Raw genomic sequence first — 227635 nt, 5'->3', positions numbered from 1 at the left:
ACCAATGGCATCAGCAGCGGGCCGAACATTTCCTGCGGGTCGAGCCAGCCGAGTATCGGCCCCGCCAGGATTCCGCTCAATAACAGAAACAGAATCGCCGGCAATTTCAGGCGCCAGGCCAGCCATTGGCAGCCAAGCGCGGCCACACCGATACCGCCGAAAGCCAACAAGATCTGTTGTTCGTTCATTAAAGCTTCCTGTTCCTAGAAGTAGCGGGCTATGAAAGACTAGTGGCCCTTGCCACAGTTCACTAAATAAAATGGCGCCAAGCCCCGTGCCGCGCCGCTTGAGTAACCATGCCCGCCATTGACCACCCCCTGATCGACCGCTTCCTTGACGCCCTCTGGTTGGAAAAGGGCCTCTCGGACAACACTCGCCAGGCCTACCGCAGCGACCTGGCCCTGTTCAACGGCTGGTTGCAGGAGAAAGACCTGGAGCTGATCAATGCCGGGCGCGAGCTGATCCTCGATCACTTGGCCTGGCGCCTCGAGCAACATTACAAGCCGCGTTCCACCGCGAGATTTCTCTCCGGTGTGCGTGGCTTTTATCGCTATCTGTTGCGTGAAAAACTCATCGCAACCGATCCAACTCTACAAGTCGATATGCCGCAATTAGGTAGGCCTCTTCCTAAATCTTTGTCGGAAACTGACGTGGAGGCGCTGTTGGCCGCGCCGGATCTCAGCGAAGCCATCGGCCAGCGCGATCGCGCCATGCTGGAAGTGCTCTACGCCTGTGGGCTGCGGGTCACCGAACTGATCAGCCTGACTCTGGAGCAGGTCAATCTGCGCCAGGGCGTGTTGCGGGTGATGGGCAAGGGCAGCAAGGAGCGCCTGGTGCCGATGGGGGAGGAAGCGATTGTGTGGGTGGAGCGCTACATGCGCGATGCGCGCCACGAGCTGCTCGGTGGCCGCCCCAGCGACGTGCTGTTCCCCAGCCTGCGCGGCGAACAGATGACCCGCCAGACCTTCTGGCACCGCATCAAGCACCAGGCCAAGGTCGCCGGGATCGGCAAGACGCTGTCGCCCCATACCTTGCGACATGCGTTCGCCACGCATTTGCTCAACCACGGCGCGGATTTGCGTGTGGTGCAGATGCTGCTCGGGCACAGTGACTTGTCCACCACCCAGATTTACACCCACGTGGCACGGGCGCGTTTGCAGGAGATGCACGCCAGGCACCATCCACGCGGCTGAAAAATCCCGATTTTTCCGGCTGCGGGCTGCCCTGCGGCCCAACTGTGGTAGGCTTTGCCGGTTCGCAAAGGCGACGGTCCGCACCCCGGTTTCCAATCGGCGTACCTGCACCCGTCCCTGCATCTGCCTTCAGGAGTTCCCATGCGCTTGACCCAGATTATTGCCGCCGCAGCCATTGCGTTGGTTTCCACCTTTGCCAGCGCCGACGATGCGGCCGAGCAGGCCATTCGCAAGAGCCTGGTCAACCTGCAGCTCGACACCCCCATCGAAAGCATCAGCGCCAGCCCCATGGCCGGCCTGTACGAAGTCAAGCTCAAGGGCAGCCGCGTGCTGTACGCCAGTGCCGACGGCCAGTACATCGTGCAGGGCTACCTGTTCCAGCTCAAGGACGGCAAGCCGGTCAATCTGACCGAGAAAGCCGAACGCCTGGGCGTGTCCAAGCTGATCAACGGTATTCCGGTGGCTGAAACCGTGGTGTACCCGGCCATCGGCGAAACCAAGACCCACATCACCGTGTTTACCGACACCACCTGCCCCTACTGCCACAAGCTGCACGCCGAAGTGCCGGCGCTGAACAAGCTGGGTGTGGAGGTGCGCTATGTGGCGTTCCCACGCCAGGGCCTGGGTTCGCCGGGTGATGAGCAGTTGCAGGCGGTCTGGTGCTCGGCCGACAAGAAAGCGGCCATGGACAAGATGGTCGATGGCAAGGAAATCAAGGCGGCCAAATGCGCCAATCCGGTTTCCAAGCAGTTCGCCCTGGGCCAGTCCATCGGTGTGAACGGCACACCGGCCATCGTTTTGGCTGACGGCCAGGTGATTCCGGGCTACCAGCCGGCACCACAAGTTGCCAAACTGGCACTGGGTGCCAAGTAAGCATTAATCGTCGAGCCTTTGACGAGCATGGTCCGCCGAACTGTCGGCGGGTCATTAATTGAGAGCCGCAGTTGTGCGGCTGTGTTCCACGGCCGACCTTGCGTCGGCCGTTTCATGGGGAGTTTTCAGTGAAACCGGTCAAAGTAGGCATCTGTGGGTTAGGGACCGTCGGTGGCGGCACCTTCAACGTACTTCAGCGTAACGCTGAAGAAATTTCCCGCCGTGCAGGGCGCGAGATTGAAGTGGCGCAGATCGCCACGCGTTCGCCGAAGCCTCAGTTCGAAACGACCGGTATTGCGATTACCCACGATGTGTTCGCCGTGGCCACCAACCCTGACATCGATATTGTCATCGAGCTGGTAGGCGGCTATACCGTGGCCCGCGAACTGGTGCTCAAGGCCATCGAGAACGGCAAGCACGTGGTCACCGCCAACAAGGCGCTGATCGCCGTGCACGGTAACGAAATCTTCGCCAAGGCCCGCGAGAAGGGCGTGATTGTGGCGTTCGAAGCGGCGGTGGCCGGCGGCATCCCGGTGATCAAGGCGATTCGTGAAGGCCTGTCCGCCAACCGCATCAATTGGGTGGCCGGCATCATCAACGGCACCGGTAACTTCATCCTCACCGAAATGCGTGAGAAAGGTCGTACCTTCGAAGACGTGCTGGCCGAAGCCCAGGCTCTGGGTTACGCCGAAGCCGACCCGACCTTTGACGTGGAAGGCATCGACGCGGCCCACAAGTTGACCATCCTGGCGTCCATCGCCTTTGGTATCCCGCTGCAGTTCGACAAAGCCTACACCGAAGGCATCACCAAGCTGACCACTGCCGACGTGAACTATGCCGAAGCCCTGGGCTACCGCATCAAGCACCTCGGTGTGGCGCGCAGCACGCCGGCCGGTATCGAATTGCGTGTGCACCCTACACTGATCCCGGCCGACCGCCTGATCGCCAACGTCAATGGCGTGATGAACGCGGTGATGGTCAACGGTGACGCCGCCGGTTCCACCCTGTTCTACGGCGCCGGTGCCGGCATGGAACCGACCGCTTCATCGGTGATCGCCGACCTGGTGGACGTGGTTCGCGCCATGACCAGCGACCCGGAAAACCGCGTACCGCACCTGGCCTTCCAGCCGGATTCGCTATCGGCCCACCCGATCCTGCCGATCGAAGCCTGCGAAAGTGCCTACTATTTGCGCATCCAGGCTCAGGACCATCCCGGCGTGCTGGCCCAGGTGGCGAGCATCCTGTCGGAGCGCGGCATCAACATAGAATCGATCATGCAGAAGGAAGTCGAGGAGCAGAACGGCCAGGTGCCGATGATCCTGCTGACCCACCGCGTGCTCGAGCAGCATATCAACGATGCCATTCGGGCTCTTGAAGCGCTCCAGGGCGTGGTAGGGCCGGTGGTCCGGATTCGCGTCGAACATTTGAATTAATTTTAGCTGCAAGCCTCAAGCTACAAGCTGCAAGTGAAAGCAGATCTGCTCTAACTTGCAGCTTGTAGCTTAAAGCTTGAAGCCCAACCCGAAGGTTTGCCCCCATGCGCTATATCAGCACCCGCGGCCAGGCACCGGCCCTGAATTTCGAAGACGTCTTGCTCACAGGCCTTGCCACCGACGGCGGCCTGTACGTGCCGGAAAACCTGCCACGCTTCACCCAGGAAGAAATCGCTTCCTGGGCCGGCCTGCCTTACCACGAGCTGGCGTTCCGGGTGATGCGCCCGTTCGTCACCGGCAGCATTCCGGATGCGGATTTCAAGAAGATCCTCGAAGAAACGTACGGCGTGTTTTCCCACAGCGCCATCGCGCCCCTGCGCCAATTGAACGGCAACGAGTGGGTGCTTGAGTTGTTCCACGGCCCGACCCTGGCGTTCAAGGACTTTGCCCTGCAATTGCTCGGTCGCCTGCTCGACTACGTACTGGAAAAACGCGGCGAGCGCGTGGTGATCATGGGCGCTACGTCCGGTGATACCGGTTCGGCGGCCATCGAAGGGTGCAAGCACTGCGAAAACGTCGACATCTTCATCCTGCACCCGCACCAGCGCGTGTCGGAGGTGCAGCGTCGCCAGATGACCACCATTTTCGGTGAGAACATCCACAACATCGCCATCGAAGGCAACTTCGATGACTGCCAGGAAATGGTCAAGAACAGCTTCGCCGACCAGAGCTTCCTCAAGGGCACGCGCCTGGTGGCGGTGAACTCGATCAACTGGGCGCGGATCATGGCCCAGATCGTCTACTACTTCCACGCTTCCCTGCAGTTGGGCGGCCCGGCGCGTTCGGTGTCGTTCTCGGTGCCGACCGGCAACTTCGGCGACATCTTCGCCGGCTACCTGGCGCGCAACATGGGCCTGCCAATCAATCAGTTGATCGTCGCGACCAACCGCAACGACATCCTGCACCGCTTCATGAGCGGCAACGGGTATGTCAAGGAAACCCTGCACGCCACGCTGTCGCCGTCGATGGACATCATGGTCTCGTCGAATTTCGAACGCCTGCTGTTCGACATGCACGGCCGCAATGGCGCGGCGTTGGCCGAGCTGATGAACAGCTTCAAGCAAGGTGGCGGTTTCAGCGTCGAGCAGGAGCGCTGGACCGAGACCCGCAAGCTGTTCGACTCCCTGGCCGTGGACGACGCCCAGACATGCGAAACCATCGCTGAGGTCTACGCCCAGACCGGCGAACTGCTGGACCCGCACACGGCCATCGGTGTGAAGGCTGCCCGCGAGTGCCGTCGCAGCCTGGATATCCCGATGGTGATCCTGGGTACCGCTCATCCCGTGAAGTTTCCGGAAGCGGTGGAGAAGGCGGGCGTTGGCAAAGCGCTGGAGCTGCCGCAGCACCTGGCGGATCTGTTCGAGCGCGAAGAGCGTTGCACGGTGCTGGCTAACGACCTGAAAGCTGTGCAGGCGTTTGTCAGCCAGCATGGCAACCGGGGCAAGCCGCTGTAAGGCACGCTGCGCAGACAAAAACGCCGCTTTCCCTTCCCTGGGTCAGCGGCGTTTTTTATTTGTGGCAGGCCCGGCAGTCATATCGTTTACGTGAGCAGCTTATGCGCCAGCGCCATTACCGTACCAACAGCGGTAAAGAAGCCTATTGCGATGCCCACGGGGTACCAGAAAATCTCACGGGTTATCTTGTGGACTTCAGCATTGAACTTGCGTTGTTCGGCATAAATGCGTGATATGTCCGCGTGAATTTTTTCGATCGACGCTTGTTGTTCATTGTGCTCCAACATCATCTTTATCCTTCGCAATAAGGGCCTTATGACATGCACTCCGTCCGGACGGCAGAGTGATCAGCGCTCACCGAGTATAGGATTCACTCCTGGCCTGCGCGCTCGGCGTACCCCAAAACCGCAACCCATTGCGTAAGCAGTTATGTGCCGCCGTTTTTTACCTGTCATGTTGCAAGCGCATGCTGGAGACGTCATCCCCGGACAACCCTTGAAAGACGAAAAAGCGAACTTTCCTACGTCACAACCAGTCACTTAGGAGAGATGCAGCACCCGTTGAAACGATTGTTCCCGAACTATTGAGTGGTGATCGAGATGGAAAGTATCAGCCTGTTGCTCGAAGAAGCACTGAGCCCTTATCTGGTTACGCTGACCACCGCTGGTGTGCAGGGCGAATGCCTGGTGACCGTGAAGAACCCTGGTGGCGCCATCATGGTCGAGCGCGAAGTCAACCGCGCTCAGTTGACCGACAAACGCGCGCTGGTGGATGTGGTGGATTGCCTGCTGCGTGATTTGAAAATCGCTGAAGGTCGACTCGAGCCCTCGGTCATTGCAGCCCTGCGAAACGCCGCCATGACAAGAACTCCGGTCTGCGCATGAAGAATTATTTATCGTTCGAAACTTCCTACAACACGGCCGGTCAGAGTTTGTAACAGCAAGAGCAAACATTGTGCTCCGGTGTTTGTGGCTTGTTGTACTGGTCTTTGTAGATCACGTTTAACCCCGAGTTGTCTCCCCACTCCTCGGGGTTTCTTTTTGCCTGGGATTTGGCGCGGCGGCGCTCCCAGGTGCAGGATCAGATCGCGCCATCCGCACGCAAGCGGGCAATAGCAGCCGCGTCATAGCCCAGGGCGTTGAGCAGCACACTGTTGTGCTCGCCCAATTGCGGCCCCACCCATTCACAGCTGCCTGGGGTATCCGACAGCTTGGGCACGATGCCCGGCATCTTGAAATCCTTGCCGTCCGGCAGGTGCGCGCTCAGGAACATTTCCCGGGCCAGGAATTGCGGGTCGCCCAGCATGTCCTCGGCACTGTAGATGCGGCTGGCGGGCACTTGGGCCTGGTTCAACTGCGCCATGACCTGCTCCAGCGGCAGAGTGTTGACCCAGCGATCAATCACCCCGTACAGCTCATCACGGCGGCTGTCACGCCCGTCATTGCTGGCGAGCGCCGGATCGTTCGCCAGGTCGTCGCGGCCGATGGCGGCCATGAAGCGCTTGAAGATCGCATCGCCATTGGCGCCGATCTGCACATGCTTGCCATCGGCGCTGGTGTGGATCGAAGAGGGGGTGATACCGGGCATGATGTTGCCGGTGCGTTCGCGAATGAAGCCGAACACGTCGAACTCGGGAATCATGCTTTCCATCATGGCGAAGATGGCTTCGTACAGCGCCACATCCACGACCTGGCCCAGGCCACCGTTGACCTCGCGATGACGCAGGGCCATCAGCGCGCCGATCACCGCCCACAGCGCGGCAATCGAGTCGCCGATGGAAATTCCGGTGCGCACGGGCGGACGGTCTTCGAAGCCGGTGATGTAACGCAAGCCGCCCATGGATTCGCCCACCGCGCCGAACCCCGGTTGGTCCTTCATCGGCCCGGTCTGGCCGAAGCCCGAGAGGCGCACCATTACCAGCCTTGGGTTCAGGGCGTGCAGGGTTTCCCAGCTCAGGCCGAGCTTTTCCAGCACGCCGGGGCGGAAGTTCTCGATCAGAATGTCGGCGTCGGCCAACAATTGCTTGAGGATCGCCAGGCCATCCGGGTGTTTCAGGTTGAGGGTCAGCGACTGCTTGTTACGGGCCTGCACAAACCACCACAGTGAGGTGCCTTCATACAACTTGCGCCATTTGCGCAGCGGGTCGCCGCCGTCCGGGGATTCGACCTTGATCACCTCGGCGCCGAACTCGGCGCAGATACGTGAGGCAAACGGGCCGGCAATCAAGGTGCCGAGTTCGATGACTTTCAGGCCGGCAAGCGGTTTGGCATTAAGCGACATGGGGATCCTTGAGCGCGCGGGACGGTGACGTACTGCTTTTTAACATAGGCGAGCAGCCCGGATGCAGCGCAGTATTCGTTGATTGGCCTCGCCATCGGTTAGACTGGCCGCCTTTCCTTGTCTCCAGAGCCCGTTCATGGCCCAGCCGTCCACGACCTACAAATTCGAACTCAACCTAACCGACCTTGACCGTTCGGTGTACGAGAGCGTCAAACAGACCATCGCCCGCCACCCTTCGGAGACCGAAGAGCGCATGACCGTGCGCCTGCTGGCCTACGCCCTCTGGTACAACGAGCAGTTGGCGTTCGGCCGTGGTTTGTCGGATGTCGACGAGCCGGCCCTGTGGGAAAAGAGCCTGGATGATCGGGTATTGCACTGGATCGAAGTGGGCCAACCGGATGCAGACCGCCTGACCTGGTGCTCGCGCCGCACTGAACGCACCAGCCTGCTGGCCTACGGCAGCCTGCGGGTGTGGGAAGGCAAGGTGGTGCCGGTGGCGAATAACCTGAAAAACGTGCACATCGCTGCCGTGCCGCAGGAGATCCTGGAGGTCCTGGCCAAGGACATGCCGCGCGTGATCAAGTGGGATGTGATGATCAGCGAAGGCACGATCTTCGTCACCGATGACCGTGGCCAGCATGAAGTGCAGTTGCAGTGGCTGGTGGGCGGGCGTGATTGAAAATGTGGGAGGGGCGGTGCGACGATTCGACTTGCCCCCGATGGCGGTGGATCAGCTACAGATAAGCTGGCTGATAGATCGCTATCGGGGGGCAAGTCGAATCGTCGCACCGCCCCTCCCACATTTGATCTTTGTTGAATTTTGAATTGTTGTTTATCCGTTGAATCAGTAGAGAAGTCATCACCCCCGTATGCGTATCGATCCCCGTCCCTTGCCCGCCGTCCTGCCATTCCTCGGTGAATTGCCGCCGCTGCTGACCCGTCTCTATGCCGCGCGCGGGGTGCAATCGGAAGCCGAGCTGGACAAGAGCCTGGCGCGGTTGATTCCCTATCAGCAGCTCAAGGGCATCGATGCCGCCGTCGACCTGCTGGTGACGGCGCTGGAGCAGCGCCAGCGCATCCTGATCGTCGGTGACTTCGACGCCGACGGCGCCACCGCCAGCACCGTAGGCACACTGGGCCTGCGTTTGCTCGGTGCGGCGCATGTCGATTACCTGGTGCCCAACCGTTTCGAATACGGTTACGGCCTCACGCCGGAGATCGTTGCGGTGGCGCTGCAGCGCGAACCGCAGTTGCTGATCACCGTGGACAACGGTATCTCCAGCGTCGAAGGCGTGGCGGCGGCGAAGGCGGCGGGGCTGAAGGTGCTGGTGACCGATCACCATTTGCCGGGCGACGAACTGCCGGCGGCGGACGCGATCGTCAATCCGAACCAGCCAGGCTGTACGTTCCCCAGCAAGGCGTTGGCCGGTGTGGGCGTGATCTTCTACGTACTGATGGCCCTGCGCGCGCGTTTGCGCAGCCTGGGTTGGTATGACAAAAGCCCGCAGCCGAACATTGGCGAACTGCTCGACCTGGTGGCCCTGGGCAGCGTCGCCGACGTCGTGCCGCTGGACGCCAACAACCGTATCCTGGTGCATCAAGGGTTGGAGCGTATCCGCGCCGGCCGCGCACGGCCGGGGATCAAGGCGATCCTCGAAGTGGCCAAGCGCGACCATGCCCGCATCACCTCCACCGACCTGGGCTTCATCCTTGGCCCACGGCTCAATGCGGCCGGGCGCCTGGACGATATGAGCCTGGGCATCGAATGCCTGCTGACCACCGATATTGCCGCAGCGCGGGAAATGGCCGCACAACTGGACGGCATGAACCAGGACCGCAAATCCATCGAGCAGGGCATGCAGCGCGAAGCCCTGGCTCAACTCAAGGATTTGCCGGTGGAGTCGATGCCGTACGGCTTGTGCCTGTTCGACCCGGAGTGGCACCAGGGGGTGATCGGGATTCTGGCCTCGCGCATGAAAGAGCGCTATTTCCGTCCCACCATCGCGTTTGCGGATGCCGGTGATGGCCTGCTTAAAGGCTCCGGGCGTTCGGTACAGGGCTTTCATATCCGTGACGCGCTGGCGGTGGTTGCCAGCCAGCATCCTGACTTGATCAGCAAATACGGCGGTCACGCGATGGCGGCGGGGCTGACTCTGCCCGAAGCGAACTTTCCCTTGTTTGCCGAGGCTTTCGATGCCGAGGTGCGTCGGCAACTGCGCGAAGAAGACCTCACCGGGCGCCTGCTCTCCGATGGCACCCTGGCGGTGGAAGAGTTTCACCTGGAACTGGCCCGTGCACTGCGCCATGCCGGCCCGTGGGGGCAGCACTTTCCCGAGCCGTTGTTCCACGGGGTGTTCCAGTTGGTGGAGCAGCGGGTGGTTGGCGAACGGCACTTGAAGGTGGTGCTCAAGAGTGAATGCGGGTCGGTGAAGCTTGATGGCATTGCGTTTGGCGTGGACCGTGAAGTCTGGCCTAACCCGACCGTGCGCTGGGTGGAGTTGGCCTACAAGCTGGATGTGAACGAGTTTCGCGGGAATGAAACGGTGCAGTTGATGATTGCGCATATCGAACCGCGCTAAGTCTTAGCCAAACCACAAAGCAAATGTGGGAGGGGGCTTGCCCCCGATAGCAGAGTGTCAGTCAATGATGTAGTGACTGATCCACCGCGATCGGGGGCAAGCCCCCTCCCACATTTAGTTTTGTGTGCAGCCTGGGATTACTCGGCCTTGGCCTGGTGTTTGACGATGATATCCACCAACCGCTTGGCCAGCGCCGGGTAGTTCTCATCGAAGTGATGCCCGCCCGGCAGCTTCATGGCTTCGCCCACGGCGGTCTTGTCGGTGCAGCCGCTCTCGTCGACTTCTTCCGCGCCATAGATGCACACCACTTTCTCGGGGGGCAGCTTGGCCATTTCCGGGCCGGTCGCGGCTTCTTTGCCGGCATTGCCCAGCCAGCCTTCCACATCAATCTCGAAGCTGCCGGTGCGGGCGAAGGCCAGCAGAATGATCGCGTCGACGCGTTGCTGTTCGTTTGCCGGCATCCGGTTGTAGATCGCCGGCAGGACGTCGGCGCCGAACGAGTAACCGGTCAGCACGAAGCGCTTGGTGCCCCATTTCTGCCGGTAGTGCTGCATCAGCTCGGTAAGGTCCTTGGCGCTTTGCTCCGGGGTCTTGTGCTGCCAGTAGTAGCGCAGGGTGTCGATGCCGACCACCGGGTAGCCGATCTTCGCCATCTCGCCGGCCACGTCGCGGTCCAGGTCGCGCCAGCCACCGTCACCGGAGAGGAACAGGGTCACGGTGTCCTTGGCCTGGCCGGCCGGTACTTCCACCACCGGAATCGCCAGGCCGCCGTTGTCCGAACCCACCAGTTGCTTGCGCAGCTCGTTGTTCAGCACTTGCGGGTAATGAATGTCGTAGTCGCTGATGCTGGTGGTGGCACGCGGTGTGTCACGTACGAAGCTGGCGCTTTCATCGTCAGGGTTGTCATTCCAGGCCACCAGCCAGTTGCCATGGGCGGCGGTTTTCGGCAGCGGGTCGTTGCAGCCTTCCTGTTTCAGGACGAAGCCGACAGAGATGGCGTTGGCCTTGTCGTCGTTCTGTGTGGCCAGCCAGCGCCAGGCGAGCGCCGCGCCAGGGCCGATGCCGCTGACCAGGGTCGCCGGGCCTTCAAGCTGGGCCAGGGCGCTTTGCAGCGCTTGCTCCTGAAGCTTGCAGTCATCCTTGGGCAGGACCACCTGGACGAGCTGCGCCGAGCCACCCTGGCTGAGGGCGATCAGCTGGCTGTCGGTGAGGGTTTCGTCGGCCATCACGGCCACCGCCACGCGGGCCTTGGCGTTGCCGGCCGGGGTGACGCGGGTCATCACCGAGCCGTCGGCCTGGGGCATCTGCTCCAGGGTCGGCTGTGGGGCAGGGCGGTTCCAGTACCAGTAGCCGCCGCCCAGGATCAGCGCGAGCAGCACTACAAAAGCCAATACATACCGCCAGGAGCGTCGAATCATCAGCGTTTCACCAATCCAGTCAAGCCGCCCGCGATCAGGGCGGCGGTATCGGCCAGTGCCACCAGCGGATCAAGTCCTGCGGGCACGGCCATGTAACGGGGTTCCCAGTCAGGCTGGAACTTGTCTTTGAAGCGGCGCAAACCTTGGAAGTTATACAGTTGCTCGCCACGGCGGAACACCATTGAACCCAAGCGTTGGGTCAGTGGCGCGCCACGCCGGGGTTGCAGGCCCGACAACGGCACCATGCCGAGGCTGAAGCGGGCGTAGCCGTGACTCTTATAATGTTGAATCAGGCCGACCATCATGAATTCCATGGTCAGCTTCGGCGCGTCCGGGTGGGCGCGCATCAGGTCGAGACTGGCCAGGTCATGGTTGTACGTCTCGAGCAGGTTGGCGAAGGCCACCGGGCGCCCTTCGAAGCGAATGATCGCGATACGGAAGTGCTTGAGGTAGTCGTCGCTGAAGCGGCCCAGGGAGAAGCCTTTTTCGCGCACATTCTTACCGGTAAGCCAGGCGTCAGAGATAACTTTTAATTCATCCATCGGCGCGGTGCCCGGCTCGCAGATCTCCAGGGACAGGCCGTCCCGGGTGCCACGGTTCCAGGTGTAGCGCAAATCCTTCATCTCTTTGCCCTTGGCTTCCAGGTCAAAGCGTTTCAGGTCGACGCGGGCTTCTTCGCCCAGCTTGATCGCGGTGAGTCCAATGTCCATGTAGTACGGCAGGTTCTCGGCACGCACTTGATAGAACACCGGCCGTGCGTGGTGAATGTCGCACAGGTCGCGGAACTGCCAGATCATTTCGGCGCGCGGCTGGGTAGGGCCGATCGGATCATACAAGGCCACCAGGCTGCGCCCGCGACGGGCATACATCAGGAAGGCTTCGTCATTGGGGTGGAACAGCAGCGCCTTGTCGCCGGTCAGCGCCAGGCCGCCGTCGGGTTGCGAGGACGCCATCAGGATTTTGGAGGCGCGTTCGAGTTCTTCCGGGGTCGGCAGATGGATGATCGGGCGTGCGGTGCGCAGCAGCCAGGTCAGCGACACGATCACCAGCAGCACCGCGGCGCCGAGCAATGAACGCAAGCCGCGCGGGGCGTTGGCGTCGAGAGTGAACTGCCACCACAGTTGATGACTGTAGGGCACGTCCTGGTAGGCGAACAGCAGCAGCCAGATCGACGCGCCCAGCACACACACGCTGGCCACCAGGTACAGCGGCGAGAAGGGCAGTTCGGTCAAACGGCTGGCGCGGTAGAATGAGCGTCGAAAGATCGCCAGCAGAACGGCGGTCATGGTCATCAGGCTGGCTTCTTCCCAGTCGAAGCCCTTGAGCAGCGAGAGCAGGGCACCTACCAGCAGCAGCACCATGGTCAGCATCCAGGCGGCCGACAAACGTCGACGCAAGCCTTGGGCCAGCAACAGGCACAGTACGCCGATCAGGCTGGCACCGAAGTGCGACGCGTCAATCAGGCGGTGGGGAATCAGGAAGCCGATGTTTTCCAGGCGTGAATCGATCTCCGGCGTGGCGCCGGAAAACAGCAGGACCACGCCGGACAAAAAAACCAGTACGGCCAGCACCGGTGCCGCGAGACCGGAGGCGACGCGCAGGCTCTGCTGAGTCTGGAACAGGCGCTGGGCCTCATTGACCAGCAGGAAGACACAGGCGATCAACAGCGGCAATACCACGTAGATCATCCGATAGAGCAGCAGGGCGGCAGCCAGTGGCGCGGCGCCGAGCTTGTCGGCGAAGGCCGCCAGCAGGATCGCTTCGAACACCCCCACGCCACCCGGCACATGGCTGAGTACGCCGGCGGCCAGGGCCAGCAGGTACACCAACAGGAACGGGCCGAAGGGTGGCGCTTCCGGCAGCAGCAGATAAAGGACGGTGGCTGCGGCGGCGACATCCAGTGCGGTGATGATCAACTGCAGGAACGTCAAGCGGCGGCCCGGCAGGCGCAGGGTGCGACGTCCGGCCTTGACCAGCAGGTTATCCGGGTAGGGTTGTTCCGGCAGGCGACGGCGATAGATGCCGATGCACAGCATGGCCGACAACAGCAACACGGCACCGGCAACACCACCGAGCAGGCTCTGCGACAAATGCAGGTAGGTCGATGCCGCCGGCAGGTTGCTCAGCGTGGCCAATGCGGCCAGGGGTGGCAGCGCGCAGCCCAGCGCCAGGCTGGCGAACACGGTCATGTGCGCGACTTCCGAAGCCCCGATGCCGTGGCGTGCATATAAACGGTAGCGCACCGAGCCGCCCGAAAGCATCGACAAGCCAATGGCGTTGCCGATGGCGAAGGCGGTGAAGCCCCCCAGCGCCAGGGTCTTGGCGGGCAGTTTCACGCCGGCATAACGTGCGCCGGAGAATTCATAGCCCAACAGAATGATGAAGCCGGCCACCGCCGCCGCAAACGCGCCGAGCAAGGCAGGCTTGGGCACGTCCAGGATCGAGTCATGGAGGGCGTAGAGATCGAGTTCCAGCAACAGGTGTCGACAGGCGATCAGGGCAATGGCAAACAGCAGCAAGGTCACGGCCAGGCCGATGGGCTGACGGTATTTGCTCAACAGATCCAACCAACGCAAACGGGTGGGAGGAATCGGTTGTTCCGCTGTGACAGTGTCTTGTGGTTCAGACGAGTTGGCGCGCATCAATCACCTCGTGGATTGTGCGCGACAGGATGGAGGTATCCAGCCAAGTTACCAATCCCTATGGACAAAATAATTACAAATATTAACGCGGATCACCGAGTGCGGCGACTGCGGCCATTGGTCGTAGAGGGTAGCGCTTGAGCATTGAGCATAGCGTGCAATGAGATGGACTCTGCAAACCGTCTACGGTTTCATGAAAGATGCCATGCCATTGTTTCAGAAGAACTTTTTTACCGGATACAAAAAAGGCCACTCTTTCGAGTAGCCTTTTTTGATGTTTGGTTGCGGGAGCCGGATTTGAACCGACGACCTTCGGGTTATGAGCCCGACGAGCTACCAGACTGCTCCATCCCGCGTCTGTGGGCGGCATTCTACAGCCCAGCGCAGAGGTGTCAACCGTTAATGCGGCAATGGCTCAAATAAGTGGGTTTTATTCAAAATCAAGGCCTTGGCACCGCCCATTCCCTTGTAGGAGCGAGCTTGCTCGCGAAGAACGCCAACGATAACGCAGCGCTTCAGTAGCCAGCGGTGTCTTGAGTTTTTCGCGAGCAAGCTCGCTCCTGCAAGGGGAGGGGGTAAAAACAGGCGCGCACAAAAAAGGCCACTCTTTCGAGTAGCCTTTTTGATGTTTGGTTGCGGGAGCCGGATTTGAACCGACGACCTTCGGGTTATGAGCCCGACGAGCTACCAGACTGCTCCATCCCGCGTCTGTGTGTCGGCATTCTACAGAGGAACGCGAGTGTGTCAACCCTAAAATCTAACAAAAGCGCTTGTGGTTCAATCGGTTAGCTCTCCAACGCAGGCGTCGAAGGGCTGCGGAGCCAGTCAGGCTAAGGCTTTCAGCTCTATTGGAAGGCTTGATTCGATTGAAAAAACAAATTCATCTGGGATATTTCCTACCGCTCAGACAGAAGATTCAAACTACTGGTGCTATATACAGGGGTGAGTGCGATACTGGCCATCCGTTGGTCCACACCCCGTTTATATGACGCAGCGCAAAATCATCCACGTCGACTGTGATTGCTTCTACGCCGCCATCGAGATGCGCGACGACCCGAGCCTGGCGCAAAAACCCTTGGCTGTCGGTGGCTCGGCAGATCGGCGGGGGGTGATCGCTACGTGCAATTACGAAGCGCGGGCTTACGGGGTGCGCTCGGCGATGTCATCGCGTCACGCGTTGAAGCTGTGCCCGGACCTGACGATCGTCAAGCCGCGTATGGATGCCTATAAGGAAGCGTCGAAGGAAATCCAGACGATCTTTCGCGACTACACCGACCTGATCGAGCCGTTGTCGCTGGATGAAGCCTACCTCGACGTCTCCGACAGCCCGCACTTTGGCGGCAGTGCCACGCGCATCGCCCAGGACATTCGTCGGCGCGTGTCCAATCAGTTGCACATCACCGTGTCTGCCGGCGTGGCGCCCAACAAGTTTCTGGCCAAGATCGCCAGCGACTGGAAGAAACCCAACGGCCTGTTCGTGATTACCCCGGACCAGGTCGAAAATTTCGTCTCGCAGTTGCGGGTGAGTAAATTGCACGGGGTGGGCAAGGTCACCGCCGACAAGCTGGCGCGCCTGGGCATTGAAGATTGCCTGCAACTGCGCGAGTGGAACAAGCTGGCGCTGGTGCGCGAATTCGGCAGTTTCGGTGAGCGTCTCTGGAGCCTCGCCCGTGGGATCGATGACAGGGTGGTGCAGAACGACAGCCGGCGGCAATCGATCAGTGTGGAAAATACCTACGATGTGGACCTGCCGGATCTTTCAAGCTGCCTGGCCAAGCTGCCTGAGCTGATGGAAACCCTGGCTGGGCGCATGGCGCGTATCGACAGCAGCTACCGGGCAGGCAAGCCGTTCGTGAAGGTCAAGTTTCATGACTTTACCCAGACCACCCTGGAGCAGGCGGGAGCAGGGCGGGATCTGGAGAGTTATGAGCAACTGATGACCCAGGCGTTCAACCGTGGGGGTAAGCCGGTGCGGTTGCTGGGGATCGGGGTGAGGTTGCTGGATTTGAGCAACGGTAACGAGCAGCTCGAGTTCTCCTGGTAGAAACCGGAATAAAAAAATGTGAGAGATTCAAATGTGGGAGGGGGCTTGCCCCCGATTGCAGTGTGTCAGTCAGTACATCTGACACTGACCCACCGCTATCGGGGGCAAGCCCCCTCCCACATTTGCATCTCCAGAAGCTTTGAGAACTCAGCGCCCTCCCGGATCCGCCACCAACCGCCCCGCATCCTTGGCCAGCGCCTGCAAGAATTCCTGCTGCAATTCCGGATCGTTGCGCGTCAGTTCAATCAGGCTTTGTTCCAGTTCGCTGGCTTCTTCTTCCAGGCCCAGCTCCGAGAGGCGCTTGACCCGGTGCACCCACTGGTTGACTTCGTCGTCTTCCAGATCGTCATAGATCAGGCCGTGGGCTTCCAGCAATTTGCCGCGCAGGGTGTTGCTGATCGCCAGGGTCGAATCCGTGTGCACATCGTCCTGGCCGTCCTCCACGCTGATCTTCAAGGTGGTGACGCGGTTCAGGTCCTGCTCGGCAAACGGACTGTCCAACAGGTTCAGGCGCAGCACACCGTCGCGGTCGGTGGTCAGTTCATGGGTCTGTTTGCCGGCGGTGACCTGTACCGGGCGTTCGCTCCACGGCAGGCTCGAATATTCCAGGCGCTTGTCACGCTGGACTTCATCGATAGCTGCGAGGTTCTGTTGCGCACGACCGTGGGATTGTACGTTCATGAACGGGTTGATGCCGTCCACGCCGTAGCTCAGCCAATCGCGCGTCATGCTGGCAGGCAAGTTACCGAGGGCGAAGATATTCGCCACATTGGCGCCCACGCCGGCCACCAACGCAACGGCGCCCAATGGCATCTCGTAGAGTTTGCGCCAGGGCTGGTAGGGCGTGTAGCGGTCGTAACGCCTTGTGACTTCGAATTCGGTGACCTCGAACGTCTTCTGCTCGTGAATCCGAACCCGGCGTTGCGGCAGCTCCAGCACTTTGGGCTCACCCACATCGATCTGCAGGCTGTGGTCGAGCAACTTGCGCTCGACCCGCTCCTCGTGCTCACTGCGTTGCGACATCTGGTTGGCGCAGCCGCTGACCAGCAGGGCGCCGCACAAGGCAGCGCCCCCCAGGGCTCTGGTGTTTCGCTTGAACATGACTTCTCTTGATCTGGTTTTCAGCGACGAATACGCGCCTGAAGGAAAGACAGCACGTCAGCCACCGGCAACGGTTGAGCTTCGGCTTCGGTCCGGCTCTTGTATTCCAGATTGCCATCGGCCAGGCCGCGGTCACTGACCACGATCCGGTGCGGGATGCCAATCAGTTCCATGTCGGCGAACTTGATGCCCGGGCTGGTTTTCTTGTCCCGGTCATCGAGCAACACTTCAAAACCCGCCGCCGTCAGTTCGGCATAGAGTTTGTCGGTCGCTTCGCGCACTTGCTCGGTTTCATAGCGCAACGGCACCAGCGCCACCTGGAACGGCGCCAGGGCGTCGCTCCAGATGATGCCTTTCTCGTCGTTGTTCTGCTCGATGGCAGCGGCGACCACACGGGAAACGCCAATGCCGTAGCAGCCCATGTCCAGGGTGATCGGCTTGCCGTTCTCGCCCAGCACTTCGCACTTCATCGCTTTGCTGTACTTGTTGCCCAGCTGGAAGATGTGCCCGACTTCGATGCCGCGCTTGATCTCCAGGGTGCCCTTGCCATCCGGGCTCGGGTCGCCGGCCACGACATTGCGCAGGTCGGCCACGGTCGGCACCGGCAGGTCGCGCTCCCAGTTCACGCCGAAGTAGTGCTTGTCATCGATGTTCGCACCGATACCGAAGTCGCTCATCAACTCGACCGAACGGTCGATGATGATCGGCAGCGGCAGGTTCAGCGGGCCAAGGGAACCGGCACCGGCGCCAATGGCGTCGCGCAGTTCGGCATCGGTGGCCATCACCAGCGGGCTGGCCACGCCAGGCTGCTGGGCGGCCTTGATTTCGTTGAGCTCGTGGTCGCCACGGATTACCAGGGCGATCAGCTTGCCTTCTTCTTCGGCGTGCACGATCAGGGTCTTGATGGTCTTTTCAATCGGCAGACTGAATTTCTCCACCAGGGCCGCGATGGTCTTGGTGTCCGGGGTATCGACCAGGCGCAGTTCTTCAGCCGGGGCTGGGCGCGAGGTTTCGCGCGGTACGGCTTCGGCTTTTTCGATGTTCGCGGCGTAGTCCGAACCATTGCTGAACGCAATGTCGTCTTCGCCGGATTCGGCCAGCACGTGGAATTCGTGGGAGCCGGCACCGCCGATGGAGCCGTTGTCTGCTTCAACCGGGCGGAACTTCAGGCCCAGGCGCGTGAATATGTTGCAGTAGGCCTGGTGCATGCGGTCGTAGGTCGCCTGCAACGAAGCCTGGTCGGCGTGGAACGAGTAGGCGTCCTTCATGATGAATTCGCGGCCGCGCATCAAACCGAAGCGTGGGCGGATTTCATCACGGAATTTGGTCTGGATCTGATACAGGTTCAGGGGCAGCTGTTTATAGCTGCTCAACTCGTTGCGCATCAGGTCGGTAATGACTTCTTCGTGGGTCGGGCCGGCGCAGAAATCGCGGCCGTGACGGTCCTTGAAACGCAGCAACTCAGGGCCGTACTCTTCCCAGCGTCCGGATTCCTGCCACAGTTCAGCCGGTTGGGTGCTCGGCATCAACACTTCCAGAGAGCCGGCGGCGTTCATTTCTTCACGAACGATGGCTTCGACCTTGCGCATCACCTTCAAGCCCATCGGCAGCCAGGTGTACAGGCCCGAGGCCAGCTTGCGGATCATGCCGGCGCGCAGCATCAGCTGATGGCTGATCACAACCGCGTCGGAAGGCGTTTCTTTCTGTGTGGCGAGCAAATATTGACTGGTACGCATGGTAGGCCGTTGTCGGTTGCTTGGACTTGAAATGACTTTGGATTGTACGGGCGCTTGCCGCTGGAGTACAGGCGTGACGTTGCGGGGGAAGATCTGATCAGGGAAGATCCAAATGTGGGAGGGGGCTTGCCCCCGATAGCAGTGTGTCAGCTACAAGATACTCAGCTGTCCCACCGCAATCGGGGGCAAGCCCCCTCCCACATTTCAGTCTTCTGCAGGCGGATTCAACCGAATCCGCCGGTTCTCCTGGAACCAGTGCAGCGCAATCAGAAACAGCGTCGGCAATCCCAGCAGGCAGGTGATCATGAAGAAGTTGTGATAGCCGAATTTCTCCACCATTACCCCCGAATACCCACCGATCAGGCGCGGCAGCAGCAGCATGATCGAGCTGAGCAGGGCGTACTGGGTGGCGGAGAACTTGAGGTTGGTCAGGCTCGACAGGTAGGCCACAAACGCCGACGTGGCCAGGCCCGAGCTGAAGTTATCCAGGGAAATGGTGACGATCAGCATCTGCAGGTCGGGGCCCATGTCGGCGAGCATCACGAACAGCAGGTTGGTGCCGGCCGAAGCCACGCCGCCGATGAACAGGATCGGCAGGATCCCGAAGCGCACGATCAACAGGCCGCCCATACCGGCGCCGACCAGGGTCATGATCAGGCCGAAGATCTTGCTGACCCCGGCAATCTGGTCCTTGGTAAAGCCCTGGTCGATGTAGAACACGTTGGCCATCACGCCCATGACGGTGTCGGACATGCGATAAGTGGCGATCAACCCCAGCAGCAGCAACGCCTGCCAGCGGTAGCGCAGGATGAAGTCGTTGACCGGCGTCAGCACCGGCGCCAGGCCGCGCCGGCCCATGGCCGAGAGGCACAAGGCGGTAAGCAGGATATAAAGGATGGCGCGCAGGAACGCGCGGTCTTCCATCAGCAATTCCCACAGGCTCACGCCCTGGAACAGCACGCTGGCAAAGTCGGTGTTGTACAGCTGGGTAAACATCGCCGGCACCGACACCAGCAGCACGATCAGCACGAACACTGACACCAACTGGTGCGCAAAACTGTAGCGTCCGGCCTGCAACTGGGTGCGCAGCGGCACGTTGGGTTCGCGCATGAACAGCGTGGTGAGCAGCGCAGGGACCATCAGCACGCCGAACAGCACATAGGTGCCGGTCCAGGCCGAGTGTTTATAGTTGAAACCGGTGGAACCGAAGCCCTCGGCAAAGAACAGCGCGCCGGCCGTGGCGAGCAGGGCGGCGATGCGATAACCGGACATGTAACTGGCGGCCAGGGCAGCCTGGCGGCTGTCGTCGGCGATTTCCAGGCGGTAGGCATCGACGGCGATGTCCTGGGTGGCCGACGCGAAGGCCACGACGACGGCAATGGCGATCAACCAGGACAAGTGTTTTTGCGGGTCACAAAAGCCCATGCCGATCAATCCGAGGATTACCAGCGACTGGGCGAGCACCAGCCAGGAACGTCGGCGCCCGAGTTTTCCAAGCAATGGCAGGCGCCATTGGTCGAGCAGCGGCGACCAGACCCATTTGAAGGCATAGGCCAGCCCGATCAGGCTTGCATAACCGATGGTCTCGCGAGCAACGCCCGCTTCGCGCAGCCACACGGAAAGCGTCGAGAACACCAACATATAAGGCAGGCCGGCAGCGAAACCGAGCAACAACAGCACTAACGTCGAGGGGCTGGCATAGGCGGCGAGCGCGGCGCGCCAGGTTTTACGGGGCATGGGCTGGAGTCTGCCTCAGATTTGCGGAAACAAAGCGCGCACTCTAACCGCTGTGCTCTACCGGACGCCAGCCATGGCGCTGAATATCAACACGATTGTTCAGGATAGTGACGCCTTCGCTGCGTAAACGCGCACGTTGTTCGTCACCCGATGCACTGCCCACCGGCAGACTTATCCGACCGCCGGCACCCAGCACGCGGTGCCAGGGCAATCGAGTATCTGCGGGAAGCTGGCTCAAGGTACGCCCCACCCACCGCGCGGCACGGCCCAGGCCTGCCAGGTGCGCCAACTCGCCGTAACTGACCACGCAACCGGGCGGCACTTGCGCCAATGTCAGGTAAAGCGCGGTGCGGCGTATATCGGCGGGGCTTTGCGGGGTGTCGGCGGGTTCATTCACTGTGAGGCTATCCGTTGAGAACGTCGGTGTTTTTGTAAGAAACGTCTGTAAACTTGGGGTTGAGAATTGAACTCAATATAAATAGTTGAGTCAGTTCAGGCTATCTAACACGATAGCGTCTTCTTTTCGCCAACCTCGAGCCCCGTATCTGCTTATGTTGTCCAGAACCCTGCTGTGCCTTGCTGTCCTCAGTGCTTCCACGCCCTTGCTCGCCGATACCGTCTGGTTGAAGAACGGTGACCGCCTGACCGGCAAGATAAAAGTCTTCGACGGCGGCAAGCTGCTGATCCAGACCAGCTACGGCGGGGCGATCCCGGTGGACTGGAAGCAGGTGAAAACCCTGGAGAGCGATAAAGAGTTGCTGGTCAAGCAGGACGCCTACGCCGGTGAAAAGGCCAAGTCCCTCAAGCCGGCCGAGGATGGCAAAGTCGTGCTGGCCAATGGCGAAGCGCCCAAGACCGTGGAGTTGGCCAGTATCCAGCAGATCCTCAAACCCAAGCCTGTGATCGAAGACCTGGTGTGGAAGGGCAACGTCGACCTGGCGCTGGACTACAAGCGCGCCGACAAAGACACCAACGACTACGACATCGACTTCAAGACCTCGGCCCGTCACGGCCAGTGGCGTCATACGGGCAAGGGCGAATACAACCGCGAATTCCAGGATGACGTCACCACCACCGACAACTGGGCCCTTGAATACGATCTGGACCGCTTTATCACCGAGCACTGGTTCTGGCAGGGTCGCCTGACGTACAAGCGCGACAAGGTCGAAGACCTGGCACGCCAGCGCACCGTCGGTACGGGCCCTGGCTATCAGTTCTGGGACGATGAACTGGGCGCGTTCTCCCTCGGCTCGCTGGTCAACCGCACCGATTACGAATACGCCGATGGCGGCAAGGACAACTTCTATTCCCTGGCCATGAAGTGGAACTACAACCGCTACCTGGTGGGCAAGACCGTTGAGTTCTTCACCAACGGCGAACTGGGCAAGCCGCTGGACGGTCCGGCCGAGTATTCCCTGGATGCCGAGATGGGCCTGCGCTACAAAGTCACCGAATGGGCATCGCTCAATCTCAAGGCTGAGCGCGACGTCATCAGCGGCGACTCCGACAGCAGCTTGAGCAAGACCCGCTACACCGCAGGTTTCGGCGTGGCCTGGTAAAGCGGCATCAAGCACCCTGGCAACCTGCGCGGATATTGATTACCTTGTGTTGAGATCCATTCCCATATGCCATGGGCGGCGGAACAACCCAGGAGTCATACATTGAGCGCGCACGTTGCCAGGAACGCCCGAGAGCTGTTGCTCAAGGAATACCGTGGGGCCTTGGCCACACTGTCCAAAGCCATGCCCGGTTTTCCCTTTGGTTCGGTCGTGCCGTACTGCCTCGACGAGCAGGGCAGGCCGCTGATCCTGATCAGTCGCATCGCCCAGCACACGCACAACTTGCACAAAGACCCTAAGTGTTCGTTGCTGGTGAGCGAGCGCGAAGCGCAGGATGTGCAGGCCGTCGGGCGCCTGACCTACCTGGCTGAAGCCGAGAAGCTGGAAGACGCCGCCACCATTGAAGCCGCCGCCGAGCGCTACTACCGCTACTTCCCCGACTCCGCCAACTACCACAAGGCCCACGATTTCGATTTCTGGGTGCTCAAGCCGGTGCGCCATCGTTATATCGGTGGGTTTGGCGCGATTCACTGGGTCGATCAACTGGCCCTGGCCAATCCATTCGCGGGCAAGGCTGAACGCAGCATGATCGAACACATGAACAGCGATCACGCCAAGGCCATCGCCCATTACGTCGACCTCGCCGGTTTACCGACCACCGAGCCTGCGCAACTGGCCGGCATCGACAGTGAAGGCATGCACCTGCGTATCGGCCAGTCTTTGCACTGGCTGCCCTTTGCCGAGTCTTGCAACACGCCGACACAAGTACGCGAAGCCCTGGTTTCATTGGCTCACGCGCAAGTCTGGCCGAAAAAATCAGACATTAACGCTTGAATTAACGAAAAGGCGACGTCATCTAAGGTGAACTAGCAAGGCATTCTTGCGTTGAGGATCCATTTGATGCGCCCTTTTTTGTTGCTTTTTCTATTGTTCCCGGTGCTGGAGCTGTTCGTATTCGTTCAAGTCAGCGGTGCGATCGGATTTTTCCCGGCACTGTTACTGATCATTCTCGGCTCGATGCTCGGCGTTCTGGTGCTGCGCGTCGCCGGCCTGGCGACGGCGCTGCGCGCCCGTGAAAGCCTGAACCGCGGCGAACTGCCCGCCCAGACCATGCTCGAAGGCCTGATGATGGCTCTGGCTGGTGGCCTGTTGATCCTGCCGGGCTTTATCAGCGACGTGGTCGGTCTGGTGATGCTGCTGCCGGTCACGCGCAAACTGCTGGCAGGCAAGATGCGCCAGCGTGCCGAAGAGGCGGCCATGCGCCAGCGCGCGTTCGCCGACGACCTGCAATCCCGAGGCGGCCCGGCCCCACGCCAACCCCTCGGGCGAGAAGGTGATGTGATCGAAGGCGAATTCGAACACCGCGACAGCAAATAACGGCTTCACCGGCACGGCACCTTCGGGTGCCGTGTTGCATTCACCCTTGATCAAAACACAAAAAAATTCACTCGCTGCCCCTTGTAATAAGCCTGGGCGCCCTTATGTAACGGTCACCGCAAGGTTTCTGGTGGTGACACTAGACAGACTTCCGCGTCTCGCCCAGCGAGCCGCGACCGGCACCGCCGGAATTTAACCCGCCGGAATTGATACCGGCCGATGAAAAACACAATTAGGAGAGATCGACAATGAAGCTTCGTCCTCTGCATGACCGCGTCGTCATCCGTCGCAGTGAAGAAGAAAAGAAAACCGCCGGCGGGATCGTTCTGCCAGGTTCGGCTGCTGAAAAAGCCAACCACGGTGTGATTCTTGCTGCGGGTCCAGGCAAGGCTCTGGAAAACGGTGAAGTACGTGCGCTGGCCGTGAAAGTGGGTGACAAGGTTGTTTTCGGCCCTTACTCCGGCAGCAACACTGTGAAAGTCGACGGCGAAGACCTGCTGGTAATGAGCGAGAACGAGATTCTTGCCGTTCTGGAAGACTGATTTCCCCCCGCTCATTTTCCCGTTTACTCCAAAGTATTTAAGGAATATCGATCATGGCTGCTAAAGAAGTTAAATTCGGCGACTCCGCCCGCAAAAAAATGCTCACCGGTGTCAACGTCCTGGCTGACGCAGTAAAAGCGACCCTGGGCCCGAAAGGCCGTAACGTGATCATCGAGAAGAGCTTCGGCGCTCCGACCATCACCAAGGACGGCGTTTCCGTAGCAAAAGAAATCGAACTGGAAGACCGTTTCGAAAACATGGGCGCGCAGCTGGTCAAAGACGTTGCCTCCCGTGCCAACGATGACGCCGGCGACGGCACCACCACCGCCACCGTTCTGGCTCAGGCCATCGTCAACGAAGGCTACAAGGCCGTTGCTGCCGGCATGAACCCGATGGACCTCAAGCGCGGTATCGACAAGGCGACCATCGCCATCGTTGCCGAGCTGAAAAACCTGTCCAAGCCATGCGCTGACACCAAGGCTATCGCTCAGGTAGGCACCATCTCCGCCAACTCCGACAGCTCCATCGGCGACATCATTGCCGAAGCCATGGAAAAAGTTGGTAAAGAAGGCGTGATCACCGTTGAAGAAGGCTCGGGCCTGGAAAACGAACTGTCGGTTGTAGAGGGCATGCAGTTCGACCGTGGCTACCTGTCCCCGTACTTCGTCAACAAGCCGGACACCATGGTTGCCGAGCTGGACAGCCCGCTGATCCTGCTGGTCGACAAAAAGATCTCCAACATCCGCGAAATGCTGCCAGTACTGGAAGCCGTTGCCAAAGCCGGCCGCCCACTGCTGATCGTTTCCGAAGACGTTGAAGGCGAAGCCCTGGCGACCCTGGTTGTGAACAACATGCGTGGCATCGTCAAAGTCGCAGCCGTCAAGGCGCCAGGCTTCGGCGACCGTCGCAAGGCCATGCTGCAGGACATCGCCGTATTGACCGGCGGTACCGTCATCTCCGAAGAGATCGGCCTGAGCCTGGAAAGCGCCACCCTGGAAAACCTGGGTAGCGCCAAGCGCGTGACCATCTCCAAGGAAAACACCATCATCGTTGACGGTGCTGGCGTTGAAGGCGACATCGAATCGCGTATCGCCCAGATCCGTGCCCAGGTTGCTGAAACCTCCTCGGACTACGACCGTGAAAAACTGCAAGAGCGTCTGGCCAAGCTGTCCGGCGGCGTTGCAGTGATCAAGGTTGGCGCCGGTTCCGAAGTTGAAATGAAAGAGAAGAAGGCCCGCGTTGAAGACGCCCTGCACGCTACCCGCGCAGCCGTCGAAGAAGGCGTGGTACCTGGCGGTGGCGTTGCGCTGATCCGTGCTCTGGAAGCCCTGACCAATCTGACCGGCGACAACGCTGACCAGAACGTCGGTATTGCTGTTCTGCGTCGCGCTGTTGAAGCACCGCTGCGCCAGATCGCGGCCAACTCCGGCGACGAGCCAAGCGTTGTGGTCAACGAAGTCAAGAACGGCAAAGGTAACTACGGTTACAACGCTGCGACTGGCGTCTACGGCGACATGATCGAAATGGGCATCCTGGATCCAACCAAGGTGACTCGTTCGGCGCTGCAGGCAGCCGCTTCCATCGGTGGCCTGATCCTGACCACCGAAGCTGCTATCGCTGACAAGCCGAAGGCTGAAGGCGCAGGCGGCGGCGGTATGCCAGACATGGGCGGCATGGGTGGCATGGGCGGCATGATGTAAGCCAGCCTTACCCGGCTACTGAAAAGCCCCGCCTGCAGTGATGCAGGCGGGGTTTTTTGTTGTTCGGCCTGACCGATGATGCGGATGTACTGGTTCAAAAATGTGGGAGGGGGCTTGCCCCCGATGGCGGTGGGTCAGTTAAACATTTATCACCTGACCCACCTTCATCGGGGGCAAGCCCCCTCCCACATTTGATCTCATTCCAATGGGCGATGATTTTCCCTGCACGCCTGTGGGGAGTTTATGAAGTTATAGTGAAAATTTCGTTCAACATACATATCAGTTGAAAACCTATATCGATGACCTTTGCAGGTCTATCCCTGAACGGCACTTGGCCTTAAGCTGCGCGAGCCAACACGGCTGTTACCGCGTACGGAGCACTGCCCATGCGAATTTTATTGGTTGAAGACAACCGCGATATTCTGGCCAACCTGGCCGATTACCTGGGGCTCAAGGGCTACACAGTGGACTGTGCGCAGGACGGCCTGTCGGGTCTGCACCTGGCCGCCACCGAGCATTACGACTTGATCGTGCTCGACATCATGCTGCCTGGCATCGATGGCTACACCCTGTGCAAACGCCTGCGCGAAGATGCGCGCCGCGACACACCGGTGATCATGCTGACCGCCCGTGACCAGTTGGACGACCGGCTGCAGGGCTTCAAGTCCGGCGCTGATGACTACCTGCTCAAGCCGTTCGCCTTGTCGGAGCTGGCCGCTCGCATCGAAGCGGTGCTGCGCCGTGCCCAGGGTGGCGGGCGTCGTGCCCTGCAAGTGGGCGACCTCAATTATGACCTGGACACGCTGGAGGTGACCCGGGAAGGGCGCCTGCTGAAACTCAACCCGGTCGGCCTGAAGTTGCTGGCGGTGCTGATGCAGAAAAGCCCGCACGTGTTGCGTCGGGAAATCCTCGAAGAAGCCTTGTGGGGCGATGATTGCCCGGACAGCGACAGCCTGCGCAGCCACGTTCACCAATTGCGCCAGGTGATCGACAAACCGTTCGCCAAGCCGCTGCTGCAAACGGTGCACGGTGTGGGTTATCGCCTGGCCGAGGGCCGTGATGGAGTTTAAGCAAAGCCTTGCCCAGCGAATCATCATCGCCTTTGCCTTGATGAGTGCGTTGGTGGCGGGCGCCTTCGCCATGGGCATCGTCGCGACGGTGCACCTGGTAGAAGAGAAGTTGATTTCGGCGGGCCTGGGCGGCGACCTGCAACGCCTGCTGCTGATGGACAGCATGGAAGACTGGCGACACCGGCCCGAGCCTGACCAGTTGTTCTATTTCAGCGGCGGCCCCGGCGATTTCGAGCTGCCCAAGGATTTGCGGCATCTGGACCCGGGCTTTCATGAGGTATTTCGCGAGTCGCTGTCCTACCACGCCATGGTCGAGGTGATCGACGGCCGGCGTTATGTGCTGCTGCAAGACCAAAGCGATTTCGAAGAACGCGAACGTGTGCTGTTTGCCGTGGTGCTGGTGGGCTTCGTGCTCAGCCTGGCGTTGGCGGTGTTTCTCGGCTGGGTGCTGGCGCGCAAGGTGATGGCACCGGTGGTGCGCCTGGCCCGCCAGGTACGCCATCGCGACCAGTTGCTGGGACTTGCGCCACCGTTGGCGCCCGATTACGCGGCCGACGAAGTGGGCGAGTTGGCGGTGGCATTCGATGCCACGCTGGGTCGCCTGCGCCAGGCGCTGTCTCGTGAGCAATTGTTTACCAGTGACGTGAGTCATGAATTGCGTACACCCTTGATGGTGTTGGCCAGTTCCTGCGAGCTGCTGTTGGAGAACCCGGCGATCGACCAGCGCGGTCGCAACCAGGTCCAGCGCATCGCCCGGGCCTGTGAAGAAATGCGCGAGCTGGTGCAGACCTTCCTGATGCTGGCCCGCGCCCAGCATGACGATGCCGCCATGTCGGCCCAGGTCAACCTGACCCAGGTCGCCGAGGATCTGCTCGGCATCTGGCGTGGGCCCATCGAGCAAAAAGGCCTTGAGTTGATCTACTGCCCAGGCAGCCCGCTGGATACACGCTACAACACCACGTTCCTGCACGCGGTGATGGGCAATCTGTTGCGCAATGCACTGCATTACACCGAGCAAGGGTTTATCCGCCTCACCCTGGAGCCCAGCGGCTTTGTGGTGGAGGACACCGGTGTGGGCATTCCTGAAGACAAGCGCGAGGCGATGTTCGAGCCGTTCGTGCGTGGCAGCGAGAAGCGCGGCGAGGGTCTGGGGCTGGGCTTGTCGCTGGTGCAGCGTATCTGCGAGAGCCAGGGCTGGAGCGTGACGCTGAGCACCATGGAGCCCAATGGCTGCCGTTTTCATGTGGAACTGGGTCCAGTCAAAACCTGACCGTTCAGTCTGTCAATTTGCTGATGCACGGCGCGCGCTTTTCGGCGAAGATGGCCCCATGCTACTGAATGTTTCTGTAAAGTCTTGAAATGTATGAGATTGGACAGGACAACTTTTTCACAATGAGTTGACCTGTTGATCACAGTTCGCTGCTTAGGGTTGTAGGCATCAGTTACCGGAGACGTAAGATGCCTTCCCCGATCAAGTTGGAATTCTCAGAAAAGTACGACGATCAACACGCGCAGCAATATTTGCTCAAGCATCAGGACAATCTGGCTCGCCGGTTGTCCCACAAGCGCGATGAGCAACTGGCGCGCGGTGCGCTGGCCATGGCCGGTGAGCCGGGCCTGGTGTTGGACCTGCCATGTGGTGCCGGGCGCTTTTGGCCATTGCTGGCCGAGAAACCCAATCGCGTGATCGTCGGGGCCGACAATTCGGCGTCGATGTTGAAGGTCGCCACGGTGGCCCAACCGGCGGACATCGTGAAACGGGTACGCCCTTTGCAGACCTCCGCCTTTGATATCGATTTGCCAGATAACTCAGTCGACAGTATTTTTTGCATGCGCCTGATGCACCACATCGGTGACCCGGCACACAGGATGACAATACTGCGGGAGTTTCAGCGGGTTACCCGTGACAGCGTGATTATCTCGCTGTGGGTGGATGGCAATTTCAAGGCCTGGAAGCGCAAGCGCGCCGAAGTGCGACGTCGCAAGAAAGGTGAGCAGGAAGGTTACCAAAACCGGTTTGTGTTACCGGCTGCTACTGTCGAGGCAGAATTCGAGCAGGCCGGTTTCCGAGTTCAGGAATCCCTGGACTTCATGCCGCTCTACGCCATGTGGCGAGTCTATGTATTGCGTAAGAGGTAACAGGATGGCAGTTGAGTGCGTAGTCGGCAGTCATATAGCTCCCGAAGAACGATTTGATTTTTTCTGGCGCCAGCAGGGTGAGTGGGTGGAAGAGCCCAATCGCCGGCGTGGCGGTGAAAGTGGTGTACAGCGGGTGATCAGTCCGAATGGGCGATTGCTCTATTGCAAGCGTCAGACGGGCCATATCTACCGCAGTTGGTTGCATCCGTTTGGACGTCCGACCGTGTTGCGTGAACGTGATGCCCTCAAGGGCTTGCGCTTGCTGGATGTCAGGGTGCCGGAATTGGTGTTCTGCGAGGCGCGACGCGATCCGGAGCATCAATGGAAGGCCTTGCTGGTCACCGCTTCGCTGGACGGTTTCGATGAGATCGAAAACTGGTACGCCGCCGGCGGCCGTGAGCAGTACGGCGAGGCGGTTCACGAGCGTTTGCTTGAGGAACTGGCCGGCACCCTGGCGCGCATGCACAAAGGCCGTTGGCAGCATGGTTGCCTGTATATCAAGCACATCTTCGTACGGGTCACCGGCGAAGGCGATGCGGTGAATGTTGAAGTGGCGCTGCTGGACTTTGAAAAATGTCGCCAGCGCTTGACCGCTTATCGGGCCGCCTCCCATGACATGCTGCAATTGCGTCGCCATTCGTCGTGGAACGCTACCGACTGGAAAAAACTCAGCTATTTTTATGAGACGGCGTTTGGCAGCGCTATCAAGGGTTTAACCAGATGAAGCTAGAAATAGCACGAGGTTTGTTCCTGGTCGGGGCGTTAGGGGTTGCAGCCCTGGCCCTGGCTGCATGGGAACAGCCTCGCACACAGGTACTCAGTGCGACGCAGGGCGGTGGGCAATGCCTGCTGCCACGTGTGGCCAAAGTCAGTGTGGCGGCCAAACCCGATCATGATTTGCTGTTATTCATGTTCGGGATGTCTCAAGCGATGAGGCCGCAGAGTTGAAACCATTTAAGCCCCCGGAAAAGGCCTCGCAATGCGAGGCCTTTTTTTGTGGCTATCGAGTCAGCGCCCTGGCTGTGTTGTCCGCTCTGGTCAGCGCCGTATACACCGTGGGCAGGACGAACAGGGTAAACAGGGTGCCGATCGACATGCCGGTGGCGATCACCATACCGATATCGAACCGACTGACCGCGCCCGCGCCGCTGGAGAAAATCAGCGGGACCACACCCATTACCGTGGCCAGCGTGGTCATCAGAATCGGCCGCAGACGGATCGCAGCAGCGTGTTCGACCGCGTCGCGCGCGGACAGGCCTTTTTCCTTGCGCAGTTGATTGGCGAACTCGACGATCAGGATACCGTGCTTGCTGATCAGGCCGATCAGCGTCACCAGCCCGATTTGCGTATAGATATTCAGGGTGGACCACCCCAGGAACAGTGCGATCAATGCTCCGCATATCGACAGCGGTACCGTCACCAATATCACCAAGGCATCGCGCAGGCTTTCAAACTGTGCCACGAGGACCAGGCCGATGAACGCCAGCGCCAGGCCGAATGTGCCCCATAACGCATTGCCCTCCTGCACAAACTGACGTGTAGCGTTGCGGTAATCAAAGGTGTAGTCCGCTGGCGCCTCTTCCTGGGCGATGGTTTGCAGGGTGTGCAATGCGTTGCTCATACCGACAATGGGGAAGGCCGAGACCGTGACAGAATTGAGTTGCTGAAACTGATTCAACCGTTGTGGTCGAACCTGAGGGCTGCTGACGGTGATCAAGGTCGACAAGGGCAGCAGTTGGCCCTTCGCATTTTTTACAGCGTACTGGCTCAGCCACTCGGGGTTGTCTCGGTAGTTGCGCTCGACTTGGGCAATGACTTTGTAGAGATGGCCGTCAATACTGAATCGATTGATTTGCGCCTCAGCCAGCAGGGTACTCAGGGTCAGGTCCAGGTCCTCCATGGACACGCCCATCTGGGCGGCCTTGGTCCGGTCAATCTCGATCATGACTTCAGGGCGGTCGAACGCCAGGTCGATATCCACATAGGCAAATTTCCCCGAATCGATCGCGCGCTGTTTGATGCGCTCGGCCACGTCCATCATCGAACCGTGGTCATGCTGGGAACTGATGACAAAGCCAAAGGGCAACCCTTCACCGGCACCCGGCAAGGAAGGCAGGTTGAACGCGAAGACTTGCAGGCCGGGGTTGCTGTCGAGTTTTTCGCGTAGGGGTGCAAGGACTTGCATCTGCGTGCGCTTGCGTTCCTCCCAAGGCTTGAGCAGGAAGCCGCCGACGCCTGAGTGCACGCCGTCGAGCCCATTGATCTGGAACGATGCCTGGTATTCGGGCAAGGTTTCAAACGCTTCGATAAAGTCCTGGGTGTAGCGGTTCAGATAGGCCAGGTTGCTCGCCTGAGGCGCACTGGACAGGATGAAAATCAAGCCTTTGTCCTCATCGGGCGCCAATTCCGAAAGTGTGACGGTGAGCATGGCAGGTATCAGGCAGAGCACGAGCGAGGCGAAAACCAATACCACCGACCGCGCTTGCATGATCTTGCGCAGGCGCCGCTGATAGCGTGTTTTCAACGCATTGAAGAAGCGGTCCAGCGTCGACGGCAGGCCCTGTGGCTGTTTTTCATGCCGTAGCAAAATGGCACACATCATCGGTGACAGCGTCAACGCCACAATCCCGGATATCACCACGGCGCCGGCCAGGGTCAGGGCAAACTCCTTGAACAGCGCCCCGGTCAGGCCTTGCATGAAACCGATGGGGGCATAAACGGCGGCCAGCGTGATGGTCATCGACACCACCGGAACGCATACCTCCCTTGCCCCTTTTATCGCGGCCTCAAACGGCGATTTACCTTGTTCGATGTGGCGGTGAATGTTTTCCATCATCACGATGGCGTCATCGACCACCAGACCGATAGCCAGGACCATGGCCAGCAGTGTCAGCACATTGATGGAATAGCCCATCAGTTGCATGAGAAACAAGGTGCCGATCAGCGACAGCGGAATGGTGATGGCGGGAATGATCACCGAACGCATGGAACCCAGGAACAAAAACACCACCAACACCACGATCAGTACGGCTTCCACCAGGCTGGACAGTACCTGGTCAATCGAGGCATTGATGTACAGGGTCGAATCGTAAGCGATGTCCGAGTGCAGGCCGGGAGGTATCTGCGCCTGCAACTGGGGCATCAGTTCGCGCACGCGCTTGCCCAGTTCCAGCGGGTTGGCATCGGGCGTGGCTTGAATGCTGATGTACACCGCCGGGATGCCGTTGAAGGTGCTGAAACTGTCGTAGTTTTGCGCACCCAGCTCCACGCGTGCCACGTCTCCCAGGCGTACCTGGTTGTCGCCGTCGGTCTTCACCGGGATCGCACTGAACCCCTCGGCCGATTGCAGTTCGGTGTTGGTCGTCGCGCTGGTGACGACATATTCGCCGGTAAGGTCCCCCGCGACAGGCTGCACGTTGTAGCGTCTGATTGCCTGGGTGATGTCGCTGGCGCTCAAACCGAACCCCGCGAGTTTTATCGGGTCGAGCCACAGGCGCATGGCAAGGCTCTGACTGCCGATGATCTGCGCTTGCGCCATGCCCGGCAGTGTCACCAGCCGAGGCTGGACCACCCGCTGCAGGTAGTCGGTGATCTGGGCATTGTTCAGGGTCTTGCTGGAAAAACTCAGGTACATCAGCGCGGTGCTGTCCACTGCAACTTTGTTAAGTACCGGGTCTTCAATCCCGGTGGGCAACTGGTTTCTGACCTCATTGGACTTGGCCAGCAGTTCTGTGAACAAGCGGTCGCTGTCGGCGCCGACTCGACTGTAGATAGAAATGAACGAAATATTCTGACGACTGGAAGACGTCATGTAGTCGATGCCTTGAGCGCTGGCCAGGCTCTGTTGCAGGGGTTGTGTGATGTAACTCTGGATGGTTTGCGCACTCAGGCCCGGCGCGACCGTAGTGACCGTGATGAGCGCGTTGTCCATCTGCGGAAACTGACGCAGTTGCAGTTTGTCGTAGGCCTGGCCTCCGAGCAGCACAATCAACAGACTGACTACCACGGCCAGTACCGGGCGCCGAATAAACAGGTCGGTGAAGGTCATTGGGCGACCTCCCGATGGGGCGTTGGCAGCGGCTCATCCGGCTGGCTTCGGTCGATACTGATGCGCACGGGGGTGCCGTGTTTCAATTTGAGCTGGCCGGCGGTGACCACCTGTTCGCCCTTGTTCAGACCCTTTGTCACCACAACCAGGCCATCGCGACGCTCGCCCGTTTCGATCAAGCGCTGCTCGGCTATCAGTTGCGGTGTGTCGTCGGCATCGGGCGCCTGTGGCTCGCTGTCGTTGTCGGCGGCTATCACGTAGACGTACTGACCATAAGGGCTGAACGTGATCGCACTTTCCTGAACCACGGTTTGGGCCGACGGTTCCTCCAGCAGTACGCGTAAATTGGCGAACATTCCGGGTAGCAGATCGTCGTGCGGGTTGGGCAGCGTGGCGCGCACCAACACATTTCGCGTGCTGTTGTCGACGATGGGGTTGATGGCACTTACCTTGGCAAGGCTGAAGAGGCCGGAGCGTGCCGAGACTTCCACCTGAACCGACTGCCCGATCCTGATCAGTTGAACGGCTTGCTCGGGCACGTAAAAGTCCACATAGAGGTGCCGGGTATCCTGCAGGCTGGCGATAACCTGGGTACTTTGCAGGTAATCACCCACATTGACCTGGCGGATGCCGATGGTGCCGCTGAAGGGAGCAACGATCTGTTTCTTTTCCAGTGCTGCGCTGCGCTGCGCAACGTCGGCAGTGCTACGGTTGAGTTCAGCCTCGAGCCGATCGAATTCGCCTCTGGAAATGGCGCTGATCCCCACCAGTTGCTGGCCGCGCTCAAAGTTCTGGCGGGCCAGGCGCTGATCGGCCTTTGCCATGTCCAGCGCTGCCTGCTCGGTCTGATGCTCCAGCTGCAGCAGGGGCTGGCCCGCCTCGACCGCTTGCCCTGAGTCAAAGTGCAACTGTGTGACGATGCCGGGCACCTCCGTGCTCAGGTCGATACCTTGCAGTGCCTTGAGTGTGCCCGCTGCCGGCATCCGCCGCTGCCAGGGCATTTCGAAGGCATTGGCCACTGCGACGGTGACCGGCGGCCTAGGTCCATGTAAAAGCTGCAACTGCTGGTAAATCCAGTAGGTCTTGTAGCCGGCAAGCATCAGAACGACTGACCCAACGATGCTGAGCATGATAATCATCCGGCGGCCCGGCATTGTCATAAGGGGGTCCTTGTAAGGCGTTGTGCAGGGTTGAATGCAGCGCGAGCACGCAGGCGCAGACGGCGCCGCATTGAGCACCGCAGTTTTGATGAGAGTGGGGAGGGGGATAAGTCGAAACTTCGCAAGTTGTTGCGGGAACACTGTTCTCCGGATTAGAGACGGTTCCATTAACTGCGTAGGAGATGTGCCTTGCGTTATCGTGGCGGGTGCGAGGCTCCTGGCATCGGCTCAGGAGCGCTGAGCGTTTACGTCATGATATGCAGGTGGTTGTCCCACAGGCCTGCGGGCAAAGTCAGTGGCGTGGCGACCGGTAGCTTCAGACGGCAATCGTAGAAGCGGCAACGCCCCTGGCCCGAGGTCACCACAAAGCCGTCCGCCACCGCGCCGACCCCGGCGCAATCGGGCAGCGCAGCTTCCAGGCGCAACTCGCCGCTGTCCATGTCCCAGATGAAAAACCGGTTACCGCGCGGTGCCGTCAGTGCCACCAGCCGCAGCTCGCTGTGTACCGCGACGCTGGCGGTGTAGTGCCCCATCGCCTGCAACTGCTCGTCGGCCACCGGGAACGCCGTGAAGGGCTGCCCCGGTCGCTTGATTGCGAGCAACTCGGAACGCTCCTGGGACGGCCCCATGAACTGCTGGCCGGTGAGGATGGTGCCGTCGCCGGCAATGCCCATGTGGCGCACGCTGTTCATCTGCTGGCCCAGGGTTTCCTTGCTGATCAGCGTGCCGTCGCGCTGCATCAGCACCAGGCTCGGCTCCATGGCGTTGAGGTTCATCTCCACGCGGCTTTCGGCTTCGGTGCGGATGCCGCCGTTGGCCACCACCAGGGTTTCGCCATCGGGCATCCATGACACCTGGTGCGGGCCGATGCCGTGGGTGGAGATCTCGCCACTGTGCACCAGCCGCTCGCCTTCGAACCTGTACACACCCAACAGGCCGCGGCCGGGGTCGGATGTGTCGTTCTCGGTGGCGTACAACCAGTCGCCGCTCTTGTGGATCACCGCGTGACCATAGAAGTGACGATTGGCTTTTGAGGTGATGGTTTGCAGCAGCGCGCCGTCACGCAAATCGATCAGGTAACTCTCGGTGCCCGGCCGGCGGGCGACGAACAATGCAATCGGCAGCGCAGGATGGTTGATGATGTCGTGGCAGCGCTGGCCGACCTGGGTGGCGAACGCCTGCTGGCCGTCCAGCCGATAACCGACGGCGTAGTGCCTGCCGTCTGCATCGTCGCGCGCCGACAGCAGCAGCGGGCTCTTGTCCTTGTGCTTGAACAGCGTCCAGCCGCCCAAGGTGAGTGCGCTGAGCAGCATGCTGCCAATCGCCAAAGCCTGTCGCCTGAGCATCATCAGTCACCGTCGTTGGCGTTGAAGCCCAGCTGGATGCCCAGCGCCTTGGCCAGTTCGCCTTCGTGCAGGCGATGGACCACGTTGAGGCTGTCGTAGATGTCGTTGAGTTGCTGGCGTCCGGCGTCGTCGTTCAACAGTTCGTTGAGGGTGCGCTGGTTGCTGGCGAACAGTTTGAGTGACGCGGCATAGGCGGCGTCGATCTTGTCGGCCAGGGCTTTCTGGTCCGCCGGCAGCAGGCCGCGCAGGCCCTTGTTGTCAACGCCCACCCAGACGGTCTGGGCGGCCGCGAGGCTGGCTTCAAGGCTTTGCAGGGACGACTGGCTGCGCCAGGCATCGGCCTGGAACGGTTGCGGGATGCCCTTGGTCTGGCGGCCCATCGGCGTGCCGAGTTTTTTCTTCAGGGTATCCAGGGCGGTCACTTGCACGCGCAGCAGGTCAGCGATGGCTTCGTGGGAGTCGGCATAGCGCTGGTTGGGGAACTTGGTCATCTGCGCGAGCATGCCGTCGGTGCTGTTCCAACTGGCCAGGATCTCTTCGGCCAGGGCCTTCTGGCGTTCGCCGATGGCCATCAGCAGCGGGCAATAGCGGGCTTTCTGCGCCGGGTCGGCGACGTCGGGCTTGGCGTCGTAGAGGATATATTCGTAGGCCGACAGGCCTTGTACCACCACGCTGGATTTGGCGAGGGCGGCCGCATCGATCTGCGGCTGGGCGCTGACCAGTTGCTCGACCTGGCGACCCACCAGGTTCTTCTTGTCCGGCCAGAACTGGATCTGCCAGGCGCGGTTGCCCTCGGCCAGCGGGCCGATCAGCAGCGGTTGCAACTCGGCCCAGGCTTTTTGCGCATGGAGGAAGTCGGCGCGGGCGGTGTCCAGGCTCTCTTTATCCTGGCAATAGGCGAGGGCGCTGACGGCCAACTGACGGTCGGCTTCGACCCAGCGGCTGTAGGTCGGCAGGATGACTTGCTTGGCGATGGCCGCCGAGGTCACCGCTTGCGGATCCTGGGGCGAGCAGGCGCCGAGGGCAAGGGCGGCCAGGCTGGTGAACAACAACTTGGGACGGAACATGTCGAGCTCCCTTCTGTAATTGGGGCAAAGCTTATAGAGAATTCAGGAACGCCAGCAACGCGGCACGCTGCTCGGCGTTGAACGACAACACATGCTGCTGCGCCGCTTGCGCCTCGCCGCCGTGCCAGAGCACGGCTTCAAGCAGGTTGCGGGCGCGGCCGTCATGCAGAAACTGGGTGTGACCACTCACGGTTTGCGTCAGGCCGATGCCCCACAATGGCGGCGTACGCCAGTCGCGGCCACCGGCCTTGAATTCGGTGCGGTTGTCGGCGAGGCCCTCGCCCATGTCGTGCAGCAGCAAGTCGCTGTAGGGGCGGATCTCCTGATTGGCCAGTTCGGGTTCGGCGGCATTGGCGGCCGTGGTGAACGTCGGCTTGTGACAGCCCTGGCAACCGGCCTGGTAGAACAGGTTTTTGCCGGCCAGCACCTGCGGCGCGTTGACATCGCGGCGCACCGGCACGGCAAGGTTACGCGTATAGAACAGCACCAGGCGCAGGATATTGTCGCTGACTTCCGGCTCGCCCTCGGGGCCGTTGCCGTTGGGGGCCTGTTTGCAGGCTGCCTGGGCATCGGTGCAGTCATCGAAAGGTCTCAATGAAGTGGTGAGGCCCATATCACCCGAAAACGCGTGAACATTTTGTTGATTGAGCGTGGGTTGCCCGGCTTTCCACCCAAATCGCCCTAAAACGGTTTTCTGCCTGGCGTCATCCCAGACCTGATTCGCCCGGCCGACGATGGCTTCAGGATCGGCGGTTTTCGGGTCGGCATTGCGCAGGATATCGGCGTCGCTGATGGCTTCAAGCAACCCCAGGCCGATCATCGGTGGCGCGACGCGCGCCGAAAACCGCGTATCGGGGTGCATCGGGCCATAGCCGAGCTGGGTGATCTGCAACTCGGGCTTGCGCAGCTCGACCACCGTGCCGTCCTTGAAACTGACGTTGACCGGCGTGTAATCGACCCGCACCTTGCCCTCCGGCGCCACGCCCGGCACGGCCATGTCCTGAAGCTGGCCGCCGTAGACCGGTTCGGGCACCACGCCGATTTGCTCGATGAGCCTGGCATAGGCAGGCGCATCCGGAATGGACAGCCGCACCAACATCGAAACCGCATTGGGCGCATCGACCAGCGGTGGGTGGCCTCGGCCGTCCTTGATATGACAGTTCTGGCAGGCATTGGTATTGAACAGCGGGCCCAGGCCATCACGCGCCGTGGTGGTGGAGGGCGCGATCACCCAGGGGCTGCGAAAGAAACTGTTGCCGACGCTGAAATCCAGGCGGCGGGTAGGCGCCAGGTTGGCCGAGGGCAGGGAAAACGCGTTCTGGTCACGCTTGTTCACCGTCGTGGCGCCACCGGACCGCGACTCACCAGGCTCGGCCTTGGTGAAGCGGGGAGCGTCGTCGCAAGCGGTCAGGCTTAAAGCCATCAACGTTGCCGACAGGCAAAAAAGCGCACGGAACATCGAAATTCCTGGAAGCGGTTGGAAAATAGGGTCGCAAAGTCTAACAGGGCGGGGCAGTTTGAATAAGAGCAATTATCGTTTGCTGGCATCCCGATGCATTCCGCTAGAATGACCGCACATTTTTTTCTGGAGGTGGCCAATGCAGGCTCTCGACGCTTTGCTCAACCGTGTTTCCGTGCCGCGCTTGCTGGAACCGGCACCGACCCAGGCGCAGCGCGACGTGCTGTTCGCCGCCGCCATGCGCGCGCCCGACCACGGCCAACTGCGCCCGTGGCGTTTCCTCACCGTGGAAGGCCCGGCCCGTGAGCGCATGGGCACGCTGCTGGCCGAAGCGGCGCGTTTGCAGGATGCCGACGCCCCGCAAGCCGCCATCGACAAGGCCCAGAACGGTCCGTTGCGGGCGCCGCTGGTGGTGGTAGTGATTGCCCGCCTGCAGGAGCATTTCAAGGTGCCCAAATCCGAACAGTTACTGGCAGCCGCCTGCGCGGCCCACGGCATTCTGCTGGCGGCGTATGCGCAAGGGATTGGCGCGGTGTGGCGCACCGGTGAGTTGTCCTACTCGGCGCATGTGGCCAAAGGGCTGGGGCTGACTGCGGATGAAGAAGTCATCGGCTTCCTGTATCTGGGCACGCCGCAGAACCCGCCGCGTACGGCGCCGAAGGAAGATGTTGCAGCGTTCGTCCAGGCCTGGACCGGTCTTTAAGCGGTGCGCGGTCAAAATGTGGGAGGGGGCTTGCCCCCGATGGCGGAGTGTCAGTCACCTTATCTATGGCTGACACACTGCTATCGGGGGCAAGCCCCCTCCCACATTGGACCTGCCCTGTTTCTTACACCCTGAACTGATCCATCAACTTCATCTGCTGGCTGGCCAGGGCATTGAGCTGGCTGCTGATGGCCGCCGACTCGGTGGCCTGGCCGGTAAGGGTTTCGGTCACGGTGCGGATCGCCGAGACGTTGCGATTGACCTCTTCGGCCACCGCGCTCTGCTCTTCGGCGGCGCTGGCGATCTGCAGGTTCATGTCGCTGATCACCGTCACAGCATCGCTGATCTTGCCCAAGGCCTTCACCGCTTCGTGGATCTGCCCGGCATTGCTTTGCGCCTGTTGCTGGCTGGAGTGCATGGTCGCCACCACGCCACGGGTGCCGCTCTGGATCCGTTCGATCACCTGGCGAATTTCCTCTACCGAATCCTGGGTGCGTTTGGCCAGGTTGCGCACCTCATCGGCCACCACCGCAAAACCGCGTCCGCTTTCCCCGGCACGTGCCGCTTCGATCGCCGCGTTCAAGGCCAGCAGGTTGGTCTGTTCGGCAATGCTGCGGATTACTTCCAGGACTGAACCGATCTGTTCGCTATTGACGGCCAATTCCTCGACTTCGCCGACGGCCTTGCTGACTTCCTCGGCAAGCGAGGTGATATCGCGGGTGCTTTGTTCGATGATCGACATGCCCTCGCGCGCCGACTGATCCGCCCCGCGTGCCGCACTGGCAGCATTGGAGGCGCTGTTGGCGACGTCATGGGCGGTGGCGCTCATTTCATTGGACGCGGTGGCCACCTGGTCGATCTCGCGAAACTGCACCTGCATGCCTTCGCTGGTCTGGCGCGCAATGGCCGAGGACTGGTCGGCCGTGCCGCGCGCTTCGGTGATGCTTTGCTTGATCTGCGCGATGGTCGGTTGCAGCTTGTCGAGGAAGCGGTTGAACCAGTTCACCAGCTCGCCCAGTTCGTCTTTTTTGCTGTAGGCCAGGCGCTGGGTGAGGTCGCCGTCGCCGCTGGCGATGTCCTTGAGCATGGCGGCCACGCTGTTGATCGGACGGGTCACGCCGGTGGCGGTCAGCCAGATCAGCAGCAGGCCCAGCAGGGCAGCGGCGGCGGCGACCAGCAAGGCCTTGAGGGTGCCGGTGGCCTGGGCGTCGTCAAGCACAGCCTGCAGCTTCACGTTATCGGCCAGCATCACCGCTTTGGGCAGCTTGATCAGCACGCCCCAGGATTTGGCGTCGGCGATCGGCTTGACCGGGTATACGACACGAATGGTCTCGTCCTGCTCGCGGATCATCGGACGATCATCGGCGAGCAACTGCACGATCTCTTTGCCTTCGGCGCCAAGGGTGTCGATCAGGTTCTTGCCCACTTTGCCCGGCTCACCGCTGTAGGCGGCGATCAGCCCGGTGCTGGACAGCACCTCCACGTGTGCGGCGCCGTCGAATACGGTTTTCTGCGCCGCATCGGTGACGGCTTGCAGGGCATTGAGGGCGATATCCACACCAACGACGCCGATCACCTTGCCATCCACGATCAACGGCAGGGAGATAGTGGTCATCAGCACGGGTTTGCCGGCCACGGTGTCTTCGTACGGGTCCAGCAGGCAGGTGGTGCGCGTGTCGCGCGGGCAGGTGTACCAAATGTTGTAGGGCGTACCGCTGAGGTTGAGGGTGGTCTTGGTCAGGTCCTCCTCGACCATGACCGTGTTCAGGCCCTCGCCGCCGGCCCGGCTCCAGTAGCTGGAGAAACGGCCTTTTTCGTTGGAAACGCGGGCTTTGTCGTCAATGAATTGGCTGTCCTTGCCATCCAGTGCGTTGGGTTCGAACGACAGCCAGATGCCGAGCACCTTGGTGTTGCGGTCGAAAGCGGTTTTGACGCTCTGGTTGAGTTCTTCGCGCAGGGCACCGGCTTCCAGGGAACGCTTGGTCCCGAGGGTGCGCAGGTCTTTGATCTGGTCGGCGAGGGCGGTGACCGCCTGCAGGTTCTCGTTGAAGGTTTTCTGCAACTGCACTGCCTGTTCGGCCGCCTTGGCTTGCAGCAACTGTTCCACGCCGGCAGTCAGCATGCGTGAGCTTGAATCACTCACCAGTTGATCGTTCTGGTTGGTGTTGTAGATATTGATGCCGACCACCAGTGCGATGACCCCGAGCAGGCAGAGGCCGGACAGCAGTACGATTTTCAGGCGGATAGAGAGGGTGTCGAACATAGGTTCACTCACGAATGGACTTGTTGAGATGCACGCAAAAGTGCCAAATCCATTCGGCGTCATGCCTGAAACATCGGCGTAACAAATCAATTCATGAGCGATAGACGATGAGCGGTAGGGACGCGCCTGTACGCAGCGTTATACGGGCGGCGCAAGCTGCTCGGGGCGAGACCAGATCCACAGATTGCCCAGGCTCATACCGGCGATGGCCAGGTAGATCGGCCAGCCGTGATCGAGCATCACCAGCATCAGCACGGCGCACAGCACCATGCTGACGGTGGCGCTGACTTTGGCCCGGCGCGCGATGATCTTGCCATTGCGCCAGTTGAACAGGATCGGCCCGAACAGGCGGTGGTTTTCCAACCAGGCGCTCAGGCGCGGTGAGCTTTTGGTCGCGGCCCAGGCGGCCAGCAGGATGAATTCGGTGGTGGGCAAACCCGGTATGACAATCGCCACCAGGCCGATCCCCAGGCTGACGTAGGCCAGCAGGCCATAGAGGATCTGCGCGATTCTGGAGGTGGATTGGGTTTTGCCGGTCATAGATAGGGTTATCACAGAAAAACAATGTGCAATGCGTTCCAACTGTGGGAGGGGGCTTGCCCCCGATAGCGGTGTATCAGTCAATAAATGCTTTGCTGACACACCGCATCGGGGGCAAGCCCCCTCCCACAGTTGATTGCATTTCAATCAGTAGGTCAGGCCAGTTCAGGGGCCGTAGCGTACGCCTGTTCCAGCAATACGGTGAAGCGCACAAACGCATCGATTGCACCTTTCTCTACGGCGGCTTCTTCGTCTGCGCTGAACTGCAGGCCGTCGAGGATGCGGGTGAAGCGTTTCCAGCCTTCGGCGCGACCGCCCGTCGGTTCGCCCAGGTGACGGGCACCGAAGGTTTCGCTCAGCCCCAGGCCCACCGCCCGTTTGATCAGGAACGCGGCGCCCAGCTTGGAACCTTCGGAGACGAACAGCCAACCCAGGGCCTCGGCCTTGCCTGGGGTGTTCACCGCACCGGCGACCGGCGCGGGTACGTCGGTGTCAAGGTCGCCCAGATCAAGCCTGGCCGCTTCTGCGCGGCAGCGTTCGGCCAGGTCCGGGATGATCCGGTTCAGTTCGGCATTGTTGTACAGCGCGACCAACTCCGATTGGAACAGGTACTGCGCCACCACGAAGCGGGCAAAGTTGGCCTGGGTCTCAAACGGGGCGTGCGCCTTGACCAGTGCGTCGAGCCTGGTGTGCGGCTCATGGGTGATCTGGTTCAGGCGCTGGGAGCGCAGGCTTGCACGTTCAGAGGTGGGAGAAGCGGTCATGAAAAAGTCCTTGAGAAGGGTAGCGTCTTGTGGCTCTAAAGAGAGCGGTTATCAACTAGACGAACAGGAAGACGCGGCACAGTAAAAAATCCTCACCTCGCCGCACCATCATTGCGGCAAGGTGCGGCGGCTCTCGTCAGATGTCCCAGATCAGGTTGATCGCAAAGTTGCGACCCGGCTGGGTCAGCCGATCAAGGTTGGCCGGGCCGGTCACTGCGGCTTCGCCGACGCTGTCGTAGCTGCGTACGTCATCCCAGTTCCAGTACTTTTTGTCGGTGAGGTTGTAGAGACCGCCGTTGATGGTTACGTCGTTGGTCACCTTGTAGTAGGCGGTCAGGTCGAGAACGCCGAAGCCCGGCGTCTTGAACGGGCCGCTGGTGTCGCCGTCCGGGGCGTGGAAGGTGCTGCTGTCGACGCGGTTCTGTTTCTTGACCAGGGTCCAGCTCACCAGGCCACCGTAGTTGTCCTGGTCGTAGCCCAGGCCGAATACGCCCTTGAGCGGGTTGACGCTATTGAGCGGCTCGCCATTGTCGTTGTTGCGGCCATGGGCATAGGAGATCGCGCCTTGGGTATAGAGGCCCTGCGGCGCGCCGAATGCATCCAGGTTCAGACGGCCCTTGGCTTCGGCGCCCTTGATGGTGGCGCGTTTGATATTCACCGCCTGGAATTGCTCGACGGTACCGCCGACCACCGCGTTGTCTTCGTCGATGAAATCGCGGTATTTGTTATAGAACACGGCGATTTCGAACGAGCCTGCGTCGAACTTGCCGCGCAGCCCGGTTTCGATGCCCTTGCTGGTTTCCGGCTTGAGATCGGGGTTGGGCTCCACGGTGTAGCCCAGGTTGAGGTTTTCGAAGCGGCCGTACAGCGCTTTGGCGGACGGCGTGCGGAAGCCTTCGGCGTATTGGCCGAACCAGGTGTACTGGTCGGTCAGGGCGTACGTCAGGCCGAACTTGGGCGTCACGCGGTGCCAGGTTTTGTCCTTGCCGTCGACCGCGTACTCGCCGGTGGGGTTCACGGTGCTGAGGAATTCCTCGGTCAGCTTGGGCTTGAGCCGGGTGTAGTCGTAGCGCACGGCGGGCAGGAAGGTCCAGTTGTCCCAGGTGATCTGGTCCTGGGCGAACAGCGAATAGGTGTTGATGGTCGGGTCGGGGAAGTCGCTGGATTTCTTCACACTGTCGCTGGCCGACGGGCTGGGCGCGCCGATGGCGGTGCAGCCGCTGCCGACCGCCAGGCAAGTGGCGGCGCCTTCACGCGAACCGGTGACTTTCTGCTGCTTGAGGGTAGTGCCGTAGGTCAGTTGGTGCTCGGTATCACCGAGGCTGAAAGCCTTGTCCAGCTGTGCATCGAAGACCCACTGCTTTTCTTCATACAGCGTGTCGCGGGTGCGCAATACACGGCGGCCGGACTGATAGATTTCGGCGGTGGTCTGGTCGGTCTTGGCAATCTGGTAATTGAGGCTGGTCTTGATACGGTCGGCGAGCGGCGACTCGAGGGCAAAGCTGTTTTCCAGGCCGAAACGCTCGCGGGTAATGGTGTCGTTGCCGCGACGGTCACGGTACAGATTGAAACCACGGCCACCGATGAACGGGCCGCCCACCGCATTCTTGAGGTTGACGTCGCGATCATCCTTGTACTTCTCGTAGGTCAGGCCCAGGCGGTTGTCGTCGCCATAATTCCAGCCCAACTTGGCCAGCACGTTGGTGGTGCGCGCATCTTCCGGGTTGGCGCCGGTGCGGGCGAGGCCGGTGGCGTTGTTGCCATCATAGGATTCGGTTTCGTGTCCGTTGCGCTGGCTCAGGTGCAGCAGTCCGTCGAAGTCCTGCACGCGGCCGGCGACGGTGGCGGAGGTCAGCCAGCTTTCGTCGGCGGAGCTGTAGCCGGTTTTCAGGCGTGCGCCGACGTCCTGGCCGGGTTTGATGATGTCATCCGGGTCGAGGGTGAAATAGCTCACTGCGCCGCCGATGGCACTGCTGCCGTACAGGGCCGAGGCCGGGCCGCGCAGGATTTCCACGCGCTTGACGATTTCCGGGTCGACGTAGTTGCGCCGGGTTTTGGCATAGGGGCCGTTGAAAAAGTTGTCCGGCACTTCCACGCCATCGACCTGGGTCAGAATGCGGTCGCCGTCGATCCCGCGAATGTTATAGCCCGCGTTGCCCGAACGGGTGCCGGCACCGCCAACGGACACGCCCGGCTCATAACGCACCAGTTCACGGCTGTTGTTGACGTTCTGACGGTCCAGTTCCTGGCGGTCGTGCACGCTGACCATGCTCGGTACGCTGTCGACAGCCTGCTCGGTACGGGTGGCGCTGATGGTCACTTGCTGCAGGTTGAGGGCGCTGCCGGCGGCACGTTTTTCCAGGACGATGTTGTTGTTGCCCAGCTTGCGGTAGCTCAGGTTGGTCCCCACCAACAGTCGCTCCAGCGCCTTCTCCGGCGACAACGCACCCCGTACGCCCGGGGACGACACACCCTGGCCCAGCTCGGCCGGCAGGCCGACTTGCCAACCGGTCACGCCGGTAAACGCGTTCAGCGCCGCCACCAGCGGCTGCTGTTCGATGCTGAAGTTGTAGTTGCCGTGGCTGCGCGACGCAGGTTCGGCGGCAGTGGCGGCCATTGCCGGCACGCCGGCCATCAGCATGGCGGCGGTCAACAAGGACAGGACGGGCGAACAAGACCGGCGGTTGAAACGAGAGGACATCGAGAGCGCTCCGGAAATACGAATCTTATAGTTGCGAACCGAAACCAAATAGGAATCAGTTGCATTGGCTATAACGAGACGTATCGCCGGTTAATATCGAGTAAAAATATTTCTCATCTAGTTCAAAATCACCAGTGCAGGGTATTCCGACAGCTTGGCCGAGGTGATGTGGGCCAGGGAGCGCACCACGTCCAACGGCTGGTCGAGGCGATAGTTGCCGGTGACGGCGACGCTGGCGAGCTTGTCGTTGGTATTGACGATCCAGCCCGGATAATAGCGGCGCAACTCCGCCAGGACTTCGCTCATCGGGCAGTTTTCGAATACCAGCCGGCCCTGAACCCAGGCCAGGTCCTTGCCGGCGTCCAGCTTGGCCGGCTGGCCGAAGCCCTTGGGGCCGATGCGGATACTTTCGCCGGCACTCAGGCGCACCCGTGCGTCGTTGAAGGTATTGCTCAGGTCGACATCACCGCGTTGCACCTGCACCTGGGCTTCGCCGTCGAGATAGCGCACGGCAAACGCCGTGTCGCGCACGCTGGCGCGCACCGGGCCGGCGTCGATTTCCAGCGGCAGGCCACGCGCGGGGGCAATGTCGAAAAATGCTTCGCCCTGGTAGAGGCGGGCGATGCGCTGGTGGTCCTTGATGCGGCTGGAAAACGCCGAATTGGTGTTCAGCAGTACGTTGGAACCCTCGTCCAGTTGCAAGCGCTGGCGCTCACCGACCACAGTGAGGTGGTCTGCCTGCAGGCGTACCGGCAGATTGCTGAAGCTGAACAGGCCAAGCAGCAGCACGGCAGCGGTGGCCAGGGGTTTCCAATGTGGTTTGACCCGGCGCCAGGCGCTTGGTCTGCGCGGCGCGGCCAATGCCACGGCGGCGCTGTGCACCGGCGCGCCACCCCAGGCGGACTGGGCCTTGCTGAACGCGTGTGCATGCGCCGGGTCCTGCGCCAGCCAGGCCTGGAAAGCGGCTTGCTGGCCGGGTTGCGGGCACTGCAAGGCGATCAGCCAATCGAGCGCTTGGTCCATGGCCGTGTCTTGCAGCACCTCATGAGCCAACTCATGGGGGCGCAGTTTATTCGGGTCCGTCACGGTGTTCCTCGGGTCTTCGCCACGTTTTATTCATTATTTCCTACAGCCTGGATCGATACCTCTGTCGGATGGAGCTTAAGGCTGATCCAACCGTTCGGCCACACCTACACAGATGGCCATGATCAATTTCAGTTCCTTTTGCACGGTGCTCAGGGACACGTGCAACTGATCGGCAATTTCCTGGTAGCTGCAGCCGTGCAGGCGGCTGAGGATGAAGATCCGTTGCTGGCGGGCGCTCAATTGGCCGAGGCTGACGCTCAGGTGTTCAAGCAATTGCTCGGCCTGGGTGGCGTCTTCGGGCGTGCTGATGGGGGCGGCGACGCTTTGCAGGATATCCAGCGGGACATCTTCCTGCAGGGTACGGGCCTGGATCCTGCGCGAACGCAAATGGTCCAGCGCCAGGTTGCGCGCGGTCTGGTAGACGAAGGGTTCAAGGTGGTCGATTGGCCGCTCACTCAGGGCCCGAGTCACGCGCAGGTAGGTTTCCTGCAACAGGTCCTCGGCGGTGCTGTGGTTATGCACCATGCGCTGCAGCGTGCGCAGCAGGATCACCCGTTGGGCGAGAAAGACGTGGTTGAAGCGGGATTGGCTCACAGTGATACCAGACTGACATGCAGTTAATGATAATGCTTATCATCAACTCAAATGGCAAGTGGCACTTTGCTAAGCGTTAATCCTGTAGGAGCGAGCTTGCTCGCGAAGGTCGTCAACGATAACGCTGGCAGCCTGAATGAACGCGGTGTTTATGCGTTCTTCGCGAGCAAGCTCGCTCCTACAGTCCGAGCATTACTCGGCGTTACACAGCGCCAGGCAGTTATCCAGCATCCGGTTGGAGAAGCCCCACTCGTTGTCATACCAGGCCAGTACCTTGAGCAGCTTGCCGCTGACCTTGGTGTGGTTGGCATCGAAGATCGACGACAGCGGGTTATGGTTGAAGTCACTGGAAACCAGCGGCAGGGTGTTGTAGCCGAGGATCTTTGAGTGCTGGCTGGCATGCTTCAACAGCGCGTTGACTTCATCGGCCGTGGCTTCTTTTTTCAGCTGTACGGTGAGGTCCACCAGCGACACGTTGATCACCGGCACGCGCACGGCCATGCCGGTCAGCTTGCCGGCCAGTTCCGGCAATACCAGGCCGACGGCTTCGGCGGCGCCGGTTTTGCTCGGGATCATGTTCTGGGTGGCCGAACGCGCGCGGTACGGGTCGGTGTGGTAGACGTCGGTCAGGTTCTGGTCGTTGGTGTAGGCGTGAATCGTGGTCATCAGGCCGCTTTCGATGCCCAGTTCGCGGTGCAGCACCTGGGCGACCGGCGCCAGGCAGTTGGTGGTGCATGAAGCGTTGGAGATGATCTGGTGCGATTGACGCAGAATGTCATGGTTCACGCCGTAGACCACGGTCGCGTCCGCGCCCTTGGCCGGGGCGGAGATGATTACCTTGCGCGCGCCGGCGCTGATATGGGCGGCAGCCTTGTCACGTTCGGTGAACAGACCGGTGCATTCGAACACCACGTCGATCTGGTGCGCGGCCCACGGCAGGTCGGCCGGGTTGCGAATGGCACTCACGGCAATCCGGTCGCCATTGACGGTCAGGCTTTCCTGATCGTGGGCGACCTCTGCGTCGAATGTGCCATGCACGGTGTCGTATTTGAGCAGGTGGGCATTGATCGAACTGTCGCCCAGGTCGTTGATGGCGACGATCTGCAGATCCTGGCGGTAGCCTTGGGTATACAGTGCGCGCAGGACATTACGGCCGATACGGCCAAAACCATTGATTGCGATACGTAGAGTCATTGGAAGGTGCCTATCGTCGATTTGTTGTAAGAATTACAAGATTATTCGCATAAAAATAGAAAACAAGCCTTTTTAGTGGCAATATTTTGTTCAATCTACAACGAGTGACCTGAATCAACTGGTCCGATGATCCAAACGACCCCCTGCCATCCCATGAGCCGTGGGCGTTTGATCAGCATAGACTCTCAGGTCGCCACATCCGTTAGCCTGGAGTTCTATACATGCATCCCCGCGTTCTTGAGGTCACCGAACGGCTTATCGCCCGCAGCCGCGCCACCCGCGAGGCCTACCTTGCGCTGATTCGCAGCGCCGCCAGCGACGGTCCGATGCGCGGCAAGCTGCAATGCGCCAACTTCGCACACGGCGTGGCCGGTTGCGGCACCGAGGACAAAAACAGCCTGCGCATGATGAATGCCGCCAACGTGGCAATTGTTTCTTCATATAACGACATGCTCTCGGCGCATCAGCCGTACGAACATTTCCCCGAGCAAATCAAGAAAGCCCTGCGCGAAGTCGGCTCGGTCGGCCAGTTCGCCGGCGGCACGCCCGCCATGTGCGACGGCGTGACCCAGGGCGAGCCGGGCATGGAGCTGAGCCTGCTCAGTCGCGAAGTCATCGCCATGTCCACGGCGGTAGCGCTGTCACATAACATGTTCGACGCCGCGCTGATGCTGGGCATCTGCGACAAGATCGTGCCCGGCCTGATGATGGGCGCGCTGCGCTACGGTCACCTGCCGATGATCTTCGTGCCCGGCGGGCCGATGCCGTCGGGGATCTCCAACAAGCAGAAGGCCGATGTGCGCCAGCGCTACGCCGAAGGCAAGGCCAGCCGCGAAGAGCTGCTGGAGTCGGAGATGAAGTCCTACCACAGCCCCGGCACCTGCACTTTCTACGGCACCGCCAATACCAACCAGCTGTTGATGGAGGTCATGGGCCTGCACCTGCCGGGCGCTTCGTTCGTCAACCCGTACACGCCGCTGCGTGATGCATTGACCCGCGAGGCCGCGCATCAGGTCACCCGCCTGACCAAGGCGAACGGCAACTTCACGCCCATCGGCGAAATCGTCGACGAGAAGTCCATCGTCAACTCCATCGTTGCCCTCAACGCCACGGGCGGGTCCACCAACCACACCCTGCACATGCCGGCCATCGCCATGTCGGCGGGCATCATCCTGACCTGGCAGGACATGGCCGACCTCTCCGAGGTGGTGCCGACCCTGTCCCACGTGTACCCAAACGGCAAGGCCGACATCAACCACTTCCAGGCGGCGGGCGGCATGTCGTTCCTGATCCGCGAACTGCTCGAAGCCGGCCTGCTCCACGAAGACGTCAACACCGTGGCGGGCAAGGGCCTGAGCCGTTACACCCAGGAGCCGTTCCTGGTGGACGGTGAACTGATCTGGCGCGACGGCCCCATCGAAAGCCTCGACGAAACCATCCTGCGCCCCGTGGCCCGTGCGTTTTCGCCGGAAGGCGGCTTGCGTGTGATGGAGGGCAACCTTGGCCGTGGCGTGATGAAAGTGTCTGCAGTGGCACCGGAGCATCAAGTGGTCGAAGCTCCGGCGGTGGTGTTCCAGGATCAGCAGGACCTGGCCGATGCCTTCAAGGCGGGCCAGTTGGAAAAAGACTTCGTTGCGGTCATGCGCTTCCAGGGCCCGCGCTCCAACGGCATGCCCGAATTGCACAAGATGACCCCGTTCCTCGGCGTGTTGCAGGACCGTGGTTTCAAAGTGGCGTTGGTAACAGACGGGCGTATGTCCGGCGCCTCGGGTAAGATTCCCGCCGCGATCCACGTCAACCCCGAAGCCCAGAGCGGCGGGCCGCTGGCGCGGGTCCAGGATGGCGATATCATTCGCGTCGATGGCGTCACCGGCACCCTGGAGGTCAAGGTGGACGCTGACGTATTTGCAGCGCGCACGCCTGCCACGGGCTTGCTTGGCAATAACGTGGGCGCCGGTCGCGAGTTGTTTGCATTCATGCGCTTGGCCGCAAGCTCCGCAGAGCAGGGCGCCAGCGCCTTTACCTCTGCCTTGGAGACGCTTAAGTGAAGTTAGCGCTGGTCGGTGATATCGGGGGTACCAACGCCCGTTTTGCGTTGTGGCGGGATCAGGCACTGCATTCGATTCGTGTGCACGCCACAGCGGACTATGTCAGCCCTGAAGACGCGATCAGGTTCTATCTGGCAGAAGAAGGCCTGAACCTCGGCGATATCGGCGCAGTTTGCCTGTCGGTGGCCGGGCCGGTCAGCGGCGATGAATTCAAGTTCACCAACAACCACTGGCGCCTGAGCAAGACGGCGTTTTGTCAGGCGTTGCAGGTGGATGAACTGCTGCTGGTCAATGACTTCTCCGCCATGGCCCTGGGCATGACCCGCCTGCAGCCCGATGAGTTTCGCGTGGTATGCGAAGGTACGCCGGAACCGTTGCGCCCGGCGGTGGTGATCGGCCCGGGCACCGGCCTGGGTGTCGGTACCCTGCTGGACCTTGGCGCAGGGCGTTTCGCGGCATTGCCGGGGGAGGGCGGCCATGTCGACCTGCCCCTGAGCAGCCCGCGCGAAACCCGGCTATGGCAGCACATCCACAACGAAATCGGCCACGTCAGCGCCGAAACCGCGTTGAGCGGTGGCGGCTTGCCGCGCCTGTATCGGGCGATCTGTGCAGTGGACGGGCACACGCCGGTGCTGGACACACCCGAGGCCATCACGGCGGCGGGCCTGGCGGGCGATCCGGTGGCGATGGAGGTTCTGGACCAGTTCAGCATCTGGCTGGGGCGGGTGGCGGGCAACAACGTGCTGACCACCGGCGGGCGTGGCGGCGTGTACATCGTGGGCGGGGTGATACCGCGGTTTGCCGACTTTTTTATCAACAGCGGTTTTGCCAAAAGCTTTGCCGACAAGGGCTGCATGAGTGACTACTTCAAAGGCATTCCGGTGTGGTTGGTGACGGCGCCGTATTCCGGGTTGACTGGGGCGGGTGTGGCGCTTGAGCAGGCATTTGCTTAGGCTGTGAGGGCCCCTCGAGGGCAAGCCCTCTCCCACATTTGCCTGCATTCCAAATTGTGGGAGCGGGCTTGCCCCCGATGAGGCCCTCAAGAACACCCCACAACCACAAGGAGGACCCCGTGAGCGCAATCAGTAAATCGATTCTCCTCGTCGATGACGACCAGGAAATCCGTGAATTGCTGCAGACCTACCTCAGTCGCGCCGGCTTCCAGGTCCGTGGCGTGGCCGATGGTGCGGGGTTCCGCCAGGCGATGAGCGAGGCGCCGTGCGACCTGGTCATCCTGGATGTGATGTTGCCGGATGAAGACGGTTTCAGCCTCTGCCGCTGGGTTCGCCAGCACCCGCGCCAGGCGCAGGTGCCGATCATCATGCTCACCGCCAGTTCCGACGAAGCCGACCGCGTGATCGGCCTGGAACTGGGCGCCGATGACTACATCGGCAAGCCGTTCAGCCCCCGCGAGTTGCAGGCGCGGATCAAGGCGCTGCTGCGCCGCTGCCAGTTCGGCCAGGAGCGCAGCAGCGGTGGCGAAGTGCTGGTGTTCGACGAATGGCGCCTGGATACGGTCAGCCACCGCCTGTTTCACGTGGACGGCGAAGAGGTGATCCTCTCCGGTGCCGACTTTGCCTTGCTCAAGCTGTTTCTCGACCACCCGCAACAGATCCTCGACCGCGACACCATCGGCAACGCCACCCGTGGCCGCGACCTGATGCCGTTGGACCGCATCGTCGACATGGCCGTCAGCCGCCTGCGCCAACGCCTGCGCGATACCGAGAAACCTGCGCGGCTGATCCGCACCGTGCGCGGCAGTGGCTATCAACTGGCAGCCAGCGTGGTTGCCGGCAATGCCCACTGACCACCTGAGCGAACGCCGCCGCCGTTTTCCCGTGCCCCGCTCGCTGCTGGGGCGCATGTTGTTGCTGACCTTACTCGCCGTGTTGTTCGCCCAGGCGCTGTCCAGCGTGATCTGGCTCTCGCAACTGCGCGCTACACAGTTGGAAGGCCTGGTCACCAGCGCCCGCAGCCTGGCGCATTCGATGACCGCCAGCGTGAGTTACTTCCGTTCACTACCGGTGGCCTACCGCCCGCTGGTGCTCGACCAGTTGCGCAGCATGGGCGGCACGCGGTTTGTGGTGACCCTCAATGATCGCCCGCTGGACATGCAGGTATTGCCCGAAACCCCGCGCAAGCAGGCGGTGCTGGTGGCCGTGGACGACGTGTTGCGCCAGACCCTCGGCGCCGATGTGCATATCTCGGTGGAGTTCGTCAGCGCCGAGGACCTGCGCATCTTCAACGCCGGTCTCAAGCTCGACGAACTGCCGCGCTCCTGGGCCCACTACGCGCTGACCCTGGAGCCGGTCAACCCGCCGGTGCTGGTCACCCAGATTCAGCTTGCACAGGGTGAATGGCTGTACATTGCCTCGCTGTTGCCCGAACCATACACCAGCCTTGAAGAGCAGGGCCTGCCGGCGCAGCAAGTGTGGTTTATCGTGTTGACCAGCGGCTTCCTGCTGCTGTTTATCGGCCTGCTGGTGCATTGGCAAAGCCGACCACTCAAACGCCTGGCGCGGGCGGCGCGGGACATGTCCCTCGGGGCGGACGTGGAGCCGGTGGCCGAAGGCGGCGGCAGTGAAGTGGTGGAAGTGGGGCGTGCGTTCAATGCCATGCGTGAGCGCATCAGCCGCTACCTGACCGAGCGCAGCCAGCTGTTCAGCGCGATCTCCCACGACTTGCGCACCCCCATCACGCGCCTGCGCCTGCGTGTGGAATTGCTTGAGGACGAGAACCTGCAAACCAAGTTCGGGCGTGACCTGGATGAACTGGAATTGCTGGTCAAGGGCGCGCTGCAATGCGTTAAGGACACCGATATCCACGAGAATATCCAGGCGGTGGACCTCAATCATGTACTCGAATGCCTGGTGGAGCCGTACCTCGCGCCCAACGGCAACGGACGAGTGACCCAGCATGGGCAGGCCCTGACCACCTACCCGGGCAAGCCGCTGGCGCTCAAGCGCTGCATCGGCAACCTGATCGACAATGCGCTGAAATACGGACAGAACGCGCATTTGCACATCGAGGACGATGGCGCTGAATTCATCCTGCATGTGGACGACGAAGGCCCCGGCGTGCCGGAACAGCGCCTGGAGCAGGTGTTCGAACCGCACTTTCGCCTGGCCGGGCAGCAGCAAGGGTACGGCCTTGGCTTGGGCATCGCCCGTAACATTGCCCACAGCCATGGCGGTGAAGTGAGTTTGCAGAATTTGCGCGAGGGTGGATTGCGGGTGACCTTGCAACTGCCCCGCGGCCTTGACTGAACATACGCAGGACCAAATGTGGGAGGGGGCTTGCCCCCGATTGCGGTGGGTCAGCTACACATTGGCTGACTGACACTCTGCTATCGGGGGCAAGCCCCCTCCCACATTTTGATCTTCATCAGGTCAGATGCTTTGGCGCAGCCTGGCCAGGTCTCTAAGTGGCGGCGCACCAAACAACCGGCTGTACTCCCGACTGAACTGCGACGGGCTTTCATACCCCACCCGATACCCCGCCGCCGAGGCCTCCAGCCCTTCGGCAATCATCAGCCGCCGCGCCTCCTGCAAGCGCAGTTGTTTCTGGTATTGCAGCGGGCTCATGGCGGTGATCGCCTTGAAACGGTGGTGCAGGGTCGAGACGCTCAGGTTCACTTCCCGGGCCAGATCATCGATGCGCAGCGGCTGTTCGTAGTTGCGGTTCAGCCAAGTGATTGCCTGGCTCACCCGATGGCTCTGGCTGTTGGCGACGGCGATTTCATACAGGCGATAGCCTTGGGGGCCACGCAACAAACGGTAGAGAATCTCGCGGTTGATCAGCGGCGCAAGCATCGCGATATCTTTGGGCGTGTCCAGCAGGCGTGTCAGGCGCAGCACGGCGTCGAGCAGTTGATTGTCGATGCGATCGACATACATGCCACGGGACGTAGGACGCGACGGCACGCCCATCGGACCGGCTTCGGCAATCAGTGCGGTGAGCTGGGCCGGGTCGATATTGATGCGCACCGACAGGTTGGGGTCTTGCGGGGTGGCGTCGATAATCCGTCCGGCCACCGGCATGGCCACCGAGAACACTAAATAGTTGAGCGGGTCGTAGGCGAAGATTTCGTCGGCCAGGCGCACTTCCTTGCTGCCACTGGCGAGGATGCACAGCGCCGGCTCCACCAGCACCGGCATGAAGTCGCGCGGCGTGTTGTGGCGGTTCAGGTACAGCGAGGTGATCGCCGTGCCGTAGGAACCGTCTTCCCAGGTATGGCGGTGCACAATGCTGGCCAGTTCGGCACGCTGCTTTTCCATCTCGGCATCGAGGGGAGTGGGCTTGAGGTCGGGCGACGGCATGGGGCGTCCTCTACACGCGGGTTTGATGGGGCTCAGCTTAGCGGTAGGTTTTCAAAAGTGTTACGTCGATTCTGCACAATCCTTGCCTGATCCTGCGGCCTTTCGTGAATCAGGCAATCAACGCGGCTGTCATCTCCCTGAAATAAGCCGTTGGGGCGTGGAATAAAACGCCAGCTCAAACGTCCTGCCTACGCTTTTCGCAGGATTGTGCAATAAGCCGGCAGTAATCGACTAACCACGCCGATACCGGCGCCGCTATCTTTGATCCTGTGGCAACACGCCCTCACAGTGTTTGCCGAGCATCACTTCTCAACGGGAGAGTCGAACATGTCCACCCCCATTCCCGCGAGCCATATGGCCTTTATCCGTGCCCGTAGCGGGTGCAGCACCGAGCTGGGTGCACGCTTGAGCAGTTTGATCGAACCAGGCCGACAGGCTGAGGGTTGCCTGCAATTTTCGTTGCAGCATTCCCAGAGCGATCCCGATGTATGGCTGATTTCAGGCCTCTGGAGCAGTGAGCAGGCGATGAGCGCCTACTTCAATTCCCCGGCCCTGATGATCTTCACCGAATTGTTGAACGACATGATCGTGCGCAGCATGGACTTTCAGACCTATACCGATGCATCCGCCGTCAACGTCTACGGCGAGTACCTGCAACTGGCGGGTTAGGGTTTAGAATGACCGGCTTTCCACTGGTCAGGACCTGCAACATGGCACGTAAACAATTTGCCCACCACGAAGCCGTTTCCGCCGTCGTACCGGGAGAGAGTGGCTACAGCGCCGCCGTTGCCGTCAAGGCACTCGATGGCATGGGCGCCCCGAGGTTTCACAAGATCCTGGACGGTCAGACCTTCAAGACCGCGTCCGATGCCGACGATGCGGCGGCGGCGCAGCTTGAGTATCTGATTGATGTGGATGCGGAAGGCCAGCTGATTTGGGACTAAATGTGGGAGGGAGCTTGCCCCCGATAGCGGTTTGTCAGCCAGCAAATTTGCAACTGATACATAGTTATCGGGGGCAAGCCCCCTCCCACATTTGAGTGCATTTCAGTCAGGGTTTTGTAGCGCCTGGTCGGTACATTTTGAACAGCGCTTCAGGGCCCAACTGGAAATAATCCGCCGGGCCACCCCCGCGCAGAATCGGCTCGGCGGCGGCCGTGTCGTAGATGCCATCCTTGAGCAACCACTTGGCAATATGCACCGCGACCACTTCGCCCAGCACCAGCCAGCTCGGCACCAGCTCCTTGTCGGCGCGTTGCAACTGAATGATCTGCGTCACCTTGCATTCGAACGATACCGGGCTCTCGCCCACCCGCGGGACGCCGACGATTTTCGACGCCACCGGCGTCAGGCCGGCCAGCTCGAATTCATTCACGTCCGGCGAAACGGCCGCGCAACTCTGGTTCATCTGCTCGGCCAGCGGGCGGGTGGCCAGGTTCCACACGAATTCGCCGGTCTGCTCGATATTGTTCAGGCTGTCTTTGCGCCCGACGCTGGAGAACCCAATGATCGGCGGAATGTAGTTGAACGCGTTGAAGAAGCTGTAGGGCGCCAGGTTCAGGCGACCTTCGCGGTCGTGTGACGAAATCCAGCCGATCGGGCGCGGGCCGACGATGGCATTGAACGGATCATGGGGCAGGCCGTGGCCGTTGGCGGGTTCGTAGAAGTGGATATCGTCGGACATGGGCCGGTCCTGCTCTCGGTTTCGGGGCAAACATCATACCCAATGTGGGAGGGGGCTTGCCCCCGATAGCAGGGTGTCAGTCAGTAATATATTGACTGAACCACCGCTATCGGGAGCAAGCCCCCTCCCACAGGTTTTATCTCATCATCCCGTTAGTCCGTGGTGATCCGCGAATGCTTGCGGGTGTCCCTCATGGTCACATAGACCATCAACGACACCGCAATACACGCCGTCACATACCAGTAGTAACCGGTCTCCATGCCGATGCTCTTGAACCACAGGGCGATGTATTCAGCGGTGCCGCCGAAGATCGACACGGTCAGGGCATACGGCAGGCCAACGCCCAGGGCGCGGATTTCGGTCGGGAACAGCTCGGCCTTGACCACGGCGTTGATCGAGGTATAGCCGCTGACGATGATCAGCGCCGCCATGATCAGGAAGAACGCGCCCCACCAGGTCTGGATGGTGTGCAGGGTGGTGAGGATGGGTACGGTAAACAGGGTGCCAAGGACGCCGAAGGCAATCAGGATCGGGCGCCGGCCAATCTTGTCCGACAGCCCACCTACCAGAGGTTGCAGGCACATGAACAGAAACAGCGTCGCCGCCGAGATGGTGGTCGAGTCGGAGATGCTCATGCCGACGGTGTTCACCAGGTATTTCTGCATGTAGGTGGTGTAGGTGTAGAACGCCAGGGTGCCGCCCATGGTCAGGCCGACCACGGTGAGCAGCTCCTTGGGGTGGCGCATCAAGGTGCGCATCGCGCTTTCCTTGGCTTTTTCCTTTTTGGTGAACGACTCGGTCTCTTCCATGCCGCGACGCAGGTACAGCGCAACCACTGCACACAGGGCGCCGATAGCGAACGGGATACGCCAGCCCCAGGCATACAGCTGTTCGGTGGTCAGGGTTTGCTGCAGCACGATCAGCACGCCCAGCGCGATGAGCTGGCCGGAGATCAGGGTGACGTACTGGAAGCTGGAATAGAAACCACGACGTTCCTTGGTTGCCATCTCGCTGAGGTACGTGGCGGAGGTGCCGTATTCCCCACCCACCGACAGCCCCTGCAGCAAGCGCGCAAATACCAGCAGGATGGGCGCACCGATACCGATGAGCTCATAACTTGGGCTCAGGGCAATCAGCAGTGAGCCGAAGCACATCAGGTAGACCGACGCCATCAGGGCTTTTTTACGCCCGACCTTGTCGGCGTACAGGCCCATCAGCCAGCCGCCGATAGGACGCATCAGAAAGCCCACGGCGAAGATCGCGGCGGTGTTGAGCAATTGGGCGGTGGTGTCGCCTTTGGGGAAGAAGGTCTTGGCGAAGTACAGCGAGAAGGCGGCATAGACGTACCAGTCATACCACTCGACCATGTTGCCGACGGAGCCGCTGAAGATCGATTTGATCCGGCTGGAGGTCGTGCGTTCTTTCGCCGGCGCAGTCGCCGACCCCAGAGGCAAGGTATTGGAGTTATCCATTGAAGGATCCTTCATCTAGTTGTTTTTATGGAGCGTGCTTGAGCACTGCCTGGCTGGGGCTGTAGCAGAAGCTGTGCCAGGTGGATGAAGGCCCGGGATAGAAGGGTTTCAAGATTTTTTTGAGCGGAAAGTTGCTGATGGTTTTCAAGTGATGAGCGGAAATCCGCTTATGGCTGCTGACCTCATCGGGGGCAAGCCCCCTCCCACACTTGAATGCGTTCACAAACCAAAATGTGGGAGGGGGCTTGCCCCCGATGGCGATCGGAAGACCGCTAGAGAAACATCTCCCTCACCAACCCATGCCGCTGCATCTTTTCATTGAGCGTCCTACGTGGCAGTTGCAGCTCCGCCAGCACCGCCTTGATATCGCCTTTATGTCGGGTCAGCGCGGCTTTCAGACAATGCGCCTCGAAGGCTTCCTGTTGCGCCGCCAGCGATTGCCCGGCCTCGACCCCCTCGGGTTCCGGCTCGCCAAGCCCCAGTACCTGGCGCTCGGCGACGTTGGCCAACTCACGTACGTTGCCCGGCCAGTCATGGCTGAGCAGGCGCCCCAACTGCGGCCCGCTCAAGGGCTCCACATGGCGGCCCAGACGCTCGGCAGCGCTTTGCGCAAAATGTTCATACAGCAACGGGATATCTTCGCGCCGCTCGCGCAACGCTGGCAGGCGCAGTTGCGCGACGTTCAGGCGATACGCCAGGTCTTCGCGAAAACGCCCGGCACGGGCTTCTTCCAGCAGGTCCGGCTTGGTAGCGGCGATGATGCGCAGGTCTACATTGATGCTCTGGTTGGAACCCAGGCGCTCCAGTTTCTGCTCTTGCAGCACGCGCAGCAGTTTTACCTGTTGAGCCAGGGGCATGCTTTCGATTTCATCGAGGAACAGCGTGCCGCCGTGGGCATATTCAAGCTTGCCGATACGCTTGCCCTGGGCGCCGGTGAACGCGCCGCTTTCATGGCCGAACAACTCGGCCTCGAACAGCTGCTCGGGAATGGCCGCGCAATTGAGCGCGACAAACGGCTTCTTCGCCCGTGGGCCGAAATCATGCAGGCAGCGGGCGACCAGTTCCTTGCCGCTGCCGGTCTCGCCACGGATCAACACATTAACCGGCAGCGTGGCCAGGTCCAGCACCTGGCGGCGCAGGTTCTGCAAACTGCGGGATACTCCCAGCAGGCTCGATTCGAGCTGGGCGCGGTGGTCGGCCTGCTGATGCAGGCGGCGGTTTTCCAGGACCAGGCCACGTTTGTCGAGCGCTCGACGCAGGCTATTGAGCAGGGTATCCGGGCTGAAGGGTTTTTCCAGGAAGTCGTAGGCACCGTCGCGCATGGCGTCCACCGCCATAGGCACGTCGCCATGGCCGGTGAGCAGGATAACCGGCAAGTCGGCGTCGCGGCGCTGCACTTCGGCCAGCAACTCAAGACCGCTGAGGCCGGGCATGCGCACATCGCTCAAGATCACGCCGGGGAAGTCCCTGGGCAACTGCGCCAGGCATTCCTCGGCGCGGCTGAACAACTGCACCTCGAAACCCGACAGGCTCAACCATTGTTCGACGGCCGTGCGAATGCTGGCTTCGTCATCGACCACAATCACCGCGTTCAACATAGGTCAGGCGTCTCCAGCGCGACAGGCAAGGTCAAGGTAAACACTGCGCCGTCGCCCCGGTTGCCGGCGATCAGGCGTCCACCCAGTTCGTGGACGATAGCGTAGGACACCGCCAACCCCAGGCCGAGCCCGTCGCCCACCGGCTTGGTGGTGAAGAAGGGGTCGAATACATTGTTCAAATGTTCTTCGGCAATCCCGCCACCGCTGTCGCTGACGCTTAACTGCCAGAGCTGCTCGTCGGCACGCAAACGAATCTCCAGGCGTTTGCGCGGTTTGTCGATCATGGCATCCAGGGCGTTGCGCAGCAGGTTGATCAACACTTGCTCGAGGCGAATCGCGTCGCCGCGTACCCAGGCAGGGCGGGTCAGGTCCAGCGCCAGGCCGATGTGTTCATCGCGCAGGCGCGCGTCGAGCAGGTGCAGGGACTGGTCGACCACGGTGGCCAGATCCAGGCGTTCGCGCAGGCCGCTGGGGCTCTTGCGGGCGAAGGTCTTGAGGTGGCCGGTCAGTGCGGCCATGCGCGTGAGCATGTCATCCAGCGGCGTGAGTGCCTTGTAGGCATCTTCCACGCGGCCGTGGTCGAGCAACAGGCGCAGTGTTGCCAGTTGCATGCGTTGCGCGGTCAGCGGCTGGTTGATTTCGTGGGCAAGGGCGGCGGACATCTGCCCCAGTGCCGCCAGCTTGGCCGACTGCACCAGGCCGTCCTGGGCGGTGCGCAAGGCCTGGGTGCGTTCTTCCACCAATTGTTCGAGTTCTTCGCGGCTGCGCTGACGCAGACGCGCCAGGCGCCAACGTTGGCTCAGGAATAGCACGAGGAACACCAGGGCCAGCCAGGAACCGGCGGCGGCAAGGCCGGCGTTGCGCTGGTCTTCAAAGGGGAACTGGGGTTTGCGCAGCAGGTGCAGGGTCCAGCCTTCGGCTTTGAGCGGCAAGGATTCCCAGATGTAGTTGGCACTGCCGTTGGGACCGTTGACGCGCATCAAGTGGCTGTTGTCGTCGAAGCGCTGCAAGGTACGGATCTCCAGCGGCTGCAGTTGCTTCTTGTCGTATTGGCGGGTGGCCTTGAGTTCAGCCAGGTCGCTCGCTGACAACGGCCGCAGGTTGCGATAACGCCAGCCCGGCTGGTTGGCGATAAACACAATGCCGCGCGCATCGCTGACCAGCAGCAAGTCATTGCCCTGGGCCCATTCGCGTTCCAGTTCGGGAAACTCCAGCTTGACCACCATGGCGCCGAGGAACTGCTCGCGTTCATCGATCACCGCGCTGGAGAGAAAGTAGCCCGGGATGCCGGTGGTCACCCCCACGGCATAAAAGCGCCCGGTGCCCTGGCTCAGGGTCTGGCTGAAATAGGGGCGGAAGGCGTAGTTGTGCCCCACGTAGCTGCTGGGCAGTTTCCAGTTGCTGGCGGCCACGGCCAGCCCGGTGCGGTCCATCAATTCCAGGGTGGAAGACTGCGCGGCGCTGTTGATGCGTTCCAGCTTGCGGTTGAGCAGGTCCTGGGTGCCGGCATCCAGCGGGCCCTTCAAGGCATTGATCATCTCCGAGTCCAGCGCCAGTACGGCGGGCAGGGCGCGGTAGCGTTCGATCAGGGTGTGCAGCGAGTTGCCATAGAGCGTGAGCTGCTGATTGGCGCGGGCGGCATCGTCCACCAGCGCCTGGCGTTCGGCATGGCGTGTGGCCAGGGCGGCAGCCAGCACGGCACCGGCGATGATCAGCAGGGAGTAGAAGGTCAGGCGCAGGGGGCGAGGGATCGCGATCATACGATGATGAACAGGCCGGTAAGGGGCGAGCACCATACCATGAGCCATTGGGTAGTGCAGTGAGGGGGGCTTGCTCCCGATAGCGGTATGCCAGTCAGCCTATCTGGAACTGCCTAACCGCTATCGGGGGCAAGCCCCCTCCCACATTTGACTGCACGCATCATGAAAAAAGGCGACTGGGCCGTGGTGCCGCAGTCGCCTTTATCCTTGGAGGGAGGTGCTTACTGCACTTCCACCGCCAGGCTCTCACTGATCTTTTTCTGCCAGATGGCAGGACCGGTGATGTGGACGGACTCGCCCTTGCTGTCTACCGCAACGGTGACGGGCATGTCTTTGACGTCGAACTCGTAGATCGCTTCCATGCCCAGTTCGGCGAAAGCGACGACGCGCGATTGCTTGATGGCTTGGGCCACCAGGTAAGCGGCGCCGCCCACGGCCATCAGGTAAACGGCCTTGTGGTCCTTGATCGCTTCGATGGCGGTCGGGCCGCGCTCGGATTTGCCGATCATACCCAACAGGCCGGTTTGCTCGAGGATCTGACGGGTGAACTTGTCCATCCGCGTTGCGGTGGTCGGGCCTGCCGGGCCAACTACTTCTTCGCGCACCGGATCAACCGGGCCGACGTAGTAGATAAAGCGGCCCTTGAGGTCCACCGGCAGGGTTTCGCCCTTGTTCAGCATTTCGACCATGCGCTTGTGCGCCGCGTCGCGACCGGTGAGCATCTTGCCATTGAGCAACACGGTTTCACCCGGCTTCCAGCTTTGCACTTCTTCCGGGGTCAAGGTGTCGAGGTTGACGCGGCGGGCCGATGGGCCGGCTTCCCAGACGATCTCCGGGTAGGCGTCCAGCGGTGGCGCTTCCAGCGATGCCGGGCCCGAACCGTTGAGCACGAAATGCGCATGGCGGGTGGCGGCGCAGTTGGGGATCATGCACACCGGCAGGGACGCGGCGTGGGTCGGGTAGTCCATGATCTTCACGTCGAGCACGGTGGTCAGGCCACCCAGGCCCTGGGCGCCGATGCCCAGTTGGTTGACCTTCTCGAACAGCTCCAGGCGCATCTCTTCGATACGGTTCTGCGGGCCGCGCTGCTTCAGCTCATGGATGTCGATGGATTCCATCAACACTTCCTTGGCCATCACTGCGGCTTTCTCGGCGGTGCCGCCGATGCCGATACCGAGCATGCCCGGTGGGCACCAGCCGGCGCCCATGGTCGGAACGGTCTTGAGCACCCAATCGACGATCGAGTCGGACGGGTTGAGCATGGCCATTTTCGACTTGTTTTCGGAACCACCGCCCTTGGCGGCCACGTCCACTTCCACGGTGTTGCCCGGGACGATGGAGTAGTGGATCACCGCCGGGGTGTTGTCCTTGGTGTTTTTACGCGCCCCCGCCGGGTCGGCGAGGATGGAGGCGCGCAGCACGTTTTCCGGCAGGTTGTAGGCGCGACGCACACCTTCGTTGATCATGTCGTCCAGGCCCATGGTGGCGCCATCCCAACGTACATCCATGCCCACGCGCACGAACACGGTGACGATACCGGTGTCCTGGCAGATCGGGCGATGGCCGGTGGCGCACATGCGCGAGTTGATCAGGATCTGGGCGATGGAGTCACGGGCCGCCGGCGATTCTTCGCGCAGATAGGCCTCGTGCATCGCCTGGATGAAATCAACCGGGTGGTAGTAGGAAATGAATTGCAGGGCGTCGGCAACGCTCTGAATCAGGTCGTCTTGCTTGATCACGGTCATGAGTCGCGCTCCTCTATAAGGGAACATTCAATAAAGGTGGCTTCAGTGTTGCATCGGTCGGCTGAAGCCACCTTCCACAGGCACGCCATTGGTGCAGGCGCGACGCTAAAAAGGCGCGGCAGTATAACCCGTGGCGGTGGCCGATACACCCGACTATGGTCAAACTGTCGCAGGCATGATTCCCTGTGCACGTCCCTTCTGATAGAGCCTTTATATGCCTGAACTGCACGTCGGCGAACGCCACTGGTCGGTCGCCACCGGCAGTAACCTGCTGGATGCCTTGAACCAGGCGGGGGTGGCCGTGCCCTACAGTTGCCGTGCCGGTAGTTGCCACGCCTGCCTCGTACGTTGCGAGGGCGAGGTTCAGGACAAGCAACCTGAAGCGTTGAGCCCGGAACAACGCCAGCACGGTTGGCGCCTGGCGTGCCAGTGCCAGGTGGTTGGCGATCTGCGGGTCGAAGCCTTTGATCCGGTGCGCGACGGTCTGGCTGCGCAGGTGGTGGGGGCCGATTGGCTGACGGCATCGGTGCTGCGTCTGCGCCTGCAACCCGAGCGCGGCCTGCGGTACAGGGCGGGGCAGCACCTGGTGTTATGGGCGGGGCAGGTGGCGCGGCCGTATTCCCTGGCGAGTTTGCCGCAGGAGGATCCGTTCCTGGAGTTTCATCTGGATTGCCGCCTACCTGGCGAATTCAGCGGTGCGGCGCGACAGTTGAACGTGGGTGATTGTCTGCGCCTGGGCGAGTTGCGCGGCGGGGCGCTGCATTACGATCCGGACTGGCAGGCGCGACCGCTGTGGCTGCTGGCTTCCGGTACCGGGCTGGGGCCGTTGTGGGGGGTGTTGCGTGAGGCGTTGCGTCAGGATCACCAAGGTGCCATTCGCGTGGTTCATCTGGCGCATGATGCTGATGGGCATTATCTGGCCGGGCCCTTGGCGGAGCTCGCCGCGCAGTATTCCAACCTGACGGTGGAGCTGTGGACGGCGGCGCAGTTGGACCAGGCATTGGGGCAACTGCGGCTTGTTTCGCGGCAAACCCAGGCTTTACTGTGCGGGCACCCTGGCAGCGTTGAGGTGTTCTCCAAGCGTTTGTTTTTGGCGGGGCTGCCGCGTAGTCAACTGCTGGCTGATGTGTTTGTGCCTCGTGGTTGAGGGTGTACGCGATTAACTGTGGGAGGGGGCTTGCCCCCGATGGCGGCCTCAGGGCCGACCAGGATGTTGGATCAGATCGAGTACATATCCGTTTCTGCGGTAACGGCTGCTATGGGTTCCGCCCTTACGGCGGCTCACTTTTGAAAAGCGCAAAAGTAAGCAAAACGCTCTTGCCCCACCACTCGGCACCTCGCTTAGGCTCGGTGTGCCCGTAATCCGCCATGGATTTGGGGGGGCGCCGCCACGCGCCATCCATGGCGCGGGGCGGCTAAACCGGCATCCCTGCCGGTTTACCCCCCAAATCCATGGCGAATTCCGGCCAGCGTGGTTTGACGGGGCGCCTAAGATCAAGATCAAGAGCGGCTCGCTTCGCATCGTGGTTAGCGTAGGGGGCTGCGAACGACAGTTTTGTAGATACCACGCGGCGATGACGCCTTAAATGCAAAAAGCCCCGTCATTCTCATGGCGGGGCTTTTGTTTTTCAGCGCATCACTCAGTACTGCGGGTCGCCCACATGCAGGATCTTCATGCCATTGGTGCCACCGGTGGTGTGGTAGCTGTCGCCCTTGGTCAGGATGACCCAGTCACCTTTTTCGACGACGCCGCGTTTGACCAGCTCGTCGATGGCTTTCTGGCTGACTTCGTTGGGTGCCAGCGAGGCCGGATCGAAGGGAATGGTGTACACACCGCGGAACATTGCCGCGCGGGCCTGGGCTTCGCGGTGCGGGGTAAACGCGTAGATCGGCACCGAGGAACGGATGCGCGACATGATCAACGGCGTATAGCCACTTTCGGTCAGGGCGATGATCGCCTTGACGCCCGGGAAGTGGTTGGCGGTGTACATGGCCGCCAGGGCGATGCTCTGGTCGCAGCTTTCGAAGACCTTGCCGATGCGGTGGCTGGAGGTCTTGCTGGTGGGGTGCTTTTCAGCGCCGACGCAGATGCGCGCCATGGCCTGGACGGCTTCCAGCGGGTATGGGCCGGCAGCGCTTTCAGCCGAGAGCATCACGGCGTCGGTGTAGTCGAGCACGGCGTTGGCCACGTCGGACACTTCGGCACGGGTCGGCATCGGGTTCTGGATCATCGACTCCATCATCTGGGTCGCAACGATCACCGCTTTGTTGTGGCGGCGTGCGTGCAGGATGATCTTCTTCTGGATACCGATCAGCTCGGCATCGCCGATTTCCACGCCCAGGTCGCCACGGGCAACCATCACGGCATCGGAAGCCTTGATCAGGCCGTCGAGGGTTTCATCGTCGGCCACGGCTTCAGCACGTTCGATCTTGGCCACCAGCCAGGCGGTACCGCCGGCTTCGTCGCGCAGTTTACGGGCGTATTCCATGTCAGCGGCGTCGCGCGGGAAGGACACGGCGAGGTAGTCCACTTCCATTTCGGCGGCGAGCTTGATGTCGGCCTTGTCTTTTTCAGTCAGGGCCGGCGCCGTCAGGCCACCGCCGCGACGGTTGATGCCTTTGTGGTCGGACAGCGGGCCGCCGATGATCACGGTGCAATGCAGTTCAGTCGGAGTCGCGGTGTCGACGCGCATGACCACGCGGCCGTCATCGAGCAGCAGCTCGTCGCCGACGCCGCAGTCCTTGACCAGGTCCGGGTAGTCGATGCCGACCACGTCCTGGGTGCCCTCGGTCAGCGGATGGCTGGTGGAGAAGGTGAACTTGTCACCGATTTTCAGCTCGATCCGCTTGTTGGCGAATTTGGCGATACGGATTTTCGGGCCTTGCAGGTCACCCAGCAGCGCCACGAAGCGGCCGTGTTTGGCGGCCAGGTCACGCACCAGCTTGGCGCGAGCCTTGTGCTCGTCCGGGGTGCCGTGGGAGAAGTTCAGACGGGCAACGTCCAAACCAGCCAGAATCAGCTGTTCGAGGACTTCCGGCGAGTTGCTGGCCGGGCCAAGGGTGGCGACGATTTTGGTACGACGGACGGACATGCACAGACTCCTGAGTTCAAGCGCTGGGGAAGGCTACTATGCTCTTTCGTTGTAGTCATTGTTCGTTTGCACTACTTATCGACGATCGGCTTGTTTTTGCTGCGGTTGAAAAGGCGAACACCCTTGAAGATTTTCGACCAGGGGTCGATACACTGCACAAGACAGGAGAACCCCCATGCGAATTTTGCTCGTTGCTGCCCTGGCCGTCAGTGTTGTCGGCTGCACCCGCTGGTCTATGGACCACCATTTGAACAATGCTTACCGTGCCTATGGGGTGGGTGATTGCGCGCGGGTTACCCTGGAGTTGTCCCAGGTCGACCGCGAAAGCCGTACCCGTCGTTATGTGCAACCCGAGGTTTCGATGCTGCGCGGGCAGTGCCTGGAGCGGCAGAAGCTGTTCGTCGATGCTGCGCAAACCTATCAATTCATCATCAGCCAATACCCGTCCAGCGAGTACGCTTACCGTGCGCGTGCCCGGCTCGATACCCTGCGCCAGTTGGGGCATTACTCTGGCGCAAGTGCGGCACAGCCGCGACCTGCGTCGCTGTAGTGAAATTTGTCGCCTGATAGGACTGGCCTGTTGCCAGACTTGGGCTATTCTTTGAATGTCTGTTTGTACAACTTTCTATTCAAAAGAATGCAACGCCCGGATTCGGCAGCTGTCTCGTGACGGCGACCGCTTGTCACACCGATATCCAGGGAGAGCGAGCGATGGGCTCGTTCCGAATCACTGGCTTTATGGGATGGCAACCTCATCATGTTTATCGAACGACGGATCGAACGGCATCAGCTGCCTTATTTCTTGCAGGTGTTCAATCGGCTTACGGATAAGCCAATCGGTTTTCTGGGCGACGTTTCCGAAGACGGGCTGATGCTGATCAGCCAGTTACCGATGATGATCGGCGCAGACTTCGAGCTGCGCTTGAAGATTCCCGGGCCGAACGGCGAGCTCCACACGGTTGACCTTGCCGCGACCTGTCTGTGGAGCCATGAAGACGTCAACCCCCAGCATTACGACTCCGGCTTCCGCGTGCTTCAGGCATGCGAAGGATACGCACAACTGATCAGCGCATTGCTGCATTACTTCAGTTTCGATCCTCTGCAGGCATCCGTCTGAATCGGTAATGGCAGCTGTGTGCAGGGTGGTCGTGCGCTTGCGTTCAGAACACGCCGGCTTTTTTCCAGCGCAGATAACGCGTCACCAGCGCGGCGCCCAACTTCGACGGCAAGCTATCCAGCACCGACAGCCCCTGGGCACTCAAGCGATCATGCAACTGATTGCGCATGTTGAGGTAGTCAATTGCGCCGCTGTAGGCTAGTGCCTCCGGCAGGGTTTGTACCGGGGCCTGGCGCAGTTTATCGAGTACTTCTTCTCGCAGACTTGCGATCAGCACCCGATGGTGTCGACCGATACGCTTGATCGCACTCACCAGTGCGTCATCGTCTTCATCGCGCAGGTTGGTGACCACGATCACCAATGCGCGGCGTTTTTGCCGAGCCAGCAACTGGCTGGCGGCGGCCTCGTAGTCAGCGGTCTTACGGGTGCTTTGCAAGTCGTAGACTGCATTGAGCAAAACGTTCAGTTGACCGTTGCCCTTGATCGGCGCCAGGTAACGCGGCCGATCGCTGGCAAAGGTACACAGCCCGACTGCATCGCCCTGGCGCAACGCGACGTAACTCAGTAACAGGCAGGCATCCAGAGCGTGGTCGAAGTGGGACAACTCGTCGTCCTGGCTGCGCATGCGCCGGCCGCAATCGAGCATGAATACAATCTGCTGGTCGCGCTCATCCTCGTATTCCCGGGCAATCGGCGTGCGTTGTCGTGCCGTGGCTTTCCAGTCGATCTGACGCAGGCTGTCGCCGTCGCGAAACTCGCGTAATTGGTGAAACTCAAGGCCCGGTCCACGTCGCTGATGCTGGCGCACACCCAGTTGGCTCAACCAGTTATCCACACCCTGTAATTGCGCACCGGATAAACGCGCGAAGTCGGGGTATACGCGAGTGGCATCCGGGACTTCAAGCCAGCGTCGCGCCGACCACAACCCCAAGGGGCTGGGCAGGTGGATTTCGCAGCGGCTGAAGCTGAAATGCCCACGTCGCACGGGGCGCACACGATAGCCCAGCTCACCACGCTCGCCTGGGCGCAGCGCGATGGATTGCGGCAGGTTATCCACAACCAGCCCGTCGGGCACATGATCGAACACCTGCACAGTCAATGGCTGTGGATAGTCGTGTTCCAGCGCCAGGCGCACTTCTCCCCAGCGCCCCAATGCCAGGCTGCCGGGCAGCGTCCTGTGCACACGTGCCGAAGGGCGGCGGCGTAACCGTATGGCATCGAGCATTGCCAGCAACAGCAGGGCCAGCAGCAGGCCCCAGGCGATTGCGTGCAAGGTATCGGGCACCTTGAACTGCAAGGCCATCGACGCGCCCAGCAGGATACTGAGGGCCAACAAGACACTCAGCCAGGTCAGGAGCAGACGGGTCGGTTTCATGTCGGCGCTACTGCCTGGGGGCCGCAATCTGATCGAGCAACTGCTTGATCACCTGATCCACCTCCAGGCCATCGATGTCCAGCTCCGGCGCCAGACGTACGCGGTGACGCAGCACCGCAAGAGCGCAGCCTTTGACGTCATCCGGGGTCACGAATGCTCCCCCGCGCAACAGCGCCCGGGCACGCGCACCGCGAATCAGGGCGATAGAGGCCCGTGGACCGGCGCCGATGGTCAAGCCTGGCCAACTGCGTGTGGCCCGCGCCAGGCGCACGGCATAGTCCAGAACCTGTTCATCCAGGGGCATGCCGCTGGCAATCTGCTGCATCTGCATCACGTCGTCGGCTTGCAGCACGGTACGCAAAGGTTGTACATCGAGCATGTCGGCCCTGGACGAACGAGTCACTTCGCGCACCATATCCAGTTCCTGTTCAGCGTCGGGATAGTCCATGCGCACCTTGAGCATGAAACGGTCCAGCTCAGCTTCGGGCAACGGGTAGGTGCCTTCCTGTTCGATCGGGTTCTGGGTGGCAAGCACCATGAACGGCGCGGCGATGGGCAATGCCTCGCCCTCCAGGGTGACCTGGCGCTCCTGCATGGCTTCGAGCAGTGCGGCCTGGGTCTTGGCCGGGGCGCGGTTGATTTCGTCGGCCAGCAACAGGTGGGTGAACAACGGCCCTTTGCGCAGCTTGAACTGTTCGGTCTGCAGGTCGTACACCGCATGGCCGGTGACATCGCTGGGCATCAGGTCCGGCGTGAACTGGATGCGCGCGAAATCGCCCCCGAAACAACGGGCCAGGGCACGCACCAGCAACGTTTTGCCAAGGCCGGGTACACCCTCGAGCAGCACATGACCACCTGCAATCAATGCGGTAAGCACGTCATCAATCACCGCGTCCTGGCCAATGACTGCCTTGCGTAACTCAACGCGCAGTGCCTGGGCCTGTCGGCTGGCGTTCTGGATATTATTTTCTGCGGTCAGGGTTGTGGCCGTTGGAGAGTCGCTCATAGGGCATTCCTGAGGGTTTGCAGGCACGCCACCTGTCGGCTGAAGTCAGCGCTGGAGAGCCGTTTCAACGCAGGTGCGCCGAGTGCCTGGCGGATGAGAGGGGAGGGTTGTCGCGTCAGGTGTTCCAGCACCTGACATTGTTCGGTCGTGTCGAGATGTTCAAAACCGGGGTGACGGCGCCGGGCGGCGCGCATCAGGTCCTGCTGCAAGGCTTGCAGCAATGCGCTCTGGCCGCTGCGGCGCAGCAGGAAGTCGGCGCTGGCGCGCAAATGCTCCTGTAGCTGTCGACGCGCCTTGGGCGCCGGCGCCAGGATCGGGCCCTGGCGCACGCTGGCGTGCCAGAGTGCCAGGGCAACCAGTGCGATCAGCGCGACGAGGGCCTGGGGAAAGTAACGGACCAGCAGAGTAAGCAGATTGTCCGCGTCGCTGTTGAACAGCAGGGTGACGTCGGTGCCCTGGTTCAGGTACCACAGCAACCAGGCGTTGTCGTGTTTGCCGATGCCTGGAGTTTTCCACAGGTCGCTGTCGGTGAGTACCGTGACGCGGCCTGGCCCGAAGTCAAGTTGCATCAGGTGGCTGGACTTGGCGCTGTTGGCGGAAAACTGCGCCAGGTGCTTGGGGTCGGTCAGGTTGAAGTCGGTGTCAAAGCTGAAATACGCCGGCGCGGTTTCATTGTCGACATACAGTTTGGTGAGGTCTGGCGCGACCTTTTTGCGCGGTGGTGCCGGCTCGTCGAAGTCATCACTCAGGGTCTGGCGAAGGTTGAGACGATCGAGCAGCAGGTCGCCGCTTTTGCCGGTCTCTTCATCCCATAGCGCCTCGGCCACCAGTAGCAGGTGCCCCCCGGCTTTTGCCCATGTCAGCAGTTGTTCGACCTGACGTGGGGTCATGTTGCTGCGTTCACCCAGCAACAGCAGGCTATGGCCCGGGGCGGGCAGGTCGGCCAGCCGATCAAGCCCGTTGGCATGCGCCACCGCCAGACCTTGCTGGCGCAGGAAGTACTCGGCCGCGAGGTAAGGATTAGCCAGTGCGTCCGGCGACGGGCCGCGATCCACCACTTCCTCATAGGGAATTGCCTTGTGCCAGGCATACAGGCCGCCCGCTCCCAACGCGCAAGCGAGCAGCGCGGCAATCCACAGTAATGGCCGGTTCATTGGCTGGCCCCGGTATTGAAGAGTGCGCGCCAATCGCTGCACAGCTTTTGCTGGGCGGCGCCGGGAGGCAGTCGATGGCCATAGGCGAGGTTTTGCCAGTGACCGGTCAATTCGCGACTGAATGCCAGTAACTGCGGTTGCTGCAAATGATGAATTCGCTCCAGTACCTGGCCTTCGGTGTCGGCACTCTTGAGTGGCAGGCTGAACTCATGCAGCAGTCGGCTGAGCAGGCCGCGGTACAGCAGGCCAAGGGCTTCCCTCGGTTGGGTGGGCCATAGCTGTTCGGCGGCGCTGGCAATATCGTCGGGCAACGTTTCGACCCCCAGTTCCAGGCCGAACAACTGGGCAGGCGCAGGTCTTGTTGTTTTGCCGGGCGGCCGCCGCCGGCTGACAAACGTGCGCAGCCATTCACGGTAGCGCCACACCACCAGGACCATCCCGCCAATTACCACGCTCCATAGCAGGATCTCCAAGCCTTGGGCCACGTGCCTGAACGTGTCGCTGTTGAGGTTGTCGAGCAATTGCTGGAGCCAGCCAGGCAATTTACCGTCGCCGTGGGCTTCGCGGGCCGTGGCGGGTTTTTCCTCGCCAAAGCGGTAACGGGTGACGGTTTGCGGATTCTTGAACGGCGGTTTTTCCAGTAACGCCTTGATTGATTGGCTGGCCGCCTGGGGACTGAGAGGCTTCGGATCAGTCGTTTGATCTGCCAGCGCCGATGGGCTCAGTTGCACCAGCGAGAGTCCTAAGGCCAGCAGCAACAGCGGTACGACGTTGCTCAAACGTTGGCGCAACCGGCGAAACACCAGTTCCAGGTCCCAGGCTTCCAGCACGGTGCGGCGGTTGAGATACAGGCTGAAACCGCAGGCGACGTAGATGGGTTCCCAGAACACCAGAACCAGCGCATAGAACCCGTTGCTCAGGTGCTCCAGCCACAGCCCCTGCGGGCCTGTCGCCAGTACCAGCCGCTGCCAGTCCCAATCCAGTTCGACCTGCTCCGGGATGAATAGATAGAACAGCGCCATGCACCCGAACCACAGGCCGATCTCCAGATGCATCCCGATGATCGTCAGCCAGCGCGCGGCACCTGCATTGCGCTGTTGCAGTACGCCCAGGCGCTGTTGACGCAGTGGCCCATCCAGGCCTTCAAGCTGGCTCACCGGCAGCATGAAGCTGCGGCTCAGGCTCAGCCGGCGCCAGGTCAGGCTGGCGAACAGTTGCCCCTTGAGCAGGCGTGGCCATTGGCGAACGGCCTGTTTCAGGCTTGGAGTTTCACCAAACAGGGCCTTGGAAAGAATGAACAAGGGCAAGCGCTCGAAGGCGGGCTTGAGCCACCAGAACAGGAATATGGCGTACGACGGGTACTGCCACAGCAGCGCAGTTAGCAGCATGAAGACAGGCAGGCTGACCAGGGCCCAACTGCCCATCAGCACTGCACGATGTTCCCGGGCCATCAGTACGCCGAGGTCCATGGCTTCCCAAGAAGTACGCGGGCGGATGACCACGCTGGCGTCAGTCAGGCGCATGGGAAGTCCGGCCAGCGAAGATGAGGTAGGCGGCCACCAGCAGCCATAGTGCGCCGCCCACCAGGTATTTGATCCAGGGCGTGATGGTCGTGGTGGATGACCAATAGGCTTCGATGAACGCTGCGATCAGCAGCAATATCATGACACCGCAGAGCATCTGCATGCTTTTGCGGGCCGCCAGGCGCAGGGATTCGCTGCGTGCCAGTGGCCCTGGCGCGATCAGCGACCAGCCCAGTTGCAGGCCCGCCGCACCGGCCAGTGCGATGGCGCTGAGTTCGAAGGCGCCATGGCCGATCACGAATGACCAGAAGGTCTGGCCGTAGCCGATGTCACTCAGGTGCCCGGAGACCGCTCCGATGATCAATCCGTTGAACACCAGGAAGAACACGCTGCCCAGGCCGAACAGCAAGCCGGCGGCAAAGGTCTGGAAGGCAATGCCGATGTTGTGCATCACGTAGTAGCCAAACATCATCCAGTTTTCGCTGGAGGCACGTTCGGCCGCGCGACCCAGGCGGCTGGCGGTGGGGTCGTACATGCTGTGCATCTCGGCCACCTGTTGCGGGCTGACGATGCTGTAGATCAGGTCGGGAAACAGGTAGACCAGCACCGCTATGCCCAGCAGGCTGCCGAAGAACAGCAGGCTGGCGGTCAATACGAAGCGCCATTGTTCACGCACCAGGCGCGGGAAGCCGGCGAGGATGAAGGCGAGTGCGTTCGCCGTCGTTTGGCTGCGACGGCGATACAGTTGCTGGTGGCCGCGCAGCGCCAGTTGCTGCAGGCGATCCACCAGGTAACTGCTGTAGCCGCGCTCCTGGGCAAGGCCCAGATGCTGGCACAGCCGGCGATATTGATAAGGGAAGTCGGCCACCTCGATGGCCTTGCCTCGCTCCAACTGGCTCAACTGTTCGGCGAAGGTCTGCCAGTGCTGCTGGTACTGGCTTTCAAAAAGGCTCTGCTTCATGTCGGCCCCAACAAACCATGGGCCACGCCGTTGAGTTGCTCCACGGCGCGAGCCGGAGACACCTGCAAGGGCGCGGCGAGGATTGCAGCCAGCTCGTGCACCCGCTCGGCAGACAGGTCGGCCTGGCGTTCGGCGAACCCGAGAATCGCCCGCTGTTCGCTCAGCTCCAGCGCGAAGGGCAGGCGCAGGGCGGTGGCTTGAGGTAGGGGCGGACGGGCCAGCGATTGTTCGCGGTAGACCACCAGCGTACCCGCCGCCAGGTCGCCGAGCCGCTTGAAGTGCGGATGTTGCAGGCAACTGATGGCACCGAAGAAGTAGCCGAAGGGCAGCATATCGACAAAACGCAGCAGGTTGCGGATCAGCGATGCCGACCAACCGATGGCGGTACCGTCGTCCTGCACCACCCGCAGGCCCATGACCTGCTTGCCGGGCGAGCAGCCCTGGTTGAGCACTTCGAACAGCACCATGTACCACCAGCTGACCAGGAACAGCAGCAGCGAGCCCAGGCCGAGCCCGAGGTTGCCAAGCAGCGCCAGGGGCACCAGCAGGATGCCCATGATCACGCCGCGTGCGAGCAGATCGAAGGCGTAGGCCAATGCCCTTGGCGCAAGGCCGGCAGGGCGCAAGGGCAGGTCGATACCCTCGGGGGTCTCGATCTGGTAGCAGGTATCCAGAGGAGCTGTTGGCATTGCGATCCTTGGCAGTGCGAAGCGACTGAGAGAGACGGATGCTAGCAGTGTCGAGGCGGGAAGCAACCCTTGAAGATTTTGCTGGATGTTTGTCCAGTATAGGTATCGCTGGCCCCTGACACCTTGCAGCGCCTAGACTTTGCCGGTCTTCAGCACAGGAACAACCCGTGACCTCCATTTTCTGGTACGACTATGAAACCACCGGGATCAACCCGCGCAGCGATCGCCCGCTGCAGGTAGCCGGCATTCGTACCGACCTCGAGCTCAACGAGGTCGGCCCGCCGATCAATCTGTATTGCCAGCCCGGCGACGATATTCTGCCCCATCCGGCGGCGTGTGCGATCACCGGTATCACGCCGCAGGTCCTGGCGCAGAAAGGCCTTGCCGAAGCGGACTTCATGACGCGGGTGCATGCCGAGCTCTCGGCCCCCGGTACCTGCGGCGCGGGTTACAACACCCTGCGTTTTGACGATGAAATGACGCGCTACAGCCTGTACCGCAACTTTTTCGACCCTTACGCGCGCGAGTGGCAGGGCGGTAACAGCCGCTGGGACTTGATCGATGTGATGCGTACCGCGTATGCCCTGCGCCCGGAGGGAATTGTATGGCCCGAGCAGGACGGGCGCGTGACGCTCAAGCTTGAGCGCCTGACGCAAGCCAATGGCATCGACCACGGCCAGGCCCACGATGCGTTGTCTGACGTGCGCGCGACCATCGCCCTGGCGCGGTTGGTGCGGGACAAACAACCCAAGCTGTATGAATGGCTATTCCAGTTGCGTAGCAAGCAACGGGTGATGGACCAGGTGCGCTTGTTGCAGCCGCTGGTGCATATTTCCGGACGGTTCAGCGCCGAGCGTCATTATCTTGGGGTTGTCTTGCCGTTGGCCTGGCATCCGCGCAATCGCAATGCCCTGATTGTGTGTGACTTGGGGCTCGACCCGCAGGCCCTGCTCGAACTGGACGTCCAGACGCTGCGCGAGCGCCTCTATACGCGACGCGATGAGCTGGCGGCGGGTGATCTGCCGGTGCCGCTCAAGTTGCTGCACATCAACCGCTGTCCGGTCGTGGCGCCCTTGAAGGTGCTGCGCGCGCAAGATCGCGAGCGGCTGCAATTGGATATGGAGGTTTACCAGGCACGGGCGCTGCGACTAACTGACGCACAGGAACTTTGGCGTGACAAGTTGGCGAAGGTTTACGCCGAGGAGGAATATGCGCCGAATGCCGATCCGGAGCAGCAGCTCTATGAGGGTTTTATTGGCGACCGTGATCGGCGCTTATGTGAACAAGTTCGCATGGCGGAGCCGGTACAACTGGGACGCCAGCAATGGCCGTTCGATGATCATCGATTGCCGGAATTATTATTTCGCTACCGCGCGCGTAACTTTCCTGAAACCTTGAACAATGAGGAGCAAGAACGCTGGAGACTTTTCTGTCAGCAACGGTTGTCAGACCCGGCATGGGGCGCGCCGAATACCTTGGCGGCATTTAAGCAGGCCCATAAGGAGTTGGAAAACAGTGCGACTTCGTTTCAGTGCCAGGTACTGGGTGAATGGCAAGACTATGCCGACTCTTTAGCGGCCCGCCTGAATCTGTAGCCGAGCAACTGCAAAATATCCAGACAATAAAAAACGCCAGCTAGCTGGCGTTTTTAATGTGTTGCGTATCGGATGCAGATCCGACCAGGCTTAGCCCAGCAGGGTAGCCCAACCTTCTACCACGTCACCGCCCCACTTGGCTTTCCACTCTTTCAGGGTCTTGTGATTGCCACCTTTGGTTTCAATCACTTCACCGTTGTGCGGGTTTTTGTACTGCTTGACCTTGCGAGCACGTTTGGTGCCGGTAGTTTTCACAGCGCCGCGCGGTGCTTTAACTTTCGATTCCGGATCCAGCAGCGCGATGATGTCACGCAGGGATTTGGAGTATTCCCCCATCAGGGTGCGCAGTTTGCCTTCGAATTCCAGCTCGGTTTTCAGCTTGTCGTCTTGCGACAGGTTCTTCAAACGGGCTTGCAGCTCTTTGATAGCTTCTTCGGTGGCGCGGTATTCGTTGATCAGAGACATGTGGACTACCTTATGTAGAACGCTGATTGACAGGGTGAGTGGCCTAATAATAGTCAGGCAATTTCATCAAGTAAACATTTAAGCAGCTATTTATGTGAATTAGATTGAAGTTTTTTGGCAGCGCTTTGCAGTCGAGTTAATTATCGGGTGTGCGGCTAAAAACATTCAGCTTAATTCGGCTAAGTGCCGAGCTTGCGTGCGTAAGGCCATATAACGGTGGTAAAACCTTACGCTATTAAGGGGTGTTGCCAGCGTCAGGCAGCAGAATAAGGCGCAAGGAGTACTGCAGTTTTTCTGCGCAATCGCTAGAATGGCGGCCTTTGCGAAGTTCTGGAGTTTCCCCCTAATGCGCACTTTTCGGCTGGTGATTGCTTGCCCGGACCGGGTTGGCATCGTTGCCAAGGTCAGTAACTTTCTGGCTTCTCATAACGGTTGGATCACCGAGGCGAGCCATCACTCGGATGACCTCAGCGGTTGGTTTTTCATGCGTCACGAAATCCGTGCCGATACTTTGCCTTTTGGTCTGCAAGCCTTTCGCGAGGCGTTTGCGCCGATCGCCGAAGAGTTTTCGATGACCTGGCACATCACTGACACAGAGCAGAAGAAACGCGTCGTGCTGATGGCCAGCCGTGAATCCCACTGCCTGGCGGACCTGCTGCACCGCTGGCACAGCGATGAACTCGATTGCGAAATTGCGTGTGTGATTTCCAACCATGATGACCTGCGCAGCATGGTCGAATGGCATGGCATCCCGTATTACCACGTGCCGGTCAACCCGCAGGACAAGGAGCCCGCGTTTGCCGAAGTGTCGCGCCTGGTCAAGCAGCACGCAGCCGACGTGGTGGTGCTGGCGCGCTACATGCAGATCCTGCCGCCGGAACTGTGCCGCGAATACGCCGGCAAGGTGATCAACATTCACCACAGCTTCCTGCCGTCGTTCGTGGGTGCCAAGCCTTATCACCAGGCGTCCCTGCGTGGCGTGAAGCTGATTGGCGCGACCTGTCACTACGTCACCGAAGAACTGGACGCCGGTCCGATCATCGAGCAGGACGTGGTGCGCGTCAGCCACAGCGACAGCATCGAAGACATGGTGCGTTTCGGTCGCGACGTCGAGAAGATGGTGCTGGCCCGTGGCTTGCGTTATCACCTGGAAGATCGCGTATTGGTGCACGGCAACAAGACCGTGGTGTTCTGACCGACGCGTTTTGATTGAACGAGCAGGGGCCCGGGAGTAAAACTCTCCGGGCCCTTTTTATTTTCAGGAGGCGGCCATGACCGACCCACTCGACAAGGCGACTTCCAGGCCCCCCGCTACCGTGGGCGAGGGCTGTCTGAGTCGCTACGATCCGGACGCACTGGGTGCTGAGGATGGTACTGACTTTCCCGGTGCCGCCCAGTTGTGGGAGCAGTTGCAGAAGGATGAAAAGCCGCCTGCGGCCCCCGGAAAAGACGCTTGAGCAGCGGTTTGCCCACCATCAGCAGAAACACCGGCGCGCCGGCCAGCAGATAGAAGTAGTAGGTCACTGCCCGCCAGATCAGGATCGCCGCCGCCGCCGTGGCGTTGCCCACCATCGGCGCGAGCAGTGCCGCCGACGTCAGCTCCGCCGCCCCGGCCCCGCCTGGCAGCAGGCTGAATTGCCCGGCGGTCAAGGACAGCATCTGGATCAGGAAGCTCCAGGCCCACTGCACTTCACCACCCAGGCCGCGCAGCGCCAGGTACAGCACGCTATAGCGTAATAACCAGTGCAGGCTGGTCAGCGCAAATACCCCGAGCAGGATGCTCCAGGGTAATTTCAGTGTTTGGGTGAATGCCGCGAGGAAGCGCAGCAACCGGCGGGCCCAGCGCCGGCGGGTGCCGACGCGCACCTTCATGGCCTTGAGTGCCCGTCCGGCCAGGCGAATCAGGCGGCGATGAAAGTGCACCACCAACAGGCCGCCGACGACGCCACCGACCATCGATACGGCACTGAGCCCCAGCAGCCATTCCAGGCGCGGGCTGAGGCTATGGAACAGCGCATACAGCACGATGCCCACCAGTGCGCAGAAAAAGAACACCAAGTCACTCAACTGGTCCATGGCGAACACCGCGCTGCCGTGAGCCGGACGTATGCCGTTGCGGGCCAGCAGGCCCATCAGCGTCAAGGGGCCGCCGCTGCCGCCCGGCGTCGCGCACATGGCGAACTCGGTCGATATCACCACGCCCAGGCTTTTGCGCCATCCCAATCGACTGCGTTGTTCGCCAAGCAATAAGCGCATGCGCAGGCTGTTGATTAACCAGCAGCCGATGATCATGGCAAACATCCCCAACAACTGGGGCAGGGGGAACTGGCGCAGGCGCGCAATGGTTTCGCCGCCACCCAGCCACACCGGGATCACCAGCGCGACCAGCAGCGCCAGTACCAGCCAGATCAGCCGGCGCATGGCAGCGTCGACAGCCACACGGATTTGGTCTGTGGCGTGCGTCCATCATCAAGCAGGCGCTCCAGGGTTTGCAGCCAGTATCGACGGGAAAACCCGTGGCGCATATCGACGGGGTGCAACCCTAGTCGGATCACCGGTGCGGACTGCCAGCGCTGCTCGCGTCGATCGCTCAACACTTTGGACAGGCCTCGGCGCCACGCGGTGCGAGCGCTCCACACCAGGCCCGGGGCGTGGACGGGCGTGAAGTCAGGCAGGCGATACAGATGCTGCGGGTCGCTGGTGTAGCGCAGCGGTAACTGACGCAACGCCAACCGGGTGCCCTGGCTCATCAGCCAGGCGGGTGCGACAAACCCTTGCAGGGGCCAGTCATTGCGCTGGAACACCTCGATGCCGGCGGTCAGGCGCTGCAATGCCTCGGCCTCGGACAGCTGGTAGAACTCGCCTTCATGGGTATAGATGCGTCGCATGAACCAGTCCCGTGGCGTACGTGGCCGGGGTTGATCGTCGCAGTGGTAATAGCCGTGCAAGGTGAGTTCATCGCCCTTTGCCACGCGATGGTCGAGCAGGCGCCGGAAGTCGGCATGAGCGTCCAGGGCGTGGTGGTGATGAAAGTCGGGGACGACCAGCCAGGTGATAGGAACACTGCCGAGGGCATCGACCGCCTCGACAAAGGGTCGATAATCGGGCCAGGTATTCGGCGCCACATCGTGCAGCACCAGCATGACTGAGCGTTCAACCATGGGCGAGCATCGGTTTTTGCGTGCCCAGCACGGCGTGGTAATGCCCCAGCAGGCTGTCCACCACCGCATCCCACGCATAATGCTGTTCGACATGGCGCCGGGCCTGTTCCCCGAGACGACGACTGTCGGCGCCAAACAGTTCGCGTACCGCATCGGCCATCGCCTTGGGGTTGTTGGGCGCGCAGAGCAGGCCACAGCGTTCGTCGACAATCTCGGTGAAGGCACCCGCCGCCACCGCAACCACCGGAATGCCACAGGCCATGGCCTCCAGAATGACCAGGCCGAAAGTTTCCTGGTCGCCGCCATGCAGCAACGCATCGGCGCTGGCCATCAAGCGGGCAACGTGATCGGCCGGGCGGAAGCCATCGACTACGGTGACATTGTCCGGCACATTGGCCGGCATGCCGGAGCCTACCAGCAACAAGTGATAGCCCTCGCCCAGGCGCTTCATGCAGTTGAGCAGCACCGGCAGGTTTTTTTCCTTGGAGCCACGCCCGGCGAAAATCAGCAGCCGGGTGTCTTCAGCGATTCCCAGTTCGGCGCGCAGGCCAGGATCGCGTACGGCGGGGTTGAAGGTGTGCAGGTCGACGCCCAGAGGTTGTACGAAAACGTTTTTCACTCCAAGCCCAATGAGTTTGTCTGCCATCACCTGGCTGGGGGCCAGTACCCGGTCAAAATTCCCATAGAGTTTGCTGACATATGCTTCGACGTTGGGGGTAAACCAGGCGCCCATGCGGTTACGCACCAGCAGGGGGAGATCGGAGTGATAAAAGCCGATGACGGGCACATCCAGCTGGCGCCGCGCGTCCAGGGCGGCCCAGGCGGTCAGGTAGGGATCGCCGACCTCAATCAGATCGGGCTGCAAATCGTGCAGGACATTTCGCCATGGCGCCAGGCGCAGGGGGAAGCGGTAGCCTTTGCCGAAGGGCAGCGGCGGCGCCGGCACCTCGAAAATACCGTCCCGCTCGCTCAAGTGGGCGCCCGGCACCAGCAGACTGTGACGAATGCCGCGCTTAAGCGCCAGGCGCCGGTGCTTGGCGTCCAGGTACGTGCGTACGCCGCCGCTGGCCGGGGCGTAGAACATGGTTATGTCAGCGATATGCACGATGAACATCCCTCCGATCCATTGCTCTCCTTTACGTGGACCTGAGGTAAGGATAGATGTTCGATCGGGATTGGGGTCGTGCTGCGTGTTCAAGCTTGAAAGGCTGGGAAATGTAGGAGAGAGCTGGCTGCCGCGACGGCCGGACAGCCAACGCTTATCTACCTGACGCTCCGCGATCCAAATGTGGGAGGGGGCTTGCCCCCGATGGCGGCCTCAGGGCCGATCAGGATGTTGGATTGGACCGAGTACATATCCGTTATTTAGGTAACGGCCACTTAGGGTTCCGCCCTTACGGCGGCTCACTTTTGAAAAGCGCAAAAGTAAGCAAAACGCTCTTGCCCCACCACTCGGCACCTCGCTAATGCTCGGTGTGCCCGAACGCAGGCTTGAATCCGTGGGCCGCCGCAATGGGCCATCCCTGGCCCAGTGCGGCTAACCCGGCGTCCTGCCGGGTTACCCACGGATTCAAGCCTGCGTTCGGCCAGCGTGGTTTAACGGGGCGCCTAAGATCAAAAGCAGATCAAGATCAAGAGCGGCTCGCTGCGCATCGTGGTTACGGTTGGGCGCTCCAGAGTTGTGTAGATACCTATGCTCATCCGGAGCAAACCCCTCCCACATGTTTACCGAGTACCGCCAAGCCCTTCTGTATCAGATGCGGAAGCTGCCCACCAATTGCTTCAGGCGCGACGCCTGTTGCTCCAGGTCCGTGCAGGCGCGCAGCGTCGATTGCAGGTTTTCCACGCCTTCCTGGTTGAGGGTGTTGATTTCAGTGATGTCCATATTGATCGACTCCACCACCGAGGTCTGCTCTTCGGTGGCGGTGGCCACGGACTGGTTCATGCCGTCGATCTCGCCAATGCGCTGGGTCACGCTGTTCAAGCGCTCGCCGGCCAGGTTGGCGATTTCCACGCTGTCCTGGCTGTGGCGCTGGCTTTCACTCATGGTGCTCACCGAGTCCCGGGCGCCGACTTGCAGTTCCTCGATCATTTTCTGCACCTGTTGTGCCGATTCCTGGGTGCGATGCGCCAGGTTGCGCACTTCATCGGCCACCACCGCAAAGCCGCGGCCGGCTTCACCGGCACGTGCAGCCTCGATGGCGGCGTTGAGCGCGAGCAAGTTGGTTTGCTGGGAAATACTGGTGATCACTTCAAGGATCTGGCCGATATTCACCGTCTTGCTGTTCAGCGCCTCGATATTGCTGCTGGAAGCGCTGATCATGCTCGACAGCTGGGTCATGGCCTTGATATTGCGCTCTACCACTTGCTGGCCGTCTTCAGCCAGATGCCGCGCATCACTGGCCTGGCTGGAGGCCTGCGCCGCGTTACGCGCAATTTCCTGAGCGGCAGCGCCCAGTTGATTGATCGCAGCGGCGACGCTGTTGGTACGGTTGGCCTGTTCGTCTGAATTGACCATCGACGAGTTGGACGCGCTGACCACCCGCAGTGCCACTTCGTTGACCTGCTCGGTGGCCGAGGACACTTCGCGGATCGACGTGTGAATGCGCTCGACAAAACGGTTGAATGCGGTCCCCAGGGTGCCGAACTCGTCGTTGTTCTGGATGGTCAGGCGCCGGGTCAGGTCGCCTTCGCCGTCGGCAATGTCCTGCATGGCGCGGGTCATCACATGCAGGGGTTGCAGCAACACGCGAATCAACATGCCCAGCAGCGCGATGATGATCACCACGGCGATGAGGGTGGCGATGACCGCCGACGTGCGGAATTCGGTGAGCATGGCGAAGGATTTGGCTTTATCCACCGAAATGCCCAGGTACCAGTTCACCGACGGCAGGCCCTTGATCGGAGTGAAGGTCACGATATTGGTCTTGCCGTTGGCCTGCACTTCGCTGAAGTCCGTGCTGATCTTAGGCGTGTCCTTGGGGTACACGTCAGCCAGGGTCTTCATGACCAGCGCCTTGTCCGGGTGCACCAGCACTTTGCCGTCGGCACTGACCAGGAATGCGTAGCCCATGCCGCCCAGGTCCAGCGCGCCAATGTTGTCCACCAGGGTTTGCAGGCTCAGGTCGCCGCCCACCACGCCGATGCTCTGGCCGGCCTTGGCGCTCGGGGTGGCGATGGAAATAATCAGCTGCCCCGTGGCCGCGTCGATATAAGGCTCGGTCAAAGTCGAGCCGTTGCTGGCCTGGGCGCCCTTGTACCAGGGGCGCACACGCGGGTCGAAACCCTCGGGCATCTTGGTGTCAGGGCGGATAGTGAAGGTGCCCTGGCTGTCGCCGACGTAGGTCGCCATGAACGACGATGTCAGCGCTTTCTGTTCCAGCAGGCTGGCAACCACGGAAGGCTCGGGGTTGAGGGCGATATTCTGTGCGGCGTTTTCGACCAGCGCGATACGCCCGGTGAGCCAGGTCTGAATGCTGCCGGCGGTGACGTCGCCCATTTCATGCAGGTAGCTATTGAGGTCGTCACGAATCGCATTGCGCTGCAGGTAGTCGTTATAGAGGGTGAACAACGCAAAGGCGGCGATGACAATAAGGGAGGCTGCAAGCAAAATTTTATGGCTGAAGCGCAGGTTTTTATTCATGGCTTGTAGGGTCCGCTAAGGTCTTGATATCCAGTGCGCGCCCTCTAGAGGAGGCGCAAAATGGCAGCGTTAAAAAAGTGTGATATTTCTGGTGATAGCTCCGTTGGTCCGTGTCGGAATTATCTGACCGTTTTCTAGTCTTTGTCGGGCTTACATCCGTCTATATCGACCTCGCGGCCCTAAAGATTAACCATAGGTGACGAAATGCCTGACTCCACACAACTGCTTATCGGTGCCGGTCCAGACAGCCAGCCCATCGCCCAGCCCATGCGCCTGGCCAACCGTCACGGGTTGATCGCCGGCGCCACCGGCACCGGCAAGACCGTCACCTTGCAGCGCCTGGCGGAAGCCTTCAGCGATGCGGGCGTGGCGGTATTCGCCGCCGACATCAAGGGTGACCTCTGCGGTCTGGGCGCCGCGGCCAACCCTCAGGGCAAAGTCGCCGAACGCATTGCCGGGATGCCGTTTCTTGATTACGCGCCGAAGGCTTATCCGGTCACGCTGTGGGATATCCACGGCCAGTCCGGTCATCCGTTGCGCACCACCATCAGTGAAATGGGCCCGTTGTTGCTTGGCAGTCTGCTGGAACTCACCGACAGCCAGCAGTCGGCGCTGTACGCGACCTTCAAGGTGGCCGACCGTGAAGGCCTGTTGCTGCTGGACCTCAAAGACCTCAAGGCATTGCTCAACCACCTGCGTTATCACCCTGAACTGTTGGGCGACGATGCGGCGCTGATGACCACCGGCTCCAGCCAGGCGCTGTTGCGGCGCCTTGCGGTGCTGGAGCAGCAGGGCGCCGAAGCGCTGTTCGGCGAGCCGGCCCTGCAGCTTGAGGATATCTTGCAGCCCGCCGGCGACGGGCGCGGTCGTATCCATCTGCTGGATGCCAGCCGCCTGGTGCATGACGCGCCGAAGGTCTACGCGACTTTCCTGTTGTGGCTGCTGGCGGAACTGTTCGAGCAGTTGCCCGAGCGTGGCGATGCGGATAAACCGCTGTTGGCGCTGTTTTTCGATGAGGCGCACCTGTTGTTCGCCGATACACCCAAGGCCTTGCAGGACCGGTTGGAACAGGTGGTGCGCTTGATTCGTTCCAAAGGGGTGGGCGTGTACTTTGTCACTCAATCGCCGGGCGACTTGCCTGACACGGTGCTGGCGCAGTTGGGCTTGCGTGTTCAGCATGGCCTGCGGGCATTTACCACCAAAGAGCAAAAATCCCTGCGGGCGGTGGCGGACGGTTTCCGACCCAACCCGGCCTTCGATGCCTTGGCGGTGTTGACCGAGTTGGGCACCGGTGAAGCGCTGGTGGGCACCTTGGAGGAAAAGGGCACGCCGGAGAGGGTCCAGAGGGTGCTGGTCGCACCGCCGCAGTCGCGGATCGGGCCGCTGACCGAGGCCGAACGGGCGGCGTTGATCGCCAGTTCGCCGCTGCAGGGCCGTTATGACAAGCCGATTGACCGCGAATCAGCCTACGAAGTACTGATGGCGCGTAAAGACTTGGGACCGACCGATGAGGCCAGGCCCGCGACCGAAGAACCCAGCTTTACCGACAAGGCCGGTGCATTCCTGGGCACCACGGCAGGCAAGGCGCTGAAATCCGCCATGCAGCAGGCCGCCAATCAGATGGGGCGCCAGTTGGTGCGCGGCTTGCTGGGCTCGTTGCTGGGCGGCAGCAAGCGCAAGTGAGGCTCAGGATTTGGGCCTGGCATGGGCGGCCAGCCGTTGCAGTGCCGCGCGCAGACCCGGATCATTGATCCCTTCGGCCGTGGCCTGAAGGGTTTCGGCCGCATTTTCCGACAGGTCCAGGGTATGTCCCGCCGCGCTGCGCAGCACGGTGGGCGGCTGTACCTTGAACTGGATGCGCACCAGGCCGGCGAACTCATCAAACACCATCAATTGGCGCAGCAGGCGTTTTTGCTGGTAACGCAGACGGGTCGCCCAATGGCCGTCAGTGACGATCAACAGCAGATTGCCTTCACGCCAGGACGCCACATGACAGTGTTCGCGCGCGGCCGGCTGCAACTGGCTTTCGAGCAGGCGTTGCAAATGCCCCAGGCGCTTGGCGTGGCCAAAGATGGCTCTCAACGGCTTGGCTTCGCGAAGCAACACGCTGGGAGCGCGGGCTGGAAGAGGGCGAAATGCCATGTTTAGACACCTTAGGTAACAGAGCGAGCATCTTAACAGAAAGCGCCTGTGGGCCCCGACGCCATGCATCGGCAGGGCTTTTCCCGTGAAATCAATAAGTAACTTCTACGCTTGATGGGTTGAAGTTCCAGCAAAAGCCCTTATTTTAAACAAGCCCTCTCACAGCGCCGTGCCCGCATCGGGGAACAACGCCACTTTCCTCACCCACGATTCCGGGTAGAATGCGCGTTCGCATGCGGCCGTGAGGGCTGCTCGGGCCACTGACGGTGCGCCCTCCATCCCTATGTGTGGAAGAACCTGCCGATATGTTTGCGCCTTTGTTAAAGAAACTTTTTGGAAGCAAGAATGAGCGCGAAGTCAAACGCATGCTCAAGACGGTGCAGTTGGTCAATGCCTTCGAAGAGCAGATGGTTGCCCTGTCGGACGAGCAATTGCGCGCCAAGACCGAAGAGTTCAAGGCCCGCATAGCCAAAGGTGAAACCCTCGACAAGCTGCTTCCCGAAGCCTTTGCGGTCGCCCGTGAAGCCGGTAAGCGCGTCATGGGCATGCGCCACTTCGACGTCCAACTGATCGGCGGCATGACCTTGCATGAAGGCATGATTGCCGAAATGCGTACCGGTGAAGGCAAGACCCTGGTGGCAACCCTGGGCGTTTACCTCAACGCACTGTCCGGCAAGGGCGTGCACGTTGTGACGGTGAACGACTACCTGGCTCGCCGGGACGCCAACTGGATGCGCCCGCTGTATGAATTCCTCGGCCTGACCGTCGGTGTGGTCACGCCGTTCCAGCCGCCGGAAGAGAAGCGCGCCGCCTACGCCGCCGACATCACCTACGGCACCAACAACGAATTCGGTTTCGACTACCTGCGCGACAACATGGCGTTCAGCATGGAAGAAAAATTCCAGCGCGAACTCAACTTTGCCGTGATCGACGAAGTCGACTCCATCCTCATCGACGAAGCCCGTACCCCGCTGATCATCTCCGGCCAGGCCGAAGACAGCTCGCGCCTGTACACCGAGATCAACAAGTTGATCCCGCGCCTGGAGCAGCACATCGAGGAAGTCGAAGGCGTGGTGACCAAAGAAGGTCACTTCACCATCGACGAGAAGACCCGTCAGGTCGAACTCAACGAAGCCGGTCACCAGTTCGTCGAAGACATGCTGACCCAGATCGGCCTGCTGGCCGAAGGCGAAAGCCTGTACTCGGCGCATAACCTGGGCCTTCTGACCCACGTGTATGCCGGCCTGCGCGCCCACAAGCTGTTCCATCGCAACGTCGAATACATCGTCCAGGACGGCCAGGTCGTTCTGGTCGACGAACACACCGGCCGTACCATGCCCGGTCGTCGTTTGTCCGAAGGCCTGCACCAGGCCATCGAAGCCAAGGAAATGCTCAACATCCAGGCCGAAAGCCAGACGTTGGCGTCCACCACCTTCCAGAACTACTTCCGTCTGTACAACAAACTGTCCGGCATGACCGGTACGGCCGACACCGAAGCGTTCGAATTCCACCAGATCTATGGTCTGTCGGTGGTGGTCATCCCGCCGAACAAGCCGCTGGCGCGTAAAGACTATAACGATCTGGTGTTCCTGACCGCCGAAGAGAAATACGCGGCGATCATCAACGACATCAAGGACGGTATGGCCAAGGGCCGCCCCATCCTGGTGGGTACCGCGACCATCGAGACTTCCGAGCACGTGTCCAACCTGCTCAACAAGGAAGGCATCGAGCACAAGGTGCTCAACGCCAAGTTCCACGAAAAGGAAGCCGAGATCATCGCCCAGGCCGGTCGCCCAGGCGCACTGACCATCGCCACCAACATGGCTGGTCGTGGTACCGACATCCTGTTGGGCGGCAACTGGGAAGTGGAAGTGGCTTCGCTGGACAACCCGACCCCCGAGCAGATCGCCCAGATCAAGGCCGACTGGCAGAAACGCCACCAGGCCGTACTGGAATCCGGTGGTTTGCAGGTGATTGCGTCCGAGCGTCACGAATCGCGCCGTATCGACAACCAGTTGCGTGGTCGTGCCGGTCGCCAGGGTGACGCCGGTTCCAGCCGTTTCTACCTGTCCCTGGAAGACAGCCTGATGCGCATCTTCGCCTCGGACCGCGTGAAGAACTTCATGAAGGCCCTGGGCATGCAGTCCGGCGAAGCGATCGAGCACCGCATGGTGACCAACGCCATCGAGAAGGCACAGCGCAAGGTCGAAGGCCGCAACTTCGACATTCGCAAGCAACTGCTTGAGTTCGATGACGTCAACAACGAACAGCGTAAAGTGATCTATCACATGCGTAACACGTTGCTGGCCGCCGACAACATTGGCGAGACCATTGCCGACTTCCGCCAGGACGTGCTCAACGCGACCGTCAGCGCGCATATCCCGCCGCAGTCGCTGCCTGAGCAGTGGGATGTAGCCGGCCTGGAAGCCGCGTTGAAGAGCGACTTCGGTGTGGACCTGCCGGTCCAGCAGTGGCTGGACGAAGACGATCACCTGTACGAAGAGACGCTGCGCGAGAAGCTGATGAGCGAGCTGCTGGCCGCATACAACGAGAAAGAAGAGCAGGCGAGTGCCGAAGCACTGCGCACCTTCGAGAAGCAGATCGTGCTGCGCGTGCTGGACGACCTGTGGAAAGACCACCTGTCGACCATGGACCACCTGCGCCACGGCATCCACTTGCGTGGCTACGCACAGAAGAACCCGAAGCAGGAGTACAAGCGCGAGTCGTTCACGTTGTTCTCCGAGTTGCTGGATTCGATCAAGCGCGATTCGATTCGCGTGCTGTCCCACGTTCAGGTGCGTCGCGAAGACCCGATCGAGGAAGAGGCACGCCTGCGTCAGGAAGCCGAGGCACTGGCTGCGCGCATGCAGTTCCAGCATGACGAAGCACCTGGCCTGGACGCGCCTGAGGTGTTGGGTGAAGAAGTCGATGTGGCCCTGGCCCAAAGCCCGGTACGCAATGATCAGAAATTGGGCCGCAACGAGCTGTGCTTCTGCGGTTCGGGCAAGAAATACAAACACTGCCACGGCCAGATCGAATAAGATTTTCGCCTGACGCTGCAACATCCTGCGCCGCGACCGGCATCAGCCGTCGCGGCGTTTTGCCATTAATTTACCGTCGACAGTGACGGCACACACATCCTCTCTCTCAAGGAGCGCATACATGGCTGTTGGTCTTGGTCCTTTGCCCACATTGCACCCGGTCGCCGGTTTTGAACTTGGTATCGCTTCGGCCGGTATCAAGCGTCCAGGGCGCAAGGATGTGGTGGTGATGCGCTGCGCCGAAGGCTCGACCGTCGCCGGCGTGTTCACCCTCAACGCTTTTTGCGCTGCACCGGTGATCCTGGCCAAGCAGCGTGTGGCCGGGGCGATTCGTTACCTGCTGACCAACACCGGTAATGCCAACGCCGGTACCGGCGAGCCTGGCCTGGTCGCCGCTGCGCGCACCTGCGCGAAGCTGGCGCAGTTGACCGGCGTAGACGCCAGCCAGGTGCTGCCGTATTCCACCGGCGTGATCGGTGAGCCGCTGCCGGTGGAGAAAATCGAAGGCGCCCTGCAAGCCGCATTGGATGATTTGTCTGAGGATAACTGGGCGGCTGCGGCCACCGGGATCATGACCACCGACACCTTGCCCAAGGGCGCGAGCCGCCAGTTCGTGCACGACGGTGTGACCGTCACCGTGACCGGTATCAGCAAGGGCGCGGGCATGATCCGCCCGAACATGGCCACCATGCTCGGCTATATCGCCACTGACGCCAAAGTCTCCCGCGAAGTGCTGCAGCGCCTGATGCTGGACGGCGCCAACAAGTCGTTCAACCGCATTACCATCGACGGGGACACCTCCACCAACGACTGCTGCATGCTGATCGCCACCGGCCAGGCCAATCTGCCTGAAATCACCTCCACCGAAGGCCCGCTGTTTGCGGCGTTGAAGCAGGCGGTATTCGAAGTGTGCATGGACGTGGCCCAGGCCATCGTGCGAGATGGTGAGGGCGCGACCAAGTTCGTCACCGTTGAGGTCAACGGCGGCGGCAACCATCAGGAATGCCTGGATGTGGGTTACACCGTGGCGCACTCGCCGCTGATCAAGACCGCCTTGTTCGCTTCCGACCCGAACTGGGGCCGCATCCTCGCAGCCGTTGGTCGCGCCGGCGTGCCTGACCTGGACGTGAGCAAGATCGACGTGTTCCTCGGCGACGTGTGCATTGCCAGCCGTGGTGCCCGCGCCGAAACCTACACCGAAGCCCAGGGCTCGGCAGTGATGCAGCAGGAAGAAATCACCATCCGCATCGAGCTGGGTCGCGGCGAGTGCAGCGAAACCATCTGGACCACGGACCTGTCCCACGAGTACGTGAAGATCAACGCGGAATATCGCACCTGAAAGTAGGAGCGAGCTTGCTCGCGAAAAACTCAACGCCACCGCATTCATCCAGGCTGTACGCGTTATCGTTGACGTTCTTCGCGAGCAAGCTCGCTCCTGCAAGGGTTATAACGAGAGGAAGCAGTGGCGGTGAAACGAGTGCATGTAGCAGCAGCGGTGATTCGCGGTGTCGATGGCAGGATCCTGCTGGCACGCCGCGCCGATACTCAGCATCAAGGCGGCCTCTGGGAGTTTCCCGGGGGCAAGGTGGAGGCGGATGAGTCGGTCGCCACGGCCTTGTCTCGCGAGTTGCAGGAAGAGCTGGGCATCCAGGTCACCACGGCGCGGCCGCTGATCAAGGTGCAACATGACTACCCGGACAAACAGGTGTTGCTGGATGTCTGGGAAGTCTCGGCCTTTACCGGCGAGCCCCATGGCGCCGAAGGGCAGCCGTTGGAATGGGTGGCACCGCGGGACCTGGCCAACTATGAATTCCCGGCGGCGAATGCGCCGATTGTCGCTGCGGCACGCTTGCCCGCCGAGTACCTGATCACCCCTGGCGAGCTGGAAACCCCGGCGTTGTTGCGCGGTATCCAGAACGCCATCGCCGGTGGCATCAAGCTGGTTCAACTGCGTGCCCCCAACGGTTACGACCCCAAATACCGTGACCTAGCGGTGGATGCGGTGGGCCTGTGTGCCGGCAAGGCGCAACTGATGATCAAGGGACCGTTCGAATGGCTGGGGGATTTCCCCGCAGCCGGCTGGCATATGACCTCGGCGCAATTGCGCAAATATGCGAGCAAAGGCCGTCCGCTGCCGAAAGACCGTTGGTTGGCGGCCTCTTGCCACAATGCTGAGGAGCTGGCGCTGGCGCACATGATGGACGTGGATTTCGTCACGCTGTCGCCGGTTCAGCCGACCCAGACGCATCCCGATGCCCAGCCGTTGGGTTGGGAGCAGGCGGCCGAGCTGATCCGTGGGTTCAGCAAACCGGTGTTTCTGTTGGGCGGGGTCGGGCCTGCGCAGCGGGAGCAGGCTTGGGCGGCTGGGGCGCAGGGTGTTGCGGGGATTCGGGCGTTTTGGCCTGAGGTTTGATGTTGCTCTGACGGGCCCTATCGGGATGTAGGAGCGAGCTTGCTCGCGAAAAGCGTCAACGATGACGCGAGCTTTCTGAATGGGCGCGGCGCCTGTGAGTTTTTCGCGAGCAAGCTCGCTCCTACACCCCGATGAGGTCCTGCCAGACACCCGAAAAATATCAGTGTGGCTTGGCCGCCGCCTGCCACAACACCTCGGCAACCCCCTGGCGCCTGGCAATTACCCTGGCCGCCACAAACAGCAAATCCGACAACCGATTGATATACGCCAACCCCACCCCCTCCAACGGTTCCAGCGCATTCAAATGCTGACAGCGACGTTCGGCGCTGCGCGCCAGGCTGCGGCACACATGGGCCTGGGCGATCAGCGCTGAACCGCCGGGCAGGATGAAATTCTCCAGCGGCCCCACCTCTTCGTTCCAGCGATCAATGGCCGCTTCCAGCCGGTCCACTTCGGCTGCGGTCAACGCTTTGTACACCGGCATGGCCAGCTCGCCGCCGAGGTCGAACAGTCGATGCTGGCAGGGCGTGAGCACTTCGATCACATCGTTCAATTCGGGATGCTTGCCGCTCTGTTCCTCCAGATTGGCCAACAGCAACCCCAACTGACTGTTCAGCGTATCCACCTCGCCGATGGCCTCCACCCGGGGGTGATCCTTGGGCACGCGGCGGCCGTCGCCGAGGCCGGTTTCGCCCTGGTCGCCGGTGCGGGTGTAGATCTTTGACAGGCGAAAGCCCATGGTCATTGCTCCAGTCGGGTGATTTCTGCGGGGGACAGTTGGCTGCCGGCCAGCGGCAGGCGCAGGGTGAAACACGTGCCCTGGCCGAGGGTCGAGTGCACTTCCATCTGGCCCTTGTGGTTATTGGTAATAATGAAATACGACACCGACAGCCCGAGCCCGGTGCCCTGGCCGATTTCCTTGGTGGTGAAGAACGGCTCGAAGGTGCGTTTGCGCACGTTTTCGCTCATGCCGATGCCATTGTCTTCCACCTGGATTTCGGCCCACGGCGGGTTGAGGCGGGTGCGCAGGATGATGCGCCCCGGTTCGCTGTCGTCCTCACGCAGGTGAATCGCCTGGGCGGCATTTTTCAGCAGGTTGAGCAGCACTTGCTCCAGTTCGTTGGCCGTGCCCGGCACCGGGCCCAGTTGCGGATCGAACTGACGGATGATCGCCTGGCCCTTGAAGTCAAAACCAATGGCCAGGTCGAAATCGTTGCCGGCGATCTCCACGGCCTGGTCGATCAGGGCCGGCAAGTCGCAGGGGGCCATTTGCCGATTGCTGCGTCGGCTGAAGCTGAGCATGTGCGTGACGATCTTCGCTGCGCGTGCACCGGCCTGTTGAATCCCGTCAAGTAATTGCGGCACTTCGCGCGCCTGCAGGTAACGATTGACCGTTTCCAGTTCGATACCCGCCTGTTCGGCGTGTTCCAGGTTCCTGGGCAGGTCGGGTGACAGGCGCCGCCGAATGTTCTGCACGTTGTGCAGAATCGCGCCCAGCGGATTGTTGATTTCATGGGCCATGCCGGCAGCGAGGCCGCCCACCGAGAGCATTTTTTCCGACTGCACCATCATTTCTTCCAGGGACAGGCGCTGGGTGATGTCGTCGATGCGGATCACCACGCCACGCCCGGCACCGCCCATCAACGGGTAGAACGTCAGGGCGTAATGCTTTGGCTCGTCGTCCTTGACCCAGGTGACCCGCTCGATCCGCTCCACCGTGTGCTGTTCCACCGTGGCCTTGATTTGCGGCAGGTACGGCTTGAGCGGTTGGAACGCGAGAAAGATCGGCTGGTTCAGGGCCTCGTCCAGGCGCGTGCCGGAAAGCGCGGTGGCTTCCTGGTTCCACTGGGTGACGTAGAGCTGTTCGTCCAGGGCGATCAGCGCCGAAGGCATCGAGTCGATAATGCTGTTGAGGTAATTCTGAAAACCGGTGAGCTTTTTCTCGATCTTGCTGCGCACCTGGACTTCCAGTTCCAGCTTGCGGTTGGTATGACGGGTTTCTTCGGCCAGGCCCTGGGCCTGGTCGTAGGCGGCCTGGGAATCGTCCCGTGCGCGTTTGAGCTGCTGTTCACGGGCCTCGATGCGCGACAGCATGGTGTTGAACGCTTCCGCCAGGCTGCCGATTTCGTCGTGGTTGCCGGGGCCTGCGCGCAGGGCGTAGTTCTCTTCGCGAGTCACTTGGCGCGACAGTTCTTCGAGCTCATGGATGGGACGGGTGATCAGGCGTTTGATCTGCCGGGCAATCACCAGCCACAGCAAGACGCTGAAAATCAGGATGCCCAGGCTCGCGGTCAGGGTGCCGGTATAGAAAGCCACCGGTAGCTCGCTGCTGGCCACCAGCAACAGATGCCCTGAAGGCTGGCCGGGGCGGGGCAGGGTGATGATTTGGTTGCTGCGAAACTCGGTGAGCCGCCAGGCTTCGACATGCCGGTAATTGTCCGGCAGGTGCAGGCGGTCGCCGTGTTGCATCTGCGCCAGACGATTGCCCTCTGCGTCGTACAGGGCGGCGGCGCGCAAGGGTGAGTAGCTGGTCAGTTCATTGAGCAGCGCGTTGGCCTTGGCCGGGGATTGAAGGGCCTCGGCGGCGAGTGCCGGGTTGGACACCAGCCGACCGATGGCTTGCAACGCCTGGGGCGCCATGCTTTCCTGGGAGATCCAGTAGGCGGCACTGATAAAGGTCAGGTTGGCCACCAGCAACACGGTGGTCAGCAGTACCAGCAGGGCGGCCAGCAGTTTCTGCCCTACCGGTAAGTTTTCAAGACGCTGGCGCAGTGGCATCAGGTTTTTCGCAGGCAATAGACATAAGGCAGGGTAGCGCGTGCTTCAGTCGCGGGGCAATCGGCGTGCAACCAACTGCTCGACCAAACGCGCCTGCACCTGCTGAAGATGGGGCAGCACCCTTTGATGACGGGCGGCCGCCTGGCAGGCGTAGCCCAATAAGTAGCTGATCTCGGTACGCCGCGCGTTGGCCACGTCCTGGTACATGGATGAGTAGTTGGCCGCAGTGGCCTGGATCACCCGTTGCACTTCACTGTGCAAATCCAGTGCAGCCGCAGGCTGGCCGCAGCATTCCAGCAGTTCGGTCAATTCAGCGCACAAGGTGGCGACTTCGCATTGATGAGCCTGCAGGCCTCCGTTGCGGCATTGGTAGAGCACGGTCAGCGGGTTGATCGCGCAATTGAGCGCCAGCTTGCGCCACAGGCGCGTAAGGATGTCGGTGCTCCATTCATGGGGAATGGCGGCGGCCTGCAAGTCGTCCAGCCACAGCGGCGCCGTAGGGCGAGCCACGTCCCCCAGCCAGGTGTAGCCGTGGCCGGCAAATACCACGCGCCACTCGCCATCGCGAAACGCGCCTTCGGTGCTGGAGGCAAAGATACAACGCGCCTGCGGCAACTGGGCGGCCACCGCATCCTGGCTGCCGAGGCCGTTTTGCAGCAGGATCAGTTCCGCGTCGGGTACCAGGCGATGTTGCAACTGGGCGACGGCGCTTTGGGCATCGTAGGCTTTGCACGCCACCAGCAGGCGATGGATCGGCTCCGGACTGTCGGGTGTTTCGCCGGTTACCCGGTAGGTGTGCGCAATGCCGTGTTCAACCAGGGTCAGGCCCGCGCCCGACGCATAGCTGGCAAGGCGCGCCTGATCGCGCAGGATCAACCGTACCGGCACGCCCGCTCGCGCCAACCGCGTAGCCCAGAGGGTGCCCAGGCTACCGGCGCCGAGAATATGCCAGGTGGTCGACATCAGTGTGCTCCAGAGGGTTGCCAGCGGTGAATGCGGCGAAAGAACCGCTATAATGCCCCGGCATTTTAGCTTGGGCGCGCTCCATCTCTACTGAGCCCGCCCCTTATATTGGAGAAATGACATGCCTTCGTTCGACGTGGTATCCGAACTGGACAAACACGAAGTCACCAACGCCGTCGAAAACGCCGTCAAGGAACTGGACCGTCGCTATGACTTGAAAGGCAAGGGCAGCTTCGAATTCAAGGAAAAGGAACTGACCGTCAACCTGACCGCTGAAGCCGATTTCCAGCTGGAAGCGATGATCGAAATCCTCAAACTGGCTCTGGTCAAGCGCAAGATCGACGTGCAGTGCCTTGAAGTCAAGGACGCTTACGCCTCCGGCAAGCTGATGAAGCAGGAAGCCGTGCTCAAGGAAGGCATCGATAAGGAGCTGGCGAAGAAAATCGTTGCGCACATCAAGGATGCCAAGCTGAAAGTCCAGGCGGCCATCCAGGGTGAACAGGTGCGTGTCACCGGCAAGAAGCGTGATGACCTGCAAGAGGCCATCGCGGCCCTGCGCGCCAAGACCTTCGACATGCCATTGCAGTTCAATAACTTCCGCGACTGATGGCACATTGCGGAACCTGTGGCCGTTTTTGACGTCCCACGCCGCAGCAACAGTGCCTACACTTGAGCCCTACGGGGCTCATTTGCGTTTTCAGGCAGTCAATAAAGCCGCATATCCGCACCACAGGAGAAGATAGATGGATTTGAACGCTGAAGTGGATCATTTGATCAAGACCTCGCAGTCCTGGATCCCGATGATCATGGAATACGGCAGCCGGGTACTGCTGGCCGTTATCACCCTGGCCATCGGCTGGTGGCTGATCAACGTATTGACCCGGCGAGTAGGGCGTTTGCTGGCCTTGCGTAACGCGGACATGGCGCTGCAACACTTTATTACCAGCTTGGCGAACATCGCGCTCAAAGTCATGCTCGTGGTCAACGTGGCTTCGATGATCGGTGTGGCGACCACCTCGTTCGTCGCCGCAATCGGCGCTGCCACGCTGGCTATTGGCCTGGCATTGCAAGGCAGCCTGGCGAATTTTGCCGGTGGCGTGCTGATTCTGTTGTTCCGTCCGTTCCGTATTGGTGACTGGATCGAGGCCCAGGGCACGTCGGGTACCGTCGACAGCATTCAGATTTTCCACACCGTATTGCGCACCGGCGACAACAAGACCGTGATTATCCCCAATGGCAGCCTGTCCAACGGCATCATCACCAACACCAACCGTCAGCCTACTCGCAAGGTGGTATTCGACGTAGGTGTTGACTACGAAGCCGACCTGCAGAAGGCCCGCGAAGTGCTGCTGGAATTGGCCAGGGACCCACGCGTACTGGCAGACCCTGCGGCTGTAGCGGTGGTTTCGACATTGGGCGACAGTTCAATCACCGTTTCCCTGCGCTGCTGGACCAAAACCGCGGACTATTGGGATGTAATATTTATGCTTAATGAGCTGGCCCGTGATCGCTTGAAGGCAGCGGGAATTGATATCCCATTTCCGCAGCGTGTTATTCGGGTGATGCAGGAAACGGCAGCGAAGTAATACTGAGTGTTGGGTTTAACTTGGCCGAAAGGTCAGGTTAGATCGGGTAGATGAATATAGTTACTTAGCTTGCTAGTTACTTCTTCGTTGAAATATAACTGCAATAAAAAAGCCGCTCCCTTGCAAACAGGGGAGCGGCTTTTTATTCAAGGTCGAAACCTTAAGTCATCGTTGTAACAGCTCGCGCAATTACAGGATGTTCAGCGGATAGTTCGCGATCAGACGCAGTTCGTCGATCGACGGCGAACCGTAGTAAACGCCATCACCGGAACGATAGGTTGCTTGACGCAGACGCAGGCTGAGGTTTTTAGCCGGGCCGCTCTGGATCACGTACTTGGCTTCGATGTCGCGTTCCCACTCTTTACCGTTGCTGGTGGTGGCCGTGTTGGCGCCGCTACCGGTGACGTAGCGGGTCATGAAGCTCAGGCCGGGAATGCCGAAGGTCGCCATGTTGATGTCGTAACGTGCCTGGTAGGACTTCTCGCCTTCGGCGTTGAAGTCGGAACGGGCGATGGAGTTGGCCAGGAACACGGTGCCGCCGCCATCTACGCCGTAGCCGTAGTCGCCGTCGCCGGTAACCTTCTGGGCCGCCAGGGTAAAGGTGTGAGCGCCGATGGTGTACGCACCCTGCAAGCTGAATGCGCGGTTGTCGAGCTTGGTCACGCCATCTTTCTCGGCGCGCTGCAGGCCGGCACCATCGCTCTTGGTGTCGTAGATGTTGAAGTCCAGCGCGAAGGACTGGTCATCGCTCAGGGCGTGGGTCCAGTTCAGGTTGCTGTAGTACTTGCGGAAGTAGTCTTCGGTTTTCGCGTAGTACAGGCTGCCGGTGACTTCCGGGGTGAAGGCATAGACGCCGCCGACAAAGTCGGTCTTGGTCAGGCCCAGGCTGTCGTGGTAGGTCTGGTTTTGCGCGACGCTGGACGTGAAGTGACCGCCTTCGAGCTTCAGGCCCTTGATCTCGTTGCTGGTGATCGAGATACCTTGTGGCAGTTCAGGCAGCAGACGGCTGTCATCGGAAGCGAATACAGGCGCTGTGGTGTACTGGTCACCGATTTTCAGCACGGTATTGGAGATGCGGAACTTAACCGCGCCACCGCCCTTGGAGTACTCGTCCTGCGAGCGACCGTCGGAACCGGTAGGGAACAGACCGGTGCCGGCGCGGCCCTTGCCGCTGTCGAGCTTGAGGCCCATCAGGCCGATCACGTCAACACCGACACCCACGGTGCCCTGGGTGAAGCCCGATTCGTACAAGGCGTTGAAGCCCAGGCCGCTTTCTTCGGCACGGCTCTTGGAGCCCGGGCCCGACGGGTTGTTACGGAAGTCGCGGCTGAAGTACAGAGCGCGAGTATTGATGCTGAACGTGCTGTCTTCAACAAAGCCCTTGGAATCGTCCTGGGCGGACGCCATTGCGAACTGCGAGGTGCCTGCTGAAACAGCCAGGGCGATCATGCTCCACTTCATCACGCGCATCGTGATTTGCTCCTTTGATTTTAGGAAGAGTACTGCCGTCCCACCTGTATTTTTATCTGGGCGGCTCTTTCTTTATTGTGTCGGCGCAAAGTTAGCTCACACCGGCGCTGTTGACGATACTTACCCAACTATCCTTTCAGCTTCTTTACGAGGCTGTCGTAAATTGCTAGCTCCGTGTCGCAAATCACAGCCCGGCGATGACCGGGCTGACAACTTCAATGCTCTTTTCAGACTTGCTGAAAGTTTGAAATCCATCCCTGGTGCACATTGAAACGCTACTGTTGCCTATCGCGAAACCCTGGCATCCACCCAGGTGTCGTTGCCGACGATAGTGAGGTGAATGCAACAAGCGTGCACAAAGCGCTGATCGAATGTCATTTTTTCGTGAAAAACGTTACGGCCGTGTAAAAACCGCATAAACACGGGCTTTTTAAACCGACTGGTTCTCGCTTGACGCGCGTGTGTTACCCCCATTCGGTGGTCTACAAAGCCTGCACCTGAGCAAAACGTTACCGATTGACCCTCCAAGTGGGTAGCGGATGGATCGCTTTGAGGCATGGCTGGGTCATTTTGGTGCACCTCTCTGGAGCCCGACTTAGCTTGGTTCAAGCGTTTCGCTGCCTCGAAAGGGTGCAAGCAGGCAGTCCATTTGCCTCAAGGCGCATTCACCGTGAAGCCTTGAGCATTCGGCGTTATGCTGGCGCCTGAATTGACTTGCCGAACGGAGTGCCTACGTGTTCGCTTTAGATCAACGCCTGCAACAAGACACTTTGGTCATCGGAGACTTTCCGCTCTGTCGCCTGCTGCTATCCAATGATTCGAATTACCCCTGGTTCATCCTGGTGCCGCGCATCAACGCTATCAGCGAAGTGTTTCAACTGGATGTCGCCGATCAACAGAGCTTGTGGCAGGAAACGACCACCCTCGCACAGCTGCTGAACGACGGCCTGACCGCCGACAAGATGAACATCGGCGCGCTGGGTAATGTCGTCAGCCAGTTGCATGTGCATGTGATCGTGCGCAAACGCGATGACGCAGCCTGGCCGGCGCCGGTGTGGGGCAAGCATCCGGCCCGCCCCTACAGCCCGGAGCAGGTGGCGGCGATCCGCAGTCGACTGCGTGAATTACTGCCTGCCAACTTCATTTTTATCCAGGACTGAACCATGGACCTGCAAGCTCGCGTCACCGATCTGGAAAGCCGTCTGGCCTTCCAGGACGACACCATCGAAACCCTCAACGACATTCTGGTCGCCCAGCAGCAAGCCGTAGAGCGCCTGCAACTGCAGATGAACGCATTGCTCAAGCGCCAGGAAGAGATGGGCGGCCAGTTTGAAACCTCGGAAGAAGAAGCACCGCCGCCGCACTATTGAATGAGCGTGCAATAAAAAACCGCGATCCAGCCTGCGCCGGATCGCGGTTTTTTTGCAGCGCAGGCTGGAGTCAGCGACGCGGCAGGGCAGCGATTACATCTTCAGCTTGCAGGCCTTTGTCGCGGTTCATCACCGAGAATTCCACGCGCTGGCCTTCGACCAGAACGCGGTGCCCTTCACCGCGGATAGCCCGGAAGTGGACGAAAATATCGTCACCCGAGTCGCGCGAAATAAAGCCGAAGCCTTTGGAGGTGTTGAACCACTTGACGGTCCCGGTATCCCGGTTGGTCATGTCGTAGTTTTGCGACGCGGCCGCCGGGGATGAGCGGTAGAAGCTGATGGCCAAGTGAAGAACGATGGCGACCACAGCAATCACCAGGCTGAGCAGGATGGCCGGATGGCCGCCCACTTCAGGCATGGGTGCCAGCAGGGTGAGGGTTTGAACGACTACAGTCAGTACCAGCAGCGCGCTGACCAGGTTTTGCAGTTGATGACGCGTGCCTTTGTTCCAGTAAGGGATTACCGGTGCCAGCGTCAGGTTGAGAAGGCCGAACAAGGCCAGGTATAGAGCGTCGTATTGTTGCAGGTAGGGCAGGCTTTCAGGCTGCAGGCTCGGGATAAAGGACAGCAGCAACGCTGCAACGCCCGTTAGCAGGTGGACGATTTTCAACATTTTGATTAACTCACGTTAAGACGGATCACAAGGAAGAGCTGACTGGCACGGGTCGCTTCTGAACAATGGGAGGCGTTGAGCACGTGCGCGGGTATCAGCCTATGTGACGTGCCGCAGAAATGAACGGCAGCCACACGGCGCCTATTTAACAGCAAAGGCTGTGCCTACTCAAATCAAGCATTTCGGGGTGTTGCAATCGCGGCGGCATTTTTGCGCCGGAGGCTTGTCCTAGAGGGGTGCAGGTAATCTGGGCGGCCTTTCGAGCGTTTTTCCTACAGGACAACAGGCTCACCGGCCGCTGCCTCGCAAGCGGTGCGGGGCGATTTGCCGCACATCGCCTGGATATGCCGGGCTGCACGTAGCCTGCACTCTTGCTAGAGTGGTCCTGCACCTGATCAATGTAATGCTCATCAATTGAAGGGGAAAAACATGGCAATCGATATTGGTATCAGTGAAGAAGACCGTAAGTCCATCGTCGACGGACTTTCACGGCTGCTGTCCGATACCTACGTACTGTATCTGAAGACCCACAACTTCCATTGGAACGTCACGGGTCCCATGTTTCGTACGCTGCACCTGATGTTCGAGGAGCAGTACAACGAACTGGCGCTGGCGGTGGATTCCATTGCCGAGCGTATCCGTGCCCTGGGCTTCCCGGCGCCGGGTGCCTACTCGATCTACGCCCGTCTGTCTTCGATCAAGGAAGAAGAGGGCGTGCCGAGCGCTGAAGAGATGATCAAGCAACTGGTGGCCGGCCAAGAGGCCGTCACTCGTACCGCGCGTGGCATTTTCCCACTGCTCGACAAAGTCAGCGATGAGCCGACGGCGGACCTGTTGACCCAGCGTATGCAAGTGCACGAAAAAACCGCCTGGATGCTGCGCTCGTTGCTCGAAAACCAGTAATCGTTGAACCGGGTGGCGTCTGCAGGGCGCCACTCGCTGGTTTCCCTGCGCTTGCTGGCGTTGTCCTACGACGCCCAGCTCCCGCGTCTTCTGGCTGCTCGTCGCTTCCTGCTGTTTTATAGGCCTACCGTCCAATGGGAGAAACCCATGGACTGCTGTTTGGCAAGGGAGTGTCAGGTGTATGTCATGTGGAGTGGGTAAGGGCGTGGAAACCGCTGGTTTTCACAAGATAAAGGTCGACCCCTTCGCGAAAGGGTTCGACATGGGGCTGGCCAAACCCTTATCCCGGTCGGTGCGCCTCAATGGGTTTTCCACGTGCCTGCGGCTTGAACAGATCTATTGGAATATCCTCACGGAAATAGCCAGGATCAACACCTGCTCGGTCAGTGCGCTGTTGTCCTATGTCGATCGCGAAGTACATTTGCGTTATGGCGGCGTGAAAAACTTCAGCGGGCTGGTGCGGGTGGTGTGCGTGGTTCACTTGTTGAAAGATCGCCTTGGCGCGTCCGGGCCGGTGTGAGTGGATGGCTCCAGGGCCCGGTCCTTCCTTCTGGCGGGCCGGGCCTCGGGCAGAAAGCCGGCTGCGCTGCCTCGATTTACCAGATATAATCCCGCGCTTTGCTGCGCATGCCGGGCTTTATGCACAACGGCAGGGCGTGGCGCAGTACGATCTGATCGCCGAGACATCCCCATGCCCATGTACGACTATCAATGTGCTTCCTGTGGTCATCAGTTGGAAGCCATTCAGAAGATCAGCGCCGCGCCGTTGGTCGATTGCCCAGCCTGCCAGGCACCTGAGTTGAAAAAGATGTTGTCCATGCCGGGCTTCCGCCTGAGCGGCAGCGGCTGGTACGAGACCGATTTCAAGACCGGCGCCAAGAAGAACCTGGCGGGCGGCGACAAAGCAGACTGAGTTGAACTCTACGCGCAGGCTCCTGCATTATCCGTCCCCTGCTTTAATGTACGGTGACGCGGCAGGCCTGCCACCGAATTTCGAATTACGAGAAGTGAAACCACTACCATGATGCGCAGCCACTATTGCGGCCAACTGAACGAGACCCTGGAAGGTCAGGAAATCACCCTTTGCGGATGGGTTCACCGTCGCCGCGACCACGGCGGGGTGATCTTCCTCGATATCCGTGATCGTGACGGTCTGGCCCAGGTAGTGTTCGATCCGGACCGCGCCGAAAGTTTCGCCGCCGCCGACCGCGTGCGCAGCGAGTACGTTGTGAAGATCACCGGCAAGGTGCGCCTGCGCCCGGCCGGTGCGGTGAACAAGAACATGGCGTCCGGTGGCATCGAAGTGCTGGGCTATGAACTGGAAGTGCTGAACGAGTCGGAAACTCCGCCGTTCCCGCTCAACGAATATTCCGACGTTGGCGAGGAAACTCGCCTGCGCTACCGCTTCCTGGACCTGCGTCGCCCGGAAATGGCCGAGAAGCTGCGTCTGCGCTCGCGCATGACCACCAGCATCCGCCGTTTCCTCGACGAGAACGGCTTCCTCGATGTTGAAACACCAATCCTCACCCGTGCAACGCCGGAAGGTGCGCGTGACTACCTGGTGCCGAGCCGTACCCACGCCGGTTCGTTCTTCGCGCTGCCGCAATCGCCGCAGCTGTTCAAGCAACTGCTGATGGTGGCCGGCTTCGACCGTTACTACCAGATCGCCAAATGCTTCCGTGACGAAGACCTGCGCGCCGACCGCCAGCCGGAATTCACCCAGATCGACATCGAGACCAGCTTCCTCGATGAAACAGAGATCATGGGCCTCACCGAACAAATGATCCGCAACCTGTTCAAGGAAGTGCTGGACCTGGAGTTCGGCGACTTCCCGCACATGACCTTCGAAGAAGCCATGCGCCGCTACGGTTCCGACAAGCCGGACCTGCGTAACCCGCTGGAACTGGTGGACGTGGCCGACCAGCTCAAGGACGTCGACTTCAAGGTGTTCAGCGGCCCGGCCAACGACCCGAAATGCCGCATCGCCGCCCTGCGCGTGCCAGGCGGCGCGAGCATGCCGCGCAAGCAGATCGACGACTACACCAAGTTCGTCGGCATCTACGGCGCCAAGGGCCTGGCGTACATCAAGGTCAACGAGCGCGCCAACGGTGTTGATGGCCTGCAATCGCCGATCGTGAAAAACATCCCGCTGGACAACTTGAACGAAATCCTCGATCGCGTTGGTGCGGTCGATGGCGACATCGTGTTCTTCGGTGCCGACAAGGCCAAGATCGTCAGCGAGGCCCTGGGCGCGCTGCGCATCAAGCTCGGTCACGACCTGAACCTGCTGACCTGCGAATGGGCGCCGATGTGGGTTGTCGACTTCCCGATGTTCGAAGAAAACGACGACGGCAGCTTCAGCGCCTTGCACCACCCGTTCACCGCGCCGAAGTGCTCCCCGGCCGAGCTGGAAGCCAACCCGGCCGGCGCGCTGTCCCGCGCCTACGACATGGTGCTCAACGGCACCGAGTTGGGCGGCGGTTCGATCCGTATCCACCGCAAGGAGATGCAACAAGCGGTGTTCCGTCTGCTGGGCATCAACGAAGCGGAACAGGAAGAGAAATTCGGCTTCCTGCTCGACGCGCTCAAATACGGTGCGCCGCCCCACGGTGGTTTGGCGTTCGGCCTGGACCGTCTGGTGATGCTGATGACCGGCGCCCAGTCGATCCGTGAAGTGATCGCCTTCCCGAAAACCCAGAGCGCTGCGGACGTCATGACCCAGGCACCGGGTGTGGTGGATGCCAAGGCATTGCGCGAACTGCACATTCGCCTGCGCGAGACGCCGAAGGCTGAGTAAGGCTGCTGCGTGAAAGCGCGATAAGGTTGTAAGCAGTCAAAAGGCGCATCTTCGGATGCGCCTTTGCGTTTGAAAGAGGGAAATCTCGCCGGGGGCGGGATTGATAAGGTTTCTAGAGAATTCGGAGTTGTGTTATGGCTGGCCATTCCAAGTGGGCGAACATCAAGCACCGCAAAGAGCGTCAGGATGCCAAGAAAGGCAAGATCTTCACCAAGTGGATCCGCGAACTGACCGTCGCCGCCCGCCAGGGTGGCGGTGATCCGGGCTCCAACCCGCGCCTGCGCCTGGCGCTGGACAAGGCGCTCGGCGCCAACATGAGCCGCGATATCATCGACCGCGCCGTCGCCCGTGGGGCCGGTGCCGCCGATACGGATGACATGGTCGAATTGACCTACGAAGGCTACGGCCCGGGCGGCGTGGCGGTGATGGTCGAGTGCATGACCGACAACCGCAACCGTACCGCCGCGGCGGTGCGCCATGCGTTCAGCAAGTGCGGCGGCAACCTGGGAACCGACGGTTCGGTGGCCTACCTGTTCGAGCGCAAGGGGCAGATTACCTTCGCACCGGGCACGGACGAGGACGCGCTGATGGAAGCCGCTATGGAGGCGGACGCCGACGACGTGGTGACCAACGAAGATGGCTCCATCGACGTGTTCACCTCGTTTGCCAGCTTCTACGCAGTGCGCAACGCTCTTGAGGCTGCCGGTTTCAGCGGTACTGATGCGGAAATCGTGATGCTGCCGACCACGAGTGCCGAACTCGACCTGGACGGTGCGCAGAAAGTACTGAAGCTGCTGGACATGCTGGAAGACCTGGATGATGTGCAGAATGTGTATTCCAACGCCGACATCCCCGAGTCCGTGGCTGAACAGCTAGTCTAAAAAACGATGAGGTCAAAATGTGGGAGGGGGCTTGTGTGGGAGGGGGTTTGCCCCCGATGGCGGTGGGTCAGTAGCAAATATGCTTACTGACACTCCCTAATCGGGGGCAAGCCCCCTCCCACACAAGCCCCCTCTCACATTGAGTTCTCTATGTATCGAAAAATGTATTTATCCAACCCGCAGGCGTTATGACTTTAATCCTAGGTATCGACCCCGGTTCGCGCATCACCGGTTTTGGCGTGGTGCAACAGACCCCGCGCGGCTGTGTCTACGTCGCCTCGGGCTGCATCCGCACCGGCGCGGGGGAGTTGGCCGAACGCCTGCAGATCGTCTATCGCGGCGTGCGTGAAGTCATTCAGACCTACGGCCCGGTGACCATGGGCATCGAAAAAGTCTTCATGGCCAAGAATGCCGACTCGGCGTTGAAACTCGGCCAGGCGCGTGGCGCTGCGATTGTGGCGGGGGCCGAGGAGGGCATGGAGATCGCCGAATACACCGCGACCCAAGTCAAGCAGGCCGTGGTCGGTACGGGCGGGGCGAATAAGGAACAGGTGCAAATGATGGTCATGCACATGCTCAAGCTCACCTCCAAACCCCAGATCGATGCCTCCGACGCCCTGGCCATTGCCATTTGCCACGCCCACACCCGCTCCAGCCTGCTGCCTCATGGTCTGGGCGCGGCACGCAGTCGTGGCGGACGCCTGCGTCTCTGATAGCATCTGCGCAATCGTTATTTCCGGTCAGGCCCAGTTCTGACCCCCAAGCTTTAAGGATCTGAACCGTGATTGGACGCTTGCGCGGCACCCTGGCTGAGAAACAGCCGCCGCACCTGATTCTGGATGTGAATGGATTGGGTTATGAGCTTGAAGTGCCCATGACCACCTTGTACCGCTTGCCGTCGGTCGGCGAGCCGATAACTCTGCACACGCATTTAGTGGTGCGCGAAGACGCGCAACTGCTCTATGGTTTCATCGGCAAGCGCGACCGCGACTTTTTCCGCGAGCTGATTCGCCTCAATGGCGTCGGGCCCAAGCTGGCCCTGGCGTTGATGTCGAGCCTGGAAGTGGATGAACTGGTACGCGCCGTTTCTGCCCAGGACACCTCCGCCCTGACCAAGGTGCCGGGTGTGGGCAAGAAAACCGCCGAGCGCCTGCTGGTGGAGCTCAAGGACCGTTTCAAGGCCTGGGAAGTGGTGCCGAGCATGTTCGCCCTGGTGCCGAACCAGCCGGATATGCCGGCCGGCCAGGTCGCCAGTGCCGAAAGCGATGCGGTCAGTGCGTTGATCTCCCTGGGCTACAAGCCGCAGGAGGCCAGCAAGGCGGTATCGGCCATCAAGGACAAGAACCTGAGCAGCGAAGACATGATCCGCCGAGCCCTGAAGGGAATGATTTAAGTGATAGAAGCTGATCGTCTGATCGCGGCCACCGGCCCGCGCGACCGTGAAGAAGTCCAGGACCGCGCCATCCGCCCCCTGAGCCTGGCCGACTATATCGGCCAGCCCACTGTGCGCGAGCAGATGGAGCTGTTCATCCAGGCGGCACGCGGGCGCAGCGAGTCGCTGGATCACACGCTGATCTTCGGCCCGCCGGGCCTGGGCAAGACCACCCTGGCCAACATCATCGCCCAGGAAATGGGCGTGTCGATCAAGTCCACGTCCGGTCCGGTGCTGGAGCGCCCTGGCGACCTGGCCGCGCTGTTGACCAATCTTGAGCCTCACGACGTGCTGTTTATCGACGAGATCCACCGGCTGTCGCCCATCGTCGAGGAAGTGCTGTACCCGGCGATGGAGGACTTCCAGCTCGACATCATGATCGGCGAAGGCCCGGCGGCCCGCTCGATCAAGCTTGACCTGCCGCCGTTCACGCTGGTGGGGGCCACGACCCGCGCGGGCATGCTGACCAACCCGTTGCGAGACCGTTTCGGCATTGTTCAACGTCTGGAGTTCTATAGCACGGCAGACCTTGCGACCATCGTCAGCCGTTCGGCGAACATCCTCGGCCTGCCGCTGGACCCGGAAGGCGAATTCGAAATCGCCCGGCGCGCCCGCGGTACACCCCGGATCGCCAACCGCTTGCTGCGCCGTGTGCGCGATTTTGCCGAGGTGCGGGCCAAGGGGCATATCACCAAGGCGGTCGCGGACCTGGCCTTGAACCTGCTGGATGTGGACGAACATGGCTTCGATCATCAGGACCGGCGCCTGCTCCTGACCATGATCGAGAAGTTCGACGGCGGCCCGGTGGGCGTGGACAGCCTCGCGGCTGCCATCAGCGAAGAGCGTCACACCATCGAGGACGTGCTGGAGCCGTACCTGATCCAGCAGGGCTATATCATGCGCACGCCACGGGGCAGGGTGGTGACGCGCCATGCCTATCTGCACTTTGGGCTAAACATTCCGTCACGATTGGGAGAGATGCCCGCGGTAGACGAATTCCTTGATGCGGTAGACGATTAAAAAATTTGTAGGAGCGAGCTTGCTCGCGAAAAACGTCAACGATAACGCGGTATGCCTGGTTATACGCGGCGTGCTCAGGTTTTTCGCGAGCAAGCTCGCTCCTACAGGGTATTTGCGATGTGGGGTGATTTATCCGGGCTTTGTGCTGTCCCAGTGTCTGGCGTCGTCATTTGTCACTGAAGAAAGTGTCAGGAATGCAAAAACAGTTGTCCAGCCGGATTGGCAACCTGAGGAGTAAGCACTAGAGTATGCGCGCGCAAAACGGGGATCAGTCGTTCGCACATCGCTGTCGCGTTTATTACGAGGACACTGATGCCGGCGGCATCGTTTATTACGTCAATTACCTGAAATTCATGGAGCGGGCTCGAACCGAGCGGCTACGGGAGCTGGGCTTTGCCCAATCCACGCTGGCAGGGGAGGACCTGTTATTCGTCGTGCATTCCAGCGAGGCGCGTTACCACGCACCGGCGCGACTGGACGATGAATTGCTGGTCAGCGCCGAAGTCATCGAATTGAACCGTGCCAGCCTGCGATTCAAGCAGCAGGTCAGGCGGGCTACGGATGCAACGCTGCTCTGTGAGGGGCAGTTCCTGGTGGCGTGTGTACGCACCAACAGTTTGAAACCTCGGGCCATTCCCGAAACTCTACGTGCGGCCTTTGCTGCCGTGAGCGGCGCAGGTAAACAATCAAAGCAGGAGATTTAGCGTGGAACCTACCGTCGTCGACCATTCCTCGATGTGGAGCCTGGTCAGTAATGCCAGTGTCGTGGTGCAACTGGTCATGCTGACCCTGGTAGCCGCATCGGTTACCTCTTGGGTCATGATCTTTCAGCGCAGCAACCTGCTGCGTGCCGGTCGACGCGCCCTGGAGAGCTTCGAGGAGCGCTTCTGGTCGGGTATCGACCTGTCCAAGCTGTATCGCCAGGCCGGCAGCAATCCGGACCCGGATTCGGGCGTCGAGCAAATCTTCCGCGCCGGCTTCAAGGAGTTCTCACGCCTGCGCCAGCAGCCGGGCGTTGACCCGGAGGCCGTGATGGAAGGCGTGGCTCGAGCCATGCGCGTGGCCATTTCCCGCGAAGAAGAGAAACTGGAGCAGAGCCTGCCGTTTCTGGCGACCGTCGGTTCCGTCAGCCCGTACATCGGTCTGTTCGGTACCGTATGGGGCATCATGAACTCCTTCCGTGGTCTGGCCCAGGCCCAGCAGGCGACCCTGGCCACCGTGGCCCCGGGCATTGCCGAAGCCCTGATCGCCACCGCGATCGGCCTGTTCGCCGCTATCCCCGCAGTAATCGCCTACAACCGTTTTGCCGCCACCAGCGAAACCTTGATCGGCCGTTACTACACCTTCGCCGATGAATTCCAGGCGATCCTGCACCGTAAAGTGCACACCAGCGAAGAATAAGCAGGTAATTCCCAATGGCTTTAATCGCTCGAGCTCGCAAAAAGCGCAAGCCGGTCGCCGAGATGAACGTAGTGCCCTACATCGACGTGATGCTGGTGCTGCTGGTGATCTTCATGGTGACCGCGCCGATGCTCAACCAGGGCGTGAAGGTTGATCTGCCCAAGGTTTCCAGTGAAGCCTTGCCGCAGGACAACAACACTCAGGTCCTGACCATTTCGATCAAGGCTGACAAGACCTACTATTGGAACCTTGGCAGCGAAGTCGACACGCAGAAGCAGCAGGACAAGGCCCTGACCTTGCCGGCGATGACGGATGCCGTGACCAAGATCATTCGCTCCGGCAATGAAGGCGGCAAGCACACCCAAGTGTTCATTCGCGGTGACAAGTCGGTCGACTATGGCTCCGTCATGGGCGCCATGGGCGGGCTGCAGAAGGCCGGCGTCGGTAACGTTGGCTTGATTACCGAGGCGCCCTGATGCAGCAACAGCGAGAGCCGTCCGCCTCGGAAAGCTACTTCTGGCCTGGCGTGTGGGCAATTGCCCTGCACGTCCTGGTGTTCGGCATGCTGTTCGTCAGCTTTGCCATGACCCCGGACCTGCCGCCAGCCAAGCCGATCGTGCAGGCGACCCTGTATCAGCTGAAATCGAAAAGTCAGGCCACCACCCAGACCAATCAGAAGATTGCGGGTGAGGCCCAGAAGTCGGCTGCGCGCCAGACCGAAGTCGAGCAGATGGAACAGAAGAAGGTCGAGCAGGAAGCGGTGAAGGCTGCTGCGGAACAAAAGAAAGAAGAGGCGGCTCAAAAGGCCGAGGAATCGAAAAAGGCTGACGAAGCGAAGAAAGCCGACGAGGCGAAAAAGGCTGATGAAGCCAAGAAGTCCGAGAAAGCCGCCGAAGCTAAAAAGGCCGAAGAGAAACAATTGGCTGATATAGCCAAGAAGAAGTCCGAAGAAGAAGCCAAGAAAGCTGCCGAAGAAGAGGCCAAGAAAAAGGCCGCTGAGGAAGCCAAGAAAAAGATCGTCGAAGACGCGAAGAAGAAAGCCGCCGAAGACGCCAAGAAAAAAGCTGAAGCAGACGAGGCGAAGAAGAAAGTCGCCGACGACGCGAAGAAGAAAGCTGCCGCCGACGCCTCCAAGAAGAAGGCCCAGGAAGCAGCCCGCAAGTCCGCCGAAGAGAAAAAGGCCCAGGCCCTGGCAGATTTGCTTTCCGACACGCCCCAGCGTCAGCAAGCCTTGGCCGATGAACGTGGTGATGAAGTCGCGGGCAGTTTCGACGACCTGATTCGGGCGCGGGCAGCGGAAGGCTGGACACGTCCACCTTCGGCACGTAAAGGCATGACAGTAGTGCTGCAGATCGGCATGTTGCCGGACGGCACGGTGACTTCGGTCAGCGTGGCCAAGTCCAGTGGTGACGGTTCGTTCGACAGTTCGGCGGTTGCCGCAGTCAAGAATATTGGCCGGTTGACCGAGATGCAGGGAATGAAACCAAGCGACTTCGCTCCCTATCGTTCATTCAAGATGACATTCACACCTGAGGATCTAGCCTTGTGAGAAACCTTCTTCGAGGAATGCTTGTCGTTATTTGCTGCATGGCAGGGATAGCGGCGGCGGATGAAAAAAACATCCTGGTTACCAGTGGCAGCGACCGGGCTACCCCGATCGCGGTAGTGCCGTTCGGCTGGCAGGGCGGCAGCGTGCTGCCGGACGACATGGCCCAGATCGTCAGCGACGACCTGCGCAACTCCGGCTACTACGCACCGATTCCAAAAGGCAACATGATCAGCCAGCCCAACCAGGCCAGCGAAGTTGTGTTCCGTGACTGGAAGGCGGTAGGCGCGCAGTACCTGATGGTCGGCAACATCACGCCGGCCGGCGGTCGCCTGCAAATCACCTACACCCTGTTCAACGTGGCGACCGAGCAGCAGGTCCTGACCGGCAATGTCTCCGGCACCGCTGAACAACTGCGTGACATGGCCCACTACATTTCGGACCAGTCGTTTGAAAAACTCACCGGTATCAAGGGTGCGTTCTCCACACGCATGCTGTACGTCACCGCTGAGCGTTTCTCCGTAGACAACACCCGCTATACCCTTCAGCGCTCCGACTACGACGGTGCACGCGCGGTAACTCTGCTGCAATCGCGCGAGCCGATCCTGTCGCCGCGTTTTGCGCCGGACGGCAAGCGTATTGCCTATGTGTCGTTCGAACAAAAGCGTCCACGTATCTTCGTCCAGCACATCGATACCGGCCGTCGTGAGCAGATCACCAACTTCGAAGGCCTCAACGGTGCGCCAGCCTGGTCGCCGGATGGTTCGCGCCTGGCATTCGTACTGTCCAAGGACGGCAACCCGGACATCTACGTGATGAACATGGCTTCGCGCCAACTCACTCGGGTGACCAGTGGTCCTGGCATCAACACCGAACCGTTCTGGGGCAAGGATGGCTCGACCATCTACTTCACCTCCGACCGCGGCGGCAAGCCACAGATCTACAAGGCGAGCGTAGGCGGTGGTGGCGCGGAACGCGTGACCTTTATCGGTAACTACAACGCCAACCCCAAGCTTTCGGCCGATGAAAAGACGTTGGTAATGATTCACCGTCAGGATGGTTTCACTAATTTCCGGGTTGCGGCCCAGGATTTGCAGCGCGGAACCGTAAAAATCCTTACAGATACCAACCTAGATGAGTCAGCCACTGTTGCGCCCAACGGCACCATGGTAATCTACGCCACCCGCCAGCAGGGCCGGGGAGTCTTGATGCTCGTGTCCATCAACGGACGCGTAAGGCTCCCGCTTCCTACCGCACAAGGCGAAGTCAGAGAACCATCCTGGTCCCCTTACCTGAACTGACGCGGCGCTACAAAAAGAAGTACTTAACACACTGGGGTTCATTAGGAGTTTCACGATGGAAATGCTGAAGTTTGGTAAGTTTGCTGCTCTGGCTCTGGCTCTGTCCGTAGCCGTTGGTTGCTCCTCTAAAGGCGGCGACAATGCCGGTGAAGGCGCAGCTGTTGATCCAAACGCTGGTTACGGCGCTAACACTGGTGCAGTCGACGGCTCCCTGAGCGAAGAAGCTGCTCTGCGCGCTATCACCACTTTCTACTTCGAATACGACAGTTCGGACCTGAAACCAGAAGCCATGCGCGCTCTGGACGTTCACGCCAAGGACCTGAAAGCTAACGGCGCTCGCGTTGTTCTGGAAGGCAACACTGACGCCCGTGGTACTCGTGAGTACAACATGGCTCTGGGCGAGCGTCGTGCGAAAGCCGTTCAGCGCTACCTGGTACTGCAAGGTGTTGCTCCAGGCCAACTGGAACTGGTTTCCTACGGTAAAGAGCGTCCAGTTGCAACTGGCAACGACGAGCAGTCGTGGGCTCAGAACCGTCGCGTCGAACTGCGTAAGTAATTCGTCATGCGAACGTGCCGTCGTGCTCTGACTGTATTGGCTCTCAGCCTCGCACCGCTTGCGGTGTGGGCTGCGGTTCCTGTAACGGATAGCAACTCTGGCTATAACAATAGCGGCAGCAGTTATCCGCCAGCAGGTTATGGCACGAACGGCGCCTATGCTGGGGGCGCGGCTACGGCCGCGCCCTCGGCACAGGGCGAGCTGTTCAACCAGCTGCAACGCATGCAGGATCAATTGGCCCAGCAACAAGGCGCCATTGAAGTTCTGCAGAATCAAGTGAACCAGCTCAAGCAAGAAGGGCTGGAGCGTTACCAGGATCTTGATCGACGTATTGGAGCCGGTGTTGCACCTGCCGCTACTCCTGATAATTCTTCTGCCGGTGGCGCGCCCAGTGCCGCTATCGGTGGTGCCGCTGCCGGTGGCGCAGCAGCGGGGGCCGCAGCAGCTGCCCCTGCCGCGAGCAGCGAACCGGGCGATCCGGCCAAGGAAAAACTGTATTACGATGCAGCCTTCGACCTGATCAAGGCCAAGGACTTCGATAAGGCCAGCCAGGCCTTTACCGCGTTCCTGCGCAAGTACCCGAACAGCCAGTACGCGGGCAATGCCCAGTACTGGCTGGGTGAGGTCAACCTGGCAAAAGGTGATTTGCAGGGGGCGGGCCAGGCGTTTGCCAAGGTCAGCCAGCTGTACCCCAAGCATGCCAAGGTGCCTGACTCGCTGTACAAACTGGCTGACGTAGAGCGCCGCCTGGGTCATACCGACAAGGTCAAAGGCATTCTGCAGCAGGTGGTTGCCCAGTATCCGGGCACCTCCGCCGCGCAGTTGGCCCAGCGCGATCTGCAACGCTTGTAGGTGATGCAGTCCGTTTAGAAGAAACCCGCGCCTGGCGCGGGTTTTTTCGTTAGAATCCACGCCCTTTTATGAAACACGCTTCCTGGGGTTGACGCGTTGGCGCAATCCCTTGAAGTGCCTGACGGAGGCGGACAGCCTGTTTAGCTGTTACGCCCGTGGCGACTATGCAAGACACATTACGTATTACCGAAGTTTTTTACTCGTTGCAGGGTGAAACGCGCACTGCCGGCCTGCCCACCGTATTCGTACGGCTCACCGGCTGCCCCTTGCGTTGCCAATACTGTGACAGCGCCTATGCCTTCAGCGGCGGCACCGTACGCACCCTCGACGACATCCTTGAGCAGGTTGCCGGTTACCGGCCGCGCTACGTCTGTGTAACGGGCGGCGAGCCGTTGGCGCAACCCAATGCCATCCCCTTGCTCAAGCAGTTGTGTGATGCCGGTTACGAGGTCTCCCTGGAAACCAGCGGCGCCTTGGACATCTCTGCGGTCGATCCGCGTGTGAGCCGAGTGGTTGATTTAAAAACCCCCGACTCCAAGGAAGCCCACCGCAATCGCTACGAGAACATGGATTTGCTGACGGCCAACGATCAGGTCAAGTTCGTCATTTGCTCTCGCGACGATTATGACTGGGCGACTTCCAAGCTGATCCAGTTCGGCCTTGAGCGTCGAGCGGGGGAGGTGCTGTTCTCCCCAAGTCATCACGACCTCAACGCCCGCGATCTGGCGGACTGGGTAGTGGCGGATAACCTGCCGGTACGCCTGCAGTTGCAGTTGCACAAATACCTGTGGAATGACGAACCAGGTCGCTGAGATGGCTGTGGAAGGCCTTCAAACCGCGCCATTTTTAGCTTCAATGGGTTTTTTCTGATTTATTTCAAATAAGGTGTTGAATAATCCTTAGAAATCAGTATTATACGCGCCACCACACAGCGGGTCGTTAGCTCAGTTGGTAGAGCAGTTGGCTTTTAACCAATTGGTCGTAGGTTCGAATCCCACACGACCCACCATTTTTGGCGGTTTAGAAAATCCGGAAGGCCCACGCAAGTGAGGATTTCCGGGTTTTTTTTTGCCTGTCATTCCGCGTCACCCAATCAATACGCTTTGCGCCGGATTGACTCATCTTCGGGTCAGCCGATACACCATCTTTTGTCTCGCCTCTGTGCCGATCCCTCAAAGTTATTGCTATTAAAATAGACAAGTTGAAATAATTCACCAATATTTTTATAGATATTGGTTGTTTTTGTATTTTTCTTCACGTTGTCGACTCAGATACGCAATTCATGCCAAGCTTTCTTTGTTTAGTATTGGATCCAATGTCGAGCGAGGTCAGCAAGGCTGCCCGGGTAACCGACGATCAGTTCTAAAAAGGAGAAGCCACATGATGCTCAAGGACCCTTCCAGCAAATACCGTCATTTCACCACCGTCGATCTGCCGGACCGCCAATGGCCCAGTGTCGTGCAGGCTGCGGCGCCGACCTGGTGCAGTGTCGACATGCGTGATGGCAACCAGGCGCTGATCGAACCCATGAATGCCGAGCGCAAGCGCCGCTTCTTCGAGCTGCTGGTGAAGGTGGGTTTCAAGGAGATCGAGGTTGGGTTTCCCGCCGCATCCCAAACCGATTTCGATTACGTGCGTGAACTGATCGACAGTGGCGCGATTCCCGACGATGTAACTATCCAGGTGATGACGCAGGCGCGCAGTCATTTGATCGAGCGCACCTTTGAAGCCTTGAAGGGCGCACCGCGAGCGATCGTGCACGTGTACAACGCCACCGCGCCGGTGTTTCGCGAAGTGGTGTTCGGCGTCGACCGCGCCGGCTGCATCGACATTGCCACCCAGGCGACGCGTGAGATCAAGCGTCACATGGACAACAATCCAGGTACGCAATGGACGTTCCAGTATTCTCCCGAAACCTTCTGCTTTACCGAACTGGACTTCGCGCTGGAGGTTTGCGAGGCGGTGACGGACGCTTTTGGGCCGACCCCGTCGAACAAAATGATCCTGAATCTGCCGACCACGGTGGAAGTCTCCACGGCCAATGTATTCGCCGATCAGATCGAGTGGTTTTGCCGGCATTTCAGCCGACGCGACAGCGTGGTCATCAGTGTTCACCCGCATAACGATCGCGGTACCGGGGTGGCGACGGCCGAGCAGGCTTGCCTGGCCGGCGCCGAGCGTGTCGAGGGCACCTTGTTCGGTAACGGTGAGCGCACCGGCAATGTGGATATCCTGACGCTGGCAATGAATCTCTACACCAGCGGCATCGACCCGCAGCTGGATTTCTCCGACATCATCCATGTGCAGCGTGAAGTTGAGTTCTGCAACCAACTGCCCACGCATCCGCGCCATCCCTACGCCGGGGAATTGGTATTCACGGCGTTCTCGGGGTCGCACCAGGACGCGATCAAAAAAGGTTTTGCGGCGCGCCAGGCCAATCCCGATGGACGTTGGGAAGTGCCCTACCTGCCGATCGATCCGGCCGACATGGGGCGCAGCTATGAGGCGGTGATTCGTGTTAACAGCCAGTCGGGCAAAGGCGGCGTGGCGTACCTGCTGGAACAGCATGGCATCGTCCTGCCACGCCGTTTGCAGATGGAATTCAGCAGTCTGGTCCAACAGGAAGCCGATGCTTCCGGCCAGGAAGTCAGCGGCGAGATGATCCTGGCCTGCTTTACCCGGCACTATCTGGATCAGGGCAACCCTTACACCTTGTTGCAGCCCAAGTTGGTCAGCGAAAGCAACGTGACTTATCTGGAAGGTACGTTGACAGGCGGCGCGAGGGACATCGAACTGAGCGGCGAAGGCAACGGCCCACTCGCGGCGCTGGTCGACGCATTCGCTCAGCGCGGCGTGCACTTTGATATCGCGGATTACCATGAGCACGCCACCCGTGACGGCGCCCAAGCCGAAGCGCTCGCCTATGTGGAGATCCGCGTGAACAACCAGCTGCTGTTTGGTGCCGCCCGCGATGGCAGTATCCTGCTGGCGTCCCTCAAGGCAGTGACGAGTGCGGTCAACCGCGCATCGCGTCTGGGCCTGCTCAGCGTGGTGAGTGCTGCGGTGCCTTCCTGAGATGAATGCGCATACCGCATTGGCGGCGCTCACCGGTAACTATGGTCACGGTGACATCGTTGCTTCGCATCGACATGAAGAAGGCCAGTTGGTCTATGCCATCAACGGCGTGATGCTGGTATCGGTGGCCGGCACCACGTGGGTGGTGCCTTCCGGGCACGCGTTGTGGGTTCCTTCGGGGCAGGAGCATCAGATCCGCATGACCGGCGAGGTGCGCATGCGCACGTTGCTGATCACCCCCGGCGCCCACCGCGCCTTGACCGAGGAGTGCCACGTCATCCGCGTATCGCCACTGCTGCGCGAGTTGATCATCGCCGCGGCCGAGGTGCCTGACAGTGAGCCGGCCGTGGTGCGTCATGTGCAGATCGTCGATCTGATCTTCTCCGAACTCGACAGGGCGCAGAGGGTCTTGGCCCATGTGCCAATCCCGGACGAACCGCGCCTCAAGTCGCTGTGCGCCGACTTTATCGACAACCCCTCCCAGGAGTCGAAACTGGAGAGCTGGGCGGTGCAACTCAATATGAGTTCGCGCACCCTGGCTCGGCTGTTCCAGAAAGAGTTGGGCATGAGCTACGGCGAGTGGCGCAAGCGCACACGGCTGCTGCTGAGCATGCAGCGGCTGGCCTGCGGTGTGTCCATTCTGGAAGTGGCGCTGGAACATGGTTACCAAAGCCCGAGCGCTTTTACCGCCATGTTCAAACGCACCATGGGTTATACGCCGAGCAACTGCCGTCTGGTCTAGCCTCCCCGGCGCTCGCACCCCTCCCACTGGACATGGCCCGCGGCAGCGCAGGGCCATGTTTGCGTCTGCGCGGCCGACGGGCGCCCAGGACTCATTGGTGGCAAGCAGGTTGTCCCAATCGAAACGATGGTTGTCCGGAACTCGGGAGATGCGCAGCGCGGGCTCTCTTAACCTGCGTCTCTACTTAGCACTCTGGATTTCTGCGATGGGTTCGCCTTCTTTTTCCGCGCGGCACTGCCGTCTTTCGCTCCTGGGCGTGGCGGTTGTCTGGTTGACGGGGTGTTCTTCCTGGATCGCCCATACGCCGGCGCAACCACACCCACAGCGCATCGATGCGTTGAGTCGCCTGCCGCAAGGCGTATCGGCCCAGGCGTTACCCGACCGTTGGTGGCAGTTGTACAACGATCCCAGGCTCGATGCGCTGGTGCAGCAAGCGTTGGCGCATAACCGCGATCTGGCGGCCGCCCAGGCCCATGTGCAATCGATGCTGGCCGGGATCATGCAGGCCGACGCCGAGCGTTGGCCGTCCACGCAGGCGTCACTGGGCGCCGTTTACGGCAAGACGGCCGACGATCAGACCCTGGCCAAGGCTACCGACAGTCATGCGCCGTCGCAGTGGTCCTTCAACCCAGGCTTCGAATTGGCTTACCAACTGGATGTGTGGGGCCAGGTCCAGCGCAGCATCGAGCGGGCGCAGGTGCAGGCGGCGGCGGCCCAGGACGCCGAAGACCTGCTGCGCATCACGGTCGCTGCGCAAACCACTCGCGCCTACGTGAATGCCTGTGCCCTGGGCGCGCGCGCCAAGGTGCAGCGCCATTCGCTGGAAGTGGTCGGGCATAGCCTGGCGCTGACCGATCGCCAGCGTCAGGCAGGCGTGGTCACGGATCTTGAATACAGCCGCATGCAGGCACTGCAGGGCGAAACCCTGGCCTTGCTGCCGATGCTGGAGGCGCGTCGCCAGGCCGCGTTGTACGAGCTGGCGATGCTGACCGGCGTGGCGGACCTGGAGCAAGGCTCAGGCGCAGCGACCTGCGAAGTGGTGCCGCAACTCGCCGCCGCACTGCCGGTGGGGGACGGCTGGCAATTGCTGGCGCGCCGCCCGGATATTCGCCAGGCCGAGCGGGCATTGCAGGCGGCCACGTTGCAAGTGGATATCGTCCAGGCCGACCTGTATCCCAAGGTGACCTTCGGTGCATCGGTGTCCTCCTCGGCCAGCAAAACCCATGAGCTGGGCGATAGCAGCGCGGTGATGTTCGGCATCGGCCCCCTGATTACCTGGCAGTTCCCCAACTGGCGCGCCAATCGCGCACGGGTCAACCAGGCGCGGGCGCTCGAGCAGATGCAGGTCGCGCAATTCGAGGCCAGCGTGCTCAACGCCCTCAAGGACGTGCGCCAGGCCCTGGCGTTGTACGACGGCGAGCGCCAACGCCACGCCGCTCTGAGCCAGGCGCTGGAAAGCAGTCGGCATGCCTACAAGCTCGCGCAGTTCAATTACAACGCTGGTTCCATCGACTTTCTCGACGTACTCGACAGCGAGCGTGAGCTGATCCGCCTGCAAGCCACGCGCGCCGACGCCGATGGCCAGCTACTGCAGCGCCAGATCAGTTTGTTTCGCGCTCTGGGCGGCGGTTGGCAGTCCGCTGCCACTCCAGCCCCGACCGCTGCGCTCACCCACGCTTCCGTCAATTCTTTCGGTACCCGGCCATGAATATCGCTGTTGATGAAAAAAACACTGTGCAGGATGAGCAGGAGCATGTGGTCGAGCAACTCATGCACGACCGCAAGCAACGCCGCAAACGCAACCTGATCCTGCTCGGTGGTGCCGTGTTACTGATCGCGGCAGTGGCGTTCGGCGTGTACTGGATGACCATCGGGCGTTATCTCGAACAGACCGATGATGCCTACGTGCGCGCCGACTGGATTCCCATCAGCCCGCGGGTATCCGGCTACGTGGCCGAGGTACTGGTGGAAGACGACCAGCCCGTCAAGGCAGGGGATGTGCTGGTGCGCATCGAGGACCGTGATTACCAGGCGCGGTTGGCCCAGGCCCGTGCGGAGTTGGCTGAAACGCAAGCTTCGATTGCTGCCCAGCAGGCCAATCTGCAAGTCACTGATAGTCTGATCGCGCAGCAAAAAGCCGGCATTGCCCAGGCTGAAGCGCACACGCGCAGTGTGGGAGCGGAGTTGCGCCGCGCCAGTCTGGATCAGCGTCGCTATGAAGGTCTGGTTCGCGAGCATGCCGCCAGCGCCCAGCGTCTGGAAAGCGCAGCCGCCAGTTACGCCCAGGCCAGTGCCGCGGTTGAAATTGCCCGGGCGATGCAGCGCCAGCAGGAAACCCGGCTGAATGTCGCCATTACCCGGCGTCAATTGGCTGATGCTTCGCTCCAGCAGCAGATAGCCCGGCGCGACCAGGCCGAGGCGCAGTTGAAACTGGCGACCCATGCGCTCGAAGACACCTTGATCCGCGCGCCGATCGACGGAGTGGTCGGGCAGCGCAAGGTGCGCACGCGCCAGTACGTCGTGCCGGGCCTGCCGCTGCTGGCGGTGGTGCCCTTGCAACAGGCCTACGTGGTGGCCAACTACAAGGAAACCCAACTGCGCGACATGCGCGCCGGGCAACCAGTGGATATCAGTGTCGACAGCTATTCGGGACGCAAGCTCAAGGGGCATGTGGTGAGTTTTTCGCCGGGCTCGGGGGCGGTGTTCGCGCTGCTGCCGTCAGACAACGCCACCGGCAACTTCACCAAGATCGTGCAGCGTTTCCCGGTGAAGATCGTCATCGATCAGCACGATGAAGGCGGCCCGATTCTGCCGGGCATGTCGGTGATCACCACGGTAGATACCCGTGCCGCCACCCAGGACGCCAAGCATGACTGAGACCGGCGAGAAAACCGTCTCCTTTCGCGCCTGGGTGGCTGTAATCGGCGGGCTGTTCGGCTGTTTCATGGCCGGCATGAACGTGCACGTGACCAGCGCCGCGCTGCCTGAAATCGAAGGCTCGCTGGGCGCGACCTTCGAGGAGGGGTCGTGGATTTCCACCGCGTATCTGGTGGCGGAGATCGTCATGATCCCGCTGACCGCCTGGCTGGTGCAGGTGTTCTCCCTGCGCCGGGTCATGCTGGTGGGCTCGTTTGTATTTCTGGTGGCCTCGATTGCCTGCTCCTGGGCGCCTAACCTGGAAGTCATGATCATCATCCGCGTCATCCAGGGCGCCGCCGGCGCGGTGCTGATCCCGTTGTCGTTCCAACTGATCATCACTGAACTGCCGCCCAGCAAGATCGCCATGGGCATGGCGCTGTTCGCCCTGTCCAACAGCGTGGCCCAGGCGGCCGGGCCGTCGATTGGCGGCTGGCTGACTGACGCGTATTCCTGGCGCTGGATTTTCTACCTGCAACTGGCCCCCGGCATTCTGCTGTTGCTGGCGGTGGCGTGGTCCATCGATGCCAAACCGATGCAGTTGAGCCTGCTCAAGCGCGGCGACTGGGGCGGTATTTTCGCCATGATCGTCGGCCTGGGCGGTTTGCAGATCGTGCTCGAAGAGGGCGGGCGCAAGGACTGGTTCGGCTCCGATTTCATCGTGTGGATGTCCTTGGTCGCAGGCATCGCCCTGGTGTATTTCGTGCTGTCCCAGCTCTACGGCAGCCGCTCCTTCATCAACCTGCGCTTGCTCAAAAGCTACAACTTCGGCGTGGCGAGCGCGGCGATGTTCATTTTTGGCGGGGCTACGTTCGGCCTGGTCTTTCTGGTACCCAATTACCTGTCCCAGTTGCAGGGCTACAACGCCCGCGAAATCGGGATCAGCCTGATTGCCTACGGCATGGTGCAACTGGTGCTGGCACCGTTCATGCCGCGCCTGATGAAGTGGCTCAACCCGAAGCTGATGGTTGCCAGCGGCTTTTTCATCATGGCCCTGGGATGCTATCTGGGCGCGCACCTGGACATGGACAGCGCCGCCAACGTGATTATCCCGTCCACCGTGGTACGGGGCATCGGGCAGCCATTGATCATGGTGGCGCTGTCGGTGCTGGCGGTGTCCGGGTTGGCCAAGGATGAAGCCGGTTCGGCTTCCGCCTTGTTCTCCATGCTGCGCAACCTCGGCGGCGCCGTGGGCACTGCCGGCTTGACGCAGATCGTCGCGATGCGCGAGCGCTTTCATTCCGAGCGCGTCGGCGAGTCGATCACTCTGTTTTCCCCGTCATTGCAGGAGCGTCTGCGCGCCGGCATGGCAGACAGTGAAGCATTCATTTTCAACGAGCTGATGCCCGCCCAACAGCAAGTCCTTGAAGGCTTGGTCCACATGGTGCGTCGCGAGGCCTACTTGATGGCCTATAGCGATGCGTTCTACGTGTCCTGTATTGCCTTGGTCCTGTGTGGTGTGGCGGCATTGGCATTACGTCAACAAGCAAAGAATTAAATGTATAAATTCCGCAATTGATACGCGGTGCTTCTCAACGAACAAGAGGGAACTTGAATGGTGAAAAGGCGAATGGCCTGTTGACAGTTTGATGACTTGCTAACTTAGCAATGACATACAGTTTGCAAATACTCACACTCGGGGAGTAGGCAAACTTGCGCCCGACAAAGTTGATGTTGATAACTTTGATCGGGTTTCTGTTTTTGTCTGTTTTATAGTTTTGAAATATTTTGTATTAATTTTCCAGAAAACACTTGCTGATCATAATGAACTTCCTCTAAGTTTCGTCTTGCTTCGGCGGCTGACCACTCGGTCCGACGAAGTGTCGCGCTGTAACCTAAATGAAATGCATCGTGTACTGGCCGGAAGTGGCGAGATAAGCCTGCTCATGCCTGGAAAAAGGCAGGCTGGTTTATATCGAACGGTCGGAACCCAACTAAGCCTGATAAGGAGAGCAACATGGAAGATAAAAAGTCGCTATTGAATGCAAAGAAAACGGAACTGGGCAATCATCGAATCTTTGCTGAAATCAATTCATTGCCGGTCTTGCGCGCCTTTATGGAAACCCATGTGTTTGCCGTGTGGGATTTCATGTCCCTGGCCAAGCGCCTGCAGCAGGACCTGACGTGTACTCGCCTGCCATGGCTTCCCCCACTGGACCCGGCGGCGGCGCACCTGATCAACGAAATCATCCTTGGCGAAGAGTCTGACCAGAACCTGCAGGGTGGTCACTACAGTCACTTCGAACTCTACCTGCATGCCATGCGTGAAGTCGGCGCCAGCACCGACAAGATTGAATTCTTCGTCAAACTGATGCGTGAAGGTGTCGACCTGCAGACCGCGTTGAACCGTTGCGGCGCAGGCCTGGCAGCCTCGGCCTTCGTGACCGACACCATCGAAACCGCCATTAACGCCTCCACGCACAGTGTCGCCGCGGCGTTCCTGCATGGGCGTGAGAGCGTTATTCCGGAGATGTTCCAGCGCATTCTGGATGACTGGGATATCACCGCCGACGACGCCCCGACGTTCCGCTACTACCTGCAACGCCATATCGAAGTCGATTCCGAAGACCACGGCCCGGCGGCGGAAAGCCTGCTCGCGCGCCTGGTCAACGGTGACGCCCAGCGCCAGGAAGAAGTCTACGAATCGGCCATCGCGGCCGTGCAAAGTCGCCTGGCGCTCTGGGACAACTTGCGCGTGGCCATGCGTGAAAATGTGAGTGAGTGCGTGGCATGAACGTAGAAATCATCGAAGCGGACCAGGCCCAATGGTTCGAGGTCAAGTCCGAGTGTGGGATCACGCTGACAGTTTTCAAGGACACGTTGGACCCCATCAATAAAACCGGTATTCGCACGCGCCTGGTGCGTTTTCACCCGGGCGGCGGTACTCGTGAAATCTATACACATGATTATCACGAAGAAGTGTATCTGATTGAAGGCGATCAGACCGAGTTGGCCAGTAAGGAACGTCCCGAGAAAACTTACCGTAACGGTGCTTACTTCTTCAGGGCGGCGCACACCGAGCACGGTCCGTTCAACTCGAAGGACGGCTGCCTGTTGTTTGAAGTGCACTACTACTGATCATCATGAACAAAGGGAACGCTTCATGAGAGCTGAAGAATATCAATCATTTTCCGAAGCGTGGGAGGAGCGCGCGACGATTCGCACGCGCCCGAGGCGTCGGTTGGAAGATGATGAAAAGTTAATATTCCCGATCAGTCGGCAACCACTGGTAATGGGCGCAACGTTTATTCGCGAGTGCGCTCACTTGCAGCATTTCGTGCTCGTTCAAAGCCTGTACAAGTTCATTAATGATGTAGTGATTTTCGAGACTGAAATCGTCGACAAAACCGCCAGGAGTATCGCGAAGGACAACTTCGCCATCCGCTTCCCGTTTGCCTGTCGGTATGACGCAATGACCGTGGTAGTCGATGAGGACTATCACGCATTGGTGGCGATGGATTACATGCAACAGACCATCGAACTGACCGGGATCGAACCCATCACCTTGCCTGCGGAAATCGAACTCAGCCGTTCGATTCCCAAAGCCCTGGCGATGGCGCCCGAGCATCTCAAGGCGGCTGTGGAGCTGATCTGCGTCGCGGTTGCCGAAAACACTTTGACCAACGACGTCGCGGCATTTGCCCGGGACGACTCGGTGAAGGCATCGGTCAAGGGGTTGATGGCCGACCATTTGGCGGACGAAGGACGGCACTCCGGCTTCTGGGCCAAGTTGACGCGCATTTACTGGAGCACGGCGAGCGAAGAGGACAAGCGCTCGCTGGCCGCGATCATGCCGGTGTTTCTCGCTGAGTACCTGACCAACGAGATCCAGCAGGGCTTCGATTTCGCCTTGATCGAGCAGTTGCCGGTGAGCCCTGCTGTCAAGGCGGCGTTGCGCGAGGAGGTCGAAGGCATGAGTTTTCCGATCACGCCGACGCACCCGCTGGTAGGCAACATCGTCCGATTCTTCAAACACAGCGCCATGCTCGACGCTCCCTGCATGCAGGAAGCGCTCGCCGATTATTTGCGCTAGAGGAGAACTTCAATGAGACATCTTGATATCGTTCTGTGCGGGCGCAGCCATGCGCTCGCCCGCCTTACGCAAGAGCTGGAGCAGATGGGCCACACCACCCATCTGCTGCCCACCGACAATGCCCATGAGCACGCTCGGTTACCAGTACCTGACCTGCTGATCGATGACGCCAGCACGACGCGGTTTCCTCAGTATCCCGCGTGTCACCATCTGTCTTTACGGATGCGGTCCGACGATGCCGGCGATGTGTTCGCGCCCTTGCACCTTGAATGCCTGTGGCGTGCGGGGGAGGGCGACTGGATGACGCTGGGGCGCCGTGAAGTCGACGCCGACATGTCCGGCAATGGCGCCGACCTGATGCAGGAAGCCATCGCACAAGTGGTGGACATGGCCAGCGTGCACATTGGCCGCTACTCGCGCAGTGTCGACTACCTCGAGACGCCGCGTGAGCCGGCGAAGGCGGTCGACAGCCTGTCGAGCCTGACCCGGCTTGATCGACTGGCCTGGCAGCATCGCCACAATGCGACTGCCAACCTCGGGTTGCTGCAGGAAGCCCGGCAACCCTTCGTCCAGCGCCTGGCCGACAGTCTGCTGGTCAATGCCGAGCGCAGTGCCTTGAAAGTCGATGGGCACGGCATGTCCTATGCACAGCTGCACGCCTACAGTGTGGCCATCCAGGAGCGCCTGCAGCCTTTGCTTCAAACGCAGGGCGGGGGGCTGACGGTGGTCGGCATTTCCTTGCCCAAAGGCTCGGCGTTGTATGCAGCGATCCTGGCAGTGATTGGCTGCGGCGCCGTCTACCTTCCGCTGGACCCGAACCATCCAGCGGAGCGTCGTGGGGCTATCCTCAAGCATGCCAATGCCAGCTTGCTGATCCAGGACACCGACGCCGATAACCCGCTCGCGGGCCTGGCAACCCTGGACATCAGCCACCTGGATTTCTTCCACCATGGCGCCAAAGGCTACAGCCGCGTGGCTCTGGCGCCGGACCAGAGCCTGCTGCGCGTGCCGTTGGCGGGAACCGCGCCCTGTGTAGCGATCTACACCTCGGGCACCACTGGTCAACCCAAGGGCGTATTGCTGAGCGTCGACAACTTGAGCCACTTTTGCGCGTGGTATGCGCGCTATGTGGAGCTGGACCGTCACAGCCGTGCGTTGCAGTTTTCCACGATCAATTTCGATGCTTCGTTGCTGGACATCTTCCCCACGCTGATCCAGGGCGCCGAACTGATCGTCCCTACCGAGGACCAGCGCCGCGATCCCGTCGCGCTGGCCGAGTTGATTGAGCAGGAGCAGGTGACTCACGCCTTCCTGCCGCCGGCCTTGCTCAGCATCCTTGCGCTCGAATCGTTGTACGGCATGCAGCATCTGGTGACGGGGGGCGATGTGTGCGAGCCCCATGTCATCGAGCAACTGGTGGGGCACTGCCAGTTGCATAACATTTATGGCCCGACCGAGACTACGGTGCTTGCCACGTGCCGCACGTTCCAGCCAGGCGACAATAACCGCAACCTCGGCGTGCCGATTGCCAATACCGCTATCTACCTGCTCGATGAGCAGGGTCAGCCGGTCGGGCAAAACGACAGCGGTGAGATCCACATCGCCGGGCCGGGGGTGGGCCTGGGTTACCTGGACGCCGTGCAAATGACCGCCGAGCGTTACCGCCTGCACGAGTTGCCCGACGGGCAACTGTTGCGCCTGTACCGCACCGGCGACCTGGCACGTTGGACCCAGGACGGCATCCAGATCATCGGACGCCTGGATAACCAGGTGAAGATCCGCGGTTTTCGTGTCGAGCCTGAAGAGATCGAGCACTTGCTGCAATCGAGCCAGTTGTTTCGTCAATTGGCGGTGGTGATCGATCAGCAGCGGCGCATCCTGGCGTTTTTCTCCCAGCCCCATGGCGGTGACGGCCACACCGCCAGCGAACAGCTGCAGGCCTATGCACTCAAGCAGTTGCCCGACTACATGCGCCCCAGCGCGTATTGCCTGCTGGAACGCCTGCCGGCCACGGCCAACGGCAAAGTCGACCGCAAGGCCTTGAAGAATTTACCCGTGAACTACAAGCCACAAGGGCCGCGGCAGGCACCGCAGAACCCCACCCAGGAGCAGTTGCTCGGGCTGTGGTCCACACTGCTGGACATGCCCGGCGCCGATATCTCCGTGGAGGACAGTTTTTTCAATCTCGGCGGCCACTCGATCCTGCTGTCGCAAATGCTCATGGGCATTCGCGAAATGTTCGGCAAAGGGGTTTCGATCAACCGCTTTATCGAACAGCCGACCCTGATCAACCTCGCCAACCTGATCGACCAGGACGTGGAAGCCACCGCCACCGTCAGCCCGCAGGCGTTGCGTGACGCGACGCTGCGGCCCGAACTGGACGTATTGCCGATCAGCCGCCTGGGCAACCTGCATAAAGTCATCGTCACCGGCTCCAACGGGTTTCTGGGTGTGCACATCGTTGAAGCACTGCTGGAGCTGGGCAGCACCGAAGTGGCGTGCCTGGTGCGCGAGTCGGGGGGAATGAGCGCCCAGCAGCGTTTCGAACAGGCATTGATTCAGAACCGCCTCGAGCACCTCGACTTGAGCCGCGTGAGGGTGTTGGCGGCTGATATCAGCCAGCCTCGGCTGGGGCTGTCGGACGCGGACTACGAATGGCTGGACCGTGAATACGGCGTGCTGGTCTATAACGCGGCCAACGTCAACCACGTGCTCGACTATGAGTCGCTGGTCAAGGACAACGTCACGCCCGTGCTGGAATGCCTGCAACTGTGTGAAGGGCGCAGCAAGAAGGTCTTCAACTTCATCTCCACCTTGTCCGCCTCCAGCACGGTGGATGCGCAGGGGCGTGTGCTGGAAGAGCCACCGGCGTTCACACCACCGATCTACATTCGCAATGGCTACAACCTGTCCAAGTGGGTGGCCGAGCGCATCTTGTGGAACGCCAGTGAGTCAGGGGTGTGGGTCAATCTCTATCGTCCGGGAAACATTGCCTTCAATACGCGTACCGGTGTGTGCCAGCCCCATCAGAACCGCTTGATGCTGATGCTCAAAGGCTCCTTGCAACTTAAGGAGGTGCCCGAGCTGGCGTTGAACTTCGACCTGATGCCGGTGGACTTCCTGGCTCGCTTCATTGCGTTTCACGCCAGCCGGCATAACCGCTCCAAGGCGGTCTTCAACCTGCACAACCCGCTGCCCCTGAGCTGGGAGCATTACCTGGAAGCGTTTCGCGCCGCCGGTCACGATTTCCAGATGGTCCCGGTGACACAATGGCAGCAGCGCCTGTCGGCAATCGACAGTGATAACGCGTTATTCGGCGTCGTCGGCTTTTACCTCAATGGGTTTGAAGAAGACATTGGCGATATCTCGATGATCGAGTACCGCAATGCGCTCTCAGGCATCCGTAGCATGGGTGAAGACTACCCGGCCAAAAACAGTGCGCTGCTGCAAAAAGGCTGCGACTACCTCAAGCAAATCGATTTTATCTAAGCCAAAAAAAGGAGCTGTCCCATGCAACATTTTGAACCCGATACCCTGGTGCGCAATCCCGTGGGCAACCCTGTGATCGCCAGCGTCACGGTCAACGGCGACGCGCGCGACGTGTGGAATATCGTTGGAGACTTTTCCGGTTTCGCCAAATTCATCCCGGCGTTGTCCCACATCGAAATGACCGGGGAGGGCGTGCGCTCGGTACGCAAGAAGCTGTTCAAGGACGGCAATGTGGTAATCGAGCAACTCAACAGCCATGACAACGAAGGCATGACCATGACCTGGTCGCTGATTTACACCTCGCTCAATATCGGCAACCTGTGGGCTGTCATGCAAGTGGAGCCGCAAGGTGCGAATCAAAGCCTGGCGACCTGGACCATCATTGGTCAGCCCTACACCGGCGGCCCGGAGGACGTGCCGGCGTTCGAGGCGTTCCTGCAAGGGTTCGCCGATGATGCGATGAGCAACGTGCAGAAGCTGTTTGCCTGACGCTCCCCATGTGCAGCCCTGTGAGTACCGTGGATCAGCGGTATTCGCGGGGTTTTGACCCCGCCGTTCTCTCCCCTCGCAAAATGCCCCGCACACTGCCAGATTAGGCTTTTGAATCCATTCGATATTCTGTAGCCTTGCGCAGCTTCAGCTTTACCCGTGCTTGATGAATACACACTTCGTCCGGCGGCGCCCGAAGGGCTCCAGAGCCGGTGGTACACTCGACTTTCGCGCTACTGCGCCTGCAGGTCTTGCGAACATGACGCACATTTCCGAACGCCTACTGGTTCAAGCCCATCTCGACGCCAAACAGCCCAAGGCCCTCAGTGCCGATGAGGAAGCGAGCCTGCGTGCCGCCATCGCCGCCGAGCTCAAGGCTCAGGACGCGGTGCTGGTTGCCCACTTTTATTGCGACCCGGTGATTCAAGCCCTGGCCGAAGAGACCGGCGGCTGTGTTTCCGACTCCCTGGAAATGGCACGCTTCGGCGCTGCCCACCCAGCCAAAACCGTGCTGGTGGCGGGGGTGCGGTTCATGGGCGAAACCGCGAAAATCCTGACCCCGGAAAAACGCATCCTGATGCCGACCCTGGAGGCCACCTGCTCCCTGGACCTGGGTTGCCCGGTGGATGAGTTCTCCGCGTTCTGTGACCAGCACCCCGAGCGCACGGTGGTGGTCTATGCCAACACCTCGGCGGCGGTCAAAGCCCGTGCCGATTGGGTGGTGACGTCCAGTTGCGCACTGGAAATCGTCGAAAGCCTGATGGACAACGGCGAGACGATTATCTGGGGCCCGGACAAACACTTGGGCACCTACATCCAGCGCCAGACCGGCGCCGACATGCTGCTGTGGGACGGTGCCTGCATCGTCCACGAAGAGTTCAAGTCCAAGCAGCTTGAGGACATGAAGGCGCTGTATCCGGACGCGGCGATCCTGGTGCACCCGGAATCGCCGACCTCGGTGATCGAACTGGCGGACGCTGTCGGTTCCACCAGCCAGTTGATTGCGGCGGCGCAGCGCCTGCCGAACAAGACGTTCATTGTCGCCACCGACCGTGGCATCTTCTACAAGATGCAGCAGCTGTGCCCGGACAAGGTCTTCATCGAAGCGCCTACCGCCGGCAACGGCGCCGCGTGTCGCAGCTGTGCGCACTGCCCGTGGATGGCGATGAATACGCTGGAGCGTACATTGCAGTGCTTGCGTGAGGGCAGTAACGAGATATTCGTCGAACCGTCGGTGATTCCGCAGGCGGTGCGACCGCTCAAGCGGATGCTCGACTTCACCCAGGCTGCGCGGCTCAAGCTGGCCGGCAACGCCTGACCTGAGGTCAATTGGGTGAAAAATGTGGGAGGGGGGTTGCTCCCGATAGCGGTGGATCAGTCAAATATTGGGTGACTGTCACACCGCCATCGGGGGCAAGCCCCCTCCCACATTTTGGTCTTCACTTGGCAGGTGGTTACTTCTTTTGCTTGGGGATCCGCACCAGTTGCGTGTCCGAATAGATGTCATGCCAGCTACGTTTTTGCTTGTCGAACAGCGACCAGATAAACCCCAGCCCAACGCACAACCATGATGCAATCGACACCACAAAACGCAGCAGCGCCTGCCACAAGGTGATACGCGTGCCGTCGGCGTTTTGCACGCGTACGCCCCATACCTGCATGCCCAGGGTCTGCCCGGAATGGGTCCAGAACTTGGCGAAAAAACCAAACAGCACAAACAGCAGAATCGTTGACAGTAACGGATCGCCATCCAGCGTGCCGGATTCGGTAAGTGCGCGCATCTTCGCCTCACCCACGAAGGCGATCCACACCAGCTTGTAGATAAATGCGGTGACGATCAGCAGCGCGGTGCACAACAGGAAGTCATAGAACATCGCTGCCAGGCGGCGGCCCAGGCCAACGGCGGGGAACTCGCCTTGGGGGCGCAACAGGGGTTTGGACATGGCAGGGCTCTCTGCTGAAAACCTGCAGTTTACGCAATGACGCCCATAAAAAAGCCCCTGATGTCATATCAGGGGCTTTTTGTCGCAGGAAGGTTAGGTGTTCTCTGCTTGGACTTCGTCAGCCTGCATGCCTTTCTGGCCTTGCACGGCAACGAATGACACTTTCTGGCCTTCTTTCAGGCTTTTGAAGCCGTTGCCCTGGATAGCGCGGAAATGCACGAACAGATCCGGGCCGCTTTCTGGAGTGATAAAACCAAACCCTTTCTCGTCGTTAAACCACTTGACGGTACCGCTCTGACGTTCAGCCATTTTCTTCTTTCCTTTGACGCTAAAAATTAATGACAGCCCCTTTCACATGAAAGAGTACTGGGCTGGGTTGCAGGAAAGTAAGAGACGTCGAACGGGTTGTAGCGTTACTACTTCAGCTACTGCCCAGGTCCAGGTTCCAAGCGACCCATGCAAACACAGTGGGGAAACTCTACGCCAACTAATATGAAAAAAACAAGCCCTGTCAGGACGCCCGATTTTGCTCGGGCTGATGACGGTTTGTTGAATAAAGTGGCGCTGGCTTATTCGATAGATAGACTCACTTGTTATAGGGAAATCTCCATAACAAAGACTATCGCCTGTGCACTGTTATATGGCGATTGCGTTACAGTTTAGTGCACGCAACGCAATCGCGTTACTTATTGAAACAGGTAGTCAGCCCCGGAAGTAACGTTGCGGTACAAATGGCATTTTACTTACACGTAACGGCACCTTTTTCCCACGCACCAGCGCGGAAACCTCGGTATCCAATGCCACAAATGCGCTGTCCAGGTAACCCATGGCCAGCGGGGCGCCCAAGGTTGGGCCAAACCCGCCACTGCACACGCTGCCGATCACGGTGCCGTGTTCGTCGACAATCTCAGCACCTTCACGCACCGGCGTACGCTCCTGGGGCAGCAAACCGACGCGCTTGCGGCTCACGCCGGTTTGTTGTTGGGTGAAGATCCGGTCTGCGCCGGGGAAGCCGCCAGCACGGGCGCCATCGGCACGGCGAGCCTTGGAGATCGCCCACAACAGGCTGGCTTCGATCGGGGTGGTGTCGGTGTTCATGTCGTGACCGTACAGGCACAGGCCGGCTTCCAGGCGCAGGGAGTCGCGAGCACCCAGGCCGATGGCTTGCACTTCGGTCTCGGCCAGCAGGCTGCGGGCCAGGCTCTCGGCATTTTCAGCCGGTACGGAAATTTCGAAGCCGTCTTCACCGGTATAGCCGGAGCGGCTGACGTAGCAGTCCACGCCCAGCAGGCGCAGGGTGGCGAATTGCATGAACGTCATCTGGGTAACTTCAGGTGCCAGCCGCGCCAATACCTTCACTGCCGCCGGACCTTGCAGGGCCAGCAGGGCGCGTGCTTCGAAGAGCGGCTCGATGCTGCACTGGTCGCCGATGTGTTGACGCAAGTGCGCCAGGTCCTGGTCCTTGCAGGCGGCATTGACCACCAGGAACAGTTCGTCGTTGCCCAGGTTGGCCACCATCAGGTCGTCGAGAATGCCGCCCTGTTCGTTGGTGAACATCGCGTAGCGCTGCATGCCCACCGGCAGGTCGATGATGTCCACCGGTACCAGGGTTTCCAGGGCCTTGGCGGCATTGGCGCCGGTCAGGCGGATCTGGCCCATGTGCGACACATCGAACAGCCCGGCCTGTTCACGGGTGTGCAGGTGTTCTTTCATCACGCCCAACGGGTATTGCACCGGCATGTCGTAGCCGGCGAAGGGCACCATGCGCGCGCCCAACTCAAGGTGCAGTGCGTGCAATGGGGTTTTCAACAGGGTTTCGGTGGACATGTTCAGCTCCTGAAAAACGTGCTGGCGCGCTTGTAGGCGTCAGCACTCGATAATGTTGACCGCCAAACCGCCACGGGGGGTTTCTTTATTATTTTTCGAAATCATACGCGGTCAAATGTGGGAGGGGGCTTGCCCCCGATGGCGGTGTGTCAGCCACCAGATTTATCAACTGATGCTCAGCTATCGGGGGCAAGCCCCCTCCCACATTTTGATCCCATTCAGCTAGTCGGGTTATGCGTAGCTCTCGATCGACGGGCACGCACACACCAGGTTGCGATCGCCAAACACGTTGTCGACCCGGCCCACCGGCGGCCAGTACTTGCCTTCGATCAACGAGGCTAGCGGGTACACCGCCTGTTCACGGCTGTACGGGTGCGTCCACTCGCCCACCAGTTCCGCTGCGGTATGTGGGGCGTTCCTGAGGGGGTTGTCGTCCTTGTCCAGGGTGCCGTTTTCCACTGCGCGAATTTCTTCGCGGATGGCGATCATGGCATCGCAGAAGCGGTCCAGTTCTTCCCTGGATTCACTTTCGGTCGGCTCGATCATCAAGGTGCCGGCCACCGGGAACGACATAGTCGGCGCATGGAAGCCAAAATCGATCAGACGCTTGGCCACGTCGTCCACGCTGATGCCGCTGCTGTCTTTCAACGGGCGCAGATCGAGGATGCATTCGTGGGCCACCAGGCCGTTGCTGCCGGTGTAGAGCACCGGGTAGTGCTCTTCCAGGCGACGGGAGATGTAGTTGGCATTCAGGATCGCCAACTGCGATGCACGCTTGAGGCCGGCGCCGCCCATCATGCTGATGTACATCCAGGTGATCGGCAAAATGCTCGCGCTGCCGAACGGCGCCGCGCACACCGCACCTTCCTTGCGCTCCATGGCCGCGTGGCCTGGCAGGAAGGGCGTGAGGTGCGACTTGACGCCAATCGGGCCGACGCCCGGGCCGCCACCGCCGTGGGGGATGCAGAAGGTTTTATGCAGGTTCAGGTGGGAAACATCGCCGCCGAACTTGCCCGGTGCGCACAGGCCCACCATTGCGTTCATGTTGGCGCCGTCGATGTACACCTGGCCTCCGTTGTCGTGGATGATCGCGCAGATGTCGCGAATGCCTTCCTCGAACACGCCGTGGGTGGACGGGTAGGTGATCATCAGCGCGGCGAGGTGCTCGCGGTGTTCAATGGCCTTGGCGCGCAGGTCTTCGATGTCGACGTTGCCCCGTGCGTCGCAGGCGGTGACTACCACGCGCATGCCGGCCATGTTGGCGGTTGCCGGGTTGGTGCCGTGGGCCGACGAGGGGATCAGGCAGATGTCGCGGCGCGCTTCGCCACGGCTCTGATGGTAGGCGCGGATCGCCAGGAGGCCGGCGTACTCACCCTGGGAACCGGCGTTCGGTTGCAGGGAGATGGCGTCATAACCGGTGGCCGCGCAGAGCATGGCCTCCAGTTCGCTGGTCAGTTGCTGGTAGCCGGCGCTTTGGTCGGCCGGGGCGAACGGGTGCAGGGCGCCGAATTCGGCCCAGGTCACCGGGATCATTTCGCTGGCGGCGTTGAGTTTCATGGTGCACGAACCCAGCGGGATCATGGTGCGGTCCAGCGCCAGGTCCTTGTCGGCCAGCTTGCGCAGGTAGCGCATCAGCTCGGTTTCCGAATGATAACGGTTGAACACCGGGTGGCTGAGGATCGGTGACTGGCGCAGCAGGGCGCTCGGCAGGGTACTTTCGGTGGCGGCGAAGGCAGGCAGGGCCTTGCCGTCGGCAAAGATCGCCCACAAGGCTTCGATATCGGCCTGGGTGGTGGTCTCGTCGACCGAAAGGCCAACGCGCTCGGCGTCCACTACGCGCAGGTTGATGCGCTGGGCATGCGCTTTATCGTGCAGGGCAGAGGTGTTTGCGCCGGTGTTGACGGTGATCGTGTCGAAGAAGTGTTCCTGCTCGACCTTCAGGCCCAGGGTGGTCAGGCCCTTGGCCAGGATCGCGGTCAGCTGGTGAATACGCTGAGCGATCCGGGTCAGGCCTTCAGGGCCGTGATACACGGCGTACATGCTGGCGATGTTGGCCAGCAGCACTTGCGCGGTGCAGATGTTGCTGGTGGCCTTCTCGCGGCGGATATGTTGCTCGCGGGTCTGCATGGCCAGGCGCAGGGCCGGCTTGCCGAAACGGTCCACCGAGACACCGACCAGACGGCCCGGCATGTCGCGCTTGAACGCATCCTTGGTAGAGAAGTACGCCGCGTGCGGGCCGCCGAAGCCCAATGGCACGCCGAAGCGCTGCGCGCTGCCGATGGCCACGTCGGCGCCGAACTCGCCCGGCGGGGTCAGCAGCGTCAGGGCCAGCAGGTCGGCGGCCACGGCCACCAGCGCATGGGCGGCGTGGAAGCGTTCGGTCAGCTCGCGATAATCGAACACATCACCGTTGCTGGCCGGGTATTGCAGCAGGGCGCCGAAGAAAGTGCTGACGTCGCTCAGTTCGCGCTCATCGCCCACTACCACATCAATGCCCAGCGGCTCGGCACGGGTGCGCAGTACGTCGAGGGTTTGCGGATGGCTGTGCACCGAGGCGAAGAACGCGTTGCTGCCTTTGTTCTTGCTCAGGCGCTTGCAGAAGGTCATGGCTTCGGCGGCGGCGGTGGCTTCGTCGAGCAGGGAGGCGTTGGCGATCGGCAGGCCGGTGAGGTCGCTGATCAAGGTCTGGAAATTCAGCAGCGCTTCCAGGCGGCCTTGGGAAATCTCGGGCTGATACGGGGTGTAGGCGGTGTACCAGGCAGGATTTTCCAGGAGATTGCGCAGGATCGGCGACGGCGTATGGCAGTTGTAGTAACCCTGGCCGATATAAGTCTTGAACAGTTGGTTCCGGCTGGCAATGGCCTTGATCCTGGCCAGGGCCTCGGCTTCGCTCAGGCCGTCTTCCAGGCCGAGCACGCTGGTGCCCTTGATGCTTTCCGGGATCACGCTGGCGCTCAGGGCTTGCAGGGAATCAAAACCCAGGCTGGCGAGCATCTGCTGCTCGTCTTCCTGGCGCGGGCCGATGTGGCGGGCGATGAATTCGTTGGCGGTGGTCAGATTAACGGTCATGGCGCGCTCCTCAGGCTTCAGCGTTGGCTTTGATCAGGCGGTCGTACGCATCCTGATCCAACAGCTTAGCCACTGCACTGGCATCGGTCGGTTTAAAGCGGAAGAACCAGCCGTCGCCCATCGGGTCCTCGTTGACCAGTTCGGGGCTGCCATCGAGTTTGTCATTCACTTCGAGGACTTCACCGTCCAGAGGCATGTACACGCCGCTGGCGGCCTTGACCGATTCCACGGTGGACGCTTCGGCGCCTTTATCGTAGGCCTGCAGCTCAGGCAGTTGCACGAAAACCACATCACCCAGCGCGTTCTGTGCAAAAGCGGTAATGCCCACGGTGACGCTGCCATCGGCTTCGGCGCGCAGCCATTCGTGATCTTCAGTGAAACGCAACTCGCTCATGGAAACTCCTCAGGGCCAGATTCGTCTGGTGGACGGGATTGGAATAATGGGAGTTGCTTAGCAATATCGCGGCCAAGGTTATTAAAGCGTTACAAAGCAATGGGTTATCGAATAGCGTGATAACGCGGTGTGTTTTAGGTGTAGTGATTTCGCTACAGTTCAGCTTGAGAAAAAAAGGCTATGCGGATCAAAGCCTTGCATGGCGCGCGAAAAGCAGGGTTGTAGCGATATCGTTACGCTGTAGCGATTTCAGGACAGCGGACGTCGTTCTCAGACCAAAACCTGGAATGCCTTTCAAATGTGGGAGGGGGCTTGCCCCCGATAGCAGTGGGTCAGTGAAAGATAAGTTGGCTGACACACCGCAATCGGGGGCAAGCCCCCTCCCACATTGGTTTTGTATTTCACATTGAGCTAGGGTTTGTTTGGAATGCCGTACTTGCGCAGGCGATGGGCAATCGCGGTATGGGAGGTCTGCAGACGGCTGGCCAGTTGGCGGGTCGAGGGGTAGCTGGTGTAGAGCTTTTCCAGCAGGTCGCGCTCGAAGTCTTCCATGGCCTGTTCCAGGCTGTCGATTTCGCCGTCGTTCTGGCGGGCGACGGAAGTGCCGGCGATGTCCAGATCGCCGATGTCCACCAGGCTGCTTTCACAGATGGCGGCGGCGCGGAAGATCACGTTTTGCAACTGACGCACGTTGCCCGGCCAGCGGTTGCCCAGCAGCGCCGGATAGGTGCCGGGGGCCAGGCGGCAGACGGGGCGCTGGATCTGGGCACAGGCCTGCTGCATGAAGTAGCGCGCCAGCAGCAGGATGTCCTGGCCGCGCGCGCGCAACGGCGGCACTTCAACGTTGAGTACATTGAGGCGGTAGAACAGGTCTTCGCGGAAGGTGCCTTCGCTGACCATCTTTTCCAGGTCGCGGTGGGTGGCGCTGAGGATGCGCACATTGACCTTCACTTCACGGTCGCCGCCTACCCTGCGAAAGCTGCCGTCATTGAGAAAGCGCAGCAACTTGGCCTGCAGGTACGGCGACATCTCACCGATTTCATCGAGGAACACCGTGCCCTGGTTGGCCAGTTCCATCAGCCCCGGCTTGCCCCCGCGTTGCGCACCGGTAAAGGCACCCGGGGCATAACCGAACAGTTCGCTCTCGGCGAGGTTTTCCGGCAGCGCCGCGCAGTTCAAGGCCAGGAACGGTGCGCTGTGGCGTGCGCTGATTGCATGGCAGGCACGCGCCACCAGCTCTTTGCCGGTGCCGGTCTCGCCCTGGATCAGCAGCGGTGCATCCAACGCCGCCACGCGCTGCGCGCGCGCCTTGAGCGTGCGGATGGCCGGGGATTCGCCGAGCAGCGCGTCAAACCCTTCGGCATGGTCGTGGTGCAGCGCCGACAGTTGCTCGCCGATGCGGTTGGGCGGGTAGAGGGTGAGCAGGGCGCCGGCATCAGTGATCGGCGTGGCTTCCAGCAACAGGGTCTGGCCGTTGACGCTGATCTCGCGCAATGGCAGGCGAAAGCCATGTTCCAGCAAGGTGTCCAGCAGCCCTGGGTCATTGAACAGCGCGGCGATGCTTTCGCCGGCCGGTTCGCGCCCGTACAGGGCGATCAATGCAGGGTTGGCCAACAAGATCGTGCCCGCGCTGTCCAGCGCCAGCACCGGGTCGGTCATGGCTGCCAGCAGGGCGTCGAGTTGCAGGTGGCGGCGCTGGCCGGGGAGGATGTCGACCACGGTCACCGCCTGCACGCCGTGCACGCTGAACAGCGCATCGCGCAGCTCTTCCAGCACTTGGGCACTCAGGGTCGGAGCGTCGATATAGACGTTGGGCGGCACCATCTCCACCGCATCCAGGTTGAGATTGCGCCCACCGAGCAGGGCCAGGACTTCCTGGGTAATGCCGACGCGGTCGATGAAGCTGACGTGGATACGCATGGGGCGATTGCAATTCTGGGGAGCAGAGGCGGCAAGTATGCCTGAGCGGTGATGGAGATCAAAAATGTGGGAGGGGGCTTGCCCCCGATAGCAGTGTGTCAGCCAAAAAACTGTCACTGATCCACCGCTATCGGGGGCAAGCCCCCTCCCACATTTGAACAATGTTGTGTCAGTGCAAGGTGTTATTGCAGGTGTTCGGGCTTGACCGGATCGCCTGATTTCACATCCAGCTGATGCCGCACATCTTCGAACATCAAGTCGTACTGCTTGTGCATCGAGCCGTTCAACACGGCCATCTTCGGCATGCCATATTTCTGCGCGATGTTCATCGCATGACGGGCAAAGTCGAATGCCTGGTCCTTGGGCAGGAAGAATTCTTCCTTGAGGTCCTTGCCCTGCACTGAACCGTGCAGCTTGAACAGCATGCCCTTGCCTTCCCTGGGGTCCTGGCTGACTTCATAGTCGATGTGCAGGTTGTAGCTGTAGTCATGCTCGTTGAGTGCGTGACGTTCGACGTGCAAGTGTCCCGGTTCAAAGGTAGCCATAGGCAAATCTCCTCTACTTCACAGATAGGTGATGCCAGGTGTCGCCGTGCTGATGCGCGTGCCGGCGTGGCCCTGGACGATGGCTTCGATGTCCGAGAGTGAACCGATCACCGCGGTTTTGCCAGTCTGGCGGGCGAACTCGCAGGCGGCTTGCACCTTGGGGCCCATGGAGCCGGCGGCGAAGCCCAGTTGTTCCATGGCGTCCGGATGAGCCTGGCTGATGGCCTTCTGGGTGGGCTTGCCGAAGTCGACGAATGCGGCGTTGACGTCGGTGGCGATCACCAGCAGATCGGCGTCCAGTTGCGCGGCGAGCAAGGAGGAACACAGGTCCTTGTCGATCACCGCTTCAATGCCTTTGAGCTTGCCGTCTTCGTCATACATCGTCGGGATGCCGCCGCCGCCGGCGCAAATCACGATGGCCTTTTTCTCCAGCAGCCATTTGATCGGGCGGATTTCGAAGATGCGTTTCGGGCGGGGGCTGGCCACCACACGCCGGTATTTGTCGCCATCCGGAGCAATCGCCCAGCCTTTTTCGGCGGCGAGTTTCTCGGCTTCGGCCTTGGTGTACACCGGGCCGATGGGCTTGGTAGGGTCCTGGAAGGCCGGGTCCTTGGCGTCAACTTCTACCTGGGTCAGCAGGGTGGCGAAGGGCACTTCGAAGTCCAGCAGGTTGCCCAGTTCCTGTTCGATGATGTAGCCGATCATGCCTTCGGTTTCGGCGCCCAGCACGTCCAGCGGGTAAGGCGAAACGCTGGTGTAGGCCGCCGCCTGCAACGACAGCAGGCCGACTTGCGGGCCATTGCCGTGGGCGATCACCAGCTCGTTGCCGGCGTGGATCTTGGCGATCTGTTCGGTGGCGATGCGGATATTGGCGCGTTGGTTGTCCGCGGTCATGGGTTCACCACGGCGCAGGAGGGCGTTGCCGCCCAGGGCTACGACGATGCGCATAGAAAATGTCCTTCTGAAATCCATCGTTGTGAACACTGGTCTGAATGTGGGAGGGGGCTTGCCCCCGATAGCAGTGTGTCAGTCGAAAAATCTGTCCCTGAGGCACCGCCATCGGGGGCAAGCCCCCTCCCACATTTTGACCCTGTTCCTACCGTAGAAGCTGTGTAGAAATCAGATATCCGCCAGCGCTGACACCAGGATCGCCTTGATGGTGTGCATGCGGTTTTCCGCCTGCTCAAAGGCGATGTTGGCCGGCGATTCGAAGACTTCCTCGGTCACTTCCACGCCATTGGCCAGGTGTGGATAACGCGCGGCGATGTCTTTGCCGACCTTGGTTTCGCTGTTGTGGAACGCCGGCAGGCAGTGCATGAACTTCACCCGTGGGTTGCCCGAGGCCTTCATCATCTTGGCGTTGACCTGGTACGGCAGCAGTTGCTCGATACGCTCGTCCCAGGCTTCCACCGGCTCGCCCATGGACACCCAGATATCGGTGTGGATGAAGTCCACGCCCTTGACCGCCTCGGCTGGGTCTTCGGTGATGGTGATGCGTGCGCCGCTTTCTTCAGCAAAGGCCTGGCACTGCTTGATGAAGTCGTCGTGGGGCCACAGCGCTTTTGGCGCGCCGATGCGCACGTCCATGCCCAGCTTGGCACCGATCATCAGCAGCGAATTGCCCATGTTGTAGCGCGCGTCCCCAAGGTAGGCGTAGCTGATGTCATGCAGCGGCTTGTCGCTGTGTTCGCGCATGGTCAGGGTGTCGGCGATCATTTGCGTGGGGTGGAATTCGGCGGTGAGGCCGTTGAACACCGGCACGCCGGCGAACTTGGCCAGCTCTTCGACAATTTCCTGCGCAAAGCCACGGTACTCGATGGCGTCGAACATGCGCCCGAGTACGCGGGCGGTGTCCTTCATGCTTTCCTTGTGGCCGATCTGCGACGACACCGGGTCGATGTAGGTGACGTGGGCGCCCTGGTCGTGGGCCGCCACTTCGAACGCGCAACGGGTGCGGGTCGAGGTTTTTTCGAAGATCAGCGCGATGTTCTTGCCTTTGAGGTGCGGGCGCTCGGTGCCGGTGTATTTGGCGCGCTTGAGGTCGCGGGACAGGTCCAGCAGGTAGTTCAGCTCGCGGGTGGTGTGGTGCATCAGCGACAGCAGGCTGCGGTTGCGCATATTGAAAGCCATGATGAAGTCTCCTTAATAGTCGATAGGGTCGCGGATGATCGGGCAGGTCATGCAGTGGCCGCCGCCACGGCCTCGGCCGAGTTCACCGGCGCTGATGGTGATGACTTCCACCCCGGCCTTGCGCAGCAGGGTGTTGGTGTAGGTGTTGCGGTCGTAGCCGATGACCACGCCCGGTTCCACGGCCACCACGTTGTTGCCGTCGTCCCACTGCTCGCGTTCGGCGGCGAAGCTGTTGCCACCGGTCTCGACCACGCGCAGCGCCTTGAGGTTGAGGGCGGCGGCGACGGTGTCGAGGAAGTGGGTGGTCTCGCGCTGGATATCGATACCGTGGGGCTTGCTCTCGTCAGGGCGCAGGGTGAAGGGCACGATCTGGTTGACCACTTCGGGGAAGACGGTGACCAGGTCGCGGTCGCAGAAGCTGAACACGGTGTCCAGGTGCATTGCGGCGCGGGATTTGGGCAGGCCGGCCACGATGACCTTCTCGACTGCCTTGTTCTTGAACAGGTTGCGCGCCAGTTGGCCGATGGCCTGGTGCGACGAGCGCTCACCCATGCCGATCAACACCACGCCGTTGCCAATTGGCATCACGTCACCGCCCTCGAGCGTGGCAGCGCCGTGTTCCTGGTCGGGGTCGCCGTACCAGATCTGGAAGTCGGCGTTGGTGAATTCCGGGTGGAATTTATAGATGGCGCTGGTCAGCAGGGTTTCCTGGCGTCGCGCCGGCCAGTACATCGGGTTGAGCGTCACGCCGCCGTAGATCCAGCAGGTGGTGTCGCGGGTGAACTGGGTATTGGGCAGCGGTGGCAGGATGAAACTGGCGTGGCCGAGGAAGTCGCGGAACATCTCGATGGTCCTGCCGCCGAAGCTGCTCGGCAAATCATCGGCCGACACGCCACCGATCAGGAACTCGGTGATCTTGCGCGGCTCCAGGCTGCGCAGCCATGAGCTGACTTCATCGGCGAGGCCCACGCCCACCGTATTGGCGGTGATCTTGCGCGCCAGGATCCAGTCCAGGGCTTCGGGAATGGCGACGATGTCGGTCAGCAGGTTGTGCATTTCCAGCACATCAATGTCCCGCTCGCGCATCTTGGTCACGAAGTCGAAGTGGTCGCGCTTGGCCTGGGCCACCCAGAGCACGTCATCGAACAGCAGCTCGTCGCAGTTGTTGGGGGTCAGCCGCTGGTGGGCCAAGCCTGGGGAGCACACCATGACTTTGCGCAGTTTGCCGGCTTCGGAATGGACGCCGTACTTAGCTTTTTCCGTGGTCATTACAGATCCTCCAGTGAACATGCAGTTACAGAGTCAGGAAGCCGTCGTAGAGCCCATAAGCCGCCACCAGGGCGCCAATGACCACTGCGGCGAAAATCAGCTTCTCGACGTTGGTGAATATCGGTTTGCCCAGTTCACGCTTGGCCTTGGCGAACAGGATCGCGCCGGGGGCGTAGAGCAGGGCGGACAGCAGCAGGTATTTGGTGCCGCCGGCGTAGAGCAGCCAGATCGCATAGATCAGGGCCACGGCGCCGATGAACAGGTCTTTCTTGCGTTCTTTGAGGGCGTTTTCGTAGGTTTCGCCGCGTACCGCCAACAGCAGGGCGTAGGCCGCCGACCAGAGGTAGGGCACCAGGATCATCGAGGTGGCGAGGTAGATCAGGGACAGGTAGGTGCTGGCGGAAAACAGCGTGATCACCAGGAACAGTTGCACCATCGCGTTGGTCAGCCACAGGGCGTTGACCGGCACATGATTGGCGTTTTCGCGGCGCAGGAACTCCGGCATGGTGTGGTCCTTGGCGGCGGCGAACATGATTTCCGCGCACAGCAGCACCCACGACAGCAACGCACCGAGCAGCGAAATGATCAAGCCGACGCTGATCAACACCGCGCCCCAGTGGCCCACCACATGCTCCAGCACGGCGGCCATCGACGGGTTCTGCAGCTTGGCCAGTTCCGGCTGGGTCATGATCCCCAGGGACAGCACGTTCACCAGCATCAGGAACAGCAGCACGGTGATAAAACCGATCACGGTGGCCTTGCCGACGTCGCTGCGTTTCTCCGCCCGGGACGAGAAGATGCTGGCGCCCTCGATACCGATGAACACCCACACGGTGACGAGCATCATGTTGCGCACCTGGTTCATCACACTGCCCAGTTCCGGGTTTTTCACGCCCCAGATGTCAGCGGTGAAGATGTCCAGCTTGAACGCGAACAGGGCGATCAACACGAACAGCACCAATGGCACCACTTTGGCGACGGTGGTCACCAGGTTGATGAACGCCGCTTCCTTGATCCCGCGCAGCACCAGGAAATGCACGGCCCACAGCAACACCGACGCGCCAATCACGGCGGCCGGGGTGTTGCCTTCGCCAAAGATCGGGAAAAAGTAACCGAGGGTGCTGAACAGCAACACGAAGTAACCGACGTTGCCCAGCCAGGCACTGATCCAGTAACCCCAGGCAGACGAAAAACCCATGTAGTCGCCGAAACCGGCCTTGGCGTAGGCGTAGACACCGCCGTCCAGGTTCGGCTTGCGGTTGGCGAGGGTCTGGAACACGAATGCGAGGGTCAACATGCCGATGGCGGTAATCACCCAGCCAATCAATACCGCGCCCACGTCGGCACTGGCGGCCATGTTTTGCGGCAATGAGAAGATTCCGCCGCCGATCATTGAGCCTACGACCAGTGCAACCAGCGCACCAAGCCTTAGTTTTCCGGGTGAATCAGACATTGCGTGACTCCAATGCAGGAGAGAGAGATCACAGAATAATTCCGTGCGCCGATCAAACAGCTGACTCAGATCACTTCATTGGCACATTCCATTGTAAATTAATGACTTGGGAGGGAAGTTCGTGGGACGATGAAAATCCCGAAGAAGCGCTTTGCAGAGCGCTTCTTCCCTCCTGATTAATCATTCGGTTTGGCGTGGCTGTATGACGCTAGTTCCTATTCGAGAATGTGCAAACTTTTTAATTAATGTTTGACGATTGCGTCATGCCGCCTTATTTAAATTCTAAATAGGCCTAAACTTCCTGTGTTTACATGCCTATATGTTATGAAGCACTGCGCTTATTAAGTGAATTAATAATGCGCCCCAGTGTCAGCTGAAAAAATTTATTCCGAGGAACTTCAATGTCCCAGCCCGCACAGAAACTTCGACTCAGTGCCCTGATCGCCCTGGTGGTGGGTTCGATGATCGGCGGTGGGATCTTTTCCCTGCCGCAGAACATGGCCGCACGGGCTGGCGTGGGCGCCGTGCTGATCGGCTGGGCCATCACGGCGGTCGGCATGCTGACCCTGGCCTTTGTGTTCCAGACCCTGGCCAACCGCAAGCCCGAGCTGGATTCCGGGGTGTATGCCTACGCCAAGGCCGGATTTGGCGACTACATGGGCTTCTCGTCCGCCTGGGGTTACTGGATCAGCGCGTGGATGGGCAATGTCGGGTACTTCGTCTTGCTGTTCAGCACCCTCGGCTACTTCTTTCCGGCGTTCGGCCAGGGCAATACGCCGTTGGCCATCGGCTGTGCGTCGGTATTGCTGTGGGCCGTACATTTTCTGGTGATGCGCGGGATCAAGGAGGCGGCGTTCATCAACCAGATCACTACGGTAGCGAAGATTGTGCCGCTGCTGATGTTTATCGTGATTGCGGCGGTGGCGTTCAAGGCGGATATCTTCAGCCGCGATATCTGGGGCCTGGGCAACCCGCAAATGGGCAGTGTGACGGACCAGGTGCGCCACATGATGCTGGTCACGGTGTTTGTGTTCATCGGCATTGAAGGCGCCAGCGTCTACTCGGCGCGGGCCGAGAAACGCGCGGACGTGGGCCGGGCCACCGTGATCGGGTTTCTCGGCGTGCTGGCGCTGCTGGTGCTGGTGAATGTGCTGTCCCTGGGGATCATGAGCCAGCCGGAACTGGCACAGTTGCAAAACCCTTCCCTGGCCGGGGTGCTTGAACATATCGTCGGGCCCTGGGGAGCGATATTGATCAGCATTGGCCTGGCGGTTTCGCTGCTGGGGGCGCTGCTGTCATGGGCGTTGCTGTGTGCCGAAATCCTCTACGCCACCGCCCAGGACAAGACCATGCCGGCGTTCCTGAAGAAGGAAAATGCCAACCAGGTGCCCGTCAACGCGCTGTGGCTGACCAACGTGATGATCCAGGCGTTCCTGGTGATCACGCTGTTTTCAGCCAGTACCTACACCACCCTGATTTACCTGGCATCGTCGATGATTCTGGTGCCTTACCTGTGGTCGGCGGCCTATGCGGTGCTGTTGAGCGGGCGTGGGGAAACCTACGAAGGCGCCCAGCGTCGGCGCATGAAGGACTTGCTGGTGGGCCTGATTGCCCTGGCTTACGCGGTGTGGCTGTTGTATGCGGGCGGCCTGAAATACCTGCTGCTGTCGGCGCTGCTTTACGCGCCCGGGGTGATCCTGTTCGCCCAGGCCAAGCGCGAGCAGGGTCAGGTCTTGTTTACCCCGGTGGAAAAAGGCATTTTCGGCTGCGTGGTTGCAGGTGCCGGGGTGGCGGCCTATGGGCTGTACAGTGGGGTGTTGTCGTTGTGAGAGGTCGGTGGCTGTACTGGCCTCATCGGGGGCAAGCCCCCTCCCACATTTGATTTGTGAACACATTCAAAAGTGGGAGGGGGCTTGCCCCCGATAGCGGTTCTGAGGTCACCACTGAGGCCGGTGTGAACCCAATTCCCCAGCCGGCAAATCCCATTGCAACGGCGTGCCGCTGATGGTCAGGGGCGCCAGCAGCCGATGCGCCTGGCCCCAGGCGGTCTGCTCCACCAGCAGGCCTTGATCACCCGCTTCTTCGGCCCGCAACGCCGGCTGCTCCGGCACTTGCCCCGCATCCACCAGTAACTTCGCGGTACGTGCCAGCGACAACCGCGCCGAACCACCACGCCCGGACTTCAAGCGTTCGCTCAGCGCCCGGATCGCGCTCGCCGCCATCAAATACCCGGTCGCGTGGTCCAGCGCCTGCACCGGCAGGGGCGATGGCCTGTCCGCCCGCTTCCAGACCATCCCGGCCTCGGCAATCCCGCTGCTCATCTGCACCAGGCTGTCAAAGCCGCGTCGGTTGCGCCACGGGCCGCTCCAGCCGTAGGCATTGAGGCTGACGTCGATCAGGCCCGGCGCGATGCGTTGCAGTGCGTCGCCCGCATAGCCCAATTGTTCCAACGCATCGGCACGGTAACCATGGAACAGAATGTCGGCCTCTGCGAGCAACGTTTCGAAGACCTGCCGGCCTTCAGCGCTTTTCAGGTCAAGACGCGCGCAGCGCTTGCCCAGAGTCATTTCCGGCACCACGCCGGGCTCGTCCCAGGTGGGCGAGTCGATGCGCAATACGTTCGCGCCCAGGCCCGCGAGGAAACGACTGGCGACGGGGCCGGCCAGGACGCGGGTCAAATCCAGCACCTTGAGACCTGCCAGCGGGCGGGCCGCAGTGCCTGGCCAGGGGTTGTCGCCGGTGGTGTCGAAGGCCTGCCGCTGTATCAGTGGCTCGGCGTTTACCGCCAGGCCTTGCGGGTGACTTTGCCAGGCTTGCCAGGTGCGCATTTGCGCCGCACACCCACCCTCGTCGACCACCGCCTGTTCCAGTTCGGCGGCGTTCCATTGGGCGACGTTACGCGCCATTTGTGTGCGTTCAGTCACCTTGCCCAGCACCCGTTCAGCAGCGGCGCGGTGATGGGGCGCATTGGTGTGCAGGCGAATCCAGCCGTCGGCGCTGACGTAGTCACCGGCTATCGGGTCCCACAGCGGCGGCACCTGCCAGCCCAGCGGGCGAATCGATGAGGAGAACCAGAACGAGGCGAGGCGACGGTCTACGCTGACGCCGGGCAAGCGCCCACTCAACTGTTGGATCAACTCGGCAACGGCCTGGCCGGCGCCGCCAATGCTGGCGGCGGCCAGGTCAGTCACGGCGAAGGCCGAGGGCAGGGCGCCGGGCTCGTTCAGGGTCAGCGGAGTGTGCGGTAGATCGAGTGCGGCTTGGATGGGTGTCAGCAGGTCAGTCATCGAAGGCCCTCCGTAAGAGAAGGGCAACTATAGAAGATCATCCGGCCGATGTGGCAACCCCGGGCACCAACGGCAGTTCGACACTGGCTACAAAGCCGCCGCCCGGATGATTGGCCAGGATCAGTTGGCCGCCGTGACGTTCGGCGGCGCGACGGGCAATCGCCAGGCCCAGGCCGTGACCTTGGGCTGTCTGGCCGGGTGCACGGTAGAACGGCTCGCCCAGTTGGCTCAGGTGCTCGGCTTCAACGCCGGGGCCGTGATCGCGCACGCTGATCAGGATCCGTTCGCCGTGCCGCTGCGCATGCAACTCGATGGGTTGGCCGGCCGGGTTGAAGCGCTGGGCATTGCGCAGCAGGTTATCCACGGCGCGCTCGATCATGGTCGGCCAACCCTTGAGGCGCAGGTCGGGTTCAGCCGTCAGTTGCACCTCTTGCTCCGGCGCGCTGAGCTGGGCGTCCTTTTGCAGCGTGTTGAGCAGCGGGTTGAGGTCGAACTCTTCGGCGCTGGCATTGTCTGCGTCCACCCGGGCCAGCACCAGAATTTCACTGATCAGGGCTTCCAGGCGGTCGCATTCGCGGGTCAGGCGCGGCCAGAGTTTTTCCCGTTCTTCGGAGCTGGCACGCTCGGCCAGGGCCAGGGCGATACGCAGGCGGGCCAGGGGCGAGCGCAGCTCGTGGGAAACGTCGCGCAACAGTTGGCGCTGGCTGCCGATCAGGCTTTGCAGGCGGGCGCCCATGCGGTTGAAGTCGGTGGCCAGCACGCCGAATTCATCACGGCGGTTGGCCAGTTGCGCCAGGCTGTTCTGCTGGTACGTGGCTTGGCCCAGGTCATGCACCGCACCGCGCAGTCGGCTTAAGGGTCGGGTGATGGACAGGGTCACCAACAGGCTGAACAGTGTCAGTACGACCAAGGCAATGGCCAGGGCGCTGAACGGCCACAACAGGCTGCTGCGGTGCCAGGCGTCCAGCTCCGGATGAGGAATGCGATAGATCAGCAGGTAGGTGTCCCCGGTTTTTTCGCTGGTGTATTCGGCGGTCAGGCGCCGCCAGGGCAGATGGCCGTCCTGGCTGTCATTCTGCCGGGCTTCGAAGGCGGCGGCGCGACGCGGGAAGGTGCCGCGTACCACCGGCTCGCCGCCTTCGTTGAGCACTTGCACGTCAATGTGGTACTGGCGCTTGCGTTGCTGCAGCAAGTCCTGGGCTGCCTCTTCGCCTTGGGCTTCGTAGAGTTGCGTCCACTCCTGCGCCAGGTTGTTGAGGCCCGGATGGCGGCTGAGAATCCAGGCGTCCTGGTTCAGCATATGCCCCAGCAGGATCGACAACCCGGCAACCAGGGCGATGGCCAACCAGAAACTCGCCAGGATGCGCCAGAACAATGACCGCACAGGAAACCCTCAAACAGGAAAAGCCCAGCGGCGGGGGGCCACTGGGCTGGGAGCATTAACGCTGGGGCATTATTGCGCTTTTTGCGGCTGTTGCGCTTTCCAGGCCTGGAATTCCTTCCATTCGGCGCGACGCTGCTCTTGTTGCTTGACGATCTCGTCGAACTTCTTCTGCTGGTCGGGCTTGAGTATGGCGCGGATATCGGCCTGGGTTTTCTGCTTGCCGGCGGCGATCTCGTCCTGCATGGCTTTCTGGTCAGCGGCTGGCAGTTTGTCCAGGTACTTCTGGGTCAGGTCTTTGCGAGCGTGCCATTGGTCACCCATCAACTTGCGGATCTGCTCGCGTTGTTCCTTGCTCAGATCCAGTTGGCTGAACGGGCCGCCTTTACCACGCGGGCCGTGTTCACCGTGACCCGGGCCACCCATCATGTGGCCTTCCGGGCCGCCCATCGGGCCAGGGCCTGGACCTTCCGGCAGGGCGGCCATGGCGACGGCAGGCAGTGCGGCGGCGAACATCAAAGCGATAAGGGTCTTGCGCATGGTGATTCTCCTGTCTCTGTTCCGGTGAGTCCGGATGTGAGTAGATTAAGGAGATCAAGGTCAGCGGCGGTCAGGGGAGCGTAAAGCTTGGGTAAAGATAAAACTCTGTAGGAGCGAGGGGGACGCCTAGTTCTTGCTCGCGAAAAACGTCAACGATAACGCTGGCATTCTGATTGAATGCGGTGCCTTTGCGGTCTTCGCGAGCAAGCTCGCTCCTACAGAGGGCGGGCGTGAGTTGTGTTTAGAGGCTGTAGTAGTAACCGCGACTGCGCAGCGCCACGATCCGCGGCCGACCGTCCGGGTGCGGGCCGATCTTCTTGCGCAGGTTGCTCACGTGCATATCCAGGCTGCGATCGTACAGGGTCAACTTGCGGCCCAGGGCGATCTGCGCCAGTTCCTGCTTATCCAGTGGTTCGCCGGGTTGGCGCAGCAAAGCTTCGAGCAGGCGGCTTTCGGAGACCGTCAGGGTAAATTCCTGCTCGTCGATGCTGACCACCCCGCGCACCGGGCTGAAGCACAGATCGCCCAGCTCAAGTTGGGTCGACACGGCTGCCGGGTGGCTGCGGCGCAGCACGGCGCGCAAGCGTGCGGTGAGTTCGCGCGGGTCGCATGGCTTGGCCAGGTAATCGTCGGCACCCAGTTCCAGGCCGAGGATGCGGTCCAGGGGTTCGCCCCTGGCCGAGAGCATCAGCACCGGCAATTCCGGGTGGTCGTTGCGCAACTGCTTGAGCAACTCCAGGCCGCTGCCGTCGGGCAGCATCACATCGAGCACCACCGCCGCCGGAGCGGCTTCGGCCAAGGCCTTGCGGGCGCTGGAGCCGTCATGGCAGGCGCGCACCTGGAAACCTTCCTGGCTCAGCCAACTGGTCAGCAGCTCACAGAGCTCCTGGTCATCATCTATCAGTAACAGCTCGCTCATGACTCACTCAATTTAGCCATTGTCGACGACGACGGTGCCCACCGCTGGCAAAAATGCCGCACAGCAGGGCGATCAGTGCGACGGCCGCGCCGATGACAAACCATTGCTGCTGCTCGGTCAGCCATCGGGTCAAGGCGCCGCCCTGTGTCTCTTTGAGTTGCTGGGCCAGGCGTTGGTTCTCCTGGCGCAAGCGACTCAGTTGCGCGCTTTCCTGGCTCGATTGCGCGCTTTGCAGTTGCTTGCTCAGTGCTTCGCGCAGCCCCTCGCTTTCTTTCAAGCGTTGCTGCAATTCGGTGATCTGGCTACCGGCACTCAAGGACAGCGGCGTGGAGCTGCCACCATTGGAGAGCTCTTCAGCCTGGGCCGTCGCCCCGATCATTAACACTGTCAACAGACACAACTGACGTAAGCGCATCGGAACTCCTGATTCCACACGAATATTCAGAATGTTGTCGGCAGGTTACCGGGAATAATGAGCCATCGGGTTGCGCCGAACCGTTCAGGTTCGGCGCAACCGGACTCAGGGCAGGACTTGCTTGAACGGCTTGATCACCACATCAGCGTAGACACCCGCCGCCACATACGGATCAGCCTTGGCCCACGCCTGGGCATCGGCCAGGGACGCGAACTCGGCAACGATCAGGCTGCCGGTGAAACCCGCGTCGCCCGGGTCGTTGCTGTCGACGGCCGGGTGCGGGCCGGCCAGTACGACGCGGCCTTCGGCTTGCAACTGCTTGAGGCGCTCGACATGGGCCGGGCGCACGCTCAGGCGTTTTTCCAGCGAATTGGCAACATCGGTGGCAATGATGGCGTAGAGCATGTCAGTCCTCGGTTTTCGGCGTGGTGGCGGCAGTGTCATGCAGGTGGCGCGACAGGTAGATACCCTGGCCGACCAGGAACAGCAGGGTCATGGCCAGGCTGCCGAACACCTTGAAGTCCACCCAGTAGTCTTGAAAGGTAAAGGCCACGAACAGATTGGCGGCACCGCAGAAAATGAAGAACACGATCCAGGCCACGTTCAAGCGTACCCAGATCGGCTCCGGCAAGGTCAGCGCGTGGCCCATGATCCGCTTGATCAGCAGGCGGTCGCCAATGAAGTGGCTACCGATGAAGACCAGGGCAAACAGCCAGTTGACCACCGGAGCTTTCCATTTGAGGAAGGTTTCGCTGTGGAAGGCCAGGGTCAGGCCGCCGAACACCAGGCAGGCGACGAGGGTCAGCCACTGGCTTTTTTCCAGCTTGCGCTGGGAGATGAAGATGGCGCCGTACACCACGATGGAGCTGATGATCAGCACGGCGGTGGCGCTGTAGATGCCGCCGAACGACAGTTCGTGACCGGCGATATCGATGACCCTGGGGTCGAGCTTGGTGACGATGAAAAACAGCAACAACGGGATGAAGTCGATGAATTGTTTCACAGTAAGAGCCAGAAGCTGGATGTGGCGGCATAATAACAAACATCCTTGGTTGCGATAGCGCCAGCTGACTTGAGGTTACACACTCCCGTGAATGTTGATTTGCACTGCCACAGCACGGCCTCCGACGGCGCCCTGGCGCCTGCGGTACTGGTTGCGCGTGCGTTTGAAAAAGGCGTGCGAGTCCTGTCGCTGACCGACCACGACACCCTCGAAGGCCTCGATGAGGCCCGCACGGCGGCCCATGCTTTGGGTATGCAACTGGTCAACGGCGTGGAATTGTCCTGCACCTGGGGCGGCGCCACCATTCATGTACTCGGCTACGGTTTCGAGCAGAACGCCCCCGCCCTGGTGGCCGCCATCGCCCAATTGCACGATGGCCGCTGGCTGCGGTCCGAGGAAATAAGCCGCAAGCTCAGCCTTAAAGGCATGCCCGGCGCCCTTGACGGCGCCCGCGCCATCCAGCAGGAACTGGGCGACAGCGGTAACGCACCGGCCCGTCCGCACTTTGCCGACTGGATGGTGCGTGAGGGGTTCGTCAAGGACCGCGCCGAAGCCTTCCGTAAATGGTTGGGCGCGGGCAAGCTGGGCGATGTGAAGCAACATTGGCCGACCCTGGAAGACACCGTCGGCACCCTGCGGGCCGCCGGGGCCTGGGTCAGTCTGGCGCATCCCTGGCATTACGACTTTACCCGCAGCAAGCGTCGCAAGCTGATCGGCGACTATATTGGAGCGGGTGGTCACGCGATCGAAGTGGTCAACGGGCATCAACCCGCCGAGCAGGTCGGCAGCCTGGCGATCCTGGCGCGCGAATTTGGTCTGCTGGTCAGTGCCGGCAGTGACTTTCATGGCCCGGGCGGCTGGTCCGAGATCGGCGAGTATCGCCAGGTTCCGGAAGACCTGCCGCTGTTATGGGGGCGATTCAAGCATGACCCCATTATTGCCACCGTCTGAACAGGTAGAACACGTGAGTCAATTCTTCCAGATTCATCCGGAAAACCCCCAGGCGCGTCTGATCAAGCAGGCCGTCGAAATCATTCGCGCCGGCGGCGTGGTGATCTATCCAACTGATTCGTCCTACGCCATCGGTTGCCAGATCGGCGACAAGGGCGCGGTCGAGCGGGTCAGGCGCCTGCGTGAGCTGGACAAGAATCATAACTTTGCACTGATCTGCAGTGATTTGTCGCAGTTGGGGCTGTTCGCCAAGGTCGACACGGGCACCTTCCGCCTGCTCAAGGCGCACACCCCAGGGCCCTACACCTTCATTCTCAACGCCACCCGCGAAGTGCCGCGCCTGTTGCTGCACCCGAAGAAGCGCACCATCGGCCTGCGCGTGCCGGAACACCCCATCGCCCTGGCGCTGTTGGCCGAGTTGGGTGAGCCGCTGATGAGCGTGTCGTTGATCATGCCGGGCGATACCGAGCCGCTGGAGGACCCGTACGAAATGCGCCAGTTGCTGGAGAAACAGGTGGATCTGATCATCGACGGCGGCTTTGGCGGCGGTAAAGCGTCCACGGTGATCAACCTGGCCGACGGCGAACCCGAAGTGATCCGTGTGGGTTGCGGCGACCCGACGCCGTTCATGGTCGAGGCCTGAATGTCGGTCGTGGAAACCGTCGATCCCCAGGCGGGCGCCCAGCAGGAACTGCCATTTGCCATGGTCTATGGCCAGGCAGTCATGGAAATGCCGCTGGACCTGTACATCCCGCCCGACGCTCTGGAAGTCTTCCTCGAGGCCTTCGAAGGCCCGCTGGACTTGCTGCTGTACCTGATTCGCAAACAGAACATCAACATCCTCGATATTCCCGTGGCGGAAATCACCCGGCAGTACATGGGCTACGTCGAATTGATGCAGTCGGTGCGCCTGGAACTGGCTGCCGAATACCTGGTGATGGCCGCCATGCTCGCCGAGATCAAGTCGCGCATGCTGCTGCCGCGCTCGGAGACGGTCGAGGCCGAAGAAGATGACCCGCGCGCCGAACTGATTCGGCGCTTGCAGGAATACGAGCGCTTCAAGGCCGCAGCCGAAGGTATCGACGGTTTGAGTCGTGTAGGCCGGGATGTGGTGGTGCCCAAGCTGGACGCGCCCGAGGCGCGCGCGCGCAAATTGTTGCCTGACGTCAGCCTTGAAGAGCTGCTGATGTCCATGGCCGAGGTGCTGCGTCGCGGCGATATGTTCGAAAGCCATCAGGTCAGCCGCGAAGCCCTGTCCACCCGCGAGCGCATGAGCGATGTGCTGGAGCGCCTCAAGGGCGGCGGGTTTGTGCCGTTTGTCGCGCTGTTCACCGCAGAAGAAGGGCGCCTGGGGGTGGTGGTGACCTTCATGGCGATCCTGGAGCTGGTCAAGGAATCCTTGGTCGAGCTGGTCCAGAATGAGCCGTTTGCGGCTATCCATGTGCGGGCGCGAGCCGAATAACGAGTTGAATCGATGAATCTGACTGAACCCCGCGAACTGGCGCCCTTACTGGAAGCGTTTCTCCTGGCCTCGGGCAAACCGCAATCCCTGGAGCGCCTGTTCGAACTCTTTGAAGAGGCCGAGCGTCCCGAACCGCCGGTGTTCAAGAAGGCGCTGGAGATCCTGCGCAAGTCCTGCGACGGTCGCGCCTTCGAATTGCGTGAAGTGGCATCGGGTTACCGCCTGCAGATCCGCGAGAAGTTTTCCCCGTGGGTGGGGCGCTTGTGGGAAGAACGCCCGCAACGTTATTCACGGGCAATGTTGGAAACCATGGCGTTGATCGCCTATCGCCAGCCGATCACCCGGGGCGAGATCGAAGACGTGCGCGGCGTGGCGGTCAACAGCCATATCGTCAAGACCTTGCTGGAGCGCGAGTGGATCCGCATCGTCGGCTACCGTGACGTGCCCGGCAAACCGGCGATGTTCGCCACCACTAAAGTGTTCCTCGATCACTTCAATCTGAAAAACCTCGACGACCTGCCGCCGTTGGCCGAGCTGCGCGAGATGGAAGCCGAGCCGGTGCTGGATTTCGACGACGCGCCGGTGCCGGCGGGCCTGCAGGAGCTGGCCGATGCCAGTGCCGAGCCGGAGGAGCCCAAGGATGAGACCAGTTTCCATACTTTGCTGCTGGAACTGGACGATATGGAGCAGGGGATCAAGACCGACTTTGACGATTTATTGCGCGATGCTGCCGACGAGCCGCAAACCCAGGTGAACGTTGAGCCCGAGCCCGACGTCGAAGAAGACATCCTCGGCGTCGCCGATGCCCGCGAAAAACTGCTGGCCGCCGTCGCCGCCCTCGAGCAGCCGCCGCTGAGCGATGAGGAAGACGAAGCCCGGGCACTGGCCGAGGCCATCGAAAACGAACGCCGCCAACTCGAAGACTGACGCGATCCAATGTGGGAGGGGGCTTGCCCCCGATTGCAGTGTGTCAGTCAGCACAACCATCACTGATACACCGCAATCGGGGGCAAGACCCCTCCCACATTTTGATCGCCGTTGTCCGAGAGCAACTATGACTTCGACCAAAGACCCCTGCATCAGCCTCTGCAAGTTCAGCGACGACATCTGCGTCGGCTGCGGCCGCAGCAAGCGCGAAATTCGCGCCTGGAAGAAGCTCGACAAAGTCGACAAGCGCACGGTGCTGGCCGAAGCCGAGCTGCGCTTGCTGGCCCTGGGCGCCACCGGTCGGCGGAAAAGCAAATGATTGTGCCTGGATCGACTAGTCTCTGATGCGCAACGCGCGGCATGCGCGTATGATTCGCGACCCTTTGCCGACCTATTCGGCCAAAGCCCTGCTTTCAACACTCTTCAGGCCACGCCTGAATCGACCCACCGGGAGGTGCTTAAGATGAACGACAAAGACCAGAACGACAGCCAGGAAATCGGCCCAGCAGGCGAAAAACTGCAAAAGGTGCTGGCACGTATCGGCGTGGGCTCGCGCCGCGACGTCGAAGCCTGGATCACCCAGAAACGCATCAAGGTCAACGGCGTCGAGGCCACCCTCGGCCAGCGCGTCGACCTGCACGATGCGATCACCATCGATGGCAAGGTCATCAAGCGCGAAGAAGCCGCCGAATCGGTACGCCGCGTGATCATGTACAACAAGCCCGATGGCGAGATCTGCACCCGTGACGACCCGGAAGGCCGTCCGACCGTGTTCGACAAGATGCCCAAGCCCAAAGAGGGCCGGTGGATCAATATCGGTCGCCTGGACATCAATACCACCGGTTTGCTGATGTTCACCACCGACGGTGAATTGGCCAACCGCCTGATGCACCCGTCCTACGAGATGGACCGCGAATACGCCGTGCGCGTACGCGGTGAAGTCGATGACGAGATGATCGAGCGCTTGAAAGCCGGTGTGGTCCTGGAAGACGGCCCGGCCAAGTTCACCGACATCAAGCAGGCGCCGGGTGGCGAAGGGTTCAACCACTGGTACCACTGCGTGGTGATGGAAGGCCGCAACCGTGAAGTCCGTCGCCTGTGGGAATCCCAGGGCCTGGTGGTGAGCCGCCTCAAACGCGTGCGGTTCGGCCCGGTGTTCCTCAATTCCGACCTGCCGATGGGCCGCTGGCGCGAAATGAGCCAGTACGAAGTCGACATCCTCAGCGCCGAAGTCGGCCTGACGCCGGTCGCCATGCCGCAGATGAACGCCAAGAGCAAAGACAAGCTTGAGCGTATGCAGCGTAAATCGTCGCGCCCTGTGCCGCGCACCGAGCGTGTTGCCCGCACCTTGCGCCCGGCCTTGAATGCACCGGCAACCGGCGGCCGCATCTCCCGTGAGCCGCAGATCGAAGGTGAACGCCGCCCAACCGCGCCATCGCGTCAGGAAGGCGAGCGTGCTCCACGCACCCCGCGTCCGGCTCCGGCGGGTGGTCGCAGCAACCGTGGTGAAACCGATCGCCCCGCCGACAACGCCAGCACCAAACGTCCGGCCAAGCCTTCGGCGAACAAGCGCCCTGGCCCGAAACTGGTCGCTGACGAGCCGTCGGGCAAGCGCCGTGGCGCGCCGGCTGGTTCCGGCCAACGTCCGGGGTTTGGTCGCAAGAAGCCGCAGTGATGTTTTAAGCGCTGCATAAAAACGCCAACCCCTAGGGTTGGCGTTTTTTTTGCGCTCTGAATTTGAAATGCTATCAAGTGTGGGAGGGGGCTTGCCCCCGATAGCGGTGAATCAGTGACAGATACTGAGGCTGACACACTGCAATCGGGGGCAAGCCCCCTCCCACATTTTGAACTTCATTTGATTCAAAATCGGGTGCTCAAAAGGCAAACGTCCCGTCAAACACCGGCTTGTCATCCAACGCCAACACCCCGCTGGCGAAGATCAGGTCCAGGTGATGACTGCCTTTCTGCCCGCCCCCCAAGCCCAGGTGCAACCCGCAATGGCGCTCTTCAAAGCCGGCATTGCGCGCATACAGATCCTTCACGCCTTCATTGGTGCCAATCCCCAGTTCTTCCACGCGGCGGTTGGACGGGTTGGCGTTCAGGTACTTGTTGAAGTCATCCACCAGCCCCGGCACGTCGCTGGCCACGCTGCAGATGGTGGAGTTCTCTATCCACAGTTCCAGCGGGGACTCCAGCACGCCGTATTTACGCGCAAAGGGGATGGTGCTGAGGAACGTCCCGACAAACCGTACTTGCCCGTTGATGGCTTCGCTGTGGGTAGCGATCTCGCCAGGGGCCAGGTCGTGGTTGCCGACGCCGTTGATATTGGTCCACTTCTTGATGCTGCTCATCGGCGCTTCAAGGCGTGAGCCGTGTTTGTCGGTGAAGCTCAGCACGGTGGCCTCGGACATACGCCGGATCAAGGTGGCATTGAGGTCGGCAATGCGCTGCGGTTCGACGCTGAAGGTGTCGTAGAAGTAGTCGCCGTAGTCCTTGAACAACAGCGATTTTTTCCAGTGTTCGGCCATGACCCCCTGCAGCGCGCGGATAAAATCCGGGCCTTCTGCGCGTGGGTTGGGCAGGGTCGAGGAATCGTAGAGAAACAGGTACAAGTCGCAGGCTTCGATGACCTGGGCCAGGGATTCGCTGGCGCTCAGGTCCAGGCGCTGTACCTGGAAATTGAACCGGGCGGCGCTGCCCTGGGTGATTGCCTGGGCGATGGCGTCGTAGCGTTCGGTGTGGCCCAGCAGCACGGTAGGGCGGCTCAGGCCTTCGAGGGCCGGGTGGTGAGCGAGGTAGTAGAGGAAGTGTTCGACGGCGCGGGCCTTGTCCATGACGGGTGTCCTTCGGTGCCTTGGGTAAGGGGGCAGGTGCCGTGCACGGCACCTGCCGGATGCCTGCCGGGTGTTAGAACGGCCACATCGCGGTGCCAAATGGCACAACGGCATCGGCTTGCATCATTTCAACGGCGGCCTCATGGGTCGGCGCTTCAAACCAATCGTCGAGTTGCAGTTCGGTTTCCAGGTCTTTTTCCAGTGCTTGCATGGTGTATCTCCTAGAGGACGTTGTTTGAGAACGGCTTGCCAGCGGGCTTCGCGGGCAAGTGCAGAGAACCTAGGAGAGAGTGTTTCAAAATGCAAAATAATTATTGACACGGTCTCATTTGGATTTTTTCTTCGGTTTTTTTGACGCTATTTTTTATTGAAGAAAAACAGTTGATTGGCTGAACCGATTCTTCAGTCAGGCCCGACTGACAATTTTCCGTAAACCGTCATTTGAGGCTGACCGTAAAGCCAATTTTCCGGCTTGTAACGTCAGGTTTACACTGTTTGCCTGCCAACCTTGGGTGGAAAATCCCTGTAAGGAATCCCTGACAGATTGTCGGGTGCGCGTTTGTGGTGCGTGCCGAACCTGTCGAGCGGTGTACAATGCGCCGCGTTTTACTGTGACCCCCCTTGCGTATCCGCGCAAAGGCCAAGACCTCAGGGGCTCAATCGCCCTGATCACTCCGCCCGGTCACGAGCCAGGCGGGTTCGATTTCGTCACAGATAAAAACAAACAGGTGACGCATGACCGCTAGAAAGACGCTGTACTCCTGGTGCCTGCGCTGGGGTTTGAGCGGCGCTGCTTGAGTCGGTATTCAAGGCAGCAACCTGCATTCAACCTCTTCAAACCTTGCGTGAGACCCTTTTCATGAGTGGACCCCATTCCTCTTCAGGCGAGCTGAAACGCGGCCTGAAAAATCGGCATATCCAGTTGATCGCCCTCGGTGGCGCCATCGGCACCGGCTTGTTCCTTGGCTCGGCCGGGGTACTCAAGTCCGCCGGCCCGTCGATGATCCTGGGCTATGCCATCTGCGGCTTTATTGCCTTCATGATCATGCGCCAGCTTGGCGAAATGATCGTCGAAGAGCCGGTTGCCGGCTCCTTCAGCCATTTTGCCCACAAATACTGGGGCGGTTTCGCCGGTTTCCTGTCGGGCTGGAACTGCTGGATCCTGTACATTCTGGTGGGGATGTCAGAGCTGACCGCGGTCGGTAAATACGTGCACTACTGGTGGCCGGAGATCCCGACCTGGGTTTCGGCGGCGGCGTTCTTCGTGCTGATCAACCTGATCAACCTGGCCAACGTCAAAGTCTTTGGTGAGGCCGAGTTCTGGTTCGCCATCATCAAGGTGGTGGCGATTGTCGGCATGATCGCCCTGGGCAGCTACCTGCTGGTCAGCGGCAGCGGCGGGCCACAGGCTTCGGTGACCAACCTGTGGGACCATGGCGGCTTCTTCCCCCATGGCGTGGGTGGATTGGTGATGGCCATGGCGATCATCATGTTTTCCTTCGGCGGCCTGGAAATGCTCGGCTTCACCGCTGCCGAAGCGGACCAGCCGCGCACCGTGATCCCCAAGGCGATCAATCAGGTGATCTACCGCATCCTGATTTTCTACATCGGCGCGTTGGTGGTGCTGTTGTCGCTGACCCCGTGGGACAGCCTGCTGGTCACCCTTAACGCCTCCGGCGATCCCTACAGTGGCAGCCCGTTCGTACAGGTGTTCTCGATGCTGGGCAGTAAAACTGCCGCGCATATCCTCAACTTCGTGGTGTTGACCGCAGCGTTGTCGGTGTACAACAGCGGCACCTATTGCAACAGCCGCATGCTGTTGGGCATGGCCGAGCAGGGCGATGCGCCCAAGGCCCTGGCGAAGATCGACAAGCGCGGTGTCCCGGTGCGTTCGATCCTGGCGTCGGCGGCGGTCACCCTGGTGGCGGTGCTGATGAACTACTTCGTCCCGCAGCACGCGCTGGAGTTGCTGATGTCACTGGTGGTGGCCACGTTGGTGATCAACTGGGCGATGATCAGCTTTTCCCACTTCAAGTTCCGCCAGCACATGAACCGTACCGGCCAGGTGCCGTTGTTCAAGGCGCTGTGGTATCCGTATGGGAATTTCATCTGCCTGGCGTTCGTGGTGTTTATCCTGGTGATCATGCTGATGATTCCGGGGATTCAGGTGTCGGTGTATGCGATTCCGGTGTGGGTGGCGTTTATGGCGGTGTGCTACTGGATCAAGAACAAGCGCAAGGCGCAGTACGCCTTGACGACGGCGGCCTTGACGGCAAAATAGTCGCTGCGCCAGGCACTCAATTGTGGGGGCGGGCTTGCTCCCACAATTGGACCGCGCTCGACTAAACGCGCGTATCCTTGAAAGCCCACTCTGCCACGGTCCGCGTTCTCCATGCTGGTGATTTCCAACACTGTCCACCTGCCCGATACCGAAATCGAGCTGACCGCCATTCGCGCCCAGGGCGCCGGCGGGCAGAACGTCAACAAGGTGTCGAGTGCGGTGCACCTGCGTTTTGATATTCCGGCGTCGTCGCTGCCGGAGTTTTACAAGGAACGGTTGCTGGCTCTGCGCGACAGCCGTATCACCAGTGAGGGCGTGCTGGTGCTCAAGGCCCAGCAATATCGCACCCAGGAACAGAATCGCGCCGACGCGCTCGAGCGCCTGGTGGAGTTGATCCTCAGCGCCACCAAGGTGGAGAAGAAGCGCCGCCCGACCAAGCCGACCCTGGGCTCGAAAAAACGTCGTCTCGAATCCAAGACCAAGCGTGGCAGCATCAAGGCCGGGCGCGGCAAGGTCGACTTCTAGTCCCGGCGTGCTTCGCGAGCCTTGGGCGCCTGGCGATACAGGTACACACTCAGCAGCAGACCACCCAGGGCGGCGAGGGCGGCGAACAGGAAGATCGACCCAAAACCGAAGCCTGCCGCCACGGCCCCGGCCAATGGCCCGGTGATACCCAGGGATAAATCGATAAACAACGAATAAGCCCCCACCGCCGAACCTCGGCTGGAGGCCGGCACCAGGTTGACCGCTTCCACCCCCAGCGCCGGAAAGACCAGGGAAAAGCCAAACCCGCTCAACGCCGCGCCCGCGAGGGCCAGGTTGGCGTCCGGCGCCAGCCACAGCAACAGCAGCCCGAGGATCTCAACCGACAGGCAGGCAATCGCCACGCGAAACCCGCCGATCCGGTTGATCAGGTTGCCGAACAGCAGGCGCGCGCCGATAAAGCTGGCGCCGAACAGGCTCAATGCCCACACCGCGTTATCCCAGTGCTGGGTGGTGTAATACAGCGTGATAAAGGTCGCGATGGTGCCAAAGCCGATGGAACCCAACGCCAGCGCGCAGCCATGGGGCAATACCCGGCCCAGCACGTTCATGAACGGCAGGCGCACGCCGGTGACGATTGGCGCGGCGACTTTGTTCCAGGCCAGCAGCAGGCCGACTGCCGCCAGCAGGACAATGCTGACGCCCATGCTCCACAGCCCGAACTGTCGGACCAGCACTACGCCCAGCGGCGCACCGACCGCCAGGGCGCCGTAGCTGGCGATGCCGTTCCAGGAGATGACCTTGGCGGTGTTCACCGCACCGACCCGGCCAATGCCCCAACCGATGGCGCCCGAGCCCACCAGGCTTTCGGCACTGCCCAATACCAGACGCCCGATCAGCAGGCTACCCAGGCTCAAGGCCGGCAGGCTTGAAAACCACGCGGCGAGCAGCATGAACACACCGCTTAAACCACACCCCGCCAAACCGATCAGCACCGCGCGCTTGCTGCCCAGGTTATCGATGATTTTGCCCGCGTACGGGCGACTCAGCAGGGTGGCCAGGTATTGCACGCTGATCACCAGGCCGGCAACCACCGCGCCATAGCCCAGTTCGCTGTGGACATAGCCCGGCAAGACCGCCAGAGGGATGCCGATATTCAGGTAGCCGATGAAGGTGAACAGCACGATGGAAACAACTTGCAGCGTGACCGCCATGGGGCGCTGGGTATCTGGCATGGGAGAGGTCCACTGTCGCAGCAGGTAAAGATAGGCTGCTAATGATACCGGTGGTTGGGCTCGCGCAGGGCGCTAAAGCGCAAAAACATCAGCTCAGGACGCTTCAGGCTTGTGCGGGGGCCAGCAATTGGGTGGTGACCAGGGCGGCCAGGGCGTTTTCCTGGGTGCCGAAGCGCTTGAGCAACGCGGCTTGTTTGTCCGCGCTGAGGCGGTTCCAGACCTCGACCATCTGCAGGGCAGTGTCGAGTACGGCGGTATCGGGGGTGTCGGTCATTGCGGGGTCTCGAATGATTCAGGCAGTGTGGAAAGCGCTCAAAGTTGCGCTTTCCACACGGTCTGGTACGGCGTCAGTCCTGGCTTTCGCGGTCGACTGGTTTTGCTTCTTTGGACTCGGGCCGGGTGTCGCTGGCCTGTTGCGGTGCTGGCTGCTCTGTAGGGTGCAGGCTTGGGAAGGGGAGATTAGGTATCTCGTGCATCGTCGTCGCTCCTCGCAAGGTCTGTTTTTTCAATCGCAGGTGATTCCGCGCTTTCAAAAAGCCTTGGCAGGATACAGCACTGTAAATGACAAATAGACTTTTATATCGATGAAACTAGAACGGCACCTTGCCCAGAATCATGTCGCGGTACATCACAAAATCACCGAGCAGGCTGTAAAACGGGTGCTGGAAAGTGGCCGGACGGTTCTTCTCAAAGAAGAAATGTCCGATCCAGGCAAAGCTGTAGCCGGCGATCGGCACGGCCAGCAACAGGCCCGGCGAGCCTCGGCCGATGGCGTAGGCCAGAATGCCGATCACCAGTGTAGTGCCGATAAAATGCAGGCGCCGACAGGTGCTGTTGCCGTGCTCGGCCAGGTAATACGGGTAGAACTCGGCGAAGCTGTTGAACCGCTTGACGTTTTCCACGGTGGCAGGCCCTCTGGTTGATGTGCCGCCCAATAGCCGCTCGGCGGGCAGCCTGTTTGAGTCTAGAGTGAACGGTGGTTACAGCCAGTGACAATAGATGCCACTTTAGTATCCTTGGCCTGCCGGCTGCCATTTTGGCCCGCTTTATTCAAGAAGACGCCATGAGCGAACGAACAACCTCTGCAAGCTGGGCGATGGGGATAGTCAAGGCTCTGGAAATGGACGGTCTGGATTGCCGGGCCCTGTTCAAACAACTGGGGCTGGACTATGCCGCCCTCAGCGATCCCGACGCGCGTTTTGCGCAGGATGCCATGACCCGTTTGTGGCAGCGCGCGGTGGCGTTGTCGGGCAATCCGGCGATTGGTCTGAACATGGGCAAAGTGGCGCGCCCTGCATCGTTTCATGTTGCCGGTTATGCGTTGATGTCCAGCAATACCCTGGCCGAAGGTTTCAGGCGCCTGGTGCGTTACCAGCGCATCATCGCCGAAAGTGCCGACTTGAGTTTCCGCCTGTTACCCGAGGGTTATGCGCTGATTCTGACCGTGCACGGCGATCACCTGCCGCCTACCCGGCAGAGCGCCGAGGCCTCGCTGGCCAGCGCGTTGGCGCTGTGCGGCTGGCTCACCGGGCGCACCCTGCAACCGCATAAGGTGATGCTGCAGGGCGATCAACCGGCCGATCTGGCGCCTTATAAGGAGGTTTTCCATGCGCCGCTGCAATTCAATGCGCCGTACGACGCGCTGATTTTCGAGCAGGCCGACATGGATGCGCCATTACCCACGGCCAATGAAGCCATGGCGCAGTTGCACGATCGTTTTGCCGGCGAATACCTGGCGCGCTTCTCCGAAAGCCGCGTGACCCACAACGCACGGCAGGTGCTGTGCCGCCTGCTGCCCCAGGGTGAACCCAAGCGCGAAGTGGTGGCGCAGACGTTGCACCTGTCCCAGCGTACCTTGCAGCGGCGTTTGCAGGAGGAGGGCACCAGCTTCCAGGCCCTGCTCGACGACACCCGTCGTGAGCTGGCCGAGCAATACCTGGCTCAGCCGAGCATGACCTTGCTGGAAATTGCCTACCTGTTGGGGTTCGCCGATCCCAGCAACTTCTTTCGCGCGTTTCGCCGCTGGTTCGACGCCACGCCCGGCGAATACCGAGCGCGATTGCAGCAGACGTCGACCGTCAGTGACGCCAGAACGCCGGAATACACAGCACAAACACCGTAATGATTTCCAGCCGCCCCAACAGCATGCCCAGCGACAGAATCCACTTGGCCGCATCCGGCAGGCTGGCGAAGTTGCCGGCCGGGCCGATGGTTTCACCCAAGCCGGGGCCGACGCCGGACACGGTGCTGGCCGCGCCGGTCAACGCGGTCATCCAGTCCAGGCCCAGCAGTGACAGGGCCAGCGCGATGGCGCAAATGGTGATGGCGAAGAAAAACGAAAACGTCAGGATCGAGCGTACGATTTCCTCGTCGAGACGGTGGCCGTTGTACTTCTGTTTGATCACCGCGCGCGGGTGAATCAACTGATTAAGGTTGGCCTTGAGCAGGATATAGGCAACCTGGAAGCGGAAGATCTTGATCCCGCCGGCGGTTGAGCCCGAACAACCACCGATAAAGCCCAGGTAGAAGAACAGCATCAGTGAGAAGTTGCCCCAGAGGCTGTAGTCCCCCAGTGCGAAACCGGTGGTGGTCACCACCGAGGTGACGTTCAGCGCCACGTGGCGCAGGGCGTCCAGCCAGTGCAGGTTGGTGGTCCACCAATACCAGGTGCCGAGCACCAGCCAGGTCACCACCAGCAGGCCGAGCAAACCCTGCACCTGCTGGTCCTTGATCAGCGCCCTACGGTTGCCGCGCAAGGTCGCCACGTACAGGGTGAACGGCAAGCTGCCCAGGATCATCACCACCACCGCCACCCAGTGCACCGCCGGTTGCTTCCAGTGCGCCAGGGATTCATCTGAGGTGGAAAACCCGCCGGTGGAAATCGCCGACATGGCGTGGTTGATCGCATCGAACAGCCCCATCCCGGCCCACCAGAACGCCAGGCTGCCGAGAATCGTGATGCCCACATACGCCGCCACGATCAGCCGCGCGACCATATGGGAGCGCGGCATGACCTTTTCCGAGCGGTCCGACGATTCGGTCTGGAACAGGCGCATGCCGCCGATACGCAGCAGCGGCAAGATCGCCACCGCCATGCCGATAAAGCCGATACCGCCGAGCCAGTGCAACAGCGAGCGCCAGATCAGGATGCCCGGCGACATGCTGTCCAGCCCGCTCAACACCGTGGAGCCGGTGGCCGTGATGCCGGACATGCTTTCAAAAAACGAGTCGGTGTAGCTGATGTGTTGAGTCAGCAGGAACGGCAGCGCCGCGAAGATGCACACCACTACCCAACTGGTGACGGTCAGCAGGTACATGTCCCGCGGGCGCAGGTGCACATGTTCCGGGCGCCCGGGTATGACCAGGGCCAGGCCGGCGATAAAGGTGATCATGCTGGCCCACAGGAACGACGGCAGGTCGCTGGTGCGTTCGAAGATCACCAGGGTGGCCATGGGCACGACCATGGCGATCGCAAGCGTGATCAGGAAGATGCCGATGATGAAACCGATGATGCGCAGGGTCGGCAACGCCATGAAGTTCGCTCGGATGGTGTGGGCAGAGGCGCCATTCTACCTGCGGTGCAGGTCTTGTAAACCGAGGGTTGGAGCAACATGTGGGAGGGGGCTTGCCCTAATACCGATCAGTTAGCGCAGAGCCCCTGTGGGAGGGGCTTGCCCCCGATGGCGGCCTCAGGACCGACCAGGATGTTGGATCGATCCCGGTTCAAATGTGGGAGGGGGCTTGCCCCCGATGGCGGCCTCTGGGCCGACCAGGATGATGGATCAGATCGCGTACATATCCGTTTCTACGGTAACGGCCACTTAGGGTTCCGCCCTGACGGCGGGTCACTTTGGAAAAGCCCCAAAGTAACCAAAGGGCTCTTGCCCCACCACTCGGCACCTCGCCCAGGCTCGGTGTGCCCGAACGCAGGCTTGAATCCGTGGGCCGCCGCCACGCGCCATCCATGGCGCGGGGCGGCTAACCCGGCGTCCTGCCGGGTTGCCCACGGATTCAAGCCTGCGTTCGGCCAGCGTGGTTTAACGGGGCGCCTGAGATCAAGATCAAAAGCAGATCAAGATCAAGATCAAGAGCGACTCGCTTCGCATCGTGGTTACGGGTGGGCGCTGCTGAGTTGTGTAGGTACCTATGTCCCGATAGCAGAGTGTCAGTCGGTCAATTCCTGGCTGATACACCGCTATCGGGGGCAAGCCCCCTCCCACAGGGGATCTGCGGTGTATGAAAAAGGCGACCCGAAGGTCGCCTCGTTCAACTGCGCCTTGATCAGAACTCGTGATCGGCGCTGTCCGGGTTCAGGTCGCTGATGCCAAGCTTGCCCGCGGCGGCTTCGATCGAACCGGTCTGCTTGACCAGCGCAGCGATGGCGTCACGTACGATCTGGTTACCCGCGTCGTTACCGGCCGCGATCAATTGGTCGTAATGCTCGCCCTTGGCGGCGTGGTCGACCATCACCTGGATCTTCGCTTCGGTCGCCGCCAGGTCTGCCTTGAGGGCCGCATCGGCCGCCGGGTCGGCTTTGGCGACCAGGGACGACAGGCTCGGGCCGGTCAGCTTGTTGCCGTCGACGCGGGTGTATTCGCCCAAGTAGACGTTGCGGATGCCCTTGGCGTCATAAAAGTGCGAGTAATGCGTGTTGTCGCTGAAGCAGTCCTGCTCGTCTTCCGGCGAGTTGGCTTCCAGGGAAACTTTCATGCGTTCGCCGGCCAGTTCGCCGAGGGACAGGCTGCCCATGCCGAACAACATCTTGCGCAGGCCGTCGGTGGCCGGTTCCGACTCCAGCGTGGCGCGGTAGTTGTCTTCGACGTTGGGTTTCCAGTTGCCGACCATTTCCTGCAGGTCGCTGACCAGCAGTTGGGTCACGGCGCGCAGGTAGGTGCGACGACGCTCGTTATGGCCACCGGTCGCACCGTCACCGGTCATGTAGTCCGAAGCCGGACGATTGCCCGCGCCTGGGCCGGTGCCGTTGAGGTCCTGGCCCCAGAGCAGGAATTCGATGGCGTGATAGCCGGTGGCGACGTTCGCTTCGGAGCCGCCCAGCTCATTGAGGCTGGCGAGTTTTTCCGGGGTGATTTCCTTGACGTCGACCTTGTCTTCGCCAACCTGGATTTCGTTGTTGGCGATGATATTGGCGTTGGCGCCCGGGTTACCCAAAGCGTGTTCGTAGGATTTGTCGACGTAGTCGATCAGCCCTTCGTCCAGGGGCCAGGCGTTCACCTGGCCTTCCCAGTCGTCGATGATGGTGTTGCCGAAGCGGAACACTTCACTCTGCAGGTAAGGCACGCGTGCGGCGATCCAGGCGGTGCGGGCTGCCTTGAGCGTGTCATCGTTGGGGTTGGCCAGGAAGGTGTCGATGGCGGTCTGCAGGGTTTTCGCGGTGGACTCGGCGTCGCTGTACACCGCAAACACCATGTCGGCGTAATGCGTGACCACGGCCTTGGCGGCCGCCTCATCGACCTGGCCGGCAGGCGTGGCCGCCGCTGGAGCGGTAGTGCTGGCAGCGGCAGGCGCCTGGGGCGCGGCGGCCTTGTCTTTACCTTCGCCGCAACCGGCGAGAGAAATAGCAATGGCCAGCAGACTGGCGGTGGCCAGGGGCATACGAATCATGGCGAACATCCTGCTTCGGTTGTTGATGGGGCGCACGAGGGGGCGCAAAAACTGCGACATAATGCGAAAGATTTGCATTTTGTGTAAAGGCTTATACGCGGGAAATATTTGGTATCGTTCTGCCCGCTCAAAGAATTGCCGCGTTATCGCGTTCCGATTGCTTCAGGAAAACCGCCAACTCCCGGGCCTGCAGCGGTTTGCTGTAGTGGTAACCCTGGCCTTCATGGCAACCCTCGGAAATGATGTAGGCCTCTTGTTCGGCGGTTTCCACGCCCTCGGCAATCACCTGCATGCCCAGGCTTTTGCCCAGCTGGATAATTGCCCGCACGATGGTCGCATCGTCGTCGTCGTCCAGCAGGTCCTGGACGAAGCTCTTGTCGATCTTGATCTTGTCCAGCGGCAGGCTTTTGAGGTAGCTCAGGGATGAGTAGCCGGTGCCGAAGTCATCAATGGCGATCAACGCCCCTGAGCGGCGCAGGCTCAACAGGTGCTGGGCGGCGGTGCTGATGTCTTCCATCAGGCCGGTTTCGGTGACCTCCAGCTCCAGGCTGCGCGGCGGCAGGCGGTAGATCTGCATCAGGTTGTTGACCACTCGCGGCAATTCGGTGTGGTGCAACTGCACGGTGGACAGGTTGACCGCCATGCGCAGCTCGGTGAAGCCCAAGTCATGCCATTCGCGCAGTTGGCGACACGCCTGATCCAGTACCCATTCGCCGATGGGAATGATGGTGCCGTTCTGTTCCGCCAGCGGGATGAACAGGTCTGGCGGCACCAGGCCATGTTCCGGGTGCTGCCAGCGAATCAACGCTTCTACACCGACCACGCGGTGGTCGCGATAACTGATCTGCGGTTGATACACCAGGTGAAACTGGTCGCGGCTCAAGGCATCGCGCAGGTCTTTCTCCAGCTCGCGGCGCCGACGCATTTCGCTGTCGACGCTGGCGATATAGAACTGATAGCGATTGCGCGAGCGGCTTTTGGCCAGGGTCATGGTCTGTTCGGCTTTTTGCAGCAATTTCTCGGTGCTGTCGCCGTCTTCCGGGAACAAGGTGATGCCGATGGTGGCGCGCAGGCGAATCTGGTCCTGATCCAGGGCAAACTCAGCTTCCAGGTCATCCAGGATACTTTGCGCCAGCTCGGCGGCTTCGTAGGGCTGGTCGATATCGGCTTGCACCAGGGCGAACTGGTCGCCACCCAGACGGGCGAGCGCGCCCAGGCGACCGCTGTGGGCGCGCAAGCGATCGGCCAGGGCCAGCAGCAGTTTGTCGCCATTCTGATAGGTGAACTGCTCGTTGACGCTCTTGAAATCATCCAACCCCACGCACAACACCGCCACGCGGCGCTGGCGCCGGCCGGCATCGGTCAGGATCCTGTCCAGTTGTTCCTGCAACTTCTGGCGGTTCGGCAGGCCGGTGAGAAAATCGTACTGGGCCATGCGCAACAGGCTGGACTCGGCCTCGTGACGCAGGTGGGTATTGCGCTCGATGGATTCGAGCAACTGGTTGGCGGTATTTATCCACAGCCCCAATTCGTTGCGCTCATGACCCTTGAGCTGCGGGATCTTGTGCTCGCTGGGCCGGTCCGGGTTGATCGACGCCAAGTGCTCGATAATCCGCGACAACGGTTTGGTCAGCAGCCAGTGATACACCAGGTACAACACCAGGCCCAGCGCCAGGGCGCGCAACACCCCGGAAATAAAAATAATCACTGAGCTGACAAGGAAGCCTTCGCCGTAGGTAGCGGTATCGAGGGTAATGCTCAGGTCGCCGTAATACTCGCTGTAGGGGCCCTTGCCCACCAGTGGGGTGGTGAAGGTGCGCTCCTGTCCAAGAATCAGGTCGGTCAACCAACGGCTGGAAGAGGGCTGCAAGGCGCGGCTTTTTTCCGCGAGCATGGTTTCGTTGGGGTGACCGATGGAGGCCACGCGCACGGCGTCATCCTGAAACAGCCCTTCGATCACCTGCATGCCCATTTCGCGGTCCAGGCTGTAGACGGCCTGGGTCGAGGGGTCGCGAAACATGTCGAGAATGCGTTGGGCGTCTCCCGCCACGGCCTGGCGCGTCTTGTAGGCATCGAAAACGATCTGCGCCACGCTCAGTGCCACGCCCACGATCAATGCCGAGAGCAAGACAACCCGGAGCAACTTCACCGACAAGCTGTTTTTGAGTTCCAGCTTCAAAGGGGCATTCCTTGTCTCATGCGGGTGGCCTTCAATATGCCATGAGTATTGGCAATCCCGTGGGGGCAGTCAAAGGAACATTGCGGCTTGAGACGTCTTGAAGCTGGCAACACAGAAAAAATCAGTAAAACGGCGGATCGCTCCGCCGTCTGGGTGCTTGACTTGCGCGCGGTCAGGCGAAGGCCTTTTCACACCGTGAGCGCTTCATGAATAGGCTGCAATCTCAATTTTTGGCGGCGGCGGCGGCATATTATCTTCACCCGGGCGGCCGGGTGCACTGGCACCACCGCCCTCACTGCCACCGCCACCGGCATCGGCGAGCCCGCTCATTACCCCTTTGATGAGCTGCATCACCACTGTCGCGCCTGCTTTCCCGATTTCTTCCATCATTGTTCTCCAGAAGAGCGCGAGAGGGTTATTCCTCTCACTCAGTGCGTGGCACATTCCCTTCTGCGAGTTCCATGATTCCGGATAGCTGGCTGCTTGTGAGCGCCCATGAAAAAGCCCGGCAATCGCCGGGCTCTTTCTACTGCAAGCGCTGTTTAGGCAGTGAAGGTCTTGCCTTCGAACTGCTCAGCCACGAACTTCCAGTTGACCAGGTTCCAGAACGCTTCCACATACTTCGGACGCACGTTGCGGTAGTCGATGTAGTAGGCGTGTTCCCAGACATCGCAGGTCAGCAGCGGAGTGTCGCCATTGGTCAGCGGGTTGCCGGCGCCGATGGTGCTGGCCAGGGCCAGGGAACCGTCAGCCTTTTTCACCAGCCAGCCCCAACCGGAACCGAAGGTGCCGACCGACGTCTTGGTGAACTCTTCCTTGAACTTGTCGAACGAACCGAACGCAGCGTTGATCGCCTCAGCCAGTGCGCCGGTAGGTTGGCCGCCGGCATTTGGCGCCAGGCAGTTCCAGTAGAAGGTGTGGTTCCAGACCTGAGCGGCGTTGTTGAAGATGCCGCCCGAAGAAGACTTGACGATTTCTTCCAGGGTCTTGCCTTCGAACTCGGTGCCTGGCACCAGGTTGTTCAGGTTCACGACATAGGTGTTGTGGTGCTTGTCGTGGTGATACTCCAGGGTTTCCTTGGAGATGTGCGGCTGCAGGGCATCGTGTGCGTAGGGCAGCGGCGGCAATTCGAAAGCCATGATGATTCTCCTAATCAGGTCAGTTGCGGTGAGCGCAAGGCCGATCACGGGCGGCCAAACAAGCGCCGGCGAGTCTGTACTCTTTGCGGCGCAAGTCCGGGATCATAGCACCGGGGTTGCGGCAAAACCACGCAACAACTGTGTGGGATAGAGGTTCCAGAGCCTTTTGGAATAAGTTCATGGCGAGCTTATTAATTGGTAGGCCACGCTGAACATCATCACGGCCACCAGCAGGTCCAGCAGGCGCCAGGTGGCCGGGCGCGCCAGCCAGGGGGCCAACCACGCCGCGCCGAGAGCCAGGGTGGTAAACCACAGGAACGACGCGCTGGCCGCACCGGCCACGTAGGCCCCAGGCTCAGTTTGTTGCGCGCCCAGGGAGCCGATCAGCAGCACGGTGTCCAGGTAAACATGGGGGTTGAGCAGGGTCACCGCCAGCGCGCTCAACAGCACGGCGCGCAATGAGCGGGTCTTGAGGCTGGCGTCCTGATCCAGGCTTTGTGTCGAACAGGCCCTGCGCAGCGCGCACGCGCCGTACCACAGCAGAAACGCCGCTCCGCCCCAGCGTGCCACCGCCAGCAGTATCGGGCTCTGCGCCAGCACGGTAGCCAAGCCGAACACCCCGGCCGCCACCAGCAGTGCATCGCAGATCACACACAAGGCGGCGACCGGCAAGTGATGCTCACGGCGCAGGCTTTGGGCCAGGACGAACGCATTCTGCGTGCCGATCGCCATGATCAGCCCCAGGGCAACCAGCAACCCGTTCATATAGCTTTGCCACATAGCGAAAATCCTTGAGTCATGTTCAAACGTCGCTGGCTATGGTGCCGCTCGGGCCTGTATAAGAAAAACCAATATTACTGATCGCTCATTAGGAAAACTGATGTTCGACTATAAATTGCTGTCTGCTTTGGCGGCCGTGGTGGAGCAGGCCGGCTTCGAGCGCGGCGCGCAGGTGCTCGGGCTGTCGCAGTCGGCCGTGTCCCAGCGCATCAAGTTGCTGGAGGCGCGTGTCGGCCAGCCGGTACTGGTGCGGGCGACACCACCGACCCCCACCGATATTGGCCGACGCTTGCTCAACCATGTGCAACAGGTGCGCCTGCTGGAGCGTGACCTGCAAAGCCAGGTGCCGGCATTGGACGAAGAGGGCATGCCCGAGCGCCTGCGCATCGCGCTGAATGCCGACAGCCTCGCCACGTGGTGGGCGCTGGCGGTCAGCGACTTCTGCGGTGAACAGCACTTGCTGCTGGACCTGGTGGTGGAAGACCAGACCGTGGGCCTCAAGCGCATGCGCGCCGGTGAAGTGGCGGCCTGTATCTGCGCCAGCGAGCGCCCGGTTGCCGGCGCTCGCAGCCTGGCACTTGGTGCCATGCGTTACCGCGCATTCGCCAGCCCCGCGTTCATAGCGCGGCATTTTCCGACCGGCGTGCAAGCCGATCAATTGGCCGGTACGCCGGCGCTGGTATTCGGGCCGGATGATTTCCTGCAACACCGTTACCTGGCTTCGCTCGGTGTAAATGGTGGCTTCGAGCACCATTTATGCCCGTCATCCGAAGGCTTTATCCGCTTGATGGAAGCCGGTCTTGGCTGGGGCCTGGCGCCTGAATTGCAGGTGCGCGCCGCGCTGGAAAAAGGCCTGCTGGTCGAATTGCTGCCAGATAAGCCCATCGATGTGCCGTTGTACTGGCATCATTGGCGCAGTGGCGGGCAACTGTTGGGCCTGTTGACCGAGCATCTGGCCCGGGTCTGTGGGCAGTGGTTGGTGCCCTTGAAGTGATGGCGCGCGTCAAGGCAACAGTGATGAAAAACGAAAGAACATGGGGTAGTGCATGAAAATTCTGGTCACCGGCGCAAGCGGCTTCATCGGCGGGCGCTTTGCGCGTTTCGCCCTGGAGCAGGGCCTGGACGTGCGGGTCAACGGGCGACGCGCCGAGGGTGTGGAACATCTGGTACGCCGTGGTGCCGAGTTTATCCAGGGTGATCTGAACGATGCCGACCTGGTGCGCAACCTGTGCCGTGACGTCGAGGCCGTGGTGCACTGTGCCGGTGCGGTCGGGCTATGGGGCAAGTATCAGGATTTCCATCAGGGCAATGTGCTGGTCACCGAGAACGTCGTCGAAGCGTGCCTCAAACAGCGCGTCGGGCGGCTGGTGCATCTATCATCGCCCTCCATCTATTTCGATGGACGCGACCACTTGGGGCTGACCGAAGAGCAAGTCCCCAAGCGGTTCAAGCATCCCTATGCGGCGACCAAATACCTGGCCGAGCAGAAAGTGTTCGGTGCCCAGGAGTTCGGCCTGGAAGTACTGGCCCTGCGCCCGCGTTTCGTCACGGGTGCCGGTGACATGAGCATCTTCCCGCGCCTGTTGAAAATGCAGCGCAAGAACCGCCTGGCGATCGTCGGTGACGGCCTTAACAAGGTCGATTTCACCAGCGTGCACAACCTTAACGAGGCGCTGCTCAGCAGCTTGCTGGCTCCCGGCTCCGCATTGGGCAGGGCCTATAACATCAGCAATGGCACGCCGGTGCCGGTGTGGGATGTGGTCAACTACGTGATGCGACACATGGACCTGCCTCAGGTCACTCGCTACCGCTCCTATGGCGTGTCCTACAGTGTGGCGGCGTTGAACGAGGCGTTTTGTGCGATGTGGCCGGGGCGGCCGGAGCCGTCGTTGTCGCGCCTGGGCATGCAGGTCATGAACAAGGATTTCACCCTCGACATCAGCCGGGCGCGGCATTATCTCGATTACGAGCCCAAAGTCAGTCTGTGGAGCGCCCTCGACGAATTTTGCCTGTGGTGGAAGGCTCAGGCTCCGGGCCACCCATAAGCTCACAACCGGCAACATATCGGCGACTGAACGGCGGACGACGTGTTGACCCATGCGCCGCAAGCAGGGTTTATACTCCCGCCGCTCGGCTCCTCGGCTGGCCATCTTATTGATTCAGGATAGATTCATGCGTAACGATGCTAAAGACGATTTCGACAACGTTCCCAGCCTGCGGGCAGATACCGGGGACGACGATGATTTCGTGCCGACAGCCGCCACCTCGGTGCGCTCGCGCACGACGCCTGTGGTCAAGGTTAAGAAAGCCAGCACCGGCCCGTTGTGGGCGTTGGTCGGCGCCTTGCTGATTGCCTTTGTCGGCCTGGCCTGGTGGAGCTTCCAGCAGATTTCCCTGATGGGCCAGCAATTGGTCGCCACCCAGGAAAGTTTTGCGCGTATCAGCGAAGAAGCGGCGGGGCGCCTGCAGGATATTTCCGGCAAGGTCGTGGCCAGTGAGGCCAATGTGAACAATGGCAGCGAAGCGCTGAAATTGCAGATCAAACAGCTGGAAACCCAGTTGCTCGAGCAGGGCAAGCAACAGGTGGGCGTAGCCGGCCAGGCTACCGAACTGGATCAGCGCCTGGCGCAGATGAGCGCCAGTACCGCCGAACTGACGAGCGCGAATGCCAGGTTGCAGGGCCAGGTCCAGGCCCTGACCGATGCCGTCGCCACGCTCAAGGCGGCGCAGGGCGAGATCAAGGAGCTGTCCACCGACGTGGCTGCCTTGAAGAAGCAGGGCAACCCAAGCGCAGCCATCGCCCGCCTTGAGCAGGACGTGCTGGTGCTCAAGAGTGCACAGGAAAACCAGCCCGCCAATACGGATGCGCCGACCAATAAAGAGTTCGACGTGTTCCGCATCCAGACCACGCGCAATATCACGACGTTGCAAAGCCAGGTGCAGAATTTGAACCAGCGCCTCAATGCGCCAGCGGCGGCTACGCCTCTGGGTCAATGACTGGTTCTGTGGACTGTGAATGAAATCAAACTGTGGGAGGGGGCTTGCCCCCGATAGCGGTGTGTCAGTCACCAAAATATTGACTGACTCACCACTATCGGGGGCAAGCCCCCTCCCACATTTAAACCCGTAATGGTCAAGGAAATCGCTGTTGCTCGCAGCTTTGTCACCGCCCGGTGACATTTCTTTTCCCCTTCGTTACTTGCTCCTCCCATACCCTTGTTTAGACTCCGGTCACCCCACAAAAAACAACAAGGGCCACCCATGACCACGCAACCACTGCCTGCCAGCAGTTGGCTGAACGCACCTGCCCATCACGCCTGGCTTGCGGCCGAAGGCCAGCGCCTTTTGGCCTTTGCCAAGGCGTCACGCTTGCCGGACGGCTTCGGCAATCTGGATGACAAGGGCCAACTGCCGGCCGACGCCCGCGCCGAAACCATGAACACCGCCCGCATGACCCACAGCTTCGCCATGGCCCATGCCATGGGTTTGCCGGGCTATGCCGATTTAGTCGCGCACGGCGTGGCGGCCCTGAGCGGCCCGTTACACGATAGCGAACACGGTGGCTGGTTCGCCGCGCCCGATGCCCTCGATGGCAATACCGGCAAGGCTGCTTACCTGCATGCTTTCGTGGCCCTGGCCGCCAGCTCTGCCGTGGTGGCTGGCGCGCCCGGCGCGCAAACCCTGTTGAACGATGCGGTGCATATCATCGATCAGTTCTTTTGGAGTGAGGAGGAGGGTGCCATGCTCGAATCCTTCGCCCGGGACTGGAGCGGCGTCGAAGCCTATCGCGGCGCCAACAGCAACATGCACGCCACCGAGGCCTTCCTGGCCCTGGCCGATGTGACGGGCGACACGCGCTGGCTGGACCGCGCATTGCGTATCGTCGAGCGTGTCATCCATGCCCACGCCGCCGGTAACCGCTTCATGGTGATCGAGCACTTCGATACCCAATGGAATCCGTTGCTCGGCTATAACGAAGACAACCCTGCCGATGGCTTCCGACCCTACGGCATCACCCCCGGCCACGGTTTCGAATGGGCGCGGCTGGTGCTGCACCTGGAAGCGGCGCTCCTGCAAGCCGGGCTGGCTACGCCGGACTGGCTGGTGACCGATGCCCAAGGGCTGTTTGCCAGTGCCTGCGAATACGCCTGGGCGGTCGATGGCGCGCCGGGCATTGTCTACACCCTGGACTGGAACCAGCGCCCGGTCGTTCGCGAACGCCTGCACTGGACCCATGCCGAAGCCGGCGCCGCTGCCCAGGCGCTGCTCAAGCGTACCGGCCAGTTGCATTATGAGACCTGGTACCGCCGGTTCTGGGAGTTCTGCGACACCCTCTTCATCGACCGGCTCCATGGCAGCTGGCACCACGAACTCAACCCGCACAACCAACCCAGCAGCAAAATCTGGGGCGGCAAGCCGGACCTGTACCATGCCTGGCAAGCGGTCTTGCTGCCTGCATTACCCTTGGCACCCAGCCTCGCCAGTGCATTGGGCAGCGGACTATATGTCACCAAGTGGTGACATTTGTGCGTCCCTTTGTTACCTGCGCCTGGAAAAACCCTGTTTAAACTCCGTGCAGCGCAAGCTCTAGACTTGCATGCATAACAACAAGAAAAGGTACTCAGATGAACGCGATTAATCGCCTCGCCGTTGCTATTTCCATGGCCTCGTTGTTTCCCCTCAGTGCATTTGCCGCCGACTCCAAAGGTACGGTGGAAGTGGTGCATTGGTGGACTTCAGGCGGTGAAAAGGCGGCTGTGGATGTCCTGAAGGCCCAAGTCGAGAAAGACGGCTTCACCTGGAAAGACGGTGCGGTCGCAGGTGGCGGTGGTGCCACGGCCATGACCGTGCTGAAAAGCCGCGCGGTTGCCGGCAACCCGCCTGGCGTTGCCCAGATCAAAGGCCCCGACATCCAGGAATGGGCGTCCACCGGCCTGCTCGACACCGACGTGCTCAAAGACGTCGCCAAAGAAGAAAAGTGGGACTCCCTGCTCGACAAGAAAGTCTCCGACACCGTGAAGTACGACGGTGACTACGTGGCCGTTCCGGTCAACATCCACCGCGTGAACTGGCTGTGGATCAACCCGGAAGTCTTCAAGAAAGCCGGCATCACCAAGAACCCGACCACCCTCGAAGAATTCTATGCCGCCGGCGACAAGCTGAAAGCGGCGGGCTTCATTGCGCTCGCTCACGGCGGCCAGCCTTGGCAGGACAGCACCGTGTTCGAAGCGGTGGTGCTCTCGGTAATGGGCGCCGATGGCTACAAGAAAGCCCTGGTCGACCTGGATAACGCTGCGCTGACCGGCCCGGAAATGGTCAAGTCGCTGACTGAGCTGAAAAAAGTCGCGACCTATATGGACGTCGACGGCAAAGGCCAGGACTGGAACCTGGAAGCGGGCAAGGTCATCAACGGCAAGGCCGGCATGCAGATCATGGGTGACTGGGCCAAGTCAGAATGGACCGCCGCCAAGAAAGTCGCCGGCAAGGACTACGAGTGCGTAGCCTTCCCGGGCACCGACAAAGCCTTCACCTACAACATCGACTCCCTGGCGGTGTTCAAGCAGAAAGACAAAGGCACCGCTGCCGGTCAGCAGGACATTGCCAAGGTCGTGCTGGGTGAAAATTTCCAGAAAGTCTTCAGCATCAACAAGGGTTCGATCCCTGTGCGCACCGACATGCTGACCCAGATGGACAAGCTGGGCTTCGACTCCTGTGCCCAGACAGCTGCCAAAGACTTCCTGGCAGACGCCAAGTCCGGCGGCCTGCAGCCAAGCATGGCGCACAACATGGCCACTAACCTGGCTGTGCAAGGTGCGTTCTTTGACGTGGTGACCAACTACATCAACGACCCGAAAGCCGACCCGGCCGACACGGCCAAGAAATTGGGCGCTGCGATCAAGTCGGCCAAGTAACGCTGCTATCTGTAGGAGCGAGCTTGCTCGCGAAAAACTCAAGGTCACCGCGTTCATCCTGTATGCACGCGCTATCGTTGAAGTCCTTCGCGAGCAAGCTCGCTCCTACAGGGTTCGGTTCACCTGTCAGTCCTTTTTCCCTGTACTGGATTTTCCCATGAGTTCTGTTGCTGTGTTCAGCAAGGCCTCGCCGTTCGATGCATTGCAGCGCTGGCTCCCCAAACTGGTGCTGGCGCCGAGCATGTTCATCGTGCTGGTGGGCTTTTACGGCTACATCCTGTGGACGTTCGTGCTGTCGTTCACCACCTCCACGTTCCTGCCCAGCTACAAGTGGGCGGGCCTGGCTCAATACGAGCGCTTGTTCGACAACGACCGTTGGTGGGTGGCGAGCAAGAACCTGGCCGTGTTCGGCGGCATGTTCATTGGTATCACCTTGGTGATCGGTGTGACGCTGGCGATTTTCCTCGACCAGAAAATCCGTCGCGAAGGCTTCATCCGCACCATTTACCTGTACCCGATGGCGCTCTCGATGATCGTCACCGGTACTGCGTGGAAATGGCTGCTCAACCCAGGCATGGGCCTGGACAAATTATTGCGCGACTGGGGCTGGGAAGGCTTCCGTCTCGACTGGCTGATCGACCCCGACCGCGTGATCTACTGCCTGGTGATCGCCGCTGTGTGGCAAGCCTCGGGCTTTATCATGGCGATGTTCCTGGCCGGCCTGCGCGGCGTTGATCAGTCGATCATCCGCGCCGCGCAGATCGACGGCGCGAGCCTGCCGCGCATCTACTGGAGCGTGGTGCTGCCTAGCCTGCGCCCGGTGTTCTTCAGTGCGGTGATGATCCTGGCGCACATTGCGATCAAGAGCTTCGACCTGGTGGCGGCGATGACGGCCGGCGGCCCGGGCTATTCGTCCGACCTGCCCGCCATGTTCATGTACTCGTTCACGTTCAGCCGTGGCCAGATGGGCATGGGCTCGGCCAGTGCAATCCTGATGCTCGGTGCGATCCTCGCGATCATCGTGCCGTACCTGTATTCCGAGCTGAGGACCAAGCGTAATGACTAGTCTCGCCGCTAAACCTGCCATCAGCCTGAGTCGTATCGCGATCTACGCGGTGCTGATCCTCGCGGTGCTGCTGTATCTGGTGCCGCTGGTGGTGATGCTGCTCACCAGTTTCAAGACGCCGGAAGATATCAGCACCGGCAACCTGCTGAGCTGGCCGAGCGTGGTCACCGGCATCGGCTGGGTCAAGGCCTGGACCACCGTGGATGGTTACTTCTGGAACTCGATCAAGATCACCGTGCCCGCTGTGCTGATCTCCACGGCCATCGGCGCGTTGAACGGCTACGTGCTGTCGTTCTGGCGCTTCCGTGGTTCGCAACTGTTTTTTGGTTTGCTGTTGTTCGGCTGCTTCCTGCCGTTCCAGACCGTGTTGCTGCCCGCGTCGTTCACCCTCGGCAAAATGGGCCTGGCCAACACCACCACCGGTCTGGTGTTCGTGCATGTGGTTTACGGCCTGGCGTTCACCACGCTGTTCTTCCGTAACTACTACGTGAGCATTCCGGATGCGCTGATCAAGGCGGCCCGCCTGGACGGTGCCGGTTTCTTCACCATCTTCCGTCAGATCATTCTGCCGATGTCGACGCCGATCATCATGGTCTGCCTGATCTGGCAGTTCACCCAGATCTGGAACGACTTCCTGTTCGGCGTGGTGTTTTCCAGCGGCGACTCCCAGCCCATCACGGTGGCGTTGAACAATCTGGTCAACACCAGCACCGGGGCCAAGGAATATAACGTGGATATGGCGGCGGCGATGATCGCCGGGCTGCCGACCCTGCTGGTCTATGTGATCGCAGGCAAGTATTTCGTGCGCGGCCTCACGGCCGGCGCGGTCAAGGGGTAATCATGGCTACGCTTGAACTTCGCAATGTAAACAAGACCTATGGTGCCGGCCTGCCCGACACCTTGAAGAACATCGAGCTGTCGATCAAGGAAGGCGAATTCCTGATCCTGGTCGGCCCTTCGGGTTGCGGCAAGTCCACCTTGATGAACTGCATCGCCGGCCTTGAGACCATCTCCGGCGGCGCGATCATGATCGGTGATCAGGATGTGAGCGGCATGAGCCCCAAGGACCGTGACATCGCCATGGTGTTTCAGTCCTATGCGCTGTACCCGACCATGAGCGTGCGCGAGAACATCGAGTTCGGCCTGAAGATTCGCAAGATGCCCCAGGCCGACATCGATGCCGAAGTGGCGCGCGTGGCCAAGCTGCTGCAGATCGAACACCTGCTCAACCGCAAACCGGGCCAGCTCTCCGGCGGCCAGCAACAGCGCGTGGCCATGGGCCGGGCATTGGCGCGTCGGCCGAAGATCTACCTGTTCGACGAGCCGCTGTCGAACCTCGACGCCAAGCTGCGCGTCGAAATGCGCACTGAAATGAAGTTGATGCACCAGCGCCTGAAAACCACCACCGTCTACGTGACCCACGACCAGATTGAAGCGATGACCCTGGGCGACAAAGTGGCGGTGATGAAGGATGGGATCATCCAGCAATTCGGCACGCCGAAAGAAATTTACAACGACCCTGCCAACCTATTTGTGGCAAGCTTTATCGGTTCACCACCGATGAACTTCGTTCCCATGCGCCTAAAACGCCAGGACGGTGCTCTGGTGGCGGTGCTCGACAGCGGTCAGGCCCGTTGCGAGCTGGCGCTGAACATGAATGACGCAGGTTTGGAAGACCGCGATGTGATCCTGGGCCTGCGCCCGGAGCAGATCGTGCTGGCGGCGGGCGAGGGCAATGGCGCGTCGAGCATTCGTGCCGAAGTCCAGGTAACCGAGCCGACCGGCCCGGACACCCTGGTGTTCGTGCAGCTCAACGACACCAAGGTCTGCTGCCGTTTGGCGCCGGACGTGGCACCGCAGGTAGGTGAGACCCTGACCCTGCAATTCGACCCGGCCAAGGTGTTGCTGTTCGACGCCAAGACCGGTGAGCGATTGGGCACCGCAGCTGCATTGCCGGCACAGGGGCATGCCGGCAACGTGACCCAGTTCAAGGGTCGTTGAAGCAATTTGTAGGAGCGAGCTTGCTCGCGAAGGTCGTTAACGATGACGCAGCGCTTCTGGTTTAGCGTGGCGCTCTCGGGTTTTTCGCGAGCAAGCTCGCTCCTACAGTAATGTGATTAATGCTTAACTTGTTGTTTTGGCTAAAAAATGTAACCCGCGTTAGATAAAAACAGTTTAATAACAATAAAGACGAGGATGTAGGGATGAAAAAGCAACACAACAACACTCGGCTGTTCTGCCAACTGTCAGCAGCAGCAGCCCTTGTATTGTCCGCCAATGCGATGGCGGCCGATGCATTCAGTGCCGATTCCAAGTGGATGACCGGCGATTGGGGCGGCGAGCGTACCAAGCTGATCGAGCAAGGTATCGACATCAAGGCCGATTACGTCGGGGAAATGGGCTACAACGCCCACGGCGGCTACAACGACGACAAGACCGGTCGTTACTCCGACCAGTTCGGTCTGGGCGTGGCATTGGACCTGCAAAAGCTGTGGGGCTGGGATAACACCCAGGCCAAGATCCAGTTCACCAACCGTAATGGCCAGAACATCTCCAACGACCGTATTGGCGACCCGCGTGCCGGCACCTTGAGTTCGTCTCAGGAAGTCTACGGCCGTGGCCATATGGTGCGCCTGACCCAGTTCTGGGTTCAGCACCAGATGTTCGACAACAAACTCGACGTGAAGCTCGGCTACTTCGGCGAAGGCGAAGACTTCAACACCTTCCCGTGCGACTTCCAGAACCTGTCGTTCTGTGGCTCCCAGGTCGGCAACTACGTGAACACCTGGTACAACTGGCCAGTCAGCCAGGCTGCCATTCGCGTGAAGTACAACATCACGCCTGAGCTGTATGCACAGATTGGTGCCTACAACCAGAACCCGTCGCAACTGGAGCACGGCAACGGCTTCAAACTCAGCGGCAGCGGTACCAAGGGTACTGTGATTCCGGTGGAGTTGGTCTGGTCGCCGAAGGTCAACAACCTGCCGGGCGAATACCGTGTGGGTTACTACAAAAGCGCTGCCGATGCTCCGGATGTGCGTGAAGACGTCAACGGCAACGATGCGGTCCTCACTGGCGCAAGCTTCCGTACCCGCAGCAGCAAGAAAGGCTACTGGTTCGTTGCTCAGCAGCAACTCACCACGCACAACGGCGACGCTACCCGTGGCCTGAACATTGCCGCCAACGCGACCTTCCACGACAAGGAAACCAACCTGGTCGACAACTATCAGTCGTTGATGCTGGTGTACAAAGGCCCATTCGACGCGCGTCCAAAAGATGACGTCGGCATTGGCGTCGCTCGCCTGCACGTCAACGATGACGTGAAGAAGAACTCGGAGCTGCTCAATGCCGCCAACGGCGTCAGCGACTACGACAACCCGCTTTACACGCCGATTCGCGAGACCGAGTACAACGTCGAACTGAACTACGGCTTCCACGTCACCAACTGGCTGACCGTGCGTCCTAACCTGCAATATGTTGTCCAGCCTGGTGGCGTGGACAAAGTCGACAACGCGCTGGTGGCTGGCCTGAAAATCCAGTCTACGTTCTAACGCTGTTGCGATAAGCTCCTTCTCTCTGTGCGCATTTTGCGGGTAGCCATGGCTATCCGCTTTTTTTTGGGTGGCACTGTGATATTCGGAACCTGTGCAGATGCATGAGCAACCGCTGCAACGCTTTTTCAAGTCCCTGCGTGAGCGTCCGGTGTTCGCCTGGGAGCGCTTTCAGATGCGCGATGTGTTGGTGATCGACCATCCGCTGTGCCAGGCGGTGTTCAGTCGCCAGGGCGCGCAATTGCTGCACTTTCAGCCCACCGGCCAGAAACCCTGGCTGTGGTGTGCGGCCAAATGGCCGCAAGTCGGCGCGATCCGCGGTGGCGTGCCGGTATGCTGGCCCTGGTATGGCCGCCACCCCAGCGAAAACGCTTGGCCGTCCCACGGTTGGGCGCGCTTGATCGACTGGAAACTGCTCGACAGCAGCACCGATGACGAGGGCGTGCGCCTGCATTGGCAGTTGCAGTTGTGCGACTGGCAGGTGGACCTGCACGCACATTTGGGCCACACCCTGGAGTTGCGCCTTAGCACCGAGCATCAGGACGAGCTGCCGTGCCAGCTGAGTCATGCTTTGCACGCTTACTGGCGTATTGGTCACGTTGACGAGGTAGCGCTGTCTGGGCTCGACGGGGCGCAAGGTTATGATCAGCTCAACCGTCAGGTTTGCCAGCAGGAAGGTGAACTGCGGGTCGATGGCGGGTGCCAGCGGGTGTTCCAGCACGAGGGCGAATTGCAGCTCAAGGACCATGCCTGGCAGCGTGAACTGTGCATCGACACCGGCGACAGCGCCGACACGGTGGTGTGGCATCCGGGTAGCCGGCCGCTATTGGGCGTGAGTTTTAACGAAGCGTCAGGATTTGTGTGCGTGGAGTCGGCGATGGCCGGGGCGAGCCTGGCGCCCGGGGAGCGGGCGCATTTGAGTCTGCAGGCCAGGGCAGGGGTCTAGTGGTGTGGCTGATGGCCTCATCGGGGGCAAGCCCCCTCCCACTTTTGAATGGGTTCACAAATCAAAATGTGGGAGGGGGCTTGCCCCCGATGAGGCCAGTCAAGCCAGCACAGATGCTGACTCAGTTGAATTCATCCCCCACCGGATACCGGCTGTCATTCAAGCTCTCTTTGATCTTGCGCAAATGCGGCTGGAAATCCACGCCCCGGCGCAACGTCATCCCGGTCGCCAGCACATCGAGTACCGTCAGCTGAATGATCCGCGACGTCATCGGCATGTAGATATCGGTGTCTTCCGGCAGCGGAATGTTCAGGCTCACGGTACTGGCCTTGGCCAACGGCGAGTTCTCGGCCGTCACCCCCAGCACCGATGCGCCGTTTTCCCGCGCGATTCGCGCCACTTCCACCAACTCGCGGGTACGCCCGGTGTAGGAAATGATCACGAACAATTCACCGGTGTGGGCCACCGAGGCGATCATGCGTTGCATCAGCACGTCGGCATGGGCGGTCACCGCCAGGTTGAAACGGAAAAACTTGTGCAGCGCATCCATCGCCACCGGCGCCGAAGCGCCCAGGCCGAAAAAGTGGATCTGCCGCGCCTGGATCAACAAATCCACGGCCTTGCTGATCAGGGCCGGGTCCAGGGCCTGGCAGGCGCTGTCCAGGGAGGCAATGGCGCTGCCAAAGATCTTCTGGGTGTAAGCCTCGGGGTTATCGTCGGCTTCCACGGCGCGGCTGACATACGCCGCGCCACTGGCCAGACTTTGCGCCAGCTGCAATTTAAGTTCAGGGTAACCGCTGACGCCGAACGAACGGCAGAAGCGGTTGACCGTCGGTTCACTGACCGAGGCGGCCTGGGCGAGGGCGGCGATCGAGAAGCGGGTGGCCTGCTGCGGGTTGAGCAGGATGACCTCGGCGACTTTTTTCTCGGCCTTGTTCAATTCTTCGAGGCGGTTCCGGATCTGTTCCAGAAGATTTCGCACGCGGTCCATTCAGTCTTTCCTTCGGGCGACGATGCAAATAAAAAGGCGGTAACCAATCGATGAATGGCTTTTCGCGGTGGCCTATCCTACTGAGGGTAGCCGAACACCACCACACGCAATGCGTATTTGCGGAAAATGTTGTGGTTATTACTACATTTTTCCTTGAGTGATGCCTTGAAAAAAGGTATTTGTAGCTTAACTTGATAAAAGAACAAACATCATGCCTTCGATAACCGTGGAACCCTGCACCTTTGCCCTGTTTGGCGCGTTGGGTGATCTGGCGCTGCGCAAGTTATTTCCTGCTCTCTATCAACTCGATGGCGCCGGCCTCCTGCACGACGACACGCGCATCCTGGCCCTGGCCCGTGAAGCCGGCTCCGAGCAGCAGCACCTGGCCCATATCGAAAAAGAACTGCGCAAATACGTCGGCAAGGAACTCGACGAAGCCGTGGCCCAGCGTTTCCTGGCGCGCCTGGCGTATGTGCATGTCGACTTCATGAAGGCCGACGACTATGTCGGCCTTGCCGAAACAGCCGGCAGCGAACAGCGCCTCATCGCCTACTTCGCCACCCCGGCCGCCGTCTATGGCGCGATCTGTGAAAACCTGTCCAAGGTCGGCCTGGCAGAAAACACCCGCGTGGTGCTGGAAAAACCGATTGGTTCGGACCTGGAATCCTCGCGCAAGGTCAACGATGCGGTCGCGCAGTTTTTCCCGGAAAACCGCACCTACCGCATCGACCACTATCTGGGCAAAGAGACAGTCCAGAACCTGATCGCCCTGCGTTTCGCCAACAGCCTGTTCGAAACGCAGTGGAACCAGCACTACATTTCCCACGTGGAAATCACCGTGGCCGAGCAGGTCGGCATCGAAGGCCGTTGGGGCTACTTCGACAAGGCCGGCCAACTGCGCGACATGATCCAGAACCACCTGCTGCAGCTGCTGTGCCTGATCGCCATGGACCCGCCGGCCGACCTGTCCGCCGACAGCATCCGCGACGAGAAGGTCAAGGTGCTCAAGGCCCTGGCGCCGATCAGTCCGGAAGGCCTGACTACCCAGGTGGTGCGCGGCCAGTACATTGCCGGCTACAGCGCCGGTAAAGCCGTGCCGGGGTACCTGGAAGAAGAGAACTCCAACACCCAGAGCGACACCGAGACCTTCGTTGCCCTGCGCGCCGATATCCGTAACTGGCGTTGGGCCGGGGTGCCGTTCTACCTGCGTACCGGCAAGCGCATGCCGCAAAAGCTGTCGCAGATCGTCATCCACTTCAAGGAGCCATCCCACTATATCTTCGCCCCCGAGCAGCGCTTGCAGATCAGCAACAAGTTGATCATCCGCCTGCAGCCGGACGAAGGTATTTCCTTGCGCGTGATGACCAAGGAGCAGGGCCTGGACAAGGGCATGCAACTGCGCAGCGGTCCGCTGCAACTGAATTTTTCCGACACCTATCGCAGCGCACGCATCCCCGATGCCTACGAGCGTTTGCTGTTGGAAGTGATGCGCGGCAATCAGAACCTGTTTGTTCGCAAAGATGAAATCGAAGCCGCGTGGAAGTGGTGTGACCAGTTGATCGCCGGGTGGAAAAAATCCGGTGATGCGCCCAAGCCGTACGCGGCGGGGTCCTGGGGGCCGATGAGCTCGATTGCACTGATCACGCGGGATGGGAGGTCGTGGTATGGCGATATCTGAATTGAAACTGCCTCAGGGCGTAACCCCTCACGAGTACCGCACGCCGGTGCTGTTGGCGGAAGGCCTGGCGAATAATGTGGCCGAGCAACTGCGCGGGGCCATCAGTGCCCGTGGCGAAGCGACCCTGGTGGTGTCCGGTGGCCGCAGCCCCGTGGCGTTTTTCCAGCACCTGGCCAAGCAAGGCTTGGACTGGTCCAAGGTCACCGTCACCCTGGCCGATGAGCGCTGGGTGCCGGTAGAACACGCCGACAGCAATGCCGGTTTGTTGAAGCAGCACCTGTTGCAAGGCCCGGCGGCCAAGGCCAGGTTCCTCAGCCTGTACAGCGCCGCCGCCAACCTTGAAGACGCCGCCGAGCAGGCCGATCGCCTCCTGGCTGAACTGCCGGCCATTGACGTGCTGGTGCTGGGCATGGGCGACGACGGTCACACCGCCTCGCTGTTTCCCGACAGCCCGAACCTCGCCCAGGCGTTGCAGGCCGACGGTACCCGCCGTTGCTGGCCGATGCTGGCGCCGACCGTGCCGCACCAGCGCCTGACCATGAGTCGCGCATTGTTGGCGACGGCCCACTACACCGTGCTGTCGATTTCCGGCAGCTCGAAATTGACCACCTTGAGCGCCGCGCTGGCCGGTGACGACGTCGCCGCCATGCCGATTCGCGCGTTTTTGCAACCTACATTAGAGATTTACTGGTGCCCATGAGCCAAGGATCAGCCGCTATGAAAAGCCCTCAACCGACCGTGTCCATGGCGGATAAAGTTGCCCTGATCGACAGCCTCTGCGCCAAGGCGCGGATCCTGCCGGTGATCACCATCGCCCGCGAACAGGACATCCTGCCGCTGGCCGATGCCCTGGCAGCCGGTGGTCTGACCGCATTGGAAGTGACCCTGCGTTCCGAGTTCGGCCTCAAGGCCATTCAGGTGTTGCGCGAGCAGCGCCCTGAACTGTGCACCGGCGCCGGCACTGTGCTGGACCGTCATATGCTCGAAGCGGCAGAAGTGGCCGGCTCGCAATTTATCGTCACCCCCGGCATCACCCGCGATCTGCTGGAAGCCTCGGTGCACAGCCCGATTCCGCTGCTGCCCGGCATCAGCAATGCCTCCGGCATCATGGAAGGCTATGGCCTGGGCTATCGCCGCTTCAAGCTGTTCCCGGCCGAGGTCAGCGGCGGCGTGGCGGCGATCAAGGCCTTGGGCGGCCCGTTCGGCGAGGTGAAATTCTGCCCGACCGGTGGCGTCGGCCCGGCCAACATCAAAAGTTACATGGCGTTGAAAAACGTGATGTGCGTGGGCGGTAGCTGGATGCTTGATCCGGAGTGGGTGAGGAACGGCGACTGGGCGCGTATCCAGGAAGTCACCGCCGAGGCGCTGGCACTGCTGGACTGATCTGATTTACCGAATCGTTGTTGCTGTGCTTAACGGCATTTTTGCGGTGCACTTGGTCGGTGTACCGCTTTTTTTTGCCTGTAGATCCAGGCCACCACACATTCGAATGTGGGAGGGGGCTTGCCCCCGATAGCAGTGGTTCAGCCAATACATCTGGTGACTGATACACCGCCATCGGGGGCAAGCCCCCTCCCACATTTAATCCCTACTCAATTCGGTAATGGCGCTGACCAGCGTGCCGATGTCTTGCGCTGACGTCACCAACCCCGGCGTCACTCGAATACAGGTTCCAAACGCCGCGCCTGAGCGGGTTGTGGTGAATACGTCATACTCCTTGAGCAACCTGTCAACCATCACCTGCTGATCGCGCCCAATGAACTTGAACGCGGTAATCCCGCAATACACCCTCGGATCATCCGGCGTCAGCACCTCAATCCCCGGCAACTTACGCACCTGGCCCACCCACATGTCCCGCAGGTAGTTGACCCGCGCACCTTTGGCCGCCGAGCCACCCAGTTGCCGATGCTCTTCAAGCACCAATGGCAGGCTCATCAGTGCCGGAAAGTTCGGCGTGCTGTAGGACGTACGTGCCCGTACATCCGTGGCGGGGTAGTGGAATTCGCCCATGTCCGGGTCAATATCCGGCAGGCGTTCGGGGGCAATGTAAAGAAAGCCCAGGGTCAGCGGCGCGCCGATCCATTTGTGCAGGTTGAAGCCGGCGAACTGAATACCCAGTTCGCCAAGGTTGAAATCCATCTGGCCCAGGGCATGGGCGCCGTCGAGGATCACGTCGACTCCATGTTCACGCGCCGCCCTGGCAATCGCGGCCACCGGCATCACCAGGCCGGTACGGTGGGTGACGTGGGTCAGCGCCATCAGCTTGAGGCGCGGGTATTGGTTGAAAGTATTGCGATAAGTCTGCACCAGGCTGTCGAAACTGGCCGGGTGAGTATGGGAAATTTCGATCACCTCGACACCGCGCACGCCGGCTAGCCAGCGCATCGCGCCTTTGACCGTGTCGTACTCCAGATCGCTGATCAGCACCTGATCGCCCGGTTGCAGGCGGTTGTAGTTGCGGATCAGCGACTGCAAGGCTTCGGTGGCGTTGCGGGTGAAGGCCACCGAGTCGGGGTCCGCATTGATCAACGCGGCCAGCTGGCGGCGAATCTCGTTATTTTCCCCTTGCTCGAAGCGCTGACGCACATACACCGAGTTGCTGCGGTTGATAAACGCGACGTGCTCCAGGTACTGCACCTGGACTGCACGGCTCATGCGCCCGAAGTAACCGTTTTCCAGATTGATCGGGCCCGGCTCCAGTTCGTAGCGCTGGGCGATGGCCTGCCAGTGAGCTTCGTTGTTTGCATTCCTTGGCATGGCGTGGCTCTCAGTCAATGGCGAGGGGCGGGTTTACCGTGTTTAGCGCGCAACGGTTCGAGCAATTCGGCCAAGCCGTTGTGGTCGATTTCCTGCATCAAGGCCAGCAGACCGCCCAGTTCTCCGTGGGGAAATCCCTCGCGAGCGAACCAGTTCAGGTAAGGGCCGGGCAGGTCGGCGATGATCCGGCCCTTGTATTTGCCAAAGGGCATTTCGCGGGTTATCAGCAATTCGAGTTTTTCGGGGTTCATGGTTTTGGGCAGTGAAGACGAGGCCTTCGAAAATACAGGCATTCTGCATGAAGGCCAAATGACAGATCATGCAAATAACATACATACAGATGGTTCAATTATTCGTAAGTTACTGAATTACTTGATAAAAGTAATTTTTCAAAACCTGGCACGGGCGCTGCAATCATTAAGGCAACCTTCCTCAATCCACACAAGGAATTGAAAAATGACTGACATCAACAAAGAATCGATCTCCGTACTGAACGACCTGATCGAAACCAGCATCGATGGGCAGAAAGGTTTCAAAGAGTGCGCTGAAGACATCAAGCACCCTGAACTCAAAGCGCTGTTCGCCAAGCGTTCCGCCGATTGCGCCACTGCCGCTGCCGAGCTGAAAACCGCCGTGCGTGCCCTGGGTGGCGATCCGGAAGATTCCGGCAGCATGGCCGGTGCACTGCATCGCGGTTGGGTTGACGTGAAATCGATGATCACCGGTAAGGACGAAGAGTCTGTGTTGAACGAAGCCGAGCGCGGTGAAGACCACGCACTGAAGGCTTATCGTGAAGCGATCGAGAAGATCAACAAGCACAACCTGCTGGGCATTCGTGACCTGGTTGAACGTCAGTACCACGGCGTGCAACGTAACCACGACCAAGTCAAAGCCCTGCGTAACCAGGCACGTGCTCAGTCCTGATTCGGGCGCTGTACGGTTGCAGGCGCGTTGACTGATGTGGAACGCGCCATAAAAATCCGAGGTCCCCTTTGGGCCTCGGATTTTTTTCGCCTACCCTTAGCTCCTGTATTTTTTATAGGCATATACAGGATAAAAGTCTTTGGAGATCTGGTCGATTGGCGAGGGAAGCGTGGCGGTGCTGATGGGTTTGAGTCGAAACTTATTCCTGTTTTGAAACATCTCCCGCTCCTTATCATCCGGTGCAAATAAAAACACCATGCCCTCAATGTCGAGTACTCGGCCTATTTCATCCGCAACGCGTTCGGTAATAGGCGCCCCCATCAAGGTAATGATTTTAACTTGCTCGCAGGCTATGGGGAAATCGGGATCTTCGTAAGTAGCAACCGGCATGATATTCGGAATTGCACTGTGACGGTTGATACCGTTGGAAACGGGCTGTCGGTATAGATTCAGATTAACCGCTGCGTCGAAACCGGATATCAAGTTGCCCGCATGGATGCGTCCTTCCCCCCAGACATCAAGTAGCGGGATGGCGCGGTTAAGCGTTTGATAATGTTGGAACGCGTACGACAGCGTGTGGTCGTTGTTTCGATAGAAGCAATAAAGAAGCCCTTCATACTCCACCAGGCACGGACTGTTCGAGATACCGTCGTTCACGACGGTCTTATCAGGGCACCACGTTCCATTATCCAGATAATTTACACAAAGGCTGGCATGTTCGGACTTGACGGTACGTGCACTGAAGAGGCTGTCGTTATAGGTGTAAAGGGAAGGACTTTCCACCACATTGGCAGACAGACTCAGCTCATGAGACCACCGCATACCGTCAAACTTGATGCACCAGGCCGTGTGGGTGCTTGCCTTGTGATAGGCACAATAGAGTTCGCCCTTGTACACGGCGAGGGCGGGTGATTCTGTTATCTCAAGGCCATGGATACGCTCATCCTCGTTCCAGTCGGCGCCATTGAACGTCGAATACCACAGGGTGCCACGGTCTTCCTCCCAACCTTGATGGAAGCAATATAATTTATCCTGATAAACCGCCAGGCAGGGGGAGGTCAGGATACCTTTCTTCGTAGTGATGACGCTTGACCATGTGCTCCCGTCAAAGGTGGTGTACGTTAATTTTTGCGAATCTCCACCGGGGCGAAACGCGCAATAGATTTTATTATCGTATACCGCGACTGCGGGCGTACCGGTAACATATATATGTGGAATGGTGTGTTTGACAGTATTTTTCAACTGGCCCGAGGGCATGCGCTGAAAGATCAGGTAATCGACCTTGCCGTTGTCGAGGCTGCCATAATGTTGAATAAATACATACAGGTCGCCTTTGAAGACCACCGCGCTGATACTGGCCGATGATCTATCAGGCAGGTGTGTACCGCTGAACCAGGTTCCCGATTCCTTGAACGTGTTGTTTTCATAAATCACATTATCGAGTGGGTTTTTCATTTTATAGTCCTGGCGTGTTCTAAATACGTTGTCAGTCGAAAAGTTGAGAAGCGACTGAATAGGCAACCGGCAACTCGCAGTTGAAGCCTGTTGATTTTTATCGAACGTACAGAACCAGGCCAGTCCGTATTGCGGGCGATGGACGTGGGACAACGCTCTGTTCAATGAGCGTCGTTGAGGTCTATGTGTATTACTTTAGTTACCTTGTCGAGCAGGACGGCCAAAGGGGCGGCCGTCCCTTATCAGATGCGATGAATCAGCCAATGCTGATCGGCGGCAGCTCAGTCAGCGTTACAACTTGCTGCTTACGCGGCGCAAGAATCTCCGCCTCGCCATCCACTACCAGCTCATCACGCTGGTTGAATACGCGAGTGGCAATGCGCACACGAAACTTCGGCAGTTTCTCCAGGATTTCCAGGCGCACGGTCAGGGTGTCGCCAATCTTCACCGGCTTCTGAAAGCTCATCTGCTGACCGATATAAATGGTGCCCGGCCCAGGCAACTCGCAAGCCACGGCCGCACTGATCAGCGCACCACTGAACATGCCATGGGCGATACGCTCCTTGAACATGGTCGCTTTGGCATATTCGGCATCCAGATGCACCGGGTTGTGATCGCCGGACATGGCGGCGAACAACTGGATATCGCGCTCTTCGACGGTTTTGCTGAAGCTGGCGGTCTGGCCGACTTCGAGGGCCTCGTAGGGGGTATTGGTTACCTGGGTCATCTAAACGTGCATCCTGTGGCTGGTCGGTAAGTTAATCGGCTGATTTTAAACGTAAAGTCATTCGCAGCGGGTGGGCCTGGGCAAGGTCAGGGCGTGTTCGAGCCACGCCAGTACATCCGCAGTGACGCCGTCGCGGTTGGTTTCGTTGAACACTTCATGACGTGCCTGCGGGTAGATCGTCAATTGCAGGTGCTGGCAGCCGGCCTCGCGCAGGGCATGGGCCAGGCTTTTGAGACGCTTGCCTTCACTCACCGGATCACATTCACCGCCGATTATCAGAATCGGCAGGCCCGGATCGATCTGCGCGAGATTTGACGCTTTGCTGATGTGCTGCAAACCGCCGAGCAGGTCAACCCAGAGTTGATTGGTGCAGCGAAAACCGCACAGCGGATCATGGATGTACTTGTCGACTTCAACCGGGTCGCGGCTGAGCCAGTCGAAGGCGGTGCGATTGGGTTTGAACGCCTTGTTGAATGAGCCGAACGACAGAAAGTCAATCAACCCACTGCGCCCGCGCAAGCCCTGGCGCGCGCGCTCGATACGTGCAATCAGCCGCGCGGCGCGATACAGCGCCACCGGCTGGAAATTGGAACCGCTCAGAATTGCGCCGTGCAGGCTGGCGCTGTGATGCAGCATATAGGCCTGGGCGATATAGCTGCCCATGCTGTGGCCCAGCAAGATGATCGCAAGCTCCGGGTGCTGCTGGCCGATGTGCTGGTTGAGGCTGGCCAGATCGCCCACCACCTTGTTCCAGCCGTCGTTCTCGGCAAAAAGCCCCAGGGTGCCCTCATCGGCGGTACGGCCATGCCCGCGCTGGTCCAGCGCATATAAACCATAGCCGGCGCCGCACAATGCCTGGGCCAGGCGTGCATAGCGGCCGCTGTGCTCGGCCATGCCATGGGACAGCATCACCACGGCCTTGGGTGCAACGTCAGGCATCCATTGATTGACGTACAGCCGGCTGTGGTCGTTCGCGGTCAGCCAGACAGTGCTGTGGTTCATGGCGGTTCCTTTGCTCGGGGTCGTTGCAGTGTATAGCTCATCTGCCGCAAGGCGGGGTATCTGCCTACGCCTTAGCAACAAGATTCATACAATCAATGACACAGTTCAGCGTATTTGCCTGTTTGGCCATTACTGCTAACGTCCTCGAAGCTCCGCTCTTTATAGCTGCATAAAAAGCGGCCGGACCTGTTCAGGTAAAGAGGACAAGAATAATGCAACCTGATTTCTGGAATGACAAACGCGCCGCGGGCGTTCCCAATGACATCGACCTCAGCAGTTACACGTCGGTGATCGAAGTCTTCGAGCGCTCCTGCAAGACCTTTGCCGACCGTCCGGCGTTCAGCAACATGGGCATCACCCTGACCTACGCCGAGCTTGAGCGCCACAGCGCGGCGTTCGCCGGTTACCTGCAGCGGCACACCGACCTCAAGCCCGGCGAGCGCATCGCGGTACAGATGCCCAACGTGCTGCATTATCCGATTGCCGTGTTTGGCGCACTGCGCGCCGGGCTGATCGTGGTCAATACCAACCCGTTGTACACCCCGCGTGAAATGCGTCACCAGTTCAAGGACGCCGGCGTGCGGGCGCTGGTCTACCTCAACCTGTTCGGTTCGCGGGTTCAGGAAGTGTGTGCAGACACCGAAATCGACTACCTGATCGAAGCCAGGATGGGCGACTTCATGCCCGCCGCCAAGGGCTGGCTGGTCAACACACTGGTCGACAAGGTGAAGAAGATGGTCCCGGCCTACCACCTGCCGCGTGCGGTGTCGTTCAAGCGCGCCCTGGGCATGGGCGCCGGCCTGGGCGTGACCCGCCATCCGGTGACCCTCGATGACATCGCGGTGCTGCAATACACCGGAGGCACCACCGGCCTGGCCAAGGGCGCGATGCTCACCCATGGCAACCTGGTGGCGAACATGCAGCAGGTGCGGGCGTGCATGTCCCAGACCGGCGACGATGGTCACCCGTTGATCAAGGAAGGGCAGGAGGTAATGATTGCGCCGCTGCCGCTGTACCACATCTATGCGTTTACGGCGAATTGCATGTGCATGATGGTGTCCGGCAACCACAACGTGCTGATCACCAATCCACGGGACATTGGCGGGTTCGTCAAGGAGCTGAAAAAGTGGCGTTTCACCGGGCTGTTGGGGCTCAACACGTTGTTTGTGGCGCTGATGGACCATCCGGACTTCAAGAGCCTGGACTTTTCCCATCTCAAGCTGACCAACTCCGGCGGCACGGCGTTGATCAAGGCCACCGCCGAGCGCTGGCAGCACATCACCGGTTGTGCGATCGGCGAGGGCTACGGACTGACGGAAACCTCGCCGGTGGCCAGCACCAACCCTTATGGCGATAAGTCCCGACTGGGTACAGTCGGCATTCCGGTGCCGGCCACGGCCATGAAAGTGATCGATGACGAGGGCGCCGAGCTGCCGTTGGGCGAGCGCGGCGAACTGTGCATCAAGGGCCCTCAGGTAATGAAAGGCTATTGGCAGCAGCCGCAGGCCACCGCCGAAGCGCTGGACGCCGACGGTTGGTTCAAGACCGGCGACATCGCCGTGATCGATGCCGATGGTTTTATCCGTATTGTCGATCGCAAGAAAGACCTGATCATCGTGTCGGGCTTTAACGTGTACCCCAACGAAATCGAAGACGTGGTGATGGCGCATCCGGCAGTGGCCAACTGCGCGGTGATCGGCGTGCCGGACGAGCGTACCGGGGAGGCGGTGAAACTGTTTGTGGTGGCGCGTGCCCAAGGGGTGACCCTTGAGGAGTTGAAGGCGTACTGCAAGACCAACTTCACCGGGTACAAGGTGCCCAAGCATATCGTGCTCAGGGATTCGCTGCCGATGACGCCGGTGGGCAAGATTCTGCGCCGGGAGCTGCGCGACATCGCCTGAATTGAAATGAGGTTGAAATGTGGGAGGGGGCTTGCCCCCGATAGCAGTGGTTCAGTCAATAGATTGGTGACTGATACACCGCCATCGGGGGCAAGCCCCCCTCCCACATGTGTTATTTGTCGCCCAGTAAGCCCATTCCAGAGCGGATCCCCGCGATATAGAATCTTTGCTCTAAAAATGACCATTGGATATTCTTGAGTCATGTTTATGACTGTAGGGCCCTCTTTTGGCTCTAGGCGGCCCTTGGCAAAGCTGCTACTCTCGGCGCGCTTTGTGACGTCTAGGCCTGCTTGAAAGCGCCAGATTCACCTTGAAACACACACCAATAATAATCGCATCAAATGCGATGATGAATTCGCGTCGCTGAGGAGTGGGCTTCCATGAACGAAGACTTTTGGAAGGATAAGTACCCCGCCGGGATTGCTGCACAAATCAATCCGGACGAGTATCCGAATATTCAGGCGGTACTGAAGCAGTCCTGCCAGCGCTTCGCCAACAAACCGGCTTTCAGCAACCTGGGCAAGACCATCACCTACGGTGAACTGTACGAATTGTCCGGCGCATTTGCCGCCTACCTGCAACAGCATACCGACTTGAAGCCCGGCGATCGAATCGCCGTGCAACTGCCCAACGTACTGCAGTACCCGGTCGCCGTTTTCGGTGCCATCCGCGCCGGGCTGATCGTGGTCAACACCAACCCGCTGTACACCGCGCGGGAAATGGAACATCAATTCAACGACTCCGGGGCCAAGGCTCTGGTCTGCCTGGCCAACATGGCGCACCTGGCTGAAAAAGTCGTGCCCAAGACCGCCGTCAAACACGTGATCGTGACCGAAGTGGCCGACCTGTTGTCGCCGTTCAAGCGCCTGTTGATCAACAGCGTGATCAAGTACGTGAAAAAAATGGTCCCGGCGTATCACTTGCCGCAAGCGATCAAGTTCAATGACGTGCTGGCCAAGGGGCACGGCCAGACGGTCAGCGATGCCAACCCGGCCAGCGGCGATGTGGCGGTGTTGCAATACACCGGCGGCACCACCGGCGTGGCCAAGGGAGCGATGCTCACCCACCGCAACCTGGTTGCCAACATGCTGCAATGCAAGGCGCTGATGGGCTCCAACCTCAATGAAGGGTGCGAAATCCTGATCACGCCGCTGCCGCTGTACCACATCTATGCGTTCACCTTTCATTGCATGGCGATGATGCTGATCGGCAACCACAACATCCTGATCAGCAACCCGCGCGACCTGCCGGCGATGGTCAAGGAGCTGTCGAAGTGGAAGTTCAGCGGCTTTGTCGGCCTCAACACGCTGTTCGTGGCGCTGTGCAACAACGAAGGTTTCCGCAAGCTGGATTTCTCCGCGCTCAAGGTCACCCTGTCAGGCGGCATGGCGCTGCAACTGGCGGCGGCCGAACGCTGGAAGGCCGTGACCGGTTGCGCCATCTGCGAGGGCTACGGCATGACCGAAACCAGCCCGGTGGCCACCGTGAACCCGATCCAGCATATCCAGATCGGTACCATTGGCATTCCGGTGCCTTCCACCGTGTGCAAGGTTATTGCCGACGACGGCACTGAGCTGGCGCTGGGCGAAACCGGCGAGCTGTGCGTCAAAGGTCCGCAAGTGATGAAGGGCTACTGGCAGCGTGAAGATGCCACCGCCGAGATGCTCGACAGCGAAGGCTGGCTGAAGACCGGTGACATCGCGATCATCCAGCCCGACGGCTACATGCGTATTGTCGACCGCAAGAAGGACATGATCCTGGTCTCGGGCTTCAACGTGTACCCCAACGAACTGGAAGACGTGCTGGCCGGCCTGCCGGGCGTATTGCAATGCGCGGCCATCGGCGTACCGGATGAAAAGTCCGGGGAGCACATCAAGTTGTTCATCGTGGTCAAGCCGGGGGCCACCCTGACCAAGGAGCAGGTGATGGAGCACATGCGCGCCAACGTCACCGGCTACAAGGTGCCCAAGGCCGTTGAGTTCCGCGATGCATTGCCGACTACCAACGTGGGCAAGATCCTGCGGCGTGAATTGCGCGATGAAGAGCTGAAGAGGCTCGGCGTGAAGAAATAATGTGATTGCCGTTAAGAAGACCCGTACTTAGTGAAGTACGGGTTTTTTTTTGCCTGTAATCTACGACTTTGCATTGATTGCATATTGCCACTTTTAAAGCTGATGATAAGAAATCAGGTTGTTTCGACAATCTGTGAAAGTTGAAAATTTCGCGGCTGAATCCCTGCCCTGACTGGGCAAAGTGGCTGTCATTAAAAATTTACCTTCACGTGACTACAAAATCTTGTAGTTGAGCGTGGCCGTGTACTGCTCTAAAACTCTCCTGGCTGTTTCAGGGATGACACATTGTCGCAGTGGCGTTAATCCAGCGGTATATCCCTGTTGCACGATAGCCGATAACGGCATTCAATTATTCAAGGAGAACATCATGAATAACGCAACTAACGAAACATTCGCACTTGACGCTTCTGCTGTAGAAGCATTTGCCGATATCCTGAATGACGAAGGACAAATGCGCGCCGGGTTTGTTATTCACGAATCCAACAACAATATCTCTGCCGATATTGAAGACGCCGGCAAGTAATGCGGCGCGTGCTATTCGATGACTCGAATAGCACGCACTTACGGATCAGTTATTCAACAGGCCATTACATGTATCGCATGACGTCAAGTTTGCGCAAAGCCTCATTGGCCGACACGTTGTCCCATGCCAGGAAACTTGCTGTGCAGTTTGGTATTACGCGAGTGACCAATACCACCTGGCTGGACAAGATCGGTATTCCGGTATTCGCCAGTATTCGCCCCGACGCGGTCGAAGGTTCGCTGTGCGTCAGCGCGGGGAAGGGCATGCGCGCCGAGGAAGCGCAGGTCGGTGCGTACATGGAGGCGATTGAATTTGCCATCGCCGAATATCGCAACCGCAACATTGAAGTGTTCTTTTCCACGCCGCGTAAAGTGGCGGCACAAGCGGGCTTTGCCCACGAATTCGTTGATTTTTGCCCGATCCTCGGTGCACCGATCGACCCCGATGGCCCCCTGGCCTGTGTCGAGGCCGAGGACGTTGCCACCGGCCGCACGTTTGCCGTGCCCGCCGAATTGATTTTTTCACCGTTCAGCGAAAACCAGGGGCAGCGCATTTTCGGCACCAGCACCAATGGACTCAGCTCCGGTAACAGCGTGGATGAAGCCAGCGTGCACGGCATTGCCGAAATCGTCGAGCGCGACGTGCAAGCCTTCAATTTCATGAAAGACACCTCGCGTCTGATGCTGCGCGATTGTCCGGTCCCGACCCTGGACCCCTTGTTCAGCCGGGTGGAAGCCGCAGGGTTGGACGCCGTGGTGCGTTACACCCCCAGCGTGATCGGCCTGCCTTATGTCCAGGGCTTCATCCTCGAGCCGTCCGATGACGCGCCCATCGCCATTTCCTGCGGTTCCGGCCTGCATCTGTGCCGGGACATCGCCTCGGTCAGGGGGCTCGCCGAGGCTGCCCAGTCGCGGCTCTCGTATATTCACGGCGGCCGCGACGACCTGATCGAGCGCTTCAAGTACTTCTCCGCCAGTGACCGCCAGGCCGAGTTGGACGCGGTGGCGCGCCTGCGCAGCCACGTGAACGATTCGCGTGAGGCCATCGCCTATTCGGCGATCGAGGACGCCAACGCGCAGATCGACAGTATCGATTCTGCCTTGGAATGTCTGCTTGAGCGCCTGCGCCACCAGGGATTCAGCCAGGTACTGCGCGTTGTACTGAGTAAAAACGATTCCCCGTTGGCCGTCGTCAAGATGGTCATTCCAGGCATGGAGTCGTTCCAGCCGGCACTCAAGCGCGCAGGCCCGCGCCTGTCGCGCTATATCTCACGCTAGGGAAGGAGCCCCCATGAAACTGCATTTATTCGTAGGGCCGACGGCAGCGGGATTGGCGCCGGGCGTGCTGGAGCAGCGTGACGTGATCCTGCATGCGCCGGCCCGACGCGGCGACGTACAGGCGCTGGTCGAGCAATACCCGCAACCAGGCTGCATCGCCATCGTGGACGGTACATTCCACAGCTTTCCTTCCGTAGGCCACATCGAGATCCGTCGCGCCATCGAGCAGGGCTGGAATATCTGGGGCCTGGCGTCCATGGGCGCGATCCGAGCCAGCGAGATGCGTTTGCTCGGCATGCAGGGCTACGGGGTGGTCTACGGGCATTACCGCGATGATCCAGAGTTCGACGACGATGAGGTCACGCTGGTGCACGAAATCGACGCGCCCTATCGCGCCATGTCCGAGCCGCTGATCCATGTGCGTGGCTTTGTCGCCGCGCTGGTGGAACAGCAGACTCTTTCGGCGGATAACGCCCACGCGATTATCCGCGACCTCAAGGAGCGTTGGTACGCCGAGCGGACCTTGTCCCGGTTGAGAAAACTGCTGCTGGCCTGCGCCGAGATGACACAACCGCAAGTTGACGACGCGCTGGCGGGCTTCAAGGCGTTTCGCGTCAAGAGCCAGGACTTGCAGGGCTTTTTGTCATCGCGCTGCTGGCACAGCGGATCCGAAGGCTGAATGGCCGATGAACCCGAGCCTGTTTTTCGACACCGTGGGTGGCCTGCCCTTTATCGATGACGACGTACGCCCCGCCACGTTGTTGGCAGCGGTCGCCTGCAGCCGGCGCAACTCGGACCCGCAGGCGCATGACGACTTGGCGGATTACCTGGACCCGGGCAATGCACGCGCGCTGTTCAAGCGCTTGGCTACCAGCCAGGTCGAGGAGTTCGAATCCATCGACTGCTCTGCGGCCGAGCAACAGGCAATCCAGACCGCCACCGCACGCGTCTGTGGGGTGAACCCGGCCTGGAGCAGTTTTTTCACTGTCCCGATTCGCTACCGCAAGCTCTTGCAGCCCATGAGCAGCTCCACCAGCGCGTTGATCCCCCAGACCATTTACCTGGGCGAGCGTGCGTTCGATTCGCACATCCCGCTTGAAGAAACCCTGGTGCATGAACACGCGCACATCTGGTTGAACTTCCTGATGGAGGTCTATGACCTGCAGACAGCCGGGGCGCCCAGGGACTACGTGCTGCCCTCGGGCACGCGCGGCAAGACCCTGCGGGGTGTGTTGGCGGCCGCGCATTTTGCCGCAGCGGCCCTTAAATACTACCGCGATCTGTACGGCCCCCAGGCGCGCACGCAGCGCCAGTCTTACCTGCACAAGTACTTGGCCGGTTGCCTGCAAGTCGCCGCCCAGCGCCCCAGTTTCACGCCCATGGGCCGTCGGGTGTTCGGTGCACTGCAAGCCTGGCATCAGCCTCTTATCGAATCCCTGCAAGGAAACTGACCATGCCCCAAATCATTATTGCCAGCCAATTTGCCGACCTGACCGATGGCCGAAAATCCTGGTCTTCAGCCTGCACTGACGCGCTGCAACTGATGGACGGCTTGCGCAGCGAGGAGCCGCTTTTGTTCAGCGCCATCGTTGAAGGCGATTACCGTCTCAAGCCTTTCATCAGCCTGGTCATTGACGATATTCCCTACGCCGACCAAGAGGCCTGGAGCGAAATCTCCCTGCGCCCGGACTCCACGGCGTTGATCATCAGTGCCGTGGCGGGAGGCTGATATGACGCACGCGCAATTCAGTCAGCAGGAACAGGCCCAGTATGCCCGTCACTTTCTGGTCAAGGGTTTCGGCAGCGAGGGCCAGGCCCGGCTCAAGGCGGGCAGGGTGCTGGTGGTGGGCGCCGGTGGGCTGGGTTGCCCGGCCCTGATGTACCTGGCGGCCGCAGGCGTGGGTCATATCGGCATCGTGGAAGACGACACCGTCGACGTCAGTAACCTGCACCGTCAGTTGTTGTTCGGCGTTGACGATGTGGGTTCGCCCAAGGGCGCTGTGGCGCGTCGCAGACTGCTGGATAACAACCCCCACATCGACATCGTGCATATCGATGAGCGGCTGGACGAAGGCAACGTGTCGGCCTATGTGCAAGGCTACGACGTGATACTCGATGCCACCGACAACTTCACCACCAAATACCTGCTCAATGATGCCTGCTACCTCGCGGGCAAGCCTCTGGTCTATGCCTCGATCAGCCAGTTCGAAGGGCAGGTCGCGGTGTTCAATGTGCCGGACGCGACGGGCCGATGTTCGACCAATCTGCGCGATATTTTTCCTGAACCGCCACCGGCCGGGCTGGCGCAGAATTGTGGTGAGGCCGGGGTTCTGGGGGTATTGCCCGGGATCATCGGCTCGATCCAGGCACTTGAAGCGATCAAGATTCTCAGTGCGGTAGGGGAGCCGTCGATCAACCGATTGATGCTGTTCGACGCACTGAGTCTGCAGTTGCGCCAAGTGTCGATTCGCCATCGCGCCAGTAATCCGCTCAGTGGCGAGCACCGGCTTATTCGCGAGCCGCAAGCCATCGCCGCCAACTGCGCGGTGGCCGTCGGCGCGCAATACGCGATCTCTGCCCAGGCGCTGGAGCAGCGGTTGCTCAGCGATGAAGCGTTGCAATTGATTGATGTACGCGACGGGCATGAGCATCTGAGCCTGTCCTTGGGCGGAATCAATATGCCCTTGAGCGAATTGCCACAGCACCTGGCCCGAGGGCTCGCGGCCATCGACACCGTGATCTACTGCAAAAGCGGCGTGCGCAGCGTGAAGGCGCTGCACGCGATCAGCGCCGTGGTCGGCAGCGGGCGCTGTCGCAGTTTGACCGGGGGCCTTGACGCTTATCTCGCCGCCGGTTGCCAGCAGCGCCTGCGCCGTGCCGAGGCGGGGCGATGAGCAGTCCTTCCCTGGGCGGGCTGGGGCGCGATTTTTATCTGATCCAATTGGCCGCGTTCCTGAATGCGGTGGGCACGCGCTGCGGTCAGTTCGCAATCGCCTGGTGGGTGCTCGGAAAAACCGCCGACCCGCTCGCCTTTGCAGGCTTTGTCGCGGTTGCCACCCTGGCCGATGTGGTGTCCCGCGCGGTGTTTGGCTGGTTGGGTGACCAGTATGATCGCCAGCGCTTGCTGGTGGGTTGCTATACCGTCAGCGCTGTCACGACGCTGGTGCTGGCGGTGCTGGGCACCCAGGACCTCTACCTGCCGTGGTTGATTGCCGGCTGCCTGGCGATTTCCGGAGTGGCCATCGGCATTCGCGATCCGCTGCAGATGAGCCTGGCCTCGGTACTGGTGGCTGCGGACAGGGTCAGCGATGCGGTGCGCCTGAGAAGTATCGTCGGCTCATCGTCCGCGCTGACGGGGCCGCTGGCGGCCGGGATTTTGCTGGGCCCGCTGGGCGTGGTGGGGACGCTCTGGCTCAATTCACTGGCGGTGCTCGTGGCCCTGGCGCTGATTGTGCGGGTGAGGGCGCCTGGCGCCAGCCACACACCTGGTGCGCGGCAGCTGTCGTACCTGGCGACCTGGTATACGCGCACCCGTGAGGGGTTTACCGCGCTCTACCGGGTCAAGCCCGAGTGGAACCTGAGCCTGCTCGCGTTCATCGTCAACTTTTCGCTGTATCCCCTGTTTGCCGTGTTGTTTCCGGTGCTGATCAATCGCCATTTTCCTCAGCACTTATGGTTGATTGCCGTGACCGAAGGCGCCTTCGCGGTGGGGTTGTTGGCCGGCAGCCTGTTGCTGGTCAAGCGCGCCAATGCCCGTTGGGGTCGCCCGCGAGTCGTATTTGCCGGTTTTCTGCTGGTGGGGCTGGCGATGGTGGGGTGTGGGCTGTTCAGCCAGTTCTTCCACGCCCGGCCCGCCTGGTTCGCCAGCGTGACCGTGCCGTTGCTGTTTGCCGGCGGCATCGGCCTGGTCATGGTGACCGTCAATACGTCCACCGTGCGCATGCTGGCCACACCCGACAGCTACCGCAACCGCATCGGGTCGGCGACTTCATTTGTGTCTGGCATGGTGATTCCGTTTGGCGCGTTGGTGGGTGGAGCGTTTTCTGAAGCGCTGGGTGTGAGCTACGCCATGATCGCCCTGGGCCTGCTCATCATTCTCGCCGCCATCCCCTGCATGTTCAGCGCGGTACTGGTGCGCGTACTGGGGATGGGCGATGAGCAGATCAAGAACATCTACAAGGATTTTTACCCTGATGCTTTCCCGGATTTAAGGTGAACAATGATGACTGCCACGACCCGCGCCCACCTGTTTGATGCGAAAAATACGCCGACGATACCGGCGGCTTTCTGGGAGCACTTCGTCAGCCTCTCCCATGACAAGACACAGCCCGTGGTGATCGAGCAGGCCATGCTCATCGAACCCTTGATGAGCCTTGAGGACGCCTTCGAGTTGGCCCGAAATGTTGTCGAGTCGGGCGATATGACGGTCAACGCGGACGGCCAGATGCTCAAGCAGCCGGCGGTGCCCGGCTTTCCTCGGGCGTTTGAGGGGTTCGAGCAGTTTGTGCGTGACTTTGCCGCCCTCAATCACGCCGAAGGCATCACCTTCACCCGCGACTACTGCCTGAAGCATTCCAGCACCGTTGCGACGAAACTGCGCGCATTTACCCATGGCTACAGCGAACGCTACGGCATGCCCTACCCGGGAGCCAATGCGGTGTTTATCGGCGGGCGCTACCGTTCAACCTGGATCGGCCTGCACAATGACTCATGCGACACCTTCCTGTTCCCGTTGTATGGGCGTAAACGCATGATGATCTGGCCACCGGCCTATTTCGACGAAATGGCGCTGGAGAAGAAGTCCGCACTCAACGGCGTGTGCTTCGGGCATATCGACGTTACGCCCTATGCCGCCGACGCGACCATTTACGAAGTCGGGCCGGGGGAAATCTTCTTTATTCCTGCCGGGTGGTGGCATTACAACAAGCTTGAAGAATTGGAAACGACCCTTACCGTGTCGGTTGGCATGTTCAGCCATGGCACGGCACAGGGCTTCTGTGAGAACCCGATCAAAGCGGCCATTGCGTCGAAGGCTGGCACTGCACTGACCGGCACCATCGCCCAAGTGCCGGGTGGGGTGTTCGAATCGTTGGCTCAGGTGCAATTGCCGGCGGCGGTGGCGCAGTTCGTCGAGGCGATTGGGGACAACAGCAAAATCCAGATGCTGCTCAAGTTGTCAGCCAACGGCATTATTCGGGATCGCTCGATGGGGCGCCGCGGCGCTGGCGGCTGCTGGCAACGCGTGATCCAGGCACGCGCCGACAGCCCCTTGTATCTGCTGGCGTTAAATGACGATGCCGGGCTGCTGTTTGCAGGCGGCGCCATGCTGCGCATTCAGTCACTGCCGGCTGTGCGCGTCCTGATCCGTGCGTTGCAGGAAGGAGCGCCTATCAGATTGGCGCAGGACTTGCCGGAACAGGCCGACGATGAGCACGTGCGCACGGTGGTGCAGTGGTTGTATGAGCAAGCGGCGATCGACGTGTTTGCTTGAACTTGGGTGGCGTAGCGGCACTTGCCGCTACGCCACCGGGTGTCAGATGTGGCCTTGGGCTACGGCATAGGTAACGGCTTGAACCCGATTGCAAGCGCCGATCTTCTTCTGGATATTGCGCAAATGAAAGTTCACTGCGTCGGCGGTTACATTCAATATGCGGCCAATCTCTTCCGAGGTTTTTCCATCGGCTGTCCAGCGTAATACTTCTTTCTCTTTTTGCCCGAACTCAATATCGAGTGTCTGCGTGAGAGCCTCTTCCAGTTCGAAGATGTGATACCCCACGGTCTCGGCAAACGCTTTGAGCACTGGTTTCAAGGCTTCGAATTCATTGTCGTCGATCAACTTGGCGGCTCGAGCAACCGACAAAAGCGCTATATAACCGCGGGCATTAAAAGATGGTTGTGCTATGCCGATATTAAGTTGATGTGCCTGGGCATCCGACCAAAATTGTGGGCATTCGTCAAACACGGCGTCGCACCAGCGCAGCGGCTCGGATGAGACTTTGCAGTGGCGTACGGTGGGATCGATGATGGAGTAATTCTGCTCTTTGTAGCGCTGTAGCCACTGGCTTGGATAGTTGCCATATACATGGGTTTTAGGCCTGCTGAACGGCGTGGTTTCGCACACGGCGTACGTAAAAAAGTCGAACCCCAGTGTATGGGCAAATAGGCTGGCTGACGCGATAAAGTCATTAAGAGGATGTGCAGTCACGCAGGGTTGGTTGAGTTGTCTTATCCATGACAAATAACGCTCCATATACTGGGCTCTCCATTTTTAAAAAATGCAGTTCAGTATAGTTACATTTAGAAATATATGTAAGCGCGATTAACTCGCGACCGACTTTCAGTACAGTCGCGATAGTGATGACGCGTGAGCCGCGCGCCGAGGGTGCCCGGTCAACAGCCGCTCAAACGCTTATGCCGCGAACTGGGCGAAGCCGATTCCCGCACCCGCCGGCCGCACATCCTTGAGGAACGAGTCCTTGTCGGCGCTCAATTCCAGGGTGATCTCCGGCTTGCGTTTGCCGGCATTGCGCACCACCAGCCCTTCGAGGTTTTCGCGCAGGAACAGGGTCGGCACCTTCAGGTGCAGCAACTGGTCGGTTTCGGCATTGTGCATCAGCAGGTGGATCCACTCGTACTGGCCCACGCCGATCCGCACCAGGGGCAGGTCGAACCACCAGATGTTGCGCTTGCGGTCCAGGTCGGTGAAATGACAGTTGTTGACGCCGAGTACGGCCCCCCCCAGTTCCTGGTTTCTGCGGGCGATGGCCTGTGCTTTATCGAGTTTCATAACCTTCCTACGGGATCTGTTATTCAGCGTGTGAGCCTGAATGTGCCGGGCATTCTCGTGGGTTGGCCACAAAACATAAAGGCAAACCTGCCTCTTTCGATGAAATGCCCGCTGAAAATAATTGAAACTCTGGCGCCTGGCGTCGAGTCAACCGCAGCGTAGTGACCAAAAACCATTTGATTGTTATCAGGAGTAATACCATGGGCAGCACTTCCGATAAGGTAAAAGGCATGGCCAACGAAGCCGTCGGTAACGTCAAGCAAGGCGTCGGCAAGGCTACGGATAACGACAAACTGCGCGCTGAAGGCGTGGTCCAGGAAAAGAAAGGCGAGGCACAGCAGGCCGTTGGCAAGACCAAGGACGCGGTGAAAAAAGCCACCGAATAAGCCGGCTTGGCTGGCTCCTTCCAGCAGCCCGACGGCCATCCACGGATGGCCGTTTTTGTGGGTGCTGGCGCAACTAAACATCAGAAATTGTTTCAAAGTCGCCAAATGGGCTACTTTGATGTAGAAAACGGCCCCTGAGTCGCCCACGACTTCAACTCTTTGCGGCGAAAGGAGACGCTATGATCTTTCCGGTACTTAATGGTCTCAAGCTGCACAAGGTGCTGGTGCGCACCGTCACCGAATTTGTCGACGACGAGATGCCCACCTATGCCTCGGCGCTGGCGTACCAGATGCTGTTCTCGCTGTTTCCCTTCCTGTTGTTCCTGATTGCGCTGATCGGTTTCCTGCATCTGCCGGACTTTTTCACCTGGCTGCGCCTGCAGTCGGAACTGGTATTGCCACCCCAGGCCCTGGAGCAGGTCAACCCGGTGATCGACCAACTGCAGCAATCCAAGGGCGGGCTGCTGTCGGTGGGTATCGTGATCGCCCTGTGGACCGCCTCCGCCGGCGTGCGCCTGATGATGAGTGCGATGAACGCGGCGTATGACGTGGTGGAGGGGCGGCCTATCTGGAAGCGTTTTCCGCTGTCGATTTTCTACACTGTCGGCATCGCCGGCATGCTGCTGGCCGCCGCCGCGCTGATGGTGCTCGGCCCGCAAGTGATGGAGTGGCTGGCGGGGCAGATCGGCATGCAGGAGTTCGTCGTCACGCTGTGGACCATCCTGCGCTGGCCCCTGATCGTGATCCTGCTGATGTTCGCCGTGGCGCTCATGTACTACGTGATGCCGGACGTCGAACAGGAGTTTCGCTTTATCACCCCGGGTTCCGTACTGGCGGTGGTGGTGTGGATCGTCGCTTCTCTCGGCTTTGGCTACTACGTCAAGACCTTCGCCGACTACAACGCCATGTATGGCAGTATCGGTGCGATCATTGTCCTGCTTCTGTACTTCTATATTTCCGCCGCCGTACTGTTGCTGGGGGCGGAGATGAACGCCGTGATCGAACACATGTCCGCCGAAGGCAAAGACCCTGGTGAGAAGGAAATCGACGGGCCCGGCAATACGACCGAAAAACAGCATGTCTCAGGCTTAGGCCGCGACCATTCCAAGCCTCTCATCGAGCCCGATCAATGATCCGTGAAATCCTCAAAATGGGCGACGAGCGACTGCTGCGCATCGCCCCGCCAGTGCCACCGGAAATGTTCGACAGCCCCGAGCTGTGGCAACTGATCGATGACATGTTCCAGACCATGGAACACGTAGGTGGCGTCGGGCTGGCCGCGCCGCAGATCGGCGTGGACCTGCAACTGGTGATCTTTGGTTTCGAGGCCAGCGAACGCTACCCGGACGCGCCGCCGGTACCGCAGACCATCCTGATCAATCCGTTGATCACGCCCCTCAGCCCAGTGCTGGAAGAGGGTTATGAGGGTTGCCTGTCGGTCCCCGGCCTGCGCGGCGCCGTGGACCGTTACCAGCAGATCCGCTACGAAGGTTTCGACCCCAAGGGCGAGCCGATCGTACGCTTTGCCGAAGGCTTCCATGCGCGCGTGGTGCAGCATGAATGCGACCACCTGATCGGTCGCCTGTACCCGTCGCGGATTACCGACTTCAGCAAATTCGGGTTTATTGAAGTGATGTTCCCGGAAATGGACCCAACCGCCGACGAGTGACCTGCAGGCCCTCTGTAGGAGCGAGCTTGCTCGCGAAAAACGTCAACGATAACGCGTGCTTCCTGAATGAACGCGGTGCCTGTGAACTTTTCGCGAGCAAGCTCGCTCCTACCCACCGCTATCGGGGGCAAGCCATGCAGGTTATTGAAGTCCCATCGCGATCATCGGTTTGTTGCGCTTGTAACGCACCAGCCGCTCACTGAGCGATTGCGGCAGCACGGTGTCCTGTGAAAACCCCATACGCTGGTACAACCCTTCAAGGTCTGGATGGCACAACAGCCAGACCGTGCCGTCCACACTCGCCACCGCCTGATGGATCAATCGCGCCGCCAGCCCCTGGCCGCGATAGGCCGGATCAACGAACACGCCCGTCAGCCACTGCCCACCGACCACGGGTGTCAGGCACAACCCGGCCACAATCTCGCTGTCTCTAGCCACCCACAATTGCCCGCCCTTGAGCGCCTTCATCGACGAGTTGTGGCTGCGGTAAAACTTGTTCAGCAACGGCCATAGCGGCGCTGCCAGCCGTTCGATATGCATGGTCAAACCGATTGAAAGGGCGGGGCGGGCATTGTAACCGTTGCCGACAGCGTGCAAACAATGCCCATCCTTATCTTATATAAAGTTATAAGTAGACGACTTTTAAATATTATTAAAGAATAAGAGGCCTTGTTAGGATCGCTCCTGTCCCGCACCCGCCACCCAGGCCAAGGAAGCGCTCTTATGCTGAAAATGATTGTTGTCGCCGTTCTTTCACTGGTCGCTGCCAACGTGCTGGCCGCCGATCCGTCCACCCTGCGCATTGGTTATCAGAAGAGCTCGGTGAGCATGGTGCTCGCTCGTGAGCACAAGCTCTTCGAGGTCGCATTGCCCGGCACCCAGGTGCAGTGGACCGAGTTCCTCGGTGGCCCGCCGCTGATCGAGGCGCTGAACGCGGGCAGCCTGGACATCGGCAATATCGGCGACATCCCGCCCATTTTCGCCCAGGCCGCCGGCATCGAGTTGCAGTACATCGCCGTCGAGCCCAATGACGGCAAGACCGAAGCCGTGCTCGTGCCCAAGGCCAGCACGATTCAGAGCGTGGCCGAACTCAAGGGCAAGCGCGTGGCGCTGCTCAAAGGCTCCAGTGCGCACAACCTGTTCCTCAAGAGCCTGCTGCGTGCCGGCTTGCAGTGGAAGGATGTCAACGTGGTGTACCTGTCGCCGTCCGACGGCCGCGCCGCCTTCGAGCAAGGCAAGGTGGACGCCTGGGTGGTGTGGGACCCGTATTACTCGGCCGCCGTGGTCGACGGTGCCGCCCGCGTGCTGGGTACCGGCGAAGGCCTGAATCCTGCCGGCAGTTTCTTCGTGACCAGCGGCGCGTTCGCCCGGCAAAACCCCCAGGCCATTGCCACCATTATCCAGACCCTCGGCAAGGCGCAGCGTCTGTCGCTCGACCAGCCCGAGGCCAGCATCGCGCTGATGGCCAAGACCCTGGGCCTGCAACCGGCCGTGGTCAAAAGCTACTTCGAGCACCGCTCGCCGGCGCCGATCCGGCCGCTGCAGGCGGTCGACATCGCCACTCAGCAAGGCACCGCCGACCTGTTTTTCGCCAATGGCCTGATCCCGAAAAAGATCGATGTGCAGCAGGTAGTGTTCAAGGGGCCATAGACCCTCTGCCGACTGTCGATTGAACGTCAGGTCACGGGTTTTCCGCTGCCAGGGCTGCAACGACGGTCGGCCGCTTACCGATCCGTTGTTGGAACGCCGCCAACGCCGGCCATTCACTCAGTTCGATCCCATGAAGCGCAGACCAACGCAGCACCACAAACAGATACGCATCCGCGACCGAATACTGCGCGCCGAGTAGATAATCCTGCTGCGCCAACGTCTGCACCAGCACCGCAAAACGTTTGAACAACGTGGCCTGGAACATCGTACGCACCTCGCCCTGGATCGCACGGTTGAAAAATACCGCCAGCCCGCCATGCACTTCGGTTGCGATGAAATTCAACCATTCCTGCAAGCGCACGCGCTCCCAGCTGCCATTGGCCGGGGCCAGATGGGCCTCGGGTTTCAGGTCGGCGAGGTATTGCAGGATCGCGCTGGCTTCGGTCAGCACCTGGCCGTTGTCCAGTTGCAGGGCCGCCACGTAACCTTTGGGGTTGATCTGCAGGAAGTCCTCGCCGTCGGCCGTGGTCTTGGCCTGGTTATCCACCTGCACCAGGTCGAAGGGCAAGGCCAATTCACGCAGGATGATGTGAGGGGCGAGGGAGCAGGCATTGGGGGCGAAATACAATTTCATGGAGGGGGCTCTGTGTAGGATTTGCGCCAGTCTCGCGGGCATGGCACCGTGCGTAAAATTAAACCTTCATACCCCACCCATAAGGACAGCGACTGCCATGATGAACCTGATGCATTGGCGTCTGCTGGTGGCGGTGGCCGATTACGGCAGTATCACCGCCGCTGCCGAACGGGTGGGCATGACCCAATCCGCCGCCAGCCAGGCCATGGCATCCATGGAGGCCACGCTGGGGGCGCAGTTGTTCATCCGTGAGCCGCGCAAGACGCTGCCCACCGCCTTGGGGGTGAATGTGATCGAACAGGCGCGGGTGATGCTCGACGCCTTGCAGGCGATACGCAGCCGCGTGGAAGAAGCAAGACCCACGTTACGTGGGCATCTGCGCATCGCGTGTTTCTCTCAGGTACTGGCGAAGTTTCTGAGCCCCGAATTGCAGCGTTTTGCCCGGCTCTATCCAGGCATAGAGGTGACCACCCTTGAAGTCACCGACACCGAAGTGAATGCCTTGCTCGACGCCGACCTGATCGATCTGGGCGTGGTGCTCAACCCGCTGCCTGAGCGCAACGCCACGCTATTGGGGCGAGACAGTTGGCTGGCGGTGGTGCCGGCCGGGCACGCACTGGCCCGGCTTGCGCCGCAGGCCACGGTGGCCCTTGCGCAGATAGTGGAACAGCCCTTCGTCCTCGCTACCGGAGGCTGCAGCGCAAACGCCCGCAGCGTGAGTGCCGAGGCCGGGCTGGTGTTGCACGATATGCGTGTAGAAGTGCGTGAATGGAGCAGCGCTTTCAGCCTGGTGCGCGAGGGCGTCGGCGTGACCCTGGTGCCGGAAATGACCCTGCCGCTTCAGCGCCAGGGCTTGCGCGTGCTGCCCCTGAGCGTGCCGATACACCGCGAATTCGCTTTGGTCTACCCGCCAAACCGCTCACCTTCCGCAGCCGCCAATGCGTTGCTGGCAATGCTCGTTGATACCTGAAGACGCTGCTGACCTCATGTGAAAAACATTCAAAATGTGGGAGGGGGCTTGCCCCCGATGGCGGTGGATCAGTCTATATCTAAGTGACTGACCCGCCGCTATCGGGGGCAAGCCCCCTCCCACATTTTTTGTTCAGCTGTGTGGCTTAGATTGCTGCCAGGGTGTCTTTCAGTGCCTGGGTTTGTGGAGCAGCCGTCTTCGCCGCTACCTGCTGCTGTTGCTGCTCCTTCAAACGCTCAGCCACTTGCCTGGCAATGGCGTCTTGTCTTTCCTGCGGCAGGGCCTGCACTTGCTCTTCGGTCAAACCTTGCTCCTTGAGCATCTGCTCACGAATGCGTTCGGCCGGGGATTTGCTCATGTAGTCGGTGAGTTCAGCCCGCGCCCCAGAAGTCGACGTTGTGGCCTGCAGTTGCACGCGCGTCTTGGCGAAGGCCTCGTCGATGCGGTCGCTCGCCTTGTCCAGCTCCTTCTGCGCGGCCGGCATCGTCACGCCTTGCTGTGCAGTCTGCAGGGCGCCGCTGTACAACGCGCTGGCGGCGGCATTGGCCGGGTCCATGTCGGACCGCTTGATCTGTTGAACAGTCGAAGCGGCTTGGGTAGTGGTGTTAACCAGCATGATCGGTCACCTGTGCAAATATGCGGTGCAACAGCTGGAGCAATTAGCATGCCGGGCACGCTGAGCACGTTTTTACTGGGGCAGAGGCGGTCGTCGCGGCAAACACTGTCCCGTCAGCGGCCAACCCTTGCCGTCAGTGGGCGATATGCTCCAATGCCAGGTTACGCGTACGCGGCCCGAACCAACTGATGGTAATCATCACGATCAGCATGCTGCTGGCAATAAACGCCAGCACGCCCGGCGTGCCCAGGTGCTCAAGGATAAAACCGATCAGCAGGCTGCTGAATACCGTGGACAAGCGGCTGAACGAATAACAGAACCCCACCGCTCGCGCACGGATATTGGTGGGGAACAATTCGCTCTGGTACGAGTGATAGCTGAAGCTCAGCCAGGCATTGCAGAAGGTGATCATCACCCCGCAGAAAATCAGCCCCACCGCCGTGGTCTGCAGGGCGAACAGGCTGCCGAAGATCACCGCACCCATGGCCGAGCCGACGATCTGCCACTTGTTTTCGAAACGGTTGGCGACCTTCACGAACAGCAGCGGGCCCAGCGGGTAGGCGAGGGTGATGATAAAGGCGTAGAGCAGACTGTGGGTCACACTGACGCCCTGGCCCGACAGCAAGGCCGGCAGCCAGTTGCCAAAGCCGAAGAAACCGATGGCCTGGAACACGTGGAACACGATCAGCATCAAGGCGCGGCGACGGTAGGGCGGCTGCCAGATATCGGCGAAACGGCCGCTGCCCTGCACGCTGACAGCCTCCGGCTCCGGCGCGTCCAGAGGTTTGCCGTGATCCTTCAGGCAGCGCGCTTCCAGGGTGTCCATGATCGCGCCGGCCTCCTCGAAACGACCCTTCTGCGCCAGCCAGCGCGGTGATTCCGGCAGGCGCTTGCGCAGTTGCCAGATAAACAGCGCAAACACCGCACTGCTGAGCACCACCCAGCGCCAACCGGAGATGCCGAACGGCGCCTGGGGCACCAGCCACCAGGACATCAGCGCCACCGCCGGCACCGACAGGAACTGGATGAAAAACGCAAAGGCAAACGCCGAACTGCGCATGCGCTTGGGCACCAGTTCCGACAGGTAGGCGTCGATGGTCACCAGCTCGATGCCCAGGCCAATGCCCACCAGAAAGCGCATGCAGATAATGCCCAGGGCGGACGTCTGAATGCCCATCAACACCGTGGCGACGGTGTACCAGATCAATGCAAAGGTGAAGATCGCCCGGCGCCCGAAACGGTCGGCGACGGGGCTGAGCAGGCTGGCACCAAAAAACAGCCCGAGGAACGTGGCCGAGGCGAATGCTGCCTGATCAGAGAAGCCAAACACGCCCTCGCTGCCGGTGTGGAAGAGCCCGTCGCTGATCAGGCCGGGGCTGATATAGGCGGTCTGGAACAGGTCATACAGCTCGAAAAAACCGCCGATCGATAGCAAAGCCACCAGGCGCCAGATGCTGGCGACTGCGGGCAGGCGGTCGATGCGTGCGCTGATATGGGCGGCGCGGGTCGGATCGATGCCGTCGGTGGCAGATAATGAAGGCATGGCAGCAGAACTCAGTAAGTAATGGGGATCGCAAACGTCTGGAACGCATCATCCACGGGGTGGTAGCCCAACACCCGCGTGGTTTCGCTCAGGTCCAGGCGCTTGAAGCGGTTATTGGAAATGCCATGGGCGATCAAGTGTTTCACACCCTCGGCCTCTACCGAACGCTGCAACAATTGCACGGCATCGCGGGGGCTGAGCCAGGCGCTGAGGTCGCGGGCGTTGTTCAAGCCGTGGGTGTCGGGGAATTCAAAGGCGCCGATGCGCAGGGCGATGGTCGACAGTGGCGTCTTGGCTGCGTAGTAGCCACACAGCGCCTCGCCGTAGCACTTGCTTACGCCATACAGATTGGCGGGCATCACCGGCATGCCAGGCGTGATCTGGCGATCCACCGGGTAGCCTTCGATGGTTTGCGCGCTGCTGGCAAATACCAGGCGCTGCACGCAGGCGTTCACGGCGGCTTCGAACAGGTAAGTGGTGGCGAGGATATTGTTGGGCAGCAGTTCGTCGAACGAGGCGCTGGCATCGGGGATGCCCGACAGGTGCACGATCACGTCGATGCCTTCGAGCAAGGTTGCGAGGCTGGATTTATCACTGAGATCGGCGTGTACGAAGCGGTGATCGCCCCAGTCGAAGTCCGGCGTGATGCGGTCAGTGAGGCTGAAACGGTAGCGATCTTTCGAGGCCTGGAAAAATGTCTTGCCGATTCTGCCGCAGGCGCCGGTAAGCAGTACGTTGAGTCCGTTCACGAGGTTGTCCCTGTGTTCAGTTGTGGCCGTCGAGGGCGAAGGTCCTGAAACCGGCGTGCTGGCTGAGCCGCTGGTAGTAAGCGGCAATGGCCGGGTAGGGCGGGCGCTCCATCGGCGTCACCTGCCAGCGGTGTACCGAGAGACCGATCAGGATATCGGCAAGGGTGAACTCATCGCCGGCCACATACGCACCGGTCCTGGCCAACTGCTGTTCGAGAATGCCCATCTTGTCGTTCCACACCTGCACGGCGGCGGCAATCTGCGTCGCGTCCAGCCCATCGGGATTGTTACGCACCAGCGCGGTGAACGCGTCGCCCCAGGCACGGTTGAGTTCGGTGGCTTGCCAGTCGATCCATTGCTCGATGCGGGCCCTTGGCGCGGGCTCGAAAGGCAGCAGGTCGGCGCGTTGATAAAGGCCGACGAGGTAGCGGCAGATGGTATTGGACTCCCACAGCACGCCATGGTCGTCGATCAGCACCGGCACCTGGGCGTTGGGGTTCAGGGCCAGGAACTCGGCGGATTGGGTGGGCTTGAAGCCGATGCCCCAGTCCTCGCGCACATAGTCGATGCCCAATTCCTGGCAGGTCCAGAGGACTTTGCGCACGTTGATGGAAGATGCGCGACCCAAGATTTTCAGTGAGTGTCCCATGGTGCTTCCCTGGCTTTGGAGAGTGGTTAATCTAGCAGGGGCCAAGTGGGCGCGGTTAAAAAATGTGGGAGGGGGCTTGCGCCCTGCGCACAGCCACCGTCAAGCATCGGCAGGCTCATGCATCTTGTGTGGAGAAGTTCGGGCTACTAAACCCGATCACCGAGAAATTCAGTGACCGGCAAACCTTAAAGACCGCCCTCCAGTCACACAAGCCGGCGGATTCTGACGTAAAAGCGTAGGTAACGGAGCAAGGCGCTTGGCCTAATGTCAGCCACTTCCTACAGGCGTCCTACGTACTCTCGCGCACCTGCAACTCAAACCCCATGTCCACCACTGGCTTGGCGATTCTGTTACCCGCCATGATCGTCAACAAATGCTCCGCCGCACGTCGGCCGATGGCTTCCCTTGGTGTGCTGATGCTGCTCAGGCGCGGCACCATGAACGAGGAGGCGGGCAGGTCGTTGAAGCCCAGCACGGCCACGCGCTCTGGCACTTTGATGCCGTGGCGCATGGCTTCCAGCAAGGCGCCCTGGGCCAGGTCGTCGTTGCCGAAGAAAATGGCATCCACGTCCGGATGCGCTGCCAGCAATTGCAGGAACAGTTCGCCGCCCAGGCCCACGGAAGAAGGGCGCGGCGTCAGCAATTCCAGGGCCGGGTCGTACAGGTCCGCTTGCTGCAAGGCGCGGCGGAAGCCTTCGCCACGCAGCAAGGTGCGCTGGTCCAGTTGCGCGCCAATATAAGCCAGGCGCTTGCGGCCGCGAGAGAGCAAATGCGCCGCGGCGGTTTCACCGGCGGCCAGTTGCGAAAAGCCCACGCAGTTGACCCCGGCGTTGGGGTCCAGATCCATCATGTACACGCAAGGCACATTGCTGGCCTCGACCATCCGTCGCGCGCTTTCGGTGCGGTCGAACCCGGTCAGCAGCAAGCCGCTAGGCTGGTAGGCCATGTAGTTGCGCAGCAGGTTTTCTTCTTCGTCGCGGCAGTAGTGGGAGTTGCCGATCAGCACTTCAAAGCCCTTGGGCCGCAGCACCTGGTGGATGGCTTCGAGGGTTTCGATAAACAGCAGGTTGGACAATGATGGCACCAGGACCACCACCGAATGGCTCTGGGCCGACGCCAGGGCGCGGGCGGCGGGGTTGACCACGTAGCTCAGTTCGGCGGCGGCCTTCTGCACTTTCTCCACCAGTTCGGTGGCGACCGTGCTGATGCCACGCAGCGCACGAGAGGCGGTGATCGGGCTGACGCCGGCCAGACGGGCAACTTCATTCAAGGTGGGGCGACCGGTGGTGCGGGTATTTTTATCGTTCTTGGAGGTCATCAGGCGGCTTGCCAAACAAAAATCGAGGCACTAAGGTAGCGCTGTCTCCAAACGGCTGCAAATGCTTGAACGTTGGGTTGCCTGATCCCGTTCAAATGATTGGAGCGGATGCACGCGTCACTCCATAAAAAAAGACAAGACGGCGCGGGAAAAGCCTGTTTTTGCACTAGCCTTATACTGTGCAAAGGTAGCGCTATCTGCGTCCTGAGGTGTTTATGAGTCAACCTGTTACTGCCCTGGTCATCATGGGTGTTGCCGGCTGTGGCAAAACCAGCGTCAGCGAGGCCCTGTGCCGGCTGAACGGCGCCACCGCCATTGAAGGCGATAGCTTTCACCCCGCCGCGAACATCGAAAAGATGAGCGCCGGCCACCCCCTCAACGACGACGACCGCGCCGGCTGGCTCGACATCCTCTGCGATGAACTGCGCCGTTCGCTCGAGGCCGGTGAGCATCCGGTGCTCACCTGTTCGGCCCTGAAAAGGAAATACCGCGACCACCTGCGCGAAGCCGCCCCGGGCCTGGGATTTGTGTTCCTGGAGCTGACCCGTGAAGTGGCCGCCGACCGCGTGTCCCATCGCCCCGGTCATTTCATGCCGGCCAGCCTGATCGACAGTCAGTTCGCTACCCTGGAATCGCCCAAGGGCGAGCCGCTGACCCTGGCGCTCAACGCCAGTGAGGAAAGTGTCGAGGAGCTGGCCGAGCAGACCAACGCCTGGTGGCTGCAGCACGGTTTTGAACCAACCCGATAATTTTTTGCCGGAAAGATAGCGCTGTCCCCGGCAGGAAATTCAACACCCGCTTTAATAACAACAACAAACAGGAGAGACCCCCATGTTTGGCATGTCCCACGAGTCTTATCTGCTGCTAGATGCAGTGGTTACCATCATTGGGCTGATCGTTCTGATCACCAAGTTCAAGGTGCACCCGTTCATTGCACTGATCATTGCGGCCGGTTTCCTCGGCCTGACCTCGGGCATGCCTGTGGACAAGATCATCAAGGCATTCCAGGACGGTTTCGGCGGGGTGCTCGGCTTTGTCGGCATTATCCTCGCGCTGGGCACCATGCTCGGCAAGATGATGGCTGAATCCGGCGGTGCCGATCAGATCGCCCAGACCCTGATCCGCGCCTTCGGCAAGGAAAAGGTCCAGTGGGCCATGATGTTCGCCGCGTTTCTGGTGGGCATTCCGCTGTTCTTCGAGATCGGCTTTGTGCTGCTGATCCCGCTGGTATTCATCGTTGCGCGGCGTACCGGTGTGTCGCTGATCAAGATCGGCATCCCGTTGCTGGCCGGCCTCTCGGCGGTACACGGCCTGGTGCCGCCGCACCCGGGCCCGTTGCTGGCCATCGGCGTGTTTGGCGCGGACATCGGCAAGACCATCCTGTATGGCCTGATCGTCGCACTGCCGACGGCCATCATTGCCGGCCCGATCTTCGGTACCTTCATCGCCAAGTACATCCCCGGCAACCCGTCCCAGGAACTGGTGGACCAACTGGCCCGCGAGACCGATAACAAATCGTTGCCCAGCTTTGGCATCACCCTGGTCACCGTGCTGCTGCCGGTGTTCCTGATGCTGCTCAAAACCTTTGCCGACATCGCCTTTGCCGAAGGCAACGTGGTGCGCAACTGGATGGACATGATCGGTCACCCGATCACCGCGTTGCTGCTGGCATTGCTGCTGTCGCTGTACACCTTCGGTCATCGCCAGGGCATCCACTCCAAGCAGATCCTCAAACTGCTCGACGCCAGCCTTGCGCCGACCGCCGCGATCATCCTGATCATCGGTGCCGGTGGCGGCTTCAAGCAGATGCTGGTGACCAGCGGCGTGGGTGACGTAATCGGTCATATGGCGGTGAACGCACAGATCAACCCGATCCTGCTGGCGTGGCTGGTGGCGGCGGTGATTCGGATCGCCACCGGTTCCGCGACCGTGGCGACCATTACCGGTGCGGGCATCGTGGTGCCGGTGGTCGGCATGATCCCAGGGGTTAACCGCGAGCTGCTGGTGCTGGCGACGGGCGCCGGATCGTTGATCCTGTCTCACGTCAACGATGCGGGGTTCTGGCTGGTCAAGCAGTACTTCAACATGACCGTGGCCGAGACGTTCAAGACCTGGACGGCGATGGAAACCATTTTGTCGGTGGTGGCATTGATCTTCATCATGTTGCTGTCGTTGGTGGTGTAGCCACACCGCAGCATTCCATGGGGTCACCCAATCAAATGTGGGAGGGGGCTTGCCCCCGATAGCGGAGTGTCAGTCACTGTATCTGGTGACTGAACCACTGCCATCGGGGGCAAGCCCCCTCCCACATGTTGACCACATTTCGTCAGATGGATCGGCTCAGGCTTTCTGGACCAGTCCATCCGCCCTGAACATCCCGCGAATCCCGCGCACCGCCTGGCGAATCCGGTCCTGGTTTTCGATCAGCGCAAAGCGCACGTGATCATCGCCATACTCACCAAAGCCGATCCCCGGTGATACACACACCTTGGCTTCCAGCAGCAGCTTCTTGGCAAACTCCAGCGAACCCAGGGCGGCATACTGTTCGGGGATTTTCGCCCAGACGTACATCGACGCTTTGGGATTCTCCACCATCCAGCCCAGCTCATGCAGGCCCTTGACCAGCACATTGCGACGCTGGCGGTACTGCTCGGCGATGTCTTTGACGCACTGCTGATCGCCTTCCAGCGCCGCAATTGCGGCCACCTGCAACGGCGTGAAGGTGCCGTAGTCGTGGTAGCTCTTGATGCGCGCCAGGGCGTTGACCAGTTCCGGGTTGCCCACCATAAAGCCGATGCGCCAGCCGGCCATGTTGTAGCTCTTGGACAGGGTGAAAAACTCCACCGCAATGTCCTTGGCGCCCGGCACCTGCATGATCGACGGGGCTTTCCAGCCGTCGTAGACGATGTCGGCGTAGGCCAGGTCGTGCACCACCAGCACGTCGTATTGCTTGGCCAGGGCGATCACCCGTTCGAAGAAATCCAGCTCAACGCACTGCGCAGTGGGGTTGGACGGAAAGCCGAGGATCATCATCTTCGGCTTGGGGATCGAACCGCGAATGGCCCGCTCCAGCTCGGCGAAGAAATCCACGCCGGGAATCAGCGGCACCGAGCGCACCTGGGCGCCGGCAATCACGGCACCGTAGATGTGGATCGGGTAGCTGGGATTGGGCACCAGTACGGTGTCGCCCTGGTCGAGGGTGGCCAGCATCAGGTGCGCCAGGCCCTCTTTGGAGCCGATGGTGACGATGGCTTCCGTTTCGGGGTCGATATCCACGTCATAACGGTCTTTATACCAGCGCGAAATCGCCCGGCGCAGGCGCGGAATGCCCTTGGAAGTGGAGTAGCCGTGGGTGTCTTCGCGCTGGGCGACGGTGACCATTTTCTCCACGATGTGCGGTGGCGTGGCGCCGTCGGGGTTACCCATGCTCAAGTCGATGATGTCTTCGCCGCGCCGACGCGCAGCCATCTTCAGCTCGGCAGTGATATTGAACACGTAGGGGGGGAGTCGATCTATGCGCGCAAAGCGGCGCGGCGAACCTTGGTCTGCCATTGTTGCCTCGAGGTACGTAAGCGCCCGGAACCGTCCGAGCGACGTCGGCCACTGCGGTGGCCTGCGGGGCAGACAATACGGTCGATGATGGCAAGTTGTCCATATGCGTAGGAAAAATTTCTGCATGGAGTACGGCGCGGATATGCCCCTATACTCGTTGCGGGTTTTTTCCCTCATAAGAAGGAGACTGTTCGTATGGATCAGCAGACAAGACAACCGTTGGAACCACGCATGGAAGCCGGCAAAGCCCTGGTGATCGCAGGCGTCCAGGGGCGTTATTCGAAAGCCACCGTGGGCGATATTGTGCAGCTATGGGAATTGTTCAACAGCTGTATCAAGGACATCAAGAAGCGCGTTGGCGGCGTGACCTATGGTGTTTGCCATAATCCCAAGCAGGGCGAATTCGACTACATGGCCGGTGTTGAAGTCCCGAGCAAAAGCGATGTGCCGGGCAATTTCCAGTGCATTGAAATTCCGCCCCTTAACTATGCCGTATTCCCTCATCACGGGCCGGTGCAAGCGCTTGAACAAACCTACGAGCGCATCATGTTCGAGTGGCTGCCCCACTCGGGCTACAAGGTGATGGGGGCGGATTTCGAGCGTTACAGTGCCGATTTTGATGGAAAGAAGGGCACCGGGACGGTGGAGATCTGGTTGCCGGTTGGGCAGAAAGTCTGAACGCCACATCAGGGGGCGATTCAGCCCCCGAAGCTAGTTTGAAAACCGTGAGCGGATTGACGTATGGCGCCCGCTACCTCAGGCGCCAACCGGCAGTAGTCGTCTTCGCGCTTGAGCACCACTTCAAGGGTCTGGAGCAGCGCCTGGATACGCTTTTCGGGGTGTTCGACTTCGCAGGTCCTGGCGAAGTCGAGAATGCCCAGGCGCGAGGCGAATAACGATTTATTTCCGCCCAGGTCCAAGGCCAGTGAGTCGTCGCGGATGTAAGCGGTGGTGTTCACAATGTCGTAAGTGGGTGCCAGTCGCGTATCTGATTTAAGCGGATCGCTATAGAGCACGCCGAAATTCTTCAAGTGCGCATCGCCATTACCCACGATGCAGCTTAACGCCACGCTGTCGAATAATTGATCCAGCGAACTGCGTTGATAGGCCGGGGCGCAGAACACGCGTACAGCCTTGGCGATGGCGGCGTAACTCTTGGTGTACTTTTGCTCGGCGGACAGGCCCATCAGTGCGGTCATGTCTTCGAAGCCCAGTGGGTTGAGCTGTGCGTCCCGATCAAAGCGCCGCATGATGAACAGCTTATGGTTGCGGGACAGATAAAACGGCGGTACGGGCAGACCCGCGTCCCTGGCGATGGACATGCACAGGTATTCATTGATGGCCAGCCCGGGAAACTCGTCACGCCCGCTTTTAATGATCAGGTCGTCGGTTTTCGAGGTGAATTTCTGTTCAGGGTTTTGTGGTTTTTCCGGCACCAGTACTTTGGGTTGCACACCGGAAATACCCGCTCGCAGGATATAGCGATCTACCAATTCGACGAACAGATCTTCCGCGCCGTCCCAGGCAAGAATTTCGTCGAGGTTTTCTCCGGGCGCGTGAGGGCTGTTGCGATGGATCAGATTATTCACTTGTTCAGAAGACACGAAAACCCGACCAATTGGCGCGCTGCTTCCCGAGAGCGCCAGCAGTAACATCGGGTCTACCCTGACCGTTTTGGCGAGGCGATTGCGCAGTTGTTCAAGCACATAGCCCTCCGGCAAATTCATCTGAAAGATGGGATGCAAGTCCCGACGCCGGTATTCGTCCGCGCGGACCGGCATCGACAGGCTGATTGCGCTGGCGGCCTTCGCCTCATCGCTATAGCGAAACAGATAATCTTCAGCACCGACCCGCACGCTGCCGCTGTCCCCTTGAGGCGTATGAACGCGTAACGTGGGGCTATTCATTGAATAAGTCCTCCAGTTCCTCCAGGGTCGGCAAGGTCACGGGCACCAGCTTGAATTCGCTGCCCAAGGCGGCTAACACCCGGGCGTAGGCATTCATCGAGACCGAGAGACTGCCTTTTTCGATTTCGATCAGTTTTTGCCGAGTAATCCCGGCCACCTTCGCCAGATCCGCCTGTTTATAGCCGCGATTCGAGCGCATGGTGCGCAGCTGAACGCCGAGACGTTGGGTAATTACAGTAGGGTCCATGTCTTATATACGGTACTTTTATTTTGTCAGGTTATGTATACGTTACATTTTGGTGCTGTCAATACTATGCTGATCAAGCGCGCGTCTCAATCTGCGCTCATACCCAATCCGTCCCTTGTACGCCTCACCGCTGTCCACCCAACCCGCGCCCAGATACAACCCCATCGCCGCTGCATTATCCGCATCCACCGACAATTCCAGCGCCTTGATCTGCGGCCATGCCTGTAGCGCCGCTGCGGGCAGCGACTGCAGACACGCTTTGCCGAAGCCGCGCCCTTGCTGGTGCCGATCCACCTGCAAGGCATGCAAGGTGGCGCTGTGTTCATCCGCCCAATAAGGCAGGCACGGTGGGCGTTTGAGCAGCAGGAAGGCGACCGGCAGGTCGTCGGCGAGCAGGGCAAAGCCCTTGACGCTGTCGGGGTTGGGATTGACCAGCAGGCTGTTCAGCGCGCAGTAGATATCACCGGAATATGCCAGTTGCTCTGGATTGACTTCCAGACCGTCCAAATGCTGCTTTTGCAGCGCGTTCAACATTTCATAGGGAACCAAGCGGGTTTCCATGAGCGGCATATCCTAAATCCTACGAAGAGGCCGGAATTCTACCTCATCCGCTTACAGCGCTTGTGCCCGCTCCATACGTAGGTTGTCATTGCTCACTCAAGCATCTTCGCCAACAACCAACTTCCCGCCGGCCCCGGCGGTTGTTGCCGCGACCACAGCGCATCCACTGCCACCGAGCGTGGCCAACCGCGCACCTTGAGTTCGACCAACTGGTCCCCGCCGAAGCGCTCCACCAACCAGCGCGGTATGGGGGCCCAGCCAAAGCCCAGTTGCGCCATCTCCATCAGCATCAGGTAGCTCGGCGCCGACCATACACGTTGTGCGCCACGGTTTTCGTCAGGGTTGATGATGCTCGCCAGGCGCAGCTCCCGATGGTGTTGCAGGGTGTGCGGATCAACGCTGGCCAGGCTTGCCAACGGGTGTCTGGGCGAGACGAACAAGGCGATCTCGGTGCGTTCTTCAACCGGCGAGCAACTGAGGTCCGGAGGGTAAACCTGTTGCTGCTCGATAAACGCGATCTGCGCCCGGCCACTTTGCACGAGGGCGATCAGGTCTTCGCATTCGGCGATCAGGCATTCCAACTCAAGGTCCGGGTAGCGTTGTTCAAAGGCGCTGAGGGCGACCTCGAAACGGTCGGACTGATAGGTATCGGACATGGCGATACTCAACCTGGGCTCCAATCCCTGGGCCAATTGACTGGCCGCCAGCTCCAGCCGGCTGCTGGCCTCCAGCACCTGCTGCGCCCGCTGCAACAGCACATGGCCGGCCGGGGTCAGCGTCGGCTTGCGGCTGCTGCGATCGAACAACACCACATCCAGATCAATTTCCAGGCTCGCCACCGCCGCACTCACAGTGGATTGGCTCTTGCCCAGTTTGCGTGCGGCGGCGGAAAACGAGCCTTGGGTGGCGGCCTGGACAAACGCCTGGAGCACTTCATGGGAGGCCATGACTATCGCCTTGATCGATGGTTATTGGTTATGAAGTATCGGCCTGAGACGTGATCATGGCAATCATCGTCACTCATGGAGCCGGGACATGCACCCTACCAAATCAATGACCGAACGCGTTTTCCAGGCCTTGGGGTTCGAAGGTCTGGCCTTGGTGATCTGTACGCCCTTGCTGGTCTGGGTGACCGGTCGACCGGCCTTGGAAATGGGTGCGGTGACCTTGGGCATCAGCGTGCTGGCGCTGAGCTGGAACGTCATGTTCAACAGCCTGTTCGACCGCCTTAAAGTGCGCCTGCAGCTGTCCAACGGCGGCCGGACGCGGGTGCTGCACGCGCTGCTGTTCGAAGGCGGGTTGATTCTGCTGGCGGTGCCGTTGATTGCCGCATTGATGAAGATCAGCCTGTTGGAGGCTTCATCCTCGACATTGGCGTGCTGCTGTTCTTCCTGCCATACACCTACGTGTACCACTGGGCCTATGACGTGATTCGGGAAAGACTCACCCGCAACACGCCAGTCGCCCTGTAGCCGCCGGCCGCTTACAGGAACATACCACCCGAAGCCTCGATCCGCTGGCCGGTGATCCACTTGCTGCCATCGGCCAGCAGTTGCGCGATGGCCCCGCCAATATCCTCGGGCAAACCGGCGCGACCCAGGGCGGTATTGTTGGCGACCATGGCGTTGAGGCTGGCGTTGTCGCGTACCGCACCGCCGCCGAAGTCGGTTTCAATCGCGCCAGGGGCGAGGATATTCACGCTGATGCCACGCGTGCCCAACTCTTTAGCCTGATAGCGGGTCAGCACTTCCATCGCGCCCTTCATCGCCGCGTAGGCCGCGTAGCCCGGCAGGCTGAAGCGCGCCAGGCCGCTGGACACATTGAGAATGCGGCCACCGTCTCGAATTAACGGCAATAGCTTCTGGGTCAGGAAAAACGGCCCCTTGAATTGGATATCCACCAGTTGGTCGAACTGGGCTTCGGTGGTTTCGGCAAAGCTTGCGTGAATGCCGATACCGGCATTGTTGACCAGAAAATCAAAGTGATCCTGTGCGAACACATCCTTGAGTACGTCAGTCACTTGATCGGCAAAACCTGCGAACGTCGCGCTCTGGCTTACATCCAGTTGCAACATCGCCGCGCGGCCGCCCAGTTGCTCGATCTGCTTCACTAACGCCTGCGCCTCATCGGCCTTGCTGTGGTAGGTGCCGAGGATATCGACGCCCTGGGTGGCAAGGTGCAGTGCAGCGCTTTTGCCCAGGCCGCGGCTGGCGCCGGTGATCAGTGCGATTTTACGTGGGGTCATGGTGCAGTCCTCCGAAGTGATTGTGGGACTCAGTGTATTTGTGCGCCCGTAACGTGATAAACAGCGCTATACCGGAATCACTGGTCGGACAGGGCGAACAATTTCATGAATAAACTTGAGCTATTGCGCACGTTTGTGCGCGTGACCGAACTGTCGAGCTTTACCCAGGCCGGTGAAAGCCTCGGCTTGCCGCGCTCCACCGTGTCCGAACAGGTGCGCACCCTGGAAGAACTGCTCGGTGCGCGCTTGTTGCAACGCACCACGCGCAAGGTGCAGGCAACCCAGGACGGCCAGGTGTTATATGAGCGCAGCAAGGATCTGCTGGCGCACATGGAAGAATTGGAAGGGCTGTTTCGACAGGACGAAACCCAGTTGGCCGGGCGCATCCGCGTGGACATGCCCAACGTGATAGCGCGCACGCTGATCGTGCCCAACTTGCCCCCGTTCATGGAGCGCCACCCCCTGATCGAGATGCAAATCGGCAGCTCGGACCGCCAGGTCGACCTGATCGCCGAAGGCTTCGACTGCGTCGTGCGCGTGGGTGCCCAGCCCGATCAGAGCGTGGTGGCGCGGCGGGTGTGCAGCATGCCCATGGTCAACTGTGTGAGCGCGGGGTATGTGCAGCGCTACGGCATTCCCGACACGCTGGCTGACCTGCAGCAGCATCGACTGGTGCATTACGTACGGCCGCTGGGCGCACGCTCGGCGGGGTTCGAGTACCTGCAAGGCAACAAGGTGCAGCGACTGCCGATGGCCGGGCGCGTGACCGTCAACAGCACCGATGCGTATCAGGCGGCGTGCCTGGGGGGCTTTGGCATTATTCAAGTGCCACGGCTGGGCATCCGCGACTTGCTGGCCACTGGCGAATTGGTCGAGGTGCTGGCCGATTACCCGGCGCCGCCTTTGGACGTGTCATTGCTCTACGCCGGCCAGCGGCATTTGCCGTTGCGCGTGCGGGTGTTCATGGAGTGGTTGGCGGCCACCCTGCAGGCCCACCTTTGACTGCGCGCCGACAATAATATGGGAGGAGGGCTCGCCCTGATAACGCTTTTTTGTAGGAGCGAGCTTGCTCGCGAAAAACTCACAGGCACCGCGTTCATTCAGAAAGCACGCATTATCGTTGACGTTTTTCGCGAGCAAGCTCGCTCCTACATTCGATTGAGGGTGGGTCAGAACAATTGGGTGAACAGCCAGTAAAGGCTGCCCGACAACACAATCGCCGCCGGCAACGTCAGCACCCAGGCCATCAACAGATTGCGGATCGTGCGCATCTGCAAGCCGCCGCCATTGGCCACCATGGTCCCGGCCACGCCCGATGACAGCACATGGGTGGTCGACACCGGCAGACCGAACATGTCCGCCGCGCCAATGGTCAGCATCGCCACGGTCTCGGCCGAGGCGCCCTGGGCGTACGTCAGGTGGGTCTTGCCGATTTTCTCGCCCACGGTCACCACGATGCGCTTCCAGCCGACCATGGTGCCAAGCCCCAGGGCGATAGCCACCGCGATCTTGACCCACAGCGGGATGAAGCGCGTGGCGCTGTCGATCTGTTGTTTGAACAGCTGCAGCTTGCCGTGGGTGTCGGCGTCGAAATCGCCGACCTTGCCCTTGTCCATAAGGCGAATGGTTTCGCTGGTCAGGTACATGTCGTTACGCACGTTGCCCACCGCCTCGGCCGGTACCGCGGCCAGCGAGCCATAGCCTTTGACTTCGGCGCCGATGTGCCCGGTGATGGCGGCGAGCGCGGGCACCAGTTCCGGAGAGGCTTGCTGGGTGCGCACATAGGTCGACAAGGTTGCACGGGCGTCGGCGGGTGCCGGTTGCGGTGCCGCCTTCAACAACGCGGCCTGGGTAACCTCGGCGACCGCCGCGAATTGCAGCGACTGGTCGGCGGGCATGGTGCGGTTCAGGGCGTAGGCCATCGGCAGGGTACCCACCAGGATCAGCATGATCAGGCCCATGCCTTTTTGCCCATCGTTGGAGCCGTGGGCAAACGACACACCGGTGCAGGTGACGATCAGCATGCCGCGGATCCACCATGGCGGCGGGGTGTCACCCTTGGGCGCCTTGTACAGCGCGCGGTTCTTCACGAAGGCGCGCAGTGCCAGCAACAGCAAGGCAGCAAACGCGAAGCCGATCAGCGGCGATAACAGCAGCGCGTAACCGATCTTGGCCGCCTGGCTCCAATCCACGCCACTGGTGCCATCGCGGCCATGCATCAACGCATTCGCCACGCCGACGCCAATGATCGAGCCGATCAGCGTGTGGGACGACGACGCCGGCAAACCCAGCCACCAGGTGCCCAGGTTCCACAGGATCGCGGCGATCAGCAGGGCGAAGATCATGGCGAAGCCGGCCGATGAGCCTACCTGCAGGATCAACTCCACCGGCAGCAAGGCAATGATGCCGAACGCCACCGCCCCGCTGGACAGCAGCACACCGAGAAAATTGAAAAAGCCCGACCACACCACCGCGAAATGCGGCGGCAGCGAGTTGGTGTAGATCACCGTGGCCACCGCATTGGCGGTGTCGTGAAAGCCGTTGACGAACTCAAAGCCCAAGGCGATCAACAGCGCCACGCCGAGCAGCAGGAAGGGCGTCCAGGTGGTGAGCTGGGCGCCCATTTCGTGCATGTCATGCATCAGGCTGTAAGCGGTGAACAGCAGGCCCATGGCGAGCACGGCGAAGAACATGATCACCGTGACCCGGCCAGGCTTGGTATCCAGGCGCGGTTTTGGGGCTGTGGGTGAGGCAGTCAGTGACGGGGTGGCCATGCCGGAACATCCAGTGTGGGGAGGATGCCGTCCATGATCATTGCAAATTGTTACAGAGATGCTGCGACAGGTCAGTGTTCAGGTGGGGAAGTGCCTTTCAATTCATTAAATCCTTGCGCTTTCTGAAGGCCCAGCGCCCGGCAATCAAGGTGAAGGTTGCCACCAGCGCGACCAATATCCAGAACCCTTCCGGATCCTGGGACAGTGGCACCCCACCGACGTTCATGCCGAAAAAACCGGCGATGATGTTGATCGGCAGCGCCAGCACCGTCACCACCGTGAGGGTGAACAGCGTACGGTTGCTTTGCTCGTTGAGATTGGCGGCGATCTCTTCCTGGAGCAATTTGATGCGCTCACCCAGGGCCGTCAGGTCGTTGATGATCAGCGCGAACTCTTCGGTGGATTTGCGCAACTCCTTCACGTCTTCCTTTTGCAGCCATTGCGGCGGCCGGTTGAGCAGGCGCAACAGCGAGCCCGGCTCCAGCGCCAGCAGGCGTTGCAAGCGCACCAGTACGCGGCGCGCGGCACCGAGTTCGGCACGGTTGGTGGACAGGCGCGAGGACAGCAACTGGTCCTCGATATGATCGACGCTGAGGCTGGTCTTGCGCACGATCTGGGTCAGCACTTCGCCCTGGTCGCGCAGCAAATGCACCAGCAACTCCAGCGGCGAGCGAAAGTGTTCACCGGCCTTCACCGACGAGCGCAACTTATCCACCGAGTGCAGCGGTTGCAGGCGCGCACTGATCAGTAAGCGACTGCGCGCACACACCCACAACGTGGAAATATCCGACGAGACCATACTGCTGAAGTTGAACACCACATCGTTGACCACCGCCAGCAGGGCGGAATCAACGTGTTCGATGCGCGTGGAGCGCGAGCCCTCGTGCAGCGCTTCGAAGAACTCCTCGGGCAGCTCCAGGTGCGCTTGCATCCAGCGCTCACAGGCGGCATGGGCCAGGTTCAGGTGCAGCCAGAGAAATTCCTGCGGATCGCCGGGCTGTTGCAGGCACTGGAGTGCGGTAGCTGAGTCAATCTGCTGGCCTTTTTCGCCGGGCAGAAAGCGGAAACCGTAAAGCAGGCCAAACAGGTCGGGGTCCTGGTGGGCGTGGTCAATGCTGTGGTTCATGGGGGCTCGCACAGAAAAAGCCTGTAGGACATTTCACAGGTCGCGTTGCCTATCATTGCAGGCAAATCTGACGTTTTTATGACGGCTTATCCAGGCGCGGGCGTTGTTCAGGGTGGCGCGCCTGGATGCTGGCTCACGCCACTGGCAGGCGGAAGGTGAACACCGTGCCCTGCAGTTCACTGCTGCAAACGCTCAGCTCGCCGCCATGGGCGTCGGCAATCTGTTTGACGATATACAGTCCCAGGCCAAGGCCGGCCTGCGGGCCTTCGGTGGTGGGGCGTGCGTAGGGTTCAAACAGCCTCGGCAGCGCCTGCTGGTTGATCTGCCCGGCGTTTTTCACCACCAGTTCGAAGTGCGCCTGTTCAACTGTCGCACTCACTTCGATGGGACCGTCAGGGGCACCGTGGCTGACAGCATTGGCCACCAGATTGGACAGCAATTGTGCCAATCGGTCACGGTCACCCCTGATGCCTTCGACCCTGCCAATCTGCGCACGGATGCCACGCTCGGGATGCACACTCTGCAATTCCGCCACCACCTGCTGCAGGGAGGTTTGCAAGTCTTCGCAGTTGCCCAGCTGCAATGGAATACCGCCGCCCAGCCGCCCGCGCGCAAAATCCAGAACATCTTCTACCAACTGCGCCGCACGGCGCCCGCTGGCCAGGATATGGCGCACGATGTCGTCCGTGGCAGGGTGGGGGTGCTTGCGCAGCAGACGTTCGGCGCCAACGTTGATGGCGAACAGCGGGTTGCGCAGATCGTGACCCAGTACCGCGATGAATTGTTCGCGCAGCTGCGCCGTGTTGCGTTCTTCGCGCAGGGTGTCTTCGGTGCTCTGCTGATTTTCCTCGGCTTCGATTTGCAGCGATAAGACCCGTGCGAACGATTCCATGGTGGACTGGATGGTGCTGCTGCGCAGCGGTGCGGGGTTTGGATCGAGGGCGCAGATGGTGCCGAAAAAGCTGCCGTTGGTACGGAACACGGGGACTGAGATATAGCTTTTGAACCTGTACATCAGTGGGGTGTGATGTGTGCGGTACAGCGGGTCTTCACTGGCATTATCGATCACCACGGACACATGGGAGCCGCGGATTTCATGGCAAATGGTGGTGGTCAGGTCCAGTTCGCCCCCCACGTCCAGGCCGAACGCCAGTTGGTCGAGCACGGCGCAGGCGGTCCAGGTGTTGTCAGTCACTCGGGCGACGGCGACAAAGCGCAGGCCGGTCATGTCACTGATGACGCGAAGCATCGCGGGCACGGCACTGATTCGGCCGATGGTGGCGATGTCGGCGGTTTTCTGCCCCATGGACGTTCTCATATTGGCGATGACGGCAGCGTAGTGCTCGGTCGATGTCGGTGAGTTTAACGACCTTGCATGGTGTAGGGCGAATTTGATCTTTTGGCAGGGCAAAAAAAAGCGCCACCCGAAGGTGGCGCGTTTTTTTGGATTGAACTCAGGTATCGAGCTTGTCTTCCAGCACCGCGCCGGTCTTGGCGTCGAGCTTCACTTCATAGTTCTTGCCTGCGGTATCGGTCAGGTCAACTTCATAGACCAGTACGCCGCTGTTGTTGTGGTCCAACTCGGTGTCGTTGATTGTTGCGCCTGCATGTTTGGCCACGGCCGCAGCGTTGAGTTTTTCAAATGGCATCACGGCGCCAGACTTGATCAGGCCATCAACCTGGTCCGGGCGGACATCCGCCTGGGCCAGGCCGGCAGTCAGCGTCAGGGCGGTGGCGGCGAACAGAGTGGTCAAGGTTTTCATGGTGTGTGTCCTTCTGGTTGAGCTGTTTAAGTGGCGCCAGATTAACCGGCGCAACTTAACTCATCCTTAATGGCTCACTGACACCAACGCGTCAGTATTTATAATCGTCCAGCAGGTCCTGCACGCTGGACGACGGCCAGCGCTTATAGAACTTCAGCAGCTCGGCTGCGCGGTTGGTGAAGATGCCGTCGACGCCGGCTTTCATCACCTTGTCGAAGTCGACTGGCTCGTCCACGGTGTACACGTGCACCAGCAGGCCTTTGTCGTGGGTCAGCTTGTTCATCTCGGGCTTGACCAGGTCGGTGTAGCTCTGGTCGCCATGGTCGGTCAGCTCCGCCGAAGGGCCGGTGCCGATGGCGCCGAGGCTTTTGGCCTGGTCGACCCATTTTTCGAACTCGGCCGCGTCTTTCGGTTCTTGCTTGGCGTAATAGGCGGCTTTGGTCGCTTCGCCGGACTCGGCGAACGTCACCTTGGACTTGGGTTCAATGCTGCCTTCACCGACCCACAACAGCAGGATCTTCGGCGTGTTGGGCATTTCTTTCTGCAGTTCTTTCAGGCTGGCCACCTCGAAGGTTTGCAGCACCACACGGCCCTTGCCCTGGCCGACACCGGTGTTGCTCTTGCCCAGCTTGGAGCCGGCGGAGCTCAACCAGCCCTTGTCCAGCAACTTGTTTTTCAGGTCGGCCTCGATGCCCGGGAATTGCTTGGGCTCCTTGGTCTCGATGTACAGGCCCGGCTTATGTTGCGGGTTGCTTTCGGCGATCTTGATGATGTCATCCAGGCTCTGGATTTTCAGGCCGACGAAGCCCGGGCGTGCGCGGTCCGGGTAGGCGGCGTTGAACCAGCTGCCGGCGTCGAGGCTTTGCAGTTCTTTCCAGGTGAATTCGTTGACCGGTGCATCTTTGCGCTCGGGGAACTTGGTCGCTACGTCGGTGGTGCGCTGCAGGTTGTTGTCGTGCAGGGCGAACAAGACGCCGTCCTTGCTGCGCTGCAGGTCCAGTTCCAGATAGTCGGCGCCCAGGTCGCGCGCGACCTTGTAAGCGGCGGCGGTGGACTCGGGGGCGTCATAGGACGCGCCACGGTGGGCGATCACGGCGGGATAGGGGATGCCTTCGTTTGTCGCCAGTTCAGCCGGGCTGATCGGGTCGGCAGCCTGTGCGGGAGCAAGGCCGAGCATCAGCGCGAGCAGCACGGCACTTCCTATCGTGGTGCGCACCGGGCCGTTGGTTAACGTGACAGGCATATGCGAAGTCCTTTCGTGAAGGTGACTTTGAGAAGGTGTCCTTTTTAACAATTGATTGCGAAGGGCGCTATCACCAAACCGACATTAACGTGCGCGCAGGCCAATTTTGTCGGTTTTTTCTGTGATGCATTGCAGTACTCTTAGCCCCAACTGCCCCGTCAGAGGGCGGTATTTTTTGCCACGCGTGTAAACCATCTTTCCAGTCCCTGTGGGACTTTTCAGTGAGGTTTACCATGCGCATCACTTCCGAACTTATCTGCCAGGCTGCCGACCAACTCCACGGGTTTGTCGGCCTGAACCGCAAGACCGGCCAGTACATCGTGCGTTTCAGCGAAGATG

At 60.5% G+C, this 227635-nt stretch carries 209 protein-coding genes, 3 tRNA genes and 2 pseudogenes (2 of these 214 only partly in view); 111 read left to right on the top strand and 103 right to left on the bottom strand.

Annotated features, from left to right (window positions below):
• Positions 1-188 carry the beginning of a cation:proton antiporter gene (locus tag MRY17_RS20815; RefSeq protein WP_191952368.1) on the bottom strand. Its footprint begins 1627 nt before the window's first position, so 188 of the gene's 1815 nt are visible here — the first part of the coding sequence; its start codon is at positions 186-188; its stop codon lies beyond the left edge, outside the window.
• Between the two features lie 108 nt (positions 189-296).
• On the opposite strand from MRY17_RS20815, the gene xerD reads away from it, so the two are divergent.
• The 4 genes from xerD to thrC all read left to right on the top strand — a co-directional run bounded on the left by xerD (position 297) and on the right by thrC (position 5013).
• Positions 297-1193, top strand: coding sequence for a site-specific tyrosine recombinase XerD (gene xerD / locus MRY17_RS20810; protein ID WP_124359683.1), 897 nt, complete (start codon positions 297-299; stop codon positions 1191-1193).
• Positions 1194-1334: 141 nt separating this feature from the next.
• On the top strand, positions 1335-2066 hold the full coding sequence (locus tag MRY17_RS20805; RefSeq protein WP_181285831.1) for a thioredoxin fold domain-containing protein: 732 nt from the start codon (positions 1335-1337) through the stop codon (positions 2064-2066).
• Between the two features lie 128 nt (positions 2067-2194).
• A complete protein-coding gene (locus MRY17_RS20800; RefSeq protein ID WP_181285830.1) occupies positions 2195-3499 on the top strand; it encodes a homoserine dehydrogenase in 1305 nt (434 codons plus the stop codon).
• Between the two features lie 104 nt (positions 3500-3603).
• A complete protein-coding gene (thrC, locus tag MRY17_RS20795) occupies positions 3604-5013 on the top strand; it encodes a threonine synthase (protein WP_191952366.1) in 1410 nt (469 codons plus the stop codon).
• A gap of 86 nt (positions 5014-5099) precedes the next feature.
• Here the strand turns inward: thrC and MRY17_RS20790 are convergent, their stop codons facing one another.
• Positions 5100-5300, bottom strand: a complete 201-nt coding sequence (locus MRY17_RS20790; RefSeq protein ID WP_057723913.1) for a hypothetical protein — start codon at positions 5298-5300, stop codon at positions 5100-5102.
• A 312-nt stretch (positions 5301-5612) separates the two neighbouring features.
• Here MRY17_RS20790 and MRY17_RS20785 point away from each other — a divergent pair, with 312 nt between their 5' ends.
• Positions 5613-5897, top strand: coding sequence for a DUF3509 domain-containing protein (locus MRY17_RS20785; protein WP_057723912.1), 285 nt, complete (start codon positions 5613-5615; stop codon positions 5895-5897).
• Between the two features lie 196 nt (positions 5898-6093).
• Here MRY17_RS20785 and MRY17_RS20780 read toward each other — a convergent pair whose 3' ends face one another.
• Complete coding sequence (locus MRY17_RS20780) at positions 6094-7293, bottom strand: CaiB/BaiF CoA transferase family protein (RefSeq protein WP_181285828.1); 1200 nt, start codon at positions 7291-7293, stop codon at positions 6094-6096.
• A 136-nt stretch (positions 7294-7429) separates the two neighbouring features.
• On the opposite strand from MRY17_RS20780, the gene MRY17_RS20775 reads away from it, so the two are divergent.
• On the top strand, positions 7430-7972 hold the full coding sequence (locus MRY17_RS20775; protein WP_057723910.1) for a YaeQ family protein: 543 nt from the start codon (positions 7430-7432) through the stop codon (positions 7970-7972).
• Between the two features lie 190 nt (positions 7973-8162).
• The gene (gene recJ / locus MRY17_RS20770) at positions 8163-9872 is read left to right on the top strand and encodes a single-stranded-DNA-specific exonuclease RecJ (RefSeq protein WP_181285319.1); all 1710 of its coding nucleotides are present in this window, start codon (positions 8163-8165) and stop codon (positions 9870-9872) included.
• 137 nt (positions 9873-10009) lie between these two features.
• Here the strand turns inward: recJ and MRY17_RS20765 are convergent, their stop codons facing one another.
• From MRY17_RS20765 to MRY17_RS20750, 4 genes are all read right to left on the bottom strand, one after another.
• On the bottom strand, positions 10010-11290 hold the full coding sequence (locus MRY17_RS20765) for a virulence factor family protein (protein ID WP_243352779.1): 1281 nt from the start codon (positions 11288-11290) through the stop codon (positions 10010-10012).
• Positions 11290-13932 carry a bifunctional lysylphosphatidylglycerol flippase/synthetase MprF gene (gene mprF, locus MRY17_RS20760; RefSeq protein WP_181285317.1) on the bottom strand — a complete coding sequence of 881 codons (2643 nt, stop codon included), beginning with the start codon at positions 13930-13932 and terminating at the stop codon, positions 11290-11292. Before mprF ends, MRY17_RS20765 begins: the two co-directional genes overlap by 1 nt.
• A gap of 279 nt (positions 13933-14211) precedes the next feature.
• Positions 14212-14288 (bottom strand) — tRNA-Met (locus MRY17_RS20755).
• A 274-nt stretch (positions 14289-14562) separates the two neighbouring features.
• Positions 14563-14639, bottom strand: a tRNA-Met gene (locus tag MRY17_RS20750).
• 278 nt (positions 14640-14917) lie between these two features.
• Between MRY17_RS20750 and dinB the strand changes: the two genes are divergently transcribed.
• On the top strand, positions 14918-15976 hold the full coding sequence (gene dinB / locus MRY17_RS20745; RefSeq protein ID WP_181284824.1) for a DNA polymerase IV: 1059 nt from the start codon (positions 14918-14920) through the stop codon (positions 15974-15976).
• A 147-nt stretch (positions 15977-16123) separates the two neighbouring features.
• Here the strand turns inward: dinB and MRY17_RS20740 are convergent, their stop codons facing one another.
• The 4 genes from MRY17_RS20740 to MRY17_RS20725 all read right to left on the bottom strand — a co-directional run bounded on the left by MRY17_RS20740 (position 16124) and on the right by MRY17_RS20725 (position 20947).
• Complete coding sequence (locus tag MRY17_RS20740) at positions 16124-17077, bottom strand: hypothetical protein (protein WP_243352778.1); 954 nt, start codon at positions 17075-17077, stop codon at positions 16124-16126.
• A gap of 20 nt (positions 17078-17097) precedes the next feature.
• Entirely contained in the window at positions 17098-18813 is a 1716-nt protein-coding gene (locus tag MRY17_RS20735; RefSeq protein ID WP_191952364.1) for a proline--tRNA ligase, read from the bottom strand.
• 204 nt (positions 18814-19017) lie between these two features.
• Positions 19018-20550, bottom strand: coding sequence for an AmpG family muropeptide MFS transporter (locus tag MRY17_RS20730; protein WP_057723903.1), 1533 nt, complete (start codon positions 20548-20550; stop codon positions 19018-19020).
• Positions 20551-20593: 43 nt separating this feature from the next.
• Complete coding sequence (locus MRY17_RS20725) at positions 20594-20947, bottom strand: MGMT family protein (RefSeq protein WP_124424857.1); 354 nt, start codon at positions 20945-20947, stop codon at positions 20594-20596.
• A gap of 154 nt (positions 20948-21101) precedes the next feature.
• On the opposite strand from MRY17_RS20725, the gene MRY17_RS20720 reads away from it, so the two are divergent.
• From MRY17_RS20720 to MRY17_RS20675, 10 genes are all read left to right on the top strand, one after another.
• The gene (locus MRY17_RS20720) at positions 21102-22109 is read left to right on the top strand and encodes a DUF481 domain-containing protein (RefSeq protein WP_243352777.1); all 1008 of its coding nucleotides are present in this window, start codon (positions 21102-21104) and stop codon (positions 22107-22109) included.
• Between the two features lie 102 nt (positions 22110-22211).
• Positions 22212-22943, top strand: coding sequence for a HugZ family protein (locus MRY17_RS20715; protein WP_243352776.1), 732 nt, complete (start codon positions 22212-22214; stop codon positions 22941-22943).
• 66 nt (positions 22944-23009) lie between these two features.
• Positions 23010-23486: an FxsA family protein gene (locus MRY17_RS20710; RefSeq protein WP_181284828.1), complete on the top strand. Its 477-nt coding sequence runs from the start codon at positions 23010-23012 to the stop codon at positions 23484-23486.
• Positions 23487-23734: 248 nt separating this feature from the next.
• A complete protein-coding gene (locus MRY17_RS20705) occupies positions 23735-24028 on the top strand; it encodes a co-chaperone GroES (RefSeq protein ID WP_057723898.1) in 294 nt (97 codons plus the stop codon).
• Between the two features lie 53 nt (positions 24029-24081).
• Positions 24082-25728: a chaperonin GroEL gene (gene groL, locus MRY17_RS20700; protein ID WP_065887544.1), complete on the top strand. Its 1647-nt coding sequence runs from the start codon at positions 24082-24084 to the stop codon at positions 25726-25728.
• A 386-nt stretch (positions 25729-26114) separates the two neighbouring features.
• Positions 26115-26798 (top strand): two-component system response regulator ColR, encoded by a 684-nt coding sequence (gene colR / locus MRY17_RS20695; protein WP_003208587.1) that lies wholly within the window; start codon positions 26115-26117, stop codon positions 26796-26798.
• Positions 26788-28068, top strand: coding sequence for a sensor histidine kinase (locus tag MRY17_RS20690; RefSeq protein ID WP_181284829.1), 1281 nt, complete (start codon positions 26788-26790; stop codon positions 28066-28068). The genes colR and MRY17_RS20690 overlap by 11 nt, the downstream gene beginning before the upstream one ends.
• A gap of 188 nt (positions 28069-28256) precedes the next feature.
• On the top strand, positions 28257-28937 hold the full coding sequence (locus tag MRY17_RS20685) for a class I SAM-dependent methyltransferase (protein WP_181284830.1): 681 nt from the start codon (positions 28257-28259) through the stop codon (positions 28935-28937).
• 4 nt (positions 28938-28941) lie between these two features.
• The gene (locus tag MRY17_RS20680; RefSeq protein WP_181284831.1) at positions 28942-29661 is read left to right on the top strand and encodes a lipopolysaccharide kinase InaA family protein; all 720 of its coding nucleotides are present in this window, start codon (positions 28942-28944) and stop codon (positions 29659-29661) included.
• Positions 29658-29885 carry a hypothetical protein gene (locus MRY17_RS20675; protein WP_124424850.1) on the top strand — a complete coding sequence of 76 codons (228 nt, stop codon included), beginning with the start codon at positions 29658-29660 and terminating at the stop codon, positions 29883-29885. The genes MRY17_RS20680 and MRY17_RS20675 overlap by 4 nt, the downstream gene beginning before the upstream one ends.
• 52 nt (positions 29886-29937) lie before the next feature.
• Here the strand turns inward: MRY17_RS20675 and MRY17_RS20670 are convergent, their stop codons facing one another.
• The 5 genes from MRY17_RS20670 to MRY17_RS20650 form a co-directional block, all read right to left on the bottom strand.
• Complete coding sequence (locus MRY17_RS20670) at positions 29938-32985, bottom strand: multidrug efflux RND transporter permease subunit (RefSeq protein ID WP_243352775.1); 3048 nt, start codon at positions 32983-32985, stop codon at positions 29938-29940.
• The gene (locus MRY17_RS20665; protein WP_243353958.1) at positions 32982-34139 is read right to left on the bottom strand and encodes an efflux RND transporter periplasmic adaptor subunit; all 1158 of its coding nucleotides are present in this window, start codon (positions 34137-34139) and stop codon (positions 32982-32984) included. The genes MRY17_RS20670 and MRY17_RS20665 overlap by 4 nt, the downstream gene beginning before the upstream one ends.
• Before the next feature lie 251 nt (positions 34140-34390).
• Positions 34391-35491, bottom strand: a complete 1101-nt coding sequence (locus MRY17_RS20660) for a DUF1513 domain-containing protein (RefSeq protein WP_181284853.1) — start codon at positions 35489-35491, stop codon at positions 34391-34393.
• A 2-nt stretch (positions 35492-35493) separates the two neighbouring features.
• Entirely contained in the window at positions 35494-36558 is a 1065-nt protein-coding gene (locus MRY17_RS20655; protein ID WP_057723890.1) for an imelysin family protein, read from the bottom strand.
• A gap of 31 nt (positions 36559-36589) precedes the next feature.
• A complete protein-coding gene (locus tag MRY17_RS20650) occupies positions 36590-38017 on the bottom strand; it encodes a di-heme oxidoredictase family protein (protein WP_243352774.1) in 1428 nt (475 codons plus the stop codon).
• A 139-nt stretch (positions 38018-38156) separates the two neighbouring features.
• On the opposite strand from MRY17_RS20650, the gene MRY17_RS20645 reads away from it, so the two are divergent.
• On the top strand, positions 38157-38720 hold the full coding sequence (locus MRY17_RS20645) for an NAD(P)H nitroreductase (RefSeq protein ID WP_181284834.1): 564 nt from the start codon (positions 38157-38159) through the stop codon (positions 38718-38720).
• A gap of 124 nt (positions 38721-38844) precedes the next feature.
• On the opposite strand, the gene MRY17_RS20640 is transcribed toward MRY17_RS20645, so the two are convergent.
• From MRY17_RS20640 to gap, 7 genes are all read right to left on the bottom strand, one after another.
• Entirely contained in the window at positions 38845-40983 is a 2139-nt protein-coding gene (locus MRY17_RS20640) for a methyl-accepting chemotaxis protein (RefSeq protein WP_181284854.1), read from the bottom strand.
• Positions 40984-41121: 138 nt separating this feature from the next.
• Positions 41122-41523 carry a YbaN family protein gene (locus MRY17_RS20635; RefSeq protein WP_181284835.1) on the bottom strand — a complete coding sequence of 134 codons (402 nt, stop codon included), beginning with the start codon at positions 41521-41523 and terminating at the stop codon, positions 41122-41124.
• A 155-nt stretch (positions 41524-41678) separates the two neighbouring features.
• Positions 41679-42287 carry a biliverdin-producing heme oxygenase gene (locus tag MRY17_RS20630; protein WP_243352773.1) on the bottom strand — a complete coding sequence of 203 codons (609 nt, stop codon included), beginning with the start codon at positions 42285-42287 and terminating at the stop codon, positions 41679-41681.
• Positions 42288-42423: 136 nt separating this feature from the next.
• A complete protein-coding gene (locus MRY17_RS20625; RefSeq protein WP_243352772.1) occupies positions 42424-44988 on the bottom strand; it encodes a TonB-dependent receptor in 2565 nt (854 codons plus the stop codon).
• A 117-nt stretch (positions 44989-45105) separates the two neighbouring features.
• On the bottom strand, positions 45106-46074 hold the full coding sequence (locus tag MRY17_RS20620) for a FecR family protein (RefSeq protein WP_181284838.1): 969 nt from the start codon (positions 46072-46074) through the stop codon (positions 45106-45108).
• Positions 46075-46149: 75 nt separating this feature from the next.
• Positions 46150-46668 (bottom strand): RNA polymerase sigma factor, encoded by a 519-nt coding sequence (locus tag MRY17_RS20615; protein WP_124427436.1) that lies wholly within the window; start codon positions 46666-46668, stop codon positions 46150-46152.
• Positions 46669-46860: 192 nt separating this feature from the next.
• On the bottom strand, positions 46861-47862 hold the full coding sequence (gene gap / locus MRY17_RS20610) for a type I glyceraldehyde-3-phosphate dehydrogenase (protein ID WP_181284840.1): 1002 nt from the start codon (positions 47860-47862) through the stop codon (positions 46861-46863).
• A gap of 221 nt (positions 47863-48083) precedes the next feature.
• Between gap and edd the strand changes: the two genes are divergently transcribed.
• The 4 genes from edd (at position 48084) to MRY17_RS20590 (ending at position 53176) form a co-directional block, all read left to right on the top strand.
• On the top strand, positions 48084-49910 hold the full coding sequence (gene edd / locus MRY17_RS20605; protein WP_181284841.1) for a phosphogluconate dehydratase: 1827 nt from the start codon (positions 48084-48086) through the stop codon (positions 49908-49910).
• Positions 49907-50863, top strand: a complete 957-nt coding sequence (locus tag MRY17_RS20600) for a glucokinase (protein WP_181284842.1) — start codon at positions 49907-49909, stop codon at positions 50861-50863. Before edd ends, MRY17_RS20600 begins: the two co-directional genes overlap by 4 nt.
• A 119-nt stretch (positions 50864-50982) precedes the next feature.
• Positions 50983-51717, top strand: a complete 735-nt coding sequence (locus MRY17_RS20595) for a response regulator (protein WP_065935139.1) — start codon at positions 50983-50985, stop codon at positions 51715-51717.
• A 31-nt stretch (positions 51718-51748) separates the two neighbouring features.
• Positions 51749-53176, top strand: coding sequence for an ATP-binding protein (locus MRY17_RS20590; protein WP_243353957.1), 1428 nt, complete (start codon positions 51749-51751; stop codon positions 53174-53176).
• A gap of 123 nt (positions 53177-53299) precedes the next feature.
• On the opposite strand, the gene MRY17_RS20585 is transcribed toward MRY17_RS20590, so the two are convergent.
• Positions 53300-54229 (bottom strand): AraC family transcriptional regulator, encoded by a 930-nt coding sequence (locus MRY17_RS20585; protein ID WP_191952358.1) that lies wholly within the window; start codon positions 54227-54229, stop codon positions 53300-53302.
• A gap of 327 nt (positions 54230-54556) precedes the next feature.
• Here MRY17_RS20585 and MRY17_RS20580 point away from each other — a divergent pair, with 327 nt between their 5' ends.
• Together MRY17_RS20580 and MRY17_RS20575 are read left to right on the top strand one after the other, a co-directional pair.
• Complete coding sequence (locus tag MRY17_RS20580) at positions 54557-54898, top strand: antibiotic biosynthesis monooxygenase family protein (protein WP_243352771.1); 342 nt, start codon at positions 54557-54559, stop codon at positions 54896-54898.
• Positions 54899-54939: 41 nt separating this feature from the next.
• A complete protein-coding gene (locus MRY17_RS20575; protein ID WP_243352770.1) occupies positions 54940-55173 on the top strand; it encodes a hypothetical protein in 234 nt (77 codons plus the stop codon).
• Positions 55174-55279: 106 nt separating this feature from the next.
• On the opposite strand, the gene MRY17_RS20570 is transcribed toward MRY17_RS20575, so the two are convergent.
• From MRY17_RS20570 to MRY17_RS20550, 5 genes are all read right to left on the bottom strand, one after another.
• Entirely contained in the window at positions 55280-55912 is a 633-nt protein-coding gene (locus tag MRY17_RS20570; protein WP_057723873.1) for a flavin reductase family protein, read from the bottom strand.
• Positions 55913-56064: 152 nt separating this feature from the next.
• Entirely contained in the window at positions 56065-57384 is a 1320-nt protein-coding gene (locus MRY17_RS20565; protein WP_243352769.1) for an MFS transporter, read from the bottom strand.
• Positions 57385-57656: 272 nt separating this feature from the next.
• Positions 57657-58982: a sigma-54-dependent transcriptional regulator gene (locus MRY17_RS20560; protein ID WP_181284848.1), complete on the bottom strand. Its 1326-nt coding sequence runs from the start codon at positions 58980-58982 to the stop codon at positions 57657-57659.
• Positions 58976-60742 carry an ATP-binding protein gene (locus tag MRY17_RS20555; RefSeq protein WP_243352768.1) on the bottom strand — a complete coding sequence of 589 codons (1767 nt, stop codon included), beginning with the start codon at positions 60740-60742 and terminating at the stop codon, positions 58976-58978. Before MRY17_RS20555 ends, MRY17_RS20560 begins: the two co-directional genes overlap by 7 nt.
• Before the next feature lie 221 nt (positions 60743-60963).
• Positions 60964-62487: a fumarate hydratase gene (locus MRY17_RS20550; RefSeq protein ID WP_243352767.1), complete on the bottom strand. Its 1524-nt coding sequence runs from the start codon at positions 62485-62487 to the stop codon at positions 60964-60966.
• Between the two features lie 214 nt (positions 62488-62701).
• Between MRY17_RS20550 and MRY17_RS20545 the strand changes: the two genes are divergently transcribed.
• Positions 62702-63634, top strand: coding sequence for an iron-sulfur-binding ferredoxin reductase (locus MRY17_RS20545; RefSeq protein WP_191952353.1), 933 nt, complete (start codon positions 62702-62704; stop codon positions 63632-63634).
• 493 nt (positions 63635-64127) lie between these two features.
• Here MRY17_RS20545 and pyk read toward each other — a convergent pair whose 3' ends face one another.
• Complete coding sequence (gene pyk, locus MRY17_RS20540; RefSeq protein WP_104504577.1) at positions 64128-65579, bottom strand: pyruvate kinase; 1452 nt, start codon at positions 65577-65579, stop codon at positions 64128-64130.
• 175 nt (positions 65580-65754) lie between these two features.
• Here pyk and MRY17_RS20535 point away from each other — a divergent pair, with 175 nt between their 5' ends.
• Positions 65755-66129, top strand: a complete 375-nt coding sequence (locus MRY17_RS20535) for a tetratricopeptide repeat protein (RefSeq protein WP_057723866.1) — start codon at positions 65755-65757, stop codon at positions 66127-66129.
• Between the two features lie 207 nt (positions 66130-66336).
• Positions 66337-66696, top strand: a complete 360-nt coding sequence (locus MRY17_RS20530; RefSeq protein WP_181283719.1) for a PilZ domain-containing protein — start codon at positions 66337-66339, stop codon at positions 66694-66696.
• A 43-nt stretch (positions 66697-66739) separates the two neighbouring features.
• On the opposite strand, the gene MRY17_RS20525 is transcribed toward MRY17_RS20530, so the two are convergent.
• The 6 genes from MRY17_RS20525 to MRY17_RS20500 are packed head-to-tail and all read right to left on the bottom strand — an operon-like array spanning position 66740 to position 73404.
• Positions 66740-68071, bottom strand: coding sequence for a DUF58 domain-containing protein (locus MRY17_RS20525; protein WP_191952351.1), 1332 nt, complete (start codon positions 68069-68071; stop codon positions 66740-66742).
• 7 nt (positions 68072-68078) lie between these two features.
• Positions 68079-69077 carry an AAA family ATPase gene (locus MRY17_RS20520; protein WP_243352766.1) on the bottom strand — a complete coding sequence of 333 codons (999 nt, stop codon included), beginning with the start codon at positions 69075-69077 and terminating at the stop codon, positions 68079-68081.
• Positions 69074-70231, bottom strand: coding sequence for a DUF4350 domain-containing protein (locus MRY17_RS20515; protein ID WP_191952350.1), 1158 nt, complete (start codon positions 70229-70231; stop codon positions 69074-69076). Before MRY17_RS20515 ends, MRY17_RS20520 begins: the two co-directional genes overlap by 4 nt.
• Positions 70228-71754: a DUF4129 domain-containing protein gene (locus MRY17_RS20510; protein ID WP_191952349.1), complete on the bottom strand. Its 1527-nt coding sequence runs from the start codon at positions 71752-71754 to the stop codon at positions 70228-70230. Before MRY17_RS20510 ends, MRY17_RS20515 begins: the two co-directional genes overlap by 4 nt.
• Positions 71741-72715: a stage II sporulation protein M gene (locus MRY17_RS20505; protein WP_191952348.1), complete on the bottom strand. Its 975-nt coding sequence runs from the start codon at positions 72713-72715 to the stop codon at positions 71741-71743. The genes MRY17_RS20510 and MRY17_RS20505 overlap by 14 nt, the downstream gene beginning before the upstream one ends.
• A complete protein-coding gene (locus MRY17_RS20500; protein ID WP_057723861.1) occupies positions 72712-73404 on the bottom strand; it encodes an RDD family protein in 693 nt (230 codons plus the stop codon). The genes MRY17_RS20505 and MRY17_RS20500 overlap by 4 nt, the downstream gene beginning before the upstream one ends.
• 167 nt (positions 73405-73571) lie before the next feature.
• Between MRY17_RS20500 and sbcB the strand changes: the two genes are divergently transcribed.
• Positions 73572-74999, top strand: a complete 1428-nt coding sequence (gene sbcB, locus MRY17_RS20495; RefSeq protein ID WP_243352765.1) for an exodeoxyribonuclease I — start codon at positions 73572-73574, stop codon at positions 74997-74999.
• A gap of 90 nt (positions 75000-75089) precedes the next feature.
• Here sbcB and mvaT read toward each other — a convergent pair whose 3' ends face one another.
• On the bottom strand, positions 75090-75464 hold the full coding sequence (gene mvaT, locus MRY17_RS20490) for a histone-like nucleoid-structuring protein MvaT (protein WP_003175830.1): 375 nt from the start codon (positions 75462-75464) through the stop codon (positions 75090-75092).
• Positions 75465-75810: 346 nt separating this feature from the next.
• Between mvaT and purU the strand changes: the two genes are divergently transcribed.
• A complete protein-coding gene (gene purU, locus MRY17_RS20485) occupies positions 75811-76659 on the top strand; it encodes a formyltetrahydrofolate deformylase (RefSeq protein ID WP_181283779.1) in 849 nt (282 codons plus the stop codon).
• Between the two features lie 116 nt (positions 76660-76775).
• Here purU and MRY17_RS20475 read toward each other — a convergent pair whose 3' ends face one another.
• The 5 genes and pseudogenes from MRY17_RS20475 to MRY17_RS26705 form a co-directional block, all read right to left on the bottom strand.
• On the bottom strand, positions 76776-77885 hold the full coding sequence (locus MRY17_RS20475; RefSeq protein ID WP_181283783.1) for a lysylphosphatidylglycerol synthase transmembrane domain-containing protein: 1110 nt from the start codon (positions 77883-77885) through the stop codon (positions 76776-76778).
• Positions 77873-78625, bottom strand: a complete 753-nt coding sequence (locus tag MRY17_RS20470; protein ID WP_243352764.1) for a DUF2334 domain-containing protein — start codon at positions 78623-78625, stop codon at positions 77873-77875. Before MRY17_RS20470 ends, MRY17_RS20475 begins: the two co-directional genes overlap by 13 nt.
• Complete coding sequence (locus MRY17_RS20465) at positions 78618-79739, bottom strand: glycosyltransferase family 4 protein (RefSeq protein ID WP_191952343.1); 1122 nt, start codon at positions 79737-79739, stop codon at positions 78618-78620. The genes MRY17_RS20470 and MRY17_RS20465 overlap by 8 nt, the downstream gene beginning before the upstream one ends.
• Before the next feature lie 639 nt (positions 79740-80378).
• Complete coding sequence (locus MRY17_RS26710) at positions 80379-81143, bottom strand: methyl-accepting chemotaxis protein (RefSeq protein WP_370671690.1); 765 nt, start codon at positions 81141-81143, stop codon at positions 80379-80381.
• Positions 81144-81236: 93 nt separating this feature from the next.
• Positions 81237-82268, bottom strand: a pseudogene (locus MRY17_RS26705) (HAMP domain-containing protein); the annotation flags it as partial.
• A 204-nt stretch (positions 82269-82472) separates the two neighbouring features.
• Between MRY17_RS26705 and MRY17_RS20455 the strand changes: the two are divergent.
• The gene (locus tag MRY17_RS20455) at positions 82473-83951 is read left to right on the top strand and encodes a helicase HerA-like domain-containing protein (RefSeq protein ID WP_243352763.1); all 1479 of its coding nucleotides are present in this window, start codon (positions 82473-82475) and stop codon (positions 83949-83951) included.
• Positions 83952-83954: 3 nt separating this feature from the next.
• On the opposite strand, the gene MRY17_RS20450 is transcribed toward MRY17_RS20455, so the two are convergent.
• Complete coding sequence (locus tag MRY17_RS20450) at positions 83955-84410, bottom strand: DUF721 domain-containing protein (protein ID WP_191952340.1); 456 nt, start codon at positions 84408-84410, stop codon at positions 83955-83957.
• A 305-nt stretch (positions 84411-84715) separates the two neighbouring features.
• Here MRY17_RS20450 and secA point away from each other — a divergent pair, with 305 nt between their 5' ends.
• The 3 genes from secA (at position 84716) to MRY17_RS20435 (ending at position 89864) form a co-directional block, all read left to right on the top strand.
• Positions 84716-87451 carry a preprotein translocase subunit SecA gene (secA, locus tag MRY17_RS20445; protein WP_181282258.1) on the top strand — a complete coding sequence of 912 codons (2736 nt, stop codon included), beginning with the start codon at positions 84716-84718 and terminating at the stop codon, positions 87449-87451.
• 121 nt (positions 87452-87572) lie between these two features.
• Positions 87573-88790 carry a bifunctional glutamate N-acetyltransferase/amino-acid acetyltransferase ArgJ gene (gene argJ, locus MRY17_RS20440; protein WP_181282259.1) on the top strand — a complete coding sequence of 406 codons (1218 nt, stop codon included), beginning with the start codon at positions 87573-87575 and terminating at the stop codon, positions 88788-88790.
• 129 nt (positions 88791-88919) lie between these two features.
• The gene (locus MRY17_RS20435; protein WP_181282270.1) at positions 88920-89864 is read left to right on the top strand and encodes a Nudix family hydrolase; all 945 of its coding nucleotides are present in this window, start codon (positions 88920-88922) and stop codon (positions 89862-89864) included.
• A gap of 160 nt (positions 89865-90024) precedes the next feature.
• Here MRY17_RS20435 and MRY17_RS20430 read toward each other — a convergent pair whose 3' ends face one another.
• The 3 genes from MRY17_RS20430 to MRY17_RS20420 are packed head-to-tail and all read right to left on the bottom strand — an operon-like array spanning position 90025 to position 93605.
• Complete coding sequence (locus MRY17_RS20430; RefSeq protein ID WP_065935161.1) at positions 90025-90603, bottom strand: cob(I)yrinic acid a,c-diamide adenosyltransferase; 579 nt, start codon at positions 90601-90603, stop codon at positions 90025-90027.
• Positions 90604-90605: 2 nt separating this feature from the next.
• On the bottom strand, positions 90606-92642 hold the full coding sequence (locus MRY17_RS20425; RefSeq protein ID WP_181282261.1) for a sensor histidine kinase: 2037 nt from the start codon (positions 92640-92642) through the stop codon (positions 90606-90608).
• 45 nt (positions 92643-92687) lie between these two features.
• Positions 92688-93605, bottom strand: coding sequence for a putative 2-dehydropantoate 2-reductase (locus tag MRY17_RS20420; RefSeq protein ID WP_243352762.1), 918 nt, complete (start codon positions 93603-93605; stop codon positions 92688-92690).
• 121 nt (positions 93606-93726) lie between these two features.
• On the opposite strand from MRY17_RS20420, the gene MRY17_RS20415 reads away from it, so the two are divergent.
• Entirely contained in the window at positions 93727-94212 is a 486-nt protein-coding gene (locus MRY17_RS20415; RefSeq protein WP_003193880.1) for a YajQ family cyclic di-GMP-binding protein, read from the top strand.
• 136 nt (positions 94213-94348) lie between these two features.
• A complete protein-coding gene (locus tag MRY17_RS20410) occupies positions 94349-95191 on the top strand; it encodes a mechanosensitive ion channel family protein (protein ID WP_243352761.1) in 843 nt (280 codons plus the stop codon).
• 189 nt (positions 95192-95380) lie between these two features.
• Here MRY17_RS20410 and MRY17_RS20405 read toward each other — a convergent pair whose 3' ends face one another.
• A complete protein-coding gene (locus MRY17_RS20405) occupies positions 95381-96661 on the bottom strand; it encodes an OprD family porin (RefSeq protein WP_057723848.1) in 1281 nt (426 codons plus the stop codon).
• Positions 96662-97395: 734 nt separating this feature from the next.
• Between MRY17_RS20405 and MRY17_RS20400 the strand changes: the two genes are divergently transcribed.
• Positions 97396-97821 (top strand): HIT domain-containing protein, encoded by a 426-nt coding sequence (locus tag MRY17_RS20400; RefSeq protein ID WP_243352760.1) that lies wholly within the window; start codon positions 97396-97398, stop codon positions 97819-97821.
• Positions 97822-97824: 3 nt separating this feature from the next.
• Positions 97825-98031, top strand: a complete 207-nt coding sequence (locus MRY17_RS20395) for a SlyX family protein (protein ID WP_191956008.1) — start codon at positions 97825-97827, stop codon at positions 98029-98031.
• Positions 98032-98101: 70 nt separating this feature from the next.
• Here MRY17_RS20395 and MRY17_RS26455 read toward each other — a convergent pair whose 3' ends face one another.
• Entirely contained in the window at positions 98102-98704 is a 603-nt protein-coding gene (locus MRY17_RS26455; RefSeq protein WP_191956007.1) for a cold-shock protein, read from the bottom strand.
• Between the two features lie 429 nt (positions 98705-99133).
• On the opposite strand from MRY17_RS26455, the gene MRY17_RS20385 reads away from it, so the two are divergent.
• The 28 genes from MRY17_RS20385 to nadA all read left to right on the top strand — a co-directional run bounded on the left by MRY17_RS20385 (position 99134) and on the right by nadA (position 127455).
• Complete coding sequence (locus MRY17_RS20385) at positions 99134-99607, top strand: Dps family protein (protein ID WP_003193874.1); 474 nt, start codon at positions 99134-99136, stop codon at positions 99605-99607.
• 181 nt (positions 99608-99788) lie between these two features.
• A complete protein-coding gene (locus MRY17_RS20380; RefSeq protein WP_181282267.1) occupies positions 99789-100127 on the top strand; it encodes a ribbon-helix-helix domain-containing protein in 339 nt (112 codons plus the stop codon).
• Positions 100128-100298: 171 nt separating this feature from the next.
• Positions 100299-100520, top strand: a complete 222-nt coding sequence (locus MRY17_RS20375; RefSeq protein WP_003193872.1) for an FmdB family zinc ribbon protein — start codon at positions 100299-100301, stop codon at positions 100518-100520.
• Positions 100521-100628: 108 nt separating this feature from the next.
• The gene (aspS, locus tag MRY17_RS20370) at positions 100629-102404 is read left to right on the top strand and encodes an aspartate--tRNA ligase (protein ID WP_181282268.1); all 1776 of its coding nucleotides are present in this window, start codon (positions 100629-100631) and stop codon (positions 102402-102404) included.
• A 134-nt stretch (positions 102405-102538) separates the two neighbouring features.
• Complete coding sequence (locus MRY17_RS20365; protein WP_181282269.1) at positions 102539-103285, top strand: YebC/PmpR family DNA-binding transcriptional regulator; 747 nt, start codon at positions 102539-102541, stop codon at positions 103283-103285.
• Positions 103286-103473: 188 nt separating this feature from the next.
• Entirely contained in the window at positions 103474-103998 is a 525-nt protein-coding gene (ruvC, locus tag MRY17_RS20360) for a crossover junction endodeoxyribonuclease RuvC (RefSeq protein WP_019821257.1), read from the top strand.
• A gap of 68 nt (positions 103999-104066) precedes the next feature.
• Entirely contained in the window at positions 104067-104678 is a 612-nt protein-coding gene (ruvA, locus tag MRY17_RS20355; protein ID WP_003175802.1) for a Holliday junction branch migration protein RuvA, read from the top strand.
• On the top strand, positions 104679-105737 hold the full coding sequence (gene ruvB, locus MRY17_RS20350) for a Holliday junction branch migration DNA helicase RuvB (protein ID WP_243352759.1): 1059 nt from the start codon (positions 104679-104681) through the stop codon (positions 105735-105737).
• Positions 105738-105985: 248 nt separating this feature from the next.
• Complete coding sequence (ybgC, locus tag MRY17_RS20340) at positions 105986-106441, top strand: tol-pal system-associated acyl-CoA thioesterase (protein WP_003175800.1); 456 nt, start codon at positions 105986-105988, stop codon at positions 106439-106441.
• 1 nt (position 106442) lies between these two features.
• Complete coding sequence (gene tolQ, locus MRY17_RS20335; protein WP_015885609.1) at positions 106443-107138, top strand: protein TolQ; 696 nt, start codon at positions 106443-106445, stop codon at positions 107136-107138.
• A gap of 23 nt (positions 107139-107161) precedes the next feature.
• Positions 107162-107614, top strand: a complete 453-nt coding sequence (gene tolR / locus MRY17_RS20330) for a protein TolR (RefSeq protein WP_161793227.1) — start codon at positions 107162-107164, stop codon at positions 107612-107614.
• Entirely contained in the window at positions 107614-108687 is a 1074-nt protein-coding gene (gene tolA / locus MRY17_RS20325) for a cell envelope integrity protein TolA (RefSeq protein WP_124359617.1), read from the top strand. The genes tolR and tolA overlap by 1 nt, the downstream gene beginning before the upstream one ends.
• Positions 108688-108704: 17 nt before the next feature.
• A complete protein-coding gene (gene tolB / locus MRY17_RS20320) occupies positions 108705-109985 on the top strand; it encodes a Tol-Pal system beta propeller repeat protein TolB (protein WP_057723839.1) in 1281 nt (426 codons plus the stop codon).
• Positions 109986-110040: 55 nt separating this feature from the next.
• Positions 110041-110541 carry a peptidoglycan-associated lipoprotein Pal gene (gene pal / locus MRY17_RS20315; RefSeq protein WP_003193861.1) on the top strand — a complete coding sequence of 167 codons (501 nt, stop codon included), beginning with the start codon at positions 110041-110043 and terminating at the stop codon, positions 110539-110541.
• 6 nt (positions 110542-110547) lie between these two features.
• Entirely contained in the window at positions 110548-111393 is an 846-nt protein-coding gene (gene ybgF, locus MRY17_RS20310; protein WP_065936870.1) for a tol-pal system protein YbgF, read from the top strand.
• 164 nt (positions 111394-111557) lie between these two features.
• Positions 111558-112205: a 7-carboxy-7-deazaguanine synthase QueE gene (gene queE, locus MRY17_RS20305; protein WP_104504551.1), complete on the top strand. Its 648-nt coding sequence runs from the start codon at positions 111558-111560 to the stop codon at positions 112203-112205.
• Between the two features lie 121 nt (positions 112206-112326).
• Positions 112327-112402, top strand: a tRNA-Lys gene (locus tag MRY17_RS20300).
• A gap of 371 nt (positions 112403-112773) precedes the next feature.
• Positions 112774-114468, top strand: a complete 1695-nt coding sequence (gene leuA, locus MRY17_RS20295) for a 2-isopropylmalate synthase (RefSeq protein ID WP_181284998.1) — start codon at positions 112774-112776, stop codon at positions 114466-114468.
• 1 nt (position 114469) lies between these two features.
• Positions 114470-115210 (top strand): AraC family transcriptional regulator, encoded by a 741-nt coding sequence (locus MRY17_RS20290; RefSeq protein ID WP_181284997.1) that lies wholly within the window; start codon positions 114470-114472, stop codon positions 115208-115210.
• A 205-nt stretch (positions 115211-115415) separates the two neighbouring features.
• Positions 115416-116918, top strand: coding sequence for a TolC family protein (locus MRY17_RS20285; protein ID WP_191956002.1), 1503 nt, complete (start codon positions 115416-115418; stop codon positions 116916-116918).
• Positions 116915-118087 (top strand): HlyD family secretion protein, encoded by a 1173-nt coding sequence (locus MRY17_RS20280; protein WP_191952331.1) that lies wholly within the window; start codon positions 116915-116917, stop codon positions 118085-118087. The genes MRY17_RS20285 and MRY17_RS20280 overlap by 4 nt, the downstream gene beginning before the upstream one ends.
• Positions 118080-119624: an MDR family MFS transporter gene (locus MRY17_RS20275; protein WP_243352758.1), complete on the top strand. Its 1545-nt coding sequence runs from the start codon at positions 118080-118082 to the stop codon at positions 119622-119624. Before MRY17_RS20280 ends, MRY17_RS20275 begins: the two co-directional genes overlap by 8 nt.
• A 459-nt stretch (positions 119625-120083) precedes the next feature.
• Positions 120084-120860, top strand: a complete 777-nt coding sequence (locus tag MRY17_RS20270; protein WP_191952329.1) for a DUF3050 domain-containing protein — start codon at positions 120084-120086, stop codon at positions 120858-120860.
• A complete protein-coding gene (locus tag MRY17_RS20265; RefSeq protein ID WP_181284992.1) occupies positions 120857-121204 on the top strand; it encodes a DUF4437 domain-containing protein in 348 nt (115 codons plus the stop codon). Before MRY17_RS20270 ends, MRY17_RS20265 begins: the two co-directional genes overlap by 4 nt.
• A 25-nt stretch (positions 121205-121229) precedes the next feature.
• Entirely contained in the window at positions 121230-122159 is a 930-nt protein-coding gene (locus MRY17_RS20260) for a diiron oxygenase (protein ID WP_124359608.1), read from the top strand.
• Positions 122160-122171: 12 nt separating this feature from the next.
• Entirely contained in the window at positions 122172-125648 is a 3477-nt protein-coding gene (locus MRY17_RS20255; protein WP_243352757.1) for an amino acid adenylation domain-containing protein, read from the top strand.
• Positions 125649-125669: 21 nt separating this feature from the next.
• A complete protein-coding gene (locus MRY17_RS20250) occupies positions 125670-126137 on the top strand; it encodes an SRPBCC family protein (RefSeq protein WP_191955998.1) in 468 nt (155 codons plus the stop codon).
• 259 nt (positions 126138-126396) lie between these two features.
• Complete coding sequence (gene nadA, locus MRY17_RS20245) at positions 126397-127455, top strand: quinolinate synthase NadA (protein WP_065887616.1); 1059 nt, start codon at positions 126397-126399, stop codon at positions 127453-127455.
• A gap of 136 nt (positions 127456-127591) precedes the next feature.
• On the opposite strand, the gene MRY17_RS20240 is transcribed toward nadA, so the two are convergent.
• The 11 genes from MRY17_RS20240 to arcD (MRY17_RS20190) form a co-directional block, all read right to left on the bottom strand.
• On the bottom strand, positions 127592-128080 hold the full coding sequence (locus MRY17_RS20240) for an RDD family protein (RefSeq protein WP_243352756.1): 489 nt from the start codon (positions 128078-128080) through the stop codon (positions 127592-127594).
• A 93-nt stretch (positions 128081-128173) separates the two neighbouring features.
• Complete coding sequence (locus tag MRY17_RS20235) at positions 128174-128389, bottom strand: cold-shock protein (protein ID WP_057723827.1); 216 nt, start codon at positions 128387-128389, stop codon at positions 128174-128176.
• Positions 128390-128782: 393 nt separating this feature from the next.
• On the bottom strand, positions 128783-129907 hold the full coding sequence (gene gcvT / locus MRY17_RS20230; RefSeq protein WP_181284987.1) for a glycine cleavage system aminomethyltransferase GcvT: 1125 nt from the start codon (positions 129905-129907) through the stop codon (positions 128783-128785).
• A gap of 231 nt (positions 129908-130138) precedes the next feature.
• The gene (gcvP, locus tag MRY17_RS20225) at positions 130139-132976 is read right to left on the bottom strand and encodes an aminomethyl-transferring glycine dehydrogenase (protein WP_243352755.1); all 2838 of its coding nucleotides are present in this window, start codon (positions 132974-132976) and stop codon (positions 130139-130141) included.
• 10 nt (positions 132977-132986) lie between these two features.
• Positions 132987-133370, bottom strand: coding sequence for a glycine cleavage system protein GcvH (gene gcvH, locus MRY17_RS20220; protein ID WP_065949356.1), 384 nt, complete (start codon positions 133368-133370; stop codon positions 132987-132989).
• Positions 133371-133781: 411 nt separating this feature from the next.
• On the bottom strand, positions 133782-135290 hold the full coding sequence (locus MRY17_RS20215) for a sigma-54-dependent transcriptional regulator (protein WP_243352754.1): 1509 nt from the start codon (positions 135288-135290) through the stop codon (positions 133782-133784).
• A 182-nt stretch (positions 135291-135472) separates the two neighbouring features.
• Complete coding sequence (locus MRY17_RS20210; protein ID WP_191955996.1) at positions 135473-135835, bottom strand: DUF5064 family protein; 363 nt, start codon at positions 135833-135835, stop codon at positions 135473-135475.
• A gap of 18 nt (positions 135836-135853) precedes the next feature.
• Positions 135854-136783, bottom strand: coding sequence for a carbamate kinase (gene arcC / locus MRY17_RS20205; RefSeq protein ID WP_243352753.1), 930 nt, complete (start codon positions 136781-136783; stop codon positions 135854-135856).
• Between the two features lie 171 nt (positions 136784-136954).
• Positions 136955-137965, bottom strand: coding sequence for an ornithine carbamoyltransferase (locus tag MRY17_RS20200; RefSeq protein ID WP_124427406.1), 1011 nt, complete (start codon positions 137963-137965; stop codon positions 136955-136957).
• Between the two features lie 12 nt (positions 137966-137977).
• Positions 137978-139234: an arginine deiminase gene (arcA, locus tag MRY17_RS20195; RefSeq protein WP_124427405.1), complete on the bottom strand. Its 1257-nt coding sequence runs from the start codon at positions 139232-139234 to the stop codon at positions 137978-137980.
• A 25-nt stretch (positions 139235-139259) separates the two neighbouring features.
• Positions 139260-140687, bottom strand: coding sequence for an arginine-ornithine antiporter (gene arcD / locus MRY17_RS20190; RefSeq protein ID WP_243352752.1), 1428 nt, complete (start codon positions 140685-140687; stop codon positions 139260-139262).
• A gap of 401 nt (positions 140688-141088) precedes the next feature.
• On the opposite strand from arcD (MRY17_RS20190), the gene arcD (MRY17_RS20185) reads away from it, so the two are divergent.
• The gene (gene arcD / locus MRY17_RS20185) at positions 141089-142516 is read left to right on the top strand and encodes an arginine-ornithine antiporter (RefSeq protein ID WP_243352751.1); all 1428 of its coding nucleotides are present in this window, start codon (positions 141089-141091) and stop codon (positions 142514-142516) included.
• Between the two features lie 108 nt (positions 142517-142624).
• Here arcD (MRY17_RS20185) and MRY17_RS20180 read toward each other — a convergent pair whose 3' ends face one another.
• The 7 genes from MRY17_RS20180 to MRY17_RS20150 all read right to left on the bottom strand — a co-directional run bounded on the left by MRY17_RS20180 (position 142625) and on the right by MRY17_RS20150 (position 148232).
• Positions 142625-143974: a CoA transferase gene (locus tag MRY17_RS20180; protein WP_243352750.1), complete on the bottom strand. Its 1350-nt coding sequence runs from the start codon at positions 143972-143974 to the stop codon at positions 142625-142627.
• A 37-nt stretch (positions 143975-144011) separates the two neighbouring features.
• Positions 144012-145358 (bottom strand): sensor histidine kinase, encoded by a 1347-nt coding sequence (locus MRY17_RS20175; RefSeq protein ID WP_243352749.1) that lies wholly within the window; start codon positions 145356-145358, stop codon positions 144012-144014.
• Between the two features lie 69 nt (positions 145359-145427).
• Positions 145428-145895, bottom strand: a complete 468-nt coding sequence (locus MRY17_RS20170; protein ID WP_191952318.1) for an LTXXQ domain protein — start codon at positions 145893-145895, stop codon at positions 145428-145430.
• A gap of 241 nt (positions 145896-146136) precedes the next feature.
• Positions 146137-146814 (bottom strand): response regulator transcription factor, encoded by a 678-nt coding sequence (locus tag MRY17_RS20165; RefSeq protein WP_181284977.1) that lies wholly within the window; start codon positions 146812-146814, stop codon positions 146137-146139.
• Positions 146815-146821: 7 nt separating this feature from the next.
• Positions 146822-147229, bottom strand: a complete 408-nt coding sequence (locus tag MRY17_RS20160) for a translation initiation factor 2 (RefSeq protein ID WP_191952317.1) — start codon at positions 147227-147229, stop codon at positions 146822-146824.
• 105 nt (positions 147230-147334) lie between these two features.
• The gene (locus MRY17_RS20155) at positions 147335-147634 is read right to left on the bottom strand and encodes a YciI family protein (RefSeq protein ID WP_243352748.1); all 300 of its coding nucleotides are present in this window, start codon (positions 147632-147634) and stop codon (positions 147335-147337) included.
• Between the two features lies 1 nt (position 147635).
• A complete protein-coding gene (locus MRY17_RS20150) occupies positions 147636-148232 on the bottom strand; it encodes a septation protein A (protein WP_065896412.1) in 597 nt (198 codons plus the stop codon).
• 87 nt (positions 148233-148319) lie between these two features.
• Here MRY17_RS20150 and MRY17_RS20145 point away from each other — a divergent pair, with 87 nt between their 5' ends.
• From MRY17_RS20145 to rluB, 6 genes are all read left to right on the top strand, one after another.
• Positions 148320-149183: a PHP domain-containing protein gene (locus MRY17_RS20145; RefSeq protein ID WP_065895058.1), complete on the top strand. Its 864-nt coding sequence runs from the start codon at positions 148320-148322 to the stop codon at positions 149181-149183.
• 13 nt (positions 149184-149196) lie between these two features.
• On the top strand, positions 149197-149826 hold the full coding sequence (locus MRY17_RS20140; protein ID WP_065887636.1) for an L-threonylcarbamoyladenylate synthase: 630 nt from the start codon (positions 149197-149199) through the stop codon (positions 149824-149826).
• A 120-nt stretch (positions 149827-149946) separates the two neighbouring features.
• Positions 149947-150645 (top strand): segregation and condensation protein A, encoded by a 699-nt coding sequence (locus MRY17_RS20135; RefSeq protein ID WP_191952429.1) that lies wholly within the window; start codon positions 149947-149949, stop codon positions 150643-150645.
• A 12-nt stretch (positions 150646-150657) separates the two neighbouring features.
• Positions 150658-151572 (top strand): SMC-Scp complex subunit ScpB, encoded by a 915-nt coding sequence (gene scpB, locus MRY17_RS20130; RefSeq protein WP_191955989.1) that lies wholly within the window; start codon positions 150658-150660, stop codon positions 151570-151572.
• A 127-nt stretch (positions 151573-151699) separates the two neighbouring features.
• The gene (locus MRY17_RS20125) at positions 151700-151891 is read left to right on the top strand and encodes a DUF1289 domain-containing protein (protein ID WP_181285226.1); all 192 of its coding nucleotides are present in this window, start codon (positions 151700-151702) and stop codon (positions 151889-151891) included.
• Positions 151892-152035: 144 nt separating this feature from the next.
• Positions 152036-153247 carry a 23S rRNA pseudouridine(2605) synthase RluB gene (gene rluB, locus MRY17_RS20120; RefSeq protein ID WP_191955988.1) on the top strand — a complete coding sequence of 404 codons (1212 nt, stop codon included), beginning with the start codon at positions 152036-152038 and terminating at the stop codon, positions 153245-153247.
• Positions 153248-153446: 199 nt separating this feature from the next.
• On the opposite strand, the gene MRY17_RS20115 is transcribed toward rluB, so the two are convergent.
• Positions 153447-154406: a leucyl aminopeptidase gene (locus MRY17_RS20115; protein ID WP_243352747.1), complete on the bottom strand. Its 960-nt coding sequence runs from the start codon at positions 154404-154406 to the stop codon at positions 153447-153449.
• A 73-nt stretch (positions 154407-154479) separates the two neighbouring features.
• Positions 154480-154617 carry a hypothetical protein gene (locus MRY17_RS20110; protein ID WP_003237751.1) on the bottom strand — a complete coding sequence of 46 codons (138 nt, stop codon included), beginning with the start codon at positions 154615-154617 and terminating at the stop codon, positions 154480-154482.
• 648 nt (positions 154618-155265) lie between these two features.
• On the opposite strand from MRY17_RS20110, the gene MRY17_RS20105 reads away from it, so the two are divergent.
• On the top strand, positions 155266-156687 hold the full coding sequence (locus MRY17_RS20105; RefSeq protein WP_243352746.1) for an amino acid permease: 1422 nt from the start codon (positions 155266-155268) through the stop codon (positions 156685-156687).
• A 111-nt stretch (positions 156688-156798) separates the two neighbouring features.
• Entirely contained in the window at positions 156799-157212 is a 414-nt protein-coding gene (gene arfB / locus MRY17_RS20100) for an alternative ribosome rescue aminoacyl-tRNA hydrolase ArfB (RefSeq protein ID WP_181285222.1), read from the top strand.
• Here the strand turns inward: arfB and MRY17_RS20095 are convergent.
• From MRY17_RS20095 to MRY17_RS20085, 3 genes are all read right to left on the bottom strand, one after another.
• Positions 157209-158405: an MFS transporter gene (locus MRY17_RS20095; protein ID WP_243352745.1), complete on the bottom strand. Its 1197-nt coding sequence runs from the start codon at positions 158403-158405 to the stop codon at positions 157209-157211. The genes arfB and MRY17_RS20095 overlap by 4 nt on opposite strands.
• 103 nt (positions 158406-158508) lie before the next feature.
• The gene (locus tag MRY17_RS20090) at positions 158509-158679 is read right to left on the bottom strand and encodes a hypothetical protein (RefSeq protein ID WP_191955986.1); all 171 of its coding nucleotides are present in this window, start codon (positions 158677-158679) and stop codon (positions 158509-158511) included.
• 316 nt (positions 158680-158995) lie between these two features.
• Positions 158996-159307, bottom strand: coding sequence for a DUF962 domain-containing protein (locus MRY17_RS20085; protein WP_104504517.1), 312 nt, complete (start codon positions 159305-159307; stop codon positions 158996-158998).
• 161 nt (positions 159308-159468) lie between these two features.
• Between MRY17_RS20085 and MRY17_RS20080 the strand changes: the two genes are divergently transcribed.
• Complete coding sequence (locus MRY17_RS20080) at positions 159469-160527, top strand: AraC family transcriptional regulator (RefSeq protein ID WP_243352744.1); 1059 nt, start codon at positions 159469-159471, stop codon at positions 160525-160527.
• Here MRY17_RS20080 and MRY17_RS20075 read toward each other — a convergent pair.
• The 6 genes from MRY17_RS20075 to MRY17_RS20050 form a co-directional block, all read right to left on the bottom strand.
• The gene (locus MRY17_RS20075) at positions 160484-161938 is read right to left on the bottom strand and encodes a TrkH family potassium uptake protein (protein ID WP_181285219.1); all 1455 of its coding nucleotides are present in this window, start codon (positions 161936-161938) and stop codon (positions 160484-160486) included. The genes MRY17_RS20080 and MRY17_RS20075 overlap by 44 nt on opposite strands.
• 748 nt (positions 161939-162686) lie before the next feature.
• Positions 162687-164027, bottom strand: coding sequence for an imelysin family protein (locus tag MRY17_RS20070; RefSeq protein ID WP_181283301.1), 1341 nt, complete (start codon positions 164025-164027; stop codon positions 162687-162689).
• A gap of 127 nt (positions 164028-164154) precedes the next feature.
• Positions 164155-166206, bottom strand: a complete 2052-nt coding sequence (locus MRY17_RS20065; RefSeq protein ID WP_191956776.1) for a putative bifunctional diguanylate cyclase/phosphodiesterase — start codon at positions 166204-166206, stop codon at positions 164155-164157.
• A gap of 204 nt (positions 166207-166410) precedes the next feature.
• On the bottom strand, positions 166411-166596 hold the full coding sequence (locus MRY17_RS20060) for a hypothetical protein (protein WP_181283303.1): 186 nt from the start codon (positions 166594-166596) through the stop codon (positions 166411-166413).
• Between the two features lie 152 nt (positions 166597-166748).
• Positions 166749-167345, bottom strand: a complete 597-nt coding sequence (locus MRY17_RS20055; protein WP_003175739.1) for a superoxide dismutase — start codon at positions 167343-167345, stop codon at positions 166749-166751.
• A gap of 177 nt (positions 167346-167522) precedes the next feature.
• Positions 167523-168125: a LysE/ArgO family amino acid transporter gene (locus MRY17_RS20050; protein WP_181283305.1), complete on the bottom strand. Its 603-nt coding sequence runs from the start codon at positions 168123-168125 to the stop codon at positions 167523-167525.
• A 100-nt stretch (positions 168126-168225) separates the two neighbouring features.
• On the opposite strand from MRY17_RS20050, the gene MRY17_RS20045 reads away from it, so the two are divergent.
• The 10 genes from MRY17_RS20045 to MRY17_RS20000 all read left to right on the top strand — a co-directional run bounded on the left by MRY17_RS20045 (position 168226) and on the right by MRY17_RS20000 (position 179600).
• The gene (locus MRY17_RS20045; RefSeq protein WP_181283306.1) at positions 168226-169119 is read left to right on the top strand and encodes a LysR family transcriptional regulator ArgP; all 894 of its coding nucleotides are present in this window, start codon (positions 168226-168228) and stop codon (positions 169117-169119) included.
• A 52-nt stretch (positions 169120-169171) separates the two neighbouring features.
• Complete coding sequence (locus MRY17_RS20040; protein WP_181283307.1) at positions 169172-170170, top strand: NAD-dependent epimerase/dehydratase family protein; 999 nt, start codon at positions 169172-169174, stop codon at positions 170168-170170.
• Positions 170171-170297: 127 nt separating this feature from the next.
• The gene (locus MRY17_RS20035; RefSeq protein ID WP_181283308.1) at positions 170298-171122 is read left to right on the top strand and encodes an ATPase; all 825 of its coding nucleotides are present in this window, start codon (positions 170298-170300) and stop codon (positions 171120-171122) included.
• A 264-nt stretch (positions 171123-171386) separates the two neighbouring features.
• Entirely contained in the window at positions 171387-172646 is a 1260-nt protein-coding gene (locus MRY17_RS20030; protein ID WP_181283309.1) for an AGE family epimerase/isomerase, read from the top strand.
• 104 nt (positions 172647-172750) lie between these two features.
• Complete coding sequence (locus MRY17_RS20025) at positions 172751-174037, top strand: ABC transporter substrate-binding protein (protein ID WP_181283310.1); 1287 nt, start codon at positions 172751-172753, stop codon at positions 174035-174037.
• A 157-nt stretch (positions 174038-174194) separates the two neighbouring features.
• Positions 174195-175103 (top strand): carbohydrate ABC transporter permease, encoded by a 909-nt coding sequence (locus MRY17_RS20020; protein WP_057723789.1) that lies wholly within the window; start codon positions 174195-174197, stop codon positions 175101-175103.
• Positions 175096-175941, top strand: coding sequence for a carbohydrate ABC transporter permease (locus tag MRY17_RS20015; protein WP_057723788.1), 846 nt, complete (start codon positions 175096-175098; stop codon positions 175939-175941). The genes MRY17_RS20020 and MRY17_RS20015 overlap by 8 nt, the downstream gene beginning before the upstream one ends.
• Before the next feature lie 2 nt (positions 175942-175943).
• Positions 175944-177104 (top strand): ABC transporter ATP-binding protein, encoded by a 1161-nt coding sequence (locus tag MRY17_RS20010; RefSeq protein ID WP_181283311.1) that lies wholly within the window; start codon positions 175944-175946, stop codon positions 177102-177104.
• A 203-nt stretch (positions 177105-177307) separates the two neighbouring features.
• Positions 177308-178654 carry a carbohydrate porin gene (locus MRY17_RS20005; RefSeq protein WP_181283312.1) on the top strand — a complete coding sequence of 449 codons (1347 nt, stop codon included), beginning with the start codon at positions 177308-177310 and terminating at the stop codon, positions 178652-178654.
• A gap of 100 nt (positions 178655-178754) precedes the next feature.
• The gene (locus MRY17_RS20000) at positions 178755-179600 is read left to right on the top strand and encodes a D-hexose-6-phosphate mutarotase (RefSeq protein ID WP_181283313.1); all 846 of its coding nucleotides are present in this window, start codon (positions 178755-178757) and stop codon (positions 179598-179600) included.
• Positions 179601-179721: 121 nt separating this feature from the next.
• Here MRY17_RS20000 and MRY17_RS19995 read toward each other — a convergent pair whose 3' ends face one another.
• On the bottom strand, positions 179722-180582 hold the full coding sequence (locus tag MRY17_RS19995; protein ID WP_170039859.1) for a MurR/RpiR family transcriptional regulator: 861 nt from the start codon (positions 180580-180582) through the stop codon (positions 179722-179724).
• A gap of 220 nt (positions 180583-180802) precedes the next feature.
• On the opposite strand from MRY17_RS19995, the gene zwf reads away from it, so the two are divergent.
• From zwf to MRY17_RS19980, 3 genes are read left to right on the top strand one after another with little or no spacing between them, the layout of a single operon-like run.
• Positions 180803-182269, top strand: a complete 1467-nt coding sequence (zwf, locus tag MRY17_RS19990; RefSeq protein WP_181283314.1) for a glucose-6-phosphate dehydrogenase — start codon at positions 180803-180805, stop codon at positions 182267-182269.
• A complete protein-coding gene (gene pgl, locus MRY17_RS19985) occupies positions 182256-182969 on the top strand; it encodes a 6-phosphogluconolactonase (protein ID WP_243352743.1) in 714 nt (237 codons plus the stop codon). Before zwf ends, pgl begins: the two co-directional genes overlap by 14 nt.
• Positions 182970-182986: 17 nt before the next feature.
• On the top strand, positions 182987-183652 hold the full coding sequence (locus tag MRY17_RS19980; protein WP_065949399.1) for a bifunctional 4-hydroxy-2-oxoglutarate aldolase/2-dehydro-3-deoxy-phosphogluconate aldolase: 666 nt from the start codon (positions 182987-182989) through the stop codon (positions 183650-183652).
• Between the two features lie 198 nt (positions 183653-183850).
• Here MRY17_RS19980 and MRY17_RS19975 read toward each other — a convergent pair whose 3' ends face one another.
• Both MRY17_RS19975 and MRY17_RS19970 read right to left on the bottom strand, forming a co-directional pair.
• Positions 183851-185026: an aminotransferase class V-fold PLP-dependent enzyme gene (locus tag MRY17_RS19975; RefSeq protein WP_243352742.1), complete on the bottom strand. Its 1176-nt coding sequence runs from the start codon at positions 185024-185026 to the stop codon at positions 183851-183853.
• 14 nt (positions 185027-185040) lie between these two features.
• Positions 185041-185277 carry a DUF3820 family protein gene (locus tag MRY17_RS19970; protein ID WP_005790761.1) on the bottom strand — a complete coding sequence of 79 codons (237 nt, stop codon included), beginning with the start codon at positions 185275-185277 and terminating at the stop codon, positions 185041-185043.
• A 205-nt stretch (positions 185278-185482) separates the two neighbouring features.
• Between MRY17_RS19970 and MRY17_RS19965 the strand changes: the two genes are divergently transcribed.
• Complete coding sequence (locus MRY17_RS19965; RefSeq protein WP_057723780.1) at positions 185483-185950, top strand: ferritin-like domain-containing protein; 468 nt, start codon at positions 185483-185485, stop codon at positions 185948-185950.
• A gap of 96 nt (positions 185951-186046) precedes the next feature.
• Here MRY17_RS19965 and MRY17_RS19960 read toward each other — a convergent pair whose 3' ends face one another.
• The 3 genes from MRY17_RS19960 to MRY17_RS19950 form a co-directional block, all read right to left on the bottom strand.
• Positions 186047-187405 carry a hypothetical protein gene (locus tag MRY17_RS19960; RefSeq protein ID WP_191956771.1) on the bottom strand — a complete coding sequence of 453 codons (1359 nt, stop codon included), beginning with the start codon at positions 187403-187405 and terminating at the stop codon, positions 186047-186049.
• Between the two features lie 256 nt (positions 187406-187661).
• Positions 187662-188132: a MaoC family dehydratase gene (locus tag MRY17_RS19955; protein ID WP_034115694.1), complete on the bottom strand. Its 471-nt coding sequence runs from the start codon at positions 188130-188132 to the stop codon at positions 187662-187664.
• Between the two features lie 57 nt (positions 188133-188189).
• On the bottom strand, positions 188190-189134 hold the full coding sequence (locus MRY17_RS19950; RefSeq protein ID WP_243352741.1) for an alpha/beta hydrolase: 945 nt from the start codon (positions 189132-189134) through the stop codon (positions 188190-188192).
• A 212-nt stretch (positions 189135-189346) separates the two neighbouring features.
• On the opposite strand from MRY17_RS19950, the gene fadD2 reads away from it, so the two are divergent.
• The 10 genes from fadD2 (at position 189347) to MRY17_RS19900 (ending at position 200398) form a co-directional block, all read left to right on the top strand.
• Entirely contained in the window at positions 189347-191035 is a 1689-nt protein-coding gene (gene fadD2 / locus MRY17_RS19945) for a long-chain-fatty-acid--CoA ligase FadD2 (RefSeq protein ID WP_191956769.1), read from the top strand.
• A gap of 380 nt (positions 191036-191415) precedes the next feature.
• The gene (gene fadD1, locus MRY17_RS19940) at positions 191416-193107 is read left to right on the top strand and encodes a long-chain-fatty-acid--CoA ligase FadD1 (RefSeq protein WP_243352740.1); all 1692 of its coding nucleotides are present in this window, start codon (positions 191416-191418) and stop codon (positions 193105-193107) included.
• A gap of 367 nt (positions 193108-193474) precedes the next feature.
• Complete coding sequence (locus MRY17_RS19935; protein WP_164484914.1) at positions 193475-193630, top strand: hypothetical protein; 156 nt, start codon at positions 193475-193477, stop codon at positions 193628-193630.
• Positions 193630-194907 carry a YcaO-like family protein gene (locus MRY17_RS19930; protein WP_342357003.1) on the top strand — a complete coding sequence of 426 codons (1278 nt, stop codon included), beginning with the start codon at positions 193630-193632 and terminating at the stop codon, positions 194905-194907. Before MRY17_RS19935 ends, MRY17_RS19930 begins: the two co-directional genes overlap by 1 nt.
• A 13-nt stretch (positions 194908-194920) precedes the next feature.
• Entirely contained in the window at positions 194921-195586 is a 666-nt protein-coding gene (locus MRY17_RS19925) for a TfuA-like protein (protein WP_191952299.1), read from the top strand.
• Positions 195587-195593: 7 nt separating this feature from the next.
• On the top strand, positions 195594-196358 hold the full coding sequence (locus tag MRY17_RS19920) for an aKG-HExxH-type peptide beta-hydroxylase (RefSeq protein WP_191952298.1): 765 nt from the start codon (positions 195594-195596) through the stop codon (positions 196356-196358).
• Positions 196359-196360: 2 nt separating this feature from the next.
• Positions 196361-196636, top strand: coding sequence for a MoaD/ThiS family protein (locus tag MRY17_RS19915; RefSeq protein ID WP_191952297.1), 276 nt, complete (start codon positions 196361-196363; stop codon positions 196634-196636).
• Between the two features lies 1 nt (position 196637).
• A complete protein-coding gene (gene moeB / locus MRY17_RS19910) occupies positions 196638-197801 on the top strand; it encodes a molybdopterin-synthase adenylyltransferase MoeB (protein WP_191952296.1) in 1164 nt (387 codons plus the stop codon).
• Complete coding sequence (locus tag MRY17_RS19905; RefSeq protein WP_191952295.1) at positions 197798-199123, top strand: MFS transporter; 1326 nt, start codon at positions 197798-197800, stop codon at positions 199121-199123. The genes moeB and MRY17_RS19905 overlap by 4 nt, the downstream gene beginning before the upstream one ends.
• Positions 199124-199129: 6 nt before the next feature.
• On the top strand, positions 199130-200398 hold the full coding sequence (locus tag MRY17_RS19900) for a cupin-like domain-containing protein (protein WP_191952294.1): 1269 nt from the start codon (positions 199130-199132) through the stop codon (positions 200396-200398).
• A gap of 42 nt (positions 200399-200440) precedes the next feature.
• Here MRY17_RS19900 and MRY17_RS19895 read toward each other — a convergent pair whose 3' ends face one another.
• Both MRY17_RS19895 and MRY17_RS19890 read right to left on the bottom strand, forming a co-directional pair.
• On the bottom strand, positions 200441-201157 hold the full coding sequence (locus MRY17_RS19895) for an autoinducer binding domain-containing protein (protein ID WP_243352739.1): 717 nt from the start codon (positions 201155-201157) through the stop codon (positions 200441-200443).
• Between the two features lie 159 nt (positions 201158-201316).
• The gene (locus MRY17_RS19890) at positions 201317-201694 is read right to left on the bottom strand and encodes a hypothetical protein (RefSeq protein WP_191952292.1); all 378 of its coding nucleotides are present in this window, start codon (positions 201692-201694) and stop codon (positions 201317-201319) included.
• A gap of 200 nt (positions 201695-201894) precedes the next feature.
• On the opposite strand from MRY17_RS19890, the gene MRY17_RS19885 reads away from it, so the two are divergent.
• From MRY17_RS19885 to def, 3 genes are all read left to right on the top strand, one after another.
• Entirely contained in the window at positions 201895-202080 is a 186-nt protein-coding gene (locus MRY17_RS19885) for a CsbD family protein (RefSeq protein ID WP_043051227.1), read from the top strand.
• 179 nt (positions 202081-202259) lie between these two features.
• On the top strand, positions 202260-203213 hold the full coding sequence (locus MRY17_RS19880) for a YihY/virulence factor BrkB family protein (protein WP_181284724.1): 954 nt from the start codon (positions 202260-202262) through the stop codon (positions 203211-203213).
• Complete coding sequence (def, locus tag MRY17_RS19875; protein WP_243352738.1) at positions 203210-203749, top strand: peptide deformylase; 540 nt, start codon at positions 203210-203212, stop codon at positions 203747-203749. Before MRY17_RS19880 ends, def begins: the two co-directional genes overlap by 4 nt.
• A 141-nt stretch (positions 203750-203890) precedes the next feature.
• On the opposite strand, the gene MRY17_RS19870 is transcribed toward def, so the two are convergent.
• On the bottom strand, positions 203891-204289 hold the full coding sequence (locus MRY17_RS19870) for a GNAT family N-acetyltransferase (protein ID WP_181284726.1): 399 nt from the start codon (positions 204287-204289) through the stop codon (positions 203891-203893).
• A 183-nt stretch (positions 204290-204472) separates the two neighbouring features.
• Here MRY17_RS19870 and MRY17_RS19865 point away from each other — a divergent pair, with 183 nt between their 5' ends.
• Positions 204473-205399: an aliphatic sulfonate ABC transporter substrate-binding protein gene (locus MRY17_RS19865; protein WP_243352737.1), complete on the top strand. Its 927-nt coding sequence runs from the start codon at positions 204473-204475 to the stop codon at positions 205397-205399.
• A 31-nt stretch (positions 205400-205430) separates the two neighbouring features.
• Here the strand turns inward: MRY17_RS19865 and gstA are convergent, their stop codons facing one another.
• The gene (gene gstA, locus MRY17_RS19860; RefSeq protein WP_243352736.1) at positions 205431-206033 is read right to left on the bottom strand and encodes a glutathione transferase GstA; all 603 of its coding nucleotides are present in this window, start codon (positions 206031-206033) and stop codon (positions 205431-205433) included.
• A gap of 97 nt (positions 206034-206130) precedes the next feature.
• On the opposite strand from gstA, the gene MRY17_RS19855 reads away from it, so the two are divergent.
• Positions 206131-207003 carry a LysR family transcriptional regulator gene (locus tag MRY17_RS19855; protein WP_243352735.1) on the top strand — a complete coding sequence of 291 codons (873 nt, stop codon included), beginning with the start codon at positions 206131-206133 and terminating at the stop codon, positions 207001-207003.
• 145 nt (positions 207004-207148) lie between these two features.
• On the opposite strand, the gene MRY17_RS19850 is transcribed toward MRY17_RS19855, so the two are convergent.
• From MRY17_RS19850 to MRY17_RS19830, 5 genes are all read right to left on the bottom strand, one after another.
• Positions 207149-207619: a hypothetical protein gene (locus MRY17_RS19850; protein WP_191952287.1), complete on the bottom strand. Its 471-nt coding sequence runs from the start codon at positions 207617-207619 to the stop codon at positions 207149-207151.
• 133 nt (positions 207620-207752) lie between these two features.
• The gene (locus MRY17_RS19845) at positions 207753-209162 is read right to left on the bottom strand and encodes an MFS transporter (protein ID WP_243352734.1); all 1410 of its coding nucleotides are present in this window, start codon (positions 209160-209162) and stop codon (positions 207753-207755) included.
• 11 nt (positions 209163-209173) lie between these two features.
• Entirely contained in the window at positions 209174-209911 is a 738-nt protein-coding gene (locus tag MRY17_RS19840) for an NAD-dependent epimerase/dehydratase family protein (protein ID WP_243352733.1), read from the bottom strand.
• A gap of 16 nt (positions 209912-209927) precedes the next feature.
• On the bottom strand, positions 209928-210560 hold the full coding sequence (locus MRY17_RS19835) for a glutathione S-transferase family protein (RefSeq protein ID WP_181284733.1): 633 nt from the start codon (positions 210558-210560) through the stop codon (positions 209928-209930).
• 289 nt (positions 210561-210849) lie between these two features.
• On the bottom strand, positions 210850-211881 hold the full coding sequence (locus tag MRY17_RS19830) for a LacI family DNA-binding transcriptional regulator (protein WP_243353956.1): 1032 nt from the start codon (positions 211879-211881) through the stop codon (positions 210850-210852).
• Positions 211882-212093: 212 nt separating this feature from the next.
• On the opposite strand from MRY17_RS19830, the gene MRY17_RS19825 reads away from it, so the two are divergent.
• Positions 212094-212627 carry a gluconokinase gene (locus MRY17_RS19825; RefSeq protein ID WP_243352732.1) on the top strand — a complete coding sequence of 178 codons (534 nt, stop codon included), beginning with the start codon at positions 212094-212096 and terminating at the stop codon, positions 212625-212627.
• Positions 212628-212709: 82 nt separating this feature from the next.
• Positions 212710-214062 (top strand): GntP family permease, encoded by a 1353-nt coding sequence (locus MRY17_RS19820; protein ID WP_104504483.1) that lies wholly within the window; start codon positions 212710-212712, stop codon positions 214060-214062.
• Between the two features lie 156 nt (positions 214063-214218).
• Here the strand turns inward: MRY17_RS19820 and alaC are convergent, their stop codons facing one another.
• Positions 214219-215430 carry an alanine transaminase gene (gene alaC, locus MRY17_RS19815; RefSeq protein ID WP_243352731.1) on the bottom strand — a complete coding sequence of 404 codons (1212 nt, stop codon included), beginning with the start codon at positions 215428-215430 and terminating at the stop codon, positions 214219-214221.
• Between the two features lie 195 nt (positions 215431-215625).
• Between alaC and MRY17_RS19810 the strand changes: the two genes are divergently transcribed.
• Positions 215626-216108, top strand: coding sequence for a GyrI-like domain-containing protein (locus MRY17_RS19810; protein ID WP_243352730.1), 483 nt, complete (start codon positions 215626-215628; stop codon positions 216106-216108).
• A 20-nt stretch (positions 216109-216128) separates the two neighbouring features.
• Here MRY17_RS19810 and MRY17_RS19805 read toward each other — a convergent pair whose 3' ends face one another.
• From MRY17_RS19805 to MRY17_RS19790, 4 genes are all read right to left on the bottom strand, one after another.
• Complete coding sequence (locus MRY17_RS19805) at positions 216129-217337, bottom strand: type II toxin-antitoxin system HipA family toxin (protein WP_181284737.1); 1209 nt, start codon at positions 217335-217337, stop codon at positions 216129-216131.
• Positions 217330-217584, bottom strand: a complete 255-nt coding sequence (locus MRY17_RS19800) for a helix-turn-helix domain-containing protein (RefSeq protein ID WP_057723758.1) — start codon at positions 217582-217584, stop codon at positions 217330-217332. The genes MRY17_RS19805 and MRY17_RS19800 overlap by 8 nt, the downstream gene beginning before the upstream one ends.
• A gap of 42 nt (positions 217585-217626) precedes the next feature.
• Positions 217627-218145: a GNAT family N-acetyltransferase gene (locus tag MRY17_RS19795; protein WP_181284738.1), complete on the bottom strand. Its 519-nt coding sequence runs from the start codon at positions 218143-218145 to the stop codon at positions 217627-217629.
• 92 nt (positions 218146-218237) lie between these two features.
• Complete coding sequence (locus MRY17_RS19790) at positions 218238-219092, bottom strand: LysR family transcriptional regulator (protein ID WP_181284739.1); 855 nt, start codon at positions 219090-219092, stop codon at positions 218238-218240.
• Positions 219093-219180: 88 nt separating this feature from the next.
• Here MRY17_RS19790 and MRY17_RS19785 point away from each other — a divergent pair.
• Positions 219181-219617 (top strand): annotated as a pseudogene (locus MRY17_RS19785) (multidrug/biocide efflux PACE transporter).
• 11 nt (positions 219618-219628) lie between these two features.
• On the opposite strand, the gene MRY17_RS19780 reads toward MRY17_RS19785, so the two are convergent.
• Entirely contained in the window at positions 219629-220390 is a 762-nt protein-coding gene (locus tag MRY17_RS19780) for an SDR family NAD(P)-dependent oxidoreductase (protein WP_243352729.1), read from the bottom strand.
• Between the two features lie 105 nt (positions 220391-220495).
• Here MRY17_RS19780 and MRY17_RS19775 point away from each other — a divergent pair, with 105 nt between their 5' ends.
• The gene (locus tag MRY17_RS19775; RefSeq protein ID WP_243352728.1) at positions 220496-221392 is read left to right on the top strand and encodes a LysR family transcriptional regulator; all 897 of its coding nucleotides are present in this window, start codon (positions 220496-220498) and stop codon (positions 221390-221392) included.
• A 167-nt stretch (positions 221393-221559) separates the two neighbouring features.
• Here MRY17_RS19775 and MRY17_RS19770 read toward each other — a convergent pair whose 3' ends face one another.
• The 5 genes from MRY17_RS19770 to MRY17_RS19750 all read right to left on the bottom strand — a co-directional run bounded on the left by MRY17_RS19770 (position 221560) and on the right by MRY17_RS19750 (position 227296).
• Positions 221560-223164, bottom strand: a complete 1605-nt coding sequence (locus MRY17_RS19770) for an inorganic phosphate transporter (protein ID WP_243352727.1) — start codon at positions 223162-223164, stop codon at positions 221560-221562.
• A gap of 97 nt (positions 223165-223261) precedes the next feature.
• Positions 223262-224290, bottom strand: coding sequence for a transporter (locus MRY17_RS19765; RefSeq protein ID WP_181284744.1), 1029 nt, complete (start codon positions 224288-224290; stop codon positions 223262-223264).
• Positions 224291-224423: 133 nt separating this feature from the next.
• On the bottom strand, positions 224424-225596 hold the full coding sequence (locus MRY17_RS19760; protein WP_181284745.1) for a GAF domain-containing sensor histidine kinase: 1173 nt from the start codon (positions 225594-225596) through the stop codon (positions 224424-224426).
• A 148-nt stretch (positions 225597-225744) separates the two neighbouring features.
• A complete protein-coding gene (locus tag MRY17_RS19755) occupies positions 225745-226053 on the bottom strand; it encodes a PepSY domain-containing protein (protein WP_181284746.1) in 309 nt (102 codons plus the stop codon).
• Between the two features lie 91 nt (positions 226054-226144).
• A complete protein-coding gene (locus tag MRY17_RS19750) occupies positions 226145-227296 on the bottom strand; it encodes a glycerophosphodiester phosphodiesterase family protein (protein WP_243352726.1) in 1152 nt (383 codons plus the stop codon).
• A gap of 233 nt (positions 227297-227529) precedes the next feature.
• Here MRY17_RS19750 and MRY17_RS19745 point away from each other — a divergent pair, with 233 nt between their 5' ends.
• Positions 227530-227635: the beginning of a DUF2025 family protein gene (locus MRY17_RS19745; RefSeq protein ID WP_181284747.1), read on the top strand. Its footprint extends 218 nt past the window's final position; 106 of the gene's 324 nt are visible here — the first part of the coding sequence; it begins with the start codon at positions 227530-227532; its stop codon lies beyond the right edge, outside the window.

Source organism: Pseudomonas orientalis, assembly GCF_022807995.1.
Taxonomy (GTDB): Bacteria; Pseudomonadota; Gammaproteobacteria; order Pseudomonadales; family Pseudomonadaceae; genus Aquipseudomonas; species Aquipseudomonas orientalis_B.
The sequence above is the reverse complement of the archived record's forward strand: the minus strand, read 5'-3'. Positions and strand labels throughout refer to the sequence as shown.

Bases quoted from the DNA above. Each gene is read 5' to 3' on its own strand.
- arcD (WP_243352751.1), top strand. From the start codon at position 141,089: ATGTCCCAGCCCGCACAGAAACTTCGACTCAGTGCCCTGATCGCCCTG.
- gap (WP_181284840.1), bottom strand. From the start codon at position 47,862: ATGACTCTACGTATCGCAATCAATGGTTTTGGCCGTATCGGCCGTAAT.
- MRY17_RS19895 (WP_243352739.1), bottom strand. From the start codon at position 201,157: ATGGAGCGTTATTTGTCATGGATAAGACAACTCAACCAACCCTGCGTG.
- MRY17_RS20710 (WP_181284828.1), top strand. From the start codon at position 23,010: ATGCGCCCTTTTTTGTTGCTTTTTCTATTGTTCCCGGTGCTGGAGCTG.
- MRY17_RS20775 (WP_057723910.1), top strand. From the start codon at position 7,430: ATGGCCCAGCCGTCCACGACCTACAAATTCGAACTCAACCTAACCGAC.
- MRY17_RS20790 (WP_057723913.1), bottom strand. From the start codon at position 5,300: ATGTTGGAGCACAATGAACAACAAGCGTCGATCGAAAAAATTCACGCG.
- MRY17_RS19850 (WP_191952287.1), bottom strand. From the start codon at position 207,619: ATGCTGGTTAACACCACTACCCAAGCCGCTTCGACTGTTCAACAGATC.
- MRY17_RS19925 (WP_191952299.1), top strand. From the start codon at position 194,921: ATGAAACTGCATTTATTCGTAGGGCCGACGGCAGCGGGATTGGCGCCG.
- MRY17_RS20675 (WP_124424850.1), top strand. From the start codon at position 29,658: ATGAAGCTAGAAATAGCACGAGGTTTGTTCCTGGTCGGGGCGTTAGGG.
- MRY17_RS20430 (WP_065935161.1), bottom strand. From the start codon at position 90,603: ATGGGCTTTCGCCTGTCAAAGATCTACACCCGCACCGGCGACCAGGGC.
- alaC (WP_243352731.1), bottom strand. From the start codon at position 215,430: ATGGCAGACCAAGGTTCGCCGCGCCGCTTTGCGCGCATAGATCGACTC.
- MRY17_RS20410 (WP_243352761.1), top strand. From the start codon at position 94,349: ATGGATTTGAACGCTGAAGTGGATCATTTGATCAAGACCTCGCAGTCC.
- MRY17_RS20010 (WP_181283311.1), top strand. From the start codon at position 175,944: ATGGCTACGCTTGAACTTCGCAATGTAAACAAGACCTATGGTGCCGGC.
- MRY17_RS20090 (WP_191955986.1), bottom strand. From the start codon at position 158,679: ATGACCGACACCCCCGATACCGCCGTACTCGACACTGCCCTGCAGATG.
- MRY17_RS20555 (WP_243352768.1), bottom strand. From the start codon at position 60,742: ATGATCGCGATCCCTCGCCCCCTGCGCCTGACCTTCTACTCCCTGCTG.
- MRY17_RS20475 (WP_181283783.1), bottom strand. From the start codon at position 77,885: ATGCGCCGGCTGATCTGGCTGGTACTGGCGCTGCTGGTCGCGCTGGTG.
- pgl (WP_243352743.1), top strand. From the start codon at position 182,256: ATGGCGATATCTGAATTGAAACTGCCTCAGGGCGTAACCCCTCACGAG.
- MRY17_RS19790 (WP_181284739.1), bottom strand. From the start codon at position 219,092: ATGGCCTCCCATGAAGTGCTCCAGGCGTTTGTCCAGGCCGCCACCCAA.
- MRY17_RS19825 (WP_243352732.1), top strand. From the start codon at position 212,094: ATGAGTCAACCTGTTACTGCCCTGGTCATCATGGGTGTTGCCGGCTGT.
- pyk (WP_104504577.1), bottom strand. From the start codon at position 65,579: ATGTCCGTCCGTCGTACCAAAATCGTCGCCACCCTTGGCCCGGCCAGC.
- MRY17_RS20020 (WP_057723789.1), top strand. From the start codon at position 174,195: ATGAGTTCTGTTGCTGTGTTCAGCAAGGCCTCGCCGTTCGATGCATTG.
- queE (WP_104504551.1), top strand. From the start codon at position 111,558: ATGCAAGACACATTACGTATTACCGAAGTTTTTTACTCGTTGCAGGGT.
- arfB (WP_181285222.1), top strand. From the start codon at position 156,799: ATGCTGGTGATTTCCAACACTGTCCACCTGCCCGATACCGAAATCGAG.
- MRY17_RS20450 (WP_191952340.1), bottom strand. From the start codon at position 84,410: ATGGCATTTCGCCCTCTTCCAGCCCGCGCTCCCAGCGTGTTGCTTCGC.
- colR (WP_003208587.1), top strand. From the start codon at position 26,115: ATGCGAATTTTATTGGTTGAAGACAACCGCGATATTCTGGCCAACCTG.
- MRY17_RS19770 (WP_243352727.1), bottom strand. From the start codon at position 223,164: ATGGCCACCCCGTCACTGACTGCCTCACCCACAGCCCCAAAACCGCGC.
- MRY17_RS20550 (WP_243352767.1), bottom strand. From the start codon at position 62,487: ATGACCGTGATCAAGCAAGACGACCTGATTCAGAGCGTTGCCGACGCC.
- MRY17_RS20730 (WP_057723903.1), bottom strand. From the start codon at position 20,550: ATGCCCCGTAAAACCTGGCGCGCCGCGCTCGCCGCCTATGCCAGCCCC.
- zwf (WP_181283314.1), top strand. From the start codon at position 180,803: ATGCCTTCGATAACCGTGGAACCCTGCACCTTTGCCCTGTTTGGCGCG.
- gcvT (WP_181284987.1), bottom strand. From the start codon at position 129,907: ATGTCCACCGAAACCCTGTTGAAAACCCCATTGCACGCACTGCACCTT.
- MRY17_RS20165 (WP_181284977.1), bottom strand. From the start codon at position 146,814: ATGAGCGAGCTGTTACTGATAGATGATGACCAGGAGCTCTGTGAGCTG.
- MRY17_RS19800 (WP_057723758.1), bottom strand. From the start codon at position 217,584: ATGGACCCTACTGTAATTACCCAACGTCTCGGCGTTCAGCTGCGCACC.
- MRY17_RS20505 (WP_191952348.1), bottom strand. From the start codon at position 72,715: ATGAAGCAGAGCCTTTTTGAAAGCCAGTACCAGCAGCACTGGCAGACC.
- MRY17_RS20455 (WP_243352763.1), top strand. From the start codon at position 82,473: ATGCCTGACTCCACACAACTGCTTATCGGTGCCGGTCCAGACAGCCAG.
- MRY17_RS20270 (WP_191952329.1), top strand. From the start codon at position 120,084: ATGGAAGATAAAAAGTCGCTATTGAATGCAAAGAAAACGGAACTGGGC.
- groL (WP_065887544.1), top strand. From the start codon at position 24,082: ATGGCTGCTAAAGAAGTTAAATTCGGCGACTCCGCCCGCAAAAAAATG.
- MRY17_RS20805 (WP_181285831.1), top strand. From the start codon at position 1,335: ATGCGCTTGACCCAGATTATTGCCGCCGCAGCCATTGCGTTGGTTTCC.
- MRY17_RS20780 (WP_181285828.1), bottom strand. From the start codon at position 7,293: ATGTCGCTTAATGCCAAACCGCTTGCCGGCCTGAAAGTCATCGAACTC.
- mprF (WP_181285317.1), bottom strand. From the start codon at position 13,932: ATGCGCGCCAACTCGTCTGAACCACAAGACACTGTCACAGCGGAACAA.
- MRY17_RS19845 (WP_243352734.1), bottom strand. From the start codon at position 209,162: ATGCCTTCATTATCTGCCACCGACGGCATCGATCCGACCCGCGCCGCC.
- xerD (WP_124359683.1), top strand. From the start codon at position 297: ATGCCCGCCATTGACCACCCCCTGATCGACCGCTTCCTTGACGCCCTC.
- MRY17_RS20640 (WP_181284854.1), bottom strand. From the start codon at position 40,983: ATGTTCGACACCCTCTCTATCCGCCTGAAAATCGTACTGCTGTCCGGC.
- MRY17_RS20685 (WP_181284830.1), top strand. From the start codon at position 28,257: ATGCCTTCCCCGATCAAGTTGGAATTCTCAGAAAAGTACGACGATCAA.
- MRY17_RS20575 (WP_243352770.1), top strand. From the start codon at position 54,940: ATGGCACGTAAACAATTTGCCCACCACGAAGCCGTTTCCGCCGTCGTA.
- MRY17_RS20765 (WP_243352779.1), bottom strand. From the start codon at position 11,290: ATGATTCGACGCTCCTGGCGGTATGTATTGGCTTTTGTAGTGCTGCTC.
- ruvC (WP_019821257.1), top strand. From the start codon at position 103,474: ATGACTTTAATCCTAGGTATCGACCCCGGTTCGCGCATCACCGGTTTT.
- dinB (WP_181284824.1), top strand. From the start codon at position 14,918: ATGACGCAGCGCAAAATCATCCACGTCGACTGTGATTGCTTCTACGCC.
- MRY17_RS19810 (WP_243352730.1), top strand. From the start codon at position 215,626: ATGGATCAGCAGACAAGACAACCGTTGGAACCACGCATGGAAGCCGGC.
- MRY17_RS20200 (WP_124427406.1), bottom strand. From the start codon at position 137,965: ATGGCTTTCAATATGCGCAACCGCAGCCTGCTGTCGCTGATGCACCAC.
- MRY17_RS20625 (WP_243352772.1), bottom strand. From the start codon at position 44,988: ATGTCCTCTCGTTTCAACCGCCGGTCTTGTTCGCCCGTCCTGTCCTTG.
- MRY17_RS20405 (WP_057723848.1), bottom strand. From the start codon at position 96,661: ATGCGCGTGATGAAGTGGAGCATGATCGCCCTGGCTGTTTCAGCAGGC.
- MRY17_RS20290 (WP_181284997.1), top strand. From the start codon at position 114,470: ATGAATGCGCATACCGCATTGGCGGCGCTCACCGGTAACTATGGTCAC.
- MRY17_RS20105 (WP_243352746.1), top strand. From the start codon at position 155,266: ATGAGTGGACCCCATTCCTCTTCAGGCGAGCTGAAACGCGGCCTGAAA.
- MRY17_RS19970 (WP_005790761.1), bottom strand. From the start codon at position 185,277: ATGAACCCCGAAAAACTCGAATTGCTGATAACCCGCGAAATGCCCTTT.
- MRY17_RS19955 (WP_034115694.1), bottom strand. From the start codon at position 188,132: ATGACCCAGGTAACCAATACCCCCTACGAGGCCCTCGAAGTCGGCCAG.
- leuA (WP_181284998.1), top strand. From the start codon at position 112,774: ATGATGCTCAAGGACCCTTCCAGCAAATACCGTCATTTCACCACCGTC.
- purU (WP_181283779.1), top strand. From the start codon at position 75,811: ATGCGCACTTTTCGGCTGGTGATTGCTTGCCCGGACCGGGTTGGCATC.
- fadD2 (WP_191956769.1), top strand. From the start codon at position 189,347: ATGCAACCTGATTTCTGGAATGACAAACGCGCCGCGGGCGTTCCCAAT.
- MRY17_RS20630 (WP_243352773.1), bottom strand. From the start codon at position 42,287: ATGACCGCTTCTCCCACCTCTGAACGTGCAAGCCTGCGCTCCCAGCGC.
- MRY17_RS20385 (WP_003193874.1), top strand. From the start codon at position 99,134: ATGGCAATCGATATTGGTATCAGTGAAGAAGACCGTAAGTCCATCGTC.
- MRY17_RS19880 (WP_181284724.1), top strand. From the start codon at position 202,260: ATGATCTTTCCGGTACTTAATGGTCTCAAGCTGCACAAGGTGCTGGTG.
- MRY17_RS19805 (WP_181284737.1), bottom strand. From the start codon at position 217,337: ATGAATAGCCCCACGTTACGCGTTCATACGCCTCAAGGGGACAGCGGC.
- MRY17_RS20030 (WP_181283309.1), top strand. From the start codon at position 171,387: ATGACCACGCAACCACTGCCTGCCAGCAGTTGGCTGAACGCACCTGCC.
- MRY17_RS20425 (WP_181282261.1), bottom strand. From the start codon at position 92,642: ATGCCACTGCGCCAGCGTCTTGAAAACTTACCGGTAGGGCAGAAACTG.
- MRY17_RS20015 (WP_057723788.1), top strand. From the start codon at position 175,096: ATGACTAGTCTCGCCGCTAAACCTGCCATCAGCCTGAGTCGTATCGCG.
- MRY17_RS19870 (WP_181284726.1), bottom strand. From the start codon at position 204,289: ATGCATATCGAACGGCTGGCAGCGCCGCTATGGCCGTTGCTGAACAAG.
- MRY17_RS19905 (WP_191952295.1), top strand. From the start codon at position 197,798: ATGAGCAGTCCTTCCCTGGGCGGGCTGGGGCGCGATTTTTATCTGATC.
- MRY17_RS20465 (WP_191952343.1), bottom strand. From the start codon at position 79,739: ATGTTCATCGTGCATATCGCTGACATAACCATGTTCTACGCCCCGGCC.
- MRY17_RS20110 (WP_003237751.1), bottom strand. From the start codon at position 154,617: ATGCAAGCACTGGAAAAAGACCTGGAAACCGAACTGCAACTCGACGAT.
- fadD1 (WP_243352740.1), top strand. From the start codon at position 191,416: ATGAACGAAGACTTTTGGAAGGATAAGTACCCCGCCGGGATTGCTGCA.
- MRY17_RS20510 (WP_191952349.1), bottom strand. From the start codon at position 71,754: ATGCGCCTGACTGACGCCAGCGTGGTCATCCGCCCGCGTACTTCTTGG.
- MRY17_RS20535 (WP_057723866.1), top strand. From the start codon at position 65,755: ATGCGAATTTTGCTCGTTGCTGCCCTGGCCGTCAGTGTTGTCGGCTGC.
- MRY17_RS19930 (WP_342357003.1), top strand. From the start codon at position 193,630: ATGCGGCGCGTGCTATTCGATGACTCGAATAGCACGCACTTACGGATC.
- MRY17_RS20000 (WP_181283313.1), top strand. From the start codon at position 178,755: ATGCATGAGCAACCGCTGCAACGCTTTTTCAAGTCCCTGCGTGAGCGT.
- MRY17_RS20095 (WP_243352745.1), bottom strand. From the start codon at position 158,405: ATGCCAGATACCCAGCGCCCCATGGCGGTCACGCTGCAAGTTGTTTCC.
- MRY17_RS20235 (WP_057723827.1), bottom strand. From the start codon at position 128,389: ATGGCTGAACGTCAGAGCGGTACCGTCAAGTGGTTTAACGACGAGAAA.
- edd (WP_181284841.1), top strand. From the start codon at position 48,084: ATGCATCCCCGCGTTCTTGAGGTCACCGAACGGCTTATCGCCCGCAGC.
- MRY17_RS20005 (WP_181283312.1), top strand. From the start codon at position 177,308: ATGAAAAAGCAACACAACAACACTCGGCTGTTCTGCCAACTGTCAGCA.
- MRY17_RS19750 (WP_243352726.1), bottom strand. From the start codon at position 227,296: ATGCCTGTCACGTTAACCAACGGCCCGGTGCGCACCACGATAGGAAGT.
- MRY17_RS19980 (WP_065949399.1), top strand. From the start codon at position 182,987: ATGAAAAGCCCTCAACCGACCGTGTCCATGGCGGATAAAGTTGCCCTG.
- MRY17_RS20525 (WP_191952351.1), bottom strand. From the start codon at position 68,071: ATGAAACCGACCCGTCTGCTCCTGACCTGGCTGAGTGTCTTGTTGGCC.
- gcvP (WP_243352755.1), bottom strand. From the start codon at position 132,976: ATGACCGTTAATCTGACCACCGCCAACGAATTCATCGCCCGCCACATC.
- MRY17_RS19765 (WP_181284744.1), bottom strand. From the start codon at position 224,290: ATGAACCACAGCATTGACCACGCCCACCAGGACCCCGACCTGTTTGGC.
- MRY17_RS20395 (WP_191956008.1), top strand. From the start codon at position 97,825: ATGGACCTGCAAGCTCGCGTCACCGATCTGGAAAGCCGTCTGGCCTTC.
- MRY17_RS20080 (WP_243352744.1), top strand. From the start codon at position 159,469: ATGAGCGAACGAACAACCTCTGCAAGCTGGGCGATGGGGATAGTCAAG.
- recJ (WP_181285319.1), top strand. From the start codon at position 8,163: ATGCGTATCGATCCCCGTCCCTTGCCCGCCGTCCTGCCATTCCTCGGT.
- argJ (WP_181282259.1), top strand. From the start codon at position 87,573: ATGGCTGTTGGTCTTGGTCCTTTGCCCACATTGCACCCGGTCGCCGGT.
- nadA (WP_065887616.1), top strand. From the start codon at position 126,397: ATGACGCACATTTCCGAACGCCTACTGGTTCAAGCCCATCTCGACGCC.
- MRY17_RS20255 (WP_243352757.1), top strand. From the start codon at position 122,172: ATGAGACATCTTGATATCGTTCTGTGCGGGCGCAGCCATGCGCTCGCC.
- MRY17_RS20500 (WP_057723861.1), bottom strand. From the start codon at position 73,404: ATGCCAACAGCTCCTCTGGATACCTGCTACCAGATCGAGACCCCCGAG.
- MRY17_RS20720 (WP_243352777.1), top strand. From the start codon at position 21,102: ATGTTGTCCAGAACCCTGCTGTGCCTTGCTGTCCTCAGTGCTTCCACG.
- rluB (WP_191955988.1), top strand. From the start codon at position 152,036: ATGAACGACAAAGACCAGAACGACAGCCAGGAAATCGGCCCAGCAGGC.
- MRY17_RS19915 (WP_191952297.1), top strand. From the start codon at position 196,361: ATGCCCCAAATCATTATTGCCAGCCAATTTGCCGACCTGACCGATGGC.
- mvaT (WP_003175830.1), bottom strand. From the start codon at position 75,464: ATGTCTCTGATCAACGAATACCGCGCCACCGAAGAAGCTATCAAAGAG.
- MRY17_RS20650 (WP_243352774.1), bottom strand. From the start codon at position 38,017: ATGTTCCGTGCGCTTTTTTGCCTGTCGGCAACGTTGATGGCTTTAAGC.
- arcD (WP_243352752.1), bottom strand. From the start codon at position 140,687: ATGTCTGATTCACCCGGAAAACTAAGGCTTGGTGCGCTGGTTGCACTG.
- MRY17_RS19820 (WP_104504483.1), top strand. From the start codon at position 212,710: ATGTTTGGCATGTCCCACGAGTCTTATCTGCTGCTAGATGCAGTGGTT.
- MRY17_RS20025 (WP_181283310.1), top strand. From the start codon at position 172,751: ATGAACGCGATTAATCGCCTCGCCGTTGCTATTTCCATGGCCTCGTTG.
- MRY17_RS20530 (WP_181283719.1), top strand. From the start codon at position 66,337: ATGTTTATCGAACGACGGATCGAACGGCATCAGCTGCCTTATTTCTTG.
- MRY17_RS20035 (WP_181283308.1), top strand. From the start codon at position 170,298: ATGCGTAACGATGCTAAAGACGATTTCGACAACGTTCCCAGCCTGCGG.
- MRY17_RS19975 (WP_243352742.1), bottom strand. From the start codon at position 185,026: ATGCCAAGGAATGCAAACAACGAAGCTCACTGGCAGGCCATCGCCCAG.
- MRY17_RS19960 (WP_191956771.1), bottom strand. From the start codon at position 187,405: ATGAAAAACCCACTCGATAATGTGATTTATGAAAACAACACGTTCAAG.
- MRY17_RS26710 (WP_370671690.1), bottom strand. From the start codon at position 81,143: ATGGTCAATTCAGACGAACAGGCCAACCGTACCAACAGCGTCGCCGCT.
- MRY17_RS20580 (WP_243352771.1), top strand. From the start codon at position 54,557: ATGTCCACCCCCATTCCCGCGAGCCATATGGCCTTTATCCGTGCCCGT.
- gstA (WP_243352736.1), bottom strand. From the start codon at position 206,033: ATGAAATTGTATTTCGCCCCCAATGCCTGCTCCCTCGCCCCTCACATC.
- MRY17_RS20275 (WP_243352758.1), top strand. From the start codon at position 118,080: ATGACTGAGACCGGCGAGAAAACCGTCTCCTTTCGCGCCTGGGTGGCT.
- MRY17_RS20585 (WP_191952358.1), bottom strand. From the start codon at position 54,229: ATGCCGTCGCCCGACCTCAAGCCCACTCCCCTCGATGCCGAGATGGAA.
- pal (WP_003193861.1), top strand. From the start codon at position 110,041: ATGGAAATGCTGAAGTTTGGTAAGTTTGCTGCTCTGGCTCTGGCTCTG.
- thrC (WP_191952366.1), top strand. From the start codon at position 3,604: ATGCGCTATATCAGCACCCGCGGCCAGGCACCGGCCCTGAATTTCGAA.
- MRY17_RS20645 (WP_181284834.1), top strand. From the start codon at position 38,157: ATGCAGGCTCTCGACGCTTTGCTCAACCGTGTTTCCGTGCCGCGCTTG.
- MRY17_RS19935 (WP_164484914.1), top strand. From the start codon at position 193,475: ATGAATAACGCAACTAACGAAACATTCGCACTTGACGCTTCTGCTGTA.
- MRY17_RS20670 (WP_243352775.1), bottom strand. From the start codon at position 32,985: ATGACCTTCACCGACCTGTTTATTCGGCGCCCGGTACTGGCCGTGGTA.
- MRY17_RS20635 (WP_181284835.1), bottom strand. From the start codon at position 41,523: ATGACCGGCAAAACCCAATCCACCTCCAGAATCGCGCAGATCCTCTAT.
- ybgC (WP_003175800.1), top strand. From the start codon at position 105,986: ATGCGCGCGCAAAACGGGGATCAGTCGTTCGCACATCGCTGTCGCGTT.
- MRY17_RS19775 (WP_243352728.1), top strand. From the start codon at position 220,496: ATGAATAAACTTGAGCTATTGCGCACGTTTGTGCGCGTGACCGAACTG.
- arcA (WP_124427405.1), bottom strand. From the start codon at position 139,234: ATGACCACGGAAAAAGCTAAGTACGGCGTCCATTCCGAAGCCGGCAAA.
- MRY17_RS20690 (WP_181284829.1), top strand. From the start codon at position 26,788: ATGGAGTTTAAGCAAAGCCTTGCCCAGCGAATCATCATCGCCTTTGCC.
- MRY17_RS20740 (WP_243352778.1), bottom strand. From the start codon at position 17,077: ATGTTCAAGCGAAACACCAGAGCCCTGGGGGGCGCTGCCTTGTGCGGC.
- gcvH (WP_065949356.1), bottom strand. From the start codon at position 133,370: ATGAGCGAGTTGCGTTTCACTGAAGATCACGAATGGCTGCGCGCCGAA.
- MRY17_RS19760 (WP_181284745.1), bottom strand. From the start codon at position 225,596: ATGGGGCAGAAAACCGCCGACATCGCCACCATCGGCCGAATCAGTGCC.
- MRY17_RS20040 (WP_181283307.1), top strand. From the start codon at position 169,172: ATGAAAATTCTGGTCACCGGCGCAAGCGGCTTCATCGGCGGGCGCTTT.
- MRY17_RS20735 (WP_191952364.1), bottom strand. From the start codon at position 18,813: ATGCGTACCAGTCAATATTTGCTCGCCACACAGAAAGAAACGCCTTCC.
- tolB (WP_057723839.1), top strand. From the start codon at position 108,705: ATGCTTGTCGTTATTTGCTGCATGGCAGGGATAGCGGCGGCGGATGAA.
- MRY17_RS19890 (WP_191952292.1), bottom strand. From the start codon at position 201,694: ATGAAACTCGATAAAGCACAGGCCATCGCCCGCAGAAACCAGGAACTG.
- MRY17_RS26455 (WP_191956007.1), bottom strand. From the start codon at position 98,704: ATGTTGAAAATCGTCCACCTGCTAACGGGCGTTGCAGCGTTGCTGCTG.
- MRY17_RS20060 (WP_181283303.1), bottom strand. From the start codon at position 166,596: ATGATGGAAGAAATCGGGAAAGCAGGCGCGACAGTGGTGATGCAGCTC.
- def (WP_243352738.1), top strand. From the start codon at position 203,210: ATGATCCGTGAAATCCTCAAAATGGGCGACGAGCGACTGCTGCGCATC.
- MRY17_RS20250 (WP_191955998.1), top strand. From the start codon at position 125,670: ATGCAACATTTTGAACCCGATACCCTGGTGCGCAATCCCGTGGGCAAC.
- MRY17_RS20240 (WP_243352756.1), bottom strand. From the start codon at position 128,080: ATGTCCAAACCCCTGTTGCGCCCCCAAGGCGAGTTCCCCGCCGTTGGC.
- MRY17_RS20705 (WP_057723898.1), top strand. From the start codon at position 23,735: ATGAAGCTTCGTCCTCTGCATGACCGCGTCGTCATCCGTCGCAGTGAA.
- MRY17_RS20180 (WP_243352750.1), bottom strand. From the start codon at position 143,974: ATGACTGACCTGCTGACACCCATCCAAGCCGCACTCGATCTACCGCAC.
- MRY17_RS20070 (WP_181283301.1), bottom strand. From the start codon at position 164,027: ATGATTCGTATGCCCCTGGCCACCGCCAGTCTGCTGGCCATTGCTATT.
- MRY17_RS20215 (WP_243352754.1), bottom strand. From the start codon at position 135,290: ATGCGTATCCACGTCAGCTTCATCGACCGCGTCGGCATTACCCAGGAA.
- MRY17_RS20570 (WP_057723873.1), bottom strand. From the start codon at position 55,912: ATGTCCGACGATATCCACTTCTACGAACCCGCCAACGGCCACGGCCTG.
- MRY17_RS20285 (WP_191956002.1), top strand. From the start codon at position 115,416: ATGGGTTCGCCTTCTTTTTCCGCGCGGCACTGCCGTCTTTCGCTCCTG.
- moeB (WP_191952296.1), top strand. From the start codon at position 196,638: ATGACGCACGCGCAATTCAGTCAGCAGGAACAGGCCCAGTATGCCCGT.
- MRY17_RS19885 (WP_043051227.1), top strand. From the start codon at position 201,895: ATGGGCAGCACTTCCGATAAGGTAAAAGGCATGGCCAACGAAGCCGTC.
- MRY17_RS20170 (WP_191952318.1), bottom strand. From the start codon at position 145,895: ATGCGCAAGACCCTTATCGCTTTGATGTTCGCCGCCGCACTGCCTGCC.
- MRY17_RS20565 (WP_243352769.1), bottom strand. From the start codon at position 57,384: ATGGATAACTCCAATACCTTGCCTCTGGGGTCGGCGACTGCGCCGGCG.
- MRY17_RS19950 (WP_243352741.1), bottom strand. From the start codon at position 189,134: ATGAACCACAGCACTGTCTGGCTGACCGCGAACGACCACAGCCGGCTG.
- MRY17_RS19865 (WP_243352737.1), top strand. From the start codon at position 204,473: ATGCTGAAAATGATTGTTGTCGCCGTTCTTTCACTGGTCGCTGCCAAC.
- arcC (WP_243352753.1), bottom strand. From the start codon at position 136,783: ATGCGCATCGTCGTAGCCCTGGGCGGCAACGCCCTCCTGCGCCGTGGT.
- MRY17_RS20280 (WP_191952331.1), top strand. From the start codon at position 116,915: ATGAATATCGCTGTTGATGAAAAAAACACTGTGCAGGATGAGCAGGAG.
- MRY17_RS20380 (WP_181282267.1), top strand. From the start codon at position 99,789: ATGTCATGTGGAGTGGGTAAGGGCGTGGAAACCGCTGGTTTTCACAAG.
- MRY17_RS19855 (WP_243352735.1), top strand. From the start codon at position 206,131: ATGATGAACCTGATGCATTGGCGTCTGCTGGTGGCGGTGGCCGATTAC.
- MRY17_RS20660 (WP_181284853.1), bottom strand. From the start codon at position 35,491: ATGCTCAGGCGACAGGCTTTGGCGATTGGCAGCATGCTGCTCAGCGCA.
- MRY17_RS20655 (WP_057723890.1), bottom strand. From the start codon at position 36,558: ATGTTCCGTCCCAAGTTGTTGTTCACCAGCCTGGCCGCCCTTGCCCTC.
- MRY17_RS20210 (WP_191955996.1), bottom strand. From the start codon at position 135,835: ATGGCTACCTTTGAACCGGGACACTTGCACGTCGAACGTCACGCACTC.
- ybgF (WP_065936870.1), top strand. From the start codon at position 110,548: ATGCGAACGTGCCGTCGTGCTCTGACTGTATTGGCTCTCAGCCTCGCA.
- tolA (WP_124359617.1), top strand. From the start codon at position 107,614: ATGCAGCAACAGCGAGAGCCGTCCGCCTCGGAAAGCTACTTCTGGCCT.
- MRY17_RS20680 (WP_181284831.1), top strand. From the start codon at position 28,942: ATGGCAGTTGAGTGCGTAGTCGGCAGTCATATAGCTCCCGAAGAACGA.
- MRY17_RS19780 (WP_243352729.1), bottom strand. From the start codon at position 220,390: ATGACCCCACGTAAAATCGCACTGATCACCGGCGCCAGCCGCGGCCTG.
- MRY17_RS19920 (WP_191952298.1), top strand. From the start codon at position 195,594: ATGAACCCGAGCCTGTTTTTCGACACCGTGGGTGGCCTGCCCTTTATC.
- MRY17_RS20665 (WP_243353958.1), bottom strand. From the start codon at position 34,139: ATGCCGGGCCGCCGGATGATTATCATGCTCAGCATCGTTGGGTCAGTC.
- MRY17_RS20375 (WP_003193872.1), top strand. From the start codon at position 100,299: ATGCCCATGTACGACTATCAATGTGCTTCCTGTGGTCATCAGTTGGAA.
- secA (WP_181282258.1), top strand. From the start codon at position 84,716: ATGTTTGCGCCTTTGTTAAAGAAACTTTTTGGAAGCAAGAATGAGCGC.
- MRY17_RS20265 (WP_181284992.1), top strand. From the start codon at position 120,857: ATGAACGTAGAAATCATCGAAGCGGACCAGGCCCAATGGTTCGAGGTC.
- MRY17_RS20785 (WP_057723912.1), top strand. From the start codon at position 5,613: ATGGAAAGTATCAGCCTGTTGCTCGAAGAAGCACTGAGCCCTTATCTG.
- MRY17_RS20545 (WP_191952353.1), top strand. From the start codon at position 62,702: ATGCCTGAACTGCACGTCGGCGAACGCCACTGGTCGGTCGCCACCGGC.
- MRY17_RS20470 (WP_243352764.1), bottom strand. From the start codon at position 78,625: ATGGTTGAACGCTCAGTCATGCTGGTGCTGCACGATGTGGCGCCGAAT.
- MRY17_RS20075 (WP_181285219.1), bottom strand. From the start codon at position 161,938: ATGGCGTTGCCGACCCTGCGCATCATCGGTTTCATCATCGGCATCTTC.
- MRY17_RS19965 (WP_057723780.1), top strand. From the start codon at position 185,483: ATGACTGACATCAACAAAGAATCGATCTCCGTACTGAACGACCTGATC.
- MRY17_RS20055 (WP_003175739.1), bottom strand. From the start codon at position 167,345: ATGGCTTTCGAATTGCCGCCGCTGCCCTACGCACACGATGCCCTGCAG.
- MRY17_RS20560 (WP_181284848.1), bottom strand. From the start codon at position 58,982: ATGTTGAACGCGGTGATTGTGGTCGATGACGAAGCCAGCATTCGCACG.
- MRY17_RS19755 (WP_181284746.1), bottom strand. From the start codon at position 226,053: ATGAAAACCTTGACCACTCTGTTCGCCGCCACCGCCCTGACGCTGACT.
- MRY17_RS20515 (WP_191952350.1), bottom strand. From the start codon at position 70,231: ATGAACCGGCCATTACTGTGGATTGCCGCGCTGCTCGCTTGCGCGTTG.
- MRY17_RS20365 (WP_181282269.1), top strand. From the start codon at position 102,539: ATGGCTGGCCATTCCAAGTGGGCGAACATCAAGCACCGCAAAGAGCGT.
- MRY17_RS20045 (WP_181283306.1), top strand. From the start codon at position 168,226: ATGTTCGACTATAAATTGCTGTCTGCTTTGGCGGCCGTGGTGGAGCAG.
- MRY17_RS20260 (WP_124359608.1), top strand. From the start codon at position 121,230: ATGAGAGCTGAAGAATATCAATCATTTTCCGAAGCGTGGGAGGAGCGC.
- aspS (WP_181282268.1), top strand. From the start codon at position 100,629: ATGATGCGCAGCCACTATTGCGGCCAACTGAACGAGACCCTGGAAGGT.
- MRY17_RS20160 (WP_191952317.1), bottom strand. From the start codon at position 147,229: ATGCGCTTACGTCAGTTGTGTCTGTTGACAGTGTTAATGATCGGGGCG.
- MRY17_RS20415 (WP_003193880.1), top strand. From the start codon at position 93,727: ATGCCTTCGTTCGACGTGGTATCCGAACTGGACAAACACGAAGTCACC.
- MRY17_RS20420 (WP_243352762.1), bottom strand. From the start codon at position 93,605: ATGTCGACCACCTGGCATATTCTCGGCGCCGGTAGCCTGGGCACCCTC.
- MRY17_RS19900 (WP_191952294.1), top strand. From the start codon at position 199,130: ATGACTGCCACGACCCGCGCCCACCTGTTTGATGCGAAAAATACGCCG.
- MRY17_RS20050 (WP_181283305.1), bottom strand. From the start codon at position 168,125: ATGTGGCAAAGCTATATGAACGGGTTGCTGGTTGCCCTGGGGCTGATC.
- MRY17_RS19835 (WP_181284733.1), bottom strand. From the start codon at position 210,560: ATGGGACACTCACTGAAAATCTTGGGTCGCGCATCTTCCATCAACGTG.
- MRY17_RS20115 (WP_243352747.1), bottom strand. From the start codon at position 154,406: ATGGACAAGGCCCGCGCCGTCGAACACTTCCTCTACTACCTCGCTCAC.
- scpB (WP_191955989.1), top strand. From the start codon at position 150,658: ATGAATCTGACTGAACCCCGCGAACTGGCGCCCTTACTGGAAGCGTTT.
- MRY17_RS20520 (WP_243352766.1), bottom strand. From the start codon at position 69,077: ATGAGCGACTCTCCAACGGCCACAACCCTGACCGCAGAAAATAATATC.
- MRY17_RS19795 (WP_181284738.1), bottom strand. From the start codon at position 218,145: ATGGAAACCCGCTTGGTTCCCTATGAAATGTTGAACGCGCTGCAAAAG.
- MRY17_RS20155 (WP_243352748.1), bottom strand. From the start codon at position 147,634: ATGCTCTACGCCATCATTGCCACCGATGTTGCCAATTCGCTGGAAAAA.
- MRY17_RS20125 (WP_181285226.1), top strand. From the start codon at position 151,700: ATGACTTCGACCAAAGACCCCTGCATCAGCCTCTGCAAGTTCAGCGAC.